Genomic DNA, 224,125 nt, shown 5'->3' with positions numbered 1-224,125 from the left:
GTTCGAAAGTGATTGAGCAGCCGGCTAGATAGAGTAGCCAGAGCCGTGCCTTCGCTTCTCCAACCTCGGCAATCGCCTCGTCGAACCGCGAATTTAGGCGCTCTGCCCAGAGCCGGCAGGTCCGTGCATAATGCTCGCGCAAATTCTCGGCGTCGTAGACGAGAAAGCCATGTGCTTCGAGATTGCCGAGCGTCATGCCGATTGTGTCGAGCTCGCCACCGGGAAAGATATATTTGATCAGCGCCTTGAATTCAGGACCTTTGCGCAAGGTCTTCTTCATGTCGCCCTTGCTTCGTCTGGTGATGGCGTGATGCAGATAGATGCCGCCTTGCTTGAGGAGGCGATGGACGGTTGCGAAGTAGGCGTCGTGATTTGCCAGGCCGAGATGCTCGAACATGCCGATCGACGATATCTTGTCGAATGAACCCGAGAGTTCAGCATAGGATTTGATCTCGATGGTGATGCGGTCCTCAAGTCCTTCGGCGTGGATGCGTTCCCGTGCAAGTTTGGTCTGGGCATCCGATAGCGAGACGCCGTGGCCGACAACGCCGTAGTTTTTCGCGGCGTGGATGAGCATTGCTCCCCATCCGCATCCGATGTCCAGAAGCGTTTCACCGGGCTTTAGCCGGAGCTTGCGGCAGATATGGTCAAGCTTGTCGGCTTGCGCCTGATCGATCCCATTGGCGAAATCCGTGAAGTAGCCGCAGCTGTAAACCATCCGTTCGTCGAGGAAGAGCTGATAGAAGGCGTTTGAAATGTCATAATGGTGCTGGATCGCCTCCTGGCTTGAACCGCTGACGAACGAGTTGCGCCCGGAAAGGTCGGTTCGTGCCGACATCTGCTTGCGGGATAAAAGCACGGCAGGCAGGTCACGCAGGATGGCCAGCTTCGGCAAGGACTTCAGTTTGGTCCGAAGCTTGCCTTGCGACGGCAGTGCATAGAAGTCGAAAATAGTCCCGTCTTCGATGTCTATCGTCTTGGAAATCCACATTTCGATCAGCGTCGACAAGGAGGGCCGCCTCAACACCTGCCATACGATGTCCTGATCGTTGATGGTGAGCACCGGGCCGGCCGTAGGACCAATCCGCTCGCCGGTCCAAAGCCGGACCGCGAACCCTGGCTTGAGGGTCTCGATGACCGTGCGAACGATCCGTGCGGCGCGGTCGGCTGCCTTGTCTGACATTCAAGTGCCCTGTCTCAACGCTGATAAGATCATGAACTTTGACTCAAGAGCGGGCGAGTCTTTCCACTCAGCGCAGCGCCTATCGACAGGCTTGCGGGAAAAACCCTTACGAAGGCTCCCATTGCCGATGCCGTTTTTGGAAAAATCGCGAGACGCGCCAAAAATGATGCGACGTGGATTCTTGTCGAGAATTGTTTTTGCCAGGCAGCAGAATATTTTCGTGCGGTTGCGGCTCGTTCCGGCGGTCCCCAACTGGTTGATCTTGAAAGCTGTTGCGCCAGCATCCAGCCGGATTGCAGCGCCATCGATATGCCCTCCGCAATGATAGGATGGGACTCGCCGGCGAGATTGCCGACGCGAAAGACGTCCTCCTTGTAGCGCTCTCGAATGCCCGGCCTGATCGGGCCGGCAGCCAGCCATTCGCCATGCAAGGATGCACCACCAATCGCATCGGCCGCCGCCGGACAGGACGCAAGGATATGTGCATGAACCGCAGCGGCTGCGGGAAGCCCGGGATACGACCTACGAACGGTGTCCAAGGCATCGCGGCGCATGCAGCAGGAAAGCGATAGCCGACCGCCGTCCGACCAAACCATGCCGCCATAGCCGCCTGGGAACACCAACAGGGGCATAAGGTCCGCCGGGAGCGACGCGTTGCTAAAATGTGCCTTGAAGCCGAGGAAATCCGATCGGTCGTGACGCTTCTCAAGATTGCTGACAAGTTTGCCGGGTTCCCAGGATCCGTGAGCGGCTATGATGACGGGTGCGATCAGAGTTTCTTGGGACCGACGCGTTTCGATTGTCACCCGGGATCGATCGCCATGACCAGCAATCTCGACGGCACGCCAAGGCTGGAACACGGTTACGCCCGCGCGGCGGGCGGCATCGCGCAGCAAGCAGTCAAGTACATCGCGCCCTAGGGCACGACCGAAAGCCTCTCCGTGCGCGCGCGGCATTGGCGCTTCAATGCTGGGGCCTGATGCGAAAAGGGCGATCCGTCTGACTTCCGGGCCTCCAAGGGCGCGAAATTCGGATCCGACTCCCAGAGAGTCGAGAATCTGCAGGTTCACTGCCGAAATGAATTCGCCGCAAACCTTCCGGCGAGGGAACTCGCTGCGTTCGACGATTGCGACAGAGCGCCCTTGTTTTGCCAGCGCCAGCGCAGCGGCAGCGCCTGAGGGTCCCGCGCCAAGAATGATGGCATCGAACTTCATTGGATCCGTTCCGCAGCAAAAGCGTGGGTAAACGGCCAAATAAAGCGTTCCTCGAATTTCATCGCCGCGGCGTCTGACCACAAATTCGTCAGGTGCTTGCCGTCAAAGCCCGCACGCACGCTGGCCGCCGCGTCATGCATCGTGACATCGTTAACGCCAATCAGCCTCAGCATCGAACAGCCGGCAAGCGCCAGTGCATTGCGCCTGGGCTCGGTGGCAACGAAAACATTCGTCCGCTTCTGCAAGGTGGCAAAGAGGCCGCCAAGCGCATCGTCGCTGAAGTGGTGGAGTATGAGATTGGCACAAACCAGATCGAATTGTTCGTTTTCGGACTGTTCGAGCCATTCGAAGATATCCGCGGTGACCGGTCGCGCGCGCCAGCCATACGAAGCATACGACTCGCACATGGACTTGGTCACCAGGTCCGCTTGATCCAGCATCACCAGCTCGACACCGCGCCAATTGCTTCCCATCCGCCGCGCCACCGCCAGCATCAAGGAGCCATCTCCGCAGCCAAGCTCAAGGATCCTTGCAGGCGGGCTGAGGACGTGTCGGCGCAGCATTGAGGCCATGATCCTTGTCTGCAACATCAACGCGTTGATCCACAGCAGGTCCCGCCGCGACGCCATTGCTCTCGCATCGTCGATGGGCAATTCGTCGAGCAGTTCCGCAACGATCGTGCGTGCGTCGAGACGTTGGGCCACCTAGGCGTTCCCGCATGTCTGAAACATCATAGTTTCGGCGGTCAGTCCTGGGCCGAAGGCCATGCCGCAGCCAAGCTTGCCGCTCGCTTCCTCTCGAAGCATCCGCTCAAGCACGAACATGACAGTTGCAGAGGACATGTTGCCGTTTTCGCGCAGAATGCCCCGCGCCGTGTTGAGCGCATCCTTGTCGAGGTCGAGCGATCTTTCTACAGCATCAAGCACTGATCTGCCGCCCGGGTGCACAGCCCAGAGATCGATTTCTGGAACGCTTTTGCTCCCAAGTATAGTACCAATATTTTCCTGAAGGGCAGTGTGAATAGCACCCGGCACTTGGCCCGATAGCACCATGTCGAAGCCGTCGTCCCGCACCTTCCAAGTCATCAGATCGGCCGTTCCAGCGGCAACTACAGCTTGGAAGCGCTCGAGTCGAAGTCCAAACGGGTCGGCCGTGACCAGAGCCGCTGCCGACCCATCGCCCCACAGGCAAAACGAGAGCAATTTCTCCATCTCGGTCGTCTGCCTCAAATGCAGGGTGCAGAGTTCAACATTGACGACCAGGACCCGCGCGTGGGGCTCCGATCGAACGACATGACGCGCCAGTTTAAGGGCATTGATGGCCGCATAACAGCCCATGAAGCCGATGATCGTGCGCTCAACGCCAGTCGGCAGGCCGCATCGCGCCATGATCTCTAGATCTAGACCTGGTGCGGAAAACCCGGTGCAGGTGGTGACGATTAGGTGAGTGATCCGATCGCGATCTTCCCCGGCCAGAACCTTCTCAACGGCTTTGGACGCAAGCACCGGCGCTGCATCGGCAAACATATCCATGCGTTTTGCCGTTCCCGGAAAGGCGTCTCTCAGGAAGATGCCATCGTGGTCGACGCTTGCTCCTTGGGGGCTCTCCGATGGCGCAAAGCATGAAAAGCGATGCTCTATACCTCCTCGATCAGCCATTCGACCGAAGATCGCCTGTCGCCGGGGTTCCTCGGTCAGCTGCGATGCAGCAAAGTCGATGAAGAACCTGTGGACGTCATGGATTGGAACCGACGTCGAGATTCTGTTGGCATAGGCTTGGGGCATGCGATCTCCGGACCGACCAGGCTTATCCTCCCAAAGGTCAGCGGCCCTTCGATCAGGTGCATCAATGACTGACGCGTTTGGAAATAACGAACGGCTGGGGAAAAAGTCGCAGTTGCATCGAGATATTCTAAGGTGGGGCTGCAAGTCTGAAACGATTGCGTTGAGGCGATCTCATATCTGTCTGATGAGCCACCAACGAGCGAGAGCGTCTCAAACTGCTGCCATTCCACGCTCGACGGCTTCTGTCAGCCAAGCGAGATTCGCGCTGGCCTTCGTTCAATCTGTCGGCCATGGTCTCCCTGGTATCCTAACAATACTGGCTTGAAGACAGGCAGCTTCGTCCGATCCGCAACAATCGGCCAACCAATTAACTGTCCGCTTCTAGGAGGCTGTTGATTTCCACCCAGAACTGAGCCGTGTGTGGAGTGAACCCCTGCGGCTGGACCAGGCTGTGCCGCCAAACTAAGCCGCCTTCTGGGCGAGTTGGATTTCGAATTCCTCTGGTGTTCGATAGCCAAGGGCTGAGTGCAGCCTCTTTGAGTTGTAGACCTCTTCGATGAACCTCGGCAATCGTTCGGCCACATCGGCAAAGCTGTCGTAGCCAGCCACATAGACGTCCTCGACCTTCAAGGTCTTCATGAAGCTCTCGGCCTGCGCATTGTGGTAGGGGTTGCCGATCGCGCTCATGGAGCCGCGCAGGCCTGCCACATCCAGCGCTCTCCGATAGGTCTCGGACGCGTATTGGGCGGATTCAACCGGTCGTCGCAACACCGCTTTCCCGGAGGTGAAATTGACGACAGGAAGACGAAAATCCGAACGCTCCATCCGGCGCAGATTATCCTCGCCAGGACGGCCGCCGGTCTGGCAACGTGAGAATCTGTGCCGATTCTGGCGGGGTATCGCGGCAGGTCTCCCCAGTGAGGAGGCCGCCGTCGAAGCAGGCGTCTCCGGCCCTGTCGGAAGCCGGTGGTTTCGGAGTTCCGGCGGAATGCCTCCCACACATCTCGCTCCCTCGTCACCAATGCTGGCGAGCCGCAACCTCTCGTTTGCGGAACGCGAGGAAATAGCCCTCGAATGCGCGAGGGGCACTGGCGTGCGCGCCATCGCGCGCAAGCTGGGGCGATCACCCAGCACAATCTTGCGTGAGATCAGGCGCAACTCAGCCACGCGAGGCGGTGACTTCGATTACCGGGCTCTCACCGCGCGGCATGCGGACCGTGCGGCACTGCGCCCGAAAACCAGCAAGCTGGCAGGCAATCCTGCCCTGCGCGACTACGTTCAGGACAGGCTCGCCGGCCTGATCGCCACACCAGAGGGCGTCGCCTTCGACGGACCTGTTGTGGTATGGAAAAAGCGGCGAGCCGTTCATCGGCAGAGCCGACGCTGGTCTTTGGCGTGGAGCCCGGAGCAGATAGCGCAACGCCTGAAGGTCGACTTCCCCCAGGATCTGACCATGCGCATCAGCCACGAAGCAAATCTACCAGGCACTCTACATCCAGGGGCGCGGCGCTCTGAGACGGGAGCTCTCGGCCTGCCTGCGCTCTGGCCGAGCATTGCGTTTACCCCGGGAACGTGCGCGGAACCGAGGTAAGTCCTTTATCGCGGACGCACTGATGATCAGCGACCGCCCGGCAGAGATCGGCGACAGGGCGGTGCCGGGCCACTGGGAGGGCGACCTAATTCTCGGCCTCGGAAGCTCGGCGATCGGCACCTTGGTCGAGCGCACTACGCGCTTCACAATGCTCTTGCATTTGCCACGCATGGAAGGCCACGGAAAGGATCAGTCGATCAAGAACGGTCCGGCTCTTGCCGGTCATGGTGCCGAAGCCGTCCGCGATGCCATATCAGGGAACATCATGGATCTGCCGACACATCTGCGACGATCCCTGACCTGGGATCAGGGCGCCGAGATGGCGCAGCACGCCCAGCTTCGGATCGACACTGGTCTTGAGGTCTACTTCTGCGACCCTCAGAGCCCTTGGCAGCGCGGCAGCAACGAAAACACAAATGGCCTGCTGCGACAGTACTTTGCGAAAGGCACGGATCTCAGCCAACATGGCGCCGTGGAGCTGAACGCCGTTGCCCATGCCCTGAATACGAGGCCACGCAAGACGCTCGGCTGGCGAACGCCTGCGGAGGCACTCGACCGGCTACTCAAACAGGATATGATCGAAAGTGTTGCGACGACCGGTTGAATCCGCCTTGGCACCACGGTCGGTGTGATGGATGAAGCCTGACAACGGCCTCCTGCTTGCCAGAGCGGAGCGCAAAGCTGCGAGCGCCAAAGGCGTGTCGAGTCGTCGAGACAAGGCGTAGCCGACAACCTTGGGGCTGCACGCATCGAGAATGACGGCAAGATAGCAGAAGCCGTTGGCAATTCGGATGTATGTGAAATCAGCAACCCAAACCATGTCAAGCCGATCCGGGATCACGTTGCGGTAGAGGTTCGGGTAGATCGGGGAATTGTGGCTGCTGTCGGTCGTGCGCACGTAACGCCTCCGCGGCTTGATTCCCAAGCCTGCCGCCCTCATCACCCTAGCTACGCGCTTGTGGTTGACGAGATGTCCGCGCCTGCGCAACTCGTGGGTCACGCGCCGATAGCCGCAGGGCAGTTCGTCCTTAATATCCTCGATGAGGGTGACAAATTCCGCGTCCGAGAGTTTGGTCGTTTTGGTTGTGGCGCGATAGTAGAAGGTGCTTCTCGGCAGATCGATCACTTCACATCCCCGTCTGATTGAGCACGCTGAGGCCGGTGACGATGAAGGACCTCTTGCTGTCGCCGACGGTCGGTTGGCGCGGTGTTTATGGAATGGCTCGCCCCTTTCCCTCGGCGCATGATTGCGTCGTCGATGAGGATGGCACGGAGGCGAGCCGATGAATGAGATCAGGGTTCTTGGTATCGATCTTGGAAAGGACGTTTGCAGCGTTGTCGGGCTGGACGAAGCCGGGAAAGTGCTGTTGCGGCGCCGGATGCGTCGGGACAGCGTGCTAAAGCTGGCGGCGGGAATGCCGGCCTGCGTGATGGCGATGGAAGCCTGTTGCGGTGCCCATCATCTCGGCCGGCAGCTTCGTGAGCAGGGCCACGATGTACGGCTGATGTCTCCCGAATATGTTCGTCCTTACGTGAAAGCGCAGAAGAACGACGATCGGGATGCGGATGTGTTTCGGCGTGGAATAAGGACCCCGTTTCAGGGGTGATCGGCGTCCAAAAAGGGCTCTGACTCACTTTTGATGACATTCGGGTTTGGTTGGTACCGATTTCAGACAGAGGAATCAGTGCTATGGGCCAGACCCTCCGACCATCGACCCTCGTCCCTCGCGGCTTTGTGGTCGATGATGCCGCCAGTGGCGCCGACGCGACGCTAATCACGGTCCGTCCTTTAAGCATCGCGAGCGCCTGTCCGGGCTGTGGAACGAGATCAGTGCGGATCCACAGCCGGTATCCGCGGCGTTTGGCGGATCTGCCCATGGCGGGCAAGCCTGTTCTGCTGGTCGTAATGGTACGCCGGTTCCACTGCGACGCGGTGCTTTGCGGTCGGCGAATCTTTGCCGAGCGCTTTGACGGGGACGTCCTCGCGCCATGGGCCCGACGAACCGCTCGCCTCGATGATATCGTCCACCATCTTGGGCTTGTTCTCGGCGGGCGTCCGGCAGCGAGCTTCGCCCAGAGGCTGATGCTGCCGGTGAGCAACGACACCCTGCTGCGTGTCGTGCGGCGGCGCGGCAGCCCGCGTTTTGTTCCGCCGACCATCATCGGGATCGACGACTGGGCTTGGCGACGCAACCAACGCTATGGGACCATCATCTGCGACCTGGAGCGACGCAAGACCATCGCATTGCTGCCTGACCGGGAGCCAGCGACGGCCCAGGCCTGGCTCTCCGATCAGCCTCAGATCAGCATTGTCGCGCGCGACCGCGGCGGCGGCTACGCGATGGCTGCAGCCAAGGCGCTGCCGAAGGCGACCCAGGTGGCCGACCGTTGGCACTTGATGGAGAACGCCAGCCGCGCCTTCGTCGACGCCGTGCGCAAATCCATGCGCCAGATTCGGACCGCGATCGGCGCCACCACGATCAATCTCGACCTGCTCACCGCCGCCGAGCGCATCCAATATGAGGGATATCTTCACCGCGAAGACACTAACGCCGCCATTCTCGGCCTGGCCAAGGCCGGAGTGACGATCAAGGAGATCGTTCGCCGGACCGGGTACAGCCGAGGTCTGGTTCGTCGCGTGCTGCGTGGTCAACGCTCGGATGTCTTCCGCGTCCGCGAGAGCTCGCTCGAACTGTACCTGCCATGGCTTGACGCCCAGTGGTCGGCCGGACAGCGGAACGGTGCCGAGCTGTGGCGACGGCTCGCGGTCCAAGGGTTCCGCGGCAGCCTTCGGGTTGTCACCGAGTGGACCACGCGCCGTCGGAAGGCGGAAAAGGTCGATGGCGCCGCCTTGAGCCGGGCGCCCTCGGCGCGGACCGTTGCGCGGCTTATGACCATCGGTCGCGATAACCTCTCCAAGTCCGAAACCGTCATTGTCGCGGCGATCGAGGGCGGCGTGCCCCAGCTGGTAGACGCCAGGGAAATCATCGCCGCCTTCCAGGCCATGATCCGCAAGAAGTCTCTCGTTGATCTTGAGCCATGGCTGGAGCAAGCTCGATCCGGCCTAGTCGCCCCCTTCGCCAACGGCGTCGTCAAGGACCGAGCGGCCGTGAGCGCGGCGATTACATCTCCCTGGTCCAATGGCCAAACCGAGGGGCAGATTACCAAACTCAAACTCGTGAAACGCCAAATGTACGGCCGAGGAAAGCTCGACCTACTCCAGGCCCGGGTCATTGGCGCTGCGTAGCACTAGTCACCACCAAAATTGCGTCAGAGCCCCTTTTGCGCGCCGATCCAGGGTCCCAATTGCGGGCCGATTGACATGCGGAGGCGATAGCGGAAGCCGCGACCCGCCCAACAATGCGCTTTGTCGATCTGAAGAGCGACGAGCAACTCGACATGCAGAGCCTGCACCGGGCTCGAGATCGGCTGGTTGGCGAGCGGACGACTCTGATCAACCAGCTTCGGGCGATTTTGCTCGAGCGGGGAATCATGCTTGCCAAGGGGCGGCGCAAGCTTGAACTTCGACTGGAACAGCTTCTCGCCGGAGAGATGGCGATCGGCCGTCGGATCCGGGTTCTGATCGAGGACATGCGAGCCGAGTGGCGCGCCCTCGATGCTCGCATCGTCTCCTTCGACGCGGAGTTCGCGGACCTCGCTCGCACGGATGCATCGATGAAGCTGCTCTCGACGATACCGGGGATCGGCCCATTGAATGCGACCGCGTTCGTAGCGTCGGTCGGAAAGGCCGAGACGTTTGGCCGGGGCCGTGACCTTGCGGCCTGGCTTGGACTCGTGCCTCGACAAATGACGACCGGAGGTAAGCCTAAGCTTCTGGGGATTAGCAAGCGCGGCAACGGCTATCTTCGTAGGATGCTGATCCATGGAGCACGAGCAGCGCTACCATCCCTTGCCAAAGGGAAGACGCTGTTGGGCGAATGGCTGCGAGGCCTGCTGTCGCGAACTCATATGAATACGGCTGTCGTCGCGCTGGCAGCGAAGATGGCCAGGATCATCTGGGCGGTGCTGAGAAGCGGGCGGCCCTTCCAGATGGCGGCGTTGCCGTCGGTCGGATAATCAGAGATCGGCCAGAAGGGAGACCTTCAGGCCGGCGTTGTCTGTGAGTGGACTGAAAAGATGGCCTGACAGTCGAACGGTGTGCCGACATCCTGACCAAAAAAATGGCGCTAGACGCCGACGTGTTTATGAGGATCGGTACGCGCGTAAGCTCCATCTTGGTCGGGGACGATCATCGCCCCGAGACCGGATACGTTGGCGCAGACTGAGATGCCGTCAAAAAGTCGCTTGCAGGCGGGGCGAGCCATACGTTTTTTGGCAAGGTCCAGTTCCATGGTGAGTTGGCCGACCTTGCGTTCGAGAGCTGCGATGCGCGCCTCGTATTCAGCAATGACGCTGGCCTCAGCCTCCTCGTCATTCAGTTCACCTCGGTCGAACTGGGTCAACCACAGCTGGATGAGGTTCGCCGAAACGCTATACATGCGCTGGGCATCGCGGCGCCCGATGACGCCACCACGGATGTCCTGGCAGAGCTGCAGTTTGAATTGCGTCGAGTGCCGACGATATGGACCTCGTGACTTCATGAGCCTTCTCCGTTCAAGGCCCATCGAACGTATCAGTTTTTTAGGCCCCCTGGTCCAGCCGCAGGGGTTCACTCCAAACCCGGCTCAGTTCTGGGTGGAAATCAACAGACCAAGTGTCTCGTCGGCCGGCGCCAAAGCTCCCATGCCCGGCGGGATATTCAAGGTGAAGACCTATCGCGAGCTACGCGACCGGGAAAGAGATAGACGCGTGCCGGTGCTTAAGATCGGGTCGCTGTATTTCATCTGGTGGCCCTCGCAGCAGCGCGCCAAAAAGGGGTAGCCAGTGAGCGTGCGGGGTTTGCTGTGCCGCGCACGAACGCTCAAATTCGACCCCAGAAACGCAAAAAGCCCGCCGGCCGGAGCCAGCGGGCTTGATTTTAGATGCCTCAGCTCACTTGATCCCAGAAACGATAACCAGGCCCGCTGTTACGGAGGCGAGCCTGTCTCGCTTGATCAGTGTCGGCCGTTCATACGCCTTTTTCATTTCATGCCCCTTCGCTTTTGCCTCAGCAGGAAAATGCCTTGCGCCAGGAGCGGTTGTCAATCGGCACGACAGTCCGTGATATGCTTAACGGCCCTCGCAACTTCATCAAGCATGCAGATCGAGACCCGCATGGTCCTACCCGACATTACCGAGGAGGACTGCGACAGCGCACTGATGTTCGCCTGTATTGACTACATGATGGCGTCGGGACGGACCCCGTACATCATCCGGATGTTCGTCGCTTGGTACGCAGCCATCAACCCGAAGACCGGCGCCTTTTACCGCCTAGAGGCAGAAATCATCTTTCCAAATATCGTAGGACTGCCGCGGAAAGATCAGAAAGCGGTGGCACGATCAGTCGCCCGGGAGTGGGGTAAATTGGAAATAATGCCTCATCCGACAAACGACCTGACCGACAACTGGACCAAACTAAGGAACGCGCTCCGGTAACTTTGCCAAAATAGGCTGCCCCCGGCAGCAGGGATCGGTCGAGACTTACGTGCGGCGCGCCAACCACTACAAAGATCATGCGGGGAATGATTGTTGTAAAGATACAGCGCCCGCAGCTATCGTCCGCGGCAACATTGCCGTTGGGCGGCTCGAAGCCCGTGAAGCCGTGGGGCAGCGTGTAGGGGGAAGTGCCTTCCCCGGATTACCGCCGGTCACTTCACGCCGGAATCCTTCGGCTTGGCACCCTTGCCATAGCGGGCAGGATCCGGGTTCAGGCTCTGGAAGATCGCGTCGTTGGTGGCGCGCCACTTTTCGTCCGCCAGCCACAGATATTCCTGGTCGGGCATCAGCGGCACCATCTTGACCTGCGCGCTGGTAATTCGAAGATAGAAGCTGTTGCGGGCCTCGTTCACCTGTAGGTAGCGCAGCGGAACCACGATGCTGTCCTTGCCCGCGATGAAGAAACCGGCGGATGCGACCACAGCGTAGTCCCAGCGGTCCTTGGTGCCTATCACGACATTGCGGACCTCGCCGACGATCTTGTCGTCCGAGCTGCGAACCTCAGCACCGACGATCTCGTCGACGCGCAAGCCCGGGCCGAGATCGTCGATGTCAATGAGGGGGCGCGCGTCCGGCGCGTTGCGATTGCCCTGGATCTCACCGCCTTCGTGGCTCTGCGGTTCGCTGGCGGCAAGCTGCTGGTCGGCTTCGTCCTCGTCATTGTCGCCGAGCTGGCCCATCGAGGGCGACGCAATCAATTCACGGATGTTGGCCAGCACCCGCTCGCAATCGTCGTGCAAGCCGTAGGACCACAGGATGAACGCCGCGTCGCGCAACTTGCGCAGGTCGCGCACGAGATAGCGGTTCTCGGGTTTGCGCAATTCGGGGCTCTTGAGCACTGCCTCTTCGAGCTTGGCATCTGAAATGTTGCAGACGGCAAACGCCGGGCTGACGCCGAGCGCGCAGAAAAGCGCCAGGGGCGCTGCAATCTTTGCAAAATTCATAGGGAGTCCGTTCGTAGTGGAGGATTCGATTAAACGTAATCTACTGTCGCCCATCCTATACTAGACGGCGGCACACACGCCAGTAGAGGTCGCCTTGATACGTGCGTTCAATCGGCCAAGCCCGCATTGCGGTGCACGTGGCATCGAAGATCATCTGATAGAGACTGCCGACGTCTTCCTCGATTTCGGTACTGTCGATCCCGACGACACAAGCATCGTCGAATAGAGCCTCAGCCAACTCCGCAACTGAGATGACGTCGGCCCCAACGGTCCTAGGGACCTTGGAGCGGATCCATTGATCGACGAAGTTTGTACCGCGCGTGCTCATTTCAGCAAAAACCATACAATCACAAGTGCAACTGCAAGGATCATGATCGCGGCAGCGACCATAGCGCCTTTGGGTTTGGGCGCAGGCATGAAACGTTTTGGCTTGTCAGAGTTGACCATACTTCTGAAGTTCCAATCAGCGGTTGTGTTCCAAACTATCTGTCTTCCTCCCGGAAATCCTGCAGCGAAGCGTCGCAGATCCTCCTCCCCGCGCAGATGCTTCACGCGACCAATGAGGCCTGGCTTCACCCATTGCGTCGCCGGCCGCTTCATGCCCATTGGCGCCGGACCGGCGTGCTCCTGGACGCGCTTCCATAGCCGCTCGCGGATGGCTCGGCTTGGATTGATGAAGGCCGAGCCAACATACTTGCCTGTCGCGCGATCGGCCATCAGGGCAAAGGCCGGCAAGCCGGCCTCACGCTCGATGCCTATGAGTTCGTATTCCTCGATCGCGTAGCTCTTGATCAGTCAGTTGGTCGAACGGCTACCCCAGTGTTAGCTTGTCTTTGCGGCGGATACCTAGTTGGCAAGGCCTTCGTCGCTGTCACCCCAGCACTCCAAATGCGGAAGTAGCGCCGGCCACCCTCAATCAAATTTGATCAAACGTCGCATCAGCGCCCAACCTTGGAAAGGCGAAACGGTTCCGCTCGGTGCGCTGGAAAAAAGCCCGCTGCCGTGCGAGGCAGCGGTCCTGTAATCGCGCGAGGCTCTGAGAGTTTCGTCAGGCCTCGCGAATGACTGCCCCTTAACGCCTGGAGATCAACAGGCACAGCTGGCGCAAATCTCGGTCATAGGACCTGAATTGCTGAGGACATCCGCGCAACGCTTCTTCATCCTCGCGACCTGGCTGTCCGACATTTGAGCCACGGCGCCCGGAAGACTTGGATTTGCCGGTTACTCGGATTGGTAGGGTTGGACGGGTTTGCAGGATTGACGCCACCAATATTGACGCCGACACCCACACCGACGCCGGTAGTTCCGCCTACGGTAGCGCCAAGGCCAGCATTTACACCGTTCGTGCCGCCGATGCTTGCTCCGGCGCCTGCGTTGACACCATTGGCGCCTCCCACAGACGCCCCAGCGCCCGCGCTCACGCCATTAGATCCACCGATTGAAGCACCGGCGCCAGCGTTGACACCGCCAGAGCCGCCGATGGATGCGCCGGCTCCTAGGCCAGCTGCATAGATTGGAAGTGCAAATGCTATTGCAAAAGCAGTGCACGCCAAAGTCTTCGCGACAATGCTAACCATCGACTTCATGACATCCTCCGATTGGGTTTCTATCGCAGCCACACGTCATGGCTGTTGTCGGGATAACGGAAGAGACATTGGAAAGTTCTTTAATGGCTGGCTTAACCAGCTCGGATAGCTTCCCTGCACTTATCTGATGTCGTGTTGCAGGCGTTGCTCATGGCGGTATGGCGGCGAAAGCCGAAGGGCAAGGTCCTGGTCCACTCCGACAGTCAGAAGATGGTCGCCAGTTCCCGGGCGGTTTGTCTCAAACACTGATCGACCGCGGTAGACTGGCGCCGCAAGGTGCCTCGGTGCGGCCTGACCCGCACTCCGATCGACCGACGTGTCTTTCCCTGGACCTGTCGGCCGCCCGGGAACACCTCGCGGTGAGGCTTTGCCTCGGCCATTGCCTGTGACCCGAGAAGGGCCTGACCGAACCGGTCTCGTGACTGTCCTGTCCAAGCATTGGATCGTGGGTGAGCCATGGGTTTTGGCAACCACGGAGGTGAACGATGGACGGAAACGACAAGGCGGCGCATAGCATCACGGGCGGCGTCGACACCCACAAGGACCTGCATGTTGCGGCGGTCGTTGACGACTGCGACCGGGTTCTCGATACCCGCAGCTTCGCGACCACCCGGCACGGTTATCGTCAGATGTTGGCATGGATGCGCTCGTTCGGTGAGCTTCAGCGTATCGGCATCGAGTCGACGGGCAGTTATGGCGCGGGCCTTCTGCGCTACATGCAAACCGCCGGGATAGAGGTCCTGGAGGTCACGGCACCTGACCGTCAAGATCGTCGCAAACGCGGAAAGAATGACGATCTGGATGCCCAAAGCGCCGCCCATGCTGCCTTTGCGGGGCAGCGGACCGTTACCCCGCGAAGCCGGGATGGAATGGTGGAATCTCTCAGAGTTCTAAAGGCTTGCCGGAAAACAGCGGTGAATGCCCGGCGGATCGCCCTGCAGATGATCCAGAACACGATCATCGCCGCGCCGGACGCGCTGCGCGACCAACTCCGGGGAATGACGCGGATGCAACTGATCCGCACCCTCGCCGCCTGGCGCCCGGATCTGACGGCTTATCGCGACATCGAGGCCGCGTATCGCATCTGCCTCAAATCGCTCGCGCGGCGCTACCTTGAGCTGCACGATGAAACCGCTGATCTCGACATGATGATCGAAGCGATCGTAAATGATCTCGCCCCGGAACTGATCGCGCAGAACTCCATCGGCCACAACAGTGCCGCCCAGCTGCTGCTGACGGCTGGCGATAATCCCGAGCGGCTCAAGTCCGAAGCCAGCTTCGCGGCACTCTGCGGCGTTAGCCCCGTCCCGGCATCATCGGGAAAGACGGTGCGACACCGTCTCAACCGTGGCGGAGATCGCGCCGCCAACAGCGCGCTGCACATCATCGCGATCGGCCGCCTCAGGACCGACGAAAGGACAAAAGCCTACGTCTCGCGCCGCGTCGCCGAAGGTCATTCGAAACTGGAAGCCATCCGCATGGTAAAACGCTACGTCGCACGAGAAGTCTTCGGCATAATTATGCGGCGCCAGAAAGACATTAACCGAACGCGCATCGCCGCTTGACAAACAGAAGGGCGTCCAGGGCTCCCAGTTCACCAGCATGGACTGGGCAGCGTTCCTGAAGCACCACAATCTTGAGCACTCGATGAGCCGGCGTGGGAACTGCCACGACAATGCAGTGGCCGAGAGCTTCTTCAACTTCTCAAGCGCCGAGCGAATACGGCGCCGAACCTATCGAACACGCGAGGAGGCAAGACAGGACGTGTTCGACTACATCGAGATGTTCTACAACCCGAAACGAAAGCACGTCAGAAACGGGATGCTGTCACCCGTCGAGTTCGAACGGCAGCAGGACACGTAACCCGAAGGCGTCCACGAAACTCGGGGCTATTCAGTCTGAGGCTCGGCCGGGTTGCTGACAAGACCGATTCAATCATGCATTCCAATGCTTTGCCAGCGTCTCTGGCCGCCCATGGGATTAACTTGCCGCGACCGGCGCGCGCGTCTCGCGGGCGTCATGCACGCGCCGCCAGTCCAACCCTTCCAGGAGCGCCTGCAATTGCGCCGCCGACAACCTCACCACGCCATCGGTGATGGCAGGCCAGCAGAACTTCCCGTCCTCCAGACGCTTCGCCAGCAGGCACACGCCGGTGCTGTCGAAGTACACCAGCTTGACCCGGTCGGCGCGCTTGGCCCTGAAGACGTAGACCGCGCCAGAGAACGGATCGGCGCCCATCGTCTCGCGCACCAGCGCCGCCAGGCCTTCGGCCCCCTTGCGGAAGTCCACCGGCTTCGTCGCGACCATCACCTTGACCACACCCGTCGGCCCGATCACGACGGCGCCTTCAGCGCACGGATCACCGCCGCCACCGTCCTGGCGTCGGCGCCACGACCTACCCGCATGGCGACAACGTCAATCGCCAACTCGATCACTCCGGTTTCTCGCGCGGCCTTCCGCTTCCGTGTCGATCTCGCACGCTTCAACGCCGGTTCGGGCTCAGGTGACGCGGCCACTGCTGGAACAAACATTGGCTCCGGTGCCGGCGCATTCGCCAACGGCACCCGCGCGGACCGGCGCCAGGCGAACAGCTGCTGCGGGGACAATGCATGTCGCCGAGCCACCTCGCTGACGGTCTCGCCAGCATCGTAGCTTTCCGCCACGATCCGCGCTGTCCCGGCACCACCTTTCGCGCATGGTCGTGAGCGACGATGCTCGGAGCCAGCGCTCACGCTCAAGCGATGGAATGCGATCTGAAGCCCAGCTGAAATGTTCGAGATGCTGCGGCAATAAGGTGGGGCTGATCTATGCACTGCATACCAGCCGCACGCCTACGGCAAGACGAACGGCGCATAACCGATCAGTTCCAGCACATGATAGACCGCGATCCCCCATAACAGCGACAGGGCAATGCGGGGTCAGAACAAGAGCAGTGTGAAATCGTACGCTAAGGTCGAACGGAACATGTACTGTCTCGGATCTCGGATGGCGGCCTCCGATCTCTGTGGATTGGCACCGTTAGGCACCAGTTTTCGTTTCTTCGTCCGTCCGACTCGACAACGCTCTGGGCAGATTGGTCGTGGGGGGTTGGGCGATGGCAAAACGGAAGCTTCTCAAAGTTCATGATCGACAGAAGATTTTCGAAATACCAGCCGACGAGGATAGCCTGATCCGGCACTATTCGTTGTCACCGGCGGATCGTCTGGAGATTGAGCTACGGAGGCGTAAGCATAATCGGCTTGGTTTTGCCGTGCAGCTATGTCTGATGCGATATCCTTGCCGAGTGCTGGGAGCAGAAGAGACCCCGCCCCGCGCCATGCTTCGATATGTTGCTGACCAAATCGGCGCCGACCCAGAAGCATTTGCGCTTTATGCACGCCGTGAAGAAACCCGGCGCGATCACGCGGCGCGCCTCATGGTGTATCTGAATACGAGAAGCGCGACGGCGCAAGATCGTCGAGCCGCGCTATTGGCTGCGATTCAATCGGCCACGATGTCCGACGACGGTGCTGCGATAGCCAGTTCCATTGTCACCACATTCCATGAACGTGGATCTCTTCTGCCGGCAATCGACACGATCGAACGGATCGGTCTTGCCGGCCGCGCTATAGCTCGCCGTCGGGCGGAGAGAACTCTCTGATTGAAGACATCCCGTTCGATACGCTTCAATCATTGGACAAGCTATTGGAGGTTGACCCGGCTATCGGCCAGACGCGCTTTCATTGGCTGCGGTCGGCGCCAGAAGCGCCGGGTGCGTCGAACCTGGTCGGGCTGACCGAACGGATTGGTTTCCTGCGCAAGCTAAAAATCGATCCGAAACTGCAGGCGCGTGTATCATCGGGACGTTGGGACCAGATGATCCGCGAGGGCAACGCCACGCCGGCATGGCTGGCCAACGACTTCAATGCGAGTCGCCGGCACGCTTTGATCGTGGCGCAGGTCATCAAGCTCAGCCAGAAGCTCACGGACGATGCAGTGTCGATGCTCGTCAAGCTGATGGGTCGGCTGTTCTCGCAAGCCAATAACCGCAAGAAGCAGCGACACATGGACTGCAGGCCGGCTACAGGCAAGGCGCTGCGTATGTTCCTCGACACGATCACAGCCCTGCAGTCCGCCAACGATCATGGCCGGAACGCATTGGAGGTTCTCGATCAGGAAGTTGGATGGCACCGGCTGCTCCGGATGAAGCCTGAGCTTGAATCGATGGTCGAGGACAACGAGGCGTCGCCATTGACTTTGGCGGCCGAGCAATATGCGACCGTCAACAAGTATGTTGGTGCGTTCCTGCAAGCGTTCACGTTCCGCTCAGCGCGCCGCCACGATCCGCTTCTTGCGGCGATTGCGTTGCTGAGACGGCTCTACCTGGAGAAGCGTCGGGCGCTTCCGGAGCGCATCCCAATCACCCACCTCAGCCAAGCTGATCGAAGGCTCATCCTCGGGCAGGGGAAGCCCGATCGCCGTCTCTATGAGATTGCAACGCTCGCGGCTTTGCGGGACCGGCTTAGATCTGCGGACGTTTGGGTCGATGGCAGCCGATCCTTCCGGCCGATCGACGAGCATCTGATGCCGCGGTCGACATTCACCACGATGAAGGAGGAGGATCGGCTCGGACTAGGCGTCCAAAGTGACGGTGCGCAGTGGCTTGCCGAAGCGCGGCAGATGCTCGACTTCAACCTGAAGCGCCTGGCGCACAGAGCACGATCCGGAAAGCTCGAAGGTGTTCGGCTTGAAGCCGGGACCTTGATCGTCACTCCAGTCGCCGGCGAGGTTCCGCTGCAGCCGAGGAATTGGATGCAGAGATCAGCGATATGTATCCAATGGTTGAAGTTCCCGACCTGTTGAGGGAAGTGCACGATTGGACCGGCTTTGCGGATTGCTTCACGCACGTTCGCACGGGTGATACTCCGAGGAATGTCTCGGCCATGCTGGCTGGCGTGCTGGCCGATGCGACCAACCTCGGTCCGAAACGGATGGCGAGCGCATCCAAGGGCATCAGTGCTCACCAGATCGGCTGGATGCGCTCGTTCCACGCCCGGTCGGAGACCTATCGCGCAGCGCAAGCGTGCATCACCGATGCGCACACTCGTCACCCGCATGCCCGACTTTGGGGTAATGGAACGACCGCGTCATCCGACGGGCAGTTCTTTCGCGCGAGCGATAGAGCGGCGAAGCGCGGCGATGTCAATCTGCACTACGGCAGCGAAGCCGGGCTCAAAATTCTATAGCCATCTGTCAGATCAGTACGGCTACTTCAGCATCTTGCCGATCAGCCCGACCGAAAGCGAGGCAGCCTATGTGCTTGACGGGTTGTTCGATCAGGACACGATCCTCGACATCCAGGAACACTTCACCGATACGGGCGGTGCAAGCGACCATGTCTTCGGACTGTTCGCCTTGATCGGCGAACGCTTTGCGCCTCGGCTGCGCAATCTCAAAGATCGGAAATTCCACACATTCGAGAAAGGCGATGCATATCCCGCGCTGTCGAACCACATCGGGGCGCCGATCAACGCCGCCCTGATCCTCGATCACTGGGATGATCTGCTTCATCTGGCGGCGTCGATCACCACCCGTGCCGTTGTGCCCTCGACGATCTTGAAGAAGCTCTCGGCAACACCGAAGGAAAGCCAACTGGCCAAGGCTCTTCGGGAACTCGGCCACATCGAGCGGTCGCTCTTCATGATCGAATGGTACTCGAGCCCGACGTTGCGTCGGCGCTGCCAAGCCGGCCTCAACAAGGGCGAGGCAGCGCACAAACTCAAACGCGCCGTTTTCTTCCACGAGCGTGGTGAAATCCGCGACCGATCGTTCGAAAGCCAGGCCTTCCGCGCCTCCGGTCTGAACCTCGTCGTCAGTGCGATTGTCCACTGGAACACGGTCTATATCGAACGAGCCGTTACCCACTTACGCAACACGCGTCGCGAGATTCCGCATCACCTGCTCAAGCACATCTCACCGCTGAGCTGGGAGCACATCAATCTGACAGGCATTTACACTTGGGATAGCGAGCAGCATCTGTTGGAAGGTTTCCGGTCGCTTCGCCTTCCAGCTGGGCTGCGGCGGGCTGCCTAGAGTTCCCGCTTCGTTCGCCCTTAGCGTACGATTTCGCACCGCTCTTGTTCCGACCCCGATATGCGGGGTTTCGACCACGGCGATCTGCCGGCGCCCGTCGCCCCGAAAATCCGCGATTCCGGCAAGCGAAAGCCAGCGATTCGCCAGCCTGACCGGCGCGGTCGCGGCCCGCTCTTTGAGCTTGCCATCAACCATGTGGTAGGCCGCCACGGCAGCGCCTGCCGAAACGTCGGTGCGATGGCAACGACTTCATTGTGGCCATCACCGTCTAGATCCGCCAGGCGAGCCGTAATGTCCTCGAATACCTGAGTTTGCGGCACAACAAGCTCATCGCGACGGCCCCCTTCATCGATCGCGATGAGGCTTCCTGCTTCGATCGCATCGCCCAGAACGCCATGCGCGTAACGAATGGTCGGGCGTCCATACCAGGCTCTGACGGCACCTGCGCCCGCGGCCTCGGCGCCGCCTGCATCTGGCGGACGATCTTGAGCGGCCGCCGCCGAACAGATCAACAAGAGCACAGCAAGTATCGTGGCCTTCTTCAGACTCATCATCGCTTAAGGATCTGCCGGCCGCGCAAAGCCCGTGTGACTATCCGTGCGTCGATCATTCCGCATAACCCTCCAAGTGTGTTCGGTTTGCCACTTTGGCAGAATGGCAAGCCATGCGGCATGGCTATAGATCGACTGGGGGAGCGGTTGGCGATATTTGTCACCGGGATAGTTACCGGTCTCCTGCCGCCGAAGCCCAGAGCGCGCTCGGCTGTGCGACGCAGTCTTCGGCCAGGGCGAGGGATCTCGTTTGTCAACGGGACACCTCGAAGGCCCTTTTTCAGATCTCTTTGAGCAGTTCAGACTTTGCGCAGTTTTCGCGGCATACATCGCGGGCTAATCTCAGTAGGACGCCGATTTCTTCCCACAAGTAACCGTTTCCCTTGACACGGGCGCGTTGGAAAGCGGCCCCCGGTTGAAGTTGGGGTCTTGCTTCACCCATCAGGATGATCGAAATGATCGCCCGCCTTCCAAGCCTCGGGCTGGTTCCCATGCGCGGGAATGCCGCCGGCGTCCTTCAGCATCCGGGCCATGTGCATAAGGTTCCAGCTCATGAAGGCGGTATTGCGCTTGGTGAACTCATTGTCGAGGCCGGCTCCGCCGTCGCCATAGGAAGAGCCGGGGCCCGCCTCGCCAATCCAGCCGCAGTCGGCCTGCGGCGGTATCGTATAGCCGATGTGCTGCAGCGCGTAGAGCACGGTCATCGAGCAGTGCTTTATGCCGTCCTCGTTGCCAGTCACGATGCAGCCGCCGGCTTTGCCGTAATAGACATACTGACCATTTTCGTTCGTTTGACCACTGTGCGCGTAGAGCCGTTCAATGATTACACGACAAACCGATGATTCCTCGCCTAGCCAGATGGGTGTCCCAATCACCAGAATGTCCGCTGCATTGACTTTCGGCCAAATATGTTCCGGCCATTCATCGGTCTCCCAGCCTTCTTTGCGCATGTCTGGCTGAATGCCGGATGCGATCGAATGGTCGACTGCACGAAGATATTCCACGTTCACGCCATTGGCTTCCATGACCGCCATCGACTTGCGCATGATCAATTCGGTGTGGGAGTTTTTTGGCGAACGCGTCAGCGTGGTGTTTATGAACAGCGCTTTGAGATCGGAGAAGCTCTTCTGATTTTGATCTGCCACTGTTCAGGCCGCCAGCGTGCCGCGCGCCGGGTAGCTCTTCTCGACGACGAAATCGAGACCCTTCAAAAGATCGTCCAGACGCGGCCGCGCGAAGGGCACGCTCTGGTGAAACAGCGCATAGATCGTCCCGTCGGGATAGACGATGGCGATGCCGGGCTCGGCAAACCGATCCGGCTCGCTGTCCTTCTCTTTCTGGGAAATGAACAGGCCCCAGGCCCGGGCGTCTGCCTCGGAAAGGGCGTATCCCACCTTGAGACCCGCGATCTTCCACCCCTCGGCTTGGCGCCCGGCCCGTTCTTCTGAATCCATTGAAGCTGCCAGCACCTTGATGCCGCGCTTTTCAAATTCGTCGACACGCGCCGCCAGTTCTTCCGTCTGCGTCTTGCAAATCGGGCAATGCACGCCGCGATAGAAGAACACGATCGTGAACTGATCCGGGTGCTCGGCCGCCAGATCGATCGTTCCACCGCAGATGGCAGGCAGCGAGAGGGCCGGAGCCGGCGATCCGGGCAATGAGTGGTGTTGTGACATGAAAATTCCTTGCTTGTTTGAGTGTCAGAGCCCGATCGACGTATCTGCAGATCGGGCTCTGTGTAGACCGATGGGTCGCGACCGGACCGTCTACGCGGTCAATGCTCCATCGCGCGACATGGGATGCTGGGCCGCATAAACGCCGCCCAGAACCGTGCCGTAGATAACGTGTAGTACCAGCAATTGTGCTGTGCGCGCAGCAGGTCGCGCTTCCAGTCGGCGCGCAGGGCAAACAGCGCGTGTCCGCTGCCGACGACCTTTCCCAGTGGTGGGGAACAATGCGGGACCGCCGGACAGATCGCAGGCGAAGGTAATTGTCATCCCAATTGTTCCCCGGCACCGGATGCCGCGCATCGAAGGCACCCGAAGCTCTTCACGGAGAACGAACCCGCTGCGCGGGAGGGCGCCTGCGGTTGAGGTAGGGGTGATGGGCCGGCCGTCGCGCTCGCGTTGAGCGTCGTCCAGCAACGGCAGAAGATGACGGGCTTCTTCAACAAGGAGCCCGACCATGCCCCATCCCCTTCTCGATGCACCCATCAGCCCGCTGCGCCAGCGGCTGATCGACGACATGAACATGCGGCGTTTCTCACGCGAGACGCAGCGCAACTATCTCCGCGATATCGGACGCCTGGCGACATTCCTTGGGCGTTCGCCAAACACGGCGACAGCCGACGACCTACGTCGGTTCCAGATCGAGCAGCAGGAAGACGGCGTTCCCGTGCCGACGATGAACAGCATCGTGTCGGCGCTGCGCTTCTTCTTCACCCAAACGCTCGACCGCCCGGACCTGGCGCGCCGGCTCGTCCGGCTGTCGCATCCGCGCAACCTGCCCGTGGTGCTCAGCCGCGACGAGGTGGCCCGGCTGCTCAACGCCACCACGTGTCTCAAGCACCAGGCCGCATTGTCGGTCGCCTATGGTGCGGGCTTGCGCGTCGCGGAGGTGTCGATGCTGAAGGTCGCCGACGTCGACAGCGAGCGCATGCTGCTGCGCGTCGAGCGCGGCAAGGGCGGGCGGTATCGCAATGCCATGCTCTCTGCCGATCTACTCACTCTGCTGCGTCAGTGGTGGAAGGTTGGGCGGCAGCAGGGCGTGATGCATCGCGACGGCTGGCTGTTCCCTGGGCAGCACGCGATGAAGCCGATCAGCACGCGACAGCTCTATCGCATCGTCGTCGAGGCAGCGCAGGCCGCCGACATCGCCAAGCGGGTCGGGCCGCACACGCTGCGTCACAGCTTCGCGACCCACCTGCTGGAGGACGGCACCGATATCCGGATCATCCAGGTTCTGCTCGGGCACGCCAAGCTGAACACCACCGCTCTCTACGCCAAGGTCGCGACCCGCACGGTGCGTGCCGTGACGAGCCCGCTCGACAAGCTCGGCCTGTTCAAGCCGGAAGAGATCTCACCCGACGGCTGAGCCATGCGCGCCTCGATCGAGGTCGCCGACATCTTCCGTGCTGCCGGGCTCGCCTATCGGGTCGCCCATGCCGGCCATCTGAGCCTGCAGCAACTGAAGGTCATGTCGGCAATCGAGCACTGCCGCACCGCAGCCCTTGGCGGTCATGTCGAGGCTTGCGAGGACTGTGGCCAATGGCGGATCGCCTACAACTCCTGCCGCAACCGGCACTGCCCGAAGTGCCAGGGTGCGGCCGCGCGGACATGGCTTGCAGAGCGGGAAGCCGACCTGCTGCCGGTCGGCTACTTCCACGTCGTGTTCACGCTGCCCGCCGAGGTCGCCGACATCGCATTCCAGAACAAGTCGGCGGTCTACGACCTGCTGTTCAAGGCGGCGTCGGAGACGATGCTGACGATCGCCGCCGATCCGAAGCATCTCGGCGCACGCATCGGCATCACCGCCGTCCTCCACACATGGGGCTCAGCGATGACGCATCATCCGCATGTGCACATGATCGTGCCGGGCGGCGGCATCGCACCGGACGGGGCACGCTGGATATCATCGCGGCCGGCCTTCCTTCTGCCGGTGCGCGTGCTCGGCAAGCTGTTCCGCCGCCTATTCCTGACCCGGCTGGTCGCGCTGCACGACGCTGGCCGGCTCGCCTTCTTCGGCGCAATTGCTCATCTCGCGGAACGGCGGGCATTCCTACGCCACCTGTCGCCGGTCCAGAAGAAGCGCTGGGTGGTCTACGCCAAGGCGCCCTTCGCCGGTCCGGAAGCGGTGCTCGCCTACCTGTCGCGCTACACGCACCGGGTCGCGATCTCGAACAGCCGCCTCATCCACCTCGACGAGAGCGGCGTCACCTTCCGTTACAAGGACTACCGCCGCGACGGCGCCGGTCGCCAGCAGGTCATGGCGCTCGCCACCGACGAGTTCATCCGCCGCTTCCTGCTCCATGTCCTGCCGCGTGGCTTCCATCGCATCCGGCATTGCGGCTTACTCGCTGGCTCCGCCCGCAGGGCCAGCCTCGCGCTCGCCCGCGAACTCCTGGACGTCGCCGCGCAGCCCGATGACGACACATCAGACGAACCGGACGACTTCCGCCCGCCATGCCCACGCTGTCGCGGACGCATGATCGTCGTTGAGGTGTTCGAACGCTGGCGGCAGCCCCGCGGACCGCCGCACGCAACGGCATCGAACCGGGAGAACGGCCCATGATCCGGCATGGCATGGTAGAGCCTTCAGCCGCAGGCGCGTCCCCTCCGGCAACGGATCCACGCGTGCCCATGGTGACTACTGACGCCGAAAGGCGCGCGTCCGGACCAGCGCCGAGCCCGCAACATCGCGCGGAAGCGCACCAAAGCGGCCTGTCCGTATCAATCGCGGCGCTTCCCGGCGACGATCGCGCCATCGCCGACATCAGCCGCAAATCGAAATCCCCATAGCCATCGACTTGTGGCCCGCGGGTTCCTTCCTCGGGGACTTTCGTACGCCTGCCGGCGCCCGAAACTCTTCACGGAAGCGGCCGGTCTGTTGATGAGCGTCTTGAGCATCAAAGCGGACGCTACAGCCGCAGTCTATCCCGTCGAGTATCTCTGCCGCAACGCAATTGGCCTAACGGGTAAACGCGCCGACCAAGGTCGCCTCAAGCTCAGCCGTGCTGAATGGTTTGATTATCCGTGGCGCGTGATTAAGCGCCTCGTCCGCCAGTTCGTGTGCACCATATCCCGTGACGACAACAAACCTCACAGACGCGGCGCGCAGCGCGGCGGCGATCGGCGCGGTGCTCTCGCCGTCGAGGTTCGCATCGAGCAACGCGCCGTCGAGGCCACCTTCATCCACAGCGGCAAGCGCCTCTTCGATCGTTGCGACCGGTCCCGCGACGTCGCATCCAAAATCCTCCAGCAGCATGCCGATGTGCTCCGCGATCATAAACTCGTCTTCGACGACGAGCAGTCGCAGGCCGACCAGCACCGAGATCGTAGCGTCTGTCATTTGACGGCTTTCGCAATCGGGGTAAGGGACGCGACCGGCATGATCGCGGTTATCGACGGGAAGGTAAGCGTCGCGCGCAAACCGTCGCGTTCGAACGCTACGCTTGCTTTGCCTTTCAGCTCATAGGCGATGCTTCGCTCGATGAACCGCGTTCCTTGTCCCCGCCGCGAAGGGGTCTCGACCGAAGGCCCATCGCTCTCCGTCCAGTCGATGGCGATCGTTTTTTTCTTGCCGTCCAGGTCGGCCCGCCACGCAATCGAAACCAGCCCCGCGGGGACCGACAAGGCGCCGTATTTGACCGCGTTGGTCGCGAGTTCATGCAGGATCATCGCCAGCGCGAGGCAGGCCTGCGGGCGCAGGTCGATTTCCGGGCCGTCCGCAAGCGCGACCTGTCGCTCGACCCCGAACGGCTTGAGCGAGCGCTGGATGATGTGCCTTAGCGTCACGCCTTTCCAGCTGCCGTCGATAATAGCGTCGTTGGCGCCCGCCAGCGCCTGGAGCCGACCCTGGAACGCTTCGGCGAATGCGTCGAGCGAGTTACTGTGCCGAAGCGTCTGGGCGGCGATAGACTGGACGACGGCTAGGGTGTTCTTCACGCGGTGACTAAGCTCGCCGACCAGCAATTCCTGATGCCGGGCCGAATCCCGGCGTTCGGTGATGTCTTCCATCGCCAACAAGACGAGTTCCCCGCTCCGGTCGTCGCCATCGATGCGGCGGGCGTTGAGCATCATGCACCGCGTTCCCAGCCGCGGGACTTCGAGCGCGATTTCATAGTCGTCGATCTGTTGTCGGTTCGGGATTAATTCTTCCAGAAGCGTCCGAAGAGGGGGGATTCCACTGGCCGTCGACCAGATCATAGACGAGGCGGCCGGCCGTATCGGCCGCGCTGATACCGAAGGTATTGTAGAACGCCGAATTGGCGGAACGCACCCGCAGATCTCCGGAGAGCGCCAAGAGCGGATTGCGGACGGTTTCGACGATCGCTTCGGCATAATCGCGCGCCGCGGCGATCCCGGCCTGCGTCGATTTCAGGTCGGAGATATCGATGAATGTGGCGACAGCCCCGGCGATGCGGTTATCCCGGGTGCGGTAGGGCAGCACGCGTAACAGAAAGCACCGACCGTCGTCCGCAATCACCTCCTGCTCGGATGTCGCCAATTGCTCGACAGCGGCCTTCGCTTTTTCAAGCAGCGCCCCGACAGCGAACTTCTGGGTGAAATTGGCGATCGGCCGGCCAACATCCTTTTCGATCAGGTCGAACAGCGTCCGAATGGCCGGACTGAACCATTTGATCCGCAGCTCGGTGTCGAGGAAGATCGTCGCGACCTCGTTGCCCTTGAGCAGGTTGCGAAGATCGTTGCCCGCTTCGGCCAGTTCGACGATCTTGCGGTCGAGCTGGGCGTTTATGGTGCTCAGCTCCTCATTGAGCGACTGCAACTCCTCCTTCGACGATTCAAGCTCCTCGTTGGTCGCCTGCAGTTCCTCGTTGACGCTCGTCACTTCTTCATTGGCGGCGGTCAGTTCCTCGTTGGTGGTCTCATATTGCTCGACGGTGACACGCATCTCATCACGCGCGTCTCGCAGCTCCTCTTCGAGGTCTCGGCCCGGAACGGCGCCACCGCCCGCTTCCGGCGAAGGCGTCTTGGAAACGGCCACCTGATCCTTGGCGAAGCTCACCAGGATCATGCCGGGGTCGGTCCCATCGCGGACAGGGCTGGCTGTTACCAGTACCGTGTGAATCGTCCCGCTCTTGAACGCGGCGCGCAGCGCGACGGCCTCGCCATCCTCGATCGACTTGCGCACCGCGCTGCGGACCGTCAGGCGCAATCCCTCGCGCGCGAGCGCCAGCAGATCCATCGTCGGCGCGCCCGCGGGCTGTGTCAGATAGTCTCCGGTCTGCCCGTGGAAATGAAGAACGCGGTAATTGCGGTCGATCAGCACCGAGGCGGGGGCGAAGCGTTCGGCGAGCGACCTGAGCGCGATGTCGGCAAGCTTGGGCCGCGCGTCCATCGAGCGCGTCGGCCCGTCGCGGATTGGCCATTGCGAGAAATCGATCGCCGGTGACCGCGCCGGGCCGACGCGCCGGTATATCCGCCAGCGTTTCGACACGCTGGCGAACAGATGGTCGCGCTGGCCGACCGTCTCGGCATTGCCGAGGAACAGATAGCCGTCCTCGCGCAACGCGAAATGCGCCAGCGACAGCACTTTCTGCTGCGCCGCCGGCTCGAGATAGATGAGAAGGTTGCGGCAGCTGACCAGGTCCATCCGCGAATAAGGCGGGTCCTTGAGCAAATTCTGCGGCGCGAACAGAACGGTCTCGCGAACCGCTGGTTTGAGCCGGTAATAATTGTCGTCGATCTTGTCGAAGAAGCGCGCGATCCGCTCGGCGGTCAGGCTTTCCACCATGCTTCCGGGAAAGGTCGCCCTGCGCGCTGCACTGAGATGATGTTCAGCAGCGTCGGTCGCGAATATCTTGACGGCGAGATCCTTGCTGGCGGATTCGCACCGTTCCGCCAGGATCATGGCGATCGTGTACGCCTCCTCGCCGGTCGAGCAGGCAGGCACCCAGGCCCGGATCGACTGGCCGCGCTCCGCTTTCTCGACCATCGGCGTGATGACTTCGCGGTCCAGCGCGTCCCACGCCTCGGCATCGCGAAAAAAGGCGGTAACGTGAATGAGCAAATCTTTGACGAGGGCGCCGGCCTCCTCCGTGTCTCTGGCGAGCAAGGCGAGATAGTCGTCGAGCTTTTCCATCTGGGCGAGACCCATCCGTCGATGGACGCGCCGCGACAACGTGTTGTGCTTATACTGACGAAAATCGTGGCCGGCGCGGGCGTGCAGCAAGGTAAGCACGTCGTCCAGCCCAGGCCCCGACCCATCCGTCCCCGGGCCCTCAGCCATTTCCGGCCGTGGGGCGTGGACGTAGGAGTGACGGGCGTAGCGCAGCAGCGCTTCCGGCATCTTTTCCGGCGCGAGCACGAGATCGACAGAGCCCGACGCGATCGCGTGGCGGGGCATGCTGTCAAACTTGGCGGTTTTGGGATCCTGAGCGATACACATTCCGCCGGCCTGCTTGACGTCGGCAAGCCCTGCGGTGCCGTTGCTGCCCGCGCCCGAAAGTACGATCGCGATCGCCTTTGCCTTCTGGTCCTCGGCCAGCGCGCTGAAGAATTTGTCGATCGGGTGGCGTTGGCCGCGGGGTTCCTCGGGCTCGACCAAACGCAGGATGCCGCCGCAGATCAGCAGCGTCTTAGCGGGGACGATTATGTGGACACGGTTCGGCTCGACCCGCATGCCGTCCTCGACTTGCACGACCGGCATCGCCGTCTCCCGGCTGAGGAGATCGGCGAGCATGCTTTCGCGGGTCGGATCGAGATGCTGGACGATGACGAAACCCATGCCGCTGTCCGTCGGCATCGCGTTCAGGAAGGCGGTCGCGACTTCGAGCCCGCCCGCCGACATGCCGATGCCGACGATTGGGAAGGCTCCGCCAACTCCTTCCGCGGCGTCGCTTCCCCGCGACTCGGGCGCCGTTCGCTGATTGGGCATGATTGCGCCGCCGGCGGCGGGTTGTCGCCTACGTGAGTTGGGTTTTACCGGCCCGGCTTCTCGCTTAGACAGGTTTTTGATCCTGAAGCGCCGGTGTTCTTTATGATATAGCGGCGCAGATGTCTTTCTTAGCTGACTGCGGGCCGAAACGCTAACGGCAAAAAATGGATTTGGCGGACGTTTAGAATGCGCTGATATTGCGAGCGTGCCGCGCTCGGATGAAATGAACTGCGACTTTAGTAACGGAGATCTACCGCCCCGAACGGAGTAGAATTACCGCTTTGCCGTCCGGCGCCTTCGGGGGCCGTAAGAGGCACGACCGCTCACGCGTTTTTCGCGCTGATCGACCAAGTTCGCAAACGAGAACTTATTGCTGGGGGTTCGTAAGGCAGATGCTTTGCTGCTCGGCCGCTATTCCGCCAAATGCTGTTAGCTCCATCAGGCGCGCCGCGGGTCAGGGCCCGATAGCCAATGACTAAACAACTAAGCCGTGTGGACGAAATCGCGCGAGTTGAGGTGTGGGGATTGAACGAAGCCGCTGACGCGGCATTTGGTGCGGGGGTTTGCGGATGAGGCTTCTGTTTTGAAGGATTGCGGCTGTTGAAGCGCAATCTTGAGAACAGGAGAAGAGAGATGGCCGAGTTGAGCCCTCTGCGCCGGCGCATGATCGAGGACATGACGATCCGCAATCTGTCGCCGGCTACGCAGCGATCCTACATCCACGCAGTGGCGAAGTTTTCCCGGTATTTCGGCCGCTCGCCGGAGCGACTTGGCCTGGAGGATGTCCGGGCTTTTCACGTGCATCTGGTGGCGAGCGGGATATCGTGGCCGGCGCTGAACCAGACAGTATGCGCGCTGCGGTTCTTCTATGGCGTGACGCTTGGCCATGCCGAGATCCCGGAGCGGATTGCCTATGCACGCGCGCCGCGCACGCTGCCGGTGGTTCTGAGCGCCGACGAGATCGTCCGGTTTCTGGAGGCCGTGCCAAGCCTGAGGACACGCACGGCATTGACCGCGGCCTACGCCGCTGGCCTTCGTGCTTCGGAGGCTGTCGGCCTAAAGGTCGACAGTATCGACAGTATCGACAGCGAACGCGGTGTCATCCGGGTCGAGCACGGCAAGGGCGGCAAAGACCGTTATGTCATGCTGTCGGTGCAGCTTCTGCGCATTCTGCGGGTCTATTGGCGGTTGGCAAAGCCGAAGGACTGGCTGTTTCCCGGTCGCGACGCAACCGCGCCGATTGATGTGCAGGTCCTCTATTCGGCCTGCCGCTCGGCGCGTGCCGCCGCCGGCATCGACAAGCGGGTGACGGTGCACACGCTCAGGCACAGCTTCGCCACGCATTTGCTGGAGAACGGCACCGATATCCGGATCATCCAGGTTCTGCTCGGCCACAACAATCTGTCGAGCACGGCGCGCTACACGAAGGTCTCGAACGGCCTCATCCGGCGGACGGAAAGCCCGCTCGACCGGCTGCGGCTGGAGGTCGTGCCGCCCGGCTGAGCCAGCCTCGCCATGTCGGCGAGATTGGAGGTGGCGGATATCTTTCGCCGCCACGCAGAGGCGTATCGGCAGGCCCATGACGGCCATCTCGGGCGCGTCGAACGCCGCACGATAAGCGCGATCGAGCTTTGCCGGACGGCCGAACTCGGTGGCCATATCCAGGGATGCTGATCCTGCGGGGCGATCAGCATCGCCTACAACTCCTGCCGCAACCGGCATTGCCCGAAGTGCCAAGGACAGGCCTGTCGCGAATGGCTTGCCGCGCGACAGAACGAGCTTCTGCCGGCTGCCTACTTCCACGTCGTGTTTACGCTGCCGGCGCAGGTCGCGGCGATCGCCTTCCAGAACAAGGCAGCGCTCTACGCCATCCTGTTCAAGACCGCGGCCGAGACGCTGCGCACAATCGCCGCCGATCCCAAATATCTCGGCGCCGAGATCGGGCACATCGCGGTGTTGCACAGCTGGGGCCAGAGCCTGCACTATCATCCTCACATCCATTGCATAGTACCGGGCGGTGGCATCTCCCTTGATGGAAAGCGTTGGGTCGCCTGCCGGCCAGGGTTCTTGTTGCCAGTGCGCGTTCTGTCGCGCCTGTTTCGCCGACTCTTTCTGGAAGAATTGCGGGCGGCCTTTGGCACTGGCAAGTTGAGCTTTGTCGGTGATCTCGCCTATCTGGCGGCGCCGGCTGCGTTCAACCGCAAGCTCGCTGAGGTTCGTCGTCTCGAATGCCGAGTAGGTGGGGACGTTACTGCCCCACCCCTCACAGACCCGGACGTGCAGTTTTCCCGCATCCGGTTCCTCATGGTAGAGTTTCGCTCACGGTGGCAAACGAATGAAGAATCCTGGCTGGCGGCAGGGGATGGCGTTTCAGGATTTCGTTAAGGCGAGTCCATCGGAACGCGCTTTGACGATCTCGCCGAGATAGCCATTTCTGCCATATCCTCACGACCTGGTGGGCGAACCATCGCAATCGCCGAGCATTTCCCCCGACGCCATAATAAGCGAAGTGGCCCCGCATCATGGACGAGAGGTGGCGGTGCTGATCGCGGATCGACCAGTTCCGGTGTTTCCGGCACCAGTCACTTACCGCAGCCAGCGCACGAGCAAAACGGCCCTTGGCCGTGACTTGCATCACCATGTCCTTGCCCCTGCGCGACCGTCCCCACACGTGGGTCAGGCCGAGAAAGTCGAAGTTGGTGCCATCCGTCTCCGGATGCCGTGTGCTCTCCGTCCTTCGCGGGCGAAAGTCGACGAGACGCGTCTTGTCGGGGTGGAGCGTAAGCCCGAACCGTCCAAGACGTTTGTCCAGCACTGCCAGGACACGCTGGGCGTCGACGATGTTGTCGAAGGCCATGAGCGCATCGTCAGCGTAGCGGGCAATGGTACAGCCACCACGGAGCCGCGGCCGCACCTCGGTCTCGAACCATTCGTCCAGCACGTGGTGCAGGAAGATATTCGAGAGGCAGGGCGAGACCACGCCTCCTTGCGGGGATCCTTCGGCCGTTCGGCGCAGAAGACCGTCTTCGACGGCTCCTGCGTTCAGCCATTTATCGATCATCCGTCGGATGACGCCGTCCGTGACTCGCTGGTCGAGGAACGCCCGGAGGTGAGAGTGCGGGATCGAGTCGAAGTACTTCTGTATGTCGAGATCGATCACCCAATAGAGCCGCTTTACCCACAGCACGTTCTGCATGTTGCGGAGCGCCTGATGGGCCGAGCGGCCCGGTCGGAACCCATATGAGCAGGGGTAGAAATCCTGCTCATAGACGGTCTCCAGCACCATCGTAATGGCGCGTTGCGCCACCTTGTCCTCGAAGGTCGGAATGCCGAGCATCCTTTGCGACCCATCCGCCTTGGGTATGTAGGCCCGCCGGACCGGCGGTGCACGATATCGGCCGGACTTGATGCGCTCCAGGAGATCCAGAAGTCTGGTCTCCAGGTTCACCTCATAGTCCGCCGCCGTGACGCCGTCGATGCCAGGGGCACCATCCTTGCGGGTCAGCCGGTAGGCCTCCTTCATCCAGTCCAGATCGATGACATGGTGGAGCGAGCACAGCGCCACACCCCGTTTCGTCCTCGCCAGTTCGGCTATCCGTTGTCGGTTCGTAGACAGGTTTGTGGGGTTCAGAGCCCCCTCCCATGTTTCAGGTCAACGGTTCTCTACACATGACGCCTCCCTTCGCTCCGTCGGGTCCCGGTGAGCCCAGTTCCCCGTCTTCACCGCTACTATGAAGGCGCTACGACTTCCCGCTCACGCATACCTGCTCCCTTATAGTTTCGGTCACAGGCCCCACATGCGCCTCCCATGTTCGTGATCGCCGAGGCGCTCCCGATGAGCGTGGAGGACGCTCATCGAGCCTGGACTATAGCGCGACGATCAGGATGAGACGTGAGCGGCGATCTGGATGAGATTCTCAGGTCGCGGTCACGGGCAAATTATCATGCTGATTGTCGCTGGCAAGGCCTTCATCGATCTCTGATTGCCGCTCCGCGACAAGTCGTGTGTGTTCTTGATTGTCGCGTAAGAGGCGGGCCTGCCGCGCTGGCGTTTGGCTTCCATGGCGGATCTGCGCCGGTAGCTTTCGACGTTCATCTCGAAGATCGTTGCGTGGTGAACAAGTCGGTCCACCGCGGCGAGGGTCATGGCGGGGTCTGGAAAGATTCTGTTCCATTCTCCGAAGGGCTGATTGGCGGTGATCATGATGGAGCGCCGCTCATACCTTGCGCAGATGAGTTCGAAGAGCACGCTTGTTTCGGCCTGGTCCTTGGTGACGTAGGCCAGATCGTCGAGGATGAGCAGATCGAACTTGTCGAGCTTGGCGATAGCGGATTCGAGCTGCAACTCCCGCCGCGCGATCTGGAGCTTCTGCACGAGATCGGTGGTTCGTGCGAACTGCACGCGCCAGCCGTTCTCAATGAGGGCAAGCCCGATCGCTGCCGCGAGATGGCTCTTCCCGCCGCCGGGTGGGCCGAACAACAGGATATTGGCGCCCTTGGCGAGCCAGCTGTCGCCGGCGGTCATGGCCATGACCTGAGCCTTGGAGACCATGGGTACGGCGTCGAAGGCGAAGCTGTCGAGCGTCTTTCCGGGCGGCAGATGCGCTTCGGCCAGATGCCGTTCGATCCTGCGATGCGCGCGCTCGGCCAGTTCATGCTCGGCGATGGCCGAGAGGAACCGGGCGGCGGGCCACCCTTCTCTATCGGCCTGCTCGGCAAATTGCGGCCAGAGCGTCTTGATCGTCGGCAGCCGGAGTTCGTTGAGCATGATGCCGAGGCGGGCTTCGTCGATGGTGTGGGCGTTGCTCATGCGACGTCTCCCACATGGATTGCCCCGATCAGGGCTTCATAGCCGTTAAGGGAAGCGAGTTGCACCGACACGGTCGGCAGCCGTGCGGGGTCCGGGCCGAAGAGGGTTCGCAAGACGGCAATATCGGGCAGGTCGCCGGCGTCGAGGGTCTCGGCGAGTTGCTCGGCAAGCTCACGCTCGCAGCCTCGATCATGGGCCAGCGCCAGCAGATCGACCATGATCTTGCACGCCTGCCTGTCCGGCAGCCGCTCGATGAGCTCGTCGAAGGCCCTGCGGTATTCCTGCCGCGGGAAGAGCTTGTCACGATAGATGAGATTAAGAAGCGCCATCGGCTTTTTGCGCAGGGAATGGATGACGTGCCGATAGTTGACGACCTGATCGTGCCTTCCGTCGGCATGGCCTCGACCCCTGGGCAGCGTCATCAGCTTTGTTCCTCCCACAAAGACCTCAAGGCGATCATCGAACAGACGGATGCGAAGTCGATGTCCGATCAGGCGGGAGGGAACGGTGTAGAAGACCTTGCGCAAGGTGAAGCCGCCGGTCCGCGACACGGTGACGACCACCTCTTCGAAGTCGCTGGTCCGCTGGTCTGGGAGTTCCTGCAGATGAGGGCGTTCGGCATCGATGCGCTTGCCATGATTGGCGTTGTGCCGGCTGACGATCTCGTCGATGAAGGCGCGATACGCGCCGAGATCGTCGAAGTCTCTGCTGCCGCGCATCAGAAGGGCGTCACGGATGGCATCCTTGAGATGGCCATGGCTGCTTTCGATCGAAACGTTCTCGTGTGCGATGCCCTTGTTGTTGCGGGTCGGCGTCATGCGGTAGTGCGCACAAAGCTCTTCGTAGCGATGCGTGAGATCCTCCTTCGCATCGGCGCTGAGGTTGCGGAAAGCCGCCGAGAGGCTGTCGCTGCGATGATAGAGCGGCGCTCCCCCAAGCGACCACAGCGCGTTCTGCAGTCCTTCGGCCAGGGCCACGAAGCTCTCGCCGCCGAGAATGACATGGGTGTGTTCAAAGCCGGACCAAGCGAGCCGGAAGTGGTAAAGCAGATGATCAAGAGACTGGCCGGCGATCGACACGCCAAGGCTGCCCATGTCGGTAAAATCCGACAGCCCGAGCCGGCCGGGTTCGTGAAGCTGTCGGAAGATAACCTCCTGCTCTTCGCCGTGTATGGCGCGCCATGACCGGATGCGCCGCTCCAACGTCCGGCGAATGCCCGCGCTCAGTTCCGGGTGCCGCCGCAGCATCTCCTCATAGATGGCGACGACACGGATGCCTGGCGCCGCCTTCAAAAGGGGAACGATCTCGGCATCGAAGATGTGCTCGAGAGGGTCAGGCCTCCGCCGGCCGCGAGCCTTTTGCTTTTGCGATGGCAGGTTCGCGTCCTTCTTGACGCGGTAGGCCGTCGCCCTGCTGATCGACGCCTTGGCGGCGGCGACTTCGATGGTATTGTTTTGTCGGTACTTCATAAAAAGCCTCGTCTGATGATCGGTTACATGGCGACCCGGCACAAAGATGGTTCTCCATTCCAGAAAACCACCAAGCTACCGGGCCGACCGCGATCATGAGGCGCTGAAAATTGCGCGGCGGCGGGGGTGTAACTCCGGTCGGGCTACGCCCTCCCTTCGTCACACCACCCGCCGCCGAGTCTCATCCTGATTGACGCTGAGTCTCACCTTGTTTGTCGCCGCGCACTGGACCCATGGTCAGCCGGCGGTCCCTGCTCCGGCGTACTTCGCTTGTGGACGTAAGCGGGATCTCACAGGTTCCCTGGCGATCTATCCCATGCCTTTGCCCTGCTCCAAGACCCCGGCCGAGCCGCCCGAACCTCGCCCTGGCGGTTCCGACGATACTGCCCCCAGGCTACCCACGCCGAAGGCCTCCGCATGCACATAATCTCGAGGCTGACACATGGCTTCAGCATCCGCTGTCTACGCTTCACGAGCGACGTTGCCGTCGCCCATGCAAGACTCGCTTCCGGCTGGCGGGCTGCGCCTTTGCCGGGAGGGGGTCGAACCCTCTGGATCGCTTCGAAAGGTTTCAGGATCTACATTCCATTCTCCTTTCCAGGGCTTAGCCTGTCGCAAGGGTCGTCTACGCCAAGCCGCCATTCGGCGGACCAAAGCAGGTGCTGGCCTATCTCGGCCGCTATACCCACCGCGTCGCCATCGCCAACTCTCGCCTGATCAGCATGGCCGACGGCAAGGCCGCATTCCGCTGGAGGGATTATCGCCAACGCGGCAAGTCGAAGGTCATGGCGCTTGACGCCCACGAGTTCATCCGACGCTTTCTGCTGCACACCCTGCCGGACGGCTTTCATCGCATCCGCCATTACGGCTTCCTCGCCAATGGCCATCGTGCCGCCAAGCTCGAATTGTGTCGCAGGCTGCTGGACGCTCCGTTGCAGAACGATGCTGCACCTGGAAACGAAGGCGCCGCCGCCAGCGCCTTCTCGACAACTCACCGCTGCCTCTGTTGCGGTGGCCAGATGGTCACACTGGGCATCTGGCGATATGGACAAGCGCCTCCTCGCCCCTTCTGGAACGACACGTCATGATCGCACCCAACGCGTCAAGGTCACTATGTTCAGCATCGGCCGCAATGCGTGCCGGCATGCGGGTTTTTGACACGCCTCATGCAGATGAACACTGCCGGCCCGATGACGGCCAGCGTTGCCATGACGCTGAGCCCAACCAACGCCAAAACGTCCTTGCCTATACGGTTGTGGCCCGCCACCATCCCATCCGGGGTGACCTTCGAGAACTCGTCCGTGACGACCCCGATCGGCCGTCCCGACTACAATCCCCAAAGCGCCAGACCGCCCCGCGGCTTCGCTCAATCCGGCTTGCAATGAGGTCCGAGCAGAGCCCGCATGGACCTCTTGTGCCTCCGGACCTCACAGAAGCCTCCAGATTCCGCCAAAAAATCGATTCTGATTCATGGGTTTCCGACTGAGTCGGAGCCGGAGATCATGTCGACGCGGATGAACGCAAGCGAATTGGGCAAACACGTTGGAGGTGTTCCGGGCCTGTCGGCCGCGGCGCGGACGCGAGGCTGCGGACGACCAGCTGTTCCTGGAAGCAATGCACTTCTTCACGGTGCAGAACGTTCGCTGGCGCGAATTGCCAGAGCGGTTCGGCCATTGGAACTCTGTATGGAAACGCTTCGACCGACTGAGCAAGGCGGGCGTGTTCGAGGCGTTCTTCAACATGTTGGCTTCAATGAGCACGTCAGCGCATTTGATCCAGATGTTCGGATTGGCATGGATTTTCGTCGTGAACTCGCCGAGAGCCGCCGAGACGTGGGCGAGAACGATGGTAGAACCGCATGCATCGACCGCGATCGTTTTCGACCTAATCGGCGCGAGAAGGCTGACACGCCACACTTTCCCAAAAGTCTCCGGAACCAATGCGGCTTCAATCTCTTCCTTATAGTCATTCCAAACAAAGTGTTCACTTCTGCCTGGTTGGCGACGGCGGGATATGCAGAATTTTGTGAAAAAGTCTCACTTTAATAGCTTATCTCTGAAACTACTGCAACTTCATCTCGTTGCTGATGATGAGGCAACACCCACATCAATTCACAGGAGACCAGATATGCTAAACTCTAGACTAGTCAATCGGCGGCACGTTCTGCAATGGACAGGTGGAACCGTTGCCGCGCTTGCCGTCTTCGGCGGCAACCTTCCGAACTTCGGCATGTCCGAGGCTCTGGCCGCCGATCTCGGTGAAGGCGACGTCGGCATCCTGAACTACGCCTATGCGCTGGAGCAGCTTGAAGCCGCGTTCTACACCAAGGTCATCGAAAGCCCTTACAGCGGCATCAAGGACGACGAAAAGACGATCCTGACCGAAATCCGCGACCATGAGGTCGCGCACCGCGATTTCCTGAAGAATGCACTCGCCGACAAGGCCATCCCCGACCTCGAAGTCGATTTTTCCAAGGTCGACTTCACCAGCCGCGAAAGCGTGTTGACGACAGCCAAGACCTTCGAAGACCTTGGCGTCGCCGCCTATAACGGCGCCGGCAAACTGATCGAGAAGGCGGATTATCTGGTCACCGCCGGTAGCATCGTCTCGGTCGAGGCCCGTCATGCCGCTACGATCCGCGATCTTCTGCAGCCCGACAGTGTGGCCTTCGCCGGACCGGATGTCGTCGACAAGAACGGTCTCGACGGCGCACTTGCACCCGCAAAGGTGCTCGCGGCCGCTGGCCCGTTCATCAAGACAGAAGTTACGGCAAAGAGCCTCTAGGAGAAATGACAATGAACATGAACACGACAACCATCCTGGGCTCACTCGATCCTGACCTGGCCGCTCGTCTGGTCACCAACCGCCGGGGGCTGTTCACCAAGACGGCATTGTCGCTTGGTGCGCTTGCGTCTGCGCCGCTAATCCTTGCGGCTGCCTCAAAGGAAGTCTTTGCGGCCGGGCTGCCGCAGCAGATCGTCGACACGCTCAACTTCGCCCTGACGCTCGAACACATCGAAGACGCGTTCTATCGCTCCGCCCTGGAGAAGAAGTTCATCCCCAAGGAGCACGAAAAGACCTTCGAGCAGATCGGTCTGCACGAAGCCGAGCACGTCAAGTTTCTGACCGGCGCATTGGGTGCGGCCGCCGTGAAGCGGCCGGAGGCAGACTTCACAGCCGGTGGTAAATACGCCGACGTATTCTCGAACTTCGAAACGTTCTTGACGTTGTCGCAGACATTCGAGGACCTCGGCGTGGCGGCCTACAAGGGCCAAGCGGGCAACCTCATGGAAAATGACGACATTCTGACCGCTGCATTGCAAATCCATTCTGTTGAGGCGCGCCATGCAGCACAGGTCCGTCGCATCGGCGGCAAGAAGGCTTGGGACGGCGCATTTGACGAGCCAAAAACCAAGGAAGACGTACTCGCGGCCGCCAAGCCGTTTCTAAAGGCGTGACACTTCGTTTGAGCCGATGACAAGCCTCGCCGCTCACCACTTGGGCGGCGAGGAGCGGCTTCACCAAATACATTATATATCTTGACGCGACAGGCGGTTGTAAAAACGGCAGTGGGCGTCTCCGAATAGCGTCGTTGGGTTGCTTGTTTGCGTCGCCTTCAGTCGGCCACGAGTAGCTGAACAATCCTCCGTTTCTTGTCTTTCCCGACGCGGGCCCGTTTATGTTTAACGGTCAGCAATGGCGGCCCAGCCACCAACCAATTACGAAGACGCGGCTCTCAGCCTGACAAAACTGATGATTGCAGCATTGCCAATGCTCCGGCTCGATGGGCTGCGTCTGGTGGCCGCGAGCACTTCCTTCGAATAAGCTTTCGGCATCGTTCCGGAGGCGGCCCAAGGCTGCGAGTTGTTTTCGCTCGGGCCCTCGCCGTGCTTGGCAAACTGATTGTCGCGCCGCATCGCATCGAATTCCGGGCTTATCCGCGATAGCTGGTCAAAAAGCTTTGTCGTCTCGGCGCTTTCACCTGCCCGCGCTTGACATGGATCGTGATAGAGTGGGCATCGCCTTGAGGGCATCCGCAATCCAGCGGCAAACAATGTCGACAACGCCGACGCAAAGCCATCTCTATCCTGGTATTCCGCTGGCGCTGGCTTCTGCCGCGCTGTTCGGTGCAACGCCACCTCTGTCGAAGCTGCTGCTCAATAACACCGACCCGTTTATGCTGGCGCGGCTTGGCCTCTATCACCTGTTGCGCTGGCAAGGCAACGCGACGAAGGCAGTGAAGCGCCGCTCGGCCGGAACGACCTTCTCTGGCTGGCGCCGGCAATCGGCATGGGCGGGGTCTTGGCACCGGTGCTGCTGATGTACGGCCTAACACTCAACACAGCCTCGAGCAGTGCCCTCCTGCTTAATCTCGAAGGCCTCGCCACAATGGCCATTGCCTGGCTGGTTTAGAAAGAGAATGTCGATCGACGCCTGCTGCTGGGAGCATTCGCGATCCTCGCCGGCGCCGTGGTGCTGTCGTGGCCCGGGTAGGGCGTGTCCCTGGACCTGGTGCACTGTTTATTGCGGGCGTTTGCCTTGCCTGGGGCTTGGACAACAATTTCACGCGTAAGATTTCGGCGAGTGACCCGGTCGCCATCGCAATGCTCAAGGGCCTGGGCGCTGGTGTCGTGAACGTTTCGATCTCATTGATCTCAGGAGCATCGTTCCCGCCGCCTTCGTCCATCGCTGCTGCCTTTGCGGTTGGCCTGTTCGGCATATGCCGGGGATCTGTCGCAGGAGCTGGTAATCCTCGCTGTGTCGCAGCAACTCGTCGGCCTGTTCCTCGATCTCGTTGCGCTGTCGGATTAGGCTTCGAGCTTCGGCTACGTCCATCCGGAACATGCGAATGGCAGGGGCATCAAGTGGCAGCGGCAGACTGTTGATTTCCACTCAGAACTGAGCCGGGTTTTCCATCGAGAAGTGAGCCACCTCTGATTATGGATTTCGGGTCACGCTGGGGTCAATGCATGGTTTGTCTCCTTTTTCTTGGCAGCGGCGGCTGAACTTGCCTTGAACCGGAAGCTGTCGTTTCCCGTTTCCAAGATGTGGCATCGGTGGGTCAGGCGGTCGAGCAAGGCGGTGGTCATTTTGGCGTCGCCGAAGACCGTGGCCCATTCGCTAAAGCCGAGGTTCGTGGTGATGACGACGCTGGTGCGCTCGTAGAGCTTGCTCAGCAGATGGAAGAGGAGAGCCCCGCCCGAGGCGCTGAACGGCAGGTAGCCCAACTCGTCCAGGATCACGAGGTCGAGCTTGGCCATGGCCTCGGCAATCTGTCCGGCCTTGCCTTTGACCTTTTCCTGTTCGAGGGCGTTGACCAACTCGATGGTGGAGAAGAAGCGGACCTTCCGGCGATGATGTTCGATGGCCTGAACGCCAAGGGAGGTCGCGACATGGGTCTTTCCGGTTCCCGGTCCGCCGATCAGCACGACATTCTGCGCCCCGTCCATGAACTCGCAGCGATGCAGCGTCCGAACGGTGGCCTCGTTGATCTCGCTGGCGGCGAAGTCGAAGCCCGAGAGGTCCTTGTAGGCCGGGAAGCGCGCGGCCTTCATGTGATAGGCGATGGAGCGCACTTCGCGTTCCGCCAACTCTGCCTTCAGCAGTTGCGACAGGATCGGGATAGCAGCTTCAAAGGCTGGCGCGCCTTGCTCGATCAGATCGGTGACGGCTTGCGCCATGCCATACATCTTCAGGCTGCGCAGCATGATGACGATGGCGCCGCTGGCGGGATCATGACGCATGGCGGCCTCCAGCGATCTGGGCACGAAGGCCGTCATAGCGTTCTACGTTCGCCTTGGGTTCGCGGTGCAGGGCCAGGGCCTGCGGGGTATCAAGTAGCGGCCCGCCGATCACCTTGCCGTCGATCAGGCGGTGCAACAGGTTCAGGACATGGGTCTTGGTCGGCACGCCCTCGGTCAGCGCCAGCTCCACGGCGGTGAGCACGGCCTGTTCATCGTGCTGCAGCACGAGGGCGAGGATATCAACCATCTCCCGATCGCCGCCGGGTTTGCGCAGCATGTGATCCTGCAACTGTCTGAAGGCAGGTGGTAATTCCACGAAGGGTGCGCCATTCCGAAGGGCGCCGGGCTTGCGTTGAACGACCGCCAGATAGTGCCGCCAGTCGTAGATCGTCTTCGGCGGCAGGTGGTGGCTACGTTCAATGATCCGGGCATGCTCACACAGGATATTGCCCTCGGCCGCCACGACCAGCCGGTCCGGATAGATCCGCAGGCTGACAGGCCGGTTGGCGAACGACGCCGGAACACTGTAGCGATTGCGTTCGAAGCTGATCAGGCAGGTGGGCGACACGCGCTTGCTCAACTCGATGAAGCCGTCAAAGGCGACGGGCAAAGGCATCAGCGCGGCCCGCTCTTCGGCCCAGACATCGTCAATCGTGCCAGCCAGCGTGCCATGGGCCGTCTCGCGCCACAGCTCCAGGCAACGCTGTTCCAGCCAGGCATTCAGTGCGGCCAGGTCGGGGAAGTCCGGCATCCCTTGCAGCAGCTGGTGGCGGGAATCCCGAACGTTCTTCTCGACCTGCCCTTTCTCCCACCCTGCCGCCGGATTGCAGAACTCGGGCTCGTAGACATGGTGGTTTGTCATGGCGAGGAAGCGCATGTTGATCTGCCGCTCCTTGCCCCGCCCGACACGGTCCACCGCCGTCTTCATGTTGTCGTAAATCCCGCGCCCGGGCACGCCGCCAAAGACCCGGAACCCCTGCCAATGCGCATCGAACAGCATCTCGTGGGTCTGCAATGGATAGGCGCGCAGAAGATAGGCCCGGCTGTGCGACAGCTTGATATGCGCCATCTGCAGCTTCGTGCGCTCACCACCCAGAACTGCGAAGACCTCGCTCCAGATCCCATGGGGATGCAAAACGGCCGATGCTCAGCCAGAGTGAGGCAGTCTATTCCCTCGGTTTTACGGAGTGCACGTTATGGACACTATACCAAATTCCGAAGCATAGAGCTGGCTCGGCGAATCTGCACAGTCGGGATAAGTGGAATTTCTGCCTGAGATCGGCATGATGCCGTGAACAGGAGAGAGCAGACGACCGCGCCGGAACCACAGCCCTGCCTTCGAGGCGAAAGTGGCGCTTGCCGCGATCAGGGGCGAGAAGACGCTGGGCGAATTGGCCGAGCAGTTTGATGTTCACGCCAATCAGATCACGTCCTGGCGCACACAGCTTCTGGAAGGGGCTGCCGAGATCTTCGGCGGTGAAAGCAAAGTCGGAGCGCCGCCACCGATCGATGTGAAGGAATTCCACGCGAAGATCGGCGAGTTGACGCTTACGAACGATTTTTTAGCCGGCGCGCTCACCAAGGCGGGATTGCTGAGCGCAAAACGATGATCGACCGTCAGCATCCTCTACCGGTCAGGAAGCAGGCGGCGGCCCTCGGTATCAGCCGGGGGAGCGTCTATTATCTGCCGCGACCGGTTCCCACCGCCGATCTGGCGTTGATGCTCCGGATCGACAAATTTCATCTGGATTATCCGTTCGCGGGCAGCCGGATGATGCGCGACTTCCTCGTTCGCGAGGGCTTCGATGTCGGCCGACTACACGTCGCGACGCTGATGAAGCGCATGAGGATCGCTGCTATTTATCGGCGACCGAACACCTCGAAGCCGGCTACGGGCCACAAGATCTACCCGTATCTGCTGCGCAAACTGCCGATCACGCGCCCCAACCACGTCTGGGCGATCGACATCACATATGTCCCGATGGTGCGCGGCTTCGTCTATCTCGCGGCCGTGGTCGACTGGTTCAGCCGCAAGGTGTTGGCCTGGCGGCTCTCGATCACCATGGACACGGCGTTCTGCATCGAGGTTGTCGAGGAAGCACGGGAGTGTCGCGGAATACCGTGACCAAGCATCTGGCGGCAGACACCATCGAGCCAAGATTCGCGACACCCGATCGTTCGAGCAAGCTTGACCCCTTCGCCGAGAAGCTATCCGGCTGGCTGAAGGAAGAGCCCTGAATTGTGCAATCCAAACAATATACGAGGAGGTCTATCTGCGGGCCTACGCGCTTCAAGCGCGTCACCCTGCGCTGCGAGAAGGCGAAGCGGGAACTTCGCCTCAATCATCGCTCTCGTCGCGGGCTTCATCTTGCTCAAATCCGTCCACAGCGGCTAGATTGCAAAGACCCGTCGCACTCCTGCCAAAAACATAAGTTCTTCCGTACCTCGCCGCGTAGCGCCCTTGAGGATTCCATGCCCACTACAGCAGAACAACTAAAGCCCCTACTTTGGGAACCGAAGAACCTCGTCCGTGCAATTGAAGCCGCGGGGGTCACCCTGTGGTCTTGGAATGTGGATACGGATGCGCTCGCCATGGATGATGGCGCCTATGATTTGTGGGGCATACCGCGCGGTACAGACGTCAAGTTTGAAGACCTGTCGGCCCATCCATCCTGCCGACCGCGACCGCGTGCGAGCCGCCTTCAATGCCACCCGCGCGATTGTCGGCCCATACGAGATCGACTTCCGCATCATGATCGGGGACGAACTCAAATGGATTTCCGCGCGCGGTCAAGGCGATGACGCGGGCATGGTCCAGCGGATAATGTTCGGCATCTTTATTGACGTAACCGGCAGAAAGCAGGCGGAAGAGGGCCGGGAATTGCTCGCGGGGGAGATGAGCCACCGCGTCAAGAACCTGCTGAGCATAGCCTCGGGTCTTACCGCCATCACCTCGCGCTCGACGTCCACGACTAATGATATGGCCCGCGAACTGACACAACGTCTAACAGCCTTGGGACGCGCGCATGACCTGGTGCGGCCGGTTCCCGGCCAGACCGAGGCCCCATCGGCGCTACTCGGCGACCTGCTTACGGTTTTGCTCGCACCCTATGACGATCTGGGAGCCTTTAGCGGGAGGATCCGGGTGTCGGTCCCAAGAATGAGCGTCGGTAAATCCTCGACGACCATCCTCGCGCTGATCATCCACGAACTTGCGACCAACTCTCTAAAATACGGCGCCCTTTCAGTCGAAACTGGCACGCTGGATGTGTCATGCTCGGCCCAAGACGAAGCCGTCACCATTGTATGGACGGAAAGTGGAGGGCCGCATGTCACGGAGCCGACGGCTGTTCGCGGCTATGGCAGTAAGCTTGTAGAGCGCAGCGTAACGGGGCATCTGCGCGGCAAGATTGCATATGATTGGGCGAAAGTCGGCTTGGTGGTTACGCTGAAAGTGGACCCCGACCGCCTTGCGCAATGACTGCTCATCGCGGGGCTACAGACCGCCCGCGCCGGAAGCAATCATGTGGCCGGCTGCGCAACCCGGACCAGCTTCGCCGGCCACCCCGGCCGTAGCGCCAAGACCCATCATGCACTAACATTAACCCCGGACCACCTGATGGGGGCAGGCCACCAATGCTGCCACCCGGCCGTAAGAGCCAGTGAAGCCGAGGGCCACAAGTTCGGCATGCAACTGCTTCACAGTCCGGCGCTGTTTACGCGACTTCCCCGCCTCAGTCCTCAGCCAGCCGGATAGCTTCTCGGCCACGTCCAAGCATTGCTCCTGCCATGCGCTATGCTCGTCTTGAGAGAAAATCATTTCGGATTCGAGTCATCGAAACCACTGAGTTCATCGCTTACTCGAAGCTGCCCACAAATTGATGTCGGACTCGCGCGCGTAAGTGTCGATCTCGGTGAGTTCGGCGTCGCTGACGTCGCGTGCGTTCAAGGCGCCAACGCAATCCTCGACCTGCTCTGGCCGGCTCGCGCCGATCAGGGCTGAGGTCACCCGGCCCTTGCGCAGCACCCAGGCTAGCGCCATCTGCGCCAGTGTCTGTCCGCGCCGGCCGGCGATGGCGTTCAACGCCTCGATGTTGGCGGTGGTCTTGTCGTTGATGAAGGCCGTCTTCAGCGATTTGCCTTGGCTGGCCCGGCTGCCGTCGGGGATGCCGCCAAGATACTTGTTGGTCAACATGCCTTGCGCCAGCGGCGAGAACACGATCGAGCCGACACCGAGCCCTTCCAGCGTATCGAGAAGGTCGTCTTCCTCGACCCAGCGGTTCAGCATCGAATAGCTTGGCTGGTGGATGACACAAGGCGTGCCGAGCTGCTTCAGGATGTCGGCGGCCTCGCGCGTACGCTGCGAATTGTAGGACGAGATGCCGGCATAGAGCGCCTTGCCCGAGCGTACCGCATGGTCGAGCGCGCCCATCGTTTCTTCCAGCGGCGTCTCGGGATCGAAGCGGTGCGAATAGAAGATGTCGACATAGTCGAGCCCCATCCGCTTCAGGCTCTGGTCGAGGCTGGCCAGCACATATTTGCGTCCGCCCCATTCGCCGTAGGGTCCGGCCCACATTTCGTAACCGGCCTTGGTCGAGATGATCAGTTCGTCGCGATAGCCGGCGAAATCGGTGCGCAGGATTTCGCCGAAGGCCGTCTCGGCCAAGCCGGGCGGCGGGCCGTAATTGTTGGCGAGGTCGAAATGGGTGATGCCGAGATCGAAGGCCTTGCGGCAGATGGCCTGCTTGGTCTGGTGCGGCGTGTCGTCGCCGAAATTGTGCCACAGCCCAAGCGAGATCGCCGGCAGTTTCAGGCCAGAGCGACCGCAGCGGTTGTAGATCATTTTCTCATAGCGGTTTTCGGCGGGGATGTAGGACATGCTGATGGCTCTCGCGAATAGAGTTTTCCTGCTGTCGGCAGGGAGGCGTCGACGGTGCTAGCGGACCACCGTCGAGCGGCGACGGCTCAGTTGGTCAATGGCGACGGCAAGAAGCAGGACGATGCCGCGCGCCGTGTCCTGATAGAAGGTGGGCACGTTCATCAGGCTCATGCCGTTGTTAAGGCTGCCCATCAGCAGGGCGCCTACCAGCGCGCCGAAAACACGGCCACGGCCGCCGCTGAGCGAGGTGCCGCCGATGATGGCCGCAGCGATGGCGTCGAGTTCCAGGAACAGGCCGGCACTGCCGGCAATGGCGCCGCTGACCCGGGCCGTGAGGGCCACGCCGGTAATGGCATAGCCCAGTCCTGCGATGACAAAGTTGATGAAGATCATGCGATCGACATTGATGCCGGACAGCCGCGCCGCCTCCGGATTGCCGCCAATGGCATAGAGCTGCACGCCAAAGCGAGTGCGGCGCATGAGGATGTCGGCGGCGATCGCGCATACGGCCACCAGCACGATGAGATAGGGAACGCCCTTGGAGGAAGCCAGCCAGATGGCGGCTATAGCGGCGGCCAGCGACGGCAGCAGCGCCCGGATGAGATCGCCTTTGAAGTTCGCGACGATGCCAAGCGCCAGCCCACGCCGCAGTTCGAAGACGTTGAACGCCGCAAACAGGCCGAATGCAACCAGAATCAGCACGATCGACAGGTCCGGCGGCAGGAACCCGGTCGCGATCTGCTTGAGGCCGGCGGGCAAGGGAGCGACCGTTGCTCCATTGGTGGCGATCATCGAAATGCCGCGAAAATAGAGCATTCCGGCCAGCGTCACGATGAACGACGACACCTTCATGCGCGTCACCCACCAGCCTTGCCATGCTCCCATCAACAGGCCGGCGCCGACGCAGACCAGGACAGCCACGATCGGATCGACGTTGAACTTGACGGTCAAGAGTGCCACGACGACACCGATCAATGCGACGGCGGACCCCACGGACAGGTCGAAATTGCGGGTGACGATCAGCATGACAGCACTGATCGCCGCCAATCCGACGATGGCCGTCTGCAGTGCCAGCAGGATCAGGTTGCGCTGCGTCAGGAAGGTGCCGTTGGTGGCGAAATAGAAGAACAGCCAGATCGCCGCCAGCACCAGCAGCAGCGTGGAATCGCGCAGCGACCTGCTGGAGAGCAGTTTTGCGACGGCAGAGGGCGCTGCCACGGGTGCGGCGATGGGTTGCGAAGGTTGGCTCATCATTCTCTTCCCGCTCAGTGGAGCTAGACGCCGGCTGCCAGTTTCAGCAGTTGCGCCTCGCTCAGATCTTTCCTGGCGACGTTGCCGGCGATGCGCCCGTTGCGCAGCACTACGGCCCGATCGCAAATTTCGACGATTTCCTCGGCGTCGGACGACACCAGCAGGATGGCGCAGCCAGCAGCCGCCAGTTCGCTCCAGATCTGCGTGATCTCGCTGCGCGCGCCGACATCGACACCGCGCGTCGGGTCGACCAGCAGCAGAATGCGCGCGCCGGCCGCCAGCCAGCGCGCCACTTGTACCTTCTGCTGGTTGCCGCCACTCAGCGTGCCGACCAGGACATCGACGTCGCCGGCCTTGATCTTCAGCCTGTCGAACAGGTCGTTGATCTTGCGGCGTGCAGCGACGCTGTCGATGAAGCCGCGCCGGCTCAGGCCTTCAAGGTCGGCCAAGATGGCGTTATCGTAGATCGAATGCTCGCCCGAGAGCCCGTCGCGGCGATCCTGCGCGATCAGGCCGATGCCGAGCTTCACCGCATCGACCGGCTGGCGGATCGACGCCTGCTGCCCCGCCACCAGTACCGTGCCCAAGGTCTTGCCACGCCAGGCGCCAAACAGCGCCATGGTGGTTTCGACGACACCCGAGCCGAGCAGGCCGAACAGGCCAACCACCTCGCCACGCCGCACCGTGATGTCGAGACCGCTGACCAGTTCCCTGCCGGTGGGATCAAGCACGGACAGACCGCGCGCCTCGATCGCCACGTTGCCGGCCGCGCTCTCATTGCGCTGATGGTGGCGCGATGCATTGCGGCCGATCATCAGATCGACGACGGCGTCGCGCGTCGTCTCGGCCGTGCGCAACGCGCCGCTGATACGGCCGTCACGCATGACGACGATGCGGTCGGAAATTTCGAACACTTCGGCCAGCCGGTGCGAGACGAAGATGATGGCGACACCGCGCGAGATGAGCTGGCGCATGCTGTCGAACAGGCGCTGCGTCTCGCGGTCGGTGAGCGCCGCAGTCGGTTCGTCGAGGATCAGCAGGCGCGCATTCTTCGACAATGCCCGCACGATCAGCACCAGTTGCTGACTTGCAAGGTCCAGTTCGCCGAGAGGCATTCTCGCGTCGATGTCGAGGCCGAAATCCGCCAGTGCCGCTTTGGCGCGGGCGAGCCGGAGCGGATGGTCCACCAGACCGAAGCGCACCGGCTCGTTGTTGAGGAAAAGCCCCTCCTCGACGGTCAGCTCGGCAGCGACGTTCACCTCCTGGGCAAGGAACGCCACGCCAGCTGCTTCCGCCTCCGCGACCGAATGGCATCGCAGGGGCGAGCCATCCAATATGACGTCGCCGGCATAGGATCCGAACGGATAGAGACCGGAGAGCACCTGGATCAGCGTCGACTTGCCGGCGCCGTTCTGGCCGAGCAAGGCGACGATCTCGCCGGGAGCGATGTCGAGATCGACATTGTCGACCGCCACCACTCCCGGGAACAATTTGGTCAGCGCGCGCACCTCGAGAAGCCTGGCGGCCACGGGCTCACGTGCCGGCTTCTCTTGTGCGGTTGCCATCATTTGCAGGTAGGCTTCTTGTCGGGCGCGTTCTTGTAGACCTCGTCGGCCGGCAGCCAGTAGTCGTGCTTGCAGACGAAATCGGCGATCGAAGCCTGGTCGACATAGTAAATCGGGGTCTTCACCCACGGCATGTCGCGCAAGCCATTGTTGACGGTGTCCTTGGTGTCGATCGGCTGGCACTGGGCCATGGCGACCGCCACCTTGGCCCCGGCGGTGCCCATTTCGTCGGGCGCCGGCCAGACGCTGCCGTCCATCTTGCCGTCGACGATCGCCTGCATGGCGGCAAGCTCCATGTCCTGGCCTGTGACCGGGATCGAGCCCGCCTTGAGGCCGGCGCCTTCGATCGCCTGCATGACGCCGAGCGACTCGCCATCGTAGGAGACCAGGAAGGCATCGACCTTGTTGTCGGTCTGGGTGAGGGCATTTTCGGCGAAGGCCTGTGCCGGCTCGGCCTTCCAGCCCTTGGCGAACTGGTCCATGACGACCTTGATGTCGCCCTTGCTCACCGACGAATCGATGACCTCGTGGTAGCCGGCCTGCATGTCGGTGGCGCCGGTCTGGCCGGGGTCGCCGCCGATCAGTGCGTAGTTGCCCTTCGGCACCTTGGCCAGGATCGCCTTGGCGATCATGCCGCCTTCCTTGGCGTCGCGGCCGATATAGGCGACCTGGTCGGCGCCGGTGATCAGGTCGTTGTAGGACGCCAGCGGGATATGGGCGGTGGCCGCCATCTCGGCGATCTGAGCGGCGACGTTGAAGTCGACAGGGTTGATGACGATAGCGTCGACACCCTGGGTGATGATATTCTCGGCCTGCGACACCTGCGCCTGTGCGTCGTTCTCGGCCGATTGGACGAGAACCTCGTAGCCCGCCGCCTCGGCGGTTTTCTAGAAGAAGGGCATATCCGCATGCAGGTAGCGGAACGCCGTCTGCTGTTTCATCATGAAGGCGATGCGTTTGGTGGTGCCCGGCTTGCACTGACCGTCCGCTGCCTGAGCCGGCATGGCGACACCGATGGCAAGCAATGCTGTTGCACCCGCCAATGCCAGCCGTGCGTTTGTGATCGTGACTGTGTTCATGGCAAAAACCTCCCTATGCCGGCGGCAGTGCCCCGGCTTGTTGAATGATCAATTCGTGTTGGGTCCGGCTGCGACAGGCGCGGCCCGGCAAGTGTCTATCCAGTGGCTGCCTGCAGGCAGCCTTGCCGGATCAGCAGCGCGGCTTCTTGTCGGCCGCGTTCTTGTAGACCTCGTCGATCTTCAGCCAGTAGGGATGATCGCAAACGAATTTGCCGATTTCGGCAGCACCTACGAAGTAGATCGGCGTCTTCACCCACGGGATGTCGCCGGCGCCGTTGTCGATGGTGGCGGAGGCATCGAAGGGCTGACACTGCGCCATGGCGACGGCGGCCTTGGCGCCGTTGGTCGCCATTTCGTCGGGAGCCGGCCAGACGCTGCCAGCCTGCCGTCCCTCGACGATTGCCTGCGCGGCTGAAAGCTCCATGTCCTGACCGGTGACCGGGATCGAGCCCGCCTTGATGCCGGCGCCCTCGATCGCCTGCAACACGCCCAGCGACATGCCGTCGTAAGAGACGAGGAATGCCTGGATGTCGTTGCCGTTCTGGGTCAGCGCATTTTCGGCATTGGCCTGCGCCGGCTCGGTTTTCCACGATGGCGTGAACTGGTCCATGACGATCTTGATGTCGCCCTTGGCTACCATCGGATCGAGGATTGCATGATAGCCCTCCTGCATCTGGGTCGAGCCGGTCTGTCCGGCATCGCCGCCTATCAGCACGTAGTTGCCCTTCGGCACAGCCGCGGTGATGGCCTTGGCCGCAACCATCCCGCCTTCCTTCGGATCACGGCCGATAAAAGCGGTCTGCTTGGCGCCCAGGATCAGGTCGTCATAGGAGGCGATCGGAATGTGGGCCGTGGTAGCTAGTTCGGCGATCTGGGCGGCGACATGGAAATCGACCGGCTGGATGACGATGGCGTCGACTCCTTGGGTGATAACGTTCTCTGCCTGTGCAATCTGGTTCTGCGCGTCGTTCTCGGCCGACTGCACGAGAACCTCGTAGCCCGCCGCCTCGGCTGTCTTCTTGAAGAACGGCACATCGGCATTGAGGTAACGGAAAGCGGTCTGCTGCTTCAGCATGAAGGCGATTTTCTTTGTGTTGCCCGGCGTGCAGGCATCGGCGGCGACGGCCGGCAAGGTCACCGAGAAGGCGATGATTACGGCGGATGACGCAGCGAGTGCCGAAATGGAGTTTCGAATTCTCATTTTATCCTCCCAGGTTTGGCAGGTTGATCTGCCATTCCGTTATCGCTAACAATGGATAACATGACGTGTCAAGCGCCGCAAATTCAAATATTGCCAAGCATAGAATGATATTATAACAATGAATGTATGTTACGTAACAGGAGAGCGCCTTGGCTGTAACGCTTCGCGATGTCGGGAAAAGGGCTGGCGTGTCGTCGATGACTGTTTCGCGCGTCATCAACGGCCGCGAGGGCGTTGACGTGGAAACGCAGAAGAAGGTCGAGGAGGCGATCGAGGCGCTGGACTATATCCCCAATCGGATCGCCCGCGGGCTGACCTCACAGAAGACCGCGACGATCGGCCTGGTCATTCCTGACGTCGTCAACCCGTTCTTCTCGCCGGTAGTGCGCGGCGCTGAAATGACGGCGCGCAAGGCGGGCTACCGCGTGCTGTTGTGTAATACCGAGGGCGACCTGAGGCTGGAGCGCGACTACATCGAGGATCTGGTCGCGCACCGGGTCGAGGGGCTTCTGCTGGCGCCGGCCAACGACCAGTCCCGGCACAGCGTGTTTCCGCTCCTGCGCCGCGATTTCCCACTCGTTTTGCTCGACCGCGCTCTGCCTGACCTCGATAGTGACCTGATCGTTTCCGACAGTGCTACCGGGGCGCGCCGTCTGGTAGAGCACTTGATCGCCGTCGGCCATCGTGACATCGCACACATCACCGACGCCGATGACACCTCGACCGGCCGCGAACGCCTGCGCGGCTACCGGGAAGCCCTGGCCGCCGCAGGCATCGCCTTTCGCGAGGAGCTTGTCTTTCGTACCACGGTCGATCAGATCGGCGGCTATCGCGCTGCTCAGCACGTGCTCGACCTCGAGCGTGTGCCGACGGCGATATTCACGGTCAACAACATGACCGTGGTTGGCGCCATGCAGGCGCTGCGTGAGTGCGGCATGGCCGTTCCTGACGACATGGCGCTGGTCTGCTTCGACGATGTCGAGCATCTGGCGGTGCTGTCGCCGTTCCTGACCGTCATCGACCAGCCCGCCGAGACATTCGGCAGCCTTGGTGCGCAGTTGCTGCTGGAGCGAATTTCCGGCAAGGCGGGCAAGCGCAGCCGGCGCATCGTGCTGCAGACGGATTTGATCGTCAGAATCTCGTGCGGGTCAAAAAGCGGCGTGCCGCTGCGAAGTTGACGCATTATTTTCGGCTTCTGCCTCTTGAACCTCCAAATCGACTCGCGTCTAGGAATTAGCGTGACCCGCGACGCTATGTACCAATTCGTCGGCTCGAGGAACGGTTCGGTCGGGTCGCTGACCTCAAAGATCACGACGGTGGCAGGCTCATCGCTGAGATTTGCGGCCCGCACCTCGATGTCGATAGGCTTGAGAAGCGCTTCGGCGACGGCGGCATTCCTGTTAACGCACTGATGATGCTCAATTCCATTACACCGCCGCGATGTGTGATCCAACGTTTTCGCGCCACAGCCTGTCTTTGCACGCTGGCATACGATCAGCGCTTGCGGCGTCTTGCGGAGCCTCAATCCGCCGCTGATCCTGCCGCCATGGTGGACCGTGACGACAGAGATTTCCGTGTCAGGCCCGGGCGTGTGCAAAGCGCCGGCACGCGCATCAATCCCCGCTCGATGCCGTTCGTGAGGCAGGTGAAGATCGCGGTGGGCAAGGCCGGCGGTAACCCGGGCAGGATCGGCGGTTCGACAGGGAACAAGAAAGGCGGTCGGTTCAACTCGAGGGGACGCGGAGCCAGCATCGCCGCAGGCCTATCGCGCGGCGGCAGCGGCCGGGGTCGGGAAGGGCGTGGCGGCCGCTTCCGGGCGCGGCGGGTGATGGTCAAGGCACGTCTGGTTAAGTTCGCGTCCCAGCGTGGCGCGCGCGGCGCGAAAATGCGTGCCGTCTCGACCCGGGCTTGATGCCCTCAGCTTTCAGCTGTTCGTATGCCGTCACGCAAAGCGCGACTTCGCTGCCGGTCGCCAGCAGCAGCACATCGGGTTTGCCGTCGAGAGCATCAGCAAGAACATAGGCGCCCTGTGCCACGCCGCCTGCGTTTGCATATATCGAGCGATCGAGCGTCGGCACCGCCTGTCGCGTCAGCACGAGGCAGACAGGCCTGTCCCTGAGATGCTGGCCTTCATTGTGTGATGGCAGCACTCGTAATCATCGCGCCATTCGGGACGGCCTTGGCCTGAAGTTTATAACCCACGTGACTGGGGCCCGCGCTACGGACAGGAAGTGACACTGGTTCTCACTGAGCGCGCGGAGGTTGTGCCGTGACAGAAGATCCGGCTTTCCTTCATCGCGGCCCGACGCCGAGAACGGGCGTCGGTTGCCCCTCTGAGCCGGCTGTCCAACGGAAGCACGGGACGCGTTGCTGTTCGGATGTTGCCGACGTCAGCGCCGACCTACACCTACAACCCGAAGATCAATTTCAAGCAGGGCGACAACGACAAGGTCCTGACCCTTCCGCCCGGCCCCAATGGTCCCGTCGGGACGATGTGGATCGACCTGTCCGAACCCAGCTTCGGCATCCATGGCACCCCCGAGCCCGCCCGCATCGACAAGACCGGCTCGCATGGGTGTGTCCGCCTGACCAATTGGGACGCCAGGGAACTTGGAACCCTTGTCGCCAAAGGCGTCTCTGTGGAATTCCGGTAATGTCCGGGGTCAGGCGCTCAGCTTGCCACGTTCGCGTTCGACGTCTGAGAAGCATCTGACACAATTCCTTCCGGAATGCTTGGCCGCATAGAGGGCGCGGTCGGCACGGGCGAGCCCTGCATCAATACCCTGATCTACCGGCCTCAGCTGTGCCACGCCAAAACTGGCGGTCAGTTTAATGTGGTTCTGGCCGTCACTCACCGGCATAGCTGCAATTGCGGCGCGGAGCTTTTCGGCCACGCTCGAGGCACCCGCCTCTTTCGTCCCCGGTAGCAGAATGACGAACTCCTCCCCGCCATGACGGGCGAACACGTCCATCTTGCGGAGCGATTGTCTGCATGTGTTGGTCAGGCACCGAAGGGCCTCGTCGCCAAGGGCATGCCCATAGGTATCATTTACCGATTTGAAGTGGTCCACATCCAGCATGATTACGGAAGCCGAAGCACTAAAGCGACGGACCCGTTCCAGTTCAAGGTCTGCCGTCTGCTGGAAGAACCGGCGGTTTGGCAATCCGGTCAGCGGGTCGGTCGCCGCCAAGCGAGCCAGCTCCAACTCAATGAGTTTACGGTCGGTGATATTAAGATGAGAGATCACAGCGCCGCCATGTTCTGACCGTAGCGGCGTCACCCGCCCCAGAAACCATCTGTTCTGCGTCGGCGAATGACAGGGATATTCCATCTGGAAAAGCTCGGTCTCGCCGCTGAGCACAGACTGGACACCGAGCGCGAATGGCTCGCCCTCTTCGGAGCCTGGACCTGCCGCGCTTCGGCAAACCCTGAGATAGTGGGTGCCGACGTCGGATCGGACTGGGCCGGACGAGTTCTCGCGATTGAAAGTCGACCACGCGCGATTGACGGCGATAATCACACCTTGCCGATCAATGACGCAGAGATGCGATGCCAGCGCGTCTATGACGGCGGCGGCGAAACCCTTCGATTCCAATATCGGTGTCATGCAGGCCCTCCTCGGCGGCTGACTGTCCCTGAATCTGCAGTTGGCGCATAGGGCGCAACGTGCGGTTTACCGCGAAACATGAGCCCAACCTTTGAAGGCCTCCTTAACATTGCTCATCAAAACGGTGCCTCGCAGCGGAAGGACCCACGCGGGTGGCTGACGGAAGGCTGCCTGTTTTACGCCAAGCCCGGATGACCATGCCGCGATAGCCGCATAGTTGCACGGCCTTCGCCAAAGCTAAACGTCCCCCCGACGACGGCCGGCCAATAGGTGCATCTTGGACCGCACGGGTATCTCCGTCTCGCTTGCAGACGGTTCTCCTCCCGGACATATTCACCCCATGTGCGGACGTTTTACACGCTACCTGAATTGGCTGGAGATCCATGTGCTCTATCGGCTCACGCTCGATTGGGACAAGGGGCGCAACGACTCGCGGTTCAACATCGCACCGAGCCAGGACGTGCCGTTCGTCACTGCTGGCGGCGAAGGCAACTATTCCTTGCGTAAAGGCCGCTGATCGCTGCACCCATCAGGCGTCGGCGATCGACGTTCGTCACGCGTGAGCTGCGCTGGCTCCTGCGGCGCAACCGTTGTTCAATCGCAAAATTAGGTGATTGACCTCATCCGACGGCACGGAGGCGCTGAACAAAAATCCTTGTGCCTCATCGCACCCTTTAACCCGCATGCGCTCCAGTTGCTCCACCGTCTCGACACCCTCCGCGGTCACTTTCATTCCGAGAGAATGCCCCAGCTGTATGACGGAGCGGACGATGGCGCGCGCCTCGCTTGTTCCAATCGTCCCGCTAATGAAGCTCCGGTCAATCTTCAACTTGTGGAACGGGAAGCGCTGTAGATAGCTCAGGGAGGAGTAGCCCGTGCCGAAGTCATCGAGAGATATCCGCACTCCCAGCGATCGGATCTGATGCAGTATCGCCAGGCTCTCGTCGCTTCCCTGCATCAGCACCGACTCGGTAATTTCGATTTCAAGCCGGGATTCGTTGAGACCGGAATCAGAGAGTGCCCCGGCAATCTTCAGCGGGAGCGTTGGCTCAAACTGCCTTACGGATACATTCACCGCCACTCCAACGTCACCGGGCCATGTCGCGGCGGCCAAGCATGCCTTTCTGATCACCCAATCGCCGATGGCAACGATCGCCCCCGTTTCTTCGGCCACCGGGATGAATTCCGCGGGCGATACCCGCCCGCTCGCCGGATGGTTCCAACGCAGCAATGCTTCAAACCGGCACACGCGCCCCGTGGCAATCTCGATAACTGGTTGATACTCGATCTCGAATTCCTGCGCGTCGAGTGCCTTGGCAACTTCGCTTTTCAATCTTTCTCGGCGGAGAAACACGTCTTCCATCGCCGTTGCAAACAGGCGCGCCGTGCCTTTGCCAGCGTCCTTGGAAGCATAAAGGGCAATATCCGCCCTCTTGAACAATTGCTCGGTGTCAACGCCGTCTTTCGGAGACATGGCGACACCCGCGCTTGCTTGAATCGATACCAATAGCCCCTCTATTTCGAAGGGCGTCCCGATCAGTGCAATCATGTGATCCGCCAGAGCCAGGGCGTCGGGTGCCGTCACATTGCGCCGCATTACGGCAAATTCGTCGCCTCCAATGCGGGAAACCTGATCGGAGACGTCAAGCGCCGACTTCAGCACAGCTGCGACATGCATCAGCACCTTGTCGCCGACGGGATGTCCCTGAGGTGGTCCCGCTTGGTGAGACAGTTTGGCGGCTTGGCTAAGGTGGATCGGGGTTGTTTCTACGCCGCCAATAGCTCCGTCATTTCTGCGATAGCATAGACCTCGTCGGGCGTCCTGCCGGAGAAGGTAGAGTGCGGGCGCAGCCGATTGTAATAGTCAATCCAGGAACCGATGCCTTTGCGCGCCTCGCTGCCGGTCTCGAAGGCGCTGAGGAAGACGCATTCGTATTTGAGGCTTCGCCATAGCCGCTCGATGAAGACGTTGTCCATCCAGCGGCCGCGCCCGTCCATGGAGATGCGGATCCCAGCGTCCTTCAGCGTCGACGTGAAGGCGAAGCTGGTGAACTGGCTTCCCTGATCCGTGTTGAACATGTCGGGCCTGCCGTAGCGGGCGATCGCCTCTTCAAGCGCGGCAACGCAGAAGTCGGCATCCATCGTGTTCGACAGCCGCCAGGCGAGCACCTTGCGGCTGAACCAGTCCATGACGGCGACGAGGTAGAGAAAGCCGCGCCGCATCGGGATATAGGTCACGTCGGCGCACCAGACCTGGTCCGGCCGTTCGATCGCCAGGTGCCGCAGCAGGTAGGGATAGATGCGGTGCTGAGGATGCGGCGTGCTGGTCTTCGGCGCCTGGTAGATCGGCGATAAGCCAATCTTGCGCATCAGCCGCCGGACCCGCTTGCGGCCGACGCAGCAACCCTGACGCCGCAGATGCCGCGCCATCTGTCTGGAGCCATACCAGGGCATTTCCATGAAGGCCTCGTCGATGACGCGCATCAGTTTGAGGGTCTCGGGCGTCTCGTCGACGGGCTGTCGATAGAATGACGCCCGCGAGATCGAGACAAGCTCGCACTGGCGGCGGATCGAGAGCCGTGGGTGATCGGGATTGATCATCATTCTCCTCCGATCCAGGCTCAGCGATCGAAGGTCTTGGCCAAAAAATCCCGCTCGACCACGAGCTGGCCGATCTTGGCGTGAAGCTTCGTTACCTCGGCTTCCCGGCCGACCTGCGCATCCGCGGCCTTGTCGTCGAACGCCTTGGCCAGGTTCTCGATGGCCTGCCGCTTCCACTGCGTGATCTGGTTGGGGTGAAGCTGATGCTTCGTCGCCAGTTCAGAAATCGTCCGCTCGCCGCGGATCGCCTCAAGCGCAACCTTGGCCTTGAAATCGGCCGTAAACCGTCTGCGTGTCTTCATACTGGATCGTCCTCTTCATCGGGCGATCCACCTTATGCCCCTGTCTCAAAATCCGGCACCACCTCACCCCGAGTGTCGTTGACGCCTTTGAAATCGTCCAAATCGATGACAATGACGGCTGTGGGTGTACTGCTCGCATCGGCCAGTGCTCGTTCCAGGCTTTTGCCAAACTGGAACCGGTTGGTCAGGCCTGTTAAATGGTCGTGTTCCGCAAGATAAGCAATTTGCTCACCGGCGAGCTTGCGCTCCGTTATGTCCTCTACGATAGCGAAACCGAACCTGGGTTCCCCATCCTCATCGCTGGCAATCAGAGTTCGGGTTCCCCACCGGATCGAGCCGTCTTTGCAGCGATAGCGCCGCTCGCCTTGCCAGGATGGATCCCCGGAGGCCAGAGCTTGAACCGCAGCAAGATCCGCGTGTTCGTCTGCCGGGACAGAAAGTTCGGCGATGGTCATATGAAGGAGCTCATCGGCTGAATAGCCGGTAAACACTTCGTACTGTCGGTTCACCCGCACGAACTTTCTCGTCTTTAGGTCGAGCCATGCCATCGGGATGCAGGACACATCGAATACGTTGAGAAATCTTCGCTCACTCAAGGTCAGTTCGGCGTTCTGCACGCGCAGCCCGGCCTCGGTGTCAAGTCTGCGCAGCTCGGCCGCGATCAAGCCAGCCACCAATACAATTGAAGCGGGATAGAACAGGATTGCTGCTCCGAAAATAGCTTCTGCTACGGCGATGACGGTCGCAAAGGGCGTGGTCCCCATAAGCCAACCGAGGAAAGGCACGAGGGCATTCAGCACCGCCAGCGCTACGCCGAACAACGCAAGGTTGGTCTTTGTTCTTTTGATAGGAGCCCACTGGAATGCGATGGAAAGCAGTGCGCACAACAGGATCGCGGACGTCGCACCGACAAACTGACCACCCATCGCGATACGGAAAAGTACCGCAAAAGCCGCACAGACGATCGCCGCAATAGGTCCCCCCGAAAGGGCGGCTATCGCAATAATGGCGTTTCGCATGTCTCCAAAGATGCCTTCGGAGATGGGAAACGCTGTCAACATGGACGCGACGACTGTCCCGCCGAACATGATGCCCAAGCTGAGCGAGCGAAGGCGTGTCGGGAGACGTGTGAGATAGGGCAAGGCTCGCGTGAGCAGAAAGACGCATCCCAACGTCACAAGGACGTTGGTGAACATTCCGATCGAGACCTGATGCATTGTCGTCATGACGGTCACCACCTGCGTGCAACAGGTTTTCCGCGACAAATCTTAAGATTATAGATGCCAAATCGCGCCAGCGTAGCGGCGCCTTCTAGCGCGACCCCATTCTATTCGGGCAGGATACGTCAATTCCAACGCATGAACGCCGGTGTCACGCGAGGCTTCAGCCGCCGCGACCCTCAGAAGCGCTACGCCATCGTTCCATGTCGTGGACGGGGATACCATCCGGATCGAGGGGTAGCGCGAGGGAATGCGGCTGGTCGGGTTCATGCGCCGGGTGTCTTCTCGCCCTCTGCGCTGGAAAAAGCAGCTTGGTGATCGGGCGACGTCGCGACTGAGGCAACTGGTGGTCGACGGTGATGTGGCGTTGCGTAGGGTGGCGTCCTCTTCGTGCGTGAAGAAATGATCACATCGCACTGTTCCGTCTCCTCCTAGAACGCAGCAAATGCACTGGCCGTAGCAGTTTCACTGCGGTCTTCTTCCCTGAGGTGCTGGACGGGACCGGATGTGTCCCGGCGCGGCAGTGCCGTTTGGCATCCGGGAAAAGAGCGAGCGAGGGCGCGCGGACCTCCTTCGGAGCAAGTCCGACCCCGCTCTCCATGGATGGCTTTCCTGCCCTCCGCCCGGCCTTCCACGATCAACCCGCGAGGGGTCGGCTATGCGGAGATGCCGCCGCTGCGGCTTCGCCTGCGCGGTGATCGCGTCCGGTTGAGGACACTGACGGACCCATCGAGCGGGGATCGGCCTCGCTCCAAGGTGGAGCCCTCAAATGTCGCACGAGCTTTCCCTCGCCCAATCCCACGCGTTCCAGCTCGCCCGGACCCTGATGGTTCCGGTCCCGCTGTTCCAGGTCGATGGAGAGTTCGGCGTCATGCCAAGCGATGAACTCGACGACGCAGACGTGGTCGTCATCGACGAATACGATCCGCACGAGTACGGCCCGGCTCATTGAGCCGGGATCGCCCTGACGGGCGTGTGCCGCTTGCGCGCGGGCGGCCGCAAGGGACGCTACGCCGCGTCTGGTTGACGTCACGGCGCTGCGCGCCATGCATGGTTTATCAGTTGCCAGACGCGCCCTTGCCCCCTTCGCTCTTCGCGGAGGCCGAGGATGGTCCCGCGAGGTGCGGGGAAGGGAACAGACAAGGAAGGCGGACGCCTAAGCGCGCCGGCGAGGAAATGGAAAAGAACGAAGTGGAAGAACTACGGGGCCGAGTGCAATGCGCGGCCGTGCTCGAGAAGGCCGGATTTGCGATTGATCTGAAGGAGAGCACACGCAAGGCTGTCAAATACCGGCGAGGTGAAGACATGATCATCGTGATCCATGACGGCAAGGGCTGGTTCGATGCTCGCTCCGACGTCAAGGGCGACGTGTTCTCACTTGTCGAGCATCTCGATGACATCGGCTTCGCAGAGGTGCTGCAGCGGGTTTCGGAACTGATAGGCTTAGTGCCGAGGGAAGCGGTCTGGACGCGCCAGCCCCGCGAGCGAGAGCCCGTTCTCGGAATTCCCGGTCGCTGGCGCGCGCGGCGCAAGCCGTGGCGAGGCTCCATGAGTTGGCGCTATCTGCACGACGAACGTGGTCTTCCGGAGACGGTCCTCCGCGCCGCGATCCAGGAGGATCGGCTACGCGAAGGGCCTCGCGGCAGCATGTGGGCGGCACATGTCGATGATGACGGCGACTTCGAGCGGCTGAAGCCAGCCCGGGAGTGTGTTCCCTCAAAGGCTCCCAACATCGTCCTTCACGCCGACCTCCGAAAGGTGCCGTCGGAACATCGCTTACCTTTGATACAGCGGTATGTGCGCGAAAGAATAAGGTCACGTATCCGATTGAGCTCACGTGCCAATCGGCGAGGTAGGCGGATGGTCTTATCTCCGTCTGCCTGCCAGCTTGAACGCCGAGCCTGGCCAAGCAAAAAACGCTAAGAACGGCTGAGATCAATCCGGCTGATTACAATGTTCTTACCAGTCGACGGGTCCTTGTCGATGGTCGTCAAACGCATACCATCGTTTCCAACTTTTTCCAGCCTCAACTGGGCTGCCCGGTCGCCATTGACTTCCTTTGCCCAATGAATGCCGAGAACCAAAGCGTTGCCTGAGCGATTGCCACTGAGGCCGGCGGGGCCGGTGCTCGATCCAGTGTATGTGCCCGTATAGGTTTTACCATTGGTCTTGACGTCGGCGCCTATCGCCCGTGAGAAAACCACGTAACCTGTGCATTTGCCATCAAGTGATAAAGAGCTTTCAGTCGCGTTGGACGCGAATTTGCAGTTGATTTTGATGGGCTGGGAATCGGCGTCTACTTTGACGGTGCCCTTACCAACCCAGCTCCCCGCGAACGATTTCAGGAAGGCAGCGTCAGCAGCATGGGCAGGCCCTGCGATGAACAGCATAGCCGCTGCCAGCCAGCCAATGGATTTTGTCATGACTAAAGTCCTTCAATTAGGCGCGATGCAAATCTTTGGTCGTGCCAGACATCCGTCTATGCGCTGGCAACTGCTTTTCGATCTCCTGGGCCGAATGGCCCGTGAGGTCCTTAGGGATTTCGCCAATAAGCGCCGCCGATAGTTTCTGATGATAGTGCTTGCGCAGTTCGCCAAGCGTTCGAGGCGCGGCGATGATGATCAGATTAGCGATTTGCCCGCCCAGAACCTGTCGGTTGAGCAGTTCGGCAGTTCCAGATGCGAAACTGTCTTCCTCGATTTGACTGCTGTCTGGATTGGCGGAGCTGCTTTGATGACGCGCGCCGGACCCCTTGTTCTCATTTGACACGTCTTCAGCCTCCAAAGCTGTTAGCTTTGGATTGGCTTCGTCTCCTGAGTTGCGAAGCAAGTTGAGCCTCTCGCCATCAGCTACGGCAACGGTCCCTCCCTTGGGAATATCCATTTGTGATCGTCTCCGAATTGCGCCAGTCGTTGGCTAATCAGATTGTAAGCCTGCTGACGTCAGTCTCAACGCCCCAAGCTGCCAATGGATGCCTGGGGTCTGAGCCTGTCATCGAAGCCGGCTACCTGAAAGCTGTGCCGATCGGGCGTAAGCCGCAAATAACACGGTGGTATGATTATGAGATCGGCATCGGGCGCCTGACTTGTTGTACCTATAAATTGGATTGCATCCGCCACTGGAACGAATGTCGTCACACCCAGTTCGCTGAGATTAACGGGGGCCGGGTGTGACGATGCACGACGCATTCTTCAGGATACCAGTGATCGTTGAGTTACCAACTGGCGAACTTCGCAACCTGTCTAGGGTGTCCGAGGCTGCCATCTTAATGATGGAAAGTCGCCAGAGGATCATGGCTCAAGGTACCGTGAGGCGCTGCAGGCTTGCACAAGGTCACTCACTACAGCGGACGATTTCGAAAATGCCCGTCGGGCGTTTCTGACGGCTGCCAAGGGACAAACTTATAGCCAATTATTGGCTGATGATCATCCGCTGCTTGTCGCGGGTTTTTACTGGCGTCGAAAGGTCCGCCGCCCTCGCCACGCGGGTAGGCCTCCGATTAGCGGAATCGCCACAAGCGAGATAGGATGCCCACCATGAAATGGGATCGTACGCATACCGCGCTGGCTTTAATGCTGTTGGCCGTCGTTTTGATTGCAGCCTACCTTTTGTTTTTGGCGCCGCCGGAGCCAGTTTCGCCCCTGTAGTGGCAGCCGAAGCCAGCCGGGCTTATCCTCATCTAGAGTATCCTTGGCGTATTTGCCTTCCGCACGGGCGTAACTGTACGTGTCCCGTTGTGCTGTCGCACCTCAGCCAAAGCATGGCTGATTTCTTCGCCACGGCGCAAGCGTCGACTGTGATGCTGTTGTTGACCTGATAAGCCGCGCCATTGATTGCCCGATGCCTTTCAGGCAACTCGCCACCACGGCGCGCCGGCTAGCTTTCTAGCGCCAGTCCGTCCGCACGACGTAGCGGGTATAAGCACGCTCGACACCGGCGGCGGCCTTCTTCCCTGGCGTCGACGTTGACGGTAAGAAGTCTGCGGTCTGCTCCCGAAAGATGCGCGTGGCCCGTGCCTGCGACAAATACGTTTTCGGTACACCGGCCATTTTTTTTGAAGCGACTCTTAATCCTCACCATGTGCCGGTCCATTTTGGCTGATGAATGAGCGGTGAACCGGCACGTCAGCCTTGGTTAACCCTATTCGCGTTACGTGTGTTCCAAGGAGGTCGATCAAGGTGCCTCCCCCTAACAAAGGAACGCTCATGAAAAAGACAGTCTTCTTGTTGTGCGCGATGGGGATGATGACGTCCCTCGCGCATGCCGACGACATTGCTCTCGGGGTCCCTGGATACGGTGGTAGCGGATGCCCAGAGGGCAGCGTTTCTGCAACTCTTAGCCCAGATTCCAAGTCGTTAAGCCTGCTTTATGATCAGTACCAGCTCGCAGTTGGTGGCACCTCAGGCAAATCGTTTGACCGCAAAAGCTGCAACGTCGCCATACCTGTCCACGTGCCGCAAGGCCGGAGCATTTCCGTCCTGGCTGTCGACTATCGTGGTTTCAATCACCTGCCGAAGGGCGCCACGTCGCAATTCAACGTCGAGTACTTCTTTGCCGGTGGTCGCGGTCCGGCCTTCAGGCAGAACTTCAGTGGCGTGCTAGACAAGGACTACACAATCTCCAACCAGTTGGTAGCCGATGCGCTTGTCTGGTCGGGCTGCGGCGTGGACGTCAACCTGCGCACCAATTCCAGCATGCGGCTGAAAACGGTCCAGAATCAGGAAGCCCTGTCGACCGTCGACACCGAGGACGTCAATGCAGCGATCGTGTATCACTTGCAGTGGCGTGCATGTCAGTGAGCCTGTTTTGGAGGCGGCTGAAACCAGCCGTCTCCGGCCTTGAGGAGAATCAGCTTTTGATGGCGTCTGGTCGCGTACTTCTTCCTGTGTGCCTACTTTTTCTGGCTGTCAGCGGAGCATCGGGACAAGAAATCTGCGCTGCCAGTGTGCCGACGGTGACCCCCGACGGCGCCACTGCTAGCGTTTTCTTCGATAGTTTTTCTGTGTCCGCAGGGAGCGGCGGGGTGTCCACTGGTTCTCGCACCTGCGGTGTCGTCATCCCTGTCCAACTGCCGTCAGACAGCGTCGGCATCTACAAGATCGACTATCGCGGCGGCGTAGAACTGGCCGCCGCGCAGATCGCGCACTTCACGGTTACGCCAGCGATCGGCTCGGTGCTCGGCGTCACATTCCAGGGTGACAATCATGGCGATTTCGTTTTGACGCAATTGGTTGGATCGGGGCGAGATAATGCGCTGATCTTGAATCTAGTGCTTGTTCTTGAAGCGCAGCAACTGGGCGACGCCTTTGCTGGTCTCGATTCGGCCGATGTTACCACCATCGACTACGCGCGTTTTTCATCGATCAAAACATCGATCGACAAGCTTGCCGCAGAGCGTTCGTCGGTGGCGGCCCATCTGGGCGGAACCGCCGATTTGCTGCTGGGTTTTTTGGCGCCGGTGCAAGGAGAGAATGACGCGACCCTGCTAGCAAGCGGCGGCTCACCCATGATCGGCGCCAGTGGTCACTATGCGATCGATGACGGCTTCAGCCTGCTGGCGGGCGCTGCCTACGTTCATCAGTCCGCTGGCGGCGCCGACGCAAACGGTCCCTTGCTTGCCGGCGCGCTGCGCTATGTGCAACCAGGGACAAACTCCGTTCGTCCGTTCGCGGAGGGAGGCATGTGGGGCGCACCCGAGGTCACTATGCACTTGTCACGACAATACCAAAATCGCGCCGGCGCAGTCGAAAGTGGTGGCGATGCTTCGGGGAGCGCATTAGGAATCTACGCACGAGCAGGCGTTATTTACACGCCCAATGCAGCCAACGAACTCTCTATTTCAGGAGGGTTGGAGCAAGGCTGGCTGCGGGTTGGCTCTTATGCCGAAACCGGCCGCTCTGGTAACCTGTTTACCGCGCGCATCGGCAACAGCACATCAAGCACCACATCGGTGAAAGTTACCGCAGCCTGGACCACTTCGGGTTTGAGCGGGCTCGACCTGACGCTCTCCGCAGCACTCGGCCGGACCCTTGGGAGCGGCAGGCCCGTCTCCGCGAACGTGGACTGGGTCGGCCCGGTGGAAGGGCGGGCCGGCGATTTCACGTTTGTCGAATATGGCGCGCGAGTCGGCTTGAAATTTTCCTCTCGCGCGAAAGTCGATGCATTCGTGTTCGGTACGGCCGGCCAAAAGATCGGCACGAATGTGCAGTATGGCGCCGCTCTTAGGCTGGGCTTCTGACGTCGCTCACGGCGAAGTTCCGCATTTGGCGGCGTGATCGCCCGCACAAAAACCCGGCACTTTGTAGGGATCCAGAGGTAGTTCGACAGGACCAAAGGCAATCCGCCGGGCAGTTGTGGGGAGATCACCATCCTGGAACGGGCGCGGCGTTTGGTTGGAAGGCGCAGAACTCAGGCGAGGCAGTTCTTAGAATCCGGAGCCCTGCGGCGACGGGCTAGCTTACCACGTTCGATGCCCACCGCACGCTAGAAATTGCCAGGTAGCGGCTCGATTGGCCCCTCGTCTGAGGGCTCAGAGGTAACAAGACCCTTAATGGAGCTTCTTCTATCAATCTTACTGTGAGAATGCGCTGTCCGGTGTAACCGCTGTTCTCAGGCCACGGCCTTGAGTGGCGCGGGGGCATAGGCCCAGGGCAGCAGGTCGTCGAGCTGGCTTTGCGGATGGCCTGCGACGATGCGGGTAATGACGTCGGCGAGGTAGGCGTACGGGTCGACGCCGTTGAGTTTCGCGGTTTCTACGAGCGAGGCGATGGTCGCCCAGTGCTCGCCACCGCCGTCGGAACCGGCGAAGAGCGCATTCTTCCGATTGAGGGCGATTGGCCTGATCGAGCGTTCGACGACGTTGGAGTCGATCTCGACGCGGCCGTCGTCGAGGAAGCGACCAAGTCCGGCCCAACGCGAGAGCGGGTAGCGGATTGCTTCAGCGAGCTTGCTCTTCTGGCTGACCAGGGCGAGCTTCTCGCGCAGCCATGGCTGGAGGGTATCGATGATGGGGCGGCTTCTCTCCTGGCGCGCGGTGCGCCGCTCTTCGGGCGAGCGTCCCCGTATCTCGTTCTCGATCTTGTAGAGCTCGGCGATGCGCTGGAGCGCCTCCGTGGCGATCGGCGCGGGCCCGGACTGGGCCAGTTCGTAGAAGCGTCGACGGACATGTGCCCAGCAGAGTAAGCGGGGCTCTGACCGCACCTTCTTTGTCGGGGCCTGACGGGGCATTTTGACGATCCGGTTTGGAGGATCGTTTTGTGTCTGGACTTGACCATAGACTTGAGCCGGAGGGCAAAATCCGGCGCTTTGAAGTTATCAACGGTGCGATGGGCCGTCGGCGCTGGTCGGCCGATGAGCGGGCGCGAATCCTGGAGGAGACATTTGTGCCGGGCGCTGTGGTGTCGGCAGTGGCGCGCCTGCACGGTCTGACGCCGCAGCAGCTGTTCACCTGGCGGCGCGCGGCGCGCACGCAATTGGAGGCTGAGGCGCCACCCGGCTTTGTGCCCGCGGTCGTGGTCGCGCCCGAGCCGATGGCGGCGAAGGAGCCGAGGCGGCGAGCGCCACGGCGATGTGTTGCGGCGATCGAACTGGAGGCGTCGGGCGTCACGGTGAGGATCGGCGACGGCACATCGCCGGCCACGATCGCGGCGGTGATCCGCGCACTGAAGGTCCCGTCGTGATCGGGCCGACGGGTGTGGTCAAGGTGATGGTGGCGACGAGACCGGTCGACTTCCGCAAGGGGGCCGAGGGACTGGCGGCTCTGGTGCGCGAGACGATGGGCGCCGAACCGTTCTCCGGGGCGATCTACGTCTTCAGGGCCAAGCGCGCCGACCGGATCAAACTGGTCTACTTCGACGGCACCGGCGTGTGCCTGCTGGCGAAGCGTCTGGAGGACGGGAGGTTCTGCTGGCCTGCCATCACCGATGGCGTGGTCAGGCTGACGGCGGCGCAGTTGCAGGCGCTGCTGGAAGGGTTGGATTGGCGGCGCGTGCATGACGCTCGCGAGACACGCGCGCCGATCGCGGCAAGTTGATTCCATGAGCGGCCAAATATGCTGGCAAAGCATTGGAATGCATGATTGAATCGGCTTTGTGAGCAATCCGGCCGACCCTCAGACCAACGATCCGATCGCGCTTCAGGCGATGCTCGCGGCGGAGCGCGCCGAGAACGAGCGGCTGCGCCAGATCATCAAGGAACTGCAGCGCCACCGCTTCGGCCGCAGGGCAGAGAGCCTGCCGGTCGACCAGCTGCTGCTGGGCCTGGAGGAGGCCGAGCAGATCGAGGCTGAAGGCTTCGCCGCGGAGGACACCGCCGATACTGCCAAGCGCGAGGCTCGCGCCAGGAAGCGCCGCGCCAACCGTGGATCACTGCCCGCGCATCTGCCGCGTATCGAGCAGATCATCGACATTCCCGACAAGATCTGCCCGTGCTGCAATGGAATGCTGCATGTCATGGGCGAGGATCGCTCCGAGCGCCTCGACATCGTGCCGGCCCAATTCCGCGTCATCGTCACGCGCCGCCCGAAATACGCCTGCCGAAGCTGCGAGGAGGTCGTGGTTCAGGCGCCGGCTCTGCCGCGGCTCGTCGAGGGCGGCATCCCGACCGAGGCGACGGTGGCCCATGTTCTCGTATCGAAATACGCCGACCATCTTCCGCTCTACCGCCAGTCCCAGATCTATGCCCGCCAGAGCGTCAATCTCGACCGCTCGACGCTCGCCGACTGGGTCGGCAAGGCGGCCTTCCTGCTTCGGCCGATCCATGAGCGACTGTTCGAGCGACTGAAGGCGTCGGGCAAGCTCTTCGCCGACGAGACGACGGCGCCGGTGCTCGATCCCGGCCGCGGCCGCACGAAGACTGGCCAGTTGTTCGCCTATGCGCGCGACGATCGCCCCTGGGGCGGGGTCGATCCGCCCGGCGTCGCCTATCTCTATGCGCCCGACCGCAAGGCCGAGCAGCCATTGCGGCACCTTCAGGGCTTCGTCGGAATCCTGCAAGTCGACGGCTATGCCGGATACAAGGCGTTGGCCGAGCGAAATGCCGTGAGCCTGGCGTTCTGCTGGGCGCATGTCCGTCGCCGCTTCTACGAACTGGCCAAGTCCGGCCCCGCGCCGATCGCGACAGAGGCGCTCCAGCGTATCGCCGAACTCTACAAGATCGAGAGCGAGATACGGGGACGCCCGCCCGAAGAGCGGCGAACCGCGCGCCAGGAGAGAAGCCGCCCCATCATCGATGCCCTCCAGCCTTGGCTGCGCGAGAAACTCGCCCTGGTCAGCCAGAAGAGTAAGCTCGCCGAAGCGATCCGCTACCCCCTCGCGCGCTGGGCCGGGCTCGCCCACTTCCTCGACGACGGCCGCGTCGAGATCGACTCCAACGTCGTCGAACGGGCGATCAGGCCGATCGCCCTCAATCGGAAGAATGCGCTCTTCGCTGGCTCCGACGGCGGCGGTGAGCAATGGGCGACAATCGCCTCGCTCATCGAGACCTGCAAACTCAACCGCGTTGATCCGTACGCCTACCTCGCCGACGTCATAACCCGCATCGTCGACGGCCACCCTCAGAACAAGCTCGACGACCTGCTGCCATGGGCCTATGCCTCCGCGCTACTCAAGGCCGTGGCCTGAGAACACCGCATACAATGGATGGCGCGCACTACCGGATGCGGTGTACCAGCATCCGGCGAATGCCATCGCCTGACATTCGAGCGATCGCGATCTTCGAGGAGACGATGCGGCGGAATCCCAAACTGGCGCCGCCTGCAGCGGCGGGACGACCTCGGCGTCGAAAATCTTCGTAAGCGGGTCAGGACGGCGTCGTTCTGCGGAACCTTCTTCTACAAGGGCAGCGTCGAATCCCTATCGCTCTCACTTTAATTGTCGCGCCGCACTGAACGTCGGTCCTTCAGGAGGGATCGGGTCAACGCGCAAATGTTTTAGGGGATCCCAGCTGCTGGTTTATGGCTGCGTGAGACTTCGCTTTCAAGAGCAACGATAGCATCGCCAGGTCACCCAGAAGATCCACGGGATCTCGGTCGGCGGATGTCCTGAGAGCGTCTTTCAGCCATGCACTCATACCCGGGTGTGCCAGCACCCAGGCAATGTGCTTTTCGATTTTCGGGAGCGTGTCATCGGGTGGTTGCGCAGCGGCCATTCGGTCCTCCTTTGTTTCCTAATCACGGATTGCACTCCTCGCATTGACCCGGGTCCGCAGTCGCCGCTTTAACCAGCCGCTCATCCCGAAAGCCACAGCCTTCACAGGAGTAGACGGTTGCTTTCAGGGCGGTCGTCGGGCCTCCACACCATGAACAGGGCAGGCCGAACAGCCTTTGCGTGATGGTAAATCCAGGCCTCTGGCAACCGGGGCAGGGGCTACGGAACAGCCGCACCAGATCGAAAGTCGCGCGTTTGATAGTGCGCATCCGGGTTGGGTTACGATGGGCGCGCATATCCGTCTCGACGAGAGCCGCGCCCCAGGTGATGATCACGGTTGCCACTGCACTTTCGAGATCGATCCAATCGCCAATGTCTTTGAAGAGTGCACGCTCCGGGGCAGGCTTCTGGTCGACGCAGCCCGCCACAATGACACCCTGTCGGGGAAACCCGGCGCGTTTGGCAAAGGCGATTGCAGAGGCTACGTCTTTAACAACGACGTGGCTGAAATTCGTATCCATCCCGGCGTAGTTGCCGATCAGTTCAAGGCCATTGAGCTGATCCTTGAGCACCACGATTTCGCGCGCAAGAGCGACAAAGGGAATTTGCGGGTGCGGCCCGAAGCTGCCTTCGCTGGCGACAGCTACACGCGCGCCAGGCGAAATCTCGAACGCCGCTGCAATCTTGGCCCTGGCGGCGTCGAGCTGTGAGCCACTGCGCTCAATGTCGTGGCTGAAGGTGCCGAACCTGTCGGTATCGATCCCCGGCGTCACCTCGACCCGCAATCCAAGGGCGCGCTGCAACAATGGTGCGATCACCCGCTCCTTACCGTGCATGGTTGCCAGCGCCGCAACTTCATTTTCATAGAGTTTTGCGACGATTGCCATCGTCAAAAATATCCCTCGCGCTTCTTCTGCTCGAGTGAGCCGCCGTCCTCGCCGTCGGCGATCCTTCCCTGGCGCTCGGAGCCCGTTGCGGCGAGCGTCTCGCCAACGACAGACAGGAGGTCGGTCGCGTCCGACTCGGTCGCCCCTGTGACCGGCCAGCAGCCGAGGGTACGAAAGCGCACGCTTCTGATTTCGGGGCGCTCGCCGGGCCGCGGTCGCATCCGTGTTTCGTCGTCGACAACGATCAACGCGCCGGCGCGCTCAACCACGGGCCTGGGGGCCGCGAAGTAGAGCGGCGCGAGCGCGATGTCGTTGACAAGCGCATAGGTCCAGATGTCGGTTTCTGTCCAGTTCGATAGTGGAAACACGCGCGCCGACTGGCCCTTGCCGAGCCGGGTATTATAGAGGCGCCAGAGTTCGGGACGTTGCTGTTTGGGGTCCCAGACATGGCCGACGCCACGCACTGAAAAAACCCGTTCCTTGGCACGCGATTTCTCCTCGTCACGACGCGCACCGCCGAAGATGAAGTCGTAATCGCCGGCATCGAGTGCGGCCTTAAGCGGCTCGGTGCGCATTTCCCACGTGTAGAGATCGCCATGGTCGAACGGATTGAGCCCCGCCGCGCGTCCGTCCTCGTTGGCATGAACGATCAACACGAAGCCATGTTCGCGGGCGAAGGCGTCGCGGAATTGGAGCAGGGATTTAAACTCCCAGGTCGAGTCGATGTGAAGTAGGGGAAACGGCGGCTTGCCGGGGAAGAAGGCGCGCAGCGCCAGGTGCGCCAGCACTGTTGAGTCCTTGCCCGCCGAAAACAGCATCACCGGCTTGCGGGCCTCGGCGATCGCTTCGCGCAGGATATGGATCGCCTCCGATTCGAGGCGCGCGAGGTGAGAGAGTTGAGCCGTCATACGGCGTCCTCCCATCGCAGGCTGCCGCGATAGCGTCGGATCTTGGTATCATCACCGAGGCGCAACAGATGGACCCAGCCATTGTCGACGAGCTGACGCACGCCCTCTTGCGAGGCGATGATGGTGTTCAAGGCCTCTTCGGGCGCGTCGATGATAACATTGAGCCGCAGCGGTTCGTGTACGAACCGCGTGCCGTCATGGACGGACTGCCAGGGCAGCCCGACCTTAAGGTCGCCGGCATTGCCCTCAAGCACGCCGATTTGGCTGACGACATTGTGCAACACCTTGTTGCCGCTGCCGAAGGCGCGGTTGTTCACCGACGAACCATAATATTGCAGGTTGATCCAGCTGGCGACGACCATCGGCGCCGTCATGATCAGCTCGAGGACGCCGAAGCCGGCATCCTTGCGCCAGTCATAATCATGCAGGAAGGCGCGGCCGCCGAGGTCGAGGCCCCGTGTACGTTCCCGCGGCGCGGCGATGAAAGCGGCGTTGCCGGCAAGACCCCATTCGGGCCGAACCTGCGCCCAGTCACGGCTGCGGGCCTTCACCGCGCTATCGATGTTCTCGTCCTTGCCGACGCCCAGCAGCAAAGCCCGTTCGGCGCGCGCGAGCGACGACGCCTTCGCCAGTTCTTCGCGGACACGAGCCACATCGGTCGCGTGAGACGCCTGCAGCTGATCGGCGCCAAAGATGCGGACCTCGTCGGTGGTCGTGTCGTGCAGGCAACCAAGGAACCATGTGTCGTGCGGAATATCGATGCCGATCTTGGCCAGTCCTTCTCGGACGTGAGCGTCATTGAGTATCGCCGCGGCCACACGGGCATTGGCCTCACCGGTGTGACCGCCACATGCTCCGCAATCAAGGCCCGAGGCATGCGGATTGTTGACCGTCGTGCTGCCATGACCGGTCAAGAGGACCAGCCGAGCGAAGTTCTCGGTCAGCGACATCGCCCGCAGCACCGCTTGCGCCATCGCGATGCGCTGCTCGACATCAAAGCCGGTTTCACGGCCATCGACCAAGCGCGGTTCGAAGCGCGGTCCGATCCGCCCGATAACTTTGCGGTCAAGGCCGTCGGTGTTGGGGTCGCTGACGATGCGGGTCAGCCCGGCGCTGTCGCCGATGAGCTTGCCGACGAACAGCAGGCCCGCCGTCTCGACATAGGTAAATGAGGAGACGGCGGAAAGCTTGAACGCCTTCCACGCCTTGGCGGCGCGCCGCCGCAGCAGACGTAGGCCAAGAACCTTGTCAGCCTCCGCGTAAGACGCTCCCGCTACTTCCTCGCAGACGACGAAGGCGGGCTTCAGCAGGACCGGGCATTGCGCTCCGCCAGTGGAGCGGCCGATCGGGATATATTCGATCGGAAACCCGAAGAAACCGGCAAAGCCTATCGTCTCGACATCGCTCGACACAGTCTCCAGAGCCCTTCGAAAAACCTCGGAACGCACGTCGATGCAAAACGCCGCCTGCACCGCGCGGCGGCCACCTGCTTCGACCTTGTGTCCGGTAAAGTGCCCGGTGAGGCGTTTGATCAGCCGGCGGCGATAGGCCGCCTCATAGGCTTCCTGCAGCATCAGATCGACCACCAGTTCAGGGTCGTCGCCGAGACGCTCATCCGCCGGCAAGGCGGCAGCATCCACCATCGCCTGCGCCCAGGCGGCGTTGAAGGCGGGATCCCTGCGCTCAAGGAACAGGGCATAACCCCACACCAGCCGTATCGCCAGAAGCTCGACCAGCGTGTCGTCTTCGCGCCCATGGAGCGCGTTGTCCCAGACGCGGTAGCGGACATAACCCGCCCATCCACCGATGTCGCTCAGAGCGCGGTACAGATAGTCCTCGACGGCGCGATCGGGGATGCCTAGCGCCTTAACGACAGCGGCGATCGCCATGCGCGCATCGTCGGGCATCGCGGCGACCGCCGAACGAAAACCCCTGATCCCCATCGTATCGGGATTGCGGTCATGGCGCATCGTGGCGCGCCAGGCGGCATAGGGCGGCAGCCCGCGCGACGGCATGCGCCAGGCCGACTGGCCCTCGTCGAAGTAGGCCGCGCACCATTTGGATATTTCGTCGATCATGAAGGCGGTTCGCGACGCCTGCCGATCACCTTTGGCCAACCGATCGAGTACCTCGGCGATGGTTGCCACAACGGCGCGCGGCCTATGACCGGTTACGGGCTCGCGCATGGCAGCTGCGCGCAACTCTTCAATATCCATCGCTGCGGAGGAGTTTGGGGACAGCGCGTTCACCGCGACAGCGAGGTCGCGATCATCAATCACGCGATCGCTTAGAGCCTGTCGGTAGAAGGCTCGCGGCATCAACATGTCGATGCCGGCGACACGGCGCAACGTCGCGGTGGTGGCCGCAAAACTCTGGTCGCTGAACCCAAGAAAGGGATTGACCGCGACGAAGTGCTTGAGCGGCCAGAGTGGCGCGATCTTGCCGCAGGCGCGCGTGATCGCGGCTTCGATGGCGTGGGATAAAGCGCCGTTCGCAGTGTGCTTCACCGTGGGACAGGCGTCTGGATCAGTTTCGATGGCGACGGCGATGCTCATGGTTTGGCTCCGGTGACAGGGGCGGTCGAGGTGGCTGCGATGGGTCGGAAGGGCGGCTGGCTGGGCCAGAAGCGCAGCACCAGTCGATTGGCGAGGGTGTTGACGTAGAGGCCGTTGGACAGGTGGACGTAAAGCGCCTGCCAGAGCGGCTCACCGGGCTTGCCTGGCAGCAGACTCTGCAGGATGGTGACGGCGGCGAAAGCCAGAACGACGAGCGCCGTGATGACCAGATCAAAGGGCCCGCGCAGCGCCTTTACCGGCGGCAACGCGCCGGCAAGCAGATGCTCGGCGGCGAGCTGAAGGCCAAAATAGGCGCCAGCGACAATAACGGCGAGTGCCACAGTGCGACCGACGACATACAGGCTAAACCTTTCGTCCAGCGACTGGGTGACGAGATGCGCAAGCCCCAACATGACGATCGCGCCGAGCGCGAACACACCCGGCTGGGCGGTGATCGTCGCACCGAACAGTGTGCCGATCACGAGAGTGACCGCCATAACCAGGCCAACGATCATCGCCATCCGCGCGGGATGGGGTTCCCCGCCGGGGCTCGGCGACCACGAAGCGCGGGCAAGATCGATGACGCTGCCCGACGACAGGAAGGCGTGCGCCTTGTACAGCGAATGGGCGACGATGTGCAGCAATGCGGCCGAGAATGCCCCGAGCCCGCATTGCAACATCATGAAACCCATCTGGGCGATCGTCGAATAGGCGAGCGACACCTTGATGCTGGTCTGCGTAAGCATCACCACGGAGCCAAACAGCGCGGTGATGCCGCCGACGATGACCAGCACCTCCAGAGACGGTGTCGACAGCGAGATCACGCCGGCTAAGCGCAGCACCAGGAAGCCGCCGGCGTTAATGACGCCCGCATGGAGCAATGCCGAGACCGGCGTTGGTGTCTCCATAACTTCCGTCAGCCAACCGTGCAGCGGAAACTGGGCTGATTTGAGCAAGGCGGTGACGACCAGAAGCCCCGCGACCGCATGGATCGCGCCAGGCACGACGCCTGTGGCACGCATAGCTTCAGCTCTGCTGAACAGGGCTGCATAATCGAGGCTGCCGAAAGTCTTGTACAGCAGAACGATCGCGCCGATCAGGCAGACATCACCGAGGCGACCGGCAAGGAATTTTTTGCGCGCTGCCAGAACGGCGGATGGACGCTCAGGGTAGAAGAGGAGGAGTTTGTTGAGCCCTACGCTCGTCGCGACCCAGGCCATCGCGAACTGCAACAGGTTGCCCGAGATGATCAGCATCAGCACGGCGGCTAGCGTGAGGGATAGCCATCTGGTGAACCGTCCCTGGTTGGGATCGCCTTCGAGATAGTTACGGCTGTAGCGAATGACGATGACGCCAACGAACGCGACCAGCACGAACATGATCGCCGTCAGCGCGTCGAAATAGAGACCAAGACCGATGCCTCTCAGCCCGAAAGTGCCGGTGTGAATTTGCCCCACCACAAAAAGGCCGATGGCGGCAGCTGCCGCGAGACCCAGTGTCGAAAAGCAAGCCGCGAATGCGCAAACGTTCACCAAACGTGGCGCTCGATTGGCTAGGGCGCTCGGCGGCAGGCCCACGCCTGCCAGCATGAGCGGCCCGAGAGCGAGAAGCCAAAGCAGGGAACCAGACATGATCGACTCCAGATGAAAGGACCATCTGGATACCTCATCAAGTAATTTCGATAAAATACAGAGATTGAAACTAATCGTTCGCTTCTATAAAACTTTTGAAGAGTGACCACGTTCGCTCCATGCTGCAAGTGCCTGCTGCTATTGCCCTGCCAATTGACCACGCCAAAAGGCATGAGGCGTCGCCAGCCGAATCGGGTCGTCATCGATTCTGCAGTTTCACCTGAGAGGAAGTGTGGCTTGGTGCGACCGCCATAGTTGGCGTAAGCGGCGCCACGGGCAACTGAATGCCCGAGCAGGCCGCTCATCACAGAAGCTGCAGGCGCTTGGGCGCAATACACACCAAAGCGCACTGCGTTCACTGGATATTGTTGTAGGTGGCGGATGCTCTTACATCTTAACCTGGCTGGCAGCTTCCGCATTCGCGGAAACGCAAACCGCTCTCAGAAAGGCTAGATCGACAAGTCCGTTCTTTGGTCTGGCACCTTGAAAGGAATGGGCCGGCTCATGTCTTTCGCCGAGATCTGACAACACAGCACTTGCCCCGGTAAAGTCATCCGATATCGTATAGTCGCTCAAGGTGACGATCGTCGGCAAGTTGGCGGCTAACGCCGCACGCAGTCCTACATTGGAATCCTCGATGGCCACGCAATCAGCCGGCCTTAGCCTTAAGCGCTCGAGAGCCCACAAATAGACGTCAGGGTGGGGCTTCTTACGATCCACCGCTTCGTTGGCAGCGATCAGGTCTATCATAAAGGGCAATTTCGGGTCCTGGCTCAAGAGAGCCTCGACGCCAGGCTTTGAGGCCGTGGTCGCTATGGCAATCAGCACTCCGGCAGCATGCGCCTCGCGCACGAGCCGCAACATTCCCGGCCGTAGAGGGATCGTCGGCGCAATCTTGGCAAAGTGACGAATCTTCGCTTGGTGGACCTTGACGATCAGCCCCGATGCGATGGCATCGTCCAGCAGCTCCGGTCGGCATCTTTCAAGGTAGAAGCGTAGGCGCTCCTTGCCGCCAGCCACCGCGAGAAGTTCGCCATACAGGCTCTCGTCCCAATGCCAGTCGAGCCCTAATTCAGCGAAGGCCTGGTTGTAGGCGGCACGCTGCCCGAAGCGTTCGGTTTCGGCGATCGTGCCGTCGAAATCCAACAGGAGACCACGAAGTTTGCCGTTCATGCAGAACACCTCATGGCGCGCGCCACTTTGATTTCACTTACGCTGAACGAGACGTTGGACCGACGGTGCAAATCCGAAGCCCAAAACCTGCCAGCTGGAATTATCATTTTAATGGAATTCACTAAATTACCAATATTGCAACATATCGTTCTGTTTTATAGAGTGTCGCAATGGCGGCCTTAAACTACCACCACCTTCGCTACTTTTGGGCAATTGCTCATGAAGGCAGTCTCACTCGCGCCTCTGAGCGGCTGAACCTTTCTCAGTCGGCGCTCTCGGTTCAGCTCGCAAAGCTGGAACAACAGCTTGGTCATCCGCTCTTTGAGCGGGCCGGCAAACGGCTTCTCCTCACCGAGGCGGGCCGGATTGCGCTCGACTATGCCGACACCGTGTTCCAGGCGGGCGACGAGCTTGTCAGCACGATGCAGGGCCGCCCCCTCAACAGCCGGCAGGTGTTGCGTGTTGGCGCGCTGACGACGCTCTCGCGAAATTTTCAACTGGAGTTTCTCCGCCCGCTGGTTGGCCGCGCGGACATCGAGTTGATAGTGCGGTCTGGTACGCTGCGAGACCTGCTCGCACAGTTGGAGGCCCATTCGGTCGACGTGGTGCTGGCCAACAGCGCGCTGAAGGAAGACGCTCAGGCGAGCCTGCGCAGCCATCTGCTCGACCAACAACCGGTCGCGCTGGTCGGCCGTCCGAGCGAGCAGCGCCGCCGTTTCCGCTTTCCAGAAGACCTTCGCACTGAGCCGATCCTGCTTCCCAGCCTGGACAGCGACATCCGCTTCGGCTTTGACAGATTGCTCGAACTCGCCGGCATCCGCCCCATCATTATCGCCGAGGTTGACGACATGGCCATGCTGCGCGTGCTCGCCCGTGAAAGCGACGGGCTGACGCTGGTGCCTCCAATCGTGGTGCGCGACGAGCTGGCGGCCGGCGAACTGGTCGAGGTCTGTCCGATCGCAAATCTCAGCGAGACCTTTTACGCCATCACGCAGAAACGACGATTTCCGAACCCGCTGCTCGCTGAATTGATCAAACGTTGACCCAGACTTTGATGGGACATCTTTTTTGTCGGAATCAGGGGATACGTTGTGTGAACGTTCTGCATGGATGCGCCGAGAAGGTAGCCGGTATGCCGTCGCGCGGGAGATGATTGCCATACCGCATTGACAGCGACGACATCGAACCCTGCCTTGAGCAAGGCGGTTTCGAAATGATAAAGAACGAACGCGGCGCAGGCAGCCTCGGGAACTGAGTCTCTTGTCGCGCGATGAGAAGCCCCATCCATCGCCCCCATCATCGCGGAGAATCTGGTCTGGCTCTGGTCCGTATGATATTTGACGGTCATGAAACTGAAAATGATCCTCCCGCTCCTCGCAGCTGGTGCCCTTGCAGCCTGTACCTCGGGCTCGGTTGGCAACCGCTCGGTGCCGCAACCCGCGAAAAGCGTTGAGTTGAACCGCTATGTGGGCCGCTGGTACGAACTGGCACGCTATGAAAACGGCTTCGAGCGCAACTGCGAAGGCGTCACTGCTGACTACGCGCTGGGCGACGACGGCATGGTCAAGGTCGTCAACACCTGTCACCGGGGAAGCCTGGACGGCACAATAATGACCGCCGCAGGGTGGGCCGCAGTGGTTCCGGGCAGCGGCAACGCCAAGCTCAACGTGTCGTTCTTCGGCCCGTTCTACGGAGATTACTGGATCCTCGACCACGCGCCCGACTACGCCTGGTCAATCGTCGGCGAACCGTCCGGCCGCTATCTATGGATTCTCGCCCGAGCGGCCAAGCCGTCGCCTCAGACTCGCAAGACGCTTGAGAACCGGGCGCGAGCCCTCGGCTATGACGTCAGCCTGTTGCGCTGGACGAAGCAGTGATCCGCAGGGTCTCCGACGTCCCAGCCTTCTTAGACCAGAATATCAGTGGTCCTGGCAGTGCCGGGGCTAAATCGGGGCCGGGGTCATCCGCTCGATGTCATAGAGTACACCCGCATTGAGGCGGTGAGGACGTGGGAGCGGTCAAGCTGGATGTCCAGGAACTGCCGTTCGGCGGTTCGGGCCGCCACCAGCGTGAATCCAGAACCGCAGAATGGGTCAAGGACCAGGTCGCCGGGTTTGATGAACGCCTCGACTCTCGCGGCGGCACGGTAAAGAGTGCACCCGAGCACATATCACGTTCAATCAGGCCACGGCGTAAGCCGTGCCAGCTTTGGTCGATGTAAAGTCATTCGCTGAAATCATCGCCGCGCGGATCCTGAATCGTTCCAGTTCATCGACTATTAGAGGCTAAATTTACGCCGCACCAAGGTGCTACCATCCTCGATCGATGGGGCTGAGCTGAAGCGTTCTGGATTGTTCAGCACTGCCAACAGGTGCCGCCTCCGCGTAGTTGAGGCCAACCCCAAGTTTGCACATACCAGTGTCCCGCCAGGCGAGATTGCTTCGACGAGCGCGTCCAGTAGTCGGCTGTCTGGGGCATAGCCATCAAAGAATACCAGTCCATAGCCGAGCTTTAGGCGTGCGAGAACCTCCGTGAAGTCGCCTGTATGGACCGTTATGCGGCCTGCCATACCGGCCCCCGCTATGTTGTCTCGGGCTAGTGCCGCGTGAAGCGGATCGCCCTCAATCGTATCGACATGCGCGTCGGGGCGCGCCGAAGCAAGGCAGCAGGCTGTGTAACCTAGGGCGGTCCCAAGCTCCAGTATCCGGCTTGCCCCAGAAGCGATAGCCACGTGAGTAAGCGCGCGTCCATCTTCGAACGTATAGGCTTTGCAGGCATGGTCGCGGCGGTGGGTGCGCGTGGCCGCTTGGATCGCGGCAAAGGGATCCGTGATCATGTGGGTTTCAGAAAATAGTCCGAAACCCACTTGGTCGCGGCATCAATTGTGATCGGGTCTTCGTAGAACTGGAATTGCGTTTGCGTTCCGAGCCATAACAATTGCTTTTGCACCGCAGGAATCGCTGCGAAGAGATCGCGCGGCACTTTCGGCCCGCTAGCTGCGCGATCGGCGTGGACCATGAGGGTCGGCGTGGTCAACTTGGTTACGGCAATGTCCGTCCGAGTGGTCCAAAGTTCTGCCTCGCTCATCGCGGCAATTCGGTTTTCCCAAAGGCCGCGATGGCCGAGGAACATATTCCGGCCCCCCCAGGGGTGATAGTAAAGGCGCGCGGCCTCGAAATTCAGGATCACGTTAGGTGATTGCTGGTTTGCATCTTCGTTGACGATTGGCACGTACTCCACTGAACCGTCGGCCGCAAACGCGGCCGCAGCAGCTTGGCCATTTGCTACTCTTGCTGCGACCGCCGCGTCATTCCCGTAATACATGCGACAGACTTCAGGGGTCAGATAATGACCCGCTACAAGGGCAATACTGTGCAGCCGTGCTGCCTTCAGCGCCGCTGCAATCGCCCAGTTTGCGCCCTGACAGACCCCAAGAATATGTAGCCTTGCAGGGTCAATGCCCGGCCACTCCGCCAAAAAGTCCAGTGCCGCTAGCAGGTCTTCCGTCTTTCGGACGCCACTTTCCCAACGACGCGGCTGGCCGCTGCTTTCCCCCGTCCCGCGTGGATCAAAGATCAGCGTCGTGATGCCAGCGCGCGCCAGTCGCGTGGCATATTGGATCGGAGCTTGTTCCTTGACCGTGCCGATAGGGCCAAGGATCACGACTCTGGGGCCGGTGACCGATCCGGCAGGCTGGAACAGGTTACCAATAATCTGTTCCCCGCCACTTCTGAATTCGACGCGTGCCACCGTGTAGGGTCCGACATCGATCCGTTGCTTGGCGCCCCAGTCTTGCGTAGGCAAGATCGCTTGAGCTGCGCCGCCAGACAAAGGCGGGCTTTGTGTAGTAAGTTTGGGGTCTGTCATAGCGTTCTCTGAAAATGTGGGAAGCCTATGCGAGCCGCCAAGATCGACGCACCGCTGTCGTGTGTCACTGGAACGCGCCCATCTGGAACAAGCCACCTAACCAGTCTTCGACATGCCAGGTCCTGACTACCTTTCCATCCTCAAACTCATGGATATCGACGGCCATGACCTTGAAAGGCTGATTTTTCGCCTTGAAACCGGCAAACGGGCCAACCTGCGTGCCGGAGATGGTCGACCGGACGATCACAAATTTCCCAGCGTCGATGATCTGGTCGTTGACGACATGCATATCGGCGAAGGTCTTATGAAACCCGTCGATCACAGGTTTCATCGCGTCGCGGCCAAGGCCTTGACCGGGGTTTGGCGGGACGTCTTCCCAGTTTTTGGCAAGCACCTTGTCCAGGAGATCGGGTTTGTCCTGGCTGATCGCGTCGTAGAAGAGCTTGATCGTTTGAGTGTTGGTGGTCTGGGCGAGTGAGGGTGTTGCGACCGCCGCCATTGTTATGGTCAGCGCCAACGCGCTCATACGCAGGGTGTTCAAGATCATAGCTTGCCTCATTTGAGTGGGATTTCTTGCAACGTGAACGAAGCGTGGTAATGTTGGAAATAAATTGAGTGAATTGCCGTTATGCAGAAAACGAATTATCTGGATGTTGAACTGGACGACCTACGCGTCCTTCAGTCCCTGTATGAGACCCGCAACACCACCCGCACCGCCGAGCATTTGAACAAAAGCCAACCCGGTGTAAGCCGGGTACTTGCGCGGCTCAGGCGCGTGTTGGGGGATCCGTTGTTGGTCAAAGCCCCTGGAGGAATGATCCTGACCGACCGCGCATTGGCATTGCGCGGACAACTGACGCAAACCATCGCAAGCATAGAGGCGCTCTTGTCGCCGAAGCAGTTTGATCCGAAAGAGGCGGAAGGGGTATTTCGCCTTTCAACGACCGACTATGGTGCGCTTGCCATTCTCCCAAGCCTGATGCCGCGACTAACCAAAGAAGCCCCCGGAATTTCACTGGAAGTGCTTCCATTCTCTGGCGATGTGTTCAGGCATTTAGCCGAAGGGCGGACGGATATGGTGCTGTTCAGTGATGATCCGGTGCCGCTGCCTTTACGCACGCGAACACTTTATACAGAAGGCTACTCCTGCCTGGTTGGCCCCTCGCACCGGCTGGCAGGCAAGGTCGATGTGAGTTTGGATGAGTTTCTGGGATCCCCGCACGCTTTGGTCAGTATTCTTGGCGGGCGAACCGGTGTAGTTGATGACGCTTTGCAACAACTCGGCTTAAGCCGCCATATAGGTTTGTGGCTTCCGTACTTTGCGACAGCGGCCAACGTGATCGCAATCACCGACCTGATCCTTACGCTTCCATCGCGCAGCGCGACGGCACTCGCAAGGTCCGTCGGGCTGCACTTGTTTCCGTTGCCATTGGTTGTGCCAACATTTGACTATCGCCTTATCTGGCACGAACGCAGCCAAGCTGATCCGGCCCATTTGTGGCTACGTGACCTGGTATTTGAGGGCGCCTCATAGTGGCACCCCGCTTCGGAATGAGCCGGACGGATGACGCCTGGACGGAAACGTCCACGGCATTGCGATCTTGGGAAGGGTCGATTGACCGCAGCCGACGCATATCAATGAGGACCTGGTAAGGGAGGAATTGCAGGTGAGGCATATTCGCCTCGTCGTGCGCGAAGACAACATTTGAAGCTCCATCAGGACGGTGCAAAAGGCACCGCTAGGAAAGAACCGCGGGTCTTTGATCTCCCGGAGCAGTTAAGGTGCGGAGTTCAGGGTGTGAGTCTCTGCCCGGGAGCTGAAATGCGCCCCTTCCCGACGAGCCTCGAGATCCTGATGAAAGTCTTCATAACCATTCCATGAGCTTATCAAAAATGATAAAAATCTTCAAGGTGACGCTATGTCGCTGGCATGTATTTAAATTATACTTATATGTGTTTGACATTCCTGTTGAGATGGCGATTTTCACTTCCGTGAATAAGAAACTTCATCATCGGCCTGCCTTCCGAAAGCGGCCTCAAGCGCGCCATTAGCCCTGGTTTGGCCTTCGCAAGGCGCCTGACCAGGGATATTCCTTACCACCCTCAAATAATTGAAGCTTCTGGCACGGGCGCGCATTCGACGCGCACCAGAAGTTTTGTCCTTGGAAGGAAAACGAATGGCCCAGAAAAAGGGAAATCGAGAAATACGAAAACCTAAGCAGATCAAGGAGAAACCGTCTCAGGCAGGGTCTATTTCCGATCTTGCCGTCAAGTCGGCCCTGCCAGGCAAACGGCGTTAGACTGCACAGCAGGGGCGGCCGCATCCACATGCGGCCGCCCCTCGACGCAAACTAATAGGGGTGAAGCGGCTTCTTTGCCGCCCTCCATAGTGCGTCGCTTCACCGGACACCGTCAGAGCACCGCGAACGCGATGATCATCAGCGCCAGTAAGCTTATCGCGATAAAAGCCCTCGTCATCGTATCGTCCACTGCATGTCTCCAAGGTCCTGAGAGTGCGGGATCAGCGCCGTTACCAATTGTCCACGGAGCAGACCGCATAGGCGCGAGGTAGCCCGCGTTATAGGCATGCGAGCGATCGTACATCTGGCCTCCATCGTCCGCCCATCTGGCGATACAGGGATCATATCGAACAGGTGTCTGCCGATTGGGGATCCAAGGTTTGGAGGTCATGGAACCCGACAAATGTGGATCCCAAATATATGGCGACGAATTCATGTCTTACTCCTTTCATCTGCTTCTAGTTCGGTCGCGCGGGCACGACTGGGGGACCAGTCTCGTGCTACTCACGCGGCTTCCCGTAGTTGAACGAAATCGTCGCGAATTTTCATAACGGTGGGTTCTGACGGGGTTGAGGCTTTGCTGGGCCGCGAAAACAGGCCGTCGACGACCCGCGGGATATCGTTTCGACAGATTCCGATGTCGTTGAGCATTCTGTCGTCAAGTCGCCGAAGCTCGGAAATCGCCCTCTCGCGCTGCCATCGCCGCAGGCCGACCAAAATATGGCGGGCTATAGACGCAAAAATCCGACCTCCATTCCATCCAAGCGCTGGAGTGATGGGGTTTTGTTTGTCCTCTTGATTGGACATGACGTCCTCCATGAAAATGAGGTGATGCGGAAGCGGCTACAAACTCTGGCCGCGCGGTACGGCTCGGTCGAAGACCGTCCGCAACCGGGATCTAGTGGCGCTGTCAGCGCGATCGAAGGCTGTCGCTCGAACGAACAGTGCGATGGGCCGGGCCGGGTGTGATGGGTGAGCCCCGAGTCGCGGAAGGCGCGAGCGCCGTTCCCGCTCGGGGCTACGAGCGGGTCGCCAGCAAACCTGCGCGAAGCAGGTATTTTCTCTGTCGGAACCTAAACATCATGATAGCAATATAGGCGAAATATTACTATCATGCAATAATAACAAATACAGAAAGACATTATGCCGCTGGGACATTCGATGAATATTCCATCGTTGGTGTCGCAGAAGTAAATTTCGCAAAGTCGAGAGTTGCGGCCCTGGCCGAATGAAAGGCGCTCTTTGCCGCAGGCATGGCGAGCCGCAGCAGGCGAGGTTCATGCGTCACGCTGCCTGCAGCCACCACCCGATCAGATAACTCCTAGCGCCCGCATCGCTTCCGCCACCCGCACAAATCCAGCGATGTTGGCACCAAGGACATAATTACCGGGCGCGCCATACTCTTCCGCCGTGCGGGCGCAGGTGTCGTGGATATCGCGCATGATTTCGGCAAGCCGTTCCTCGGTCCGCTCGAACGACCAGCTGTCACGGGACGCGTTCTGCTGCATCTCCAAAGCCGACGTAGCGACGCCGCCTGCATTCGCGGCCTTGCCCGGAGCAAAAAGCACATTTGCGGCCTGGAATATCTGGACTGCCTCGGGTGTGCATGGCATGTTGGCGCCTTCACTGAGTGCCATCAGGCCGTTCTTCACAAGAGTGCGCGCATCCTTGCCGTCGAGCTCGTTTTGCGTGGCTGACGGGATTGCGACCTCGCAGGGAACGTCCCAGATCGAGCCCTTGTCGATGTAACGCGCACCGCTTCCCTTGAGGCGTGAATACTCGGAAATGCGCTCGCGCCCGACTTCCTTGATTGCCTTGACCAGACCGAGATCGATGCCGCTCTCATCGACCATATAGCCGCTGGAATCCGAGCATGCCACGACGGTGGCGCCACAGGCGATGAGCTTCTCCATTGCGTAGATGGCAACGTTTCCGGAACCGGAGACGACCGCCCGCTTGCCTTCCAAGCCTTCGTCCTTCGTGGCCAGCATTCGCTCCAGGAAATAGACCGCACCATATCCGGTGGCTTCCTTGCGGGCGCGGGAGCCGCCGTAGGCCAGGCCCTTGCCCGTTAGTACCCCCGCCTCGTAGCGGTTTGTCAGCCGCTTGTACTGACCGAACATGTAGCCAATCTCGCGACCTCCAACGCCAATGTCGCCGGCGGGAACATCGATGTATTCGCCGATGTGACGATGAAGTTCGGTCATGAAAGACTGGCAGAAACGCATGATCTCGCCGTCGGACTTGTCGCGTGGATTGAAGTCGGCGCCGCCCTTTCCGCCGCCGATCGGCAATCCTGTCAGGGCGTTCTTGAACGTCTGTTCGAAGCCGAGAAACTTGATGATCCCCAGATTGACCGAGGGGTGGAACCGAATGCCGCCCTTGTAGGGGAGCATAAGGATTTGTGGGGCGGTCATGCGGCACTGGCTATTACTCTGTGCTCCTGACTGTCGTTGACCATGCCTGGATACCATTGCCGGAAGGTCGAGTGCAGGGAGCCGTCAAGGGTTTGGGTGCGGGTTTGCAGCAAGAGATGCGCGCCGACTTTGCTCCATTGCATCTGCTGTTTCTTGGCGAACCGCTTGGAGATAACGGCATTGACGGTCGCCTCGACGAAAGCCGAGGAGATGCGTTCGCCGGACCGGTAGCGCTCGCCATAATTGATCAGGCTCGTACTGTTGGAGGCGATGTAGACCTGGAACTCACCGATAGCGGTCAGGAACTTGCGCATATTCGGATAGTCTGTGTCGATGCCTTCCGCATCGAATTGCAAGTCGGCGATTTCGTCGCGGGCCCGGTACGTATTTCCGTGCCAGAGATACCATTTGATCTTGCGTAGAGCTTCAAGCATGTCTTGTCCGGCCTGCTCGTCGTGATTTTCGAGTCCCTGCGCGAACTGGCGAAGGACCGTGATGCGCATGGTGATATGGAACCAGTCGAGGACGTGCTCACTGGCCGGCGCGATCATCTCGGCGAGCGATCGGACCTCGTCGCCGCCATCTGTGATGAAAGTAATATCCTGATTCGCCTGCACGCCCTGCTTTTTGAGATGATCGAGGATGCGCCGCTGCGGCTTACGGTCGTAGCCGTGGACGAAACCAATGTAGCGTGGATCACCGTCTTCGGGCAGCGAGCGGCCGACGATCAGCTCGAAGTTCTTCTTCCGGTCTTTGCGGTCGCGGATGTATCCGCCATCCAGACCTATGACGATGCGGCCATCCGGAATGGGGAGGTTCATCCAGTCGCGCGGGCAAGCATCCTGCATGAAGGAGACTCTTTCTTCCGTCAGCTCCCGCTCGATACGGCGGGCCGAGCGCAACGCATGCTGCCGAACCGTCGTGGCATTGGCGCCGCAAGTGATCGGCAGAACGTCGGCCAGCAATTCGGCTGCGGCAGCATAGGGCACGAGCGAGGCCCATCGGGTCTCCAGATAGAGGCGTTCGGGCGCGATATGGTCGGGGATCAGTTTCCGTAGAGGTGAGATTGTTGTGGGGCCGTTTCCTGTGGCCATCGGGGGCAGGTAATAGCGCGGGCTCTTCAGCCGCACGTCGCCGAACAGAGTGTGGAAAGTGACGGGATAACTTCCCTTGCTGCGCAGGCGGCGACCATCAAGATCGCGGTTTTCCTGGAGCCACAATTCCACCTGCGTCTCCACCAGCGCCTGCTGCAGCTTCGCCAGAAGGGTCTTCGCCTCAGATAGCGACAGACCGAGGTCCTCAGCCCCTTTCGTCTCTTTCACCAGATAGGCGACCGTTTCGGTTGCGAGCGGCACGCCGTTGTCGTCCATCATCTGCAATACCAGTCGCGCCCGCATGTCATCACTCCAAGATCGAGTTTTCCAGAATGGCCGAAGTGGAAAACCTGATGCCTGCAAAACATCCGTTTGCGCTCTTCGGCCGTGCTGGAAACAGTGATATCGAATACGGGTTACCGCCGTGCTCCTGCGCCGGAAATTCGATCAGGGTTGCGGATCCGGCCGCACGAGCGTTGCTTACGGAGATCCAGCCCGATCGCGGTGATGATGTGGCCCCCTGGCGGTCGACCTGCTTTCGAAAGATCGAGACGCCAGAACCCTCACATCTGCTGATGCATAAGGTTGAGATGTTCACCCTGTTGCAGGCATTCATTCGTTTTCCGGCGTTCGAAGCGGTCTCCCAGCCAGCTTGCGCGCTCCTTCAGCCTCCCCAGCGAGGCGCGAAGTTCCTCGGCGTGGTCTGGATCGTCCAGCACGGCAAGGGATTTCGTTTCGGCGACTTCCCGCAGAAAATCCGTCGTGATCTCCAGGTCGTTCATTGTCTCGTAGCCGAAGGCGTTGTCCTGCCGCCACATCCAGGCTTCCGGCCCACCGCAGTCTTCCTTCGGGCAGTCGCCGTCTCCTCCCTTGCATGCCGGATAGTGAGCGCCAGGTTTGACTGGCTGGCGCTCCTCCAGCCGGATCTCGTGCTTCCAGGGAATGTTGAGGTCGTATTCGTACAGGAACCGGCTGCCTTTGCGCAGCTTCAATTCGCCAAGCGTCATGGTCGGGGAACGGGCACCCGTCTCCCACGAGCCGTACCGCGCCGTGTGAATGATGAATTGGTAAAGGTGGATGCCCTCCCATCCCATCACGACCTGAAGGACGCCATGAAATTCGCGCAGCGTCGTCGTCGAGGCAACCTGAACCCGACGCCACACCATCGGGTTCACGTTATTTAGCCAGACGCGGAACTGCAGGATGAAAACCTCATCCTCCGAGGCTGCCGCCTTTCCGACAGTTTTCCTTGCTGCCCGTTTTGCGCTCTTCACACCCGCCGATCCCATCGAAATTCAACGGGGACGGCATACTTCGTTTAACCATGCCCCACAAATCCTCATGCTCCCCAGCCTGGCCAGTATCTTGAATGGACGCTCGGCATCGACCATATTTGGGCGGTAGCGCCATCTATGAGATCGATATCGGCGGCATCACGAAAATCCGTGTCAACACCCAGATCAATGGCACAGCGGTGCGTGAAGGCGAGAAAATCGAAATTGGCTTCGATTCTGCCGACTGTGTCTTACTCGATGAAGACGGACTGCGCATGGCGCGTTAGTGTGGATGCTGAATCAAATCGAAGGGCGGTGCCCCATGAGGAATCGCTTTGGGAGTGTGCATACCAATGAGATCCGCCGCACCTCCCTCAACGATACTGATTTACGCTGCGGGAAGCTTGAGGTATGTCCTTCCGTTTTTGATTTCCGCCTTCTCTGAAATGACCGGGGTTCAAATTGAAACGCGGCATGGCCCCGCCGGCCTGCTCCGGGAGCGCATTGAAGCGGGCGAGCGGCCAGATATCTTCCTGTCCGCCAACGTCGCTCATTCGGCTCGTCTTGCCGAACAAGGTCTGGCCTTGCCACCTGTGGTCTTTGCCCGCAACACCATGGCCGCAGTCGTGCACCGCGATGCCGGATTCACGTCGGTGAATTTCATCGACCGGCTACTTGACCCTATCATCGGCATCGCCACCTCGACACCGTCAAAGGATGCCTCGGGCGACTATGCCTGGGCAATCTTCCGACGAGCGGAAAAACTCAGACACGGCAGTTTCGCCATCCTGGACGCCAAGGCCCAGCACCTGGTCGGAGGCTCTGATATGGCAAACGCGGCGGGACGCTATGACCCGATTGTGGCGGCGTTGGCGGCTGGAACGGTGCATGTGTTTCTCGGCTATCGCACCGGCTTGAAAGGGCTGGCGGAGGCTACACAGGGGGTCAAGATCGTCAAGATTCCGGCAAATCTAAATGTCGTTCCGGAATATGGCTTGGCCGCACTGAAGGACTGTTCGCTGGCTGGGATGGCCTTCGCGTTGTTTATTATCTCGGCGGCGGGACAGAAGCTGCTGCAAAATTTCGGCTTTCAGCCGGTCGCGCTCTCGCAAGGACGCTGAGCCCGCAAGATTGCGCCCGGTCCCATGAATCACGAATCAGAACCCGGCGTGGTATCGAACCGGATGAGCTTCGCAGTCTCGCGACCCCTGCTGCCGAGGCGCCGGCCGGACGAACTACCAGGCAATTCGACTGTGCAAGAAGCGTCCTGTTGCTCGAACGTCGCCACGGTAGCAACGCCGTCCGCGGTCGGCAGCATTGCCGCAGATAGTCGTCACGCACTGTCTTCCCTATCGGCGCGGGCAACCGTGCATTTTCGTAATCTGGTCCGCCATCATCGAGACCTGTCATAGCCGTCATGAGAAGCTTCACGAAAAGCAATGGACACACGAGCGCCAATAACGGGGCGCTCGTATGTTCCAAGCCGTCGCTCGTTGATGGATGATGTCGGCAAACTGAGTTCGATTACTCGGCTGCCTCCGCATGAGCCTTCTGCGCGACGCGAGCGGCGCAATATTTGAACTCCGGTATTTTGCCGTAAGGATCAAGCATCGGGTTGGTCAGCTTGTTTGCCGGGCTTTCGTTGAAACAGAAAGGGATGAAAATCATTCCGTCCGCCACCTCGCGGTCAGCCCTCAAAATCGCCTCGATGGTTCCACGCCTGGTTTCGACCTGGATAACATCACCCACCGACAAATCGCGCCGTTTGATCTCGTAGGGGTTCATCGCCGCGATGCCTTGCGGCTCGATTGCATCGAGCACGCCGGCGCGCCGAGTCATGGCGCCGGTGTGCCAATGTTCCAGCATGCGGCCGGTCGTTAGCACCAGCGGATAGTCCTCATCCGGCACTTCGTCGGGCGGGAGAAGGTCAGTCGGCACGATGCGGCCCCGACCATCGCTGGTCGGGAAGCGCGACGAGAAGATGACTTCATTGCCTGGCACATCTGGGCCATCAGCAGGATATACCACCGAGCCCTCGCGCTCGATCCGTTCCCAAGAAATGTGTTTCAGCGACGGCATGACCCGCGTCATTTCGGCATAGACGTCGGATACGTCATTGTATCTCCAGCCAAGATCCATGCGGTTGGCGAGATCGATGATCAGGTCGAGATCCTGGCGCGCGTCGCCAGGAAGCTCAAGTGCGGGACGGCCGATCTGCACCTGCCTGTTGGTGTTGGTGTAGGTCCCGAATTTTTCGGCATGGGCGGATGCAGGCAGCACGACATCGGCATGCCAGGCGGTCTCGGTCAGGAAAATGTCCTGCACGACCAGATGATCCAGCTTGGCAAGTGCCGCGCGCGCATGGGTCTGGTCGGGGTCCGACATCGCCGGGTTTTCGCCCATGATGTACATACCCTTGATTTCGTCGGCATGGATGGCGTCGATGATCTCGACCACCGTCAACCCGCGCTTCGGATCGAGCGTCTGGCCCCAGAAATTTTCGTACTGCGAGCGAATGTCGATGTTCTCGACCGACTTGTAGTCGGGGTAGTACATTGGGATCAGCCCCGCATCCGAAGCGCCCTGCACGTTGTTTTGCCCACGTAGAGGGTGGAGGCCGGTACCGGGACGGCCGATATGTCCTGTGATCAGCGCGAGCGCGATCAGGCAGCGTGAGTTATCTGTGCCGTGCGTATGCTGCGAAATGCCCATGCCCCAGAAAATCATCGAGCGCTCGGCCCGCGCGTATATGCGCGCGACGTCTCGCAACACACTTGCGTCAATTCCGCAAACCTCAGCCATGGCCTCTGGTGAGAAATCCCTGACCTTGAGTTTCAGTGCCTCGAAGCCGCTGACATTGGCCTGGATGTACTGCTCGTCGTACAGCTTCTCTTCGATGATGACGTGGATCAGCGAGTTCAGCATGGCGACATCGCTGCCCGCCTTGAAGCGCAGAGAATGCGTGGCATGGCGCATCAGGTCCTGGCCACGCGGGTCCATGATGATCAATTTCAAACCGCGCTTGACGGCTTGCTTGAAATAGGTGGCCGCGACAGGATGGTTTGTCGTCGGTCGTGCGCCGATGATGATGGCGCATTCGGCCTTCATCGCATCCATGAACGGCGCCGACACGGCACCGGAGCCAACACCTTCCATCAAGGCAGCGACGGAAGATGCGTGACAAAGTCGGGTACAGTGATCGACATTGTTTGTACCGAAACCTTGCCGGACGAACTTCTGAAACAAATACGCTTCTTCATTCGAGCCCTTGGCCGAACCAAAGCCAGCGAGCGCGGGACCGCCGTGATCCTTGAGGATAGTCTTGAAACCTGAGGCCGCGCGCTCCATCGCCTCTTCCCATGTGGCTTCGCGGAATACCGTCAGCGGATCGACATAACGCAAATCCGCCTCACCGAATTTCGGGGCATCGTCGCGACGGATAAGCGGCCTGGTCAGGCGATCCGGTGACATCGCATAGTCGAAGCCGAAGCGCCCTTTGACGCAGAGCCGATTCTCATTTGCCGGGCCATTGCGGCCGTCAACCTGGACGATTCGGTTGTCCTTCACGGCCACGCTGGTCTGGCAGCCGACGCCACAGAATGGACAGAGCGTGTCTACAACCTTGTCGAACTCCTGGACAGTGCGCGTCTTGCCGGACTTGCCCATCAAGGTCTTTTCGTAGAGCGCACCCGTCGGGCATGCCTGTACGCATTCGCCGCAGGTCACGCAGGTTGAGAGCCCCATGGGATCGTGCATATCGAAAACGGGAACGGTATGTCCGCCGCGATCGGCCATGCCGATGACGTCGTTGACCTGAACCTCACGGCACGCACGAACGCAGGCGCCGCACGCAATACAGGCATCCATATTGACGGCGATCGCAGGGTTGGAAATGTCGAATTCGGCTACGTCGGCATCGTGAAACTTGGAACTGAAGCGTTGGCTTCCAGCAATGCCCATCGATCCGGCCCACTGCCAGAATTTCGACTGGTTGTCTGGACCGTCAGCCGCTGGCCGCATGTTGCTGGCAAGCAGCTCGAAAACCATTGCTCGCGACTTCTCGGCCCGTTCGGTGTCGGTCTTTACGATCATTCCGGTGGTCGGCTTGCGAATGCACGATGCCGCCAGCACCCGCTCGCCCTCGATATCGACCATGCATGCCCGGCAATTGCCGTCAGCCCGGTAACCCGGCAGATCGACATGGCAGAGATTCGGAATGGCGGTGCCTTCGCGCTTGGCCACCTGCCAGATGGTCTCGCCTTCGGTTGCCGTGACCGACTTACCGTCCAGTGTGAATTCGACGGGACCAGCCATTTCAAATATCCTCGCGAAAATGCTTCAGCAAATGGTCGACCGGGTTCGGCGCCGCCTGACCTAGGCCGCAGATCGAGGAATCGCGCATCACCATCTCCAGGTCGCGCAGTCCGGTTTCGTCCAGAGGACCGTCCGTCTCCAAGAGCTGAACCATTTTCCCGGTCCCCTCTCGGCATGGCGTGCACTGGCCGCAGCTTTCATGCCTGAAGAACTTGAGCAGGTTCACGGTCGCGGCTTTGGCGCTATCTTGATCCGAGAACACAACCACGGCGTGGGAGCCGACAAATGCGCCCTGCTTGGCAAGTTCTCCCCCGAAATCGAGGGGGATGTCGCCCATCGACGCTGGCAGGATACCACCCGAAGCTCCGCCTGGCAGATAAGCCTTGAAAGAATGGCCGTCCTGCATGCCGTCGCAATAGTGTTCGATCAGTTCGCGCACGGTGATGCCAGCTGGTGCCAGTTTGACACCGGGGTTTTTCACTCGACCCGAGACGGACCATGAGCGCGCCCCCGGGTGACCATGCTTGCCCAGTCCAGCAAACCATTCCGCACCTTTTTCCACGATGTCGCGAATCCACCAAAGAGTCTCGACATTGTGGTTGAGGGTCGGGCGGCCGAACAGGCCTACCTCGGCGATATAGGGCGGGCGGTGGCGCGGCAGGCCGCGCTTGCCCTCGATGCTCTCAAGCATCGCGCTTTCCTCGCCGCAGATATAGGCGCCCGCACCGCGCCGAAGTTCTATGAAGCCAGGCGCGGCGATACCAGCGAGTTCCAGCGCCGCGATTTCGGATTTCAGGATTTGAAGCACCGCCGGATACTCGTCGCGCATGTAGAAATAAATCCGCCCGGCTTCCACCGCATGGGCTGCGATCAGCGCGCCTTCGAGCGTGCGATGCGGATCGCGTTCGAGGTAGACACGATCCTTGAACGTGCCTGGCTCGCCCTCGTCGCCATTGATCGACATTAGGCGAGGGCCTTTGTAGGAACGCACGAACTCCCACTTCTTGCCCGCCGGGAACCCGGCTCCGCCGAGTCCCCTGAGGCTGGCGCCCTGCATGATAGCGATGATTGCCCCAGTAGTAAGCTCTCCGTCGCGCACCTTCTGCAGAAGTTGGTAACCGCCGGCCGCTCGATAGGCCTCTAAGCCCGTGAAATCCGGTACCACGACTTTGGTGTCACCGAGACGAGCCATCTCCGATAGTTGCTCGGCTGTGGCATGGTCGACCTCGCGGTCGCCGATCCGAGCGGCAGGAGCCGAAGCGCAACGGCCCATGCAGGGCGCACGTACGACGCGGATAGCGGTCGGATCGACCTGCGCATTGAGACCGTCGAGAAGGTCTTCCGCGCCAGCCAGCATGCAACTGATCGAGTCGCATACCCGGATCGTCAGCGGAGCTGGCGGAGTCTCACCCTCCTTCACGATATCGAAATGATCGTAGAACGAGGCGACTTCATAGATTTCGGCCTGGGACAGACGCATATCCTCGGCCAGCGCCCGAAGGTGCTGCGCCGACAGACACCCGTACCTGTCCTGGATCAGATGCAGAAATTCGATCAGGAGATCGCGGCGACGCTCACGGCCCAGAAGCAAATCTTGGACCTCCCGGAGTGCGGTGTCGTCAAGAGCACGCCCCTTAGGTCCTCGATCGCGAGGGCGCCGAGATTGCATCGTCATGCACATTCCCTTCCGTCGAATCGTCCCAGGCAGCGACCGCTGTCAGGCACAGCTACCTAGTTTGAACTTAGCGTACTGGCCGTTCAATGCGAGAATAAATGCGACAGTTGATTGGAAAAGCGCGCCGCAAGTCGCGTCCGCAGTCTCAATATCGCGCAACAGGTTGATCATCTCGGCTTGCCCCGGCAACCCAGAGAACCGGAAGTGCCGTGCCATTCACGGGCGCTTACGCTTGACCACCGGAGCGCTCGTCTTTATGATCAGAAAGACATTGCCATTCTCGTCTCGATCAGTGCTTTCGAGGCGATCTCCCGTTTCGTTCAGAAGGTTGGGAATGTCGATGGCGGACAGCGGATCGGTGCAATGTACTTCCAGCCTGTCGCCCTGTTCGATGAAAGTAAGTGCCTTGCGCGTCTTCAGCGCTGGCAAGGGGCATTTCAGGCCCGACAGATCAAGCTTCATCGTGTTCATCTCGGCACCGTGGCAAGGACCACAGTTACCGTCAATTGGCCAAGGTGGCGCATGGTATGGGGCACAGCCGCTGCCATGAGGGTCGGCGTGCTTTGCCAATGCGCTGAATTCCTGGTGTCAGATCAGGCTCGAATAGGAAATGTACTCCACTGTGTCGCCGACCTTGATTTCGGTGGTTTCCTCGCGAAGTTCGACCAGGCCATCCGTGTCGACAAGCGATGAAAGCAGGCCGGCACCCTCTCGCGGGAACTTGGTCGCTTCAGGCAAGCCGGCTTTGCCATGGCGCAGATTGACGCGGACATATTCGCGTCGGCCCGCCTTCTTTCGATACGAAAACGCTGCTCGCACGGGGATCGGAAACACTGGTACCGATGGTGATCCTGCCAGCGCCATGATGGCAGGCCGAGCGATCAGCGCGAACGTGACGAAGCTTGCAACCGGATTTCCCGGGAGGCCGATGAACGGTATGCCCTGGATAACTCCCATTGCGACGGGGCGGCCGGGCTTGATGGCCACGCGCCAGAAGACAAGCGTGCCGACGCTCTCGACACTCGCCTTGACATGGTCGGCCTCTCCTGTGGAAACGCCGCCCGAGGTCAGGATGAGATCATGCGTCGAGGCCGCCGCCTTCAGGACCTCGGCGATTGCGGCGCGGTCGTCACCGAGAATGCCAAGGTCGGTGACGAGGCAGCCAAGACGCGAAGCCATGGCCGACAACATGAAGCGGTTGGAATCGAAAAGCTGGGCCTCTCCGCGTGCCGAACCAGGGGCAACAATTTCATTTCCAGTCGAGAAAATAGCCACCTTTACGCGCCTGGCCACCTCGACCTCGGTCATGCCCAATGCCGCAATCAAGGCAACATCCTGGGGACGAAGCCGGTGACCTGCCTTCAGCACATTTTTTCCCAGGGGAATATCCTCACCGGCGGGGCGCACATTTGAACCCTGCCTGAGACCGGGCGGCAGGATCGCATCCCCCGCGTTGTCAACAACGACGTCCTCCTGCATGAACACTGTGTCGGCGCCGTCCGGCATCAGCGCGCCAGTGAAGATGCGAATGGCTTGACCGGGCTCAATGGCCTGACGTGCAGCCATGCCAGCCTGAACATAGTCGGTAACCGGAAAGGTTTTGCCGGCCATGACCGGGATATCGGCACCACGAATGGCATAGCCGTCGACTGCCGAATTGGTGAAGGGCGGAAGCGGCAGTGGCGCCACCAGGTCGCGCGCAAGAATACGCCCGTCGGCTGTGCCAAGCGGCACGATTTCTTGCCCGTTCAGTGGAGCAAGGCGCGATGCGAGGAGCGCGAGCGTGTCGTTGACGGGCATCAGCGGGCCGCCAAACGCGAAGCAATCGTCCGAAAGTTGTGCCATTTTACAACTGTACTGTTCTACCAGCGCAAAAAATTGAGCAGCATTCCGAGGGTCGGCCTATATCATCAGAGACCAGCGGGCGAGCATTTTCAGTTTGACCTCAGCACGCAGCCCGTTCGCCAATGATTGCGAGAACACAATGCATCCTGTCAAAGTGAGTCCCAAATTGGCTGTCGTTATGCCGGATCCGGCCGCGCCGCGCCTTACCGAGAGGGTGAGCGGCATCGATCACACTGGCGCGGTTGTCGAAATCAATGTTCCTGCCGAGAGGGCGCTTACGCTTTATCTCAATGCACAGGAAATCGTCACCATGATGACGATCAACGACTATCCCGAATATCTGGCTCTCGGCTACCTGCTCAACCAGAACATGCTCAAGCCCGACGACGTTGTCACGGAGGTCGACTACGATGATGACCTTCAGGTCGTTGTCGTGCGCACCGAGCGTAACACCAATTACGAGCAGAAGCTGAAAAAGAGAACGCTGACCTCTGGCTGCGCGCAAGGCACGGCCTTTGGCGATCTCATGGAAGCGCTCGAAGAAATTGACCTGCCCGCAGCTGAACTGCGGACCTCCTGGCTCTATCAGATGACCCGTAGCATCAACACCACGCCCTCGCTTTACCTTGAGGCCGGCGCGATCCACGGCTGCGTGCTTTGCAGGGAAGGAACCCCAATCTGTTACATGGAGGATGTCGGCCGTCATAACGCGGTCGACAAGATCGCTGGCTGGATGTACCGCAACGACGTCGATCCGGCAGACAAGATCCTCTACACTACTGGTCGACTCACTTCCGAAATGACCATCAAGACGGTGCGCATGGGCATCCCCATACTCGTCTCGCGGTCCGGTTTCACCGCCTGGGGAGTGGCGCTTGCACGGGAGGTCGGCTTGACCTTGGTCGGACGGGCGCGGGGCAAACGGTTCACCGCGCTTTCCGGCGAAAAGAGGATCGTGTTCGACCAGGATCTTGAGCTGGTTGACGAAGAGCCCTCGCGGCACAGGCGCAAGGGCGGCGACAATGACGAGTGACACCATCCCAACTGTCGGCGTCGTTCTCGCAGGCGGTCTGGCGCGCCGCCTGGGTGGCGGCGACAAACCGATGCGTGAGATCGGCGGACGCACCATCCTCAGCCGCGTGATCGAGCGGCTCGCACCCCAGTGCGACAGTCTGATCCTGAACGCCAATGGTGATCCCGAACGCTTCGCCGCGTTCGGATTGACGGTCATTCCCGACACAGTGGCGGAATATCCCGGGCCTCTTGCGGGAGTGCTTGCGGCACTCGACTGGGTGGCCGCCAACAGGGCCGACGCAGAATGGATTATCAGCATTCCCGGGGATTGCCCGTTTCTGCCGCGCGACCTTGTCCATCGGCTGCAGGGTGCGCGTGTCGAGCAGAACGCCCAACTCGCGGTAGCGGTGTCGGGCGACCAGGCACATCCTGTGGTCGGTTTGTGGAGTGTCGCGTTACGCCATGAACTGCGGTATGCGCTCGTCGAAGAAGACGTACGGAAAATCGACCGCTGGACCGAACGGTATCGGCTCGCCAAAGTGTCTTGGCCGATTGAGCCCTTAGACCCGTTCTTCAATGCGAATACGCCGGAGGATATAGCCGAAGCTGAGATGCTGGCGGATCTGGTTGACGATTAGGCCAACCGATTCCGCAATGGGGGCAGAGGGTGAACGAGCTTCGTTTTGTTCAGTGAGTGTGCATTGAATGTTCTTGTGTTGCCCACGCGCTGGTCGACGAGGACCTGCGCAAGATCGATCTTTGGAGCGCTATCAGGTCGCCACCGTGACGTGGCCAATAAAGCTGGTCGATCCCTTTTCAACGCCAATACGCACCAAAATCTTTCCGAGGCAGAGCGACTGGCGCTGGTTGATTCAGGCCGGGCGGAAACCCGCCTCTTCGATCGCAACGCGGCCTGCGGGTGACTGCAACGCGGCCAGGAATGCCTGCACGGCAGGCCGCGACTTGCGCGTCGAGACCAATACAAAATCATAGTGCTCTTCGGTCAGCGCAATGAAACCGAGGCCAGCAGCGCGGGCGACGGGCTCGATAGTGATGCCCCAATCGGCGCGCTTTTGCACCACCGCTGCCGCGACGGCATTGTGCGAGCGCGGCTGGTTCCAGTAACCGTCCGGGCGCGCAGGACCGAGCAAATTGTCGATCAGAATGCGGGTCCCGGCACCTTGATTGCGGTTGACCATCAGGCAGGTCGGATCGGCAAGGGCCGCAGCAAGCGCATTTTCGACGGACTTGCCCTCGAAGCGCGTATCGCCCGGCCGATAGATGACGCCCTGCATGCGCCGCCAGCCGGGCACGAGTTCGAGCCCCTCGCTCAGAAACGTCGCGTTGTAGGTCTGGGTCTTTTCGTCGAGCAGATGGATCGGCGCCAGGTCGCATTCGCCGCGCCGAGCCGCCGCCAGTCCGCCAAGACTTCCGACGGCAAGCGATCGGGCGGACAGCCCCCCGCGCGCGAGCGGCGCCAACACCGAGTCGAGCCCGGTACAATGACTGCCTATGATGACGAGATCAGGCACCCGCACATGCGGTGTAAATAACGTTACCTCGACCGACGAGCCGGCAGGCATGTGGTCGGCCAGCGCTTCAATGCGCACGAACCCGTCTGCCTGCGCAAATGAGGTGACCGCGCCTGAGCCTTTGCCCGTCGGATAGGCGACCAGGCCATTTTCCCCCTCGACAAGTGAAACCATGACGAATTCGGTGCGACCGAGCTCTGAACTGATGCGCAGCGGAATTTTGGCCGTCACCTGCGTCTCGGCTCTCGGTGGCAGGCCGGCCATGCGACGCAGCACCGGGACGATCATGTCGTGAAAGGTAAACATCGCCGACGTCGGGAAGCCTGGCAGGATAACGACGGGCTTGTTGTCGCAGACTGCAAGGCAAAGCGGCTTGCCTGGTTTCAGCGCTACGCCATGCGCAATGATACCCGGCTTACCGAGGCGGGAGATGATGCGATGGCTGAGATCGCCAGCCCCTTTCGAAGTGCCGCCAGACAAGATCAGCATATCGGAAGCTTCAAGCGCATCACGCATGGCCCTTTCGAGCCGAGCTTCGTCGTCCGCAATCGCGCCGAAAAACAGGGGTTCCCCACCGTTTTCCGCGATTGCCGCACTGATGACCGCGCCGTTGGCGTCGTAGACGGAGGCGGGGCGCAAAGGCTCGCCGGGCTGGACGAGTTCGTCACCGGTCGACAGGACCGCAACGCGAAGCTTGTGTGCAACAGTGACGCGCGAAATGCCGCAAGTGGCCAGCATGCCGATTTCCCGCGAGCCGACCTGTGTCCCCGTGCGTAGCAAGACCTCGCCGCAAGCGATGTCCGATCCGGCGTAAGACACGAATTGGCCAGGCGAAGCACTGCGCCGAATCTCGATGGCCTCATCTCCCGCAGGCTGGGTATGTTCAACCATCACGACAGCATCCGCGCCGCGCGGCAGCGGCCCACCGGTCGCGATTGAGGTTGCGGTACCAACCTCCACGCTCTCCGCGGGTGCCACGCCGCAGGCGATGATTTCCTTATTCAACGATAGGCGCACGATGACTGCTTCCGACGCGGGCGCGACGTCCGCGGATCGCACGGCAAAGCCATCGACATTTGACCGGTCGAACGGCGGCGCGTCGACAGGCGCCACGATATCGCGTGCGAGCGCCAGGCCTAGCGCGTCGGCCAGCATGCACTCTTCCTGGAGCAGGTCGCGCGGAAACAGCGCCGCTTCAAATCGGGCCATCGCTTCCTCGCGCGACAAGATGGTCAGGAACTGATCTTGACCAACCCCTTGGTTCGGGCGCGAAGCTTGTGTCTCAAGAGATCTGGTCATGCTGGCGAACCTATCTCAGTTCATGCGCAGCAGAAAGGCTTCGACCGGCATTCCCGCGGCATGGCCTTCGCTGTCGCCCGCAATGAGAAGCCAGGCATCGGCCATACGAAGATGGTCCAGCGACAGGTCGCCGACGCCAATCGGCAGCCAGCCGGATTGCTCCTGTCGGACCAGCACGATCTCGGCAATACCGACAGCCGAGGATATCTTGCGCGTCAGCGGCCGCGCGGTGGTGGGCCTAGCTGTGAGGCCAGTCAGACGATCGAGTATCGGCTGCACCAGCGCGTGATAGACTGCGAAGGCCTGATCGGGCGCGCCGGGCAGCGCTATGATCGCAACGGCTCCCAGTTTTCCGATTGCCGCGGTGCAGCCTGGTCGAAGGGCAATGCCGTGTGCGATCAATGCACCGCGTAACGACAAGGCCTCGGCGGTGGCATCGAAACGACCGAAGCCGGTACCGCCGACGGTGACGACCATGTCGCATTGGTGGACGCTCAGTGTCTCGGTGATGGATCGGGCGTCGCGCGCGGCCATCTCGACCGAAACGCATGCGCCCGCGGCTTTCATCAGTTCGGTGATGAACTCGGCCGTCAGCGAACTGCCATCGGTCGCCGCCACGTCGATCAGGCGGACATTTGGCGAACGAACGGCAACCGTCTTGGCCCCAGCGGCGCGAGCGGCCAGAAGATCAGCGGCGCACAGTTGGCGGCCGGCGATGACGACAGGTCGGCCGGCGGCAATATCCTCTCCGGCTCGACGGATGCCCTCGCCGGGAATCGCATCCGTAAAGGCTTGTGCGATTGGGCCTATCAACTCGACCAGATCGGCTTTCAAGACGCAGTCGCAGCCATCGGCAAGCGCTTCACCGGCCTCGACCCACGCCGGGGCGTTCATCAAAGGAACTGGCGAATAGGGCGAGGCACCGGCAATATCGAGCGAACGCAGCGCCCAGCCATCGATGGCGGCCCTGTTGCGCTCAGGCAGCGGATGAACAAGCGCTGCCGTCTCAGCGCCGATGCGACCGCGCGCCTGCTCAAGTGGCACTGATATGGGAGCGACCGCGACCAATCCGTCGAGCAGTTCGGCGAGCGCCGCTTCGAGGCTGGTCAGAACGCCGTTCGAAGGCTGTATTCTGCTCATGCCCGATGATTGGCCGTCTGCACCCCGAATTGCAACCTGCACCGAGGCAGGTGGGATGATCCTCCCGCCCCGATGGGGCGATTCGCGCGGCGCTCCGATCAGGACGGGTCGTGTTTGGCGTCGGGGAAGAACAGTTGCTGACCGTCAATCTTGTAGCCGGCGATTGCCTTCTGCCCATCCTCGGAAACGAGATAGTCGATGAAGGTCTGGCCGAGATCCGCCTTCACCGTCGCAAATTTCTTCGGATTGACCAGCATGACGCCATATTGGTTGAACAGCCGCTTATCCCCCTCGACGACGATTTCCAGATCGTCGTGGTTCTTGAACGAAAGCCACGTGCCGCGGTCCGAAAGGACATAGGCGTTCATCGCGCCGGCCGTGTTCAGCGCCGCGCCCATGCCTTGGCCGATATCGCGGTACCACTCGCCCTTAGCCGTATCGATATCGATGCCGGCTTCCTTCCAGAGCTTCAATTCCGCGATATGCGTGCCGGAGTTGTCCCCGCGCGAAACGAACGGAGCCTGCTTGGCGCGGATTGCGTCGAAGGCGGCGGTGATGTCCTTGGACCCCTTGACGCCGGCCGGATCGCCCTTGGGGCCGACCAGTACGAAATCATTGTACATCACGTCGTAGCGCTTCACGCCAAAGCCCTCTTCGAGAAATTTCAATTCCTGCGCCTTGGCATGCACGAAGACGACGTCGGCATCGCCGCGTCGTGCCGTGTCGAGCGCCTGCCCGGTACCTTGCGCAATCACCTTCACTTCGATGCCAGTCTTTCTTTTGAACAGCGGCAGAAGGTAGTCGAACAGGCCCGAATCCTGGGTGGATGTGGTCGATGCGACCATGATCGACTTGTCCTGCGCGACAGCGGTGACGCCGCCCACCGCGAGAAATACGGCAGCGACGAAAGCTGAAACGATACGATGGTTCAACAATGGAGGCTCCTGTGCATTAGATGACGAGATCGCCGCGAACGAATGCTTTTGCCTCGCCGGTTGATGGACGATCGAAAAAATCAGCGGCGCTGGTGCACTCGCAAAGGCGGCCGCGAACAAGAAACATCACATCGGCGGCTAACCGTCGCACCTGACCCAGATCATGCGAGGCCATGACGATTTTTATGCCCGACTGCGCCGCCATCAGGATGATCGCCTCTACGGCACGGGTGGCGGCTGGATCAAGATTTGCGGTCGGTTCGTCAAGCAGCAGAAGCTCCGGCTCCCGCACGAGAGCGCGCGCAAGCGCGACACGCTGCTGTTCTCCACCCGAAAGGCGCCTTGCAGGACGGCTGGCGAGCTCCAGCATGCCAACGCGGGCGAGCACATCCTCCATGCGCGCAGTGCGCAGTTTGCGCGGCAGACCGGACCCGCCAAGACCATAGATGACATTATCGGCGACCGAACGGCGCAGCATCACCGGCCGCTGGAACAGCATGGCCAGGCGAGACGGGCCGTGCGAATGGCGTCCGCCCCAGCTGACCTTGCCGGCAGAGGGTGTGACAAGCCCCATGCAGAGCCTAAGCAGGGAGGTCTTGCCGGAGCCGTTCGGCCCCACTACGAGCGTCGGAGCCCCCGGTGCGAGCGACAGGCTCACACAATCCAGGATAGTGGTTCTACCGGCTTGCAGCGAAACACTTTCGAACCCGACTGGGAGATCGCTCGACAGGTCCCGCATCTCAACCCTCCCGCTGTTCCGACCAGAAGCGCACACCCCAGGCGGCTGCGTTAATCATGAGGATGAGTGCTATCAGGATCAGGCCCAGCCCCATCGCGAGCGGCAAGTTGCCCTTGGATGTCTCGAGCGCAATTGCCGTGGTCATCGTGCGGGTGAACCCATCGATATTGCCGCCGACGATCATCACTGTGCCGACTTCGGCTGAGGCACGACCGAATCCGGCCAGAAGGGCTGTGATGAGACTGAAACGGCTGTCCCACAAAAGCGTTGCCATGCGCCCTCCCGGACCAACATTCATGGCGGTCAGTTCGTCACGATATTCGAGCCAGAGATCCTCGATTGTCTGGCGCGTCAGCGCTGCAATGATTGGCACAACCAGCAAGGCTTGCGCGATCACCATGGCCAGCGGCGTGAACAGAATCCCAAAAACGCCGAGCGGTCCTGACCGTGACAGCAGAAGAAACACCGTCAGGCCGGCAACCACCGGCGGCAGTCCCATGAACCCGTTAAGAAGCACGATCAGCGCGGTGCGGCCGCGAAACCGCGTCAGTGCAAGCAGCGCGCCGAGCGGCAGTCCGATCACCATGGCGATGGCCACCGCCGACAGACTGACGACCAGCGACAGCCACACGATCGCGTAGAGCGCTGCGTCGCCGCCAATGATCAGCTGCCAGGCGCTCGAACTGTCGAACATTTTCTTGTCTCCAATCGGGTTTTGTCTGCAATGATTCCCGTTCTGTCAAACAATTGAACCTGAACAGGAATATGCATAATAATGCAGGTGATGGACCTTCTCACCACCTCCGAAGCTGCGGATTATCTGCGCCTGGGCGAACGCAAGCTCTATGAACTCGTTGCCGACAATGCGATCCCATGCACCAAGGTGACCGGCAAATGGCTATTCCCACGCCATGAACTCGACCGATGGGTGCTTTCCGGCCTGGCGCATCCAGCGGGGATGGTTCCGCCAAACCCGCCACCGATCATCGGCGGCAGCCAGGACGATCTGCTAGAATGGTGCCTGCGCCGTTCTGGATCAGGGTTGGCCTCGCTGAGCGAAGGGAGCGAAAAAGGCGTCGAGCGTTTGCTGCGAGGCGAGGTAGCGGCCGCCGCCATCCACTTTCATTCCTCACAAGAGGATGGGGAGATGGCAAATGTGACGGCCGTGCGATCCACACCGCGCCTGCATGACGCAGTCGTGGTGGCCGTTGCCCTTCGCGAACAGGGTCTCCTTCTCGCCCCCGGCAATCCAAAGGGACTGCACTGCGTTGCAGACATTCTGAAAGGCAACGCGAGGATGGCCGTAAGGCAGAAGGGGGCGGGGGCGCAGATGCTGCTTGAGACGTTGCTGGCGCGGGCCGGCGTGAGCCCATCGCAACTGAACCGGCTCGAGCCGGCTTGCCTGACAGGGCCCGACCTTGCCGCCGCGATCCGCGCGGGTCGAGCAGATTGCGGTATCGCAACCCGCTCGGCGGCCCGCGCTTCCGGTATCGATTTCGTGCCGCTTCTGTGGGAAGAATTCGATCTGGTGATGCGCCAGCGCACCTATTTCCAGCCTTCAATGCAGGCATTGCTCGGCTTCATCGCACGGGGCGACATGCCACTTCGCGCGGCGGAACTCACCGGCTACGACGTAACCCCAGCGGGAACCATCCGCTTTTCCTCTTGACCGAGGAGTAATAGTCGATGGCGTTCCGAACGCCAAGCCGCTTGATCGAAGTAAAAGCAGGCCATTCGAGCAAAGGGTGGCGCGGCGGTTTGGATTAGATGGTTCCTAACTGACCCAAGAGCTTTGTGGTTGGTTGCCTGTCTGGCCGGTGGCCAGGTTTTGCTCCACCGCATTGAACGCAGCACCGGCCGGCGGATTGCTATCAGCCGATAGCTATCGCCGTTCAGTGACAGGATATGGGTGTGATAGGCGGGCCGATCGAGCACCGCGCCGAAGCGCGGGGTGCCTCGCCTCTGCACGACCCGCAAGAAGGCCGCTGGCCGACCGCCCAAGGCAAGGCGAGATGATGGACGATGTAATCGAGGCGCGCGGTTTGCCGCGCCCAGCGCGCCAGCACATCCGGGTCAAAGCGCTCGGTGAATGTCCTCCGATCGCACAGCAGCCACCGCGATGTGGCGCTTCATGTTGGGGTGGAAGCGGCAGAAATAGTCGACCGGTCCCGCAGCTTTCAGTATCAGGCTCGCGGATTTCTTCGGCGGGATCATCACCTCCCAGCCACCCCTCACGGTGGCAGTGTGGGCGAACACGTCCTTGTTCACCCACACGATCGTATCGCCGACCTTCGCCTCGACAGGCGCCGGCGAGAACACAAGCTTGTCGATGGTGACCTGGATGGTTTCTGCCTTCACCGGCGCGGCAACGACTGTCAGCGCCAGTGCAATCCAAAGATGACGTTTCGGCACCATCAGCGCCGGCCTCATTTCAGCATACTGGCGACGTGTTCGGCATGCTGCTCATGGCCCTGGAAAATCTTCAGGCCGGTCTCCAGCAGGCTCTTCAACTCGGCATTGCTGGCCGACGGGATAAGCAACGTTTCGAGCGCGCCGTCGACCTGCTTGTGGTAAGCGACCTCGTTGTCGACATAGGCCTTGTCGAAGGCGGCTCCGTCGAGCTTGGCAAGCTTGGCCCGTTCTTCTGTGGCGGCCTTGGTCAACACCTTGCTGGTGGCGTTGTCTTCCGGTGTCACCTTGAGTTTCTTGACCAGGTCGAGCGCCTGCACGTTCACCGCCTCATGGTCGCGCACCATGTCGTTGGCAAAATTGAGAACCTCCTTGTTCTTCGACTTCTTGAGCGCTTGCTTTGCTGCCTCTACATCGATCACGCCGGCTGTATAGGCGATGTGGGCGATCTGAGGGTCGTTCGGTTTGTCGGCGGCTTGCGCGAGCGGGGCAGTGCCGAGCAGCAGCATGGCGACCAGGGCGGCTGTGTGACGAATAAGCATGACATCTCCTTCGCCCGGATGCGCAAATCGCATCGGGCATCGTTTTCAGTTGACGGTCATTGGATGCGCGACAGCGGCAAACGTTCCCGCCAAATCAGCTGAATCCGGCCAGGGTCAGCCTACCAGGCCGAGCCGCTTCATCACGGCGGCGGTCAGCCGTTCGCAGCGTCGGCCGGCGAAGGGGAAGGCGTCGAGCAGCACCGGCCCGATCTGGTCGTCCAGCGCTTTGCGCAGCAGGGCGCGGGCGCGATGCAGCCTTGTCTTGACGGTTTCGGGCCGCACGCCGAGCAGTTCTGAAGTCTCTTCAATGCTCAGGCCCTCGATCACCCGCGCCACGAACACCATCCGGTAGAGATCTGGAAGGCTGTCGGTCGCGCGTTCGACAAGGGTCAGGATCTGCCGTTGCGCCATCGTCCGCTCCGGATCGTCGCTAGGATTTGGGCGAAGGCCTTGACGTAGGCCTCCTGGACAACATCCTCGGCCTCGCCATCATTGCGCACCACGCCGCGCGATGCGGTAAAGCCGCTGGTTGTGCGTCTTGATGATGGTATGGAAGGCAGCACCGTCAAGCCCGTCAGGCTGATATCAATGATCCGCAGGCTCTGACTGGATTCGAAATGGACGAACTTTGAAACCGTAGCGCAGGGCAACACCAACCTCGCGGCAAGGCTTTCCGGTGGCCATTAACACCTTCGCGGTCGCAGCGCTGTTTCGCTAGGCGCGCATGGCCTTCGAAAAATTCGGGTGCGGAACCGTTTTCCGGCGTCCGAGGCTGAAATGAAATCGAAACTAACAGAACTCAAATTTGCCGGTCGGAGAGGATCGGAACACCGCAGGCGGCGCCTTTTTGGTTATCAGACCTTCAATGTCGGCATCGGAACGCTCGGTTCCAGTTTTGTCCCGGAGCATGTTTATTGCTGCTTTTATCGACAGAGGGTCGCCACGGTGGCTGCCCAGCAATTTCTCAACCGATGCTGCCAAATTAATGCTCTGATTCGATGCCATGTCTTACCTCCTTCAGCTTCAACTCTGCCAGATCGGCTTGAATACGAGCTGTGACCATCCGGAAAGCTCCGCAGGTTCAAGATAATTTTTACATTTGGGTGTTCTTGGCAATTTTGGCAACGCAGCGTCAACCGCTGGATCGAGTCCATCTCGCCACTTCGGCCTACTTTCCCATGCGGCGACCCGTTTATTTGAGCCGCCGCACCGGAAAAGTCGAAGCTGTGATCAGCTCTTGGCGACAGGCAGCGCGACGAACCGGTTGCTGTCGTCGTGGGTGATCTGCATCAGCACCGCCTTGCGTCCGGATTTCACCGCCTCGGCCATCGCCTTGGCGAAGTCTTCAGTACCGTTCACCTCCGCCGCGTTGACGGTCGTGATGACGTCGCCCGGCTGAATGCCGCGATCGGCCGCATCGCTGTCGGGGTCGACATTGGTGACGACAAGGCCCTTGCCGTTGTCCGACCTGGTGACGGTGAGGCCGAGACCGGCAAGCGTGTCGGGCTTGGCCGGTGCCGCCGGCTGGTCGCCGGCCGAAGCCTGCTTGTCGGTCGACGGCAACTTGCCGAGATCGATCTTGATCGACTGGATTTTGCCGTCGCGCCATACGGTGACATCGATCGACTTGCCGGGCGCATAAGCGCCGATCAGGCGGGCGAGTTCCTTCGGCGAGGCAACGTCCTTGCCGTCGACCTGGGTAATCACGTCACCGGACGTGATGCCGGCCTTTTTGCCTGGACCATCGTCCTGGGCGCTGGAGACAAGAGCGCCCTTTTCGGACTTCAGGCCGAGCGATTCGGCAATGTCGGCGGTCACCGGCTGGATCTCGACGCCGAGCCAGCCGCGCTGCACGGTGCCACTCTTCATCAGACCCTGTACGACCTCCTTTGCCGTCGAGGCAGGAATGTCGAACGCAATGCCAACACTGCCGCCGGACGGCGAGAAGATGGCTGTGTTGATGCCGACGACCTGACCGTTGAGGTTGAAGGTTGGGCCACCGGAATTGCCGCGGTTGACCGAGGCGTCGATCTGAATGAAGTCGTCATAAGGACCAGCGCCGATGTCGCGGCCGCGTGCCGAGACGATGCCGGCGGTGACGGTGCCACCGAGGCCGAACGGATTGCCGACGGCAACCACCCAGTCGCCGACGCGTACCTTGGAATCATCGGCGAAGTCGACATAGGTGAACTTGCCGACACCATCGACCTTGAGCACGGCCAGATCGGTGCGCGGGTCGGTGCCGACCAGCTTGGCGTCGAGCTCCTTGCCGTCATTCATGACAACGGTGAAGGCCGAGCCTTCCTCAACGACATGGTTGTTGGTGACGAGATAGCCGTCATCGGAGATGAAGAAGCCCGACCCCTGGGCTACCGGACGCGGCTGGTCGTTGTTGTGGTCGCGGCGGCCTAAGCGGCGGTGACCCTGGTCCTGGCCATTCTGGTTGCCAAAGCCGCGGAATTCCTTGAAGAAGCGGCGCAACTGCGGATTGTCGGGCAGGTTGTTGAAGCCGTCAGGGCTCTGCATCTGGTCGGAACCGTCATCGGAGGCCGGATCGATCTTGGCCTTGACCTTGACGCTGACGACGGCCGGCGAAACGCGCTCGACGACATCGGCGAAGCCTGGAATCTGCGGCGCCTCAACACGCACGGCATCGGCCAGAACGGGGGCGGTTCCGGTGGCAAGGGCGCCGAAGCCTACGGCGCCGGCGAGGGCCAGCGACCCAGCGGCGGCCAACAGACGCCTGCGGGTGGCGGAATAGGAATTGGGGGCAATATTCATGGGTCTCGTATCCTCTTTGCAAAGGGACGCGCTTTGAATGGCATCCTCGGGCAAGCAGAATTAGAGAGGCGCACATTACGGCACCATGTCCAACGCATGAAACTTTTGTAACGTCGAATGCGACCAATCCCACCTGCAACTTAGCCGATATCCCGATTTTCCTGGATGAGCGTTGTTGTGCGATTGGGCAGCGGATAGCTGGATGCCCCCCAACCTTTCCGAACGCGGTCCTTAAGAGGTCATCTCATACGGCAAGCGCGCGCGGCCAACTAATTTATTGCTGTGACAACCGTCGTTGACCTTTAGATTATGATCTGTGATCCGATCTCGACGACGCGGTCAGCCGGAATTCGAAAATACTCGGTCGCGTCGGAAGCCGTGCTCGCCAGAAAGATGAAAAGCCTGTCCTGCCACAGTGGCAGCCCAGAATCGGGCGATGCTTTGAGGGAGCGGCGCGAGACGAAGAACGATGTGGCCATAATGTCGAATTTCAAACCCTGTTTACGACAAATGGCCAAGGCGCGGGGGATGTTCGGCTGCTCTATGAAGCCAAAAGTGACGATTATGCGCGTGAAGAGTTCGTTGACCGGCTCGATGCTGATCCGGTCTTGAGGTGGTGCCGGATTTTGAGACAGGGGCATAAGGTGGATCGCCCGATGAAGAGGACGATCCAGTATGAAGACACGCAGACGGTTTACGGCCGATTTCAAGGCCAAGGTTGCGCTTGAGGCGATCCGCGGCGAGCGGACGATTTCTGAACTGGCGACGAAGCATCAGCTTCACCCCAACCAGATCACGCAGTGGAAGCGGCAGGCCATCGAGAACCTGGCCAAGGCGTTCGACGACAAGGCCGCGGATGCGCAGGTCGGCCGGGAAGCCGAGGTAACGAAGCTTCACGCCAAGATCGGCCAGCTCGTGGTCGAGCGGGATTTTTTGGCCAAGACCTTCGATCGCTGAGCCTGGATCGGAGGAGAATGATGATCAATCCCGATCACCCACGGCTCTCGATCCGCCGCCAGTGCGAGCTTGTCTCGATCTCGCGGGCGTCATTCTATCGACAGCCCGTCGACGAGACGCCCGAGACCCTCAAACTGATGCGCGTCATCGACGAGGCCTTCATGGAAATGCCCTGGTATGGCTCCAGACAGATGGCGCGGCATCTGCGGCGTCAGGGTTGCTGCGTCGGCCGCAAGCGGGTCCGGCGGCTGATGCGCAAGATTGGCTTATCGCCGATCTACCAGGCGCCGAAGACCAGCACGCCGCATCCTCAGCACCGCATCTATCCCTACCTGCTGCGGCACCTGGCGATCGAACGGCCGGACCAGGTCTGGTGCGCCGACGTGACCTATATCCCGATGCGGCGCGGCTTTCTCTACCTCGTCGCCGTCATGGACTGGTTCAGCCGCAAGGTGCTCGCCTGGCGGCTGTCGAACACGATGGATGCCGACTTCTGCGTTGCCGCGCTTGAAGAGGCGATCGCCCGCTACGGCAGGCCCGACATGTTCAACACGGATCAGGGAAGCCAGTTCACCAGCTTCGCCTTCACGTCGACGCTGAAGGACGCTGGGATCCGCATCTCCATGGACGGGCGCGGCCGCTGGATGGACAACGTCTTCATCGAGCGGCTATGGCGAAGCCTCAAATACGAATGCGTCTTCCTCAGCGCCTTCGAGACCGGCAGCGAGGCGCGCAAAGGCATCGGTTCCTGGATTGACTATTACAATCGGCTGCGCCCGCACTCTACCTTCTCCGGCAGGACGCCCGACGAGGTCTATGCTATCGCAGAAATGACGGAGCTATTGGCGGCGTAGAAACAACCCCGATCCACCTTAGCCAAGCCGCCAAACTGTCTCACCAAGCGGGACCACCTCAGTCTCGATCGGCGACTCGCGGCACTTCGGCTGTCACAACGCTCATGATGATGTTTTGTTCGTGCAGAACTCTATAGTGCTTCAGGCTATGCATCATCGCCGCAGGTGCACTTTGCGGATCGCTGGTCAAGAAGATCGCTGTGCCCAGCACAAGCGACGGCGGCTTCTCGGCCAGCTTTGTCGCCAGCTGTTCAAGCGATATTTCACTTTTCCGCGTTTTGTCGAAGAGGTATTTGGTGCCGGTGATCCAGGTCGACATGATCAATCCCATGACGCAAGCGACACCGACCGACACCCATCCGCCCTCAAGGACCTTGACGGCATTGGTGAGTAGAAAACCCGCATCAATAACGGCGAAGAAAAAAATCAGCGGCAGCACGACCGCTAGCCCCCACCGCCAGCGACGACGCATGACAAACAGCAAAAGGATCGTTGTTACCAACATTTCGCCAGTGACCGAAATCCCATAAGCGGAAGCCAGCGCGCTGGATTCTCGAAAGCCTACAACCAGCAACATCACCCCGATAGCGATCAGGAAATTCACGCGAGGAAGATAGATCTGCCCAGCCTGTGTCTCCGAGGTGTGTCTGATCGTGAAGCGTGGAAGCATATGCAATTGCACCGCCTGGCTTGTTAACGAAAACGCGCCCGAAATCACAGCTTGGCTGGCAATCACGGTAGATGGGGTGGTTGCCGCCTCCCCAAACCGCATCGCCATGTGTCAGGATGTGGTGTTGAGCCCAACGAGCGAAAAGGACGGCAACCGTTATGAACGATTTGATGATTGGCGTGGATTTGGCAAAGAATGTCTTTCAACTGCACGGCGCGTCGATGACCGGGCAGGTCCGGTTTCGAAAGAAGCTATCGCGGCAGAACCTTTCCGTTTTCATGGCGGAACACCCACCGGCGTTGGTGGTGATGGAAGCCTGCGGCAGCGCGCATTACTGGGCACGCGAACTGGTCAAGTTTGGCCACGAGGTGCGGCTGATTGCGCCGCAGTATGTGAAGCCGTTCGTAAAACGTCAGAAGAATGATGCAGCGGATGCAGAAGCGATAGTGATTGCGGCCCAGCGACCCGAGATGCGCTTTGTGGAGCCGAAATCCGAAGAGCAGCAGGCACGTGCAGTGCTGTTCCGCAATAGGGAACGCCTTGTCCACCAGCGAACAGAGTTGGTGAATGCGCTACGCTCATGTCTTTATGAATACGGCCACACCGTCCCGCAAGGCATAGCTCAGGTCAAGCGCATCGAGGAGATCATCGATGCGCCCAACAGTGACCTGCCCGAGCTGGTTAGAGAAGAATGCCGGGACCTACTCAAACAGATCGTAGAGAAGACAGTTCGAATTGAAGCCAGGACGAAGAAAGTCATAGCCCTAGCGGCTGAGGCCGACACGGCTCAACGGCTGCAGACGATGCCAGGAGTTGGCCCGCTAACCGCACTGGCAGTCGAGGCTTTCGCGCCGGATATGGCCAGCTTTAAGCGCGGCCGGGACTTTGCGGCTTGGCTTGGGTTGGTCCCGCGCCAGCACTCATCTGGAGGAAAGGAACGGCTTGGACGGATATCAAAGGCGGGGCAGACAGACATTCGCCGGCTGCTAATCATCGGGGCCATGTCGAGACTGAATTGGCTGGGGCGCAGATCAATCCCTGATGGGTCGTGGTTGGGGCGGATGCTGGCGACCAAACCGAGAATGCTCGTGGCGATTGCTTTGGCAAACAAGATGGCGCGCGCGATCTGGGCCATGCTGACGAAGAAGGAAGATTATAGAGATCCGGCGCAGGCTGTAGCTGCATGATCCAGATGCGGAATACAGCCTGACGCAGGTGAAGGGGAGCAAGAAGTCGACGGCCTGAATGGGCAAAACGATCGAATAGATCTGGATTGGGGAAACCAGCCCCGCCGCGAGTGCATCAAAGCTCGTACGGTAGATTTGGACCCAGTCCGCAGATCACCATACCGGCCAGCGGCAGGTGAAAGGCCGTAGACGAAGGCCTGACACAAGACCGCACTCGATCGCCCGTCCAAAAAGCACAAAGATCTCTTGCATTCCAGGCGGCAACCACACAAGCGGCGGTCGCCAATATTACGCCCGGGACCAGGAACCATTCGGGCAACATGTTAAAGAATGGATTGGATGCGTTACCGCCCATCGACATGACGAAGGCGCCTTGCCCAAAATAATTCAGCAAAAGACAGGGAAACACGATGGCCAGCCAGGCCAATACGATAGGTCTTCGGCCAAAATGACCGAGATCTACATAAAGTGCCTCAGCTCCCGTGACCGCCAGGAAGACGGACCCCATCGTCACAAAAGCGATCTCGGGTTGGGCCGTCAGATAATGGACCGCGTAATATGGATTGACCGCGAGCAATATTGACGGAGCATCGGCTATATGGGTCAGGCCGGATAGTCCAAGCACGAGAAACCAGATCGCGGTCACCGGGCCGAACACGTTTGCCACCTTGCCCGTGCCAAACCTTTGGGCGAACATCAACACCGCCAAGATGCCCAACGTGATGGGGATCACAAAGGAGTCCATGCCGGGCGTTATCACCTTCAGTCCCTCGACAGCTGACAGGACTGAGATTGCTGGTGTGATGATGGCGTCACCAAAAAACAGCGATGCTCCACAAGCGCCAAGCACCAAAATGAGTTTCGCGTGGGCCGTCCTCTTTCCCCTCGCAAGCGCCATCAGCGAAAGTGTTCCACCTTCGCCGTTGTTGTCCGCGCGAAGAACGAAGGTCACATATTTGAGCGTCACCACGATCAGCAAAGCCCAGACGATGAGTGAAAGCAGCCCAAATACGTTCATGTCGGAAACCGAAGGACCAGCTCCTCCAGCTGACGCGTGGAGCGCTTCGCGAAAGGCGTAGATCGGGCTTGTTCCGATGTCCCCGAAAACGACTCCGAGGGCGGCAAGCACTAGCTTCGGTGTCGACGCGCCGGCAACCGGGTGCGGTGCATGGTCGGACGATGCCCCATTGGTGGAAACGTTCATGCCGCTGGCGGCTTTTTAAAGCCGGCCCTAGCGTACCTCAAATGCGAAAACATCGGGTTTTCAACGATAGGCTCTACGGAAAAAATCAATTTCAACATCCTAACCGAGTTGGGCAAGTCACTCGCACTCGGCCAATCAGATTCCAGTAGGTACCGGAGAGCTTCTTTGCAGACGCTGTCGCAGCAGTAGGATAACAAAAATTGCGCGAGAATCTCATGGTTGATCCGGATTAGTAACGGCAGCGGGTTCACTTGAACAGGCATCGCTATGACGTGCGGATCAGTGCGATCCATGATCTCCAAGACACTGGTTGCGCTGACAGCGGCTGCTTTGTGTCAGCCAATGCGTTCTGGAGTGAGTTGGTAGCCTATTACTCAGTCGGATCATCACAGGATCTTTGCTGTATATAGCGCTAGCACGCGTGCTGGAGAAAGCCGGCGAGGGCATGGGACGGGCGAGTTTAGCCTGCATCGCGACCAATCGGGGGGTGGGGGGCTCGCCGGAAGATGACTTCGCGATGCGGATATGGTATCTGAATACCGTGCTCCTTGAATGTGTCCCATAGGGCCAACAGCACCTTGCCCCGAACATTCGTGAGCCCCTGCTGTGGATCGTGGATCCAGAAGCGCAGGACGAAGTCGAGCGAGGATTCTCCGAACGCAGTAAGCCAGCACACTGGTCGCCTGTCGGCTTCGACCCGGCCGACCGTGATTGCGGCTGCGATCGCAAGTTCGCTGACGAGATGCGGATCGGCCTCGTAGGATACTCCGAAGTGCACGTCGAGACGGACCAGATTGTCGCTAAATGACCAGTTGACCACTTGCTGGGTGATGAAATCCTCATTTGGAATGAGGTACTCACGACCATCCCTGGTTACCACCGAGACAAATCGCGCCCTCAGTTCCCGGATCCAACCGAAGGTTTCGCCGAGCGTTATCGTGTCTCCGGGTTTTATCGACTTGTCGAGCAGGATGATGACGCCCGAAATGAAATTCGAGACTACTTTTTGCAGACCGAAGCCAAGGCCGACGCCGATAGCCCCGGAAAATACCGTCAGTGCGGTGAGGTCGACGCCCACCGCGGACAGCGCCATGCCACCAGCCAGGATGACCAATCCGATCTTGAGCACCTTGCCGATCAAAACGCGGATCGACGGCGTCAGCTCTTCCGATTGCTGCAGCCGCTCATCGACATAGTTTCCGGTCACGACGGCCAGCCAAATCGTCGCGGTAAGCAGCAGCACCGCTTTGAAGAGGGTAAGCACGCTCAGTCGAACGTCACCGATCGGCATGGCAAGGCCGTCCAGAAAGATCGCCACCTCGTCATGGATGCCGAGAATAACAAGTGCCGCGTAAATCCAGGCAAACCAGCCGATCGCACGAGCGACAAGCCGATTGCGGATGATGCGGGAAAGCACTGACACAAATAGCCAGGCCAGCGACAGCGACAAGGCTATTCTGACCAAATGACTTCGGCTCGGCCAAGTCGTCGCTCGCAAAATCGTCAGCGCTACAAAGAGCAGGACGACAAAAAGAATCCAGTCCGTGCGCCGCATCAGGGCGACAACCACACGCAAAAGGCCCGGATGTCCCCTGACCTTGCGCGCTCGCTGCTCTAAGCCAAGTTCCACCCGACTTGCCGCTAGCCTGGCAAAGGTGAAAAGCGCCAGGATGATCACGAGCTGATACAGCGACCAAACTTGCGCGAGTTCGGCAAGCTGGACTTGGAGCCAAGCCAGAATTTCGAAAACCAACCCTTTGATGTCCATGCGTTCAGTTTAGACGGGATCGCACGGCCGGCAAGCATCGAGGAATGGTTTCTAAGTGGAGGCCGCAACATCAGTGAGGCAGACGCGTGTCATAAGGCGGCACTTGGAGAGTGCGCGGTCGCTCTACCGGTTCGCTATTTGATGATTGAATGCTGCAGAAACGCGGGCGAGGCGGGGCCTTCCGTGCAGGCCGGCAAGTTCGTCGCCATGCGCACGTCTGCATGCGCCCGGAGTTCCCCGGTTGGCCGCAAGCAAAACGCCGGCCTTGTAGACGCGCGCTTCACGGCAGGGGGCGAAGATGTGCTCCCATTCGTGGCGAGATGGACCATCGATCGGATAGACCGATCACACTACCAATGGGGGAGAAACTTCAACATGTCCGACCATTTTCATGTTGCGAAGCCCGCTCGCTCGAGCCAGCGGGGCTTCGCTTTGCCAGGCTTAATATAAGCCGCTAGAATCATGGACCTCTCGGCTATCTGCAGACGCGAACTCTTTTAACGATCCAATGATGATGCCGCCAATGCTTGGTTACTTTCACAAAGCAATGGCCACGATGGTGACGCCACTGGCGCCAATGTTCGCGATTATGGTGCCTCATGCCCATATCACCACTATTCGTCGTGATGACCACGCTCGCTGCCGATGCGGGATTGAAACCAGACGTCACGGCCGAGACTGCCAACGCGACTGCCAGAACGATGCTTTTCACGTATTCACTCCATAGTTTTGGATGTCCCTCATCTTCAATTCACTCGTAGGGAAAATGTTCCAAAGGGCGCAGCACCATCGTCGCAGGTGACGGGAGCCGCCATCGAGCAGCTGTGTCGGTTTAGGTTGTTACCCTTTTACAACGCGAGTGCATTAACGGATAGAGCTACACGCTATATCAAACTGATACATCCACGGGCTGATCGGTGTTACGGCTACTCTCGGGGTGAACGATAGCCGAGCGCCTTGTGCGGACGAAAGCTGTTGTAGTGGCCGATCCACAATGGAAAAGCTTTCCATGACGGTTATGGCGTCGGGCAGCTGCGAGACGCGACCATGGTCACGCGATGAGGTCGCGCACATCCTCGCCCTTGATGCCCTCGGTGGTGGCGACATGGGCCTCGCGGTCGCAGTCGAGCGCGGAGGCGACGCGCACCTTCTCCCCGTTGTCGCAGCCGATGGATCGAAAAACTCATTGGCGCATTTATTCTCCGGCTAATTAGAGCCTCAGGAGAGAACAATGAAGAAGACATTGCTGATCATGAGCTTGCTCATTCCACTTGGGGCATGTTCCCAGACTGAGAAAGGCGCCGCAGTTGGCGGGTTGGGTGGTGCCGCGATTGGCGCGGCGGTAGCTGGCGATCCTGTGCAAGGGGCTGTCGTTGGGGGCGCAGTCGGTGCGATAGCCGGCGCGGTAATCGGTCACGCCAGCGAGGCCGGGCAATGCAGGTACCGCGATCGTCATGGCCGCGTTTACATCGCACGCTGTCCAGACGGCTATTGATCTCACTTCGCGTGGTCGTAAACGATCACGCGCCGCCCTGTGGCGATGCGACATGCGACACGATCATCAGACCGGGGCCGATTCTGCCGCTTGAAGCGACCCGCCCGCGCGGTGAACGACAAAGCGACGTACTGGGCCAAGAACCGGCTAACGACAAACATCATCTCTTTTCGATAGGTGTCTGCGAACATGGCTAACTAAGCTCAGGCTGGGCAAATGTGGAGGGACGAAGTGACAGGCAATAGCGGAAAGGACGTTTCCTCGTCTGTGCGCGGACCAGGAAATATCCTGTCCGACGTAGTTTCGCATCCGCGCACCGGATTGCCGACAGTTGCGACCATCGTCACCACCGTGGCCGCTCTCTATTTCGGCCGTGAGGTGTTCCTGCCGAGCGCCATCGCGCTGCTCCTGACCTTCGCGCTCGCTCCGGTGGTTTCGGCGCTGAAGCGGGTCGGCATCCCCCGCCTTCCTGCCGTCATCGTCAGCGTGCTCGGCGCCTTTGCAGCACTCGCTCTGTTCTCCTTCATTGTCGCTACCCAGGTCAGCGAGCTGGCGCAGAACATTTCACTCTATCAGACCAACATCCTGACCAAGGTGCACTCGCTCAAGGAGACCGGCGTCGGCGGCGGGATCATTGCAAGGTTGAGCAGCGTCATCGAGCGTGTCGGCCAGGAGATCGACAAGCAGGAGCCGGCGCCGCCCGCCGCCGCCGACACACCAAAGCGCGAGCCGGTGCCGGTCGAGATCGTCGCGCGCGAAAAGCCGCTGGATGTTCTGCAGAACATCATCGGCCCTCTGATCCGTCCACTGGCGTCGGCCGGCCTGATCATCATCGTCGTCATCTTCATGCTCTTGGAGCGGGAGGATCTGCGCGACCGTTTCATCCGTCTTGTCGGCTATGGCGACTTGCACCGGACGATGCAGGCGCTGCAGGATGCCGGCACGCGGGTCGGCCGCTATCTGCTGATGCAGCTGGTCGTAAACATCGTCTACGCCATCCCGATAACGATCGGGCTCTGGCTCTCGGCATCCCCAATGCGCTGTTATGGGGGTTGCTGGCGCTGGCGCTGCGTAGGGCAGGAAAATCTGGTCGAGACCGCCCTCTTCGTCGCCGTTGGTGTCCGGCTGCTGCGACCCATGGCCAGAGAAATAGAAGATGACTAGATCGAGCCGCCGGCACCATCAACCGGCTCGCTTCCGGCGACGAGAAGAACGCCGACATCGCCCAGATCGAGCCTGATACATCATTAGCCAGCGACGAGCGTCTGATCTTCGTCGCGGTGCCCGGCCTCGGCAAGGCACACACTGTCTTCGACAATCTCGAGCAGGAGGGCCTTCGCGATGTTCCCGGGATCGAAGATACCGCGCCAGAAATGGCCGAACTGCGTAATCTGGTCTCGACCAGCCTTAACGACATGGCCCAAGGTTCGGTGAGCAAACCACCGCGCATCGAGGAAGACATGTCCATCGATATCCGGCCGTTCACGGTGACGGCGAAATAGACGCTGCCTCTACGGCAGAACGAATTGGCGCCGCCCAGACCGGCGCTAGCAGGATCCGCAAGCTGGTTTCGCCGCGAAGGGGGGCGTGATTGGATTGAGGAGGCGCCGGCGAAACTGATGGGTAACCGGCGGTAGTGAAACGGACACAACAGAGGACTGACCGATGATGAAGAAACTGCTTCTTGCCGGCCTTCTGGCCGCAACCAGCCTGACATCAGGCGCTTCGTTCGCAGAGGACAAAAAGCCTGATATCTCGGCCGCCCAGCAAGCCGAAGGACGCCAGATCCTGGAAACCGCCCGGGCGCTCGAAAGCTATGGCGAAGCGAAGGGCGATCCACTCGCTCTTGTCACCTCCGCCAAGATGGTGGCGAGCGTTCCCGGCCGCGTTCTGGCCGACGGCCAGCAAGGCGACAAGGGTGCCAACTTCGACGTTGAAGCGGTGCTCAAGAAGGCTGAGGGCCTTGCCCAGGGCGATGCGCTGATCACCAAGGTGGCCGCCGACGTCCGCACCATGGCAAAGGCCAATTCCAAGGCCGTCTGCTACTGGCAGTACTACTGCTACTGGAACGGCTACTGCGAATACGCCTATTACTGCTATTGATTTGCGCCCTGGAGAAGCGCCCTGCGGACTGGCCGCAGGGCGCTTCTCCAGGCCCGGGTCATTGGCGCTGCATAGCAGTAGTGACTAGCAAAATTGCGTTAGAGCCCCTTTGCCGGCCGATTGACATATTTGCCGGCGGCCTCCGCAATCCAAACGGCCTCACTTGGGAATTGAAGATAGCTCCCTGTGGGCCGTCGCCAACGAGCGCGCCGAACTTGGTCCGGACCTGGTTCGGGACCACATGGCTTCGGTCAAGGATGGCGCCCTTCTTTGGCTGGCCCTTACGGCTACTATGGCCTTGCCTAGGCCGAAGCTCAGGCCCCGCTGCCGGGTGTATTCGGGGGTAAGCAGCGGGGCCGCGATGGATCGCGTAAATCCATCGGACAGCAGGGTCTGCGCTGCCGTCGTCGACGGTACGGCAAGCCGGAACGGTTCAGCAAATTACGGATTCGTATAGATTGGCCGCCATTTCTTTGTACTCGTTTCCCTTAGTTTTGCGGCGGACATGCTGGACCGCTTGGCCGGCGTGATTCAGGCAAATCCCATTAATGGCGGCGGCCACCTCCCCAACGCGAAACCAATCAATTCCCGAGCCGTATTCCCATCGACGGCAGGCGTACTGCACGGGTTGCTGGCCTGCGGCGCTTGGCCTGCAAACGCTTTTTCTTTAAGAACACATGCGAGACCAATCCGAGCACGACCAGTTGCCCCTCCAACTCGTTCACAACAGAAGTTTGCGCAACGTAGGAGACCGCGCTTGCTGAATGAAACCGACCTGCTCGAAATAACCGCGGACATCGTATCGGCATATGTCAGCAACAACCCGTTGCCAGTCGGCGAGCTTCCGAACCTGATTGCGAGTGTGAACGCCGCGCTGCATGGCGTCGGCCAGCCTGCTATCGAACCTGGGGCAGAGCTCGTTCCAGCCGTAAATCCAAAGCGGTCTGTATTTCCGGACTACATTGTCTGCCTAGATGACGGCAAAAAGTTCAAATCTCTTAAGCGGCATATCAGGACCGACTTCGGCCTGACGCCGGACGCCTACCGCGCCAAGTGGGGCCTGCCGCATGACTACCCGATGGTTGCGCAAAACTACGCTGCGGCACGGTCGGCGCTGGCGAAGGCAAGCGGGCTGGGCCGCAAGCCTGCGCCCGCAGCTCCTTTTAGAAAGCCGGTGGCGAAGCGGAAAGGGAAGGCTTAACTAGACAGCTGTCGACGTTGGCGGCCTTTCTATGTCGCCACGGCAGCATGGCTGACAACGAAAATGGTAAGGAACTCCCAAATGGCTGCTACCGCAGTTTTGGTCTGGTATATTGTGATCGCAGGCCCGCAGGGCGGGATGGTCCTACTGCCCACCACGTTCGATAAACGCGAACAATGCACCGCTGCCATCACCGAGTACCAGAAACAGCCTACACCCGCTGGCTGGTCGGCGCAGTGCGTCCCAAGTGCCTCCCCATTCACTGACAACGGTTCAGCGGAGTGACGTGAAGGACTTTGTATGAGGGAGCACTTGCGTCTGGCGTCCAGCGTAAATTGGACGGCATTGCGGTAAAGATGGTGGACGCCTCGCATGATCGACTTAGCACCCTTATAGGCGACATCGAAAGGTTACCGATCCGTATAAGGGCGGCGACCTCACTGTAAGATTGGTGCCGTAGATTGAATGCTGTTCTCATTCAATTGGAAAGGCCGCAACAATGAAACGCATTTCTCAAGCTAGATCTTATGTCGTGCCGGCTTTATCACTGGCCATGACAATCGGAACCATCGGCGCGTTCTTTCCCGCCGTCGGTGCCCTGCCGGCATTCGCGGCCGAAAAGGCTCTCCCCGCGGAAAATAATCCTCCCGGCGATATCCCAGATTCGCAAATCTTCATCGACTACACTTCGCCGCAGGGCTTCACGATGCAGGTCCCGGAGGGGTGGGCGCGGTCGGATCGTGCCGACGGCGCAAGCTTCATCGACAAGCTCGACGGCGTCATGGTTTTTGAGTCCAAGGCAGATGCCGCACCGACGGTCGAGAGCGTCAAGGCAACATCTGTTCCGGAGCTGGAGAAGTCCGAACGGGCCGTGAAGGTCGCTTTAGTCAAGGAGGTCAAGCTTCCGGCGGGTTCAGCCATCCGCATCGTCTATACGTCGAATTCCGAACCAAATGCCGTTACCAACAAGAAAATCCGGCAGGAGAACGAGCGCTACCTCTATTTCAAGGACGGCAAGCTTGTCACGCTCGAACTCTATGCGCCCAAGGGCGCGGACAATGTCGATCAATGGCAGCTGATGTCCAACTCGTTCAAGTGGAAGTGATATGCCTATCCTTGAGGCGCATGAACTCTACCGGTTCTTCCACATCGGGGATGACGAGACGGCTGCACTGCGTGGCGTCAGTTTCCAGCTGTCCGCCGGTGAGATCGTTGCGGTCACAGGCCCGTCGGGAAGCGGCAAATCCACCCTCCTATCTTGCTTGACCGGCCTGGATGAGCCGGATGGCGGCCATGTGGACGTCTCGGGGATGCGTCTGACCCGCCGATCAGAGGCAGAACGCGCCCGAATTCGCGCGCTCAATTTCGGCATCCTCCTCCAGTCGGGGAACCTGTTTGGGCACCTGACCGTCGAGGGGAACCTCCGCTTTCAGATGCTCCTGGCAGGCAAACCGGACCAGAAGCGTCTCGCCGCGCTCCTGGAGGGAGTAGGCCTTTCGCACCGCGCGACGGCATTTTCAACCCAGCTTTCAGGTGGGGAAACGGCGCGTGCCGGTCTCGCCGTGGCGCTGGCCGCCGACCCTCCCATTCTGGTCGCCGATGAACCAACAGCGGAGGTCGATCGCGAGACGGAATCCCGGCTGATCGGGCACTTCGAGGCGAGACGTGCGGCGGGATTGGCGACACTGCTGGCAACGCACAGCGAAATTCTGGCGCAAAAAGCAGACCGTATCGTCAGGCTCAAAGATGGGAGGATCGTCAATGAGTGAGACGCTGGTCATTGGGAAGGGGCTCGGCCGCGACTTCCGCGACGGAACCGCCGGCCGGATCACGGTTCTTCGCGATGTCGACTGCGAGATCGTCAGCGGTGCGCGCATTGCCTTGGTCGGACCGTCCGGAAGCGGCAAGTCTACCCTTCTGCATATTCTTGGCGGGCTGGACAAGCAGACAACGGGCACTGTCGAATGGCCCGGCCTCGGTTCGTTCGAGGAACTCAGGCCGCGTCACATCGGATTCGTATTCCAGACCCCCAGCCTGTTTCCAGCGCTCACAGCGGTTCAGAATGTCGAATTGCCGCTGATATTGGGCGGCAAAGTCCCCACGGACAACGCCACGGCAATGTCGCTACTTGACGCCTTTGGCCTTGCCGAGGTCGCCGACAAATTGCCAGAGGAGTTGTCAGGAGGGCAGGCGCAGCGGGTCGCAATGGCTCGCGCCCTCGCCATTGGGCCAAAACTCATCCTGGCGGACGAGCCGACGGGGCAGTTGGATAGCGCGACAGCGCAATTCTTCTTCGACGTCGTTCTCAAGAGACTGGAAGACACAGGTGTAGCCCTGGTCGTCGCGACACACGACGAGGCCGTGGCCGCCCGCATGGCAACGCGCTGGACAATGGACCATGGGCGGCTTGCCAGCGGCCGTCTTAGAAACGAGGCGGCATGATGTATCTTCTCTGGGTCCGGGGGATAATTGCCCGCCGTTTTCTGCGCATTGCAGGTTCGATGGCGGGCGTGGCATTGGCGGTCACGCTTCTCGCGGTGGTCGGGCTGTTCCTCGTCAATGCAAGCAACTCCATGACGGCCCGCGCAATCTCGTCCGTGCCGATCGATTGGCAGGTCCAGGTAATCCCAGGAGCCGATCCGGATCTTATCGGGAAGGCGTTGCAAAAGGCTGCGCGGGTGAAGGCGGTGCACCGGGTCCGTTATGCCGATGTCGCTGGTTTTGAGGCGCAGGCCGGGGGCACGACACAGACTACAGGACCCGGACAGGTCGTTGCCTTCGACAGCGGCTATTTGAACGACTTTCCGGCGGAAGTACGGGCCCTTGCTGGGGATACCCACGGCGTGCTCATCGCCCAGCAGACGGCGGCAAACCTTCACGTCGGTCCGGGCGACATGGTTTCGATCAAGAGGGTCGGTCTGCCGCCGGCAGATGTGAAGGTCGCCGGCGTGATCGATCTGCCCGACGCGGATTCGCTGTTTCAGGCGGTGGGCTTGCCGCCTCAGGCAGCCCCTCAGGCGCCACCGGACAACGTACTCATCCTGCCGCAGCAAGACTGGCAGCAATTGTTTGATGCTCAGCAAAAGCAGCGCCCCGACACCGCCCGCTTGCAATTGCACGTGCGCCTGAGCCATGACGCACTCCCTCCCGACCCCGTGTCCGCATACAATTTCGTCGTGGGCGCGGAGAAGAACTTTGAAGCGAAGGTCGCGGGTCAGGCGCTGGTCGCCAACAATCTCGGTGCCCGCCTCGGTGCGGTCCGTCAGGACGCGCTTTATGCCTCCGTTCTGTTCCTGTTTCTCGGCATCCCGGGGATCGCATTGGCCGTGGTCCTCACTTTTGCCGTGACATCCTCGGGCGCCGCACGCCGGCGTATCGAGCAGGCATTGTTGCGTGTGCGCGGTGCCACGACCCCTAGATTCATGTCCTTATCGGCCACCGAAGCTGCAATAGCAGCGATTGGAGGCACCGCAGTCGGGATTGCTGGCACTATCCTGTTCGGCTTTCTGGTTCCCGGCATGCTCGAGACATCCTCGGTCAGCCTTCCGATGCTGGTTTTTGTCATTGGGGTGGGACTGGTTTTAGGTTTCACTGCGTTCCTGTGGCCAGCCTGGCGCGATGCGCGTTGGAGCACGGTAAGTTCTGCACGTCACGCCGTCGTCCGGACAAGTACACCGCTCTGGCAGCGCTTGTGGCTGGATGTTGTCTTGCTTGCCGCCTCTGGGCTGTTCTTCTGGCAGTCGGCAAGCACCGGATATCAGGTCGTGCTTGCGCCCGAAGGCGTCGCCGCATCATCCGTCGACTACAAGGCGTTCATAGCGCCGGCGCTGTTCTGGCTGGGTACAGCCCTGCTAACCATTCGTCTGTCAGCCTCGATCATCTCGGGCAATGGCGGTCTGTTACGTGGGCTAGTCAAGCCGGTATCAGGACCTCTTGCTCCCATCGTGTCGGCGGCATTGTCGAGACAACCACAGCGCTTGACCATCGGCATCGCGATGACCGCGCTGGCGATATCTTTTGCCACGTCAACCGCCATCTTCAACACCACTTACAACGCGCAGGCCCGGGTCGATGCCGAATTGACCAATGGATCCGACGTTACCGTGTTTGGAACAGCCGATAAGCCGGCCGGGAAGCACTTTGCGGCCCTGTCGGCATTGCCAGAGGCAGCGGCAGCCGAACCCATGATGCATCGCTTCGCCTATGTCGGCGCCGACCTGCAGGATCTCTACGGCATTGACCCAAGCCGCATCGAACGCTCAACAACCCTGTCCGACGCCTTTTTCAGCAGCGGCAGCGCGGCCGCCATCCTGCACCGCCTCTCCGCGACGCCCGAAGGCGTGCTCGTGTCGGAGGAAACCGTCCAGGATTTCCAGCTCCAGCAAGGTGACACGATCAACCTGCGGCTCATGAACGTGGGGGATCACCAGTACCATCCGATCCCGTTCAAGTTCATCGGCGTGGCACGCGAATTTCCAACCGCGCCGAAAGATTCGTTTCTCGTCGCCAATGCAACCTATGTGGCCCGCATGACCGGGTCGGATGTGTCCGAGTACGTATTAATGAGAGCGAAAAGCGATCCCCTTGCACTGTCCCGACAAGCCTCGGCATTAGTCACTCTTGACCCGTCGTTGAAAGTTTCAGACATCAGCCAGGCAAAGCATCTCATCGGGTCGAGCCTAACTGCGGTTGACCTTGGTGGATTGACCACGATCGAGTTGAGTTTCGCTGTCGTCATGGCTGCCGCCGCCGCCGGGCTGATGCTGGCGCTGGGATTCACCGAAAGGCGGCGGAACTTCGCCATTCTGAGCGCGGTCGGCGCCAAGCCCCGGCAATTGGCGGCGTTCCTGTGGAGCGAGGGCCTTCTCATTGTTGTCGGCGGCATCATATTCGGTCTGGCATCGGGTCTCATGACGGCCTGGATGCTGGTCAAACTGTTGACCGGCGTGTTCGATCCTCCACCTGAGGCGCTTTCGATACCATGGACCTACCTGGCGATCGTGCTCGGCCTTATGATCGCTTCCGTCGTCGTTGCGGTCTTGTCCGCGAGGCCCTCGCAAGGGCACGACGCCGAGCACCTGCGGGATATCTGACAGCCGATGCTTACCTAACAGTAAAGCCGCGGCCATACCCCTGACAGCTATCAAGCCTAGGGTCGAACCATCCTCTCAAGGTGAGAGGTGATCCGGAACACGAATTATTCTGGATCGCCATAGGTACCGCTAGGGGTTCGAAGCTTTATGCGGGACCTCAACCCAACAGGAAACGAAAATGAAGAAATCAGTCATAGCTACCGCAATGATCCTGGCAGTCGCCACCTCGACTGGGGCCTTTGCCAAGGCAACCACCGGTACGATCACCAGCGTCGACAAAAGTGGTGATGCGATCACGCTGTCCGACGGGCAGACCTTCACCCTTCCCGAAGGCATCGAGGCCGAGAGCTTGAAAGTCGGCGAAAAGGTGAGCGTCACCTACACAACAAAGGCCGGCAAGCTGGCGGTATCGAGCATTCATCAGGCCAAGTAGGCCTCACAGGACAAGGGAAATGGACTGGCTTTGCCAGCCCATTTCCTTTTTCGTCCGGCGTCAGCACCAATGAGGCAGAATTGGGCTAACGCCGGACAGTTAGAGAACCTTGCCTTCGCCACCGCTCACCGAAATATTGTAGACCAAAAGCAGATCGCTGTCGTCTTGGCAGGTCATCACAAGATCGCCTGAGGGGGAAACCGTGAGCGAGCCTGGATCCGTGAGGTTGAGGGTTGCTGTTTCGTCGGTGACTTTCGGCTAACCGCGAATGCGGTCTCGACCGCGACGTCGTGGTCCACAGTAAATTTGCCATGACAGCGGAGGGGCCTGGATTGGTCTTGCCACCCTCGTGTTCCGGGCGGAGGCAGAAACAAAAGCCACGCCACTTTCTAACGTGACATCGTCATAACCACCGCCATGCACGTGGGATTTTCCACCGCTCCGCTCACGCAATCATGGACGAAGTTGGCGTCGCTGTCCTCTTTCCGTAAGCATCCGGCGGGGCTTTCAGTTACCCACATCTCCTACGCGGGATTTGCACCAATTGAATCTTCTGTGATTCTGTCTGTGACGTCGATTCGCGGAGGCGTCACGGATGAGCGGGGACACGGGAGCCGGCGCTGCAGGCTGGCATGACGATGAAGTCATTTCTGCAGGGCTGCCGGACAAACGACTGGCGCGCCGGTTTCACCGTCTGCTTGATCAAGTGTCGGCGGCACCTGGCCAACCCGTCCCGGCCGCTTGCGGCGACTGGGCGGCGACAAAAGCGGCCTATCGTTTCTTCGATAACCCGCGCGTCACCGAGCATGGGATGCTGGCCGGCCATTTTGCCGCGACCGCCATGCGCTGCGCGTCGAGCCCAGGACCAATCCTCATCCTGCAGGATACTACCGAGTTCATCTACAGCCGCGCGCAGCCGGGCAAAATCGGCTTCACCAAGACCATCAACGCCGGGCGTTATAAGGCGGGTCAGCCCAACGTGGTGACCTTGTGCGGTATACTCATGCATTCCAGCCTGGCTATAACCCTTAGCGGCACGCCGCTCGGGCTGACAGCAGCGAAGTTCTGGACACGCACGAAGTTCAAGGGGACCTGGACGCTTAAGCGGCATGTGAACCCCACCCGCGTGCCGATTGAGACGAAGGAAAGCTATCGCTGGCTGGAGAACCTGCGCCAGTCGATGGCGCTCGTGGGCACGCCGGAACGCTGCGTGCATGTGGCCGACCGTGAGAGCGACATCTACGAGCTCTTTTGCCTGGCGCAGGATCTCGGCACGCGCTTTCTGGTGCGGGTGCAGACTAATCGGTTGGCCGCCGTGCCCGCTGGCACAGAGCCGCAGGATGGCGCGCATCGGGTCTTCGCCCAGCTCTCGGCTGCGCCTTGGGCGGGACGCCATTGCGTCGCGATCGGACAGGACGAGACTGCGTGCGTGCACGTGAAGTTCGCCGCCATCGAGACCTTGCCGCCCGTCGGCAAGCAGAAGCGATATAGTCCTCAGCCTCTCACCTACATCCACGCCCTTGAGATCGACCCACCGGTGGACCGGCCGCCGATCGACTGGAAGCTGGTGACCAATCTCCCGGTCGGAGATTTCACCACCGCTATCGAGAAGCTCGAATGGTATTCCCTGCGCTGGAAGGCCGAGGTGTTCCACAAGGTGATGAAGTCTGGCTGCCGCGCTGAAAAGGCGAGGCTTGAGACCGCCGAGCGGCTGGCAAAATTCCTTGCCCTCATCGCGATGGTCAGTTGGCGCATCTTCTTCCTCACCATGTCCGCACGAGAAAAGCCCGAGGCTGAACCGGAGACAGCCCTCACCCCAACCGAAATCGCGACGCTTGATGCCATCAACGCGGCGCGGAGCAAGCCGCGCATCCTGCGCAGGACCCTCGCCACCTATCTGCTCCAAATCGCCATGCTCGGCGGCTACCTCGCACGAAACCACGATCCGCCACCTGGAAACATGGTCGTTTGGCGAGGCGTGACGCGCCTCAATGACATCGGCTTCGGCATCTCAATCGGAACACGCCGACGATGTGGGTAACTGAAAGCCGGCGGGGGCCGCAGGACCTCAACTTTTGGTCGTGCGCTGATCGGCGATCATGTCCCTGAGGGTTTCGAGGCCGAAGGACGTGAAGGCCACGGTCTGGCGTTCGTCCGTGTCGTGGATCCAGACGACGCCGTCCTCCGGGTCCATCTGATCGGCGAACGCCCAGAGCCGATCTTCGGTTTCGCCCAGCATCTGGGCTGCGAGCGTGATGGTGAAGGCGTTGGCGTCGGCGGCCATACCGTCAGGCGGCTTCGCGGTGATCGGCGCGGCCCGTTTGCCAGCTCCACGGCAGCAGTTCCGTGAGCCGGCGCTGGGGTAACCCCGCGATGCGGGTGAGCACGTTGGCAAGCCAGGCCTGCGGGTCGACGCCGTTGAGCTTCGCCGTGGTGATCAGCGTCGCCATGGCGGCGGCGCGCTCTGCGCCGCGGTCGGAGCCGGCGAAGAGCCATGCCTTCCTGCCGAGGGCAAAGCCGCGCAGGCTGCGTTCGGCGGCATTGTTCGTCAGGCAGATGCGCCCGTCGTCGAGGACGAGGGCGAAGCGGCCCCAGCGTTTGAGCATGTAATCGATCGGCTTAGCGACTGACGACGAGCGGGACAGCTTGAGGCGCTGTTCGCCGAGCCAGGCGTGCAGGTCTTCGACGAGCGGCCGGCTCTGCTCCTGCCGGACGCGGCGACGCTCCTCGGCGCTCAAGCCGTTGATCCCGCGTTCTATGTCGAAGAGAGTGTCGATGCGCTTCACCGCTTCCAAGGCGATCGGCGACACGGGCGCGGCGCCGGGCCCGCGCCTCGCGCTCGCGGCGATGTCGGCGAGTTCGAAGAAGCCTCTCCTGGCATGTGACCAGCAAAGCGCCGACATGACCGATCCGCCCGGACGCGCGGGATCATACAATCCGTTGTAGCCGCCATAGGCGTCGGCCTGGAGGATGCCCCGCCAGCCCGCGAGATGCGCGTCCGGGTGCTCCTGTCGCCTGTCGCGCGAGGCGAAGTAGAGGGCCGCAGGCGGATCGGCGCCGCCGAAGGGCCGATCGTCACGAACATAGGTCCAGATCCGGCCCGTGTCAGTCTTGCCCTTGGCCAGGATCGGCACCGTGGTGTCGTCGGCGTGCAGGCGCTCCGCCGCCATGACGTGCCGGGCGATCAGCTCATGCAGCGGCTTCAGCGCCACCGTGGCCGCGCCGACCTGGTCGGCCAGCGTCGAGACGGAGAGGTAGATGCCTTCCCGGGCGTATCTCTCGCTCTGACGGTTCAGCGGCTGGTGCTGCCCGAACTTCTCGAAGAGGATGGTGGCGAGCAGGTTCGGCCCTGCGAAGCCGCGCGGCGTGACGTGGAAGGGCGCGGGCGGCTGCGTGATCGTCTCGCACGCCCGGCAGGTGAACTTCTCGCGGACTGTCTGGATCACCTTCCAGGATCGCGGGACCACCTCCAGCGTCTCGGTGACATCCTCGCCCAGCTTCGACAGCTTCAGCGAGCCGCAGCATGGGCACGAGGTCGGGGCTGGCACAACGACGCGCTCGCGCGGCAGATGCTCGGCGAAGGGCTTACGGACGGGACGGCGGCGTAGGGTGGGTGCAGGCAGCGACGCCTGGCGCGCGGTCGCCTCCGCCGCGATCTCATCTTCCGTGGCGGCCGCCTCAAGCTCCGCGAGCTGGAGCTCCATCTGGTCGATCAACCGCGCCGTGCGCTCGGAGCGCCGGCCGTAGAGCTCTCGCTTCAGCTTCTCGATCATCAGCTTGAGATGGGCGATGAAGGCCTGCGTGCCCGAGGCTGCGGCCTCCGCCTCGATCCTCTTCGCGCGCTCCGCCAGGATCATCGCGTGCGCCGCTGCCAGATCGGTCGGCAGCGATGGCGAAGTCGTCGATGCGGCGGTGTTGCTCACGACCAGGATGGAATCACATCCCTGAGAGAACACAAGCAAAAAGCTCTCATCCGACCGAGGTTGGCCGCCATGTCTCCACTGGATTGCGCCAGTCGATACCGGAGAGAAGATAGCCCATCTGCGCGGGCGTGATCGCGACAACGCCATCCGCCGGCGAAGGCCACAGGAAACGGCCGCGCTCCAGGCGGCGAACGTAGAGGTTCGCCGCCTGCCCGTCGTGCCAAATGATCTTCACCAGGTCGCCGCGCCGCCCGCGGAAGCAGAACAGATGCCCGCCCAACGGATCGCGCTTCAGCACCTCCTGCGCCAGCAGCGCCAGCGAGGCGAAGCCCTTCCTCATGTCGGTGTGGCCCGTAGCCAGCCATACCTTTATGCCGACCGGAACCGGGATCACCTGAACGCCTCAAGGCCCCGCGCGAGCTTCAACACCGCGTCAGTGTCGAACGCGCCCTCGGCGATGATCCGCCGGCCGCAGGACAGGACGATCTCGACCCGCGGCGAGCGGTCCGGCACCGATGCTGGACGGCAATCCTTGCTGTCCTCATCCAGCACCGGTGCCGGACTTGGCGTCACCGGTTCGGGTGCAACCGACAGGGCCAGAAATGTCGCAGGCTCCTGCCGCTCTTCGAGCCGCTCCCGCCATCGATAAATCTGTTGAGCCTGGATACCGTGGCGCTTCGCTGTCCCAACCACATTACCGCTCTTCAGCGCCTCCTCCACGACAGCGCGCTTCTCCTGCGAGCTCCAGCGGCGGCGGCGGACATAGGTCTCATCTTCCACTCCGGCTTCTCCAGCACTGCTGCCGGCACCCATGCCGGATCAGAAGCGAGAAAAACTGAACGTCAGAATGACCTTCAGCAAGGCGGCTTTCCCCGGACGCGTACCTCTTTCCGCACGACCCGGATCTTCTTTGTCGCCGGCGAGCCTCAGGCCGTCATCGTGGCCCTTAACCGTCAGGGTTCTCAGCACCTTGCCGTCGAGCGAATATTGGACGATCTGTCCGGAGGCCACGCCAGTCCGCCATTTGTTGAACGGCACGAGGATGTGAAGCGTGGGTCGCAAATCAGCTATGTGCGAAGGGCCCGGAACCTGGGACGTCATCCCGTGACCTAGCCCAGAACTCCCAGGTTATGGTGCACACGATCACGACCACCACGATCGGCCGGAGCCACGGATTGAAGAATTCATGGATATGGAAGAACACCCCAGTCATCCCGTCCAGGACAAGTGCTGTTGCCAGCGCCACGCGCAACGCCCCTTCTCGTTCTTCCCGCCACAGCAAGGCGATGGCAACACCAGCGGGCACGGCGATCATGGCGTAAGTATTGGGCTCGACGCGTGGATTGAACACGCACATGTAAAAGGCAGCCAGAACGAATATGGCCAATCCCGCCGGACCCCGCTCGACCTTTCGGTCAAACCAAAGGACGGCCGAGAGCGTCATCAATGCCGTGATGACCCGCACGGTCGTGGCGTCACGTTCAGGGATGGGATAGCCGGCTGAAGCGAAAACCGAAGTGAAGTCGGCAGGTTCAAAGGGGCCGCTTCTGTCGACGGCCATCGACACCAGCATCTGGAAGAAATCGCGATACTGATCGTTGATGTAGCCAAGGGGCGCAAACGCATAAGGGATGACGAGCACCACCAGAAGCGCCGATGCGAGCACCGGTATCAGCCGCGGGCGAAGAGCCGCCACCAGCAGCATCATGACGATTGCCGTCGGCTTTGCGATGATCGCAAGGGACGCCCAAAGGAACGTCTCCGCGCGTCGGCCCTCGAGCGCCGACATGGTGAGCAGCCAGCAGGCGCCGGTCAGGAGTATCGTGGCCTGGCCATTGCGGATCGCTCCGAGCGCCATGGGCAGCGCCAACACGAGGCCGAAGGAAAGCAGCCAGTTCAGGTCATGACCGCCAAGCTTTCGGACCTGCCGCAGAACGGCAAGCATCAACACGCCAAAGCAGATCGCACGCCACACCACGTCGCCAAGATGATGTCCAAGCGCCAGAAGCGGCGAATAGAACGCGGCGAAGGCAGGCGCGTAGAGATAACCCATCTCGAGCTGGACATTATAGAGCGGTCGCCCGGCCACGAAGGCTTCGGCGCCGTTCCTGTAAACGAACACTACCGAGCGCGTATCGAGCGACAACTGAGCCAGCAAGGCCGTTACAAGGAAGCCAACAATCCACAGGCATAAACCCAAACGGTCGAAGACCGGCTTGGAAATCGTCATGACACCCCCATACGTGAAAACTGAAAGCTGATGAGCGACAGGCCTTTGTGCACCGAGCAGATGTTTTCGGCGCATTTACCGCTTGCATAGTCGTGCCACCAGGCCGCGAAATCCGAACGGCAACCATACCTTTTGGATCTCGATCCGATCTGACGCAAATGCGCTCTTGCCCAGGAAATCCTCCATACTTTTTAGATCAAATGTTTGCTGGGTTTCAGGGCCAATGAATTGCAACTTCCTCATGGAAGAGCAATCCGTCGCATAGATCGACAGTATTCCGCCCGGACGCAGAACCCTATGGGCTTCTGCCAGGGCCGTTCCGGTCGGAGAACAGAAATAGATGACGTTGACGGCCAGAATTTTGTCGACCGATGCGTTTTGGAGCGGCAGTTGCTCGAAGGTGCCCTCGAATAGTTTCAGCTTTCCATCGCCGATCGCGGTCCGATTTCGTGCCTGGGCTAGACGAACCATCGCTGGCGACCGATCAACCCCGGTAATCGTACCGCCATGCGCGAGCCGGCTCATTGCCTTTAGTGCCCAGCCCGGTCCAAATCCGATTTCGAGCACATCGTCCCGTTTGGCGATGTCCAGTCGTTCGATGGCCTGCTTGTTTGGCAGGTAGTTTATCAGACCCATGACTACCCCGGCCACACGGCCGCATATGCCTTCGGGCAAGGAAAACTGTTGCGCAATGAAATCGTGCGGGCCCAGGCCGCCAACGCTATCGGGGGGGGGTAACGACTGCATCACGCGAAGCAGCCTCAAAGATTTGCCAGCTAGGTGGATCTTGAAAGGTGAGACCGTCGCCCGCGCTACATATGTCGATCCTCGGAACCGAAGTTATTACGGCCAGCTCCTGGGCTTCTTCATCTAACATTCATGATGCTTTTTAAAGGCTTCGCCGAAGGCGCTTCTGCGTCAAGGCTCGCGGGAAGGGGGCGGTCAATCGCCGTTGTGCGTGCCGCTGATGCCGGATTGGCCGAGTTTTGTGAATGGTACGAAAGACAAGGTTCCGCCCTGATAGATGTCGGAACGCGCAACAGTGATGCCACCGTCGGTTGCCTGCTTCTTGGTGACCTTCAGCACATGCTGGGCTCCGGGCGGCCCGACCGGGATGACCATGATGCCGTTGGGCCGCAGCTGCTGCAGCAGGGGCGGCGGAATGTGGTCGATGCCGCAGGTGACGATGATCCTGTCGAACGGCGCCTCTTCCTTCAGGCCGTAATAGCCATCGCCCGTATGGGTCGAGATATTTTTGTACTCGGCATAGCCCTCCGCTATGAGCGCGTCGTAGACGCCGCGCGTGCGGGCGGCCAGCGGCTTGATGATCTCGATCGAATACACCTTGTCGGTGAGATAAGAGAGATAGGCGGACTGGTATCCAGAGCCGGTGCCAATCTCCAGCACCTTGTCGCCGTGGCGCACATCTATGGAATTGGTCATGCGGGCAACGGTGTGCGGCCCGGTAATGGTCACGCCATAGCCGATGTCGAGATAGTGCCATTCATAGGCACGCGCGATGTTCGACTTGGTGACGAAGCGTTCGCGCGGAGTCAGCAGATAGGCGCGCTTGTCGCGATCGTCCCATACGTCCTTGTGGACGATCAACTGCTCGAAACGGTCCCAGCGCTGGCCGAGGAAATCAGGTGTTTCGCCGCGATTCCTTTGCATCCACTGGATGTAATCCGCCTTGCCGGTCAGGGGAGGGCCGGCGGGGGTGCCCAGAGGCGCCGGAACCCTAGCGGCCGCGGTGCTCGCGAAGGCTGCGGAAACCAGTCCTCCCGCACCGCAGAGCATCAACTCGCGCCGACTCAGAGCCATGGGCGTTTCACCTTTTCAACATCTGGGCAGCATCGCTAAAACAGGCTTCTACTTTTATAGAGCCCGGCCAGCACCCGGCTGCTCCGATTGTACTGCCGCGACCATAGACATCCTGGTTGAAGGCCAGATTACCGGTACTATACAAAGTGGTAAGGTTTCAGGGCTGGGGGCCAGCGGAGGCGTTCAATGCCGCGACCGCCTTCGGGAAGCGTCCGGCTTGACGCGGATGGACTGCCTCGCCTGTCGTCGGCGCTTGTGGTCGGTCTGGCCTAGGGCCATGCGTGACATTGTCGGCATCAATGGTTCTGATCCAGCCAGGTGGGATCGGTACAATGGCAAGTGCCGGGGCTGGTGACTGGAAAAATGCCAGGCGCGGTCATGATGCGTTCACCGGGTTTGCCGATGTGCCGACTTCCCGCACCGTTCGATCGTCGGGTGCTCATCATCGACCGCACCATGATCGGCCGGGACAGCCGGTCTACACACTCAGCGCTATCTGGCAGAACTGGCCGAGTGCGTGCGATTTAGCTGATCTATATTACCGATTTGTAAGCCTTTGGACATGTCGTCGAAAGTTATGCCTCTTATCCTTTGACCGCGTCCGTAACCAAAGAGCCGGCGCGGCTCAGTAATTCAAACAAATCGGTCTGAATTGGCCCTTCCGCATAACCTCAGAGGTCATTGATGAAACAAATCCTACTCGCCCTGGTCCTCATAGCCGTGCCAGCGGCAGCCTTTACCGGTTATCAAGTCTATGCAAAAAGCACGCCTGTCTCCACGGCCGGCTTAGGGGATTTGACTGCATTTAAGACCATAATCACTGATGTCGAGGCGTTCGCAACGAAGGGTGACTTGGCTGGAGCCGCAGCGCGAATCACCGACTACGAGTCGGCCTGGGATCATGGCCAAACTGCCATTCGACCGTTGAACCCCACCTATTGGGGCAATGTTGACGAAGCTTCGGACGCGGCACTGAAAGCCTTGCGGGAAGCTTCACCATCGGCTGATAAAGTCAAGAAGACGCTGGACGCTTTGATGGCCGCCCTAAGCGATCCATCTCAGCCCGTTCAATAACAACAAATCGCCTCGGCGAACAATGGATACATGTCCATCGTCGATTGCAGGACCTTTGCCCTCAAAAAAGGAATCGCTCAATGTCTCGAGCAGAGAACGACGACGCAGCTGCAGTTTACAATCGCGTCCCAAAGGTAACCTTCGATTTTTGGCTGATCAAGCTCATGGCGGTGACCATGGGAGAGACCGCTGCCGATTACCTGAACATCAAGCTCGGGCTTGGGCTGACAATGACGTCGCTGCTTATGTCCGGCGTTCTTTTGGCGGCGTTGGTCTGGCAATTCGCTCAGAAGAAATATGTTCCCGCTCCCTATTGGACATCGGTAGTGCTGATTAGTATTGTTGGCACCCTGATCACTGACAATCTCGTCGACAATTTCCATATCCCTCTTCAAGTGACGACCGTGGTCTTCGCGGTAGCATTGTCATTAACGTTCATACTCTGGCACCGGTCCGAGCGGACACTTTCAATCCATTCAATTTTCAATAGCCGACGAGAAACATTCTATTGGCTTGCCATCTTGTTTACTTTTGCTCTCGGCACTGCTGCCGGAGATTTGGTGGCCGAACAATTCTCAATCGGATATTTAGCTTCAGGGGTTTTATTCGCTATGGTTATCGCCTCGCTAAGTTTTGGATATTTCGTCTTGAAGTTGGACGCGATCCTCGGATTTTGGCTTGTATATATATTGACGCGTCCGTTGGGCGCTTCGATTGGTGATTTCATGTCTCAACCAGCTCAATACGGTGGGCTAGGGTTTGGCACCATTATTACAAGCGCGATCTTCCTAACGGCGATAGTCGTAATCGTCGCATATATGAGTGTACGCCATGAGGGTGAGGAGCTGGCTAGTGAGGCGTGAAAAGTGAGTTTCGCCCCCGAATAGCCAAGGTAACTTATGCGCCTTCTTCTTGTCGAAGACGATCTGCGAACGGCCGATTATGTCATGAAAGGCCTGAGCGAGGCGGGTCATGTCTGCGATCTCTTTCGAAACGGGCATGACGCCTTCTTCGCCGCTACGCGCGGGGCCTATGACGTGATCATCGCGGACCGGATGATTCCCGGTCTGGATGGTCTTTCCATGATCAAGGCGGTTCGCGCAGCCGGTGTACGCACGCCAACGATCTTTCTGACATCGATCGGTGGCGTCGACGATCGGGTCGAAGGGCTTGAGGCCGGCGGCGACGATTACCTTGTCAAGCCGTTTTCCTTTTCCGAGCTGCTCGCTCGCATCTACGCCCTCAGCCGCCGTCCGGCGGCGCAAGAACAGAAAACCACCTTACGGGTTGGCGACCTCGAGATGGATCTGATCATGCGCCGTGTCACCCGACAGGGTCATGCAATCGAGCTCCAACGGCGGGAGTTCAGCCTGCTGGAAGTCTTGATGCGCGGCGAAGGGCGGGTGATAACCCGGACGATGCTGCTGGAACGCGTCTGGGATTTCCATTTCGATCCCAAGACCAGCGTGGTCGAAACCCATATCAGCCGGCTGCGCACCAAGATCGACAAGCCGTTCGAAAGCCAGCTTATCCATACGGTCCGCAACACGGGCTACAGCCTGCATGAACCGCTTTAGCCTGCTTCGCAGCACGCCATTCCGGCTTGCGCTGACATTCGCGTTCCTGTTCGTGCTTGCCTTCGTGCTATCGGGCTCCATCGTGTATCAGATGATGAGTGCCAATCTCAATAGTCGCCTCGATCGATCGATCCGCGAGACCTACTCGATCATAGCGGCCACGTATGGCGGCAATGACATTGATGATCTGATCGCAACAGTCGAAAGCCACATGTCGATGAGTCCCACGAAAGAGCAGCTCTTCTCGCTGGCCAACTCTTCCGGCAAACAGTTAGCCGGAAACTTTGTCGCGACGGCACTTCCAGAAGGATTTTCTGTAATCAGCGCGAATGCACCAGGAGTGCCCGCCGATGCGGCCTACCGAGCCTATTCCGGTTCGATCGGAGGAAACAACCTGACCGTCGCGTTCAACCTTTCGGAGACCGAGGAGCTGGAGCAGATCGTTCTGATGAGTTTTGGCTGGGGAACGCTGATCATTACGGGCCTGGCCCTGACCGGAGGTGCCTTGCTGGCTTCGCGTGTCCAGCGCCGCCTGGACGGAATTGCCGCGACGATGGTGGAGGTTTCGCATGGAACACTTGACGCACGCATTCCACTCATAGGAAGTGGCGATGACATCGACGTTGTCTCCGGCCAAGTCAATGCCGCGCTCGACCGCCTGTCGGCACTTGTCGACGGTATGAAGCAAGTCAGCGCCAACATCGCGCATGATCTGAAGACACCGTTGAATCGCCTCCAGCTGATTTTGGATGTTGCGTCCCAGAAAACCGCTTCCGGCCAAGAGGTTTCCGACGATCTGGTGGAAGCGCGCGCCGAAGGTACTCAGATCAACGAGACCTTCGACGCACTACTGCGCATCGCCCAGATCGAAGCCGGCGCGCGAAAAGCACGCTTCACCGATCTGGATCTCAGTGAGGTGGTGGAAACCATCGCCGAAATCTACGCCGACGTTGCCGAGGATGACGGAAAATCGCTTTCGTCCATTGCGCTTCAGTCGGGAAATGTAATCCACGGGGACCGCGAACTGCTGACGCAGCTCTTCGCCAATCTAGTTGAAAATGCCTTGCGGCACTGCCCCACAGGCACTTCCATCGAATTGTCGGTGATCCGGCAGGCAGACCATATTCTGGCAAAGGTCAGCGACAATGGACCCGGCATTCCCGCCGGGGAGCGCGAGAAGGTGTTTCAGCGGCTCTACCGGCTCGATAGCAGCCGGTCCACGCCCGGAAGCGGTCTCGGCCTCAGCCTGGTGCGTGCCATAGTCGATCTGCACGGGGCGACTGCTGTTCTTCAGGACTGCCAACCGGGTTTGGCGGTGGTAGTAAGCTTTCCGGTCACGAAATCGTCGACTTCGCAAATACGAAGCGGAAGCCAAGCTTACCGTTGAACCAGCGACCTGCAGGGGCCAATTCGATGATTTTGTAAGCATAATCAATGTCATACGTTTGCGGAATCTTGCTCCGATGCCGTATTCATTCTCACGACAGCAATGCACTGCTCTTTCCGGCCTGCCGATCTACCGCGGTATATTTTGGCATTGAACCTTCGTCGCTGCGCCGATTCCGATCATGCCCCGCAGTCCGATCGACAGCCTCTCGCACAGGAACACAGCATTCAATCTCCATGGAGGCAGCGCTGTGGCCTGCGGCTTCGTCCAATAGTTTTTATCGACGCTCGCACCATGGCGCATCTCGTTCGGCGGCTACCGCGCCGCCAATCTAAAAACCCTCTATATGCGGAGCTTCACACGACCTGACAGGTCCCAATGGTTTGGCTGCACTGGTGCGCGACGCCGTCGCCGATCCTTTCGCACGAAACGCTGAAAAGCTCCTATCCGATCACGCATCACGCATCGCGTTGTCGGCACTGAATTTTCTCTAGGCCATGGCTCGCGCTTCGTATCAGAAAATCCGCCCCTGTCGCCCATATCGCTGGGGTGCAGGGTTTGCGGAATTAGTCGTCTGCTTCGAACCGGTTACACCCATCCCCTTACGGCGAACTGCGGGTTTGGCCCGCCATGTCTTGATGTAGATATGGCCTACCGGCCCCGCCCCTTGGTTAACAGGCATCAAAAAGCGCTGTTGATATTGGACACATCTCACCAACCTGAAATTTAATGTTTTGTGGGAATTTGGCGATTCAAATTGGGTCGGCGGAGCATCTGGAGTATGATTAGACAATTCGGAAGCGACAGGCGTGGCAACTATGCACTGATGACAGTGCTGGCGATGGTGCCGCTGATGGGTGCCCTTGCGATAGGCGTCGACTACACCGAACTGACGCGCCAACGGCAGGACACGTTGAATGAGGTGGTCCCGCTTGGTGAGACAGTTTGGCGGCTTGGCTAAGGTGGATCGGGGTTGTTTCTACGCCGCCAATAGCTCCGTCATTTCTGCGATAGCATAGACCTCGTCGGGCGTCCTGCCGGAGAAGGTAGAGTGCGGGCGCAGCCGATTGTAATAGTCAATCCAGGAACCGATGCCTTTGCGCGCCTCGCTGCCGGTCTCGAAGGCGCTGAGGAAGACGCATTCGTATTTGAGGCTTCGCCATAGCCGCTCGATGAAGACGTTGTCCATCCAGCGGCCGCGCCCGTCCATGGAGATGCGGATCCCAGCGTCCTTCAGCGTCGACGTGAAGGCGAAGCTGGTGAACTGGCTTCCCTGATCCGTGTTGAACATGTCGGGCCTGCCGTAGCGGGCGATCGCCTCTTCAAGCGCGGCAACGCAGAAGTCGGCATCCATCGTGTTCGACAGCCGCCAGGCGAGCACCTTGCGGCTGAACCAGTCCATGACGGCGACGAGGTAGAGAAAGCCGCGCCGCATCGGGATATAGGTCACGTCGGCGCACCAGACCTGGTCCGGCCGTTCGATCGCCAGGTGCCGCAGCAGGTAGGGATAGATGCGGTGCTGAGGATGCGGCGTGCTGGTCTTCGGCGCCTGGTAGATCGGCGATAAGCCAATCTTGCGCATCAGCCGCCGGACCCGCTTGCGGCCGACGCAGCAACCCTGACGCCGCAGATGCCGCGCCATCTGTCTGGAGCCATACCAGGGCATTTCCATGAAGGCCTCGTCGATGACGCGCATCAGTTTGAGGGTCTCGGGCGTCTCGTCGACGGGCTGTCGATAGAATGACGCCCGCGAGATCGAGACAAGCTCGCACTGGCGGCGGATCGAGAGCCGTGGGTGATCGGGATTGATCATCATTCTCCTCCGATCCAGGCTCAGCGATCGAAGGTCTTGGCCAAAAAATCCCGCTCGACCACGAGCTGGCCGATCTTGGCGTGAAGCTTCGTTACCTCGGCTTCCCGGCCGACCTGCGCATCCGCGGCCTTGTCGTCGAACGCCTTGGCCAGGTTCTCGATGGCCTGCCGCTTCCACTGCGTGATCTGGTTGGGGTGAAGCTGATGCTTCGTCGCCAGTTCAGAAATCGTCCGCTCGCCGCGGATCGCCTCAAGCGCAACCTTGGCCTTGAAATCGGCCGTAAACCGTCTGCGTGTCTTCATACTGGATCGTCCTCTTCATCGGGCGATCCACCTTATGCCCCTGTCTCAAAATCCGGCACCACCTCAAAGACGCTGCTTGAGGTTAGCGACTTGCATATGAGCGAGATAGGGTTTCGCTGTGGCTTCACCAATGCTGAACACTTTAGCCGGGCCTTCAAGCGCCAAACAGGTCAGACACCTACGGAATTCAGAAACGCCTCCCGCGCTTTAAATCCACATGCGTCAAGACGGTTTATGATGGGTTAGGCCTGCAACGAATGTCCGCTTTTCGGCACAAATTTGGTCCGGAAAATGCATCACTGCATTGTTCGACTCGATGCCGCCGGCTGATGGCGAGGGATCGGAATCTCGGCATCGCATCTTTCGATCGTTGCGCATGGTGATGCATGGAACGCGGAAGATCCCCAAGAGGTTGACCGTCCCAGTGTCCAATTTGCTTGTAACCATCTAAATGCGTTTGACCGGAGACATGGCCATAGCGTATCAATTGCTGCGTCGGCTGCTGGCAGTCCGAATGCCTCGGGCGGGGTTCAGAGATGAAACAGGTAACGGCGAGCTCGGGGCCAAATCTGCTGGCGTTTGCTGGCTGTATGCTGAGCTTGGCTGTGCAGAGGCGGAAGCTCAGTCTCGCAGTGACATCTACCAGTCGACGCCGCCTTGGTTGCCTAGTCTGGATCGATGTTGAGCAGGGTCGATAGACGAGTGGTAACTTAAGGTGGGTGGCAACGTGCGCGTTGGGGGCTCGAAGGGTACAAGCCCTCGACGGAGCATTCCTGGTCGCCATGGGCTGCGCAATTGTTGTCGGGGAATGGCTTTCCATGACCGAGCGTCGCCTTGTGATATTTCATTGAAGCTACCAGCGGAGCCGGCCCTTGCTATTCGACCTTAGCGAGCTCGCTTTCTCCGACCTTGATAGGCTCGAAACGCTTTGGCGGGTCGAACACGTTGGGTGCCAAGGCTGCGCGCCTCGGGTTGCTACCGTGACGGCTCATGACGGTTGGAAAGCAATTCGCCGCCGATACGAAACAGCATTCAAGAAAGGGGGCGCTTACGGCTGGATAGTCACCCACGGCGAGCGCGATATTGCCTATGTTGTTTGTGCAATGCAGCCCATGCAATGGTCGGCAACATTCCAGCAGCCGACCAGCCTGTGGAAGGTGCTCACCTTCTTCGTGCGGCCAGAATACCGTGGGATAGGGATAGGCCGCAACCTGTTCACCGCCATGGAAGAGAGAATTTCAAGATTTGGCATGTCGGCCAGACTGGCAGGTGTTACTGCGGGAAATGATACTGGTATCCGTTTCCTTTCAAAACGGGGTTTCAAAGCCGCCTGGTTGACTATGGTCCGCTTCGGACCAAGTGAAGAGCCCGTCCGATTTCACGGAAAGCACCATATTGAGGTTGCTGGCGTCGATTTGGTGACCTCACTCAAGCCGCTGTGGTTGGAGTTGCACCATCATCACCAGCTCGTTTCGCCGAACCTCGGCCCTTATGTTGAAGATGTACCTTCCTGGTCTGTGATTCGTGGATTGTTGGAGAAAGGCGCAAGGGAAGGTCTTTTGTTAGTGGCCCGTGCGGGCTCGAGAATCGTCGGCCTTGCCTCTGCCGCAATTCATGAAGGTGGCGAGGACTTTGGGCTTTCGGACAAATGGGAAACCGGAAAGCGTGTCGCAGAGACAAAATTTCTGATCGTATCGCCCGACCACCGTGGACAACATGTCGGCGCAGCGCTTCTGGACCGCGTGGACGAGATTGTCACCAGGCATGGTGCGGTCGATCAAGTCATCGGGGCGGTAGCACAAAATTCTTCGGCCATTCGCTTCTACGAATCGCGTGGTTTCCGACAGGCCTGGCTTGAGTACGTAAAATGGTAAGTCGCGAGCCACATGTGCCAGTGATTACCAGAACCGCCAACTCACTTGACCAATGTAGCCGTCCTACGCTACGTTGGACACCGGCAAAATACACATAGACGGTGTCACGCGAAGCTGCATCGGATAGCTATCCTTCACGGAGTCATGTTATGAAGGTCAGGTCAAATAGTGGGCGAAAGAATGATTTGTAGGATTTGGCGCGGCTGGACGAGCAAGCAAAATGCCGATGGCTATCAAGCGGTGGTGCGTGGTCAGGTCATCCCCGACATCGAAGCTCGCAACATCCCTGGTTTTCGACATATCGACCTGATGCGTCACGACCACACGGATGAAGTCGAATTCACAACCCTGATGTGGTTCGATAGCTTGGACGCTGTCCGCGATTTCATGGGCGAAGACTATACCGCTAGCCACGTTCCCGCGACCGCTCGCGCTGTGCTGAGCCATTTCGACAGTCACGCAGTCCACCACGAGGTGATCGACCGCCGGGTGCAGTCATAGCGGCTTTTGGCCGCTTCTAATCGCCTGTACTGATGGCCACACCAACATGTGCGGGCCGTCGAGTTCATTCGGAACACCAATGTTTGCCCGTCACGAAGCAATAATGCTCACGGCACGTCTTGCATGACGCTGCCGAGCGCAGGCCCCTTGCGCCGCCGCGGTCCCTGGCCGCTCACCGCTCAACGGGCAGAGCAATCATGTCACAAAATCGATCAAAGCCAGGTCGACAGGAAATCGGCCTCGTTTGGGCAATTTATTTGCCATGCCATGTCGTAACGCGCCGAGCCGGAACGTCCTTGGTCTAGCAACTGGAGACATGAACGACATGGCCGACATCGAAGGTAATTTCGTCTGGTACGAACTGCTTACCACTGCCATTGGGGCAGCGGCGGACTTTTACGTCAACGTGGTTGGTTTCACTGCTGGCGACATGGTGGTCGATAATGTCGCTTACAAAATTCTGAGCGCCGGCGAACGCCCCACCGCCGCGATCGTCGATACCGTTGCCTACTCGGATGGCAGCGGCGCCCTCTCGGGTTGGGTCGGCTATCTTGCTGTGAAGGATGTTGACGCGGTGGTCGCGATGATGCATGAGCTCGCCGCCGTTGTGCGCCTGGCGCCATGCGATGCGGCAGGCATAGGCCGTTTTGCCATTGTCGGCGATCCGCAGGGAGCCGCGATTGGGCTTTTCGCGTCGTCGTCAGGCAGCGCCAGCCGTACTGAAGCTGATTCAACGCTGAACGGCCACGTTGCTTGGCATGAACTCTATACGGGCAACCCGCAAGAGGCGCTTTCGTTTTATCGCCATGCCTTCGGATGGAGGTCAGTTCAGACAATCGACATGGGCGCGGCCGGACCTTATCTGATTTTCTCGACCGGCGATGAGCCCGCTGGGGGGATCGCGCGGCGGCCGCAAGAAATCTCTCAGTCTTTGTGGAGCCCATTCTTTCGGGTCAACGACATAGAAGCGGCCGCGCACAGGGTTGTGGCCGAGGGCGGCAAGGTTTTTGACGAGCTGCGAGAGGTTCCAGACGGTGACTTCACGCTGCGATGCTTTGACCGTCAGGGGGCGGTGTTCGCGCTCGTTGGGCCAAAAGCATCTTGAGCGCGCGGGAGACAGCAAACATGTCGATGAAATATGCCATCTTCTGTTTCACAGCCGAAGACTTGGCCTCTGCCAGCTGGACGCCCGATAAGGATCGTGAGGTGATCGAACGACTCGACCTTGTCTGCGAGGCGTTTAGCGGCTGCGTGACCCAGGCGGCTCGCCTACAGCCAGTGACGTCAGCTGTGTCTGTCCGTAAAGGCCGCGCCGAGGCCATGGTGGTGGACGGGCCATTCATCGAATCCAAGGAGCATCTGGTCGGATTCTACATGGTCGATTGCGATGCTCTAGATACTGCTATCGACTTTGCAAAGAAGCTCTCCGCCGCCAACCCGTGGGGTAGCGGCTACGAGGTAAGGCCTATCCTGGCGGTCCGACGCGTGACATGAACCCAGGTTCCGATGCCGCGCTGATCGGTGAGATACTGGTATGTGTCCGACCCAGAGTGATGGCTGGGCTGATGCGATATTTCAGGGATATCGACCTCGCCGAAGATGCTTTCCAGAATAGCTGTATCAGGGCCTTCAAGAGCTGGCCAAAAAACGGGCGGCCTCGTGATGCGACCGCATGGCTGATGCTCGTTGGCCGCAACGCCGGTATTGAAGACGTCCGCCGAGCCAAGCGTGCTGCGCCGCTTTCGGTTGACGACACGCTGTTTGCTGGTCGCAACGATGGCGAGATGCTTGCCGTCGAGCGTCTGGACGAATTGCACTACCGCGACGACATTTTGCGCCTGCTCTTCATGTGCTGCCACCCGGCCCTGCCACTGACACAGCAAATCGCCTTAGCGCTGCGCGTCGTCTGTGGCATGAGCGCAACGGAAATCGCCCGGGCTTTTCTTGTAGGCGAGCGGGCGATGCAGCAGCGTATCACCCGGGCCAAAAGCGCGGTTGCCGCTGTTGGCCTCCCGTTCGAACTGCCTGGCGCTGCCGAACGCGCCGAGAGACTTACGAGCGTGCTAGGGATTCTCTATCTGATGTTCAATCAAGGATACACCGCTAGCTCCGGGCAGGCAGGGCCGTCGCCGCTATGCATCGAGGCGATAAGGCTGGCACGCCTGCTGCTTGGCTTATTTCCTTCAGAGCCGGAATTGATGGGGGTTGCAGCTTTGATGCTCCTTCACCAAGCGCGATGGCGTGCCCGATTTGACCCAGATGGCGGTTTGGTCTCGATGGGGCATCAAGAACGCGACCTGTGGGACAGGGAACTCATTGCCGAAGGCTTGTCATTGATCGACAAGGCGATGCGCCACCGCCTGACTGGCCCCTATCAAATCCAAGCGGCGCTTGTCGCCGTACATCTTCAGTCAACGCCAGGCAAAACGGATTGGTTACAGATCGAACGTCTCTACGGTGCGCTCGAGAAGAGACAGCCGTCGCCGGTAGTTGCTTTGAACAGGGCGGTAGCCGTTTCGGAGATATCCGGCCCACAGGCCGCCCTGGATTTGATCGGTCCCCTGGAAGACGCGCTCTCAGGCTATTTCAACTACTTCGGAGTGAGGGGGTCGCTGTTGCTCAAACTCGGGCGCAATCACGAAGCAAAGGTCGCCTTTGACAGGGCGATCGCGCTTTCCAGAACGGCTGCCGAAGCAGTGTATATTCGGACTCAGATTGACGCCTGCATCACAGGGCCTGCGGCGCAAACCGGTGACGACTAGCCCTGACCTTGTGCAGATAGTTTCCTACGCCCCCTTGCTGCTCTGACTTTCGATCGATTGCCGCAGACGCGCATTTCGCACCAGCGTCGGGCACCATTCTTGGTCCTGTCGAAGAACAACCAGCCGCAGTCCTTCCCCTCACAGCGCTTGGTGCGCGTCAGGTCTTTCTCCATCAGCAAGGTCAGCGCTGATAGGGTTATCGGGCCGAGGATCGAAGCCTGAACATTTCGCCGCGGGTCCCAAGTCCAAATATAGGAGTTGTCGTGCCGGCCCATGCGGGCGAATGCGAGGCTCTCTGAGTGCGTTGCGACCAGTGCTGCGCGCATGTCATCAGGGACCTCTCGCTTTTCGGCGAGGGCACTCGCTACGGCCCAGATCATCTCGCGTGTTTCCAGTGTTTTGCGGAATATCGCTGTTGCTCCCTTGGACCGCTCGGGCACCGTTGACACTATGAACGCGCAGTCGAAGGAACTCACCACCTTTGCATGCTCGATCCAATGTATAACGTCGTTAAAGCAGCGCAGGTGATCCTGATGTGTCGGCGTACCTCTCCCCGACGAGGTATTTGTGAAGTCCAATGCCAGCTCGCTGCCGATAAGATCGAGGCTATCAGCGCGCGAGGGCGGATCGCGGAGCAATTCGGATTTTGAAGGGTGCATGTAACCATCTAAACGCATTTGACCAAAGAGATCAACATGCGTACGATCGACACCAACGAAACGGGCATTGGTGGTTTCGTATTCTTTCTAAAACATCTCTCGAACGCGGCCCGCCGAGTGCTCAAAGCGACGCCCAAAAGGGGCTGCAAGGCAACGACTGCCAAAGTCACTGAAATATGCATCCCAAGTCGCATCTCAAATGAACGGTCAAGACGATGTTTGTCGATGCAGAAAGCAGCTGAGTTGCTCAGTCTACTCGGAGACCATATCGACGCGGTGAAGCGCCACATAGTCGCGATGGATGATTCGACACTCGAAACGCTTGCCGCGAGCCTGCCTGTCAAGGCACCTTTCGCCACTGCTGAGGGGCTTATGTTCGTACTTGTCCACAGAGAGATCGAAAGCAGAGTAAGACCGAACTCGCAAGACAACGTCTTGTCTTTCGAATTGGCTAGGGGGTTGGCGCGAAAAAGCGCTAGGAACACGATTATCTGAGGTGCTTGCGCACGGACGCAAGACGGCGTGTTGCGATGGCGACGCGCTGCTATTGCCCGCTTGATAGTTGGGCAGCTCGAGTGGCTTTGCTGCTCGCTGACAAAGGCAGTGATGCCAACGTGTTACGGAATACCGTCACCAAGCGAAAGTCATCGGAAGACGTCCCTTCAAAGATTGACCGCAAGGAACTGCTTCAGGCTGCAATTGCGCAATCTCATCGAAAGCTTCTCAAAAATGCTAAACATTTCCGTCGCATCGCAACCCCGCTACGAAAAGTTGCCCTGCCTCAAACTCGCGGCAACTCGCATCTGGCTATCCAGAAATGAGTTTACGTCCTGGTGTCGGTCGCTCTACGCCGGAACTATTTCTACTGATTTCACATTCGCGAGATGGCATCGAGATTCCTGAACCTGCTTTCCCATCGCTGGCGAAGGGATTCGAGCCAATTAGAAATGTCGTTCATTCCCAGCGGCGTGAGCCTACGCGGGCGCCTTTGAGCGTCGCACCCGCTCTCGATTAAGCCAGCTGCCTCGAGAACCTTCAAGTGCTTTGATATGGTTGGCTGGCTGAGCAGAAACAGCTCCGTCAACTGCGAAACAGTCGTATCTCCGGATGCGAGGCGCACAAGAATGGCGCGTCGCGTAGGATCACTAAGCGCGTAGAGTCCAGTGGAACGCAAAGCAAGCGATTGGCTCGCAATTTCCACTGTGGACTCTGGTCAAATAGCTAGAGCTAGTCATTCGGTTTTGGCCCAAGAATGCAGAACCCATTGCCGAATGGATCGCTGCAAAACGCGATGGTGGGCCGGCCTCCGCCTTCGAACTTCTCCTCGCATTTGGCACCAGCGCTCATCACCCTCGCCAGGGAGATCTCGAAATCGCCGACATGAAAGTCGATGTGAAGCGGCGTCCAATGCCGTTCGTATCGGCGAACATCGGTCGAGCCTTTTGCGGGCAGAGTGCCTGCTGCCTTCTCCATCAAGCCGTAGGCGGTGGCGGTTGCGACCCTGCCAAAGCCAGCCGGGAAGAGGAGAGGGCGCTGCTCGCCATCTGCGGGTATCCTGCCGTTGGGGAAGGGGATCGCCTGGCCAAGGCCCAGTACCTTTTAGAGATCGAGGCGCGCGGCGAACTCGACCTCGCAGAGCATATGCAGGCCATTCTTCAATCGACGTCGTTGACGGGTTGATGTGACCGGCGCGTAGATGGTCGGGTAATGAATGTCTGGTATGCGCCCACATGCTGTCGTTCAGATCAAGATGGCGGCCGCCCGAAAGCAGACAAAGTGTGTGGCCTTCCGCGATCAAGCGCAGTTCGATCTGCGCTCCGCCTCGGCCCTTGCCAACTGGCGCGCGCGGCACTGAGCGGCCAAGGGCTCAGCCGTCCAGCCAGGCGGCGAGGCCGTCCAGCGTCTGCAGCCCGTATTCGACCGCGCCGAAGCCGATGACCACCTGACGCCGCTCGCGGCTGGGATGGAGCTGGCGCATGGTCAGCACCGTCTTGCCGTCAGCCTGCTCATCGAAGGTCACCGTGGCGCGGAAACGGTCAGGGTCGTCAGGGTCGGGCGTGCCATAGTCCATCACAATCCGCTCGCCCGGCACGATTTCCAGGAAGCGCATGAGGTTGGGGAAGCGCTGCTCCTGACCCTCGAACACACCCACCATGTCGAAGCGCCAGACTCCGCCCTCGCGGATATCGGCCTCGTGGCTCTCGATGCTGAGGCCGGCCGGGCCGTACCATTGGCCCAGCGCCTTGGGGTCCGTCCAGGCGGCAAAGACCTTATCGCGTGGGTGGTTCAGCAGCTTGACCAGGACGATTTCGCGATCGAGCGACCAAGTCTCAAACAGGTTAGCCACGTCGTTCATCATCCTCTTCCATTTTATCCAAGTAGACTTCTAGCCGATCCAACCGCTCGGCCCAGCGCCGGCGCTCCGCTTCCATCCAGTCTGCCGCCTCGTCGAAGCGCGCCTGCGCCAGCCGGCACCAGCGGCTGCGTCCGCGCTTCTCGCTGATGATCAGCCCGCAAACTTCCAGCACCTTGAGATGCTGGGCGAAGGAGGGCAGCGCCATGTCGAAAGGCTCAGCCAAGGCGCTGACCGGCAACTCGCCCTCGACCAGCCGCGACACCACAGCGCGGCGGGTTGGATCGCTGAGAGCATGAAAGGCGAGGTCGAGCGGTGTCGAATGGTAAGGCATATACATCAGTAACGGCACCGGGGGCGCCGGTCAAGGTTAAAAAAGGCACTTGCCTTAGTATCCGGTTCTAGATAGGAAGGCACATGCCTTAGTATAAGGCCCGCTTGGTATTGAGGCCATGCAACCGCTCTCCAGGAGAACTCCGATGGTAGTTCGTGTCGACCTCATGATTGCGCTCGATGGTTTTGCGACAACGACGGACCAGACGCCCGAAGTGCCGTTCGGCGAGGACTGGCCGCGTCTCGTCGGCGCATATGTCGCAACGCGAACCTTCCGTGAGCGGGTGCTCAAGGATACCACGGGAGCAGGGACCACAGGCGTGGACGAGGAATACGCCAAGGGGTATTTCGCGGATGTCGGTGCCGAGATCATGGGCGCTGGCAAGTTCGGGCTACACCACTTTCCCGGCGATCCGAACTGGCGCGGCTGGTGGGGCGACGAGCCACCATTCCGGATTCCAGTCTTCGTCCTCACCCACACCCCACGGCCCTCCCTGGAGATGGCTGGCGGCACCACGTTCCACTTCCTCAATACCACCGCCGTTGATGCGCTCCAGCAAGCAATGGGCGTCGCAAACGGCAAGGATGTGAGGATAGGCGGTGGTCCGACCGTCGTTCGTGACTATCTCAAGGCTGGCCTTGTCGACCGCCTTCACGTTGCTATCGCTCCGATTCTGCTTGGGCGCGGCATACGCCTGTGGGACGATCTGCGCGGCCTAGAAGCGGGCTACACTGTCAAGGCAGAAACGGCACCGAGTGGGACCATCCACCTCACCTTCCAACGCTAGTCGCTCGCCTGTGGCTTGGGGCGATCAGGGACAGTCTACAGGTGGTCGGTGATGTCGGCTTCTCGAGTTACCAATACAGGTGCTGACAGTCGGCTTTCGTGAAGAGTTTCGGGCGCCGGCAGGCGTACGAAAGTCCCCGAGGAAGGAACCCGCGGGCCACAAGTCGATGGCTATGGGGATTTCGATTTGCGGCTGATGTCGGCGATGGCGCGATCGTCGCCGGGAAGCGCCGCGATTGATACGGACAGGCCGCTTTGGTGCGCTTCCGCGCGATGTTGCGGGCTCGGCGCTGGTCCGGACGCGCGCCTTTCGGCGTCAGTAGTCACCATGGGCACGCGTGGATCCGTTGCCGGAGGGGACGCGCCTGCGGCTGAAGGCTCTACCATGCCATGCCGGATCATGGGCCGTTCTCCCGGTTCGATGCCGTTGCGTGCGGCGGTCCGCGGGGCTGCCGCCAGCGTTCGAACACCTCAACGACGATCATGCGTCCGCGACAGCGTGGGCATGGCGGGCGGAAGTCGTCCGGTTCGTCTGATGTGTCGTCATCGGGCTGCGCGGCGACGTCCAGGAGTTCGCGGGCGAGCGCGAGGCTGGCCCTGCGGGCGGAGCCAGCGAGTAAGCCGCAATGCCGGATGCGATGGAAGCCACGCGGCAGGACATGGAGCAGGAAGCGGCGGATGAACTCGTCGGTGGCGAGCGCCATGACCTGCTGGCGACCGGCGCCGTCGCGGCGGTAGTCCTTGTAACGGAAGGTGACGCCGCTCTCGTCGAGGTGGATGAGGCGGCTGTTCGAGATCGCGACCCGGTGCGTGTAGCGCGACAGGTAGGCGAGCACCGCTTCCGGACCGGCGAAGGGCGCCTTGGCGTAGACCACCCAGCGCTTCTTCTGGACCGGCGACAGGTGGCGTAGGAATGCCCGCCGTTCCGCGAGATGAGCAATTGCGCCGAAGAAGGCGAGCCGGCCAGCGTCGTGCAGCGCGACCAGCCGGGTCAGGAATAGGCGGCGGAACAGCTTGCCGAGCACGCGCACCGGCAGAAGGAAGGCCGGCCGCGATGATATCCAGCGTGCCCCGTCCGGTGCGATGCCGCCGCCCGGCACGATCATGTGCACATGCGGATGATGCGTCATCGCTGAGCCCCATGTGTGGAGGACGGCGGTGATGCCGATGCGTGCGCCGAGATGCTTCGGATCGGCGGCGATCGTCAGCATCGTCTCCGACGCCGCCTTGAACAGCAGGTCGTAGACCGCCGACTTGTTCTGGAATGCGATGTCGGCGACCTCGGCGGGCAGCGTGAACACGACGTGGAAGTAGCCGACCGGCAGCAGGTCGGCTTCCCGCTCTGCAAGCCATGTCCGCGCGGCCGCACCCTGGCACTTCGGGCAGTGCCGGTTGCGGCAGGAGTTGTAGGCGATCCGCCATTGGCCACAGTCCTCGCAAGCCTCGACATGACCGCCAAGGGCTGCGGTGCGGCAGTGCTCGATTGCCGACATGACCTTCAGTTGCTGCAGGCTCAGATGGCCGGCATGGGCGACCCGATAGGCGAGCCCGGCAGCACGGAAGATGTCGGCGACCTCGATCGAGGCGCGCATGGCTCAGCCGTCGGGTGAGATCTCTTCCGGCTTGAACAGGCCGAGCTTGTCGAGCGGGCTCGTCACGGCACGCACCGTGCGGGTCGCGACCTTGGCGTAGAGAGCGGTGGTGTTCAGCTTGGCGTGCCCGAGCAGAACCTGGATGATCCGGATATCGGTGCCGTCCTCCAGCAGGTGGGTCGCGAAGCTGTGACGCAGCGTGTGCGGCCCGACCCGCTTGGCGATGTCGGCGGCCTGCGCTGCCTCGACGACGATGCGATAGAGCTGTCGCGTGCTGATCGGCTTCATCGCGTGCTGCCCAGGGAACAGCCAGCCGTCGCGATGCATCACGCCCTGCTGCCGCCCAACCTTCCACCACTGACGCAGCAGAGTGAGTAGATCGGCAGAGAGCATGGCATTGCGATACCGCCCGCCCTTGCCGCGCTCGACGCGCAGCAGCATGCGCTCGCTGTCGACGTCGGCGACCTTCAGCATCGACACCTCCGCGACGCGCAAGCCCGCACCATAGGCGACCGACAATGCGGCCTGGTGCTTGAGACACGTGGTGGCGTTGAGCAGCCGGGCCACCTCGTCGCGGCTGAGCACCACGGGCAGGTTGCGCGGATGCGACAGCCGGACGAGCCGGCGCGCCAGGTCCGGGCGGTCGAGCGTTTGGGTGAAGAAGAAGCGCAGCGCCGACACGATGCTGTTCATCGTCGGCACGGGAACGCCGTCTTCCTGCTGCTCGATCTGGAACCGACGTAGGTCGTCGGCTGTCGCCGTGTTTGGCGAACGCCCAAGGAATGTCGCCAGGCGTCCGATATCGCGGAGATAGTTGCGCTGCGTCTCGCGTGAGAAACGCCGCATGTTCATGTCGTCGATCAGCCGCTGGCGCAGCGGGCTGATGGGTGCATCGAGAAGGGGATGGGGCATGGTCGGGCTCCTTGTTGAAGAAGCCCGTCATCTTCTGCCGTTGCTGGACGACGCTCAACGCGAGCGCGACGGCCGGCCCATCACCCCTACCTCAACCGCAGGCGCCCTCCCGCGCAGCGGGTTCGTTCAACGGCCCCGAAGCGGTCAACAGGCAGTTCTCCAATTGACCATCGACTGGGGTTTCTGGAAGCTTTTCGAACTTTCTGTCTTGCTACTTCAGCCGAATTGCACGCGCTTATGAAAGAGACAGGCGCGTCCTGTCACGCTTAAAAAGGCTGGCTCTATCGCCACAGGTGAAGTCCAGGCCGTCGTGGCTAGCCGTTCACAGGAGAGATGGATTTAGTCAGATAGGCCTGAACGGTCGCGCCGACATGGGCGATGATCAGATCATGGTCCATCGCAACGCAGGCGGGCAGAGCCAGCACATATCGCGCAAGCGCAATTCCCAGGAACTGGCTCGAGATCAGGGCCGCCCGCCTGTCCGCTCCCTCGGGGCCGCTGATGGCGGCAATGGAAACTTGTAGTTGACGCTGGAAAATCTCGATCAGCCGCTCACGCGCCGCGTCCGTACTGATCGCCGCGCGGACAAGCGCACCGAGTTCGCCGCCGGACGGCGCTTCTTCCCACCGCGTCAGAAAATGCCGTGTCAGGCATGCGCCGATCTCGCCGCGCGGGACGCCGGTCAAATCTGGCAGGCGTAGGTCAAATTGCACGGCCGCCGCGAACAGCTCATTCTTACTACCGTAATAGCGGATCACCATCGACGGCGCGGTGCCTGCCTCGGCGGCAACCAACCGAACGGTCGCGCGGTCATACCCCTGCGCGGCAAACACACGACGCGCGGCGGCCAGAATACGGTCGCGGTTCGGCTGTGATCGGCGCGGTCGCGCAGGAGATTTCGCGCTTTTATTTACAACCTTCTGAACCAAATTGTCTCGCCATCGTTTATATGCGAACACATGTTCGCATCGGAGTATGTCATGAACGCGCTGCCTTCCCATACTGAAATCGTCATCGTCGGTGCCGGTCCGAGCGGACTGGCGCTTGCCGCTGAACTTCGGCGGCTAGGAGCGACGCCGCTTCTACTCGATCGACAGGCGGAAGGTGCAAACACGTCGCGCGCGGCCGTGGTGCACGCGCAAACGCTGCAAGTCCTTAGGCCGCTCGGCGCCACGGCAGCGCTGCTCGTGGAAGGGGTCAAGGTACCGATCTTCCGCATCCACGATCGTGACAAGGTGTTACTGGAGATCGATTTTTCCGGCCTTGATACGCCTTACCCGTTCACAATCATGTGCCCACAGAACCGGACCGAGGCGATTCTGCTGGATCGGCTGCGCGCGCTGGGCGGCGAGGTTGAACGTCCGGTAGAAGTCGTAGCACTGGAGGCGCAGAGCAATGGCGTCGATTTAACGATCAAGCGTGATGGAAGATCGGACGCGATCCGAACCAATTGGCTGGTTGGCTGCGACGGTGCCCACAGCGTCGCGCGCGACGCCGCCGGTGTCGCCTTCGAAGGCGGCGCGTATGAGGAAAGTTTTGTCCTTGCCGATGTTCGGATGGACTGGCCGCTCTCTCGCGAGGAGGTCAGCTTGTTTTTCTCACCCGCAGGATTGGTTGTTGTCGCGCCGTTGCCCGATGAGCGCTATCGGATCGTCGCTACCATCGACAAAGCACCCGAGCAGCCCGACATTTCGTTCCTGCAGCGCATTCTTGACTCGCGCGGGCCGGCAAGCGCGGGATCGACAATCCAGGAAATCGTCTGGAGTTCGCGCTTTCATCTCCAGCATCGCGTCACCGCCACGCCGCGGGCCGGACGCATCCTGTTGTGCGGAGACGCCGCCCATGTGCATAGCCCGGCGGGTGGGCAAGGTATGAATACTGGCATCCAGGATGCCGTCTCCCTCGCCTCACCGTTGCTCGACGCGGTCCACGGCGGCGCAACCACGGCGCTCGACGCATGGGCCAGCCGACGTCACGAGATCGCGCAGAACGTCGTCACTATGACCGATCGAATGACACGGGCCGCGACGCTCAGGTCCGCGCCAGCCCGATTGCTGCGCAACACCGCCCTCGAAATTGCCGGCCATATTCCCGGCGTGCCCGCCAGGCTTGCTAGACTACTGGCCGAACTTGACAACCGTTAGTGTAATTTGAAGGGCGAAATGCAACCCCCGCGTACGCTCAAACGCCGCTTGGCTGACGTCATCAGCGCGCATCCCGGCGAGCAGCCCTTCGCTGTACGGGATACCGCGTTGGCTCTGGCGCGACGCCATCCAGCGCCGCGAACCTGGGGACAAGGGTCCCAGCTCGATCGCTGACATGGGGCAGGGATCGTACTGCGTGGCACAAGCCAAGTCACTGTCCGCCGAAGCTATCGGCTGATGACGGGCTTACGGCCGTGAAATGATAACCCGACTGCCCGTTCAGGAGCGCGTGAACAATGAGGGATTGCGAACCGCTTTTAACGAAGCGGGTTGTGGCAGAGCCAACTCGTTGATCGTTTGGCGCGATCTGTCCGATAATTGTCCGCAACTGGCATTCCGTTTGGCATATCAGAGGCATAGATTACCTCATGCTCGCAAATGGGAGATCAAAAATGTCCGACACTGCTTTGCTCGTGATCGATGCCCAGGAATCGTTTCGCCATCGTTCCTACTATCGGGATGCCGACGTCCCCGCCTTCACACAACGTCTTCAGACCCTCATAGACGGCGCCAAGGTCGCTGGCATCCGCGTCATTCAGATCTTTCATGTCGAGGAAAGCGGTCCATTTTCGGAAGGATCAGGATTCGTAACTACGCTTTCGCCCCTTGCCTTCGTCCCTGACGCTGTATTTCGCAAGCGCCGTCACAGCGCGCTTGTTGGTTCCGGACTCGACGTCTGGCTGACCGAAAACGGCATCCGCCGCCTCATCGTCTCCGGTATCCGAACAGAGCAATGCTGTGAGACAACGACCCGCCATGCTTCGGATCTCGGCTATCATGTCGACTATGTCGGCGAAGCAACGCTGACCTTTCCAATGACCGATATTCTTGGGAGGGAATGGAGCGCGGCGGAAATTCGGGCACGCACCGAACTGGTGCTCGCCGACCGATTTGCGCGCATCTCGACCGTTGAGGAGGCCTTGGCCGGACGGCTGGAAAAGATCGCTGCATGAAGCTTGGCCCAAAACCTCGCGAGATCCCCGTCTATGTCGTGGTGCCGCCGCGCGTGCTGCTGCTTGACGTGGCGGGACCGATCGAGGTTTTGCGCAAGGCCAATCTCGAACAGAATGCTGTCCATTTCGCAGTCACCTATGTCGGATCGACGCCGTCGACCGGCACGTCCATTGGGCTTGCGGTCAGCGGTATCTGGCCCTTGCCGACACGCCTGCCGGACGATGCGCTGCTCGTGGTTCCGGGCAGTGCCGAGATACCGTTGGGCGGCGTGACGACAAGCCCGGAGATGGTTCAGGTCCAAGAAGCGGATATTGTCGACTGGCTGAAGATCGCCATCCGTCCAGGTATACGGGTGATCTCGATTTGCTCGGGCGCCTTGCTTGTCGCCCGGGCCGGTCTCCTCGACAATTACGATTGCACGACGCATCATGCCTGCACCGAAGAATTGGCACAACTCGCCCCGAGCGCGCGCGTGCGGCACAATCGGCTTTACGTCGAGGACGGCGAGCGGCTGACCAGCGCAGGCGTCACCGCCGGCATCGATCTGATGCTGCACATCGTCGCGCAAACGGTTGGGCACGGCTGTGCTCTCGCAGTAGCGCGCTATCTCGTCGTCTACCTCAGACGCGGCGGCGCCGATCCGCAGCTTTCCCCTTGGCTCGAAGGCCGCAACCACATTCACCCCGCTGTCCACCGCACGCAAGACGCGGTCGCCGCCGATCCAGCGAGGGAATGGTCGGTTGCCACGCTCGCCCGGCTGAGTGCCGCCAGCCCGCGGAACCTTTCCCGCCTTTTTAACGAACACACCGGCATGAGTGTCACCGAGTATGTGAACCGTATGCGCGTGGCTCTGGCTCGAGAAATTCTGGCCGGACCACGCCTCGACATGGAGACGGTCGCCGAACGTGCGGGCTATGCCTCCACGCGACAGCTGCGTCGCGCCTGGGGTCGCTTGCACGACCTGCCGCCGAGCCGGATGCGCGATGGGGACGCTCTGCCTTAGGACGATGAAAGCCCGGACGGGTTGAGTCAGCAGGGTGTGGAGAAAGCGCGGAAGGGTTCTACATAAGGGCCTTCCCTTGCGAAAGAAGACCCAGGCCCATGAGAAGCCGGACGACGTAGTTACGGAGGCTCGCTTCGGTCTGATGCGTAGACTCAAGAAGAACCTGATGAAGCAAAGCTCCGCTCAACATGTCTTGGATAAGGTCGGGGTCCAGACCCTCGGGCAAATCCCCTTGAGCGCGTGCCCGCCGGATCATTGCCGAGAAGGCCTCGCGCCTGGGGCGAAGAACCGCTCGTGTGTAGGCAGCTTTCAGGTCCGACGTCTCGCCGAGCGCGAGAACGTTGCGGGACAGGTTTCGGTAGAGCGGATTGAGCATTTGTCGCGGCACATTTTCGATGAACCAGTCCATGACCTCCGACATGGGACGCTCGGCCCAGTTGCTCAGTGTCGCCTCGTCCTGTTCGCGCAGACGACCAAGCGCATGGGCAATGATATCCTCCTTGGATCGCCACCGACGGTAGATGGCGGCCCGGCTGACGCCCGATCGCTTCGAGATTTGCTCGAACGTAACGGCAGCCAAGCCGCCTTCGACGAAAAGCGAGAGTGCAGTGTCGAGGATGGCGACATCCACATCCGTGCTTCGTGGCCGGCCGCTCGTAAGCCCAATAGAAAGGCTCATTGACTGACCCGCTTAATATCGATACACATATGTATCGTATCGTATATATGACCTTAACTGCTGGGATCAAGAGCCGGAAAACTCGATGGAAGCCAAAATCCTGACGATCATTCTAGCCCTTTATTCGATCTATGCCCTGCTCAAATTCGGGTTCTTTTTCCTGCTGCCGTATGATCGCCGGCGCTCGGCGCTGGAGCAGGCCTATACGGGGAAAACAAGCGCTACCAGCATCACCGATAGGGGTTTCCTTGCTCTTTGCTTATGCCTTGTCGTCTTGCTCGAAATACGTGGCGTTGAACACGTCAGCTTCCTGACAGGTTTGTTTGTTGGTCGGCATGACGCTGACAGCTGTACTTTCACCAATTTTCCACGCCGTTGACAGAGGGTGAAGCGCCCTCGCGCGGTGCCTCGCCAATCGAGATCATGTCCTACGCCATCCAGGGGTCGGAACAAGATCTGCTTTCCCAGACACGCTAAGACCGAACGAAGCATGAACGTCAAGCTGCGCGAAGTCGGCGCGCGGGCAGTCTGAGCAACCGGAAGCCTTCGGGCATTTGATGCTGGGTATCCCAGGTATAGATGCCTGTAAGGTTGATGTGTTCCCAACTGAGCGGCGAGATGTGCTTCAGCAGCGTGTCGGGAATGTTTTTGCCCGCTTGCGGCTCAGCTTCTGGCTGTATGCGGTTATGCAGCCATCGGACATGATGATGGCTGTAATCGCCGCCATGGTGCTGGTCTTTCCGACCCGTCACGCCGTTTTTTACGAGGCCGCCCAGAGAATCCGAGCCACCCTCTACGGCAGCGTGTGAATACGCATTGAAACATAACCCCGCCGAAAAGGCCATTATGATATTGATTCTATTCGTATTTTCGTCGAACGGGGAGGGCACAGCTGGCTCCGATCGTGACCCTGCCAGATCCTAGAAATCATAGTGTTATCTGATCGTTATGCGAAGCCGGCGCAGGGTCAATCTTGGATGCATATTCACAGTTCAAACGCCAACCAGACTTTCTCGCTCTCTGCTCGGTCGCTTGGCGTCTTCCTCCTCACAGGTAGGAATCGCCACCATTCGGCAATGACCACGTTCGCCGCGCAGCCATCCGAGAAAGACGCGGATCAGCATCGTCGCATCCAGTCGATCGGTCTTCGCCCGTCGGTGCTCGCGCGTGACTGCGACGCTCGTTGAATGGATCACATACGCCTCGATGCCCCGCGCTCGCAGCCACCGAGCTAGCCAAAACCCGTCGCGGCCTGCCTCAAAGGCGAGCACGACTCGCTCAATTCGCCGCTCTTGCTTTTCCGCTTCTTGGCGCCAGCGATCAATCAGGTCGAGTAACGCCCCCGGATCGGGAACGAGCTTCTTCATGGGATGGCGATCAATACCAGGCACCATCCCGGCGACGAGCCAACTGGATTTGCTCATTTCGATCACCGTCATCAATGTGCTATCTTGATCCAAGGCGATGAGAGAACGGCTCAAGTCATCGATTGTCGGCATGATGTACATCCTCCTATGGTTTGCTAGGCGCCGATGATGCCTCAGCCTCGACGCTTCCCATAGCTTCTCCCGGAGGTCTCATGCGTGCGCCGAAAATGGCCGACTTTTACACCGCCGCGTAGCCGGATTTTACTCCGCCGTTGACAGTTCAATCACTCACCTTCGACGTTACCGGACAGCCAAAGCACGCTGAACCATCGGCGTCGGGCGCCTACGGCGTTGCCACGCCTACCTCCAAAGTACTGAGAAGTTCGTCCAGCTGATCAAGCTGCTCGGGCATCCCGCCCTCCATTCCAACGAAGGCTTCGTCGAGAGCCTCCTTGGAGGAGTAGAGTTCGCGGAAGACCAGCAGCGTCTTGCCGCCCGTTTCGTCGAAGGTCACCGTGGTCACCGTGTCCTCTCCACCCTCATCGTTGGTCCAGACGAGCCGCGATTGCGGTATCACCTCGAGATATTTGCCGAAGAAGGCCATGGAATTGGAGGCGTCTCGTCCGAACTCGAGGCGGTATTTGCCCCCGGTACGAACATCCATGTCGCAGGATAGCAGGGACATGCTCCCTGACCTCGGTGCCCACCACCGCATGAAAAGTTCCGGCTTGGTCCAGGCCTCGAACACGATGCGCGCCGGCGCGTCAAAGGTTCGTGTGACCACCAGCTCCCGGTCGGTTCGTTCCACCATTGTGCGAGCGAACTCGCTAGCTTTTTTGTACATTCAATTTCTCCTTTTGTTTCAATTCCTCGACCACCTGGTCCAGCTTGTCGAAGCGGGCTTCCCAGAGCTGGCGGTGGCGATCGAGCCATGCCGCTTCTGTCCCCAGGTCGAGAATGCCGAGCTTACAGGTCCGCACGCGCCCCACCTTTTCGGTAGTGACGAGCCCCGCCTGCTCCAGGACGCTGACGTGCTTCTTCATGCCCGTGAGGGTCATGTTGAAGGTCTGGGCAAGGCCGGTGATCGACGCGTCCCCACGGCCAAGCTGCTCCAGAACGCCGCGTCGGGTAGCATCCGAGATCGCGGCGAACGAGGCATCCAGGCGGGTGTTTTCATACTGAACCATGTGGTTCAGTATCTAGCTCACATTTTCCCGCCATGCAAGCCCCATCATCGAAGCAGGGACAAGGAACTCGGCGGCGCCGGCGGACTTATCCTGTTATGAACACACGTGGCATCGATTTTCAGGACGGGCAAGAAGCCGACGCTGCCGCCGCGTACTCAATCGGGTATGGCCTACTCGCCGACATCGCGTCGACCAGATCGCCCCCTTTATTCTTTTAATGCCAATCTTCGGCGTGCTGACCGCGTATATGTTCCTTGGCGAAGCTATCACCCCGCTCGTCGTGGCTGGAAGCACCGCTATCTTGATCGGTCTAGCAGACCTCTCTATTCGGCGAGTTGAGGTCAAGCACATTCGAGCTCTTCCACATTTGCTGGCATTCAACGTCTCCGCGGGGCCTCGCTTCTCTTCGGGATCGACACCTCGGCCCTCCCAGGATGGGATTAGAAGAATGAGTGGAACAATCTGTTGGGCGCCTGATCGCGTTGATGCAGTCGGCACAAGCCTGCTATCGAACTCACCTCATTCATCGTCCCGCGAAGGACGTCTTTCCACCAGCTGGTGGAACTCTTGGTCTCCTTGATGGTCTACGTAACGTGGGCCGTTAGGCGGCCACTGGCGAGTTGCTCTCCCTAGTCCAACGGAACTGCGTGCCGTCGCTCTCTGCTTTCGATTCTATTTCTGTCCTCTCCGGCATTCGGCCCGATTCCTGCGTGCAAACCATGGTCAATTCCCGGAAAAAACAGATACAAATTTTCCAAACGGGAGGACGATATGCGCCCTGCTGACTGACGGAACTGCGGTCGAAGATACCAAGGAGCTAAGATGTTTAACGAACCACTTGTGCAAGACCTGAAAACTCGACTTGGCACGGTTCCACGCTTTGCCTTAGCGCAGCTTCCGACACCTTTGCAGCCGCTTCATAACTTTGGAAAACTGCTTAACGGACCCGAACTCTGGATGAAGCGTGACGATTTGTCTGGCCTTCAGGGCGGCGGAAACAAAACCCGCAAACTGGAGTTTCTGACGGGTGATGCACTGCGCAAAGGCTGCGATATGCTGGTGACAGTGGGCGCGATACAATCAAACCACACACGCCAGACCGCCGCCGCCGCCGCCAAGGCAGGGATGAAATGCTCTTTGCTGCACTGTGCCTGGACTAAGGATGCGGGTCCCAACTATCGTCACGTCGGAAATATCTTGCTCAGCCATCTGATGGGCGCCGAGCTTTACATTGATGAAACGCAGCGCCCGATCGAAGACCAAGGCCCGCTCGCGGAATTCATGGAGCATCTGCGCAGCCAAGGTCACAAGCCCTACCTGATCCCGGGCGGTGCCTCGGAGCATCGTCTGGGTAGCATGGGCTACATGAACTGCGCCATCGAACTGGCAACTCAGATGCAGCAGATCGGTCAGTTCTTTGATTATCTGGTTCACACAACCGGCTCGAGCAGCACGCAATCTGGTCTTGTCGCGGGGTTCAAGGCGCTTGGCATCAAGACGCGGATTATCGGCGTCGCCGATGATGGCGAAACCGAGATCAAGGCAAGGCGGGTTCGGCAGCTGGCCAATGAGGCACTTCAATTTCTCGAACTACCCGAACTGGTCGAGGAAAGCGATGTGACGGTGGTTGCGTCGAACATGGCTGATTACGGTTATGCGGATGCGGCCATCAAGGAAGGCATTCACCTGATGGCCACGCGCGAGGGACTGATCGCCGATCCGGTTTATGAGGGGCGCGCCATTCGCGGGCTGCTGGATCTGTCTGCGGCGGGCCGGTTCGAGCCGAACGCCAAGATCTTGCTTATGCATCTTGGAGGTGCACCCGCGATTCACGCCTATGCCGGTCAGTTCGGTGATGTTGTTCTGACTCCTTTCAATGCATGATGACCAGAAGGAAAACGGGATGACAAAGATCACATTGGACAAAGACGACCTGACCGCGAACATCCGGGTCCATATCGCCGAGAGCGGCCGGTTGAAATACCAGCGTGCGCTGCTGGAATTTGAAGACGACGCGGGGGCCTTTCTTTAGCGACAACGTCTTTGAGACGAGCTTTCTGATGCGTGAGGGTCAGCCGCCGCTTATCTAGGAGGTCTCGGGCCCATACGATAGAGTTGGCCTACGATGGCATGACCGTGCTCTGCGTCACCCACGAAATGGGGTTCGCGCGTCGTGTAGCTGACCGGGTCATTTTCATGGACGAGGGGAAAATTGTTGAACAAACCGATCCCGATACATTCTGACGCCCCTAAACATGCACGAACCAAGGAATTCCTCATACAGCTGCTACACTGACGCGCCAAACTGGACCGGATCAGACATCGCTATGCAACAGGCTGGAAGCCAAAAATGTCACATTTCACAAAAGCCGTTCCCCTCCCACTGACAAGTCCTGGCACCAAGCGGCACCTTACCTTTCATAGGTGGGGTACCCTAGGGACGTCGCCCAAAGTGTATATTCAAGCGGCACTACATGCGGACGAACTCCCAGCCGTAATGACCGCATGTCATCTAATCCCCCTGTTTGACGCGGCAGCACGTGAAGGACAGATTGTTGGCGAAATCATTCTTGTTACAAACGCCAATCCGGTTGGCATGGCGCAGTCCCTCAATACCCACCATCTGGGACGACACGCGTTTGCTGACGGCGGCGGTAACTTCAATCGGGGCTGGCCGGACCTCGGGGCAATCGTTCTTGAGCGTTTTAGGGGGAGCTTTGGGGATAACGCTCAACAGAATATTGTCCTAATGCGAACCGAGTTGCGCAACGCAGTCGTGGCGCTGCCCGAAACCTCCGAGTGGCAGGCACTGCAAAAGGCCCTGCTTACGCTGTCGATCGATGCCGATATTGTATTTGATCTGCATTGCGATTTTCAGGCGGAGCTGCATTTGTTTGCCCATGTAGAACACAAGGACATGGTGAGCGACCTTGGCTGCGATATGGGGGCAAGCGTCGTTATTCTTGAGCAAAGCATTGCTGCGGGATTATTTGACGAATGCAATGGCGGTCCGTGGTTTAAGGTGCGCAAGGCATTGAAGCTCGCGGCTGATCTGATGCCGGCTGCGTGTTTTGCGCCGACAATCGAACTGCGGGGGCGCAGCGATGTTTCCGACCAATTCGGCGCGAGAGACGCGGCAAATATTATGAACTTTCTGAGGCGCAACGGCGCTGTCCTCGGTGAAGCCCCGCCGTTGCCCGCCGCGCGCTGTGAGGCGACGGCGGTTTCTGGATGCGACATGATACCGGCACCAGTCGCTGGTATGGTGGCTTGGCATGTGGGGGTCGGCACTCAAGTGGTCGACGGTGAGCATATCGCGGATGTGATCGATTTCGACTCGCCAGAACCGTTGCTGGCCCGAACGCCAGTGTTTGCTCGCCAGTCAGGTCGCCTTTTCTCTCAACGCCTCGGCCACCTGACGCGCCCAGGCGAAATTTTGTGTCAGATAGCAGGGAAAACCTCGCTTGTGCATCGACAGAATGCACAATTTCTGAACCCTTGATGCAGTCAAAGTGAGGATGACTCGAGGCTACGCACAGTCCGCGCATGACGAAGTCATCGATGTCGGCTGGGAATAGAGCGCGAGTACCATGGACCGTGTTGCATGGGTCGCAACCTACCCGCGCCTTTTCTCATGCCACGCGTTCGAACTCGGCACGGCCGAGCCCGGTCATTCGGTTCAAGATGTTGAGGCCAATAGTGGCCTCGGTCCGTTGGTTGGCGAGGGTTCTTGCCTTGAGTTTCTGCCCCGATGGCAGTCTTCCAGCGACCCATCTGGGTCTCGATCCGAGAGCGCTGATTGTAGCCACTGGATTTTTGCCAACCCATTCTGCCTTGGGTTTATTTCAGAGCGTGTCAAGCCAGGCGAGCACGCTTGCATCGCCGTTGCTTTCAGCAGGGACAGGTCAAGAATTATGCGCCACTTTGCTGAGACGCGGTTTTGGCGCACCGGCGCTGTCTTCATTGCGACAAGCGTGCGACTGCGCCGGGGCGAGGCTGGATCTTCAGATTCTCATCCTCCGGATCAGTTTCGAGGTTGTGCAGGATCGGGCAATGGGGGCGATGGTCACCATGGCAGGCGTTGACTAGCACAGTGAGCGTGTGGGCCATGTCCTGAAGGCCCTTGATCTTCTTTTCCAGTTGGTCGATGTGGCCCCGCGCCAGGCGCTTGACCTCGGCGCTCTGCCGGGTTTCGTCACGCCATAGACCGAGCAGATCGCCGATCTCGGCAACGGCAAAGCCAAGATCGCGTGCGCGGCGGATGAAGCGCAGCATATGGACGTCGGTGGCCGAATAGTCGCGGTAGCCGGATTCCTTGCGGTCCGCCGCTGGAATGAGACCGGTCTGCTCGTAGTAACGGATCATCTTGGCCGAGACGCCCGATGCCTTCGATGCCTGTCCTATGTTCATCAGCATTCTCCCTAAAATGACACGGCGACCGACCCGGATATAGGGTCGGCCGCCGCGGTTTGTCAGTTCGCCACTTTGAACGCGCGCAACCGCAGCGCATTGCCGAGCACGAACACACTCGACAGCGCCATGGCGCCCGCTGCGAACACTGGCGACAGCAAGATGCCATAGACGGGATAGAGCAGGCCGGCGGCGACCGGGATCAACGCCGTGTTGTAGGCAAACGCCCAGAACAGGTTCTGCCTGATGTTGCCGATCGTCGCCTTTGACAGCGCGATGGCGTTCGACACCCCCTGCAGGCTGCCCGACATCAGCACCACGTCCGCCGCCTCGATGGCGATGTCCGTCCCTGTGCCGATGGCCAGACCCACATCCGCCTCCGCCAGCGCCGGGGCGTCGTTGATGCCGTCGCCGACGAAGGCTACCTTCCCGTACTTGGCCCGGAGGCGGCGAACCGCATCGACCTTGCCGTCCGGCAACACTTCGGCCACAACTTCGTCGATCCCCAGCCGCGTCGCGATGGCCTTGGCCGTGCGGGCATTGTCGCCGGTGATCATCGCGACCTTGAGCCCGAGATTGTGCAGGGCCTTGATTGCCGCAGGCGTGGTGTCCTTAATCGGGTCGGCTACGGCGACGATCGCCGCGAGCTTACCATCGATTGCGGCATAGAGCGGTGACTTGCCCTCGTTGCCCAAGCGCTCCGCAATCTTGGCGAACGCCGCCACATCATAGCCGAGTTCGACCATATAGCGGTCTGCGCCGATCTCGACGCGCTTGCCGGCGACCTTGGCCTTGACGCCAAAGCCGGTCACCGATTCAAAGTCCGACACGGTTGGCAACACGATGCCTTCCTTTGTCGCCGCGTCCACGATGGCGCTGGCAATCGGGTGTTCCGATTTGGTCTCAACCGCAGCGACCAGCCCGAGAACCTGCGACCGTTCGAAGCCGGGAGCCAGTTCCAGATCGGTCAGGGCTGGCTTACCCTCGGTGAGCGTACCCGTTTTGTCGAGCGCCACGACCCTGGCGTCCTTCAGCAATTGGAGTGCTTCACCCTTACGGAAGAGCACGCCGAGTTCGGCGCCGCGGCCGGTGCCGACCATAATGGAGGTTGGCGTGGCTACACCCATGGCGCATGGGCAAGCGATGATCAGGACGGCGACGGCATTGACCAGCGCAAAAGTGAGCGCGGGCGACGGGCCGAAATAGAGCCAGGCAGCAAAGGTGAAGGCTGCGACGGCAAAGACCGCCGGAACGAACCACATCGTAACCTTGTCGACCAGCGCCTGGATCGGCAGCTTGGAGCCCTGCGCCTCTTCAACCATGCGGATGATCTGCGAAAGCACCGTATTGCCGCCGACCGCCGTCGCGCGGAACGCGAACGCACCCTTCTGGTTGACTGTGCCGCCGACGACCGCACTACCGACCGACTTTGAAACCGGGATCGGCTCGCCGGTGATCATCGACTCATCTACATAGCTGGCACCTTCAAACACCTCGCCATCGACGGGCAGACGTTCGCCGGGACGAACCTCGACGATATCGCCGGAAACGACCGAGCCTATAGGCAGATCGATCGTTTTGCCGTCCCTGCGGACGCGCGCCGTCTTGGCTTGAAGCCCGGCCAGACGCTTGATCGCTTCGGATGTCCGGCCCTTGGCACGGGCCTCGAGCAGGCGGCCGAGCAGAATAAGCGTCACGATGACCGCGGCGGCTTCAAAATAAACGTTGATTGTTCCGGGCGGCAGGAAGCCGGGAGCGAAGGTCGCAACCAGCGAATACCCATAGGCTGCAAGCGAGCCGACAGCCACAAGCGAGTTCATGTCGGGGGCAAGACGCCAAAGCGCCGGGAGCCCCTTGTCATAAAAACGAATGCCCGGAATGAAGAGCACAAGCGTTGTCAGTGCGAACTGGATGTACCAGCTCCACTGCATGCCAATCGTCGATTCGATGAGGCCATGCATGTCCGGAATGAGGTGCGATCCCATCTCCATGAGAAAGACCGGCGCGGCAAGCATCGCCGCGATGATGAAGTCACGAGTCAATTCGCGGCGCTCTGCTTCCTTCTTCTCTGCTCGCTCGGCGTTCGCGTCTTCACCGCTATTGCCGGCGGCCGCGCCGATCACTTTTGCCTCGTAACCGACGTCTTCGATCGCCGCAATCAGGGTCGCCGCATCGGCGGTTCCGCGGATCGTGGCACGCTCGGTCGCCAGATTGACGACCGCCTCCGTCACGCCGGGAATCGTCTTCAGCGCGCGCTCGACGCGGCCGACGCAGGATGCGCAGGTCATGCCCTCAATCGATAGCTCTGTGGGACCAGCCGAATCGGCAGATTTCGCCTGCACGGAATAACCGACGTTTTCGATGACCTCGACAAGCTTTGCGCGGGCAACAGTCGATTTGGTCGTGATGCTCGCACGTTCCGTAGCCAAGTTGACCGATACGGTCTCAACGCCTGGGACGGCCTTCAGGGCTCTTTCGATACGACCGACGCAGGACGCGCAGGTCATGCCCTCGATGGGTAGTGATATCGTTGCAGATAAGTCTGTTGCTCGAACGGGGGCATTCATAGCCGCCTCCTTTTCTCGTTCCGAAATTCAAGTTCGGAGTGAAGGTGGGGCTTCCAACCATGGGAAGGTCAATAGCAAAAATTCCTTTTCCGCACCACTTGACCTTACCATGGTTGGAAGCCCCACCTTAAGCGTCATGAGACCCAAACCAAAGGAGAATTCTCATGGAACTCAGAATCGAAAACATGACCTGCGGCGGCTGCGCCAAATCAGTCACCAAGGCGATCCAGTCAGTTGATCCCAACGCCAAGATCGAGACCAATCCAGCCGCACGCATGGTCAAGGTCGAGACGACCGCACCCTCGGCGGCGCTTCAAAGGGTTCTCGAAGAAGCCGGCTATCCGGCAACGGCGAACTGAACAGGAGCGATATCATGAACAAGCTCACTCCTATCTTCATCGCAGGGGCGCTCGCCATCAGCGCCGGTCTCGCGATCGCACAGAGCCAAATGAACAAGGACGATCCCATGCAAGGTCATAATATGCTGGGAATGAACATGTCGGGCATGGAGAGCCGGCCTCCGACAACCCGTCCACAAAAGCTTACATAGCTGCCAACGACAGCATGCATACGGACATGATGGTCGAGTTCACCGGCGATGCCGACATCGACTTCATGCGCGGCATGATCCCGCACCATCAGGGCGCGATCGATATGGGGAAAGTCGTGCTTGACTACGGCAAGGATCCGGAGGTCCGCGAACTCGCTGAAGAGGTGGTCAAGCCCCAGGAAGGCGACATCGCCACGATGAAGACGTGGCTCGCCGACCGCAGCGAGTAGCAATCGGAGGCGGCTCCCAGGAGAGCCGCCTTTGGCAAGAAAAAAGAAACTCAAGACATAGTTGAACGGCCTTGCCGTTGACTGTCAAACGACCGAGAGGAAGACGATCAATGCATCGGCGGACTTTTCTGGCGAGCCTTACGGGTCTCGTCGTTGCCGGGCCTGCAGCAGCCCAGATGGAGCACGATATGGGCGGCATGAGCGGCCACGGCAATCACAACATGCCTACGGCGGGCACCAACCCCGTTTTGCCGGAAGGGCAGCCGCTCAAGGAGTTGCCACGGCTGTCCAACCAGTCGGCCGTGCCCGGCGTATTCAAAGCAAAGCTAGCAGCAGAACCAGGCGTCGTGCGGTTCGCCGAAGGGCTCGATACGCCTGTGCTTCTTTATAACGGCACCAGTCCCGTGATCGAGGCAAGTGAGGGAGACAAAGTCGAGATCAGCTTCAAGAACGGGATTCCAGGCGAACCCACGACGATCCATTGGCATGGCATGCCCGTGCCGGCCGACCAGGATGGCAGTCCGAGCGACCCCGTAGCCTCGGGTGGCGAGCGCGTTTATGCGTTCGCACTGCCGGAAGGCAGTGCGGCATCTTATTGGTTCCATCCCCATCCCCATGGTTTGACCGCCGAGCAGGTCTATCGCGGACTCGCCGGTATCTTTCTGGTCAAACCGAAGGACGATCCCATCCCGCCGGAATATGGCGACACGATCCTCATGCTCACCGATCTCAGGATCGCCGTCGACGGGACGATGCCGGAAAGCACGATGACCGATCTTATGAACGGCCGCGTCGGCGATCATGTGCTGGTCAACGGGCAGAAGAACCCGGCGATGACTGTTGCGCTTGGTGAAAAACGCCGTCTACGTCTCTACAACACGACGAATGCGCGTTTCCTGCGGCTCAAGTTCGAGAATGCCAGTATGACCGTCGTCGGAACGGACGGCGGCCTGATCGAAGCGCCCGTCGCCGTCGACGAGTTGCTGCTCACGCCGGCCGAACGCGTTGAATTGATCGTTTCCTTCGACAAGCCGGGAGCGGCCAAGCTCACTACGCTCGAATATGAGCGCGGTTGGATGGGGCCGGGCAAGCCGAACGAGGTCGGCATGATCCTGCTGACGGCAAACGTGTCAGACGAGGCGGTGACTGCGATGCCGCCCCTGCCAGCAAAGCTACGCTCCATCGAAACTCTTGGGAATCCGGTTGTCACGCGCCGGTTGGTGCTGACTGAATCCATGGGCGGAATGGACCATGGCAGCATGTCGATGCAGGGCATGGATCATGGCAACACGACGATGAACGGCATGGATCACTCCAACATGTCCATGTCTTCCGACAGCATGGAGATGAAGTTCCTGATCAACGGTGCCAGCTTCGACATGAACCGCATAGACGAAGTCTCGAAAGTCGGACAAGTCGAGCTTTGGGAAGTCGTCAACGAGGCGGATATGGATCATCCGTTCCATGTGCATGGGACGCAGTTTCAGATCGCGGAGCGCGAGAAGGACGGGAAGGTCACCACGCCATCCTATCGCGCGTGGAAGGATACCGTGAACATCGTGGCCGGCGAGACGGTCCGGATACTGCTGCGCCAGGATCTGCCGGGCCCGCGCATGTATCACTGCCACATCCTCGAGCACGAACAGCTCGGTATGATGGGTACGGTTGACGTTCAAGCCTAGTCTGGATCAGCGAATGAAACAAAGGCCCGCCGCGAAGATGTTCGCGGCGGGCCTTTGTCATTGGGGGCGAGCGACGAGACCTCATCGCCGGCGGCAGCATCAGTCGACCGTAACCGGCGCCGGCGGCTTTTCCGGGGTAAAGAACCTACGTCTTTTACTCGGATGAAGGCCACGGCCTCGGCCGACCAGAAAACGGGACCTCCTTGGCAGCCGTTGTGGAGCATTTCTGGCCGCACATCTGGGCGGACGCAGCGAACCCGTGGGCGATGACTTCAAGGAGTCCACGATCGAATTCCGGACTGGCCGCGACCTGATTCCTGGTCTGAACTGAGCGGCTACTCGCTTCGTGCTTGCCAGCCTCGAACAGTCTCAAGCGTGCGTGACATCGTCTTGGGAGGTCTCGGTTGTAGCATGGGCCGACCGCCCCGACGGTATAGGTTGGTTGGTCGAACACTGTATGGCCCGCATCTTTAACAGAGATGGCGATAAGGCCTGCCTCCTTACATATCTCGACGCAGGTCAAGAATTCTCTCTCGTTTCTGACGCCGACGGCGATCTTCCCCGCGCGTCACTCATAGCCGGGACGAAGGCTTGCCTTTGCGTCCGCCGGTCCCGGCCGAAAGCCATTGACTAATCGTGTCAGGGAAGCCGCCAATCACACGTGATTGGCGGCTTCCCACCCTGCTGGAGCACTTCGTAGCAAAGCCGATCCACGGCGCTCATCCGAGACGAACTCCTCTCATTCAAACGACGTCGGCGACGTAAAGCATGCAGTTGGCCGCCGCATAGCGGGATGGATGCGGCCTGTTCGGAAAAAGCGTTCTAAGGGCCTTGACCTTCCCATCGTTGGAAGCCCCACCTTCGTCAAGCATTTACCGCCGCCGTCTCCCGCGAGCCTGGAGCGCGCGCCCGTATGAAAGTGAACGAGAATGAATAAGAAAGCCGCCACCCTGCTCTTAGCAGCCGTCGTCATTGCCGGTGGCGCCTTGGTCTACCGCGACGAAGTGGAACCCTATACAAGCCGCCTTCTGGCGCTTGTATCGTCGACTGCCGTACCCGAAGCTGCTGCCCAGCTGGACGAAATGCCCGTACCACAGGTGCCGGTCGCCGAGGTAGTCTCGCGCAAGGTCGCGCTGTCGGTGGAGTTTACAGGCCATCTCGAGGCGACCAAGGTCGTCGAACTTCGCCCACGTGTCGGCGGCGCAATCGACGCCGTGAGCGTTCCCGAAGGCGGTCTTGTGCGCCAGGGCCAGCTTCTGTTCCAGATCGACCCCAGGCCATTCCAGGCCGCACTGGATGCCGCCAAGGCTCAGTTGCAGCAGGCGGCGGTTCTGCTCGATCAGGCCGAGATCGATTTTAAGCGCGTCGAAACGTTGGCGCCCAAAGGCACCGTATCGCGCAAGACCTTCGATGACGCGCAGACCGCACGCCGCCAGCGGCAGGCGCAGGTCGAAATCGCGAAGGCATCTGTAGCCGGCGCCGAACTTGATCTTTCCTTCACGCGCGTCACCGCTCCGATTGGTGGGCGCGTCGACCGGGTTCTGGTCTCCGAAGGCAATCTTGTCGCCGGCGGAAATGCCGGAGCTGCGACACTTCTCACCACGATCGTCTCGACCGACCCTCTCTATGTGTATTTCGATATCGACGAAGCCACCTATCTCGAATTCGTTGTACGTGCCCGGGCGATCGAAAGTGGAAAGGCCGCCGGCAAGATACCGGTACAGGTGGGGCTGATGACCGATGCCGGCTTCCCGCACGTGGGCGAATTCGATTTTCTCGGCAATCGCGTCGACCGAAGCACGGGGACAATCCGCGCTCGAGCCGTTGTGAAGAACCCTGATGGCCAGCTAGCGCCTGGCCTTTTTGCGCGGGTCAACCTCGTTACCGCCGAGCCCGTTCAGACCGTGCTCATCGACGATCAGGCGATCGGTATCGATCAAGGTAACCGCTACGTGCTGGTCCTCGGAACTGAGGACAAGGCCGAATACCGCCCGGTCGAACTCGGGCCCATGGTCGACGGTCTGCGTGTCGTCACAGCCGGCCTCAATTCGGGTGAGAAGATCATCGTGAAAGGGCTGGTCCGTCCGGGTATGCGGGTGGCCCCGCAGATGGTTTCGATGCTGCCCGACCAAGCCGCCGATGAAAACCGGGCTGCTGCTGAAACGCAGGAGGCGCGTCGATGAATATTCCGCGCTTTTTCGCCGACCGCCCGATCTTTGCGGTCGTTCTGTCTGTCTTGATGCTGATCGCCGGTGGCCTGACGCTACTGAAGCTGCCGTTGAGCGAGTATCCCCAGGTTACCCCACCGACAGTGCAGGTAACGGCAAGCTATCCCGGCGCTAATCCCGAGGTGATCGCCGAAACGGTTGCCGCACCGCTTGAGCAGGCGATCAACGGCGTCGAAAATATGCTCTATATGAGCTCGCAGGCCGCGACCGACGGACGCATGACGCTGACGGTGACCTTTCAGCAGGGCACCGATCCCGACATGGCGCAGATCCAGGTGCAGAACCGCGTCTCGCGGGTGCTTCCGCGTCTGCCGCAGGAAGTGCAGCGCATTGGCGTCGTGACGCAGAAGACCTCGCCCGACATCCTGATGGTCGTCCATCTCGTCTCGCCCGACGATCGCTACGATCCTCTCTACCTGTCGAACTTCGCCACTTTGCAGGTGCGCGACCAGCTTGCGCGCCTGCCAGGTGTGGGTGATGTGCTGGTCTGGGGTGCTGGCGAATATTCGATGCGGATCTGGCTCGATCCGGCCAAGGTGGCGGCGCGCGGTCTGACCGCCTCCGACGTGGTGGCGGCAATTCAGGAGCAGAACGTCCAGGTGGCCGCCGGCTCGGTTGGCCAGCAGCCGGAAGCCTCGGCCGCGTTTCAGGTCACGGTCAACACCCTTGGCAGGCTTTCGAACGAGGAGCAGTTCGGCGACATCGTCGTCAAGACGGGCACTGATGGCCAAGTCACCCGTCTGCTGGATATTGCCCGTATCGAACTTGGTGCGGACTCCTACGCCCTGCGCAGTCTTCTTGACGGCAAGCCGGCGCTGGCGATGCAGATCATCCAGAGCCCCGGCGCCAACGCGCTCGACGTGTCGAGCGCCATTCGCGGCACCATGGAGGAACTACAGAAAGGTTTTCCCGAGGGTATAGAGTATCGCATCGCCTACGACCCTACGGTCTTCGTCAAGGCTTCTCTGGAAGCCGTGGTGATGACGCTGCTCGAAGCCATCGCGCTGGTCGTACTCGTGGTCGTGCTCTTCCTTCAAACCTGGCGTGCTTCGATCATCCCGCTGGTTGCCGTGCCAGTATCGTTGGTCGGCACATTCGCCCTCATGTACATGTTCGGCTTCTCGCTGAACACGCTGTCGTTGTTCGGGCTCGTGCTCTCGATCGGTATCGTGGTCGATGACGCCATCGTGGTCGTTGAGAACGTCGAGCGTCACATCGCGCTCGGCGAAACGCCGAAGGAGGCAGCGCGCAAGGCCATGGACGAAGTGACCGGGCCGATTATCGCCATTACTTCGGTGCTGTCGGCCGTGTTCATTCCCTCGGCATTCCTGACCGGCCTGCAAGGGGAGTTCTATAGGCAGTTCGCTCTCACGATCGCAATCTCCACCATCCTGTCGGCGGTCAACTCTCTTACGCTTTCTCCCGCACTTGCAGGCGTGCTCCTGAGGCCGCACCACGGAAAGGTGAAGCGCGATCTCTTGACCCGCGTGATCGACGGTTTGTTCGGCTGGTTCTTCCGGCTGTTTAACCGCTTCTTCGACAGCGCCTCGAATGCCTATGTCTGGACGGTGCGCCGCGCCGTGAGGTTCAGCGTGCTCGTCTTGCTTGTCTATGCCGGTCTGGTCGGCATGACATGGATGGGTTTCCAGGCCGTGCCCAACGGGTTCGTCCCGGCTCAGGACAAGTATTACCTTGTCGGCATTGCTCAACTTCCGACCGGAGCCTCGCTGGATCGCACCGAGGCAGTCGTCAAGAAAATGTCGGAGATCGCGCTTGCCGAACCGGGCGTGGAAAGTGTCGTCGCGTTTCCGGGGCTCTCGGTCAACGGTATGGTCAACATTCCCAACGCCGCCGTAATGTTCACGATGCTCAAGCCTTTTGAAGAGCGCAAGGATCCTTCCTTGTCCGCTTTCGCGATCGCGGATCGCTTGATGGGCAAGTTCAGCCAGATCCCCGATGGCTTTACCGGCATCTTCCCGCCGCCACCTGTTCCGGGCCTCGGCTCGACCGGCGGTTTCAAGTTCCAGATCGAGGATCGGGCGGGGCTCGGCTTCGAGGCCCTCGCGCAGGCGCAGGGCACGATCATGGGCAAAGCGATGCAAACACCTGAACTGGCTGGCATGCTCGCGAGCTTCCAGGTGAATGCTCCGCAGATCCAGGTGGACATCGACCGGGTGAAGGCTAAGTCGCAGGGGGTGCCGCTCAACACGATCTTCGAGACGCTGCAGGTTAACCTTGGCTCGCTCTATGCGAACGACTTCAATCGATTCGGTCGCACCTACCGCGTGATGGTCCAGGCGGACGCGCCATTCCGTATGCAGCCGGAGGACATCGGCCGGCTGAAGGTGCGTAACGCGGCGGGCGAAATGATTCCGTTGTCGGCCTTGCTGACCATCAAGCACAGTTCGGGGCCGGATCGCGTCATGCATTATAACGGTTTCCCGTCAGCCGATATCAGCGGCGGCCCGGCGCCCGGATATTCGTTCGGGCAAGCGACCACCGCCATCGAACGGATCGCATCGGAAACGTTACCAACCGGCATGGCCTTCGAGTGGACGGAACTCGCCTATCAGGAGAAACAAGCCGGAAATACGGCCATGTACGTCTTCCCACTGTCAGTTCTGCTCGCGTTTCTGATTCTCGCGGCGCAGTACAACAGTTGGTCATTGCCGTTCGCTGTGTTGCTGATCGCTCCGATGGCGCTGCTTTCCGCGATTGCCGGCGTCTGGTTTACGGGAGGTGACAACAACATTTTTACGCAGATCGGCTTCGTCGTGCTCGTGGGGCTCGCCGCCAAAAATGCGATCCTGATCGTCGAGTTCGCCAGAGCGAAGGAAGATGAAGGCGTCGATCCATTGAACGCCGTGCTTGAAGCAGCCCGGCTTCGCCTGCGGCCGATCCTGATGACCTCGCTCGCCTTCATCGCCGGTGTCGTGCCGCTTGTGATCGCAACGGGGGCCGGTGCCGAGATGCGGCATGTCATGGGAATTGCCGTGTTCGCCGGCATGCTTGGCGTCACGCTGTTCGGGCTAGTGCTCACACCGGTGTTCTACGTCTTGGTCCGCCGTCGGGCGATCGCCCGACAGAAGCGGAGTGACACCTGCATCCGGCGCTCGCCAGATTTCTGGGCAAGCTGATGCTTCGCGCATGTCACCAACATTATGGCGCAGAAAGAGGGAGATTTCGAGAAAGGCGATATGAACGGAACGACCGCTACGCTCGCGGTTTTGGCAACGACAGTACAAGCCTGGCGTTCCGATGATCTTCCGCAAGCCTCACCGAAATGACCGGAATTGGCAGGCGCGTATTACTGACGGCCCCAGCGGACCATCGCCCATAGGTTTTCATGCAAAACGTAACCCAGCGCCCCGATTGTCGCCGAGACCAGAGCCAACGTCCCGCCGACTCCCGCAGAGCCGGTGAAAATCGTGCCAAGCGCGGTCATCACCACCAACCCCATCAGTTGGTACGTGATTGCCTTGATGATGGTGCGCCGTTTCGTGTCCATTTCATTCCACTGCTATAAATGCTGCTGCATTGGCTATCACCTGAGCGGGCGGTGGAGAATTCGGTATTTCCGCTGCATTTTATCCCAATGGATGATAATGTCCCACAATGATTAGTAGAATCGACAAACGCGCTCGGACCGCCGCGTTTCGATCTCGCCTTGCCGCAGCGATGGCACTAGCCGAGATGTCGCAGAGTGGCCTGGCGCGAGCGACAGGGGCGGATCGCTCGACCATCTCGCAGCTTCTCGTCGCCGCCGAGCCGCGACTACCGAACGCGCATCTGGCTGCAGATTGCGCGCAGGCGCTCGGTGTCAGTAGCGACTGGTTGCTAAGCCTGACTGATCGGCCGGAACGCCCGGGTGAACTGCTCGACGCCGCAGTCAGCCTGAGCGAGGCATCGCGCACGGTAGTGGATGCGCAATTGCTTGCATGGCAGCGTGAGGCAGCCGGTTACAAGATCAGGCATGTGCCTGCCTCGATACCTGACTTCCTCAAAACCGAGGCCGTGATGCGCTGGGAATATGCCGCCTCGCTTGGCCAGACACCAGATCAGGCGATCGGTGCGATGCGCGATCGCGTGGCGGAACTGAACGCTGGTACGTCGGATTTCGAGCTGGCGATGTCAATCGGTGAGCTCGACGCGTTTGCCGCCGGTGCAGGCTATTGGCGCGGGCTTGGAGCAGAATTCCGGCGCGAGCAATTGGCGCTGCTGGCGGCGCGCTGCAAGGAGTACTATCCAACACTGCGCTTGTTCCTATTCGATGCGCGTCGGGTGTACAGTGCGCCCGTCACAGTGTTCGGGCCACTGGTTGGCGTGATTTATGTAGGGCGCTTCTATCTCGCCTTTCGCGAAGCCAGGCGGGTTCGTTCGTTGACGGAGCACTTCGATTGGCTGCTTCGCGAGGCGGAAATCGACGCGCGCGATGTGGCCCAGCATATTGCCAAGCTCCGCGACAGCATAGTGTGATGGATCTCTCCTTGATCGCCGCGCCGCAGCCACGCCCGCAAGCAGAGCCGGCCGCATGTAGAGTGGCAAGATCGGCTTTGCAGGTGTGGGCACACAGAACCACGCCTACCAGCTCTCCCGTACCCTGATGGTCCCAGTCACGCTGTTCCAGGTCGACGGTGAGTACGGCGTCCTGCCGAGCGCCGAGCTTGAGGACGGCGACATCCAGACGATCGCCGAGTTCGATCGTTGTGTTGCAAGGTTTTGATTACCAGCGCTTTGGCAAGCCCCTTCGACATTTCGGGAGGATCGAATGTTCAAGGGCCGCCAGTTCGACCAGTCGGTAATCCTGCTCTGCGTACGCTGGTACCTGGCCTACAGGCTGAGCTTGCGTGATCTGGAGGAGATGATGGCCGAGCGGGGCATCGCCGTCGACCACACGACTATTCACCGCTGGACCATTCGTTTCGCACCGCCATTGCTGGAGCGTTTCAACCGACGCAAGCGTAGCGTGACCAGCAATGGCATGTCGACGAGACCTACATCAAGGTCCGCAGCCAATGGATGTATCGCTATCGCGCCATCGACAGCGTCGGCGATACAGTTGAATTTTTCTTCAGCGAGCAGCGTGACCTGCCGTCGGCCAAGCGGTTCTTCAGAAAAGCGCTGGCACGTCACGGCCGGCCCGACCGCGTCGTTATCGACGGTAGCCAGACCAATCTGGAGGGCTGCAGGATGGCTCCCGGCGCAGGCTGAAGCCGATCCGGATCCGCAAGAGTAAATACCTGAATAATCGGATCGAACAGGACCACCGCCGCATCAAGCGGCGGGTACGACCAATGTTGGGCTTCAAGGCGTTCGCCGCTGCGGCCGCTACATTGGCCGGCATCGAGATGGTTCACATGATGCGAAAAGGACAAGGCCGCTTCGCCTTCAATCCAAATCCTTCGCTCAAGGAGCAATTTGAGGCGATCGCCACCTGAAATCCGCCAAGTGGACGATCTTCTCGCGCCTCCACCCAAGTTTGCAACAAAACCAAAGCAATCGCCTGCGCATTCCATCGAATATGCTATGCCTCCCTTCAAGGGGTATGTATTAGCGCCATATGCAGTCCAGTCGTTTGCTCGAAGTGTTTCTGGCCTTTCTTCGTCAGGGTTTGACCGCGTTCGGCGGTCCTGTTGCCCATTTGGGATATTTTCGCGCCGATTTCGTTGAACGGCGAAAATGGCTGACCGAAGCGACTTATGCGAACCTGGTCGCGATGTGCCAGTTTTTGCCCGGTCCCGCCTCCAGTCAGGTCGGGATGGCCATCGGTTTGCTGCGGGCAGGCTATGCGGGATTGCTCGCCGCATGGATCGGCTTCACGCTCCCGTCGGCCATCGCCATGACGCTGTTTGCCTACGGCGTCAGCCAATGGGGCGATATTGCCGGATCAGGCTCGCTCCATGGCCTCAAGGTCGCGGCTGTCGCCGTGGTCGCGCTCGCGGTCCTCGGCATGGCGCGGTCGCTGGCACCAGACCGCATGCGGGCATCTGTGGCGGTCGCCGGCGCCGTGCTTGTCACCGCCTTACCCGGAGCGTGGGGCCAGGTCTCCGCAATCATGATGGGAGGGCTGTTCGGTCTCATTTTTCTGCACCGCGAAGTCAGAAACGACATCGAGGATATGCCTGCATTCGGTTCCCGCTCTGTGGCCATTGGCGCCCTTGCCCTGTTCTTCGCGCTGCTCATCGGCCTGCCCTTCCTCGCGGCGGCCACGCACAACCAGGCCGTCCAGCTGGTGGCCGCATTCTTCAGGGCCGGGTCGCTGGTTTTTGGCGGCGGCCATGTCGTGCTGCCGCTGCTGCAAGCCGATGTCGTCGGCACCGGCTTGATGACCAATGATACCTTCCTGGCAGGTTACGGTGCGGCTCAAGCGGTGCCTGGGCCGCTGTTCACCTTCGCGGCCTATCTCGGCGCGATGGTCGGGGCGAATGGCAACGGATGGCTGGGGGCGGCCCTTTGCACCGTGGCGATATTTCTACCGTCGATGCTGCTCATCGTCGGCACCGTGCCGTTCTGGGATGCCTTGCGTCGCAAACCCATCGCGCAGGCCGTTCTGGCTGGGGTCAATGCTGCGGTCGTCGGGCTTCTGCTGGCAGCTCTATATTACCCGGTGTGGACCTCGGGGATTATGAATGAACGTGATTTCGTCCTTGCCGCCGTGGCCTTCCTGCTTCTATTCCTGTGGCGGTTCCCGCCATGGCTCGTCGTCATCCTGTGCGCGATCGGAGGCGCGGTGCTGGCGTGAAAGAAGCTGTCTTTGAGGGTGCTACAGTGATCGGCGCCGGCGCGGCGGGCTTGGCTGTCGCACATGCGCTGGTAAAGGCCGGGGTGGCGGTCCAGATCATCGAGAAGGAGGATGTCCTCGGTGAACCTTGGCGCAGGCGCCACAAGCACCTGCACCTGAATTCACACCGCGACCTGTCAACGCTTCCCGGCGTTGCCTATCCGGAGGGAACACCGGCCTTTCCCTCGAAACATGCGGTCATCCGTCATCTGAAGGAATTCACCGACACCCACAGGCTGCCGGTGGAGGCTGGTGTGGCCGTTGATGAGATCATGTTCAACGGCGATCATTGGGCCGTGCAGACCAACACCGGCTTCCGCCTGACCCGTCACGTCGTCGTCGCCACCGGGCGCGATCGACAGCCATACATTCCGGAGTGGAAAGGGACGATGGAATTCACCGGCCGGATCATCCATTCGGCGGATTTTGGAGATGCGAAGGACTACGTGGGGAAAAAGGTGCTTGTCGTCGGCGCCGGCAACTCGGGTTTCGATGCGCTCAACCACCTGGCGGGTGTCAATGCCACAAGAATCTGGTTGTCTGCGCGCACTGCCCCCGCGATCTTGCCCAAACGAATTGGGAAAATTGCAGTGCACAGGCTTTCGCCGATCATCGCCAGATTGCCATTGTGGCTCGCGGATGCGGTGATAACGGGCCTTCAGCGTATCGCCTTCGGCGACCTGCGAAGGCTCGGTATGGCGGTACCCTCCTCCGGCGGGGTGAGCCGCCTGGCCTCCGAAAACATCGCAATCGCGACTGATGATGGCGCCGTGCACGCCATCAAGAACGGGAAAATCATTGTGCTGCCGACGGTTCGTGAGTTTACCCGCGACAGCGTGATCCTGGCGGACGGGTCGTCAGTCTATCCGGATGTTGTGATCGCCGCGACCGGCTACAGGCCGGGGCTTGAGCACTTGGTCGGCAAACTTGGCGTCCTCGATGGTAGAGGCGTTCCGCTGTTCAATAGCGGCATGACTGATCCGAAATTGCCCGGCCTCTGGTTTACGGGAATGCGGCCCAACATTCGCGGCTGCTTTGCCAATGCACGGATTCAGGCGCACGCGATCGCCGCCAAAATCAGGAAGCTGGGACCACAGCCGCGAAGTTAGCCAGAGCGGCGAAATACGCGGCTAGCTGCATCGTAGAGCACAGTGCAGCCTCCATATGGTGCCGCCACCCAACTCTCTGACCAAAAAGCTGGTCGGTTTGGGTCAACTCTGGGACGAGACGCTATGGTAATGAAATCTACACCCTTGGTTGAGTACCAGCCATCCCAATGCGACTTTGATCAGGCTAGGGCCGGAGAGCGTCGCCAGTGCCCCGCAGGCGCCAAAACGTTGCAGTAGTAATGCGCCAAGGGAGGCACCGCCGCCTGGGCAATCAAGCTCGGCATGGCAAGTTAAATTGATCTTCGGGGACGGAGGGTGTCCGCATACTTAAACGACCAGCACCGGAGCAAAGCCGCCGCCGGGCGTCCTGAAATTTGTCGTCTGGCCCTGGTAGAGCCGCGCGGCCGCGAGCAGCATTCGGCCGTCATACGTGTAAAGCCGTACGTCCATTTTGCGTGTTGCGGGCGCGCCATCGATCTCGATCATGCGCTGCCCGGGTGAGGCAAAGTCCTGCGCGACATAGCCACCCTTGGCGATGTCGGCCCACACACCTTTGGTCACCTTGTCACCTCGGTAGACCGCTTTGCTGCCGTGGCCGGAGAGCGGCTTGAAAAACAGATCGTTGCGGTTTTTCCAAAGCGCATCCGCATTGTCGGGGGTGACCAGCACGGTGCGCGGAACACTGGCGAGCCGTAGGCGCATCTCTGGGGAAAGGCCAAAAGCCTCCAGAGCCTTCTGATCGGACAGCAGGGTCAGATTCCGCTTGTTGGCCAACAGCGCGTGGTTGTGCGGATTGGGCGTTACGACCACCGCACCGTCCTGATAAGCCGCCCTGAGCATTGCGTGTTCAGAACGGTCCAGTGCAAAATCTACCAGGCGATTGTAGACGAGGTCGATCTCGTGGCCATCAAGCCGCAGCTTGCCGCAATTGTATTGCAACTCGCTGGCATCGCCGGTCACGGCGTCGATGCCGTGCTTCAGCAGCAACTGCGTGGCCAGCACGAATTCAGGATAGAGGTATTGCTCCTCGGGCCGATCATCGACGATCGCGATCCGCCGCATTGGGTTTGCGCCGCGTTGGCGTCGCCATTCCTCCCTGAACATCGCGACGACGGAAATTTCGAAATCATTTTCGCGTATACCGATCAGCCGTTGCTCGACTTCAGCGCAGCAGGCCTTCTGGGCCTTGGCCAGTAATGCATTGAGGAAGGCACCACCGGCGTTGGTGTTCACTTCGATCAACTTCGGCCCATGGTCGTCCAGATGAAAATCGTAACCCATCAGCGCGCCCGCCGGACCAAAATCCCGTTGCGCGATTTCCGGTGCCCAGGCGAGGACTGCATCCCGGTAGCCCGACAACTTCGTCGTCGCTTCGATGGCAACGACGATCTCGCGCATCCCTTCGAGGGCGGAATGGGAGAGGAAGACCGGAACATTGGAAAACAGATGCGGCCGCGACTTCAAGAAATCTCTGCTGAAGTCGACATCGCCGGCCTCATGATCCAATGCAGCACGAAGCTTTGCCTGATCAAGGGTAATGCAGAAGCAATTTTGGTTGAGCCGGGCCGACCTCGGCTGGCCGACCCCCGTCAGATTGGAGGGCATGATCATCTCTCCTCCTTAGCAGCGATCGGCGATTCCCCGCAGGGCACCAGCGGCTTGTTGCATTGATTACAACGCCTACTTGGCATTGTCCTTAAGCCAGGCCGTCATGTCGGCAATTTCCTTGGTCTGGGCGGCGATGACCTTCTTGGCCGTTTCCTTTGACCAGTCATTTTTCCCATATTTCAGTTCGACGTTTGACATGTCGATGGCCCCTTGGTGATGAGCGATCATGCCGCAGATAAAGGCGACATCGGCATCCTTGTGCAGCATGCCCTGCATCATGTTCTTGTCCATCTGCATCATACCGGTCATGCCGGCCTTCTGATGTTCCTCTGTCATCATGTCTTGCATCATTTTGGAGTGGTCGGCCCCCATATCCATCGCCATGTTGCTCTTGCACACCTCGGGAAACGTGCTTTCCTCGGCCGAAGCCAAGGTTGCAAACGCAGACAACATGGCGCCGGTGACGACAGTCGCAATAAGCTTTTTCATGGAATTCTCCTTTGAACAGATTGGCCGGGCGACGGAACTGCCGCGCGGTGGTGTCCAGAGCATGCTCCTTCCACCAACTGGAAGGTCAAGTGAAAAGCACGCCGCTGTATGTTTATTGAATCCCGCGAGGTCAAACGCTTCACGATCCAATAATTCCCTTGACCTTCCAGTTACAGGAAGCCGTAGAGTCGGTGCAATCAACCGAAAGGGTTCGACCATGACGACACTCGTTCACGCGCCAGGAGCCGCGCAAAAAGCCACTTCGTTTATGGTCCGGGATCCCGTCTGCGGCATGACGGTGGACCCCAATGCCGGCAAACCGACAGTCGAACATGACGGGCACCGGTATCATTTCTGCAGCGCGTCGTGCCACGACAGGTTTGTCAAGGCGCCCGTAGACTTCATCGCCGCCACCGATCTGGTCTGCGGCATGAGCGTCGATCGGGCTACTGCAACGCACTTTACCCGACATGAAAGCAAAGGGTTTTATTTTTGCTCGCCCGGATGCCAAGGAAAGTTTGAAGCGACGCCGGAAAAATATCTCGGAGACCGGCCAGCTTCCGAACCGATGAAAAAGGGCACGCAGTACACCTGCCCAATGCATCCGCAAATCATCAGGGATCAGCCTGGTTCATGCCCGATCTGCGGCATGGCCTTGGAGCCCATGGGCGTGCCGACAAGTGACGAAGGCCCGAACCCGGAGTTGATCGACTTTACCCGCCGCCTTTGGATCAGCGCGGTGCTGTCAACTCCCCTGCTTATCATCACGATGGGTCCAATGGTCGGCCTCCCTTTCCGCGACTGGATTGGTGAGCCGTTGGCAAGCTGGCTGGAACTGGCCTTGTCGACCCCGGTCGTTGTCTGGGCCGCCATACCGTTTTTCCACCGGGGTTATGAATCCGTCGTCAATCGCTCTCCCAATATGTGGACGCTGATCTCGCTCGGTGTTGGCGCGGCCTATAGCTACAGCCTCGTCGCGACCCTGTTTCCGGCGATCTTCCCGGCATCCTTCCTGGGCCACGGCGGCACGGTACCGACCTACTTCGAGGCAGCTTCCGTCATCGTAGCGCTGATCTTCCTGGGCCAGGTGCTTGAGCTGAGAGCCCGTGAGCGCACCGGTTCGGCGATCCGCGCCCTGCTTGATCTTGCCCCAAAGACTGCACGCCGCATCACAGCGGATGGCTCGGAAGAGGATGTCCCGTTGGACCAGGTGCAGGCCGGTGACCTGCTCCGCATCCGTCCGGGCGACAGCATCCCGGTCGATGGCATCGTGGTGGAGGGCCGTTCGTCGCTCGACGAATCCATGATCACTGGCGAGCCTGTTCCGCTGGAGAAGACCAAAGGTGACCCTCTTACAGGCGGTACGCTCAACAAGAATGGCACACTCATCATGCGCGCCGAGAAGATCGGCGCCGACACGATGCTCGCCAAGATCGTCGAGATGGTGGCCAAGGCACAACGGTCCCGCGCCCCGATTCAGGGGCTGGCCGACCGGGTATCCTTTTACTTCGTCCCGACCGTCGTGCTGGTGGCAGTTGTGGCGTTCGCGACGTGGGCGATAGTCGGCCCGCAGCCCAGCATGGCCTATGCGATCGTGGCAGCCGTATCGGTTCTAATCATTGCATGCCCATGCGCTTTAGGCCTGGCCACGCCGATGTCGATCATGACGGCCGCTGGCCGGGGCGCCCAGGCCGGGGTTCTGATCAAGGATGCCGAGGCGCTGGAGCGGTTCGCCGCAGTCGATACCCTGATCGTCGACAAGACCGGCACATTGACCGAAGGAAGCCCGAAATTGACCGATGTGATACCCGCCGCAGGGGTCGATGAGGCCGAGTTGCTCGGTCTTGCCGCAAGCCTTGAGCAGGGGTCGGAACATCCGCTCGCCGAAGCGATCGTGGGAGGTGCGAAGGAGCGTGGTGCCAAGATCAGCGCGACAACCGGCTTTGAAGCCGTCACCGGCAAGGGAGTGAGCGGCATCGTTGCTGGCAAGACCGTTGCGCTCGGCAATCAGGCGATGATGGACGACGCCAAAGTCGACTTGGCGGCCCTTTCCGTCCAGGCCGACGCCCTGCGCTCGGAGGGCAAGACCGCCATGTATGTGGCGATCGGCGGCAAGCTGGGCGGCATTGTCGCTGTTGCGGACCCGGTGAAGGCGACATCGAAGGAAGCGATCCGCGCGCTTCGCGAGAGCGGGCTTAGGATCATTATGGCAACTGGCGACAATGAGCGCACGGCAAGGGCCGTGGCTTCAAAGCTGGGCATTGACGACATCCGTGCCGGAGTGTTGCCCGAGGATAAGAAAACGCTGATCGACGATTTGAAGGCAAAGGGCGCGAAGGTCGCCATGGCGGGCGACGGGGTGAATGATGCGCCGGCGCTCGCGGCCGCCGACGTCGGCATTGCCATGGGTACGGGGGCGGATGTCGCGGTGGAGAGCGCCGGCATCACCTTAGTTAAAGGCGATCTGAACGGTCTGGTCCGGGCAAGAACCCTGTCGCAGGCTACTATCCGCAATATCAAGGAGAACCTGTTCTTCGCTTTCTTCTACAACGTGCTTGGCGTTCCCGTGGCCGCAGGCGTGCTTTATCCCGTGTTTGGGACGATGCTATCCCCTATGCTTGCAGCGGCGGCGATGAGCCTGTCGTCTGTCTCCGTCATCGGGAACGCGCTGCGGCTCCGCACCCTGAAATTGTGAGGTCAGAGATGAATATCGGCGATGCAGCTGAGCTATCGGGCCTTCCGGCCAAAACCATCCGTTACTACGAGGATATCGGCCTCCTGAAGCCCGATCGCGCCGGTAACGGCTACCGTGACTATAGCGTCAAGGACGTGCACCAGTTGTGCTTCCTGCAACGGTCGCGCAGCCTTGGTTTCTCGGTCGATGAGTGTCGCCAGTTGCTGTCGCTCTATCAGGACAAAGACCGTGAGAGTGCCGATGTAAAAGCCTTGGCGGAAGTGAAGCTCGTGGAAATCGACCGAAAAATCGCGGAGCTCGTTGGATTGCGCAAGCTCCTCCATCATCTCGTTGAAAACTGCCACGGCGACGACAGGCCGGATTGTCCGATCATCGACGATCTGGCGGGACAAGGCCTGGTTCAGTGAAACGAGCGGCGGCCGTGGCAATCTTTTCCCTTGCCTGCGCATCCGGCATCGCAGCGTCCCCATCGACCTCGCTAGAGGTCGTCACGTCCCGCCAAGCCTCGATGAAGGACATGGCCGCTGCGATCAGAACGATCGCCGGCATGTTCGGCGGCAAACTGGCCTATGATCCCACGACCTTCAAGGCGGCCGCCGATACGATCCGCGCGCGGACGGGAGCGGCCCTTATTGCTGAGTTTCCGAGTGGGACGCTGGGTCCGCCATCTGGAGCCAAGCTCAATATCGACCAGGAGCGCTCGGAATTTGAGGCCCTGGCTCGTCACTTCGGCACGTTAGCGGATGTATTGGCTGTGGACGCTGCACGGGCGCCTCCGACAATTACAAGCGACATGCGAATGGGTCCCGGCATGGTCACGGGCGGGGGCAGCCTTTTGGGCAAACGGCCTGGCGTAGCCGAGATCGCACCCGCCAAGCTTCCCGCCGAACACGTGCTGCACCTGATTTTGCAGGACTGCTCAAGTTGCCATGCGAAGTTCCGGGAGCGGACCCGCTGATCGCGCCGCTCCGTGTTTGTCGACAAGGAACCGCAAACATTTCTCCGATCACGCGGACAGGCACTCGTCAGGCCGCCACCTGCGGCAACTCATCCCAACGCGTTGTAAAACACCGCGATTTCCGGTCGAACTTGGTAGACCAGGACGGTTTCAGCCCCATTGCTGCCGGCACCAGCGTGTTCCGTCCAAAGCGCCGGTTCACCGCGTCCATCGCTATATTCAGCGCAGCTCTCTCGTCACGATCGATAACTGCCAGCAACGACGTCTGCACCATCATGATCGGCACCAGCTCGGTCAACATGATACCTGCCTTGGCGTAGCGGTATCCACTGCGCCACGCGGAGGCGGCCGCCTCCGTCGCAGCGGCGATCAATTCCAGGGTATCGTCGGTCGGCTCCAAGAACGCTAGCGCCTGTCCGGTATGGCTCCATGTGTCGCCATTGAACTTGTTGGTGTGCATGAACACCAAGCCCTGAACGGCACACAGCCCGTGTCGGCGCAGTTTCTCGGCCGCGCGCGTGGCATAGGCCGCCACCGCCTGCTGCATCTCCACGAGCGACGTCACCGGCCGGCCGAAGCTCCGCGTCACGGCAATGCCCTTCTGACCTGCCGGCAGGGATTCCAGCGCCAGACAGGAGATCCCGTTCAGTTCATGAATCATGCGCTCGCCGACTACGGTGAGCAGCTGACGGCCGCGCTTTGGCTCGAGGGCGCGCAGCTGCCCTACTGTCTCCACGCGGATCGCCTTCAGCTTGGCGGCCGCTGCGGCGCCTACACCCATAATGCGCCCACCGGCGTCGCCGGCAGGTATTTCTCCCGTGTCGCCAGGTCGCTGAAATCACAGACCCCGTTGAGCTCCGGATGGTTCTTCGCGGTGCGGTTAGCAAGTTTGGCCAAGCGTCTTGGTCGGTCCGATGCCGACGCAGGTAGGGATGCCGGTCCAGGTCCGGACGGTTTGCCTGAGCTTCTGCCCGTAGGCGACGTAGTCTCCGCCGCCCAAGCCGGTGATGTCGAGGAAGCTCTCGTCGATCGAGTAGACCTCAACTTCGGGAGCAAACTGATGGTAGACCCGCCTGAATTTCGGGGAAGGCCGCGCGAACGGGGAAGCAATCGACATGTGCACCCGTTCGATCCGCCGGGGTAATGGGCACGGCACGTCGGAAGGGTGATGCGGGTAACGGGGGAGACCCGCTCGGCATGAGGGTAGCGGCCTCAACGCAGCCGTCAGGACGGCGGTGCCGGTGGGAGTCGGACAGGGTCATAATACCGCTGAAGCCGGGTAATGCCGGTGGAGGGAAGGGCCCTGACTTCTGGTGTGCTTTCGAAGTTGGTGAGGAGGGGGGGATTGGCGATGCGCCTCGAAACACCCGAAAAGATCAGGAACCTGCAGAGGAAGCTGTATCGTAAGGCGAAGGCGGAGCCCGTTTTCCGCTTCTACGTGCTCTACGACAAGATCTGCCGTGAGGACATGCTGCGCCATGCTATGCGCTGGCCCGCGCAAATGCGGGTTCGCCGGGCATGGACGGCGTGACATTCGCGAAGATCGAGGCGGAAGGCGCGGAGAGGTGGCTGGCGGGCCTGCGCGAGGAACTTGTCTCGAAGACCTACCGGCCGCAGCCGGTGCGACGGGTGATGATCCCGAAGCCGGGGGGCGGCGAACGTCCGCTCGGCATCCCGACCATTCGGGACCGGGTGGTTCAGACCGCCGCCAAGCTGGTGCTGGAACCGATATTCGAGGCGGACTTCGAGGATGGTGCCTATGGCTATCGGCCCAGACGCAGTGGGACCGACGCAATCAAGGAAGTGCACCGGCTTGTCTGCCGGGGCTACACGGACGTGGTAGACGCCGATTTGTCGAAATACTTCGACACGATTCCGCATTCGGACCTCCTCAAATCGGTGGCCCGGCGCATTGTCGACCGGCAGGTGCTGCGGCTGATCAAGCTGTGGCTGAAAGCGCCGATCGAAGAGCGGGACGGTGACGGGAAACGGCACGTGAGCGGTGGTAAGAGCAGCACGCGCGGCACGCCGCTAGGTGGGGTCGCAAGCCCGCTGCTATCGGTCATCTACATGAACCGGTTCCTGAAACATTGGCGGCTCACCGGACGCGGCGAGGCGTTCCGTGCGCATATCATCTCTTATGCCGATGACTTCGTCATCCTCAGCCGCGGGCACGCGGACGAGGCGCTGGCGTGGACACGTTCGGCGATGATGAAACTCGGGCTGACGCTGAACGAGGCGAAGACCTCGCTGAAGGATGCCCGCACGGAGCCTTTCGACTTCCTTGGCTATACGTTCGGACCTAACCGCTACCGGAAAGACGGCCATTGGTACCTGGGTGCGAGCCCATCCAAGAAGAGCGTGCAACTGATCAAAACGAAGATTGGCGATCACTTGGTAAACGGCAACAAAGAGCCGTGGCCCGTGGTCTGCACCCGGCTGAACAGGCTTCTGCGCGGCTGGTCAGGCTACTTTGGCTATGGAACACGCTTGCCGGCCTATCGAGCGGTCGACAACCACGTCTATGACCGTGTTCGCGCCTTCCTGCGCAAACGGCACAAGGTGCAGGGACGCGGCACACAGCGTTTCTCCGACGACATTGTCTTCGGAAAACTTGGTGTCCTGCGTCTTCGACGCGTGCACATTGGACCGCCGCCGCGTGCCTCACGATGAAACCAGTCGGAAAGCCGGATGCGGGAAATCCGCACGTCCGGTTTGATGAGCGGGGAAGGGAAACGGAGCGATGCCAACACGGCCCAAGCCACCGCGCCCTTCCTCGACTCTACCGGCGGGTTGGCGGATGTGGCGCAAGCCGTTGAAATAACGTAGGATTTGGTTGCTTAGTCCTATCCGCGCCATTTCCCGGAGACCACACCCGCCATGAATGATCCTACGCTGCCACTGACGGGTTTGTCATCTGTCCGCGGCAAGTCCGTCGTCGCCCGTTTTGACGGCGGCATGCTGTCCTCGAACAGTGGTGTTCTGGCTCTGGCCGAGGTGGAAAAGCGGCTGCGTGTGGCCGAGCATCTGGCGCGGTGCATCGATGATCCGCGCTGCCCGGAACAGATCATCCATAGCGTGGCCGATATGATCGGGTTCCGTATGAAGATGATTGCCGCCGGCTACGAGGATGGCAACGACGCCAACCGGCTGCGCTGCGATCCGGTCTTCAAGATGGCCCAGGATGTCCTGCCTTCGGGTCGGGATCTGGCCTCCCAGTCGACGATGTGCCGGCTGGAGAACCTGCCTGGCGTGCGGGAACTGGTCGTTATGGGCCGTGCGATGGTCGACCTTTATTGCGCTTCCTTTTGCCAGGTTCCGAAGCGGATCGTGCTCGACATTGACGACACTTTTGACGCGGTGCATGGCGGCCAGCAGCTCCGCCTGTTCCCCATCACGACGAATACGGCTTCCAGCCGATTGTTGTGTTCTATGACGACGGCCGGTTCGTCGGTGCGGTCCTGCGACCAGCGAAGCGGCCGAGCGGGGCAGAAATCCGCCCCCACCTGCGCCGCCTGGTGCGGGCGATCCGGAGCAATTGGCCGAACACCCGGATCCTGATCCGGGCCGACAGCCACTATTGTAGTGCGCTGGTCATCGACTGGTGCCGCGCCAACGGTATCGACTTCATCCTCGGCGTGGCGCCCGCCACGACCCTGCGCAAGCATGTCGAGGATCTGGAGATCAGCACGACGGCGCGCTTTGAAGCGCCGAAGACGAACAAGGTCCGCAGGTTCAAGGAGTTCGTTGACGGTGCCGCCAGCTGGAGCCGCGTCGAGCGCATCATCGCCCGCGTCGAGGTCGGCGCCCAAGGTGCCGATACCCGCTTCATCGTCCCAATCTTGCAGGTGGCAAGGCCAAGGCACTCTACGAGGATGTCTACTGCCGGCGCGGCGCTGCCGAGAACCACATCAAGTCCTGGAAGACGCATCTCGCCGCCGACCGCACATCCTGCACAAGAGCGACGGCCAACCAGTTCCGGTTGTTCCTGCATGCAGGCGCCTATTGGCTGATGTGGGGCTTGCGCGCTGCGATGCCGAAACGCTCGAGCTTTGCCGTCGCCCAATTCGACACGCTGCGATTGCGCCTCATCAAGATCGCCGCGCGGGTGGTCGAGATGAAAACCCAAATCCGCCTGCACCTGCCGTCATCCTGCCCCGACCAGCGTATTCTGCGCATCGTCCTCGATCGCATCCCCCAACTCGCGACATAAACGACGGGGCGCAGACGTCCCGAAACAACCCGCCGACCGCAACCTGCAAACCCCGCCTACCATCACGACGGATCATCGCCGGCGCCCGACGAGGCTTGTCAGAATGCACCCCGAGGGCGGCCAGATCGCCGATGCAGGCCGCCGAAAGCCGATCGCCGTGCATCAAGCGGGTTAGAAAGGCAACCCCCGCCAGTTCGAGCGCCGCTCTCATCTCAAGAAGCATGTCGCTGGCGGGAATGCGCTTACCCTTTTCGAAATCGCGAACCGTACTCGCTGAGCTGCGCTTTGGCGCCAAGTCTCGCTTGTGACCAGCCCAGCAGAGCTCGCGCGGCTCGGCATTGCTCCGAAGTCAACTGGGTCACGAATTTCTCCTCAGACGGCACTCTGCTCGTTTTGGTTTAGGCGCTCTTGCGCTTCGTCGCGGCGCTCTTCTTGGGAGGCGACGATCCCTCCTGTTGCAGACTCTTCTTGAGGATCTCGGCCAGGTTGATGACGTTCTCCTTCGGCTTTGGTGCCGCCTTTGGTGGTGCCTTGCCCTTCCGCTTCGCATCGATCATGGCAATCAGCGCATCCTCGTAGGTGTCCTCGAATTTCGAGGGATCGAAAGTGGTCACCTTTTTGTCGATGAGCATGCCTGCGATTTCCAGCAACTCGGGATCGTACTTCGCCTTGGTCAAACCATCGAAGACACTCTCCTCGGAAACCATCTCATTGTGGTTTCGCAGCTCTGTCATCACCATGCCCTTGCCATAGGGCTGGATCAGCACTTCGCGGCCGCGCTGATAGAGCACGATGCAGGAGCGCGCGGCGACGCCCTTGTTCTTCATCGCATCGCGAATGACGCCATAGGCCTCGACCGCCGCCCCGTCAGCCGGAATAAGGTAGTAGGGTTTTTCGAGATATCGAGTATCGATCTGGTCGATCGCCACGAACTCACCGACCTCAAGTGTGTGATCCGACGTTAGCTTCAGCGCCTTGATGTCGTCGGGCTCGATCTGCAGGAATTCATCCTTTGAGACTTCGAACCCCTTGACTTGGTCTTCCGAGTCTACCGTTTTCCCCGTCTTCTCGTCGGCATACACGCTCTTAACGGGAAGTCCGTCCTTGCGGTTCAGGATCTTGAAGTGGATCTTGGACGCCTCGCTCGTGGCGCCGACAATTTTGACGCCGCACGTAACCGAACCGACCTTCAAGAAGCCTTTCCACACAGCGCGAGGCGCAACCATCATGTTCATCCTATTTCCGTCTGGGCAAACGGCGCTCCGTCCAAATGGTTCCTCTATCGTGCGGTCGGCTTATGAAACATCGCTCAGGTTGACCGCACCTGTACAGCAAGATGTCGCCGGCAAGCCGGGCAACGCCTTAGCCCATCCGGCTTCGCAAAACGCTCTGCTCACACATCGTGAGCGGAAAAGTCGAGGTCGCTGCGTGGCGAACCTTCGGGTCAATCACAAGCTTGTGGTTCAGGCCTTTCCGCTATGGCCATCGGTCAGTCATCGAACACGCTCTTCACGAACTTCAAGGGACGGCCTCGCCACCTATGGCGGCGAGGCCCCGTATGTCAGACCCGGTTCACATCGCGTGGGCGGTCACGCCCAATGTCATTCGAGGTGTAGTCGTCAGCGTCGGCGTCAAAGCCGGTCCATCCGCCGGCCTGGTACTCGCCACGACGTTCTTCAAGATTTACCGACTTCGTCTGCCCGAGGATCCGCTCAGCCGCGGTCACCAATTGGTCCTCGACCTTGGCGGTAACCAACGTGCCACCGCGGCGCACGCCCTCGGCGTAGACATGGGCATCCGTTTCAGAAACGCCGGAATCAGTAAGGGCTCCGACGATGCCGCCAGCCGCGCCACCTACCACCGCGCCGCCAACGGCACCGACCGCAGTGGCAGCGAGCCACCCGGCAGCCACCACAGGACCGACTCCTGGAATGGCCATGAGGCCAAGTCCTGTAAGCAGGCCGCCTGCGCCGCCGACAAGAGCACCGAGGCCGGCTCCTCCGGCGGCGTCGTCCGCCGCCTTGGAGCCGTCAACAGCGTGACGGTTGTCCATGTTGTTGGCAACGATGCTGATGTCCGAATGCGGAACACCGCTAGCTTCCAGTTCGCCGACGGCATCGGAAGCGTCGTTGTAGTTGTCGAACAATCCGGTTACGGTTTTCATGATTTGATCTCCTGGATTTCAGTTTCAGTTCGTGCCGGCAACGACGTTGCCCTTGTAGTCCAGAGCGACGGTCGTGTTCTTGCCGTCCTTGGTCGCCTGGCCGCGCCAGATGCCCTGGTCATCCTTGGTCAGCTTCGACACATCCGCGAAGCCAGCACCCTGGATCCGGTCCTTGGCCTGGTCTTCCGTGAAGCTGTTTGCGCCGGCAAGCGGAGGGGTGGGATCGGGTGTGTCACCAACGGTGGTCTTGGGCGTCGCCGAACTTGACGATTGGCGGTCCATAGTCGCCGCGATTTTCTCGATCATCTCCTGGTGCATCTTGAGTGTCGGCACCGTCTGCTGAGCGAACGTCTTCAACTCGGCGTTGTCGCCATCCTGGGCGTAGCTCTCGAACAACGCCACCGCATCCTTATGCGCGGCTCGCTGCATCGCGACGTAGGGTGTGTCGATCGGATCCTTGCCGTTTTTCAGAGTGTCGACATCACCCTTGCTTTTGGCGTCCAGTTCCTTGGGAACCGTAAGCTTCTGCTCGCCGGCGATCGTCTCAAGTTTGGCATTGGCCGCCCCGTGATCGTCGATCATCTTGTGTGCGAAATCCTTGACGCTCTGATCCCGGACTTTGCTCTCGGCAACCTTGCTCGAATCCACCTCGAACATACCGCCTGCAGCGGCCTTGTTGACGAATTCCTGCGCGCTGTCGGCAGCAAGTGCGGGCAGGGCAAAAGTCATAGCTGTCGCGGTGGCCAGTGTGGCCAAGAGTAGGCGGGCTTTCATGAGGTGATCCTTTTTAATGCACACATGTGCTGAGGACCTAATCTGCGGGGGGGACCTTTGTTCCGGCCAAAAGGCAATAAAGCGACACCTCTGCAGGAAAGTCGTGAGCGTAAGCTACGAGGGGCGGCACTGTCCGATATCTGCTTGGAAGGACTTGGATTGAAGCGCTAAGCCCTTCGCGCTGGACGCGATACAGACCGGGCGCGCCAACGATCGACAAGCATCGACGGCGCTGACGATTTCACTCCCGAACCTCTAGCAATTCGATAAGCGCGCGGAACGAAACGATCCTCCTGTAGTTGAGCGTCGTCGCAGGAGGAAATTTACCATGGCCAAAGCACCGTAAGCGCGCAAATCCCCGCACCTGTTCATTGATCAGGCAGTGAGGGAGTCTGTGTCCACAAGGGAGACAGTGGACACAATGACATTGGATGGCACGGGAATATCAGGGCAGCTTCGGGTCGTGCGGGTTCTTCGCAACGGCAAGCGACGGTTTGATCCGGTTGAGAAGGAACGCTTGATCGATGCGGCCCTTGAGCCGGGGGTATCGGTTGCAGGGCTGGCGCTGGAGCATGGGGTCAACGCCAATCAGTTGCGCAATTGGGTCAAGCTGCGCCAGGACCAGCGGGCGGAGAACGCGTTGACGGTTCTGCCGGCCTGCGCGGCGTCGACCTTTATTCCAGTGGTCGAGGCAGCGCCGATTGCGCGGCCGCCGGCCACGACGGGTCGGCCGACATCGCCACGGGTGCGCTTGAAGGCGTCGCTGCCGAACGGGGTGCGGCTTGAGCTTGAAGGTGCGGATGCCCAGGCTCTATCGGCGATGATCGAAGCGTTGGGGCGTTGCGATGTTCCGGCTGGCTGATGATCTACGTGTCTATCTTCACCGGGAGCCGATCGACTTCCGGGCGGGGATCAACAGCCTTGCGATCCTGGTCGAGCAGTCGATGGGCCTCAACCCGTTCGATCGCGCGGTGTTCGCCTTCTGCAATCGCCGCCGCACCCGGATGAAATTACTATTCTTTGATCGGTCGGGCTTTGTGATGGTGCTGAAGGCGCTGACGGAAGACAAGTTCCGCTGGCCTCGGCGGCAGGAGACAGTGGTGCCGCTTGACGCCGAGCAATTGCACTGGCTGCTCGACGGCATTGATATCGACGCGATGGTCCGCCACCCGGTGCGGCAATATCAGTTTGTCGGCTGAATTTGGCCGTTGACGTTACGGCATGCTTCAGATTCAAGAATCCGATGAATCGAGCCGGCACCCCGACCGTTGCGGAATTGATGGCGCTTCTGGCGGCGAATGCGGCCGAAATCGCTGCGCTGAAGGCCGAGCGGGAAGCTCTTGCGCAGCGCGTCGTCAAGCTTGAGGAAGAACTGGCGCTCGCGCGGCTGCATCGTTTTGCGCCGCGCAGCGAAAAGCACATGGATCGCGTCTTCAACGAAGCGGAGAAGAACGCGGTTGAAGGGGACGACGAGGGCTGCGACGGGACGGATTGCGTTGATCTGCCGAACACGGGATTGCCGGAGGCCGAAAAGGCGGAAGGCAAGAAACCCGGCCGAAGACGCCTGCCGGAGAACCTGCCGCGCGAGCGCGTCGAATACGACCTTGCCGACGATCAGAAGAATTGCCCGTGCTGCGGCGACCGGATGCATCGCATGGGCGAGCTGGTTACCGAGCAGCTTCATATCGAGGTGAAGGCGAAGGTTTTGCAGAATGCGCGGTTCAAATATGCTTGCCGGCACTGCGACCGCACTGGGATCAGCACGCCAATCGTCATTGCGCCGATGCCCGCGCAGCCTTTGCCTGGCAGTGTCGCCACGGCCTCGACGCTGGCCTTCGCGCTCGTTCATAAATATGTTGATGGCACGCCGCTCTATCGTCTGGCGCAAGCCTTCGAGCGTGCCGGCGTTCCTGTCAGCCGCGGCGCGCTGGGCCACTGGGTGATCGGCTCGAGCGAAAGGCACCTCATTCGCGTCTATGACGCGCTGAAGCTGCGGCTCCGGTCCCAGACCGTCATCCATGGCGACGAGACCACGGTCCAGGTGCTGAAGGAAAAGGACAAGGCCCCCACCAGCACCTCGTACATGTGGGCCTATCGCAACGGCGAGGACAGCGAGCAGCCGATCGTGCTGTTCGATTATCAGCCCGGTCGCGGGCAAGAATACCCGCAGACCTTCCTCGCCGATTATCGCGGCATCTTGATGAGTGACGGCTACTCGGCCTGGCGCACGTTGAAAGGCGCCACGCATGTCGGTTGCATGGCTCATGCCAGGCGACGCTTTGTCGAAGCCCTCAAGGCAAGGAAGAAACCCGGCGGGCCGCCGGCGCAGGCCCTCAAGTTCTTCGACCAGCTCTACCGCATCGAAAGGCAGGCGCGGGACGAAAAGCCGGACGACGGGGATGAAACGCAGGCCGACTACCTGCGTCGCTTTCGCCATAAACACAGCGTCCCGGTCCTGAGCGCCCTCAAGGCCTGGCTCGACGCAATCGCTCCAAAGGTCGTGCCCGACACCAAGCTTGGCGATGCCGTCTCCTATACACTCAATCAATGGGAATATCTGACGCGCTATACAGATGACGGCAGGATGCCGATCGACAACAATCTTCTGGAGCGGGACATCCGACTTTTTGCAACCGGAAGAAAGAGTTGGCTCTTCAGCGATACCGTGGATGGGGCCAAGGCCAGCGCTGTCATCTACAGCCTCATGCTGACCTGTCGGGCATGCCGCGTCGAACCCTTCGCGTGGTTGCGCCACGTCCTAACCGAACTGCCGCAGCGTCCCGACAACGCCGATATAGAGGACCTGCTGCCCCACAACTTCAAAAAGCAGCCTGCCTGACCCTCCGCTTCAAGCCGCTTTACGACGTGCACTGAAATGCGCGCTTACAAAGCACCGAAGAAGCTTGACGATCTTTTTCACGACACGCTGAAAGACATCTATTTTGCCGAAAAGAAAATCGTCTCGACCTTGCCGAAAATGGCCAAGGCGGCACACAGCGCCGATCTTAAAGCTGCGTTCGAGAAGCACCTGACCGAAACCAAGGGGCACGTCGAACGGCTCGAGAAGGTTTTTGCCGTAATTGGCAAGAAACCGACCGCCAAGACCTGCGCCGCAATCGTCGGCATCACCGACGAAGGCGCCGAGATCATGGAAGAATACAAGGGAGCACCTGCACTGGACGCCGGCCTGCTCGCCGTGGCGCAGGCTGTCGAGCACTATGAGATTTCGCGCTACGGGACCATGCGCACCTGGGCGGAAGAACTCGGCTTGACTGAAGCCGTCAACCTGCTGGACGCGACGCTTGAAGAAGAAAAGATGACCGACCTGTCGTTGACCCAGCTCGCAACATCTGCGGTCAATAGGGCTGCCGAGGCTACGGTCTAATCCATCTCTTGGTGGTGGCCCTTGAGTGCGGGTCACCACCAACAATTTCATGAAGACTATCCGTCCGACAGGTCGTCGGAAGCTAGGCGCAGAATCGCCTATCGGGGTTCCCGTATGTTGCGCAAGCTTGATCTTCGCACAGGCCGACCGGTATGGTTTGCATACCGTGCTCCTGCGGTCCCAGTCGCCTCGCTTTCCCGTGACCTGAAAACCGAAATCCTTGTGATTGGTATGGGGATCAGTGGCGCAATGATGGCCGAGGCGCTGACGGCCCGAGGCCATGAGGTCGTCTGCATTGACCGGCGAGGGGCGATGATTGGCTCTACGCCTGCTACGACGGCTCTCGTTCAGTTCGAAATCGATCAACCGATGATCAAGCTGAGCAAGATTATTGGCAAGGATTCCACGCAGCAGGCTTGGCGTCGATCTCGGATGGCAGTGACCAATCTCAAGGGCCGCATAGCCAATTTGAGCATCGACTGCAAATCCTCCAGCACGCCTTCGCTTTACCTCGCTGGCAACCAGCTGGGCCCAACCGAGCTGCACGAAGAAGTCGATGCGCGGCGGGAGGCGGGGATCGCTGCAACCTACATTGAGCCTAAGGAATTGCGCGAGCGATTTGGCATCGAGCGGCTTGGCGCCATCCTCAGCGATGAAAACCTCGCTCTCGATCCGCGCAAATTGACGGCTGGGCTATGGCTCAAGGCGTTGGAGCGAAACGCCAGGTTTTATGCGCCGGCCGAGGCGACTACCATCAAGGATAGCCGCGACGAGGTGGTGGTGCATACGAAACAGGGTCCGACCATTACGGCAAAGCACGTGGTCCTGGCAACGGGCTATGAACTAACCGACATCGTCCCGCCTGCCGAGCACCAGATCATCTCGACCTGGGCCATCGCCACTCGACCGCAGAAAGCTGCGATATGGCCGACTGGCGCATTCATCTGGGAGGCCTCAGATCCATATCTTTATATGAGGTCGACGATCGACGGTCGCGTGATATGCGGCGGCGAAGACGAAGAGTTCACCGATGAGGCCCTCCGCGACGAGTTGATCGACGAGAAAATCGCGAGGATCTCGGCCAAGCTGGGGGTGCTTTTTCCGCAGCTTAACACAACGCCTGAATTCGCCTGGGCGGGTTCATTTGGCACGACCAAGACCGGACTGCCTCACATCGGCGCGGTTCCCCGACATCCTCGTCTGTTCGCTGTGATGGGGTATGGCGGCAACGGCATCACATTCTCCCAGATCGCATCGGAACTTGTCACGGCGGCCCTGGAAGGGCTGACAGACTGCGACGCCAAACTCTTCAATTTCAGCTGAGTGCCGCTCAGCCGGACATCGAGAAGCCAATACGCCAAGGGCAATCCCGTCCAGCCACCCCGAGAGGAAGCTAACATGCCCACCAAAAAGACGAACCAGCAAGACCAGGCAACAATCCATGACCAGACCCTTGTGAGGGGGCAGGGGGGCGAGCTGCACCAAATCGCTGATGGTGACGAGAACGTCCTGACGACGGCCAACGGCGTTCCGGTTTCGGATGACCAGAACACTCTAAAAGCTGGCGAACGCGGACCCACCCTGATCGAAGACTTTCATTTCCGCGAGAAGATTTTCCACTTCGATCATGAGCGCATCCCCGAGCGGGTGGTGCATGCGCGCGGATATGGGGCTCACGGGTATTTCGAAACCTACGAGTCGCTCGCCAAATATACGCGCGCGGACATCTTCCAACGTGCTGGCGAGAAGACCCCAGCGTTTGTGCGGTTTTCGACGGTGGCCGGCAGCAAGGGGTCGTCAGACCTCGCGCGCGACGTCCGTGGCTTTGCCGTCAAACTCTACACTCAGGAAGGCAACTGGGACATCGTCGGCAACAACATGCCTGTGTTCTTCATCCAGGATGCCATCAAGTTTCCCGACCTCATCCATTCGGTGAAACCAGAGCCAGATCGCGATTTTCCGCAGGCAGCTTCGGCGCATGACACTTTCTGGGACTTCGTCTCCCTGACGCCTGAAAGCATGCATATGATCATGTGGGTGATGTCGGATCGGGCTCTGCCGCGCTCGCTACGCTTCATGCAGGGGTTCGGGGTGCATACGTTCCGCATGCTCAATGCGGCGGATGAATCGACCTTCGTCAAATTCATCTGGAAGCCGAAACTTGGCATGCAATCGGTGACGTGGAACGAGGCGGTGAAGATCAACGGAGCCGATCCCGACTTCCATCGCCGAGACCTCTGGGACGCCGTGCATGCCGGCAATTATCCTGAATGGGAGCTGTGTTTGCAGTTGTTTGATCAGGCCTTCGCCGACGGCTTTGATTTCGATCTTCTGGATGCCACGAAGCTCATCCCGGAGGAAATCTTGCCGGCCATCCCGGTCGGGCGGCTGGTCCTTGATCGCATGCCGGACAATTTTTTCGCGGAGACTGAGCAAGTCGCGTTCATGACGCAGAACGTGCCCCCTGGCATCGACTTCTCGAACGATCCACTGCTGCAAGGCCGGAACTTCTCATACCTGGACACGCAACTGAAGCGACTTGGTGGTCCAAACTTCACGCATATCCCCGTCAATGCGCCAAAATGCCCGTTTCATCACTTCCAGCAGGATGGCCACATGGCCATGCGCAACCCAACCGGACGGGCCAACTATCAGCCCAACTCATTTGGCGCCGGCCCGCGAGAGTCGCCGCAGCGCGGATTTAGATCCTTCTCGGAGGTCGATACCGGTCCGAAAGCCAGGCTGCGGGCCGAAAGCTTCGCCGATCACTACAGCCAAGCGCGGCAGTTCTTCAGGAGCCAGACCGAGACGGAACAACGCCATATTGCAATGGCCATCACATTCGAGTTGAGCAAGGTCGAGACGACGACTATTCGGGAACGCGTCCTGTCGCATCTGCTCAACATCGACGAGACGCTCGCGAAAATCGTGGCCGACAAGCTGGGCATCGGCAAATTGCCCAAGCCCGCGGATGCGGCCGTCAAAATCAGAGCGGATCTGAAGCCCGCTCCATCCCTGAGCATGCAAGAGAATCCGCCCGAGACGTTTGCTGGCCGCAAAGTTGGCATCCTTGTCAGCGATGGTTTGGACGGGTCCTTGCTGAAGGCACTCCAGACTGCCCTTGGCAAGGCCGGAGCCACCGCAGAGATCATCGCGCCTAAGGTTGCCGGTGTTAAAGCGGCGGATGGCAGCTTTATCGCGGCGAAGCACATGATCGATGGCGGACCGTCTGTGCTGTTCGACGCGGTTGTTCTGCTGCTTTCAGAGGCGGGCGCGGAGAGCCTGTGTAAGGAGGCTGCCGCCAAGGCGTTTGTCTCCGACGCGTTCACGCACTGCAAGTTCATCGGATACTCAGCTTCCGCCAGATCACTGTTGGTCAAAGCTGGAGTTGCACCCGATGCGGACGAGGGCATCATGGCGTTGGACGATGCCAAGTCGGTCACCAGTTTCGTGGAGGCCTGCAAGCAGCTGCGCCTCTGGACCCGTGAAACGGTTGTGAAACAGTAGTAGACGGACACCCACAGGAGGAAAGCATGGCAGAGACCAAGTCGACAGGTGGTAGCAAAAAGCCAGGAAGCTCGACCAAAGTGGCGAACGAGGCTGGAGCGGGGCCGGCGATTGCGGCGCATTCGAAGGATGCGAAATCTGCAGCCAAAAGCGGTCAAGCGGCAGCTCCGACCCAGAAGAAAAAGTAGGCTTCGAGCGAATAAGCGTTCACCGCTGCTTGCGATTGGCTGAGGTTGCGACTTCCCATTGGCTTGGGGAGCGCCGCGATCAATCGCGAGATGATCGTCGAGGCGACACAGGTTCGCGGCTATTGCTCGTGATATGGTACTGCACGGTCAGTTCATCGATTTGCTGCCATCCATACTGAATGCCGGCATCGGTGATGATCAAAGCCCGTGGATGGCGATACATTGCGGTCAATTTGCAGGCGTGACCCAGCGCTTCTCTCAACGTGGGAAACGGAAGCGTTTCAACACCTGGGGAAGACTTAAAGCCTGCGGGTCGTTCCATTTCGGGGGAAGGCGCTGAGTCGGACATCTCGTCCTCGCTGTAAGATATACGGCTACAATGAAATTCGATGACTTTCGTTCAATTGTCTTCGTCGAGCCTCACCTCGCGCACTCTGTTCGGCCCAAAATTGCTCGAACAGAGGGCATGAGCGAATAATTTTCGCCTCGTGGAACGATCACTTCGTGAAATTGTTCTAACTCCGCTTTTCGTGCCTCACAGGAGGGAAATATGGGTCGTGGAATTTTGCTCTGGCTGCTCGGTATTCCGATTCCGATCATCATTCTGATCATGCTTTTCGTGCGTTAGGGGTGACATATGGAGTCGTCCATCCCTGCGGCCGCCGTAGTCACTCCGGTAGAGTCGTCGTCTTCAGCAGTTAGCTGGGGATCAATCATTGCCGGCGGGCTTGCCGCTGCATCACTCACTTTCATCCTGATGCTTTTGGGATCGGGCCTTGGCCTGACAATGGTGTCGCCATGGTCAGGCTCTGGGGCAAGCATCACAACCTTCGCGGTCTCGACGGCAGTTTGGCTCGTCATCGTACAATGGCTGTCATCGGGTGTTGGCGGCTACCTCACTGGTAGATTGCGCACCAAGTGGGTTGGCGTGCATACCGACGAAACTTATTTTCGCGATACAGCTCACGGTTTCCTGGCTTGGGCGCTCGCCACTTTGTTGGTCGTAGGCGTTCTCGGATCAGCACTGTCCGCTGCCATGGGAACGGGAGCCCAAGCCGTGTCGACTGTGGCTTCAGGGACTGCGATGGGGGCAGCGGCAGGTGCGTCGGGGAACGATGCCCTTAGCACAGGGTCGTCTTACCTCCTCGATAGCCTGTTTCGTCCGGCAGATGTGTCAAAAGTTGCCGCTTCTGGCGTCGATGCGGCTGCCATCTCACAGGCTTCTCATATCCTGCTGGCCAGCGCCGCATCAGGCAGTATGCCCGATGAGGACAAGACCTATTTGGCCAAGCTGATCGCATCGCGAACTGGTCTGTCGGAAGCCGATAGCAAGTCTCGCGTCGATGCGGTTATAGCTAAAGTCCAAGACGCCAAGGTCAAGGCCAAGGCGGCAGCGGATACGGCGCGCAAGGCTACAGCTACTTTCGCCCTGCTGTCTGCACTGTCTCTTGTCATCGGCGCATTCATAGCCAGTGCGGCGGCAGCACTCGGCGGCCGGCAACGCGATGAGGATCAGGACCGCTACGCTATCATCGCCAGATGAGACCGGTATCCGGCGGCACATGGCCGCCGGATATGCCTTACCGCCAATATTCCCACGAATGGTTCTGGGTCGGGTCGGTGTCTGCCGCCGACCTGGTCGATCGCATATTTCTGGACGCCAAGGCCGCCGGCGTCGGCAGGACAGATTGTTTACGAGACTGTCCTGATGCCAATCCTGGCCGAAGCGTAGCAACATCCAGCCTGTTACGTGGGTGATTGCCACCCACGCTACAATACTTTCAAGCTTTTAGAATGGCGATGTCAGTGCAGTAGACTGTACGGTACATACAAGCTTACCGAGAGCATCAAAAACCGTGGTGCGCACCGTGCCGGCGAGTGCGGAGCGTGACAGTCCGTCTGTCGTAAGTTCTACCGACGATCTCATTGCTTCGTAACGGGCAGCGGCGTCATCCACCAAGTCGACAACGATAGGCTCGCTTCCGTCGTCAAACTCAAATCTGAACATTGGCATTCTTTGGGTTCCAAAGTGGATCCAAAACCAACGTCATCGCTTGAACTACGTTCCCGGTGCGCTTTGGTAGTAGGTCTAAAGGCCCCACCTCCGTAAGTTCGCCCGCTCTTCGCAAAGCAATTCGACGAGTAATCTCTACTTCATCAGACCAGCGGCGCGTAGCGCGTCTTCGATCACTTTCCCTGGGCCAATCTTGCTTGTTTCGGTCGGCCTACGACGGTCACCCATCGGCGCCCTGAAACGATCAGGGCCGGGATCCATTTCCAAATTTTCTCTACCACCAGGACGGTCAACAGCAATCCCCCACGATCGGGCAATCAGCCCGGTGGAGGATATGCCGACATCGAGCATGAAAGGGCATGCGTTGCTGAAGCCATCGCTGGTGTCGATTGGGGCACCGTGCGCCATGCCCGCTATGTTGTAAAACTCAACCACTTCGTCGCCTGAAGCGCCTTCCCAAGCGCTTCTGCTAAAGCCGTCGCCATCTTCACGGCGCGCTTGCGCTTTGGTGACGCCGTGAGCTGACAACCATTGCGCGGCAATCAGCTCTGAGTTGACGGGGCTTACCGTCGCGTCGGCATTTCCATGCCAGATCGAGATTTTCGGCCAAGGGCCGGAATGATCTGATGCTCCCCGCATCGCTGAGGCGAGCTGTTTCGCATTCAAACCACGATGACCCCGCATGGCATCGAAGGCCTGCGGCATCGTGCCTGCAATGCCGTAAGGCAATCCGGCGATAATGGCGCCGCCTGAGAACACTTCTGGATAGGTGGACAGCATGACAGATGTCATTGCCCCGCCAGCGGAAAGCCCTGTGATGAAGACCCTGCGCCGGTCAAGGTCGTGCGCGCTTATCATCGTCTCCACCATTTGGCGGATGGAGAGTGCCTCGCCCGATCCACGGCGCGTATCCTCTGGGACGAACCAGTTGAAACACAAATTCGGATTGTTGTTTCGCTGCTGTTCAGGGAAGAGGACCGCGAACCCCTCCAGCTCGGCCCGTCGCGACCAACCAGAACCGTAATCATAAGACGCTGCGGTTTGTGTGCACCCGTGCAGGACGACCACGAGAGGGGCACTGGCCGCGAGATTGTTCGGGCAGTAGGACCAGCCTCTCAATTGCCCGGGGTTGGAGCCGAAAGCCTGAATTTCAGAAAGGCGGTCGCTGGCCCAAGGGCTGAGACCGGCGCCCCTCGTCTTTCGGAACGCGGATAGCCGGGCAATTGTGTCGGACATGCTTCTCATATCGGCATCCTTTGTGGATCAACCGTTACGGTTGACGATCTCGAATGCCATGCTCGCAGGTTAATTGCTGCACTGCACCATCAATTGTGCAGTTGCGAAAAGAATTTTCAAGCAGCTGTCGCCAAGAACTTCCGACAGGTGCTCGAGATAGGCCAGCTCGTGGATGGAAAGCTGTTCCACCACGCTCGACCAAAGCCACGAGGGGGCGTCGGGATCACCCCTGCGAGCCTTCGCCAGCTCGCGTATCTGGCTGCAGGCAGGAGGCATAGGAACTCACGAAGCGATTCCAAGCGCCCGACAAAACGCGATGCCGAGATGTGAGAAGTCGCGACCGCGCATGATGAGGCTTTCATCGGCGGTCGTCTCCTGGTCCGACGCCCCCCTGCGATACTCAAGATTGTCATAGATCCAGTTGCACATCGCCGTGACGCGGCGATGCCCTTTTGCAGCTGCGCGAATTCTCGCTCCGCGAATGCAGCGAGCCGATCTGACGAAACAAACCTTGAAGGCATGAGAAACGCAATGACGTCGAGCGGAAGCTCGGAAACCCTGCTGCAACCAATCCCGATATCGCAAGTTGAATCCTGCTGGATGATCCCAGCACACTCCAGACTTTGCCCGCCCGTCTCATCATTCGGGCGGGCTTTTTCTTTTAGGCGAAACTTTTCCTTCTCAGCGGAGTTTATGGAACAAGCTGCTAACATGGCAGTCTCAACCGGAGGAATTTTCCATGAACTTCAAGATGCTCAGCATGGGCGCGATTGCGCTTGCGATGATGACTGGTTCGGCTTTGGCCGGCGGCAGCACCGGCACTTCGGCGCTCGACGACCCGGCAAAGATGGCTCCGTTCTTCACCGACGCCGGAATGAAGACCATGAGATCCGAAGCTGAATTCAAGGCTGCCTGGATGGCGATGAAGGAAGAGGATCGCGCCGGCATGATGAAGGAATGCGGCGATGAGGCGATTGCCAAGTCGCACGACAATTTCTGCAAGATGACCAAGCAGCTCGGCGGCGCCAACTAATCGCGGCACTCGTCTCAGTCCGCCCACTGCTCTCTTCCGAAGCGGCCGTCTTGCTACTATAGCAAGCAGCTGGCCAGCAACTTGGCGACCTTTCCGCTCAAGTCCTGCACGTTCTTGACAGGGCGGGCTGCCTCGCCAAATCTGATCGCGAGGGATAAACGAGGACTCCACATGAAGAAGACATACGAGAAGCCTGTCCTGGTCAAGCGTCAACGGCTGTCCAACGTAACTGCGGTTGCGATCAACTCTCAGGGTAATCCCATCATTCCACCTGGCGGGGACTAATTTCCGCCCGTTATCAAAAGGCCAGCTGCCGAAAGTAGCGGGCTTTTCAATGGAACCCTTTCAAATTGGGCAAGTTGTTCTAACGCCCGGGTCTTCCCTCATCTGGGCGGATAAAAACAAAGGCCCGTCACCGCTTCCCTGGTGGCGGGCTTTTCGCGTTCTGGAAGCGAGAACTCATCCCGAGGTTATGTTTACCATGCTCAAGTTTTCATCTTCCGTCCGAGTTAAGTCGCCGCGCATTGGTCTCACGCGTGAAGTCAACGACGTCGAAACCGCTGCGGAGGAGCTGCTGACGTGGAGATCGCGCAGCGTGATATGGAAAGCTGCCGTCGCAGCGTGCCTCGCAGCGAAGGAAGGTGGTGGCACCGCTGACGAGGTTCGGCTTAAGTTTCAGATTGCGGCCAAAGCCTACGGCGTGCTGAGGTAGTCCGTGGCGGGCTTTAATGCTGTTCGGGTAGCTGGCCAACTACCTGCCGCCGCATCGGATGGTTGCACCGCCACTCGCCTGTCATCGCTTTAAGTAATCTTGTTAAGAATTTAGCGAACAGATTCACTGTCGGTCAGCCCTGTTCCCGATTGGACACGGCATGGTTGCATCCAAATGGTTCTCTGTCTCGTTGCTAATGCACAGTCAACCTTCCGACTGTCGAGGCAACGCAACAGGAGAGTATCATGAATTCTTTCGTGAAGACCTTCGCCAGGGCTCTGGCTAGCAGTGCATTCGTAATAGCAATTTCGCTTCCTGCAAATGCGGGCGGCATCGGAGTTGGTGCAGGCGCTTCGATTGGTGGAGCCGGCGGAGTTCATGCGGGTGTTGGTGCATCGATTGGTGGCGGCGGCGGTGTAAACGCTGGGGCAGGCGCCTCGGTCGGTGGCTCCGGTGGAGTGAACGCTGGCGCAGGCGCCCGTGTCGGTGGCTCTAGCGGCGTTAGCGCCGGCCTCGGCGCATCGGTAGGCGGCAGCAATGGTGTCAATGCAGGCCTGGGCGCCAATGTTGGAGGGACGGGCGGGGTCAGTGCCGGACTTGGCGCAACTGTCGGTGGTACGGGTGGCGTCGGCGTCGGTGTTGGCGTTGGAATCGGCGGCACCAATCCGACCAATCCATCGAACCCGTCGAATCCAAGCAATCCCACCCAACCAGGCATGACCCGCGCGGTGGCACAAATGTCGAGCGCACAGCTGTCGAGGATGAAGAAGCGCTGTGCTGACGTCCTCAGCAGTGAAGGCGGCTATGATCGCGACCTGCGGCAGCTCTGCCTGTTAATCGCTCGGCGATAATCTCGAGTACGCGCAGGGCTTTATCAGCACGCTCTCCGAAGCCTTGCACCAGCCCGCTGCCGAGAGGTGGTGGGCTTTTCGCGTTCTGGAACCAGATGATTGTCGCGAGCTTATCTCTCCCATGGGCACACGCGGAACGAACTTCCTACATGAATGGCTGATTGAAAACCTGGCGACCATTACCGGCTCAGACATCATCTCGGTCGCGGACGCCATACAACGGATGACGCGCGCCACCAAATTGCGCGGCATCGGCATGCAAGAGATCGAGGAAGAGACAGGCAGCGTTTATGATACGGTCCTCGACGCCATTGTTCACCACGACCCAGGGCTACCAGAATGAAGGGCAGGACCAAAAAACAGCTTGGCCCCGCCTATGTCATCTATCCGCCCTCTCTGCATGGCTTGCCCTTCCTGGCGGTTCTTCTGAAGCCCGACGGCTCCGTTCTCGCTCGACCTTTTTTCTCCGTGGAAGAGGCCATCGCATTTAACAATTCGGCTTCCGAAGATCGGCCGAGTTGACCTTTCGCAATTTGGAACCATTTCAGCGCAAGCTAATTGAATCGCGGTTTCGCGAGTCAGTTCATGCTTTTGAAGTTTGTCGAGCCTCTGATGCCGACGCTGGTGGAGAAGCCTCCAGAGGGTGAAGACTGGATTCACGAGATCAATTTTGACGGCTAACCACGATGTTCGGATATTCACCCGCAATGGTTTGGACTGGACGGCGAAAAGTGACCATGGCGTCATCATCCACGCCCTCGACATCTCCATCGTGGCAATGGGCCAGGTATGCGGCCGTCGCCGCGACATCATCGACAGACGCGAACGTCCTGACTGTCAAAGCCGCAAAGCAGCGATCAACTCCGTTGCTTGACGAGCTGCCGTGATGCCGGCCGCTGCCTGGGCCTGCTCATAGTCGCTTTCCTGTTTGCGAAAGTCGGCCAGCTTCTCGGCGAGCCGGGCTGCAGAGCGAGCGCGAATTGCATCCTCGTTTCCGCCTCGGCCGAACATGGAAAGCATGTGTCGCAAGTCGGCATAGTTCCTTTCGATGGTCTCTTCGCAGTAGGCATAGATCGGAGTGAACTGATCGACGCCGTCGTCGTCCCGCCCGTGCATCATCTTGCCGATCTGGACCTTCGAGTCAGCCAAGGGTTGGCGTCGATGAGATTGCCGATGTGGACCCAAGCAGTCTCTGAGCGGACACGGGCAGCCTTGTGCGCCTCGATGAGCGCTGCAGTCGGCGACGGCTTCGCGGCGGCTGCGGCAACGCCTGCCAGCGATGCAATGAGGCCTGCACCGGTGAAGGCAAGGGCGGTGCGGCGGTTGAGACTGGGCAAGCCTTCGGCGGCCGCCTGAACAGTTGTGTTCGGCATGTGGTTGTCTCCGTTATGGTTGCTACTACCAACTTTGTTGGTTTTCTACCCATAAAGCAGACGCATAGTTGCATCAACATGATTTTATGTATGATACCAAAATTATTGCATTTGAGGGCAAAATGGCGATCACTGGAAACCAAATTCGAGCCGCTCGCTCGCTCATTGGGATGGAGCAAGTCGCTCTGGCTGAAAAGGCCGGGGTTAGCGCCAATACGATCAGGAATATGGAAGGCTTCGGGGCAGAACGCGTAAAAGTGCGAACAGACACTCTGGATGCAGTGACGGACGCCCTTCGATCTGCCGGCGTTTTCTTCATGGACGAAGGAGAGGCGCCGGCAGGCGGTCCCGGGGTGCGATTGCGAGCACTGTCATGAAGGTGCCCAAGCCGACAAACACCAGGGCCAGGTTCGGCCTTAGTTCGCCTCGCCAACTGCTCGCGAAACTGAGGCACGACTTAGAACGGCTGCGTTTACACCAAGAGGCTTCAAAAGGTCCCAAGGTCACTTACGCCGCCATGGACTGCGCAGTAACAATCGTTGCCATCCGCGATTGGACCAAGGAAGCAGGTCGGCCCCATATTGATTTTAAACAGATGGGACATTTCCGGTTGGCTGTTGAAGTGGCGAACGGCTTCAAGCACTCCACTGTCAAGGATAATCCGCTGCAGGGATTTTCATCTGGCAGCGTCAATTTGATGTATGTTGGAGGCAAGCCCATTTCGGTCCCGCACTGGAACTGGATTGGCCACGGCGAGGATGTGGTCGACGCGCATCAAGCCTTTGAAGAAATAGCGAATCTCATAGAGGCAATGATGGATAAAGAAGGCATTTGACTCATCGCGCCCAACCGACGCGCCATTGAACCCTTTCAGCGACGCTACCGCCCGTCCCTGGCCTTGGAGTAGAGGTTTTGCCCCATGCCCGACGTCCTGGTGGAATCGGGCGAGTAGATCAGGCCGACGTCCTTCGACTTACAGACCTCGCATCTCAGTCGAGGCCGCAATCCCATTCCATAGCAGGCGTTTCCGGCCCTAAGCGGTAGCGAAGCTTGGCGAGGTCCAAGGTCTTGGTATGCCCGCAGGCGGCGACGTTGCAAAAGGCCGTCACTGCCATGTTGGCATCGATCAAAGATTGCAGGGTCCAGTTCTCAGCAATCATCCAGGGCGCTCTCGGAATGCTCGCTGACGGCAGCTTCGCCAAGCTCGGCCTCCAGCTGGTCGCCGACGGGCTTTGCTCTTGAGCCTGGAGTCGGCTTCCCGTCAAAGCCGTCCAGCCACGCCCCGGCCTGCTCCTGCCAGAATCCCGGCACGGCGCGATCCTTGCCATCCTTCCGAGCCTGTGCGCCATACATAGCGGCATAGATGTCCCGCTCCTGCTCCTTTTTCGCGACGGCCATCTTACTCTTCCCTGAAATCCTGCAGCGAGGCGTAGTGCAACTCGTCCTCGCCGCGCAGGCGCTTCACCTTGCCGATGATACCGGGCTTGACCCACTCTGTCGCCGGCCGCTTCATGCCTTTCGGCGCCGGCCCGGCATGTTCCTGGACACGTTTCCACAACCGTTCGCGGATGGCGCGGCTCGAATTGATGAAGGCCGAGCCAACATATTGACCGGTCTTGCGGTCGGCCATCAGCGCGAATGCCGGCTTGCCAGCCTCCCGCTCAACACCAAGAAGGTCATATTCCTCGACAGCGTAGCTCTTGATCTTCAGCCAGTTTGTCGACCGGCCACTGCGATATTTGCTATCGCGCCGTTTCGAAACGATGCCTTCGATGCCAGCCTTGTAGACCAGTTCGAATATCGCCTTCGCGTCACCTGGCAACGCCTGGCTGAATTGGATGTGGCTGTCCAGTTGGATGATGCCTTCAAGGATCTCGCGACGGTCTTTCAGAGCCATGTCGCGCGGATCGTGGCCGTTGAGGTGGAGAAGGTCGAAGGCTACAAAATACAGGTCGTGCTGCCGACTGGTGATGGCTTTGCGCAATGCCGCGAAATCAGACAGGCCAGCCTCGTTGAGCGCGACGATCTCGCCGTCGATGATGGCGTTGTCGAACCCGAGCCGCTTTGCGGCGCCGGCGAGGTCACGATATTTGGCCGTCCAGTCGAGACCGTTTCGGGTGAAGATGCGCACTTCATGGTCAAGGATGATCTGGGAGCGATAGCCGTCGAACTTGATTTCGTGAATCCAGTCATCGCCCTCGGGCGGGTTCTCCACGAGCGTCGGCACGATAAATTTCAAATGCATGCACAGAACCCGCAAACCGGCGATTCAATTAGCTTGCGCTGAAATGGTTTCCAAGGAACCTCAGTGGGCTAGGGAAATTGTTCAATCCGAATGGCCATGGAGGTAGGCAATGCCACGTTATGAGATTGACGAGATGCAGGGTGACGACCTTCAGGCTCATCATACTGCCACTGGCGAAACAGCCCTAATTGCACTGCAAAAGGTTACAAGTGGGCCATTCGTCGAGAGGGGCCGACATTTGCACTGGTTCCGAGTTGTCGACGAGGAAATTTCGACGGTTCACGAATTTGGCCTAGTTAACTAACCGCGAGCTGATGCCGCTCGATCAGCTTCTCGCGCGCGAGTGTCGGTCCGAAGTCGATATAGTATTCGCGGATCAATTCCAGGCTGAAGTCGCGGACGCCATCGATGATACGATTGTTGGAGTGTCGGCCGCGCGCCTTATGCCCGAGAGCCGCCGCGCCGTCTGTCTTCAATAGCCGTTGGACTTGACGAGCTGTAACATCAAGCACGCTTGCAGCCGCAACGCTTGTCATTCGCCGCTCAATGACTTTCGACAAGACCTCAATGCGTTGCAGCTCGCGTTCGCTCATCAGAACCAGTCCCAAGACGCAATCTCCCGCGCTGTTCAAGGCGGAGAGATTGGCAACGTCTTCATCGAGCGGCTGTGGCGCAGCCTCAAACGACAACAGACGCTCGAGAATCGGGCATAGCATGACAATTCGGATCCGCTTCAATTCAAACGCGGGGTCGATCCACCGGGCCAAAGGGGCGCAGGATTTCGCCGCTCCCTACGAAACTTGGAACCATAAATCGCTGTATGGATTGTCCTGTCACAGATAATTTTTTGAGACGGAGGTGCAATCATGCACCTATCGGCAACAATTGCCACCGCATTCGGATTAGTAGTGACATCGCCGGTTTATCCTCAATCTGCGGCTCCGCAGCTTCCTGCGACGCCCACGGTATCGGAAACCTCACCTGACTCGGCCCTGACTGACCTGGATCTGGCTGCCCCTTCTCGCCGCCGTAGCGAATTTCGCCCGGCTTGGGCGACCTGGCCTCAAGCTTCAGCCGCTTTGATTTAACGCGAGGCAGGCGATAGTCCCGACACCGAGCGCGCTGTGTCTGTCGAGAAAACTACGAAAGCAAAAACCAGTACGGCAGCGGCCACGATCAGCGAGCCACCGGCGACGACTGGTTCGAGCGCTGTCTTTCCGCTCTGCAACATCAGGTACAACGCCGGCAGCATCACCACGATGCCAAGCGTGTAGAGGCCGTAGTGGATCATCGCGATCTTGCGTGCCGCCTTCCCCGGATTCAGTGCGTAGTACCCGCCGAATATCGCGCTCGTCACCCACCCCAACAGGTTGATGTGCGCGTGAGCCGGGAAGGCGCCGTGATCGCCCGAGATCGCCATCTGCAGGCCGGCTCCGATCCCCAAAATAAGAAACACGATAGCAGTCTTGAAGAAGAGTTCCGAAACTTTCGGCATGTCATTCCCCTCCCAAATGCCATTCTAGGCACCGGCAGTTTGCTACGCTTTCTACGACGTGCCAAGGGGGTATTACGTGCATCGCTGGCCGACGAACGGCGCTCATTGTGGGACACCTTCACCAAATCCTTGTGCATCAGAAGGCGCCCGGTCCTCCAATTTTACAAAACGGCTATTCGGTCGCCTGCACAAGTCCGTCCATCCTTGGGCACCGCCTTTTGTGGCAAGGGGGTTTATATCAAGTCCGTCGCAGCAGGTCTTGAGGCTCGGGTTCGGTTTGCCATCTCCCAGGCGCTGCGCGTCATCATTGAACTGGGCATTCCCGACCTGCTCGCCGACGGGGAGCGGAGTGTGGATGAGCTTGCGGCAACCACCGACACCAACGCTAACGCGTCTATCGGATCGTGCGCCTTCTTGGCGGAGAGGGCGTGGTTCAGGACGTGGCACGACGTCACTTCACACTCAGTGACGTCGGCACCGAGTATCTCTAGTGTAGGAAACCCGTGCGTGAGGTGGTCCCGCTTGGTGAGACAGTTTGGCGGCTTGGCTAAGGTGGATCGGGGTTGTTTCTACGCCGCCAATAGCTCCGTCATTTCTGCGATAGCATAGACCTCGTCGGGCGTCCTGCCGGAGAAGGTAGAGTGCGGGCGCAGCCGATTGTAATAGTCAATCCAGGAACCGATGCCTTTGCGCGCCTCGCTGCCGGTCTCGAAGGCGCTGAGGAAGACGCATTCGTATTTGAGGCTTCGCCATAGCCGCTCGATGAAGACGTTGTCCATCCAGCGGCCGCGCCCGTCCATGGAGATGCGGATCCCAGCGTCCTTCAGCGTCGACGTGAAGGCGAAGCTGGTGAACTGGCTTCCCTGATCCGTGTTGAACATGTCGGGCCTGCCGTAGCGGGCGATCGCCTCTTCAAGCGCGGCAACGCAGAAGTCGGCATCCATCGTGTTCGACAGCCGCCAGGCGAGCACCTTGCGGCTGAACCAGTCCATGACGGCGACGAGGTAGAGAAAGCCGCGCCGCATCGGGATATAGGTCACGTCGGCGCACCAGACCTGGTCCGGCCGTTCGATCGCCAGGTGCCGCAGCAGGTAGGGATAGATGCGGTGCTGAGGATGCGGCGTGCTGGTCTTCGGCGCCTGGTAGATCGGCGATAAGCCAATCTTGCGCATCAGCCGCCGGACCCGCTTGCGGCCGACGCAGCAACCCTGACGCCGCAGATGCCGCGCCATCTGTCTGGAGCCATACCAGGGCATTTCCATGAAGGCCTCGTCGATGACGCGCATCAGTTTGAGGGTCTCGGGCGTCTCGTCGACGGGCTGTCGATAGAATGACGCCCGCGAGATCGAGACAAGCTCGCACTGGCGGCGGATCGAGAGCCGTGGGTGATCGGGATTGATCATCATTCTCCTCCGATCCAGGCTCAGCGATCGAAGGTCTTGGCCAAAAAATCCCGCTCGACCACGAGCTGGCCGATCTTGGCGTGAAGCTTCGTTACCTCGGCTTCCCGGCCGACCTGCGCATCCGCGGCCTTGTCGTCGAACGCCTTGGCCAGGTTCTCGATGGCCTGCCGCTTCCACTGCGTGATCTGGTTGGGGTGAAGCTGATGCTTCGTCGCCAGTTCAGAAATCGTCCGCTCTTGTGCCCCGGCGATGGAGATGCGGAAATCCTCGTCCTCTCCCATACCCAGCGGAGCTGCAGCGAGGTTCTGGATGATTTCGGCTACCTCGGCATCACTGACGGGGTTGCCCAGGGTGTCGCCGGCGGCGCCAGGATCGATCCCATCGGGAAGAAATTGCAGCGCGCCGACGCAGTCATGACCGATAGCGGTCAGCAGGCTAAAAGCGTCCGTTCCGTCGGCGCCGACGCGTTCGGCAATGCGCTTGCGGATGGAGCCATTGTCGGGGAGCAGGTTGTCGAAGACATTGATGACCGGCGTGCCGATATAGCGGTCTTCGCGCAGCGGCAGCGAGAGCGACACCGGGAAGGTACCGCGCCAGTCGAGCCAGTCTTGTGCGTATTGAAAATCGATCGCGCCCGTGGACTGTCGGCGCAGTTCGCCTACGAAGCGGCTATTCAGGAAGACATGCAAAGGGACATGGGCCGGCCTCCTCGTCATCAGAAGAGGTCCTCAATATCGGCGGCGCTGCCCTGGCTGCGCGGACGTATGACAAGTTCCAGGCTGAGGGCGGAAAGAGCTTCCATAAGGGTACGCAACTGAACAGCCGGCTCGCCTGCTTCGAGACGCGAGACCGTGCCTTGCCGCAAATGAATTTGTTCGCCGAGTGCACCCTGCGTCAGACCTGCTTGTTTTCGGGCGCGGCGCACGATAGCGCCAATGTGTTTTTCTGTACGGGCGATCTGTTCAGTCATGCGAGCCTCCGATGTGTAATCGTATACGGGATAGCGTATAAAATATCAATATACGCGAATGCGGTTAAATTCGTACTATACGCGATAGCGTATAACGCGCCAATATACGCAAAGGCGTATGGACGCGTCTGGCAAAGGGGAAGGACCGAAAGGTCCAACACCACGGAATGCGTGTCTCAGCACGCCGTGCAGCGACCACTAGCCTAATGAGGAGGTATCCGAAGGCAAAGCTCCGGTTGACTACAATCACAAATAGAGCATACACACTTTATTCTATCATAAGTTGCATAACATAGGTTATGGAACTGCCTTTTGTGTCGTGAAAACAACGACTTAGCTTCTCATAATATCCATTATGTTAAATTGGTCGATGGGTTCCGCATGCTCAGACTGTCGATTTCAGCGATTCCCTGCCAAATAGGCGTCACGACACGAAAGTGATGAATCTGTCCGACATTTGAGAACGCATTAAGAACTCACGCTGGTTTGACTGTGGATGCGGCTTATTTTTTGCCTTTGAGGGCCTCGTAGAGCGCGGTCTTGCCGATTTTCACGCGCGCAGCGGCTTCGCGAACATTGAGGCCGGCAACCAGATGCTGGCGGGCCTTGGCAAGCTTGTCAGGCGTTACGACTGCTTGGCGGCCGCCACGCCGGCCACGATCCTCCGCCGCCTTTAGGCCTGCGCGAGTCCGTTCCCGGATCAGATCGCGTTCGAACTGGGCCAGCGCCCCGAACAGATGGAAGACCAAGCGGCCGCCGGGTGTCGTGGTGTCGATATTCTCGGTGATAGACCGGAAGCTTACACCTTTGGATTCCAGCTCAGTGACGATCTCGATGAGGTGCTTCATCGATCGGCCGAGGCGATCAAGCTTCCAGACCGTAAGGATGTCGCCGTCTCGAGCGTATCGCACGGCCTCAGTCAGCCCCGGTCGATCAGTTTTCACACCCGATGCCTTGTCTTCGAACAGCTTCTCGCAGCCCGCCTTGCGCAGGGCATCGAGTTGCAGCGCCGTGTCCTGGTCGCCGGTGGATATCCGGGAGGAAGGTTACACCGGTGCGCATGCCATCCTTGTCAATGCCCAGAGGCAATTGCCTCTCGCGAAATTGTGGGGCGACGGAACCACCTCATCCTCGGATGGGCAGTATTTTCCGGCGGGAGGGCACGCCGAGGCGATCGGCGACCTCAACGCCCGCTATGGCCCTAACCCCGGCGCCAAATTTTATCGCTTCACCTCCGACCAGTATGGCGCGTTCCACATCATCGCCATGAACGCCAATGCGAGCGAGGCCATCTATGTTCTCGATGGGTTGCTCTATCATGGCAGCGATCTCGCCATCGAAACCCATTATGTCGACACCGGCGGGGTCAGCGATATGAGTTTCGCTCTTTGTCATCTTGTCGGGTTCCAGCTCGTGCCCCGGCTGCGCGGTCTCAAGGATCGCCGGCTCTATCTATTCCCGGGCGACACGCCTCCCGAAAACCTCGCCCCGCTCGTTGGCGAGCCCATCAACGTTGAGCGGATCAAGGCGAACTGGAATGACATCCTGCGTCTGGTTACCACGATCCGTTCCGGCCAGGTGCGGCCCTCGACCCTGCTGGCGAAACTGTCCGCATTCCCGCGCCAAAACGGACTGGCGCTCGCCCTGCGCGACATCGGACGCATCAATCGATCCATCTTCCTGCCGCAATGGTGGCAGAACCCTGAAATGCGCAGGAACGCCACCGCCGGTCTCAACAAGAGCGAGGCCCAGAACACTCTGGCCCGGGCGCTGTTCTTCAATCGTCTCGGAGAGCTGCGGGACAGAACCTTCGAGAGCCAGTTCTACAGGGCGTCCGGGCTGAACCTGCTCATCAACGCCATCGTCTATTGGAATACGCTCTATCTCGAACCGACTTTCGCCGAGCTCAATCGCGAAGGCATTGCGACGCCGGCCGACGTGATCAAGCACATCACGCCGCTCGGATGGCAGCATATCAGCCTGACCGGCGATTACATCTGGACCCCGACTGACAGTCTCGACCTCAGGCCGCTTCGGCGCGAGACGTCCATGCTGGCCGCTTGATCACCGTATGTTCTTAAATGTCGGACAGATTCACCACTTTCGTGTCGTGACGCCTGTCTGGTCAGACAGCTTGGTGGTCGACAGCGACGGATTCCTGCCGCTCAGAATTGGCACCTCATAACGACGCCACCCCGCCTACCGTATATCTGTGTCCCAATAATGCATTGGGGCCGAAAGGGGCTTTAGAAATTCACGGTGCTTGATCTGTCCCGGGCCGCCCTGAAGGGCGCCAGAGCCCGCCTTGGCGCACGGGCCGACCAGACCGGTGGCTCGTTGCCGACGCCACGAGGTGGACGCCAGCGGAGACCTACGACATCTGGCACGACCGTGCTGCGTTTCATTTCCTCACCGAAAAGCCGGACCGTGCGCCTACGTGGCCCGGTTAAGACGAGCCTTGAAGGGCGGGGGCCACGTCATCATCGCCACTTTTGCGATGGACGGACCGGAATGGTGCGGCGGCCTTGCCACTGCACGCTACGGTGCAGCGAGTCTCGCCCAAGAACTCGGGTATTGGTTCGAACTGGTCGAGACGCGCCAGCGAGTTCATGTAACGCCCTGGAACTCGACACAGTCCTTTCAACGCAACGAATTTCGTCGTTCTGTTTAACCTTCGCGGCTGTGGTCCCAGCTTCCTGATTTTGGCGGCGATCGCGTGCGCCTGAATCCGTGCATTGGCAAAGCAGCCGCGAATGTTGGGCCGCATTCCCGTAAACCAGAGGCCGGGCAATTTCGGATCAGTCATGCCGCTATTGAACAGCGGAACGCCTCTACCATCGAGGACGCCAAGTTTGCCGACCAAGTGCTCAAGCCCCGGCCTGTAGCCGGTCGCGGCGATCACAACATCCGGATAGACTGACGACCCGTCCGCCAGGATCACGCTGTCGCGGGTAAACTCACGAACCGTCGGCAGCACAATGATTTTCCCGTTCTTGATGGCGTGCACGGCGCCATCATCAGTCGCGATTGCGATGTTTTCGGAGGCCAGGCGGCTCACCCCGCCGGAGGAGGGTACCGCCATACCGAGCCTTCGCAGGTCGCCGAAGGCGATACGCTGAAGGCCCGTTATCACCGCATCCGCGAGCCACAATGGCAATCTGGCGATGATCGGCGAAAGCCTGTGCACTGCAATTTTCCCAATTCGTTTGGGCAAGATCGCGGGGGCAGTGCGCGCAGACAACCAGATTCTTGTGGCATTGACACCCGCCAGGTGGTTGAGCGCATCGAAACCCGAGTTGCCGGCGCCGACGACAAGCACCTTTTTCCCCACGTAGTCCTTCGCATCTCCAAAATCCGCCGAATGGATGATCCGGCCGGTGAATTCCATCGTCCCTTTCCACTCCGGAATGTATGGCTGTCGATCGCGCCCGGTGGCGACGACGACGTGACGGGTCAGGCGGAAGCCGGTGTTGGTCTGCACGGCCCAATGATCGCCGTTGAACATGATCTCATCAACGGCCACACCAGCCTCCACCGGCAGCCTGTGGGTGTCGGTGAATTCCTTCAGATGACGGATGACCGCATGTTTCGAGGGAAAGGCCGGTGTTCCCTCCGGATAGGCAACGCCGGGAAGCGTTGACAGGTCGCGGTGTGAATTCAGGTGCAGGTGCTTGTGGCGCCTGCGCCAAGGTTCACCGAGGACATCCTCCTTCTCGATGATCTGGACCGCCACCCCGGCCTTTACCAGCGCATGTGCGACAGCCAAGCCCGCCGCGCCGGCGCCGATCACTGTAGCACCCTCAAAGACAGCTTCTTTCACGCCAGCACCGCGCCTCCGATCGCGCACAGGATGACGACGAGCCATGGCGGGAACCGCCACAGGAATAGAAGCAGGAAGGCCACGGCGGCAAGGACGAAATCACGTTCATTCATAATCCCCGAGGTCCACACCGGGTAATATAGAGCTGCCAGCAGAAGCCCGACGACCGCAGCATTGACCCCAGCCAGAACGGCCTGCGCGATGGGTTTGCGACGCAAGGCATCCCAGAACGGCACGGTGCCGACGATGAGCAGCATCGACGGTAGAAATATCGCCACGGTGCAAAGGGCCGCCCCCAGCCATCCGTTGCCATTCGCCCCGACCATCGCGCCGAGATAGGCCGCGAAGGTGAACAGCGGCCCAGGCACCGCTTGAGCCGCACCGTAACCTGCCAGGAAGGTATCATTGGTCATCAAGCCGGTGCCGACGACATCGGCTTGCAGCAGCGGCAGCACGACATGGCCGCCGCCAAAAACCAGCGACCCGGCCCTGAAGAATGCGGCCACCAGCTGGACGGCCTGGTTGTGCGTGGCCGCCGCGAGGAAGGGCAGGCCGATGAGCAGCGCGAAGAACAGGGCAAGGGCGCCAATGGCCACAGAGCGGGAACCGAATGCAGGCATATCCTCGATGTCGTTTCTGACTTCGCGGTGCAGAAAAATGAGACCGAACAGCCCTCCCATCATGATTGCGGAGACCTGGCCCCACGCTCCGGGTAAGGCGGTGACAAGCACGGCGCCGGCGACCGCCACAGATGCCCGCATGCGGTCTGGTGCCAGCGACCGCGCCATGCCGAGGACCGCGAGCGCGACCACGGCGACAGCCGCGACCTTGAGGCCATGGAGCGAGCCTGATCCGGCAATATCGCCCCATTGGCTGACGCCGTAGGCAAACAGCGTCATGGCGATGGCCGACGGGAGCGTGAAGCCGATCCATGCGGCGAGCAATCCCGCATAGCCTGCCCGCAGCAAACCGATGGCCATCCCGACCTGACTGGAGGCGGGACCGGGCAAAAACTGGCACATCGCGACCAGGTCCGCATAAGTCGCTTCGGTCAGCCATTTTCGCCGTTCAACGAAATCGGCGCGAAAATATCCCAAATGGGCAACGGGACCACCGAACGCTGTCAAACCCTGACGAAGAAAGGCCAGAAACACTTCGAGCAAACGACTGGACTGCATATGGCGCTAATACATACCCCTTGACAGGAAGCATAGCATATTTGATGGAACGACAGCTCCGTTTTCGCGCATTACGGCATCAGTCTGCTAGCTATGCGCTCTGTGATGGATCGGAATCAATCTCGAAAAGCCGGAGTGCCTGTCGCTCCTAATACTGCGTTGGCGATTGCATTCACTTGAATTCGGGCATTCGCGAACAGCCGCGAACGCTTGGCCGCATGACTTCAGGTTGCCTCACGGATAGCCGTTGTCCGCCGCTGTCCCAGATGACGCATTTTGCGGGCGACGATCATGAGCTGGCGAGCGGTGTTGTTGCGCAGCCGGCGGATTCGCCACTCCAATCCGGCCTCGGTGGTGATTGCCCTGGCATAGAGGCTGGAGCGCATGGCGCTAGCGTCGGCGGCAATCTTGATCGGGTCGTCGTAGAAAGCACAGATCTTCTCTATGCCCATGCCAGGCGTCTCCAGCCAGGCGGGGATGTAGGTCGAGCACAGGCGATCGACATCAGTAAGCACCCGGCGGATACCGTCGCCTTGCGCGGGGCATGTCGTGGAGAACGCGTCGCCGATAAAGACCACGCCGCTGCGGCGGTGGTTTCTGGTGGTCGTCAGGCTGACCGGCCTGAGCTCGACCGGGCTAGCGACGGCGAAGTTGCCGCATTGCGCGGCGATCTCCGGCATCATTTGCAGAAGCATCTGTTGCGGGTTCGCACGAAACGCTTGCGTCCACGGGTCGGCAACGGTCCGGTAGGAAAACATGTTGGCCCGCATCCGGTTACCGATCCGGAAGATGGTAAGAAAGGGAATGCGGTGCACGATATTCCTAGGGTAGGCGGTGAGGCACTGAGAGCCAAATTCCTGCGGCGAGATCGCAAGGTCGAATCCGATCGCCAGGGAATGCGCCTTCGATTCCTCGACGCGCTCCACGCCGATTGCACGGCGGATTGCCTCGCCGGAGCCGGTGGCCACTACCAAGAGTCTAGCATTGATGACGGCGCCGTCGACCAGCACCAGGCGCTGCCGGTCCGGTCCAGTCGAGACCTCGGCGACTTTGCCCACCGTCAGCGGCACTTCGGTCGGCAGGGCCTCGCGCAGGCCGTTTACCAGCGGGCCATAGGAGAAAGCGAACTCCGAATCCAGCTTGCGTTGGAAGAACTGGCCCAAGCGGAAGACAAGAATTTCGGGCGTCGGGGTGACGAGGCCCCCAACGACACGACCGAGGCCGATCTTCTCGAACAGTTGCATCTGCTCCGAGCGAGTTTTCTCGGCCCTGAACTCGTCGTGATGGACGCGGTGCGGATCGATCAGCGCCACCTTGCGCCCGGCTTTTCCCAATACAATTGCCATTGTCGTGCCGGCCAATCCAGCGCCGACAATCGCCACGTCGACTACGCTCGACTCGGCGTTGGCAGGCGCTTTACTGCCGCTCTCGCTACTCATTTACCCTCTCCAGAAGAAAGGCGACCTTGGTGCTTCCAGCGCGACAAGATTTGCCGAGCCGACGAGAGATCAAAGGCGCGCCTGTCTCGCTGAATGCGTGTAGGTTTGCGATGGTTCCATAGCTCATCCGGGGTTAAGATCGCCTCAACAACCTGCGTCATGCCGTGTCGTTTCGGTATTTCGCTGCCAAGCAGCGGCACGAAATCAGCGAGTTGCAATGAATTGATGGCCACAAAAAACAACCAGTAATCATCGCCACTACCGTTGTTTGGCCAGAATATCATTGCCACATGGCGGCCGCCGGTCGCTTGCGAAGCCCTAGAAAGGCTGAGGTGGCTTGGCCCCTATCCGCGAAGCCAAGAGCGATGTGCCGAGCTGGCGGTCATGTTCCTCCGTTGGAAGTCCCTCACCCCGGTTTTCAGCCGGCATGAGCCAAAACCTGCCGTGGTCAATCGGCTGCCGCTCAATTCGCTGCACTCCCGGGTTGCCGTTGACCCCTGGCCCGCCCGTTCCGGCGGCGGTTTGCGGCTCCCATCTGTGGCCGAACCGGGCGCGATGGTCGCGCCAGGGCAACATCGGGAGGAATCCGCATGACCACGAACATCAGCTACGAAGTCTTTATCGCCCGCACGGGCCATTATCCAGACGGCTCACAGGGCCTTATCGACGCGACCGAAGAACCCCTGACCGAGCATTTCTGGTCGGTTTGGGTCATGGCGACAACCGGCGACGAAATAGACGAGGCTGAAGACCACGCCTTCCCGCTTGATGCGTTCATGCTTGCAAGTGCCAAGGCAGACGAGCTGGCGGCCATCTACGATTGCTGCGTCACTGAGTTGTGACGCCAGTCCACAAGATGCCATCGCCACCATCGCGACTGGTGTGGCAATCGTTCTCTGCTCATTTGGCAGAGGATTGCTGAAATCGACAAGCCACTCGTCGAGAGGCCAATCTTATATAACATAATGTCCTTTATGTTATATAGAATGGCCGTATGCTCGCACCATGACGCAGCTGGTGACATTCAAAGCGAACGACCTCCCGGACCTGATCCGCGACAGCGGTCCGCTGGCGCAGACCCGCGTGCTGGAATTCTTCCTGAACCACCACAGCAACGTGAACACCCGGAAATCCTATGGACGACGATCGGCAACGTCATTGCCTGGTGCAAAGCTGCCGGCCTAACCACTCTTGATGACGTGCAGCCGCTTCACGTCGGCGTTTACGTGCAAGAGCTGGGCGATGGTCACTCGGCGCCAACCGTCAAACAGCACCTGGCGGCCATCCGAGCGCTGTTCGACTGGCTGGTCATCCAGCAAATCGTGCGACTCAACCCTGCGGCAGCGGTGCGCGGCCCGAAATTTAGCGCCAAGCGAGGCAAAACGCCGGTGCTCGAGCCGGCTGAAGCCCGCCAGCTGATCGACAGCATTGAGGATGACACACCCATAGGGCTGCGCGATCGGGCGCTGATAAGCTTGATGGTCAAAGCTTCGCCCGTGTCGGCGCGGCCGTCGGCATGAAGGTCGGCGACGTGTTCTACCAGAACAAGCGCCTATGGGTGAGGCAACACGAAAAAGGTGGCAAGCGGCATGAAATGCCCTGCCACCACAACCTCGAAGCCGCGTTGCACGCTTACCTCGAGCGCTCCGGCGTGAGCGCGGACCTAACAGCGCCGCTGTTCCCGACCATTGGTCGAGGCACCGGCCGTCTGACCCGGACCGCCCTGCCCCGCAACAACGCCTACCACATGGTGGTGCGTCGCGCGGCGGCGGCCGGCATTCTTGCCAAAATTGGCAATCACACCTTCCGGGCCACCGGCATCACCGCCTACCTGAAGAATGGCGGCACGCTGGAGCGTGCCGCACAGATGGCCAATCACTCCTCGACGCGGACCACCCAACTCTATGACCGCCGGAATGACGACGTGAACCTCGACGAGGTGGAGCGGATCCTGCTCTAGCGGCTCTTTCGGCTGGCTTTGAGAGCGCTGGCCATCACCACGACCACGCAGCCGACAAGGAGCACAGCGCCGACGATCGGCCCCGGAACTGCCAGCCAGCTTGACAGCGTGGCAGCTACCGCCACCACTCCCAGAACAGCAATGGCCAAGGACTCGTCATCGATAAACATGCCCACCAACTCGCGCAGGATCAGCGTCACCACATTCATGCTCTTGTCTCCATAGCTGGGCGCCTCGCCAGTTTCACCGTCACCAGGCCAACCACAAGGAAGATCGCCACGAAGGCCAGTATCGCCAGATCGCGGCCGGGCCAGTCCACCCCCAGCCCCTCGCCGGTCCAGAATACCCCGAACGCCGACAGCATGATGCCTACACCGAACTTGAGGGTGTTTTCAGGGACCCGCGCCAGAGGCTTGTGCACCAGCACCCCGATCAGCAGCACCAGCACGCAGGCGGCGATCGCGCCGAACGCCGCCGGCACTAGCAGCCCCCTGCCCGCACCGACCGCAATGACGATGAACACCACTTCGAGCCCTTCCAGCACCACGGCTTTGAACGCGGTGATGCCCGCGATCCAGTCGAGGTGTGCGTCTTGACGGTGCGCGGCCTCCTGCAAACTCTTTTCCTCGGCCGCGAAGGCCTTGGCTTCATCATGCAGCGCCAGCACGCCGGCCGAGCGCAGGATCGCCTTGCGCAGCCAGCGCAGGCCGAACAGAAGCAGCAGCACGCCGATGACCAGCTGCAACGCGTGCAGCGGCACCTGGTTGAGCAGTGGGCCGAGCGCGAGTACCAGTAGCACCAGCAGGGCCAGCCCTGCCCCGGTTCCCGTCAACGCCGGGCGCCAGCCACGCACGGTGCCCACCGCCAGCACGATGGTGAACGCCTCGACCACTTCGACCAGCGAAGCTAGGAAAGCCGCTGTGACGGCCGGCGCCGCCGTTGCCCATGAAATCATTGCTATACCTTTCGTGGTTTGTGGTCTGCTGATGAAGGCGGCGGTACATGAGGCTGCTCAATATTGCCAAGCCCTTGAAGCCACAGCGCGCCAACCCAGCACAGAATCGCCCACGCCGCGCCGACACACCAGCCGGCCAGCACATCGGTCGGATAGTGCACCCCGAGATAGATGCGGCTGAGACCAACCATGACAGTTAGAAACACCGTCAGTGCGACAAAATAGGTTTTGATGCGCGGTTGCGTATTGACGCGGGTTAGCAGCGCCCCAAGCGTCAGGAAGGTAATGGTTGACAGCGTCGCATGCCCGCTTGGGAAACTGGCTGTGAAGACGCGCGCGGCGTGGGGAATGTCGGGGCGTGGCCGGTCGAAGCCCATCTTGAGTGCGGTGCTAATGATGACGCCACCGAGTACGGCGACACTCATAAGCAGAGCTAACGCGCGCTGGCGCATCAGCAAAAGGTACCCGACCGTGGCTACGAATACGAAGCCAAGAAAGGCGAAACTGCCGAGCGCGGTGACATCGCGGCCCATCTCTTCCACCCATGCCGGCCCAATGGGATCGGCGGGGTTACCGCCGCTACGCAATGCCATGACCACCGCCATGTCGAAGCCAGTCGTGTCGCCCTCCAGGACCTCTTCGGCCAAGAAGCCAAATCCAAGGATCAGGCTCCCAGCCAGGAAGACGGCGACAATCGGCAGGAGTCCGGATTCCCGCAGGCTTGTCATAATAGATCGGCCGCGTTCTCGAAGGTTATTGTAGGGAGGCATCGGCGGGCACTTTGAGGACAGTTTGACGGGATTCTACGACGCGCTGAAACGTGCGGTCCATGGCGCCGGTACGGCTGGTCAGCCATGGAAAATGCCCATAGCGGAATGAGAGTTGGTTATCGGCTTCCGCCGCCGTCTTGCCTTCATTCAGCAGTTCGAACAGCGCAGCCGCCAGACCGGTCCGGTCCGAGCCGGACTTGCAATGAACCAGGATCGGGCGCGGCGCCGTGCGCAGCGTCTGAATCAAATCGGCCAGCAGTGCACCGTCAGGCTCGCGATTCGCCGACATTGGCAAACTCACCAGGGTCACGCCGGCGTCGTGGACGGCTGCCGCTTCCTGATCGTACCAGGCTTCGCCTGGGGCGGCGCCGCGCAGATTGATGACGGTGCGGATGTGGTGCGCCTGAATCATTTCATCCAGCATCGTGGGCGACAGCTGGGCAGAGCGGTAGAGCGCCCCAGGCTCAACCACATGAACATTGTGAGTGAGCTGAACAAAGGCTGCCCAAAGGGCTAACCCGGCGGCAACCAGACCGACGCCGCCAACCAGGGTCTTTGCGGTGCGGCGCCAGAATCGCCAAGGTTTGTGAAACGCGCGGATCATGCTGATGACACTCTCAATGGGGGAGGACGCGCGACAGCACGATGAAAATACCGCACGCCAAAACCAGATTGCCGCCGGGATAGGCCGCGAGATCACCCTCGCGGACAACCAGCCAGGTGACGCTCGCGATCGCCAGCAAGCCGACCGCGATACGCCGTGGCGTTGTTCTAACCGCATCGGACTGGCCATCCACCACCGGGCCTGCCATTGGTATGGCCGACGCGTATGGTAGGGACGAGACCTTTGCTGCGTTGTGTTCGATAGTCATGTTACGACCGTAACAGACAAGGTGAGCCGTGAAAACACTCGAATGGCTGTTGCTGACTTATAAAGTGCCGCCGGAGCCGGCGCGCAAGCGCATCGCGGTGTGGCGCAAGCTCAAAGGCATGGGCGCGGTCTACATGCAGGGCGGCGTGTGCCTGCTGCCGAAATCCGATGACCATCTGCGGCGCCTGAAGGTGCTGGAAAACGAGATCGCCGAGATGGACGGCGAGGCCGTGCTGATGACCACGGCCGGTTTGGATGCTCGCGAGGAAGACAAAATCGTACGGCGCTTCAACGCCGATCGTGACGAGGAGTACAAGGAGCTGATCAGCAAATGCGATGCCTATGAGCGCGAGATCGCCGAGGAGACGCGCGTGAAGCATTTCACCTATGCCGAGCTGGAGGAAAACGAGCAGGAATACGCCAAGTTCAAGACCTGGTTCGCCAAAATCGAGAAAAACGATTTTTACACCGCCCCGCTGGCAAAGGACGCGCGGGAGTGGCTGGCCAGGTGCGAAGGAATTCTGGACGCCTACGCCCAGAACGTGTTTGCCGCCCAGGAGGAAAATGCCGTCACCGTGCCGCCGGCGGCGAGTTGATCCGGACGGGGCTTCACAGAGACAATCAGCGCGGTTCCAGGAAAAGCGTCCCAAGAGCGAGGATCAATGCCGGCGGCATGACCAGGGCGCCGAGGACCGCCCAGATGAATTCCGGCAACCCGAACGGCCGGGCGATAACGCCCAGGGTGGCAAGACCGGCTACCCCCCAGATTTGCAGATTTATCGGCATGCTCGACAGTCCCCGGCGTCGCTCGCCACCGACAACTCGCCTGCACTCGGTTCCGTGCCGGCCGCCGGCGCCGTGCGGGGCCGACCTCAGACACTTGCCGCATGTTCATTGCACGCTGCCGGTGTTGTCTTTCATCAGGAGTTCTGTGCTGGCGCTGTTTCACCCTCCTCCTCGAGGTCGATCTGTGAGATCTGTGCAGCGCCGCCGTTGAAATGCGCGGCAACCAAGTGGCCCAGCGCCACAGCGCAGACACAGAGCGCCACAGATGCCAAGATGTTGACGGCCGCCCGCGTCATGGCGCCCTGGCGCAGCAGGTCGAACGTCTGCAGGCTAAACGACGAAAAAGTCGTATAGCCGCCGCAGAAGCCGATCATCACGAAGAGGCGGAGGTTTTCTGAGGCCGGAAAGCGCCCCTGGGCAAGGGTTAGCGTCCCGAACAGCCCGATGAGAAATGACCCCGTGATGTTCGTGACGATGGTTCCCCACGGCAACTCACGGCTCATGGGCAGAGCCAGCACTGAGACGCCATAGCGGGCCAGGGTGCCAAAGGCGCCCCCAACCATGACTATCAGACAGGTAGTAAACGACATGCGCGCTCCTTTCGGTTGGGGCGGGCATGAAAAACCCGCCGGACGGCGGGCTGCGTTTTGGATGCGCGCCTACCGCCATGGTGTTGCGGTAGGAGTCATCAGCCCTTGCGGGCGGTTTCGGGGAACTCCATCCCCATCAACAGAGATTCTGAGCAGAAAGAACGGATTGACGCAACACTTGTCTAGGTATGCCGCCAGATCTTCATCGCTGAAATGACGAGGATCGCAGCTAGAGCCGGAAGTAGAAACGTATTCGGGACAATACCCAGCAGCTGCCCGCCGATGAACGTGCCGACGATCGAGCCGACGGCCATGACCAGCAGGAAACCGCGATTGCGGTGGATGACCGAAAGCTCTGGTCGCGGCTGTAGCGGGTAAAGCCCACCAGCATCGTCGGCAGGCTCACCGCTAAGGAAAGGCTGCCCGCGCGAGGCGCCGAACAGCGACACCAAAGTCGGGATCAGAAATTCGCCGCCGGCTAAGCCAAGGAGCGAGGCAACGATGCCGATGATGAAGCTCGCAATGAGACCGGCAGTGGTGTCCGGAATACGACCGTTTTCCAGACAGTCGGTCGCGGTGGTTTGCAAGTGGCCAAATCGGAGCCAAGAGTGTCCGCAAACTGTGTACGGATTTCTATTGTACCGAAAACGGCGAGATCAGAATTCGGATTTTTCTCAACGATTGCGCTGTTCTCGCTCCACTTTTGATACCGCTATTCACTGCTCAGGAACGCAAAGTTCGGCGGGAGAAGCGGTACGTCACTAGCAACTATCTCGTCGGATAGCTCCCTGGAAACACGATGTCCTGATCAACGAGGATGTTGAACTTGTAACCCGGCCGGATTTCCAATGTCGGTTGAACGTCGATGTTTTTCGAAATGGTGCGCTCCGCCACGCGCCCGAAGGTTTCGGCGAACGATCGACGTGCCGCGTTCTCCGCGCTGTTTTCGGAACCGAGCGTATTGCGATCCTCGGGGATCGCCATATCGACGCCCGCGCCGATCGCGGCCACCAATATCGCGGATCCGAAGATGCGCAGATAGTGGTTGTTTACGCGGTCCTTGAAACCGCCATAGCCTTCGGCATCTGTTCCGGCCATTCCGTCGATCTGCAAGGTGGCGCCGTCCGGGAAGATGATGTCGGTCCAGACGACGAGAACCCGGCGCTGGCCGAAAGTGACTTTCGAATCGTAGCGGCCAAACAATTTCGCGCCTTGCGGAATGAGCAGGCGATGGCCGGTGGCGCTGTCATAGACGTTCTGTGAAACCTGGGCCGAGATGCGGCCGG

At 60.2% G+C, this 224,125-nt stretch carries 206 protein-coding genes, 38 pseudogenes and 1 riboswitch (2 of these 245 only partly in view); of the genes and pseudogenes, 113 read left to right on the top strand and 131 right to left on the bottom strand.

What is annotated here, in order from left to right; translation table 11 throughout:
* The 5 genes from GA829_RS35895 to GA829_RS35875 all read right to left on the bottom strand — a co-directional run.
* On the bottom strand, positions 1-1,183 hold the 5' portion of the coding sequence (locus GA829_RS35895; protein WP_195180451.1) for an SAM-dependent methyltransferase. Its footprint begins 92 nt before the window's first position; only the first 1,183 of its 1,275 coding nucleotides appear in the window; the start codon lies at positions 1,181-1,183; the stop codon falls past the left edge of the window.
* Between the two features lie 29 nt (positions 1,184-1,212).
* Positions 1,213-2,397: an NAD(P)/FAD-dependent oxidoreductase gene (locus GA829_RS35890; RefSeq protein WP_195180450.1), complete on the bottom strand. Its 1,185-nt coding sequence runs from the start codon at positions 2,395-2,397 to the stop codon at positions 1,213-1,215.
* Positions 2,394-3,101, bottom strand: a complete 708-nt coding sequence (locus tag GA829_RS35885) for a class I SAM-dependent methyltransferase (protein WP_195180449.1) — start codon at positions 3,099-3,101, stop codon at positions 2,394-2,396. The genes GA829_RS35890 and GA829_RS35885 overlap by 4 nt, the downstream gene beginning before the upstream one ends.
* Entirely contained in the window at positions 3,102-4,181 is a 1,080-nt protein-coding gene (locus GA829_RS35880; protein ID WP_195180448.1) for a type III polyketide synthase, read from the bottom strand.
* A 462-nt stretch (positions 4,182-4,643) separates the two neighbouring features.
* Entirely contained in the window at positions 4,644-4,949 is a 306-nt protein-coding gene (locus GA829_RS35875; protein ID WP_195180447.1) for an integrase core domain-containing protein, read from the bottom strand.
* 22 nt (positions 4,950-4,971) lie between these two features.
* Between GA829_RS35875 and GA829_RS35870 the strand changes: the two are divergent.
* Positions 4,972-6,376 (top strand): annotated as a pseudogene (locus GA829_RS35870) (IS30 family transposase).
* Here GA829_RS35870 and GA829_RS35865 read toward each other — a convergent pair.
* Positions 6,332-6,916, bottom strand: a complete 585-nt coding sequence (locus GA829_RS35865; RefSeq protein WP_258052485.1) for an IS3 family transposase — start codon at positions 6,914-6,916, stop codon at positions 6,332-6,334. The pseudogene GA829_RS35870 and the gene GA829_RS35865 sit on opposite strands and share 45 nt — an antisense overlap.
* Before the next feature lie 139 nt (positions 6,917-7,055).
* Here GA829_RS35865 and GA829_RS35860 point away from each other — a divergent pair.
* The 3 genes and pseudogenes from GA829_RS35860 to GA829_RS35850 form a co-directional block, all read left to right on the top strand.
* Positions 7,056-7,367, top strand: a pseudogene (locus GA829_RS35860) (IS110 family transposase); the annotation flags it as partial.
* Between the two features lie 95 nt (positions 7,368-7,462).
* Positions 7,463-9,019 carry an ISL3 family transposase gene (locus tag GA829_RS35855; protein ID WP_195180445.1) on the top strand — a complete coding sequence of 519 codons (1,557 nt, stop codon included), beginning with the start codon at positions 7,463-7,465 and terminating at the stop codon, positions 9,017-9,019.
* A 77-nt stretch (positions 9,020-9,096) separates the two neighbouring features.
* Positions 9,097-9,849, top strand: a pseudogene (locus GA829_RS35850) (IS110 family RNA-guided transposase); the annotation flags it as partial.
* Between the two features lie 110 nt (positions 9,850-9,959).
* Here GA829_RS35850 and GA829_RS35845 read toward each other — a convergent pair.
* Positions 9,960-10,373: a transposase gene (locus tag GA829_RS35845; RefSeq protein WP_258052475.1), complete on the bottom strand. Its 414-nt coding sequence runs from the start codon at positions 10,371-10,373 to the stop codon at positions 9,960-9,962.
* On the opposite strand from GA829_RS35845, the gene GA829_RS35840 reads away from it, so the two are divergent.
* Positions 10,372-10,653: a hypothetical protein gene (locus GA829_RS35840; protein ID WP_195180516.1), complete on the top strand. Its 282-nt coding sequence runs from the start codon at positions 10,372-10,374 to the stop codon at positions 10,651-10,653. The two genes, GA829_RS35845 and GA829_RS35840, sit on opposite strands and share 2 nt — an antisense overlap.
* Before the next feature lie 315 nt (positions 10,654-10,968).
* Positions 10,969-11,307 (top strand): hypothetical protein, encoded by a 339-nt coding sequence (locus GA829_RS35835; protein ID WP_195180444.1) that lies wholly within the window; start codon positions 10,969-10,971, stop codon positions 11,305-11,307.
* 212 nt (positions 11,308-11,519) lie between these two features.
* On the opposite strand, the gene GA829_RS35830 is transcribed toward GA829_RS35835, so the two are convergent.
* From GA829_RS35830 to GA829_RS37830, 4 genes and pseudogenes are all read right to left on the bottom strand, one after another.
* Positions 11,520-12,311 (bottom strand): PRC-barrel domain-containing protein, encoded by a 792-nt coding sequence (locus GA829_RS35830; RefSeq protein ID WP_195180443.1) that lies wholly within the window; start codon positions 12,309-12,311, stop codon positions 11,520-11,522.
* Positions 12,312-12,366: 55 nt separating this feature from the next.
* On the bottom strand, positions 12,367-12,639 hold the full coding sequence (locus GA829_RS37835) for a DUF768 domain-containing protein (protein ID WP_195180442.1): 273 nt from the start codon (positions 12,637-12,639) through the stop codon (positions 12,367-12,369).
* Entirely contained in the window at positions 12,636-13,046 is a 411-nt protein-coding gene (locus GA829_RS37190) for a hypothetical protein (protein ID WP_258052474.1), read from the bottom strand. The genes GA829_RS37835 and GA829_RS37190 overlap by 4 nt, the downstream gene beginning before the upstream one ends.
* A 337-nt stretch (positions 13,047-13,383) precedes the next feature.
* Positions 13,384-13,897: pseudogene (locus GA829_RS37830) on the bottom strand (hypothetical protein).
* Positions 13,898-14,382: 485 nt separating this feature from the next.
* On the opposite strand from GA829_RS37830, the gene GA829_RS35815 reads away from it, so the two are divergent.
* Both GA829_RS35815 and GA829_RS35810 read left to right on the top strand, forming a co-directional pair.
* Positions 14,383-15,462 (top strand): IS110 family RNA-guided transposase, encoded by a 1,080-nt coding sequence (locus tag GA829_RS35815; protein ID WP_195178185.1) that lies wholly within the window; start codon positions 14,383-14,385, stop codon positions 15,460-15,462.
* Positions 15,463-15,478: 16 nt separating this feature from the next.
* Positions 15,479-15,760: pseudogene (locus GA829_RS35810) on the top strand (IS3 family transposase); the annotation flags it as partial.
* Positions 15,761-15,877: 117 nt separating this feature from the next.
* On the opposite strand, the gene tnpB (GA829_RS35805) reads toward GA829_RS35810, so the two are convergent.
* Positions 15,878-16,204, bottom strand: a complete 327-nt coding sequence (tnpB, locus tag GA829_RS35805; protein ID WP_374940460.1) for an IS66 family insertion sequence element accessory protein TnpB — start codon at positions 16,202-16,204, stop codon at positions 15,878-15,880.
* 26 nt (positions 16,205-16,230) lie between these two features.
* Positions 16,231-16,560, bottom strand: a complete 330-nt coding sequence (locus GA829_RS37825; RefSeq protein ID WP_195180440.1) for a transposase — start codon at positions 16,558-16,560, stop codon at positions 16,231-16,233.
* Between the two features lie 431 nt (positions 16,561-16,991).
* Here GA829_RS37825 and GA829_RS35795 point away from each other — a divergent pair.
* Positions 16,992-19,969 (top strand): annotated as a pseudogene (locus GA829_RS35795) (Tn3 family transposase).
* Between the two features lie 20 nt (positions 19,970-19,989).
* Here the strand turns inward: GA829_RS35795 and GA829_RS35790 are convergent.
* The 3 genes from GA829_RS35790 to GA829_RS35780 all read right to left on the bottom strand — a co-directional run bounded on the left by GA829_RS35790 (position 19,990) and on the right by GA829_RS35780 (position 22,196).
* Positions 19,990-20,523 (bottom strand): hypothetical protein, encoded by a 534-nt coding sequence (locus GA829_RS35790; RefSeq protein WP_195180439.1) that lies wholly within the window; start codon positions 20,521-20,523, stop codon positions 19,990-19,992.
* 431 nt (positions 20,524-20,954) lie between these two features.
* Entirely contained in the window at positions 20,955-21,665 is a 711-nt protein-coding gene (locus GA829_RS35785) for a flavodoxin family protein (RefSeq protein WP_195180438.1), read from the bottom strand.
* Between the two features lie 3 nt (positions 21,666-21,668).
* On the bottom strand, positions 21,669-22,196 hold the full coding sequence (locus GA829_RS35780) for a peroxiredoxin-like family protein (RefSeq protein ID WP_195180437.1): 528 nt from the start codon (positions 22,194-22,196) through the stop codon (positions 21,669-21,671).
* Between the two features lie 508 nt (positions 22,197-22,704).
* On the opposite strand from GA829_RS35780, the gene GA829_RS35775 reads away from it, so the two are divergent.
* Positions 22,705-23,613 (top strand): tyrosine-type recombinase/integrase, encoded by a 909-nt coding sequence (locus tag GA829_RS35775; protein ID WP_195176217.1) that lies wholly within the window; start codon positions 22,705-22,707, stop codon positions 23,611-23,613.
* Between the two features lie 3 nt (positions 23,614-23,616).
* Positions 23,617-24,810: an IS91 family transposase gene (locus tag GA829_RS35770; protein WP_195176218.1), complete on the top strand. Its 1,194-nt coding sequence runs from the start codon at positions 23,617-23,619 to the stop codon at positions 24,808-24,810.
* Between the two features lie 396 nt (positions 24,811-25,206).
* On the opposite strand, the gene GA829_RS35765 is transcribed toward GA829_RS35770, so the two are convergent.
* The 3 genes from GA829_RS35765 to GA829_RS35755 are packed head-to-tail and all read right to left on the bottom strand — an operon-like array spanning position 25,207 to position 29,136.
* On the bottom strand, positions 25,207-25,587 hold the full coding sequence (locus tag GA829_RS35765) for a response regulator (protein ID WP_195180436.1): 381 nt from the start codon (positions 25,585-25,587) through the stop codon (positions 25,207-25,209).
* The gene (locus GA829_RS35760) at positions 25,584-26,318 is read right to left on the bottom strand and encodes a sensor histidine kinase (RefSeq protein WP_195180435.1); all 735 of its coding nucleotides are present in this window, start codon (positions 26,316-26,318) and stop codon (positions 25,584-25,586) included. The genes GA829_RS35765 and GA829_RS35760 overlap by 4 nt, the downstream gene beginning before the upstream one ends.
* A 37-nt stretch (positions 26,319-26,355) precedes the next feature.
* Positions 26,356-29,136 carry a chemotaxis protein CheB gene (locus tag GA829_RS35755; protein ID WP_195180434.1) on the bottom strand — a complete coding sequence of 927 codons (2,781 nt, stop codon included), beginning with the start codon at positions 29,134-29,136 and terminating at the stop codon, positions 26,356-26,358.
* A gap of 633 nt (positions 29,137-29,769) precedes the next feature.
* On the opposite strand from GA829_RS35755, the gene GA829_RS35750 reads away from it, so the two are divergent.
* Together GA829_RS35750 and GA829_RS35745 are read left to right on the top strand one after the other, a co-directional pair.
* A complete protein-coding gene (locus GA829_RS35750; protein ID WP_195180433.1) occupies positions 29,770-30,639 on the top strand; it encodes a site-specific integrase in 870 nt (289 codons plus the stop codon).
* Between the two features lie 12 nt (positions 30,640-30,651).
* Positions 30,652-31,365, top strand: a pseudogene (locus tag GA829_RS35745) (IS91 family transposase); the annotation flags it as partial.
* A gap of 73 nt (positions 31,366-31,438) precedes the next feature.
* Here the strand turns inward: GA829_RS35745 and ltrA (GA829_RS35740) are convergent.
* The 3 genes from ltrA (GA829_RS35740) to istA (GA829_RS35730) all read right to left on the bottom strand — a co-directional run bounded on the left by ltrA (GA829_RS35740) (position 31,439) and on the right by istA (GA829_RS35730) (position 35,457).
* Positions 31,439-32,701 (bottom strand): group II intron reverse transcriptase/maturase, encoded by a 1,263-nt coding sequence (gene ltrA, locus GA829_RS35740; RefSeq protein WP_195180432.1) that lies wholly within the window; start codon positions 32,699-32,701, stop codon positions 31,439-31,441.
* A 363-nt stretch (positions 32,702-33,064) separates the two neighbouring features.
* Positions 33,065-33,946: an IS21-like element helper ATPase IstB gene (gene istB, locus GA829_RS35735; protein ID WP_195180431.1), complete on the bottom strand. Its 882-nt coding sequence runs from the start codon at positions 33,944-33,946 to the stop codon at positions 33,065-33,067.
* A complete protein-coding gene (gene istA, locus GA829_RS35730) occupies positions 33,943-35,457 on the bottom strand; it encodes an IS21 family transposase (RefSeq protein ID WP_195180430.1) in 1,515 nt (504 codons plus the stop codon). The genes istB (GA829_RS35735) and istA (GA829_RS35730) overlap by 4 nt, the downstream gene beginning before the upstream one ends.
* A 578-nt stretch (positions 35,458-36,035) precedes the next feature.
* Here istA (GA829_RS35730) and GA829_RS35725 point away from each other — a divergent pair.
* The 5 genes and pseudogenes from GA829_RS35725 to GA829_RS37740 all read left to right on the top strand — a co-directional run.
* Positions 36,036-36,503: pseudogene (locus GA829_RS35725) on the top strand (IS91 family transposase); the annotation flags it as partial.
* A gap of 442 nt (positions 36,504-36,945) precedes the next feature.
* Positions 36,946-37,380 (top strand): annotated as a pseudogene (locus GA829_RS35720) (transposase); the annotation flags it as partial.
* A gap of 162 nt (positions 37,381-37,542) precedes the next feature.
* Positions 37,543-38,199: a ferritin-like domain-containing protein gene (locus GA829_RS35715; RefSeq protein ID WP_195180428.1), complete on the top strand. Its 657-nt coding sequence runs from the start codon at positions 37,543-37,545 to the stop codon at positions 38,197-38,199.
* 11 nt (positions 38,200-38,210) lie between these two features.
* Entirely contained in the window at positions 38,211-38,873 is a 663-nt protein-coding gene (locus GA829_RS35710; protein WP_195180427.1) for a ferritin-like domain-containing protein, read from the top strand.
* Positions 38,874-39,469: 596 nt separating this feature from the next.
* Entirely contained in the window at positions 39,470-39,736 is a 267-nt protein-coding gene (locus GA829_RS37740; RefSeq protein WP_374940454.1) for a hypothetical protein, read from the top strand.
* A gap of 398 nt (positions 39,737-40,134) precedes the next feature.
* Here GA829_RS37740 and GA829_RS37165 read toward each other — a convergent pair.
* From GA829_RS37165 to istA (GA829_RS35695), 3 genes and pseudogenes are all read right to left on the bottom strand, one after another.
* A pseudogene (locus GA829_RS37165) lies at positions 40,135-40,293 on the bottom strand (IS110 family transposase); the annotation flags it as partial.
* A gap of 74 nt (positions 40,294-40,367) precedes the next feature.
* Positions 40,368-41,159, bottom strand: coding sequence for an IS21-like element helper ATPase IstB (gene istB, locus GA829_RS35700; protein ID WP_195180426.1), 792 nt, complete (start codon positions 41,157-41,159; stop codon positions 40,368-40,370).
* Positions 41,149-42,276: pseudogene (istA, locus tag GA829_RS35695) on the bottom strand (IS21 family transposase); the annotation flags it as partial. The gene istB (GA829_RS35700) and the pseudogene istA (GA829_RS35695), both read right to left, overlap by 11 nt.
* A 232-nt stretch (positions 42,277-42,508) precedes the next feature.
* On the opposite strand from istA (GA829_RS35695), the pseudogene GA829_RS35690 reads away from it, so the two are divergent.
* The 3 genes and pseudogenes from GA829_RS35690 to GA829_RS35685 all read left to right on the top strand — a co-directional run.
* Positions 42,509-43,281: pseudogene (locus GA829_RS35690) on the top strand (IS3 family transposase); the annotation flags it as partial.
* Positions 43,266-43,397, top strand: coding sequence for a hypothetical protein (locus GA829_RS37160; protein WP_258052472.1), 132 nt, complete (start codon positions 43,266-43,268; stop codon positions 43,395-43,397). The pseudogene GA829_RS35690 and the gene GA829_RS37160, both read left to right, overlap by 16 nt.
* Positions 43,398-43,631: 234 nt before the next feature.
* Positions 43,632-44,640 (top strand): annotated as a pseudogene (locus GA829_RS35685) (sensor histidine kinase).
* Between the two features lie 369 nt (positions 44,641-45,009).
* On the opposite strand, the gene mgrA reads toward GA829_RS35685, so the two are convergent.
* The 6 genes and pseudogenes from mgrA to GA829_RS35655 all read right to left on the bottom strand — a co-directional run bounded on the left by mgrA (position 45,010) and on the right by GA829_RS35655 (position 51,134).
* Entirely contained in the window at positions 45,010-46,038 is a 1,029-nt protein-coding gene (gene mgrA, locus GA829_RS35680) for an L-glyceraldehyde 3-phosphate reductase (RefSeq protein WP_195180425.1), read from the bottom strand.
* Between the two features lie 57 nt (positions 46,039-46,095).
* Complete coding sequence (locus GA829_RS35675; protein WP_195180424.1) at positions 46,096-47,289, bottom strand: sugar ABC transporter permease; 1,194 nt, start codon at positions 47,287-47,289, stop codon at positions 46,096-46,098.
* A 23-nt stretch (positions 47,290-47,312) separates the two neighbouring features.
* Positions 47,313-48,857, bottom strand: coding sequence for a sugar ABC transporter ATP-binding protein (locus tag GA829_RS35670; RefSeq protein WP_195180423.1), 1,545 nt, complete (start codon positions 48,855-48,857; stop codon positions 47,313-47,315).
* Positions 48,854-49,726, bottom strand: a pseudogene (locus GA829_RS35665) (substrate-binding domain-containing protein); the annotation flags it as partial. The pseudogene GA829_RS35665 and the gene GA829_RS35670, both read right to left, overlap by 4 nt.
* 15 nt (positions 49,727-49,741) lie before the next feature.
* Complete coding sequence (locus tag GA829_RS35660; RefSeq protein ID WP_195180422.1) at positions 49,742-49,933, bottom strand: hypothetical protein; 192 nt, start codon at positions 49,931-49,933, stop codon at positions 49,742-49,744.
* Positions 49,934-50,063: 130 nt separating this feature from the next.
* Entirely contained in the window at positions 50,064-51,134 is a 1,071-nt protein-coding gene (locus GA829_RS35655) for a sugar ABC transporter substrate-binding protein (RefSeq protein WP_195180421.1), read from the bottom strand.
* 149 nt (positions 51,135-51,283) lie between these two features.
* Here GA829_RS35655 and GA829_RS35650 point away from each other — a divergent pair, with 149 nt between their 5' ends.
* A complete protein-coding gene (locus tag GA829_RS35650) occupies positions 51,284-52,312 on the top strand; it encodes a LacI family DNA-binding transcriptional regulator (RefSeq protein WP_195180420.1) in 1,029 nt (342 codons plus the stop codon).
* A gap of 732 nt (positions 52,313-53,044) precedes the next feature.
* Here GA829_RS35650 and GA829_RS35645 read toward each other — a convergent pair.
* Positions 53,045-53,254: pseudogene (locus tag GA829_RS35645) on the bottom strand (transketolase-like TK C-terminal-containing protein); the annotation flags it as partial.
* A gap of 276 nt (positions 53,255-53,530) precedes the next feature.
* Here GA829_RS35645 and GA829_RS35640 point away from each other — a divergent pair.
* Positions 53,531-53,788, top strand: a pseudogene (locus tag GA829_RS35640) (L,D-transpeptidase); the annotation flags it as partial.
* Between the two features lie 9 nt (positions 53,789-53,797).
* On the opposite strand, the gene GA829_RS35635 reads toward GA829_RS35640, so the two are convergent.
* Positions 53,798-54,742, bottom strand: a complete 945-nt coding sequence (locus GA829_RS35635) for a sensor domain-containing diguanylate cyclase (protein ID WP_195180419.1) — start codon at positions 54,740-54,742, stop codon at positions 53,798-53,800.
* Between the two features lie 340 nt (positions 54,743-55,082).
* On the opposite strand from GA829_RS35635, the gene GA829_RS35630 reads away from it, so the two are divergent.
* Positions 55,083-55,259 (top strand): SOS response-associated peptidase family protein, encoded by a 177-nt coding sequence (locus GA829_RS35630; RefSeq protein WP_195180418.1) that lies wholly within the window; start codon positions 55,083-55,085, stop codon positions 55,257-55,259.
* A gap of 36 nt (positions 55,260-55,295) precedes the next feature.
* Here the strand turns inward: GA829_RS35630 and GA829_RS35625 are convergent, their stop codons facing one another.
* The 3 genes from GA829_RS35625 to GA829_RS35615 form a co-directional block, all read right to left on the bottom strand.
* Positions 55,296-56,474: a putative bifunctional diguanylate cyclase/phosphodiesterase gene (locus tag GA829_RS35625; protein WP_258052483.1), complete on the bottom strand. Its 1,179-nt coding sequence runs from the start codon at positions 56,472-56,474 to the stop codon at positions 55,296-55,298.
* A 35-nt stretch (positions 56,475-56,509) separates the two neighbouring features.
* A protein-coding gene (locus GA829_RS35620) for an IS3 family transposase (RefSeq protein ID WP_374940362.1) occupies positions 56,510-57,645 on the bottom strand; the annotation gives its coding sequence in 2 pieces (ribosomal slippage) (positions 56,510-57,375 and positions 57,375-57,645; 1,137 coding nt in all).
* A gap of 32 nt (positions 57,646-57,677) precedes the next feature.
* Positions 57,678-58,871, bottom strand: coding sequence for a PAS domain S-box protein (locus GA829_RS35615; RefSeq protein WP_195180416.1), 1,194 nt, complete (start codon positions 58,869-58,871; stop codon positions 57,678-57,680).
* A gap of 763 nt (positions 58,872-59,634) precedes the next feature.
* On the opposite strand from GA829_RS35615, the gene GA829_RS35610 reads away from it, so the two are divergent.
* Entirely contained in the window at positions 59,635-59,817 is a 183-nt protein-coding gene (locus tag GA829_RS35610) for a hypothetical protein (protein ID WP_195180415.1), read from the top strand.
* A 224-nt stretch (positions 59,818-60,041) separates the two neighbouring features.
* Positions 60,042-60,788, top strand: coding sequence for a DUF3991 domain-containing protein (locus GA829_RS35605; protein ID WP_195180414.1), 747 nt, complete (start codon positions 60,042-60,044; stop codon positions 60,786-60,788).
* On the opposite strand, the gene GA829_RS35600 is transcribed toward GA829_RS35605, so the two are convergent.
* Together GA829_RS35600 and GA829_RS35595 are read right to left on the bottom strand one after the other, a co-directional pair.
* A complete protein-coding gene (locus GA829_RS35600) occupies positions 60,785-61,288 on the bottom strand; it encodes a hypothetical protein (protein ID WP_195180413.1) in 504 nt (167 codons plus the stop codon). The genes GA829_RS35605 and GA829_RS35600 overlap by 4 nt on opposite strands.
* Positions 61,289-61,304: 16 nt before the next feature.
* Positions 61,305-61,748, bottom strand: a complete 444-nt coding sequence (locus GA829_RS35595) for a host attachment family protein (protein WP_195180412.1) — start codon at positions 61,746-61,748, stop codon at positions 61,305-61,307.
* Positions 61,749-62,159: 411 nt separating this feature from the next.
* Here GA829_RS35595 and GA829_RS37735 point away from each other — a divergent pair.
* The 3 genes and pseudogenes from GA829_RS37735 to GA829_RS35580 form a co-directional block, all read left to right on the top strand.
* Positions 62,160-62,405, top strand: a pseudogene (locus tag GA829_RS37735) (DUF982 domain-containing protein); the annotation flags it as partial.
* 665 nt (positions 62,406-63,070) lie between these two features.
* Entirely contained in the window at positions 63,071-63,664 is a 594-nt protein-coding gene (locus tag GA829_RS35585; RefSeq protein ID WP_258052471.1) for a DUF4360 domain-containing protein, read from the top strand.
* Positions 63,655-65,103: a DUF4360 domain-containing protein gene (locus GA829_RS35580; protein ID WP_195180411.1), complete on the top strand. Its 1,449-nt coding sequence runs from the start codon at positions 63,655-63,657 to the stop codon at positions 65,101-65,103. Before GA829_RS35585 ends, GA829_RS35580 begins: the two co-directional genes overlap by 10 nt.
* A gap of 371 nt (positions 65,104-65,474) precedes the next feature.
* On the opposite strand, the pseudogene tnpC (GA829_RS35575) reads toward GA829_RS35580, so the two are convergent.
* Positions 65,475-66,041, bottom strand: a pseudogene (gene tnpC, locus GA829_RS35575) (IS66 family transposase); the annotation flags it as partial.
* Between the two features lie 80 nt (positions 66,042-66,121).
* Between tnpC (GA829_RS35575) and tnpA (GA829_RS35570) the strand changes: the two are divergent.
* From tnpA (GA829_RS35570) to tnpC (GA829_RS35560), 3 genes are all read left to right on the top strand, one after another.
* Entirely contained in the window at positions 66,122-66,544 is a 423-nt protein-coding gene (gene tnpA / locus GA829_RS35570; RefSeq protein WP_258052470.1) for an IS66-like element accessory protein TnpA, read from the top strand.
* On the top strand, positions 66,541-66,897 hold the full coding sequence (gene tnpB / locus GA829_RS35565; RefSeq protein ID WP_195180410.1) for an IS66 family insertion sequence element accessory protein TnpB: 357 nt from the start codon (positions 66,541-66,543) through the stop codon (positions 66,895-66,897). The genes tnpA (GA829_RS35570) and tnpB (GA829_RS35565) overlap by 4 nt, the downstream gene beginning before the upstream one ends.
* Before the next feature lie 109 nt (positions 66,898-67,006).
* Positions 67,007-68,485, top strand: coding sequence for an IS66 family transposase (tnpC, locus tag GA829_RS35560; RefSeq protein ID WP_195180506.1), 1,479 nt, complete (start codon positions 67,007-67,009; stop codon positions 68,483-68,485).
* A gap of 292 nt (positions 68,486-68,777) precedes the next feature.
* On the opposite strand, the gene GA829_RS35555 is transcribed toward tnpC (GA829_RS35560), so the two are convergent.
* From GA829_RS35555 to GA829_RS35530, 6 genes are all read right to left on the bottom strand, one after another.
* On the bottom strand, positions 68,778-69,011 hold the full coding sequence (locus GA829_RS35555) for a hypothetical protein (protein ID WP_195180409.1): 234 nt from the start codon (positions 69,009-69,011) through the stop codon (positions 68,778-68,780).
* Between the two features lie 22 nt (positions 69,012-69,033).
* On the bottom strand, positions 69,034-69,897 hold the full coding sequence (locus GA829_RS35550; RefSeq protein WP_195180408.1) for a DUF6671 family protein: 864 nt from the start codon (positions 69,895-69,897) through the stop codon (positions 69,034-69,036).
* 2 nt (positions 69,898-69,899) lie between these two features.
* Positions 69,900-70,805 (bottom strand): sulfate adenylyltransferase subunit CysD, encoded by a 906-nt coding sequence (gene cysD, locus GA829_RS35545; RefSeq protein WP_195180407.1) that lies wholly within the window; start codon positions 70,803-70,805, stop codon positions 69,900-69,902.
* A complete protein-coding gene (locus GA829_RS35540; RefSeq protein ID WP_195180406.1) occupies positions 70,802-73,360 on the bottom strand; it encodes a YbcC family protein in 2,559 nt (852 codons plus the stop codon). The genes cysD and GA829_RS35540 overlap by 4 nt, the downstream gene beginning before the upstream one ends.
* Positions 73,357-74,991, bottom strand: coding sequence for an NADH-quinone oxidoreductase subunit L (locus GA829_RS35535; RefSeq protein WP_195180405.1), 1,635 nt, complete (start codon positions 74,989-74,991; stop codon positions 73,357-73,359). The genes GA829_RS35540 and GA829_RS35535 overlap by 4 nt, the downstream gene beginning before the upstream one ends.
* A gap of 387 nt (positions 74,992-75,378) precedes the next feature.
* Entirely contained in the window at positions 75,379-76,164 is a 786-nt protein-coding gene (locus GA829_RS35530; RefSeq protein WP_195180404.1) for an HAD-IA family hydrolase, read from the bottom strand.
* A gap of 170 nt (positions 76,165-76,334) precedes the next feature.
* Here GA829_RS35530 and GA829_RS35525 point away from each other — a divergent pair, with 170 nt between their 5' ends.
* Entirely contained in the window at positions 76,335-77,207 is an 873-nt protein-coding gene (locus GA829_RS35525) for a LysR family transcriptional regulator (RefSeq protein ID WP_195180403.1), read from the top strand.
* Positions 77,208-77,510: 303 nt separating this feature from the next.
* Entirely contained in the window at positions 77,511-78,041 is a 531-nt protein-coding gene (locus GA829_RS35520) for a lipocalin family protein (protein WP_195180402.1), read from the top strand.
* An 83-nt stretch (positions 78,042-78,124) separates the two neighbouring features.
* Here GA829_RS35520 and GA829_RS35515 read toward each other — a convergent pair whose 3' ends face one another.
* From GA829_RS35515 to GA829_RS35500, 4 genes are all read right to left on the bottom strand, one after another.
* A complete protein-coding gene (locus GA829_RS35515) occupies positions 78,125-78,331 on the bottom strand; it encodes a DNA methyltransferase (RefSeq protein WP_195180401.1) in 207 nt (68 codons plus the stop codon).
* Positions 78,332-78,442: 111 nt separating this feature from the next.
* Positions 78,443-79,000, bottom strand: coding sequence for an O-methyltransferase (locus GA829_RS37730; RefSeq protein WP_195180400.1), 558 nt, complete (start codon positions 78,998-79,000; stop codon positions 78,443-78,445).
* A complete protein-coding gene (locus tag GA829_RS35505; RefSeq protein WP_195180399.1) occupies positions 78,997-80,031 on the bottom strand; it encodes an alpha/beta hydrolase in 1,035 nt (344 codons plus the stop codon). Before GA829_RS35505 ends, GA829_RS37730 begins: the two co-directional genes overlap by 4 nt.
* A gap of 64 nt (positions 80,032-80,095) precedes the next feature.
* Entirely contained in the window at positions 80,096-80,578 is a 483-nt protein-coding gene (locus GA829_RS35500) for an ester cyclase (protein WP_195180398.1), read from the bottom strand.
* 81 nt (positions 80,579-80,659) lie between these two features.
* On the opposite strand from GA829_RS35500, the gene GA829_RS35495 reads away from it, so the two are divergent.
* On the top strand, positions 80,660-81,565 hold the full coding sequence (locus GA829_RS35495) for a LysR family transcriptional regulator (RefSeq protein WP_195180397.1): 906 nt from the start codon (positions 80,660-80,662) through the stop codon (positions 81,563-81,565).
* Positions 81,566-82,835: 1,270 nt separating this feature from the next.
* On the opposite strand, the gene GA829_RS35490 is transcribed toward GA829_RS35495, so the two are convergent.
* The 4 genes and pseudogenes from GA829_RS35490 to GA829_RS35475 form a co-directional block, all read right to left on the bottom strand.
* On the bottom strand, positions 82,836-83,138 hold the full coding sequence (locus GA829_RS35490; protein ID WP_195180396.1) for a DUF1127 domain-containing protein: 303 nt from the start codon (positions 83,136-83,138) through the stop codon (positions 82,836-82,838).
* A gap of 503 nt (positions 83,139-83,641) precedes the next feature.
* Positions 83,642-84,721 (bottom strand): annotated as a pseudogene (gene gdhA, locus GA829_RS35485) (NADP-specific glutamate dehydrogenase); the annotation flags it as partial.
* Positions 84,722-84,744: 23 nt separating this feature from the next.
* Entirely contained in the window at positions 84,745-86,145 is a 1,401-nt protein-coding gene (locus GA829_RS35480) for an ISKra4 family transposase (RefSeq protein WP_195180223.1), read from the bottom strand.
* A 260-nt stretch (positions 86,146-86,405) separates the two neighbouring features.
* Complete coding sequence (locus tag GA829_RS35475) at positions 86,406-87,116, bottom strand: plasmid pRiA4b ORF-3 family protein (protein ID WP_258052439.1); 711 nt, start codon at positions 87,114-87,116, stop codon at positions 86,406-86,408.
* 119 nt (positions 87,117-87,235) lie between these two features.
* Between GA829_RS35475 and GA829_RS35470 the strand changes: the two genes are divergently transcribed.
* Both GA829_RS35470 and GA829_RS35465 read left to right on the top strand, forming a co-directional pair.
* Positions 87,236-87,403, top strand: coding sequence for a TOBE domain-containing protein (locus tag GA829_RS35470; protein ID WP_258052469.1), 168 nt, complete (start codon positions 87,236-87,238; stop codon positions 87,401-87,403).
* A 66-nt stretch (positions 87,404-87,469) separates the two neighbouring features.
* Positions 87,470-88,237, top strand: a complete 768-nt coding sequence (locus GA829_RS35465) for a substrate-binding domain-containing protein (protein WP_195180394.1) — start codon at positions 87,470-87,472, stop codon at positions 88,235-88,237.
* A 403-nt stretch (positions 88,238-88,640) separates the two neighbouring features.
* Here the strand turns inward: GA829_RS35465 and fdhF are convergent, their stop codons facing one another.
* The 4 genes from fdhF to GA829_RS35445 form a co-directional block, all read right to left on the bottom strand.
* On the bottom strand, positions 88,641-91,430 hold the full coding sequence (gene fdhF / locus GA829_RS35460; protein ID WP_195180393.1) for a formate dehydrogenase subunit alpha: 2,790 nt from the start codon (positions 91,428-91,430) through the stop codon (positions 88,641-88,643).
* A 1-nt stretch (position 91,431) separates the two neighbouring features.
* Positions 91,432-93,105 (bottom strand): NAD(P)H-dependent oxidoreductase subunit E, encoded by a 1,674-nt coding sequence (locus GA829_RS35455; RefSeq protein WP_195180392.1) that lies wholly within the window; start codon positions 93,103-93,105, stop codon positions 91,432-91,434.
* Between the two features lie 216 nt (positions 93,106-93,321).
* The gene (locus tag GA829_RS35450; RefSeq protein ID WP_195179981.1) at positions 93,322-93,576 is read right to left on the bottom strand and encodes a sulfurtransferase TusA family protein; all 255 of its coding nucleotides are present in this window, start codon (positions 93,574-93,576) and stop codon (positions 93,322-93,324) included.
* 117 nt (positions 93,577-93,693) lie between these two features.
* Positions 93,694-94,950 carry a molybdopterin molybdotransferase MoeA gene (locus tag GA829_RS35445; protein ID WP_195179980.1) on the bottom strand — a complete coding sequence of 419 codons (1,257 nt, stop codon included), beginning with the start codon at positions 94,948-94,950 and terminating at the stop codon, positions 93,694-93,696.
* Positions 94,951-95,089: 139 nt separating this feature from the next.
* Between GA829_RS35445 and GA829_RS35440 the strand changes: the two genes are divergently transcribed.
* Together GA829_RS35440 and mobA are read left to right on the top strand one after the other, a co-directional pair.
* Complete coding sequence (locus GA829_RS35440) at positions 95,090-95,983, top strand: formate dehydrogenase accessory sulfurtransferase FdhD (RefSeq protein WP_195179979.1); 894 nt, start codon at positions 95,090-95,092, stop codon at positions 95,981-95,983.
* Positions 95,973-96,602, top strand: coding sequence for a molybdenum cofactor guanylyltransferase MobA (gene mobA / locus GA829_RS35435; protein ID WP_195179978.1), 630 nt, complete (start codon positions 95,973-95,975; stop codon positions 96,600-96,602). Before GA829_RS35440 ends, mobA begins: the two co-directional genes overlap by 11 nt.
* Positions 96,603-96,836: 234 nt before the next feature.
* On the opposite strand, the gene GA829_RS35430 is transcribed toward mobA, so the two are convergent.
* From GA829_RS35430 to GA829_RS35410, 5 genes are all read right to left on the bottom strand, one after another.
* On the bottom strand, positions 96,837-98,795 hold the full coding sequence (locus GA829_RS35430; RefSeq protein ID WP_195179977.1) for a molybdopterin biosynthesis protein: 1,959 nt from the start codon (positions 98,793-98,795) through the stop codon (positions 96,837-96,839).
* A gap of 15 nt (positions 98,796-98,810) precedes the next feature.
* The gene (locus GA829_RS35425; RefSeq protein ID WP_195180391.1) at positions 98,811-99,935 is read right to left on the bottom strand and encodes a molybdopterin-binding protein; all 1,125 of its coding nucleotides are present in this window, start codon (positions 99,933-99,935) and stop codon (positions 98,811-98,813) included.
* Between the two features lie 98 nt (positions 99,936-100,033).
* Positions 100,034-100,855, bottom strand: coding sequence for an ABC transporter substrate-binding protein (locus GA829_RS35420; protein WP_258052482.1), 822 nt, complete (start codon positions 100,853-100,855; stop codon positions 100,034-100,036).
* Between the two features lie 31 nt (positions 100,856-100,886).
* On the bottom strand, positions 100,887-101,609 hold the full coding sequence (locus tag GA829_RS35415) for an energy-coupling factor ABC transporter ATP-binding protein (protein WP_195180390.1): 723 nt from the start codon (positions 101,607-101,609) through the stop codon (positions 100,887-100,889).
* Position 101,610: 1 nt separating this feature from the next.
* Complete coding sequence (locus tag GA829_RS35410; protein ID WP_195180389.1) at positions 101,611-102,303, bottom strand: ABC transporter permease; 693 nt, start codon at positions 102,301-102,303, stop codon at positions 101,611-101,613.
* Between the two features lie 90 nt (positions 102,304-102,393).
* Here GA829_RS35410 and GA829_RS35405 point away from each other — a divergent pair, with 90 nt between their 5' ends.
* Positions 102,394-103,278 carry a helix-turn-helix transcriptional regulator gene (locus GA829_RS35405; RefSeq protein WP_195180504.1) on the top strand — a complete coding sequence of 295 codons (885 nt, stop codon included), beginning with the start codon at positions 102,394-102,396 and terminating at the stop codon, positions 103,276-103,278.
* A gap of 404 nt (positions 103,279-103,682) precedes the next feature.
* Here GA829_RS35405 and GA829_RS35400 read toward each other — a convergent pair whose 3' ends face one another.
* The 6 genes and pseudogenes from GA829_RS35400 to GA829_RS35375 all read right to left on the bottom strand — a co-directional run.
* Positions 103,683-104,024: a cupredoxin domain-containing protein gene (locus GA829_RS35400; protein ID WP_374940453.1), complete on the bottom strand. Its 342-nt coding sequence runs from the start codon at positions 104,022-104,024 to the stop codon at positions 103,683-103,685.
* 11 nt (positions 104,025-104,035) lie between these two features.
* On the bottom strand, positions 104,036-104,560 hold the full coding sequence (locus GA829_RS35395) for a DUF4142 domain-containing protein (RefSeq protein WP_195180387.1): 525 nt from the start codon (positions 104,558-104,560) through the stop codon (positions 104,036-104,038).
* A gap of 114 nt (positions 104,561-104,674) precedes the next feature.
* Positions 104,675-105,127 (bottom strand): annotated as a pseudogene (locus GA829_RS35390) (sigma-70 family RNA polymerase sigma factor); the annotation flags it as partial.
* A 222-nt stretch (positions 105,128-105,349) separates the two neighbouring features.
* A complete protein-coding gene (locus tag GA829_RS35385; protein WP_195180386.1) occupies positions 105,350-105,565 on the bottom strand; it encodes a hypothetical protein in 216 nt (71 codons plus the stop codon).
* Between the two features lie 225 nt (positions 105,566-105,790).
* Positions 105,791-107,341 (bottom strand): Do family serine endopeptidase, encoded by a 1,551-nt coding sequence (locus GA829_RS35380; RefSeq protein WP_195180385.1) that lies wholly within the window; start codon positions 107,339-107,341, stop codon positions 105,791-105,793.
* Between the two features lie 302 nt (positions 107,342-107,643).
* Positions 107,644-108,066: pseudogene (locus GA829_RS35375) on the bottom strand (KUP/HAK/KT family potassium transporter); the annotation flags it as partial.
* Between GA829_RS35375 and GA829_RS35370 the strand changes: the two are divergent.
* Positions 108,017-109,152, top strand: a protein-coding gene (locus GA829_RS35370) for an IS3 family transposase (RefSeq protein ID WP_374940362.1) whose coding sequence is annotated in 2 segments (ribosomal slippage) — positions 108,017-108,287 and positions 108,287-109,152 — 1,137 coding nt in all. Because the reading frame shifts where the segments join, the coding sequence is not laid out codon by codon here. The pseudogene GA829_RS35375 and the gene GA829_RS35370 overlap by 50 nt on opposite strands.
* Positions 109,153-109,213: 61 nt before the next feature.
* Here GA829_RS35370 and GA829_RS35365 read toward each other — a convergent pair.
* Positions 109,214-109,900: pseudogene (locus GA829_RS35365) on the bottom strand (KUP/HAK/KT family potassium transporter); the annotation flags it as partial.
* 80 nt (positions 109,901-109,980) lie between these two features.
* Here GA829_RS35365 and GA829_RS35360 point away from each other — a divergent pair.
* Positions 109,981-111,009, top strand: coding sequence for an IS110 family RNA-guided transposase (locus tag GA829_RS35360; protein ID WP_195180383.1), 1,029 nt, complete (start codon positions 109,981-109,983; stop codon positions 111,007-111,009).
* Between the two features lie 256 nt (positions 111,010-111,265).
* Here the strand turns inward: GA829_RS35360 and GA829_RS35355 are convergent.
* The 3 genes and pseudogenes from GA829_RS35355 to GA829_RS35345 all read right to left on the bottom strand — a co-directional run.
* Positions 111,266-112,213 (bottom strand): annotated as a pseudogene (locus GA829_RS35355) (KUP/HAK/KT family potassium transporter); the annotation flags it as partial.
* A 460-nt stretch (positions 112,214-112,673) separates the two neighbouring features.
* Positions 112,674-113,981: a mechanosensitive ion channel family protein gene (locus tag GA829_RS35350; protein ID WP_195180381.1), complete on the bottom strand. Its 1,308-nt coding sequence runs from the start codon at positions 113,979-113,981 to the stop codon at positions 112,674-112,676.
* 926 nt (positions 113,982-114,907) lie between these two features.
* Positions 114,908-115,146: pseudogene (locus GA829_RS35345) on the bottom strand (integrase core domain-containing protein); the annotation flags it as partial.
* Between the two features lie 66 nt (positions 115,147-115,212).
* Here GA829_RS35345 and GA829_RS35340 point away from each other — a divergent pair.
* From GA829_RS35340 to GA829_RS35290, 13 genes and pseudogenes are all read left to right on the top strand, one after another.
* Entirely contained in the window at positions 115,213-115,476 is a 264-nt protein-coding gene (locus GA829_RS35340) for a YMGG-like glycine zipper-containing protein (protein WP_195180380.1), read from the top strand.
* Positions 115,477-115,692: 216 nt separating this feature from the next.
* Positions 115,693-116,549 (top strand): annotated as a pseudogene (locus GA829_RS35335) (AI-2E family transporter); the annotation flags it as partial.
* 207 nt (positions 116,550-116,756) lie between these two features.
* On the top strand, positions 116,757-116,978 hold the full coding sequence (locus GA829_RS35330; protein ID WP_195180379.1) for a hypothetical protein: 222 nt from the start codon (positions 116,757-116,759) through the stop codon (positions 116,976-116,978).
* A gap of 163 nt (positions 116,979-117,141) precedes the next feature.
* Entirely contained in the window at positions 117,142-117,579 is a 438-nt protein-coding gene (locus GA829_RS35325; RefSeq protein WP_195174918.1) for a hypothetical protein, read from the top strand.
* Positions 117,580-117,704: 125 nt separating this feature from the next.
* Positions 117,705-117,876 (top strand): annotated as a pseudogene (locus GA829_RS37820) (PQQ-dependent sugar dehydrogenase); the annotation flags it as partial.
* A gap of 460 nt (positions 117,877-118,336) precedes the next feature.
* A complete protein-coding gene (locus GA829_RS37145; protein ID WP_258052468.1) occupies positions 118,337-118,780 on the top strand; it encodes a Ros/MucR family transcriptional regulator in 444 nt (147 codons plus the stop codon).
* A gap of 81 nt (positions 118,781-118,861) precedes the next feature.
* Positions 118,862-119,065, top strand: a complete 204-nt coding sequence (locus tag GA829_RS37455) for a hypothetical protein (protein ID WP_308462372.1) — start codon at positions 118,862-118,864, stop codon at positions 119,063-119,065.
* Between the two features lie 214 nt (positions 119,066-119,279).
* Complete coding sequence (locus tag GA829_RS35315) at positions 119,280-119,885, top strand: hypothetical protein (protein ID WP_195180377.1); 606 nt, start codon at positions 119,280-119,282, stop codon at positions 119,883-119,885.
* Position 119,886: 1 nt separating this feature from the next.
* A complete protein-coding gene (locus GA829_RS35310; RefSeq protein WP_195180376.1) occupies positions 119,887-120,549 on the top strand; it encodes an ABC transporter ATP-binding protein in 663 nt (220 codons plus the stop codon).
* Complete coding sequence (locus GA829_RS35305) at positions 120,542-121,222, top strand: ABC transporter ATP-binding protein (RefSeq protein ID WP_258052467.1); 681 nt, start codon at positions 120,542-120,544, stop codon at positions 121,220-121,222. The genes GA829_RS35310 and GA829_RS35305 overlap by 8 nt, the downstream gene beginning before the upstream one ends.
* Positions 121,219-123,873 carry an ABC transporter permease gene (locus tag GA829_RS35300; RefSeq protein ID WP_195180374.1) on the top strand — a complete coding sequence of 885 codons (2,655 nt, stop codon included), beginning with the start codon at positions 121,219-121,221 and terminating at the stop codon, positions 123,871-123,873. Before GA829_RS35305 ends, GA829_RS35300 begins: the two co-directional genes overlap by 4 nt.
* A gap of 178 nt (positions 123,874-124,051) precedes the next feature.
* A complete protein-coding gene (locus tag GA829_RS35295; protein ID WP_195180373.1) occupies positions 124,052-124,306 on the top strand; it encodes a DUF1344 domain-containing protein in 255 nt (84 codons plus the stop codon).
* A gap of 595 nt (positions 124,307-124,901) precedes the next feature.
* The gene (locus tag GA829_RS35290) at positions 124,902-126,347 is read left to right on the top strand and encodes an IS4 family transposase (RefSeq protein ID WP_195178188.1); all 1,446 of its coding nucleotides are present in this window, start codon (positions 124,902-124,904) and stop codon (positions 126,345-126,347) included.
* A gap of 27 nt (positions 126,348-126,374) precedes the next feature.
* Here GA829_RS35290 and GA829_RS35285 read toward each other — a convergent pair whose 3' ends face one another.
* The 8 genes from GA829_RS35285 to GA829_RS35250 form a co-directional block, all read right to left on the bottom strand.
* The gene (locus GA829_RS35285) at positions 126,375-126,590 is read right to left on the bottom strand and encodes a hypothetical protein (protein ID WP_195180372.1); all 216 of its coding nucleotides are present in this window, start codon (positions 126,588-126,590) and stop codon (positions 126,375-126,377) included.
* A 4-nt stretch (positions 126,591-126,594) separates the two neighbouring features.
* Positions 126,595-128,163, bottom strand: coding sequence for an IS66 family transposase (gene tnpC, locus GA829_RS35280; protein ID WP_195180503.1), 1,569 nt, complete (start codon positions 128,161-128,163; stop codon positions 126,595-126,597).
* A gap of 112 nt (positions 128,164-128,275) precedes the next feature.
* Positions 128,276-128,623: an IS66 family insertion sequence element accessory protein TnpB gene (gene tnpB / locus GA829_RS35275; protein WP_195180371.1), complete on the bottom strand. Its 348-nt coding sequence runs from the start codon at positions 128,621-128,623 to the stop codon at positions 128,276-128,278.
* A complete protein-coding gene (locus GA829_RS35270; RefSeq protein WP_195180370.1) occupies positions 128,620-129,009 on the bottom strand; it encodes a transposase in 390 nt (129 codons plus the stop codon). The genes tnpB (GA829_RS35275) and GA829_RS35270 overlap by 4 nt, the downstream gene beginning before the upstream one ends.
* A 39-nt stretch (positions 129,010-129,048) precedes the next feature.
* Positions 129,049-129,240, bottom strand: a complete 192-nt coding sequence (locus GA829_RS35265; RefSeq protein ID WP_195180369.1) for a hypothetical protein — start codon at positions 129,238-129,240, stop codon at positions 129,049-129,051.
* Between the two features lie 52 nt (positions 129,241-129,292).
* A complete protein-coding gene (locus tag GA829_RS35260; protein ID WP_258052466.1) occupies positions 129,293-130,534 on the bottom strand; it encodes a glycosyltransferase family 87 protein in 1,242 nt (413 codons plus the stop codon).
* Entirely contained in the window at positions 130,535-131,095 is a 561-nt protein-coding gene (locus GA829_RS35255) for a class I SAM-dependent methyltransferase (RefSeq protein ID WP_195180368.1), read from the bottom strand.
* Between the two features lie 306 nt (positions 131,096-131,401).
* Positions 131,402-132,280 (bottom strand): protein-L-isoaspartate O-methyltransferase family protein, encoded by an 879-nt coding sequence (locus GA829_RS35250; RefSeq protein WP_258052465.1) that lies wholly within the window; start codon positions 132,278-132,280, stop codon positions 131,402-131,404.
* A gap of 684 nt (positions 132,281-132,964) precedes the next feature.
* Here GA829_RS35250 and GA829_RS35245 point away from each other — a divergent pair.
* The 5 genes from GA829_RS35245 to GA829_RS35225 all read left to right on the top strand — a co-directional run bounded on the left by GA829_RS35245 (position 132,965) and on the right by GA829_RS35225 (position 137,279).
* The gene (locus tag GA829_RS35245) at positions 132,965-133,354 is read left to right on the top strand and encodes a hypothetical protein (RefSeq protein WP_195180367.1); all 390 of its coding nucleotides are present in this window, start codon (positions 132,965-132,967) and stop codon (positions 133,352-133,354) included.
* A gap of 80 nt (positions 133,355-133,434) precedes the next feature.
* Positions 133,435-134,217, top strand: coding sequence for a COG4705 family protein (locus GA829_RS35240; RefSeq protein ID WP_195180366.1), 783 nt, complete (start codon positions 133,435-133,437; stop codon positions 134,215-134,217).
* Between the two features lie 36 nt (positions 134,218-134,253).
* Positions 134,254-134,931, top strand: coding sequence for a winged helix-turn-helix domain-containing protein (locus tag GA829_RS35235; protein ID WP_195180365.1), 678 nt, complete (start codon positions 134,254-134,256; stop codon positions 134,929-134,931).
* Positions 134,918-136,318, top strand: coding sequence for a HAMP domain-containing sensor histidine kinase (locus tag GA829_RS35230; protein WP_195180364.1), 1,401 nt, complete (start codon positions 134,918-134,920; stop codon positions 136,316-136,318). The genes GA829_RS35235 and GA829_RS35230 overlap by 14 nt, the downstream gene beginning before the upstream one ends.
* 781 nt (positions 136,319-137,099) lie before the next feature.
* Complete coding sequence (locus GA829_RS35225; protein WP_219738846.1) at positions 137,100-137,279, top strand: TadE/TadG family type IV pilus assembly protein; 180 nt, start codon at positions 137,100-137,102, stop codon at positions 137,277-137,279.
* An 18-nt stretch (positions 137,280-137,297) separates the two neighbouring features.
* Here the strand turns inward: GA829_RS35225 and GA829_RS35220 are convergent.
* Positions 137,298-138,433, bottom strand: a protein-coding gene (locus tag GA829_RS35220) for an IS3 family transposase (protein WP_374940362.1) whose coding sequence is annotated in 2 segments (ribosomal slippage) — positions 137,298-138,163 and positions 138,163-138,433 — 1,137 coding nt in all. Because the reading frame shifts where the segments join, the coding sequence is not laid out codon by codon here.
* Here GA829_RS35220 and GA829_RS37140 point away from each other — a divergent pair.
* The 6 genes from GA829_RS37140 (at position 138,335) to GA829_RS35190 (ending at position 143,570) form a co-directional block, all read left to right on the top strand.
* The gene (locus tag GA829_RS37140) at positions 138,335-138,679 is read left to right on the top strand and encodes a helix-turn-helix domain-containing protein (RefSeq protein ID WP_258052464.1); all 345 of its coding nucleotides are present in this window, start codon (positions 138,335-138,337) and stop codon (positions 138,677-138,679) included. The genes GA829_RS35220 and GA829_RS37140 overlap by 99 nt on opposite strands.
* Positions 138,680-139,413: 734 nt before the next feature.
* Positions 139,414-140,307, top strand: a complete 894-nt coding sequence (locus GA829_RS35210) for a GNAT family N-acetyltransferase (protein ID WP_195180363.1) — start codon at positions 139,414-139,416, stop codon at positions 140,305-140,307.
* Positions 140,308-140,475: 168 nt separating this feature from the next.
* Positions 140,476-140,808 carry an antibiotic biosynthesis monooxygenase gene (locus tag GA829_RS35205; protein ID WP_258052463.1) on the top strand — a complete coding sequence of 111 codons (333 nt, stop codon included), beginning with the start codon at positions 140,476-140,478 and terminating at the stop codon, positions 140,806-140,808.
* A gap of 325 nt (positions 140,809-141,133) precedes the next feature.
* Positions 141,134-141,913: a VOC family protein gene (locus tag GA829_RS35200; protein WP_195180362.1), complete on the top strand. Its 780-nt coding sequence runs from the start codon at positions 141,134-141,136 to the stop codon at positions 141,911-141,913.
* A 20-nt stretch (positions 141,914-141,933) separates the two neighbouring features.
* Entirely contained in the window at positions 141,934-142,302 is a 369-nt protein-coding gene (locus GA829_RS35195) for a YciI family protein (protein ID WP_258052462.1), read from the top strand.
* The gene (locus GA829_RS35190; protein ID WP_195180361.1) at positions 142,299-143,570 is read left to right on the top strand and encodes an RNA polymerase sigma factor; all 1,272 of its coding nucleotides are present in this window, start codon (positions 142,299-142,301) and stop codon (positions 143,568-143,570) included. The genes GA829_RS35195 and GA829_RS35190 overlap by 4 nt, the downstream gene beginning before the upstream one ends.
* Here GA829_RS35190 and GA829_RS35185 read toward each other — a convergent pair.
* Positions 143,567-144,229, bottom strand: a complete 663-nt coding sequence (locus GA829_RS35185; RefSeq protein ID WP_195180360.1) for a CGNR zinc finger domain-containing protein — start codon at positions 144,227-144,229, stop codon at positions 143,567-143,569. The genes GA829_RS35190 and GA829_RS35185 overlap by 4 nt on opposite strands.
* A gap of 36 nt (positions 144,230-144,265) precedes the next feature.
* On the opposite strand from GA829_RS35185, the gene GA829_RS35180 reads away from it, so the two are divergent.
* Together GA829_RS35180 and GA829_RS35175 are read left to right on the top strand one after the other, a co-directional pair.
* Positions 144,266-144,724, top strand: coding sequence for a hypothetical protein (locus GA829_RS35180; RefSeq protein ID WP_195180359.1), 459 nt, complete (start codon positions 144,266-144,268; stop codon positions 144,722-144,724).
* A gap of 80 nt (positions 144,725-144,804) precedes the next feature.
* The gene (locus tag GA829_RS35175) at positions 144,805-145,050 is read left to right on the top strand and encodes a hypothetical protein (protein ID WP_195180358.1); all 246 of its coding nucleotides are present in this window, start codon (positions 144,805-144,807) and stop codon (positions 145,048-145,050) included.
* Positions 145,051-145,100: 50 nt separating this feature from the next.
* On the opposite strand, the gene GA829_RS35170 is transcribed toward GA829_RS35175, so the two are convergent.
* Together GA829_RS35170 and GA829_RS35165 are read right to left on the bottom strand one after the other, a co-directional pair.
* The gene (locus tag GA829_RS35170; protein WP_374940452.1) at positions 145,101-145,430 is read right to left on the bottom strand and encodes an ArsR/SmtB family transcription factor; all 330 of its coding nucleotides are present in this window, start codon (positions 145,428-145,430) and stop codon (positions 145,101-145,103) included.
* 26 nt (positions 145,431-145,456) lie between these two features.
* A complete protein-coding gene (locus GA829_RS35165) occupies positions 145,457-145,702 on the bottom strand; it encodes a VOC family protein (RefSeq protein ID WP_195180357.1) in 246 nt (81 codons plus the stop codon).
* Here GA829_RS35165 and GA829_RS35160 point away from each other — a divergent pair.
* Positions 145,610-145,909 carry a hypothetical protein gene (locus GA829_RS35160; RefSeq protein ID WP_195180515.1) on the top strand — a complete coding sequence of 100 codons (300 nt, stop codon included), beginning with the start codon at positions 145,610-145,612 and terminating at the stop codon, positions 145,907-145,909. The two genes, GA829_RS35165 and GA829_RS35160, sit on opposite strands and share 93 nt — an antisense overlap.
* Positions 145,910-146,096: 187 nt before the next feature.
* Here GA829_RS35160 and GA829_RS35155 read toward each other — a convergent pair whose 3' ends face one another.
* Both GA829_RS35155 and GA829_RS35150 read right to left on the bottom strand, forming a co-directional pair.
* Entirely contained in the window at positions 146,097-146,585 is a 489-nt protein-coding gene (locus tag GA829_RS35155; protein ID WP_195180356.1) for an SRPBCC family protein, read from the bottom strand.
* Positions 146,569-146,916 (bottom strand): ArsR/SmtB family transcription factor, encoded by a 348-nt coding sequence (locus GA829_RS35150; protein WP_195180497.1) that lies wholly within the window; start codon positions 146,914-146,916, stop codon positions 146,569-146,571. Before GA829_RS35150 ends, GA829_RS35155 begins: the two co-directional genes overlap by 17 nt.
* A gap of 145 nt (positions 146,917-147,061) precedes the next feature.
* On the opposite strand from GA829_RS35150, the gene GA829_RS35145 reads away from it, so the two are divergent.
* Positions 147,062-147,703, top strand: coding sequence for a dihydrofolate reductase family protein (locus GA829_RS35145; RefSeq protein WP_195180355.1), 642 nt, complete (start codon positions 147,062-147,064; stop codon positions 147,701-147,703).
* Positions 147,704-148,100: 397 nt separating this feature from the next.
* On the opposite strand, the gene GA829_RS35140 is transcribed toward GA829_RS35145, so the two are convergent.
* The 3 genes from GA829_RS35140 to GA829_RS35130 form a co-directional block, all read right to left on the bottom strand.
* A complete protein-coding gene (locus tag GA829_RS35140) occupies positions 148,101-149,294 on the bottom strand; it encodes an IS91 family transposase (RefSeq protein ID WP_195176218.1) in 1,194 nt (397 codons plus the stop codon).
* Positions 149,295-149,297: 3 nt separating this feature from the next.
* Positions 149,298-150,206, bottom strand: coding sequence for a tyrosine-type recombinase/integrase (locus GA829_RS35135; RefSeq protein WP_195176217.1), 909 nt, complete (start codon positions 150,204-150,206; stop codon positions 149,298-149,300).
* A 314-nt stretch (positions 150,207-150,520) separates the two neighbouring features.
* On the bottom strand, positions 150,521-151,135 hold the full coding sequence (locus GA829_RS35130; protein ID WP_258052461.1) for a TetR/AcrR family transcriptional regulator: 615 nt from the start codon (positions 151,133-151,135) through the stop codon (positions 150,521-150,523).
* 51 nt (positions 151,136-151,186) lie between these two features.
* Between GA829_RS35130 and GA829_RS35125 the strand changes: the two genes are divergently transcribed.
* The 3 genes from GA829_RS35125 (at position 151,187) to GA829_RS35115 (ending at position 154,367) form a co-directional block, all read left to right on the top strand.
* Positions 151,187-152,350, top strand: a complete 1,164-nt coding sequence (locus GA829_RS35125; RefSeq protein ID WP_195180353.1) for an FAD-dependent oxidoreductase — start codon at positions 151,187-151,189, stop codon at positions 152,348-152,350.
* Positions 152,351-152,778: 428 nt separating this feature from the next.
* Positions 152,779-153,363: an isochorismatase family protein gene (locus GA829_RS35120; RefSeq protein WP_374940451.1), complete on the top strand. Its 585-nt coding sequence runs from the start codon at positions 152,779-152,781 to the stop codon at positions 153,361-153,363.
* Positions 153,360-154,367, top strand: coding sequence for a GlxA family transcriptional regulator (locus GA829_RS35115; RefSeq protein ID WP_195180352.1), 1,008 nt, complete (start codon positions 153,360-153,362; stop codon positions 154,365-154,367). Before GA829_RS35120 ends, GA829_RS35115 begins: the two co-directional genes overlap by 4 nt.
* Positions 154,368-154,425: 58 nt before the next feature.
* On the opposite strand, the gene GA829_RS35110 is transcribed toward GA829_RS35115, so the two are convergent.
* Positions 154,426-154,998, bottom strand: a complete 573-nt coding sequence (locus tag GA829_RS35110) for a TetR/AcrR family transcriptional regulator (protein ID WP_195180351.1) — start codon at positions 154,996-154,998, stop codon at positions 154,426-154,428.
* Positions 154,999-155,131: 133 nt separating this feature from the next.
* Between GA829_RS35110 and GA829_RS35105 the strand changes: the two genes are divergently transcribed.
* Positions 155,132-155,425, top strand: coding sequence for a hypothetical protein (locus GA829_RS35105; protein WP_195180350.1), 294 nt, complete (start codon positions 155,132-155,134; stop codon positions 155,423-155,425).
* Between the two features lie 118 nt (positions 155,426-155,543).
* On the opposite strand, the pseudogene GA829_RS35100 reads toward GA829_RS35105, so the two are convergent.
* The 4 genes and pseudogenes from GA829_RS35100 to GA829_RS35085 all read right to left on the bottom strand — a co-directional run.
* Positions 155,544-155,705: pseudogene (locus GA829_RS35100) on the bottom strand (Tn3 family transposase); the annotation flags it as partial.
* A gap of 339 nt (positions 155,706-156,044) precedes the next feature.
* Positions 156,045-156,545 (bottom strand): annotated as a pseudogene (locus GA829_RS35095) (transposase); the annotation flags it as partial.
* A 211-nt stretch (positions 156,546-156,756) separates the two neighbouring features.
* The gene (locus GA829_RS35090) at positions 156,757-157,257 is read right to left on the bottom strand and encodes an SRPBCC family protein (RefSeq protein ID WP_195180349.1); all 501 of its coding nucleotides are present in this window, start codon (positions 157,255-157,257) and stop codon (positions 156,757-156,759) included.
* Positions 157,241-157,600 carry an ArsR/SmtB family transcription factor gene (locus tag GA829_RS35085; RefSeq protein ID WP_195180348.1) on the bottom strand — a complete coding sequence of 120 codons (360 nt, stop codon included), beginning with the start codon at positions 157,598-157,600 and terminating at the stop codon, positions 157,241-157,243. The genes GA829_RS35090 and GA829_RS35085 overlap by 17 nt, the downstream gene beginning before the upstream one ends.
* An 822-nt stretch (positions 157,601-158,422) precedes the next feature.
* On the opposite strand from GA829_RS35085, the gene GA829_RS35080 reads away from it, so the two are divergent.
* From GA829_RS35080 to GA829_RS35075, 4 genes and pseudogenes are all read left to right on the top strand, one after another.
* The gene (locus GA829_RS35080) at positions 158,423-159,484 is read left to right on the top strand and encodes a 1-aminocyclopropane-1-carboxylate deaminase/D-cysteine desulfhydrase (RefSeq protein WP_195180347.1); all 1,062 of its coding nucleotides are present in this window, start codon (positions 158,423-158,425) and stop codon (positions 159,482-159,484) included.
* A gap of 19 nt (positions 159,485-159,503) precedes the next feature.
* Positions 159,504-159,632, top strand: a complete 129-nt coding sequence (locus GA829_RS37135; protein ID WP_258052460.1) for a hypothetical protein — start codon at positions 159,504-159,506, stop codon at positions 159,630-159,632.
* Positions 159,633-159,709: 77 nt separating this feature from the next.
* A pseudogene (glnQ, locus tag GA829_RS37130) lies at positions 159,710-159,896 on the top strand (glutamine ABC transporter ATP-binding protein GlnQ); the annotation flags it as partial.
* Between the two features lie 156 nt (positions 159,897-160,052).
* On the top strand, positions 160,053-161,102 hold the full coding sequence (locus GA829_RS35075) for a M14 family metallopeptidase (protein WP_195180346.1): 1,050 nt from the start codon (positions 160,053-160,055) through the stop codon (positions 161,100-161,102).
* 458 nt (positions 161,103-161,560) lie between these two features.
* Here the strand turns inward: GA829_RS35075 and cueR (GA829_RS35070) are convergent, their stop codons facing one another.
* Positions 161,561-162,010, bottom strand: a complete 450-nt coding sequence (cueR, locus tag GA829_RS35070) for a Cu(I)-responsive transcriptional regulator (RefSeq protein WP_195180345.1) — start codon at positions 162,008-162,010, stop codon at positions 161,561-161,563.
* 62 nt (positions 162,011-162,072) lie between these two features.
* Positions 162,073-164,577, bottom strand: coding sequence for a heavy metal translocating P-type ATPase (locus GA829_RS35065; protein ID WP_195180344.1), 2,505 nt, complete (start codon positions 164,575-164,577; stop codon positions 162,073-162,075).
* Positions 164,578-164,741: 164 nt separating this feature from the next.
* Here GA829_RS35065 and GA829_RS35060 point away from each other — a divergent pair, with 164 nt between their 5' ends.
* From GA829_RS35060 to GA829_RS35045, 4 genes are all read left to right on the top strand, one after another.
* On the top strand, positions 164,742-164,936 hold the full coding sequence (locus tag GA829_RS35060) for a heavy-metal-associated domain-containing protein (RefSeq protein WP_195180343.1): 195 nt from the start codon (positions 164,742-164,744) through the stop codon (positions 164,934-164,936).
* Between the two features lie 14 nt (positions 164,937-164,950).
* Positions 164,951-165,127, top strand: a complete 177-nt coding sequence (locus tag GA829_RS35055) for a hypothetical protein (protein ID WP_195180342.1) — start codon at positions 164,951-164,953, stop codon at positions 165,125-165,127.
* A gap of 14 nt (positions 165,128-165,141) precedes the next feature.
* Positions 165,142-165,357 carry a CopM family metallochaperone gene (copM, locus tag GA829_RS35050; RefSeq protein WP_195180341.1) on the top strand — a complete coding sequence of 72 codons (216 nt, stop codon included), beginning with the start codon at positions 165,142-165,144 and terminating at the stop codon, positions 165,355-165,357.
* 110 nt (positions 165,358-165,467) lie between these two features.
* On the top strand, positions 165,468-167,039 hold the full coding sequence (locus GA829_RS35045) for a multicopper oxidase family protein (RefSeq protein ID WP_195180340.1): 1,572 nt from the start codon (positions 165,468-165,470) through the stop codon (positions 167,037-167,039).
* Between the two features lie 154 nt (positions 167,040-167,193).
* Here the strand turns inward: GA829_RS35045 and GA829_RS37725 are convergent, their stop codons facing one another.
* Positions 167,194-167,595, bottom strand: coding sequence for a peptidyl-tRNA hydrolase (locus GA829_RS37725; RefSeq protein ID WP_374940459.1), 402 nt, complete (start codon positions 167,593-167,595; stop codon positions 167,194-167,196).
* A 373-nt stretch (positions 167,596-167,968) separates the two neighbouring features.
* Here GA829_RS37725 and GA829_RS35035 point away from each other — a divergent pair, with 373 nt between their 5' ends.
* Both GA829_RS35035 and GA829_RS35030 read left to right on the top strand, forming a co-directional pair.
* Complete coding sequence (locus GA829_RS35035) at positions 167,969-169,222, top strand: efflux RND transporter periplasmic adaptor subunit (RefSeq protein WP_195180338.1); 1,254 nt, start codon at positions 167,969-167,971, stop codon at positions 169,220-169,222.
* Entirely contained in the window at positions 169,219-172,404 is a 3,186-nt protein-coding gene (locus tag GA829_RS35030) for an efflux RND transporter permease subunit (RefSeq protein WP_195180337.1), read from the top strand. Before GA829_RS35035 ends, GA829_RS35030 begins: the two co-directional genes overlap by 4 nt.
* Before the next feature lie 170 nt (positions 172,405-172,574).
* On the opposite strand, the gene GA829_RS35025 is transcribed toward GA829_RS35030, so the two are convergent.
* Positions 172,575-172,775 carry a DUF2061 domain-containing protein gene (locus GA829_RS35025; RefSeq protein WP_195180336.1) on the bottom strand — a complete coding sequence of 67 codons (201 nt, stop codon included), beginning with the start codon at positions 172,773-172,775 and terminating at the stop codon, positions 172,575-172,577.
* 107 nt (positions 172,776-172,882) lie between these two features.
* On the opposite strand from GA829_RS35025, the gene GA829_RS35020 reads away from it, so the two are divergent.
* The 5 genes and pseudogenes from GA829_RS35020 (at position 172,883) to GA829_RS35000 (ending at position 177,157) form a co-directional block, all read left to right on the top strand.
* Positions 172,883-173,743, top strand: coding sequence for a helix-turn-helix domain-containing protein (locus GA829_RS35020; RefSeq protein WP_195180335.1), 861 nt, complete (start codon positions 172,883-172,885; stop codon positions 173,741-173,743).
* 85 nt (positions 173,744-173,828) lie between these two features.
* Positions 173,829-173,990, top strand: coding sequence for a hypothetical protein (locus tag GA829_RS35015; RefSeq protein WP_195180514.1), 162 nt, complete (start codon positions 173,829-173,831; stop codon positions 173,988-173,990).
* Positions 173,991-174,035: 45 nt separating this feature from the next.
* Positions 174,036-174,705, top strand: a pseudogene (locus GA829_RS35010) (IS6 family transposase).
* Between the two features lie 122 nt (positions 174,706-174,827).
* The gene (gene chrA, locus GA829_RS35005; protein WP_195180334.1) at positions 174,828-176,009 is read left to right on the top strand and encodes a chromate efflux transporter; all 1,182 of its coding nucleotides are present in this window, start codon (positions 174,828-174,830) and stop codon (positions 176,007-176,009) included.
* The gene (locus GA829_RS35000; RefSeq protein ID WP_195180333.1) at positions 175,961-177,157 is read left to right on the top strand and encodes a flavin-containing monooxygenase; all 1,197 of its coding nucleotides are present in this window, start codon (positions 175,961-175,963) and stop codon (positions 177,155-177,157) included. Before chrA (GA829_RS35005) ends, GA829_RS35000 begins: the two co-directional genes overlap by 49 nt.
* 327 nt (positions 177,158-177,484) lie before the next feature.
* Here the strand turns inward: GA829_RS35000 and GA829_RS34995 are convergent, their stop codons facing one another.
* Together GA829_RS34995 and GA829_RS34990 are read right to left on the bottom strand one after the other, a co-directional pair.
* Positions 177,485-178,768, bottom strand: coding sequence for an ATP-grasp domain-containing protein (locus GA829_RS34995; RefSeq protein WP_195180332.1), 1,284 nt, complete (start codon positions 178,766-178,768; stop codon positions 177,485-177,487).
* A gap of 69 nt (positions 178,769-178,837) precedes the next feature.
* Complete coding sequence (locus GA829_RS34990; RefSeq protein ID WP_195180331.1) at positions 178,838-179,254, bottom strand: DUF305 domain-containing protein; 417 nt, start codon at positions 179,252-179,254, stop codon at positions 178,838-178,840.
* Positions 179,255-179,471: 217 nt separating this feature from the next.
* Between GA829_RS34990 and GA829_RS34985 the strand changes: the two genes are divergently transcribed.
* The 3 genes from GA829_RS34985 to GA829_RS34975 are packed head-to-tail and all read left to right on the top strand — an operon-like array spanning position 179,472 to position 182,907.
* Positions 179,472-181,949 (top strand): heavy metal translocating P-type ATPase, encoded by a 2,478-nt coding sequence (locus GA829_RS34985; RefSeq protein WP_195180330.1) that lies wholly within the window; start codon positions 179,472-179,474, stop codon positions 181,947-181,949.
* An 8-nt stretch (positions 181,950-181,957) separates the two neighbouring features.
* Positions 181,958-182,356, top strand: coding sequence for a Cu(I)-responsive transcriptional regulator (cueR, locus tag GA829_RS34980; protein ID WP_195180329.1), 399 nt, complete (start codon positions 181,958-181,960; stop codon positions 182,354-182,356).
* 14 nt (positions 182,357-182,370) lie between these two features.
* Complete coding sequence (locus GA829_RS34975; protein WP_258052458.1) at positions 182,371-182,907, top strand: c-type cytochrome; 537 nt, start codon at positions 182,371-182,373, stop codon at positions 182,905-182,907.
* 67 nt (positions 182,908-182,974) lie between these two features.
* On the opposite strand, the gene GA829_RS34970 is transcribed toward GA829_RS34975, so the two are convergent.
* On the bottom strand, positions 182,975-183,688 hold the full coding sequence (locus GA829_RS34970; RefSeq protein WP_195180327.1) for a DinB/UmuC family translesion DNA polymerase: 714 nt from the start codon (positions 183,686-183,688) through the stop codon (positions 182,975-182,977).
* Positions 183,689-183,787: 99 nt separating this feature from the next.
* Positions 183,788-184,024: a Y-family DNA polymerase gene (locus tag GA829_RS34965; protein ID WP_195180326.1), complete on the bottom strand. Its 237-nt coding sequence runs from the start codon at positions 184,022-184,024 to the stop codon at positions 183,788-183,790.
* Positions 184,025-184,252: 228 nt separating this feature from the next.
* Here GA829_RS34965 and GA829_RS37450 point away from each other — a divergent pair, with 228 nt between their 5' ends.
* The 3 genes and pseudogenes from GA829_RS37450 to GA829_RS34955 all read left to right on the top strand — a co-directional run bounded on the left by GA829_RS37450 (position 184,253) and on the right by GA829_RS34955 (position 187,120).
* On the top strand, positions 184,253-184,438 hold the full coding sequence (locus tag GA829_RS37450; RefSeq protein ID WP_308462371.1) for a hypothetical protein: 186 nt from the start codon (positions 184,253-184,255) through the stop codon (positions 184,436-184,438).
* Positions 184,426-185,580 (top strand): group II intron reverse transcriptase/maturase, encoded by a 1,155-nt coding sequence (gene ltrA / locus GA829_RS34960; protein ID WP_308462370.1) that lies wholly within the window; start codon positions 184,426-184,428, stop codon positions 185,578-185,580. Before GA829_RS37450 ends, ltrA (GA829_RS34960) begins: the two co-directional genes overlap by 13 nt.
* 207 nt (positions 185,581-185,787) lie before the next feature.
* Positions 185,788-187,120, top strand: a pseudogene (locus tag GA829_RS34955) (IS1380 family transposase).
* A gap of 398 nt (positions 187,121-187,518) precedes the next feature.
* Here GA829_RS34955 and ku read toward each other — a convergent pair.
* The 3 genes from ku to GA829_RS34940 all read right to left on the bottom strand — a co-directional run bounded on the left by ku (position 187,519) and on the right by GA829_RS34940 (position 190,058).
* Positions 187,519-188,346 carry a non-homologous end joining protein Ku gene (gene ku / locus GA829_RS34950; protein WP_195180495.1) on the bottom strand — a complete coding sequence of 276 codons (828 nt, stop codon included), beginning with the start codon at positions 188,344-188,346 and terminating at the stop codon, positions 187,519-187,521.
* 335 nt (positions 188,347-188,681) lie between these two features.
* Entirely contained in the window at positions 188,682-189,284 is a 603-nt protein-coding gene (locus tag GA829_RS34945; protein WP_195180325.1) for a general stress protein, read from the bottom strand.
* A gap of 24 nt (positions 189,285-189,308) precedes the next feature.
* Positions 189,309-190,058, bottom strand: coding sequence for a DUF4142 domain-containing protein (locus GA829_RS34940; protein ID WP_195180324.1), 750 nt, complete (start codon positions 190,056-190,058; stop codon positions 189,309-189,311).
* 421 nt (positions 190,059-190,479) lie between these two features.
* On the opposite strand from GA829_RS34940, the gene tnpA (GA829_RS34935) reads away from it, so the two are divergent.
* From tnpA (GA829_RS34935) to GA829_RS34900, 8 genes are all read left to right on the top strand, one after another.
* On the top strand, positions 190,480-190,920 hold the full coding sequence (gene tnpA / locus GA829_RS34935; protein ID WP_195180323.1) for an IS66-like element accessory protein TnpA: 441 nt from the start codon (positions 190,480-190,482) through the stop codon (positions 190,918-190,920).
* Positions 190,904-191,257: an IS66 family insertion sequence element accessory protein TnpB gene (gene tnpB / locus GA829_RS34930; RefSeq protein ID WP_195180211.1), complete on the top strand. Its 354-nt coding sequence runs from the start codon at positions 190,904-190,906 to the stop codon at positions 191,255-191,257. The genes tnpA (GA829_RS34935) and tnpB (GA829_RS34930) overlap by 17 nt, the downstream gene beginning before the upstream one ends.
* 44 nt (positions 191,258-191,301) lie before the next feature.
* Entirely contained in the window at positions 191,302-192,897 is a 1,596-nt protein-coding gene (gene tnpC, locus GA829_RS34925; RefSeq protein WP_195180212.1) for an IS66 family transposase, read from the top strand.
* Positions 192,898-192,933: 36 nt separating this feature from the next.
* Complete coding sequence (locus GA829_RS34920; protein ID WP_195180322.1) at positions 192,934-193,443, top strand: YciE/YciF ferroxidase family protein; 510 nt, start codon at positions 192,934-192,936, stop codon at positions 193,441-193,443.
* 114 nt (positions 193,444-193,557) lie between these two features.
* Positions 193,558-194,766, top strand: coding sequence for an NAD(P)/FAD-dependent oxidoreductase (locus GA829_RS34915; protein ID WP_195180321.1), 1,209 nt, complete (start codon positions 193,558-193,560; stop codon positions 194,764-194,766).
* A 75-nt stretch (positions 194,767-194,841) separates the two neighbouring features.
* Positions 194,842-196,950 (top strand): catalase, encoded by a 2,109-nt coding sequence (katE, locus tag GA829_RS34910; protein ID WP_195180320.1) that lies wholly within the window; start codon positions 194,842-194,844, stop codon positions 196,948-196,950.
* A 26-nt stretch (positions 196,951-196,976) separates the two neighbouring features.
* The gene (locus GA829_RS34905) at positions 196,977-197,138 is read left to right on the top strand and encodes a hypothetical protein (RefSeq protein ID WP_195180513.1); all 162 of its coding nucleotides are present in this window, start codon (positions 196,977-196,979) and stop codon (positions 197,136-197,138) included.
* Between the two features lie 637 nt (positions 197,139-197,775).
* Complete coding sequence (locus GA829_RS34900; protein ID WP_195180319.1) at positions 197,776-198,681, top strand: hypothetical protein; 906 nt, start codon at positions 197,776-197,778, stop codon at positions 198,679-198,681.
* A 246-nt stretch (positions 198,682-198,927) separates the two neighbouring features.
* Here the strand turns inward: GA829_RS34900 and GA829_RS37720 are convergent, their stop codons facing one another.
* The 3 genes and pseudogenes from GA829_RS37720 to GA829_RS37120 all read right to left on the bottom strand — a co-directional run.
* A complete protein-coding gene (locus tag GA829_RS37720; RefSeq protein ID WP_374940458.1) occupies positions 198,928-199,146 on the bottom strand; it encodes a DUF6894 family protein in 219 nt (72 codons plus the stop codon).
* A gap of 141 nt (positions 199,147-199,287) precedes the next feature.
* On the bottom strand, positions 199,288-200,397 hold the full coding sequence (locus GA829_RS34895) for an extracellular catalytic domain type 1 short-chain-length polyhydroxyalkanoate depolymerase (protein WP_195180318.1): 1,110 nt from the start codon (positions 200,395-200,397) through the stop codon (positions 199,288-199,290).
* A 282-nt stretch (positions 200,398-200,679) separates the two neighbouring features.
* Positions 200,680-200,945 (bottom strand): annotated as a pseudogene (locus tag GA829_RS37120) (transglutaminase-like domain-containing protein); the annotation flags it as partial.
* 182 nt (positions 200,946-201,127) lie between these two features.
* Between GA829_RS37120 and GA829_RS34890 the strand changes: the two are divergent.
* The 4 genes from GA829_RS34890 (at position 201,128) to GA829_RS34875 (ending at position 203,327) form a co-directional block, all read left to right on the top strand.
* Positions 201,128-201,421 (top strand): hypothetical protein, encoded by a 294-nt coding sequence (locus tag GA829_RS34890; RefSeq protein WP_195180317.1) that lies wholly within the window; start codon positions 201,128-201,130, stop codon positions 201,419-201,421.
* Between the two features lie 481 nt (positions 201,422-201,902).
* Positions 201,903-202,133 (top strand): DUF982 domain-containing protein, encoded by a 231-nt coding sequence (locus GA829_RS34885; protein WP_195180316.1) that lies wholly within the window; start codon positions 201,903-201,905, stop codon positions 202,131-202,133.
* A gap of 245 nt (positions 202,134-202,378) precedes the next feature.
* Positions 202,379-202,984: a hypothetical protein gene (locus GA829_RS34880; protein ID WP_195180315.1), complete on the top strand. Its 606-nt coding sequence runs from the start codon at positions 202,379-202,381 to the stop codon at positions 202,982-202,984.
* 121 nt (positions 202,985-203,105) lie between these two features.
* A complete protein-coding gene (locus GA829_RS34875) occupies positions 203,106-203,327 on the top strand; it encodes a DUF768 domain-containing protein (RefSeq protein WP_195180314.1) in 222 nt (73 codons plus the stop codon).
* 494 nt (positions 203,328-203,821) lie between these two features.
* Here the strand turns inward: GA829_RS34875 and GA829_RS34865 are convergent, their stop codons facing one another.
* Together GA829_RS34865 and GA829_RS34860 are read right to left on the bottom strand one after the other, a co-directional pair.
* Positions 203,822-204,133 (bottom strand): hypothetical protein, encoded by a 312-nt coding sequence (locus GA829_RS34865; protein WP_195180313.1) that lies wholly within the window; start codon positions 204,131-204,133, stop codon positions 203,822-203,824.
* Complete coding sequence (locus GA829_RS34860) at positions 204,100-204,357, bottom strand: hypothetical protein (protein ID WP_195180312.1); 258 nt, start codon at positions 204,355-204,357, stop codon at positions 204,100-204,102. The genes GA829_RS34865 and GA829_RS34860 overlap by 34 nt, the downstream gene beginning before the upstream one ends.
* A gap of 68 nt (positions 204,358-204,425) precedes the next feature.
* Here GA829_RS34860 and GA829_RS34855 point away from each other — a divergent pair, with 68 nt between their 5' ends.
* On the top strand, positions 204,426-204,734 hold the full coding sequence (locus tag GA829_RS34855) for a helix-turn-helix domain-containing protein (RefSeq protein WP_258052457.1): 309 nt from the start codon (positions 204,426-204,428) through the stop codon (positions 204,732-204,734).
* Positions 204,731-205,192: a hypothetical protein gene (locus tag GA829_RS34850; RefSeq protein ID WP_195180311.1), complete on the top strand. Its 462-nt coding sequence runs from the start codon at positions 204,731-204,733 to the stop codon at positions 205,190-205,192. Before GA829_RS34855 ends, GA829_RS34850 begins: the two co-directional genes overlap by 4 nt.
* A 154-nt stretch (positions 205,193-205,346) precedes the next feature.
* Here GA829_RS34850 and GA829_RS37115 read toward each other — a convergent pair whose 3' ends face one another.
* The 8 genes and pseudogenes from GA829_RS37115 to GA829_RS34805 all read right to left on the bottom strand — a co-directional run bounded on the left by GA829_RS37115 (position 205,347) and on the right by GA829_RS34805 (position 211,504).
* Positions 205,347-205,517 (bottom strand): hypothetical protein, encoded by a 171-nt coding sequence (locus GA829_RS37115; protein WP_258052456.1) that lies wholly within the window; start codon positions 205,515-205,517, stop codon positions 205,347-205,349.
* Positions 205,507-205,755, bottom strand: coding sequence for a hypothetical protein (locus GA829_RS34840; protein WP_195180310.1), 249 nt, complete (start codon positions 205,753-205,755; stop codon positions 205,507-205,509). Before GA829_RS34840 ends, GA829_RS37115 begins: the two co-directional genes overlap by 11 nt.
* A 1-nt stretch (position 205,756) precedes the next feature.
* On the bottom strand, positions 205,757-206,602 hold the full coding sequence (locus GA829_RS34835; protein ID WP_195180309.1) for an ATP-dependent DNA ligase: 846 nt from the start codon (positions 206,600-206,602) through the stop codon (positions 205,757-205,759).
* Between the two features lie 299 nt (positions 206,603-206,901).
* Positions 206,902-207,210, bottom strand: a pseudogene (locus GA829_RS34830) (helix-turn-helix domain-containing protein); the annotation flags it as partial.
* Positions 207,211-207,686: 476 nt separating this feature from the next.
* Complete coding sequence (locus GA829_RS34825; RefSeq protein WP_195180307.1) at positions 207,687-208,097, bottom strand: heme-copper oxidase family protein; 411 nt, start codon at positions 208,095-208,097, stop codon at positions 207,687-207,689.
* A gap of 569 nt (positions 208,098-208,666) precedes the next feature.
* Positions 208,667-210,216, bottom strand: a pseudogene (locus GA829_RS34820) (IS3 family transposase).
* Entirely contained in the window at positions 210,216-210,470 is a 255-nt protein-coding gene (locus tag GA829_RS34810; protein WP_195180306.1) for a helix-turn-helix domain-containing protein, read from the bottom strand. Before GA829_RS34810 ends, GA829_RS34820 begins: the two are co-directional and overlap by 1 nt.
* Positions 210,471-210,973: 503 nt before the next feature.
* Positions 210,974-211,504 (bottom strand): recombinase family protein, encoded by a 531-nt coding sequence (locus GA829_RS34805; protein WP_195180492.1) that lies wholly within the window; start codon positions 211,502-211,504, stop codon positions 210,974-210,976.
* Between GA829_RS34805 and GA829_RS34800 the strand changes: the two are divergent.
* Positions 211,503-212,534 (top strand): annotated as a pseudogene (locus GA829_RS34800) (Tn3 family transposase); the annotation flags it as partial. The gene GA829_RS34805 and the pseudogene GA829_RS34800 overlap by 2 nt on opposite strands.
* A 628-nt stretch (positions 212,535-213,162) precedes the next feature.
* Here the strand turns inward: GA829_RS34800 and GA829_RS34795 are convergent.
* From GA829_RS34795 to GA829_RS34780, 4 genes and pseudogenes are all read right to left on the bottom strand, one after another.
* Positions 213,163-214,335 (bottom strand): annotated as a pseudogene (locus tag GA829_RS34795) (flavin-containing monooxygenase); the annotation flags it as partial.
* Entirely contained in the window at positions 214,287-215,468 is a 1,182-nt protein-coding gene (chrA, locus tag GA829_RS34790) for a chromate efflux transporter (protein ID WP_195180305.1), read from the bottom strand. The gene chrA (GA829_RS34790) and the pseudogene GA829_RS34795, both read right to left, overlap by 49 nt.
* Positions 215,469-215,692: 224 nt before the next feature.
* Positions 215,693-216,907, bottom strand: a complete 1,215-nt coding sequence (locus tag GA829_RS34785) for an FAD-dependent monooxygenase (RefSeq protein ID WP_195180304.1) — start codon at positions 216,905-216,907, stop codon at positions 215,693-215,695.
* Complete coding sequence (locus GA829_RS34780) at positions 216,904-217,197, bottom strand: hypothetical protein (protein ID WP_195180303.1); 294 nt, start codon at positions 217,195-217,197, stop codon at positions 216,904-216,906. The genes GA829_RS34785 and GA829_RS34780 overlap by 4 nt, the downstream gene beginning before the upstream one ends.
* Positions 217,198-217,497: 300 nt before the next feature.
* Here GA829_RS34780 and GA829_RS34775 point away from each other — a divergent pair, with 300 nt between their 5' ends.
* Both GA829_RS34775 and GA829_RS34770 read left to right on the top strand, forming a co-directional pair.
* A complete protein-coding gene (locus GA829_RS34775) occupies positions 217,498-217,749 on the top strand; it encodes a hypothetical protein (protein WP_195180302.1) in 252 nt (83 codons plus the stop codon).
* 163 nt (positions 217,750-217,912) lie between these two features.
* Positions 217,913-218,867, top strand: a pseudogene (locus tag GA829_RS34770) (tyrosine-type recombinase/integrase).
* Here the strand turns inward: GA829_RS34770 and GA829_RS34765 are convergent.
* The 5 genes from GA829_RS34765 to GA829_RS34745 are packed head-to-tail and all read right to left on the bottom strand — an operon-like array spanning position 218,864 to position 221,404.
* Complete coding sequence (locus GA829_RS34765) at positions 218,864-219,076, bottom strand: hypothetical protein (RefSeq protein ID WP_195180301.1); 213 nt, start codon at positions 219,074-219,076, stop codon at positions 218,864-218,866. The pseudogene GA829_RS34770 and the gene GA829_RS34765 overlap by 4 nt on opposite strands.
* Complete coding sequence (locus GA829_RS34760) at positions 219,073-219,822, bottom strand: COG4280 domain-containing protein (protein WP_195180300.1); 750 nt, start codon at positions 219,820-219,822, stop codon at positions 219,073-219,075. The genes GA829_RS34765 and GA829_RS34760 overlap by 4 nt, the downstream gene beginning before the upstream one ends.
* A gap of 2 nt (positions 219,823-219,824) precedes the next feature.
* Positions 219,825-220,550, bottom strand: coding sequence for a phosphatase PAP2 family protein (locus GA829_RS34755; RefSeq protein ID WP_195180299.1), 726 nt, complete (start codon positions 220,548-220,550; stop codon positions 219,825-219,827).
* Between the two features lie 25 nt (positions 220,551-220,575).
* Complete coding sequence (locus GA829_RS34750) at positions 220,576-221,196, bottom strand: tyrosine-protein phosphatase (RefSeq protein ID WP_195180298.1); 621 nt, start codon at positions 221,194-221,196, stop codon at positions 220,576-220,578.
* 13 nt (positions 221,197-221,209) lie between these two features.
* Positions 221,210-221,404 (bottom strand): hypothetical protein, encoded by a 195-nt coding sequence (locus GA829_RS34745; protein WP_195180297.1) that lies wholly within the window; start codon positions 221,402-221,404, stop codon positions 221,210-221,212.
* Between the two features lie 124 nt (positions 221,405-221,528).
* On the opposite strand from GA829_RS34745, the gene GA829_RS34740 reads away from it, so the two are divergent.
* Entirely contained in the window at positions 221,529-222,059 is a 531-nt protein-coding gene (locus GA829_RS34740) for a Chromate resistance protein ChrB (protein ID WP_308462368.1), read from the top strand.
* 25 nt (positions 222,060-222,084) lie between these two features.
* On the opposite strand, the gene GA829_RS34735 is transcribed toward GA829_RS34740, so the two are convergent.
* The 4 genes and pseudogenes from GA829_RS34735 to trbI form a co-directional block, all read right to left on the bottom strand.
* Positions 222,085-222,249, bottom strand: a complete 165-nt coding sequence (locus tag GA829_RS34735; protein WP_195180512.1) for a hypothetical protein — start codon at positions 222,247-222,249, stop codon at positions 222,085-222,087.
* A 134-nt stretch (positions 222,250-222,383) separates the two neighbouring features.
* Positions 222,384-222,839, bottom strand: a complete 456-nt coding sequence (gene crcB, locus GA829_RS34730; RefSeq protein ID WP_195180295.1) for a fluoride efflux transporter CrcB — start codon at positions 222,837-222,839, stop codon at positions 222,384-222,386.
* An 82-nt stretch (positions 222,840-222,921) separates the two neighbouring features.
* A riboswitch (Fluoride riboswitch) is annotated at positions 222,922-222,983 on the bottom strand.
* Between the two features lie 38 nt (positions 222,984-223,021).
* A pseudogene (locus tag GA829_RS34725) lies at positions 223,022-223,441 on the bottom strand (TSUP family transporter); the annotation flags it as partial.
* A 166-nt stretch (positions 223,442-223,607) separates the two neighbouring features.
* Positions 223,608-224,125, bottom strand: partial view of an IncP-type conjugal transfer protein TrbI gene (gene trbI, locus GA829_RS34720; RefSeq protein WP_258052454.1) — the 3' portion only. 799 nt of this gene lie beyond the right edge of the window; 518 of the gene's 1,317 nt are visible here — the last part of the coding sequence; its start codon lies beyond the right edge, outside the window; the stop codon is at positions 223,608-223,610.

This window comes from Mesorhizobium sp. INR15 (genome assembly GCF_015500075.1).
Taxonomy (GTDB): Bacteria; Pseudomonadota; Alphaproteobacteria; order Rhizobiales; family Rhizobiaceae; genus Mesorhizobium.
This window is presented reverse-complemented; position numbering and strand designations above follow the sequence as displayed.

What these genes read in the sequence shown, in the direction of transcription:
- GA829_RS35890 (WP_195180450.1), bottom strand. Translation starts at nt 2,397, where the DNA reads ATGAAGTTCGATGCCATCATTCTTGGCGCGGGACCCTCAGGCGCTGCC.
- GA829_RS35880 (WP_195180448.1), bottom strand. Translation starts at nt 4,181, where the DNA reads ATGCCCCAAGCCTATGCCAACAGAATCTCGACGTCGGTTCCAATCCAT.
- GA829_RS35855 (WP_195180445.1), top strand. Translation starts at nt 7,463, where the DNA reads ATGGGCCAGACCCTCCGACCATCGACCCTCGTCCCTCGCGGCTTTGTG.
- GA829_RS35840 (WP_195180516.1), top strand. Translation starts at nt 10,372, where the DNA reads ATGAGCCTTCTCCGTTCAAGGCCCATCGAACGTATCAGTTTTTTAGGC.
- GA829_RS35845 (WP_258052475.1), bottom strand. Translation starts at nt 10,373, where the DNA reads ATGAAGTCACGAGGTCCATATCGTCGGCACTCGACGCAATTCAAACTG.
- GA829_RS35835 (WP_195180444.1), top strand. Translation starts at nt 10,969, where the DNA reads ATGCAGATCGAGACCCGCATGGTCCTACCCGACATTACCGAGGAGGAC.
- GA829_RS35830 (WP_195180443.1), bottom strand. Translation starts at nt 12,311, where the DNA reads ATGAATTTTGCAAAGATTGCAGCGCCCCTGGCGCTTTTCTGCGCGCTC.
- GA829_RS37835 (WP_195180442.1), bottom strand. Translation starts at nt 12,639, where the DNA reads ATGAGCACGCGCGGTACAAACTTCGTCGATCAATGGATCCGCTCCAAG.
- GA829_RS35815 (WP_195178185.1), top strand. Translation starts at nt 14,383, where the DNA reads ATGGACGGAAACGACAAGGCGGCGCATAGCATCACGGGCGGCGTCGAC.
- tnpB (WP_374940460.1), bottom strand. Translation starts at nt 16,204, where the DNA reads ATGGTCGCGACGAAGCCGGTGGACTTCCGCAAGGGGGCCGAAGGCCTG.
- GA829_RS35790 (WP_195180439.1), bottom strand. Translation starts at nt 20,523, where the DNA reads ATGATGAGTCTGAAGAAGGCCACGATACTTGCTGTGCTCTTGTTGATC.
- GA829_RS35780 (WP_195180437.1), bottom strand. Translation starts at nt 22,196, where the DNA reads ATGTCACAACACCACTCATTGCCCGGATCGCCGGCTCCGGCCCTCTCG.
- GA829_RS35775 (WP_195176217.1), top strand. Translation starts at nt 22,705, where the DNA reads ATGCCCCATCCCCTTCTCGATGCACCCATCAGCCCGCTGCGCCAGCGG.
- GA829_RS35770 (WP_195176218.1), top strand. Translation starts at nt 23,617, where the DNA reads ATGCGCGCCTCGATCGAGGTCGCCGACATCTTCCGTGCTGCCGGGCTC.
- GA829_RS35765 (WP_195180436.1), bottom strand. Translation starts at nt 25,587, where the DNA reads ATGACAGACGCTACGATCTCGGTGCTGGTCGGCCTGCGACTGCTCGTC.
- GA829_RS35760 (WP_195180435.1), bottom strand. Translation starts at nt 26,318, where the DNA reads ATGATGCTCAACGCCCGCCGCATCGATGGCGACGACCGGAGCGGGGAA.
- GA829_RS35755 (WP_195180434.1), bottom strand. Translation starts at nt 29,136, where the DNA reads ATGCCCAATCAGCGAACGGCGCCCGAGTCGCGGGGAAGCGACGCCGCG.
- GA829_RS35750 (WP_195180433.1), top strand. Translation starts at nt 29,770, where the DNA reads ATGGCCGAGTTGAGCCCTCTGCGCCGGCGCATGATCGAGGACATGACG.
- istB (WP_195180431.1), bottom strand. Translation starts at nt 33,946, where the DNA reads ATGAGCAACGCCCACACCATCGACGAAGCCCGCCTCGGCATCATGCTC.
- GA829_RS35715 (WP_195180428.1), top strand. Translation starts at nt 37,543, where the DNA reads ATGCTAAACTCTAGACTAGTCAATCGGCGGCACGTTCTGCAATGGACA.
- GA829_RS35710 (WP_195180427.1), top strand. Translation starts at nt 38,211, where the DNA reads ATGAACATGAACACGACAACCATCCTGGGCTCACTCGATCCTGACCTG.
- GA829_RS37740 (WP_374940454.1), top strand. Translation starts at nt 39,470, where the DNA reads ATGTCGACAACGCCGACGCAAAGCCATCTCTATCCTGGTATTCCGCTG.
- istB (WP_195180426.1), bottom strand. Translation starts at nt 41,159, where the DNA reads ATGCGTCATGATCCCGCCAGCGGCGCCATCGTCATCATGCTGCGCAGC.
- mgrA (WP_195180425.1), bottom strand. Translation starts at nt 46,038, where the DNA reads ATGTCCTACATCCCCGCCGAAAACCGCTATGAGAAAATGATCTACAAC.
- GA829_RS35675 (WP_195180424.1), bottom strand. Translation starts at nt 47,289, where the DNA reads ATGAGCCAACCTTCGCAACCCATCGCCGCACCCGTGGCAGCGCCCTCT.
- GA829_RS35670 (WP_195180423.1), bottom strand. Translation starts at nt 48,857, where the DNA reads ATGATGGCAACCGCACAAGAGAAGCCGGCACGTGAGCCCGTGGCCGCC.
- GA829_RS35660 (WP_195180422.1), bottom strand. Translation starts at nt 49,933, where the DNA reads ATGAACACAGTCACGATCACAAACGCACGGCTGGCATTGGCGGGTGCA.
- GA829_RS35655 (WP_195180421.1), bottom strand. Translation starts at nt 51,134, where the DNA reads ATGAGAATTCGAAACTCCATTTCGGCACTCGCTGCGTCATCCGCCGTA.
- GA829_RS35635 (WP_195180419.1), bottom strand. Translation starts at nt 54,742, where the DNA reads ATGACACCGATATTGGAATCGAAGGGTTTCGCCGCCGCCGTCATAGAC.
- GA829_RS35630 (WP_195180418.1), top strand. Translation starts at nt 55,083, where the DNA reads ATGTGCGGACGTTTTACACGCTACCTGAATTGGCTGGAGATCCATGTG.
- GA829_RS35615 (WP_195180416.1), bottom strand. Translation starts at nt 58,871, where the DNA reads ATGACGACAATGCATCAGGTCTCGATCGGAATGTTCACCAACGTCCTT.
- GA829_RS35610 (WP_195180415.1), top strand. Translation starts at nt 59,635, where the DNA reads ATGTCGCACGAGCTTTCCCTCGCCCAATCCCACGCGTTCCAGCTCGCC.
- GA829_RS35605 (WP_195180414.1), top strand. Translation starts at nt 60,042, where the DNA reads ATGGAAAAGAACGAAGTGGAAGAACTACGGGGCCGAGTGCAATGCGCG.
- GA829_RS35600 (WP_195180413.1), bottom strand. Translation starts at nt 61,288, where the DNA reads ATGACAAAATCCATTGGCTGGCTGGCAGCGGCTATGCTGTTCATCGCA.
- GA829_RS35595 (WP_195180412.1), bottom strand. Translation starts at nt 61,748, where the DNA reads ATGGATATTCCCAAGGGAGGGACCGTTGCCGTAGCTGATGGCGAGAGG.
- GA829_RS35585 (WP_258052471.1), top strand. Translation starts at nt 63,071, where the DNA reads ATGAAAAAGACAGTCTTCTTGTTGTGCGCGATGGGGATGATGACGTCC.
- GA829_RS35580 (WP_195180411.1), top strand. Translation starts at nt 63,655, where the DNA reads ATGTCAGTGAGCCTGTTTTGGAGGCGGCTGAAACCAGCCGTCTCCGGC.
- tnpC (WP_195180506.1), top strand. Translation starts at nt 67,007, where the DNA reads ATGCTCGCGGCGGAGCGCGCCGAGAACGAGCGGCTGCGCCAGATCATC.
- GA829_RS35555 (WP_195180409.1), bottom strand. Translation starts at nt 69,011, where the DNA reads ATGGCCGCTGCGCAACCACCCGATGACACGCTCCCGAAAATCGAAAAG.
- GA829_RS35550 (WP_195180408.1), bottom strand. Translation starts at nt 69,897, where the DNA reads ATGGCAATCGTCGCAAAACTCTATGAAAATGAAGTTGCGGCGCTGGCA.
- cysD (WP_195180407.1), bottom strand. Translation starts at nt 70,805, where the DNA reads ATGACGGCTCAACTCTCTCACCTCGCGCGCCTCGAATCGGAGGCGATC.
- GA829_RS35540 (WP_195180406.1), bottom strand. Translation starts at nt 73,360, where the DNA reads ATGAGCATCGCCGTCGCCATCGAAACTGATCCAGACGCCTGTCCCACG.
- GA829_RS35535 (WP_195180405.1), bottom strand. Translation starts at nt 74,991, where the DNA reads ATGTCTGGTTCCCTGCTTTGGCTTCTCGCTCTCGGGCCGCTCATGCTG.
- GA829_RS35530 (WP_195180404.1), bottom strand. Translation starts at nt 76,164, where the DNA reads ATGAACGGCAAACTTCGTGGTCTCCTGTTGGATTTCGACGGCACGATC.
- GA829_RS35525 (WP_195180403.1), top strand. Translation starts at nt 76,335, where the DNA reads ATGGCGGCCTTAAACTACCACCACCTTCGCTACTTTTGGGCAATTGCT.
- GA829_RS35520 (WP_195180402.1), top strand. Translation starts at nt 77,511, where the DNA reads ATGAAACTGAAAATGATCCTCCCGCTCCTCGCAGCTGGTGCCCTTGCA.
- GA829_RS37730 (WP_195180400.1), bottom strand. Translation starts at nt 79,000, where the DNA reads ATGATCACGGATCCCTTTGCCGCGATCCAAGCGGCCACGCGCACCCAC.
- GA829_RS35505 (WP_195180399.1), bottom strand. Translation starts at nt 80,031, where the DNA reads ATGACAGACCCCAAACTTACTACACAAAGCCCGCCTTTGTCTGGCGGC.
- GA829_RS35500 (WP_195180398.1), bottom strand. Translation starts at nt 80,578, where the DNA reads ATGATCTTGAACACCCTGCGTATGAGCGCGTTGGCGCTGACCATAACA.
- GA829_RS35495 (WP_195180397.1), top strand. Translation starts at nt 80,660, where the DNA reads ATGCAGAAAACGAATTATCTGGATGTTGAACTGGACGACCTACGCGTC.
- GA829_RS35490 (WP_195180396.1), bottom strand. Translation starts at nt 83,138, where the DNA reads ATGTCCAATCAAGAGGACAAACAAAACCCCATCACTCCAGCGCTTGGA.
- GA829_RS35480 (WP_195180223.1), bottom strand. Translation starts at nt 86,145, where the DNA reads ATGCGGGCGCGACTGGTATTGCAGATGATGGACGACAACGGCGTGCCG.
- GA829_RS35465 (WP_195180394.1), top strand. Translation starts at nt 87,470, where the DNA reads ATGAGATCCGCCGCACCTCCCTCAACGATACTGATTTACGCTGCGGGA.
- fdhF (WP_195180393.1), bottom strand. Translation starts at nt 91,430, where the DNA reads ATGGCTGGTCCCGTCGAATTCACACTGGACGGTAAGTCGGTCACGGCA.
- GA829_RS35455 (WP_195180392.1), bottom strand. Translation starts at nt 93,105, where the DNA reads ATGACGATGCAATCTCGGCGCCCTCGCGATCGAGGACCTAAGGGGCGT.
- GA829_RS35450 (WP_195179981.1), bottom strand. Translation starts at nt 93,576, where the DNA reads ATGAACACGATGAAGCTTGATCTGTCGGGCCTGAAATGCCCCTTGCCA.
- GA829_RS35445 (WP_195179980.1), bottom strand. Translation starts at nt 94,950, where the DNA reads ATGGCACAACTTTCGGACGATTGCTTCGCGTTTGGCGGCCCGCTGATG.
- GA829_RS35440 (WP_195179979.1), top strand. Translation starts at nt 95,090, where the DNA reads ATGCATCCTGTCAAAGTGAGTCCCAAATTGGCTGTCGTTATGCCGGAT.
- mobA (WP_195179978.1), top strand. Translation starts at nt 95,973, where the DNA reads ATGACGAGTGACACCATCCCAACTGTCGGCGTCGTTCTCGCAGGCGGT.
- GA829_RS35430 (WP_195179977.1), bottom strand. Translation starts at nt 98,795, where the DNA reads ATGACCAGATCTCTTGAGACACAAGCTTCGCGCCCGAACCAAGGGGTT.
- GA829_RS35425 (WP_195180391.1), bottom strand. Translation starts at nt 99,935, where the DNA reads ATGAGCAGAATACAGCCTTCGAACGGCGTTCTGACCAGCCTCGAAGCG.
- GA829_RS35415 (WP_195180390.1), bottom strand. Translation starts at nt 101,609, where the DNA reads ATGCGGGACCTGTCGAGCGATCTCCCAGTCGGGTTCGAAAGTGTTTCG.
- GA829_RS35410 (WP_195180389.1), bottom strand. Translation starts at nt 102,303, where the DNA reads ATGTTCGACAGTTCGAGCGCCTGGCAGCTGATCATTGGCGGCGACGCA.
- GA829_RS35405 (WP_195180504.1), top strand. Translation starts at nt 102,394, where the DNA reads ATGGACCTTCTCACCACCTCCGAAGCTGCGGATTATCTGCGCCTGGGC.
- GA829_RS35400 (WP_374940453.1), bottom strand. Translation starts at nt 104,024, where the DNA reads ATGGTGCCGAAACGTCATCTTTGGATTGCACTGGCGCTGACAGTCGTT.
- GA829_RS35395 (WP_195180387.1), bottom strand. Translation starts at nt 104,560, where the DNA reads ATGCTTATTCGTCACACAGCCGCCCTGGTCGCCATGCTGCTGCTCGGC.
- GA829_RS35385 (WP_195180386.1), bottom strand. Translation starts at nt 105,565, where the DNA reads ATGGCATCGAATCAGAGCATTAATTTGGCAGCATCGGTTGAGAAATTG.
- GA829_RS35380 (WP_195180385.1), bottom strand. Translation starts at nt 107,341, where the DNA reads ATGAATATTGCCCCCAATTCCTATTCCGCCACCCGCAGGCGTCTGTTG.
- GA829_RS35360 (WP_195180383.1), top strand. Translation starts at nt 109,981, where the DNA reads ATGAACGATTTGATGATTGGCGTGGATTTGGCAAAGAATGTCTTTCAA.
- GA829_RS35350 (WP_195180381.1), bottom strand. Translation starts at nt 113,981, where the DNA reads ATGGACATCAAAGGGTTGGTTTTCGAAATTCTGGCTTGGCTCCAAGTC.
- GA829_RS35340 (WP_195180380.1), top strand. Translation starts at nt 115,213, where the DNA reads ATGAAGAAGACATTGCTGATCATGAGCTTGCTCATTCCACTTGGGGCA.
- GA829_RS35325 (WP_195174918.1), top strand. Translation starts at nt 117,142, where the DNA reads ATGATGAAGAAACTGCTTCTTGCCGGCCTTCTGGCCGCAACCAGCCTG.
- GA829_RS37455 (WP_308462372.1), top strand. Translation starts at nt 118,862, where the DNA reads ATGGCTGCTACCGCAGTTTTGGTCTGGTATATTGTGATCGCAGGCCCG.
- GA829_RS35315 (WP_195180377.1), top strand. Translation starts at nt 119,280, where the DNA reads ATGAAACGCATTTCTCAAGCTAGATCTTATGTCGTGCCGGCTTTATCA.
- GA829_RS35310 (WP_195180376.1), top strand. Translation starts at nt 119,887, where the DNA reads ATGCCTATCCTTGAGGCGCATGAACTCTACCGGTTCTTCCACATCGGG.
- GA829_RS35305 (WP_258052467.1), top strand. Translation starts at nt 120,542, where the DNA reads ATGAGTGAGACGCTGGTCATTGGGAAGGGGCTCGGCCGCGACTTCCGC.
- GA829_RS35300 (WP_195180374.1), top strand. Translation starts at nt 121,219, where the DNA reads ATGATGTATCTTCTCTGGGTCCGGGGGATAATTGCCCGCCGTTTTCTG.
- GA829_RS35295 (WP_195180373.1), top strand. Translation starts at nt 124,052, where the DNA reads ATGAAGAAATCAGTCATAGCTACCGCAATGATCCTGGCAGTCGCCACC.
- GA829_RS35290 (WP_195178188.1), top strand. Translation starts at nt 124,902, where the DNA reads ATGAGCGGGGACACGGGAGCCGGCGCTGCAGGCTGGCATGACGATGAA.
- GA829_RS35285 (WP_195180372.1), bottom strand. Translation starts at nt 126,590, where the DNA reads ATGGCCGCCGACGCCAACGCCTTCACCATCACGCTCGCAGCCCAGATG.
- tnpC (WP_195180503.1), bottom strand. Translation starts at nt 128,163, where the DNA reads ATGATCCTGGCGGAGCGCGCGAAGAGGATCGAGGCGGAGGCCGCAGCC.
- GA829_RS35260 (WP_258052466.1), bottom strand. Translation starts at nt 130,534, where the DNA reads ATGCGCCGAAAACATCTGCTCGGTGCACAAAGGCCTGTCGCTCATCAG.
- GA829_RS35255 (WP_195180368.1), bottom strand. Translation starts at nt 131,095, where the DNA reads ATGGGTCTGATAAACTACCTGCCAAACAAGCAGGCCATCGAACGACTG.
- GA829_RS35250 (WP_258052465.1), bottom strand. Translation starts at nt 132,280, where the DNA reads ATGGCTCTGAGTCGGCGCGAGTTGATGCTCTGCGGTGCGGGAGGACTG.
- GA829_RS35245 (WP_195180367.1), top strand. Translation starts at nt 132,965, where the DNA reads ATGAAACAAATCCTACTCGCCCTGGTCCTCATAGCCGTGCCAGCGGCA.
- GA829_RS35240 (WP_195180366.1), top strand. Translation starts at nt 133,435, where the DNA reads ATGTCTCGAGCAGAGAACGACGACGCAGCTGCAGTTTACAATCGCGTC.
- GA829_RS35235 (WP_195180365.1), top strand. Translation starts at nt 134,254, where the DNA reads ATGCGCCTTCTTCTTGTCGAAGACGATCTGCGAACGGCCGATTATGTC.
- GA829_RS35230 (WP_195180364.1), top strand. Translation starts at nt 134,918, where the DNA reads ATGAACCGCTTTAGCCTGCTTCGCAGCACGCCATTCCGGCTTGCGCTG.
- GA829_RS35225 (WP_219738846.1), top strand. Translation starts at nt 137,100, where the DNA reads ATGATTAGACAATTCGGAAGCGACAGGCGTGGCAACTATGCACTGATG.
- GA829_RS37140 (WP_258052464.1), top strand. Translation starts at nt 138,335, where the DNA reads ATGCTTCGTCGCCAGTTCAGAAATCGTCCGCTCGCCGCGGATCGCCTC.
- GA829_RS35200 (WP_195180362.1), top strand. Translation starts at nt 141,134, where the DNA reads ATGGCCGACATCGAAGGTAATTTCGTCTGGTACGAACTGCTTACCACT.
- GA829_RS35195 (WP_258052462.1), top strand. Translation starts at nt 141,934, where the DNA reads ATGTCGATGAAATATGCCATCTTCTGTTTCACAGCCGAAGACTTGGCC.
- GA829_RS35190 (WP_195180361.1), top strand. Translation starts at nt 142,299, where the DNA reads ATGAACCCAGGTTCCGATGCCGCGCTGATCGGTGAGATACTGGTATGT.
- GA829_RS35185 (WP_195180360.1), bottom strand. Translation starts at nt 144,229, where the DNA reads ATGCACCCTTCAAAATCCGAATTGCTCCGCGATCCGCCCTCGCGCGCT.
- GA829_RS35180 (WP_195180359.1), top strand. Translation starts at nt 144,266, where the DNA reads ATGCGTACGATCGACACCAACGAAACGGGCATTGGTGGTTTCGTATTC.
- GA829_RS35160 (WP_195180515.1), top strand. Translation starts at nt 145,610, where the DNA reads ATGAAAGTCGATGTGAAGCGGCGTCCAATGCCGTTCGTATCGGCGAAC.
- GA829_RS35165 (WP_195180357.1), bottom strand. Translation starts at nt 145,702, where the DNA reads ATGGAGAAGGCAGCAGGCACTCTGCCCGCAAAAGGCTCGACCGATGTT.
- GA829_RS35155 (WP_195180356.1), bottom strand. Translation starts at nt 146,585, where the DNA reads ATGAACGACGTGGCTAACCTGTTTGAGACTTGGTCGCTCGATCGCGAA.
- GA829_RS35150 (WP_195180497.1), bottom strand. Translation starts at nt 146,916, where the DNA reads ATGCCTTACCATTCGACACCGCTCGACCTCGCCTTTCATGCTCTCAGC.
- GA829_RS35145 (WP_195180355.1), top strand. Translation starts at nt 147,062, where the DNA reads ATGGTAGTTCGTGTCGACCTCATGATTGCGCTCGATGGTTTTGCGACA.
- GA829_RS35140 (WP_195176218.1), bottom strand. Translation starts at nt 149,294, where the DNA reads ATGCGCGCCTCGATCGAGGTCGCCGACATCTTCCGTGCTGCCGGGCTC.
- GA829_RS35135 (WP_195176217.1), bottom strand. Translation starts at nt 150,206, where the DNA reads ATGCCCCATCCCCTTCTCGATGCACCCATCAGCCCGCTGCGCCAGCGG.
- GA829_RS35125 (WP_195180353.1), top strand. Translation starts at nt 151,187, where the DNA reads ATGAACGCGCTGCCTTCCCATACTGAAATCGTCATCGTCGGTGCCGGT.
- GA829_RS35120 (WP_374940451.1), top strand. Translation starts at nt 152,779, where the DNA reads ATGCTCGCAAATGGGAGATCAAAAATGTCCGACACTGCTTTGCTCGTG.
- GA829_RS35115 (WP_195180352.1), top strand. Translation starts at nt 153,360, where the DNA reads ATGAAGCTTGGCCCAAAACCTCGCGAGATCCCCGTCTATGTCGTGGTG.
- GA829_RS35105 (WP_195180350.1), top strand. Translation starts at nt 155,132, where the DNA reads ATGGAAGCCAAAATCCTGACGATCATTCTAGCCCTTTATTCGATCTAT.
- GA829_RS35090 (WP_195180349.1), bottom strand. Translation starts at nt 157,257, where the DNA reads ATGTACAAAAAAGCTAGCGAGTTCGCTCGCACAATGGTGGAACGAACC.
- GA829_RS35085 (WP_195180348.1), bottom strand. Translation starts at nt 157,600, where the DNA reads ATGGTTCAGTATGAAAACACCCGCCTGGATGCCTCGTTCGCCGCGATC.
- GA829_RS35080 (WP_195180347.1), top strand. Translation starts at nt 158,423, where the DNA reads ATGTTTAACGAACCACTTGTGCAAGACCTGAAAACTCGACTTGGCACG.
- GA829_RS37135 (WP_258052460.1), top strand. Translation starts at nt 159,504, where the DNA reads ATGACAAAGATCACATTGGACAAAGACGACCTGACCGCGAACATCCGG.
- cueR (WP_195180345.1), bottom strand. Translation starts at nt 162,010, where the DNA reads ATGAACATAGGACAGGCATCGAAGGCATCGGGCGTCTCGGCCAAGATG.
- GA829_RS35065 (WP_195180344.1), bottom strand. Translation starts at nt 164,577, where the DNA reads ATGAATGCCCCCGTTCGAGCAACAGACTTATCTGCAACGATATCACTA.
- GA829_RS35060 (WP_195180343.1), top strand. Translation starts at nt 164,742, where the DNA reads ATGGAACTCAGAATCGAAAACATGACCTGCGGCGGCTGCGCCAAATCA.
- GA829_RS35055 (WP_195180342.1), top strand. Translation starts at nt 164,951, where the DNA reads ATGAACAAGCTCACTCCTATCTTCATCGCAGGGGCGCTCGCCATCAGC.
- copM (WP_195180341.1), top strand. Translation starts at nt 165,142, where the DNA reads ATGCATACGGACATGATGGTCGAGTTCACCGGCGATGCCGACATCGAC.
- GA829_RS35045 (WP_195180340.1), top strand. Translation starts at nt 165,468, where the DNA reads ATGCATCGGCGGACTTTTCTGGCGAGCCTTACGGGTCTCGTCGTTGCC.
- GA829_RS35035 (WP_195180338.1), top strand. Translation starts at nt 167,969, where the DNA reads ATGAATAAGAAAGCCGCCACCCTGCTCTTAGCAGCCGTCGTCATTGCC.
- GA829_RS35030 (WP_195180337.1), top strand. Translation starts at nt 169,219, where the DNA reads ATGAATATTCCGCGCTTTTTCGCCGACCGCCCGATCTTTGCGGTCGTT.
- GA829_RS35025 (WP_195180336.1), bottom strand. Translation starts at nt 172,775, where the DNA reads ATGGACACGAAACGGCGCACCATCATCAAGGCAATCACGTACCAACTG.
- GA829_RS35020 (WP_195180335.1), top strand. Translation starts at nt 172,883, where the DNA reads ATGATTAGTAGAATCGACAAACGCGCTCGGACCGCCGCGTTTCGATCT.
- chrA (WP_195180334.1), top strand. Translation starts at nt 174,828, where the DNA reads ATGCAGTCCAGTCGTTTGCTCGAAGTGTTTCTGGCCTTTCTTCGTCAG.
- GA829_RS35000 (WP_195180333.1), top strand. Translation starts at nt 175,961, where the DNA reads ATGGCTCGTCGTCATCCTGTGCGCGATCGGAGGCGCGGTGCTGGCGTG.
- GA829_RS34995 (WP_195180332.1), bottom strand. Translation starts at nt 178,768, where the DNA reads ATGATCATGCCCTCCAATCTGACGGGGGTCGGCCAGCCGAGGTCGGCC.
- GA829_RS34990 (WP_195180331.1), bottom strand. Translation starts at nt 179,254, where the DNA reads ATGAAAAAGCTTATTGCGACTGTCGTCACCGGCGCCATGTTGTCTGCG.
- GA829_RS34985 (WP_195180330.1), top strand. Translation starts at nt 179,472, where the DNA reads ATGACGACACTCGTTCACGCGCCAGGAGCCGCGCAAAAAGCCACTTCG.
- cueR (WP_195180329.1), top strand. Translation starts at nt 181,958, where the DNA reads ATGAATATCGGCGATGCAGCTGAGCTATCGGGCCTTCCGGCCAAAACC.
- GA829_RS34970 (WP_195180327.1), bottom strand. Translation starts at nt 183,688, where the DNA reads ATGGGTGTAGGCGCCGCAGCGGCCGCCAAGCTGAAGGCGATCCGCGTG.
- GA829_RS34965 (WP_195180326.1), bottom strand. Translation starts at nt 184,024, where the DNA reads ATGTCGATTGCTTCCCCGTTCGCGCGGCCTTCCCCGAAATTCAGGCGG.
- ltrA (WP_308462370.1), top strand. Translation starts at nt 184,426, where the DNA reads ATGGACGGCGTGACATTCGCGAAGATCGAGGCGGAAGGCGCGGAGAGG.
- ku (WP_195180495.1), bottom strand. Translation starts at nt 188,346, where the DNA reads ATGGTTGCGCCTCGCGCTGTGTGGAAAGGCTTCTTGAAGGTCGGTTCG.
- GA829_RS34945 (WP_195180325.1), bottom strand. Translation starts at nt 189,284, where the DNA reads ATGAAAACCGTAACCGGATTGTTCGACAACTACAACGACGCTTCCGAT.
- GA829_RS34940 (WP_195180324.1), bottom strand. Translation starts at nt 190,058, where the DNA reads ATGAAAGCCCGCCTACTCTTGGCCACACTGGCCACCGCGACAGCTATG.
- tnpA (WP_195180323.1), top strand. Translation starts at nt 190,480, where the DNA reads ATGACATTGGATGGCACGGGAATATCAGGGCAGCTTCGGGTCGTGCGG.
- tnpB (WP_195180211.1), top strand. Translation starts at nt 190,904, where the DNA reads ATGTTCCGGCTGGCTGATGATCTACGTGTCTATCTTCACCGGGAGCCG.
- tnpC (WP_195180212.1), top strand. Translation starts at nt 191,302, where the DNA reads ATGAATCGAGCCGGCACCCCGACCGTTGCGGAATTGATGGCGCTTCTG.
- GA829_RS34920 (WP_195180322.1), top strand. Translation starts at nt 192,934, where the DNA reads ATGCGCGCTTACAAAGCACCGAAGAAGCTTGACGATCTTTTTCACGAC.
- GA829_RS34915 (WP_195180321.1), top strand. Translation starts at nt 193,558, where the DNA reads ATGTTGCGCAAGCTTGATCTTCGCACAGGCCGACCGGTATGGTTTGCA.
- katE (WP_195180320.1), top strand. Translation starts at nt 194,842, where the DNA reads ATGCCCACCAAAAAGACGAACCAGCAAGACCAGGCAACAATCCATGAC.
- GA829_RS34905 (WP_195180513.1), top strand. Translation starts at nt 196,977, where the DNA reads ATGGCAGAGACCAAGTCGACAGGTGGTAGCAAAAAGCCAGGAAGCTCG.
- GA829_RS34900 (WP_195180319.1), top strand. Translation starts at nt 197,776, where the DNA reads ATGGAGTCGTCCATCCCTGCGGCCGCCGTAGTCACTCCGGTAGAGTCG.
- GA829_RS37720 (WP_374940458.1), bottom strand. Translation starts at nt 199,146, where the DNA reads ATGTTCAGATTTGAGTTTGACGACGGAAGCGAGCCTATCGTTGTCGAC.
- GA829_RS34895 (WP_195180318.1), bottom strand. Translation starts at nt 200,397, where the DNA reads ATGAGAAGCATGTCCGACACAATTGCCCGGCTATCCGCGTTCCGAAAG.
- GA829_RS34890 (WP_195180317.1), top strand. Translation starts at nt 201,128, where the DNA reads ATGAACTTCAAGATGCTCAGCATGGGCGCGATTGCGCTTGCGATGATG.
- GA829_RS34885 (WP_195180316.1), top strand. Translation starts at nt 201,903, where the DNA reads ATGCTCAAGTTTTCATCTTCCGTCCGAGTTAAGTCGCCGCGCATTGGT.
- GA829_RS34880 (WP_195180315.1), top strand. Translation starts at nt 202,379, where the DNA reads ATGAATTCTTTCGTGAAGACCTTCGCCAGGGCTCTGGCTAGCAGTGCA.
- GA829_RS34875 (WP_195180314.1), top strand. Translation starts at nt 203,106, where the DNA reads ATGGGCACACGCGGAACGAACTTCCTACATGAATGGCTGATTGAAAAC.
- GA829_RS34860 (WP_195180312.1), bottom strand. Translation starts at nt 204,357, where the DNA reads ATGCCGAACACAACTGTTCAGGCGGCCGCCGAAGGCTTGCCCAGTCTC.
- GA829_RS34850 (WP_195180311.1), top strand. Translation starts at nt 204,731, where the DNA reads ATGAAGGTGCCCAAGCCGACAAACACCAGGGCCAGGTTCGGCCTTAGT.
- GA829_RS37115 (WP_258052456.1), bottom strand. Translation starts at nt 205,517, where the DNA reads ATGATTGCTGAGAACTGGACCCTGCAATCTTTGATCGATGCCAACATG.
- GA829_RS34840 (WP_195180310.1), bottom strand. Translation starts at nt 205,755, where the DNA reads ATGGCCGTCGCGAAAAAGGAGCAGGAGCGGGACATCTATGCCGCTATG.
- GA829_RS34835 (WP_195180309.1), bottom strand. Translation starts at nt 206,602, where the DNA reads ATGCATTTGAAATTTATCGTGCCGACGCTCGTGGAGAACCCGCCCGAG.
- GA829_RS34825 (WP_195180307.1), bottom strand. Translation starts at nt 208,097, where the DNA reads ATGCCGAAAGTTTCGGAACTCTTCTTCAAGACTGCTATCGTGTTTCTT.
- GA829_RS34810 (WP_195180306.1), bottom strand. Translation starts at nt 210,470, where the DNA reads ATGACTGAACAGATCGCCCGTACAGAAAAACACATTGGCGCTATCGTG.
- chrA (WP_195180305.1), bottom strand. Translation starts at nt 215,468, where the DNA reads ATGCAGTCCAGTCGTTTGCTCGAAGTGTTTCTGGCCTTTCTTCGTCAG.
- GA829_RS34785 (WP_195180304.1), bottom strand. Translation starts at nt 216,907, where the DNA reads ATGAGTAGCGAGAGCGGCAGTAAAGCGCCTGCCAACGCCGAGTCGAGC.
- GA829_RS34775 (WP_195180302.1), top strand. Translation starts at nt 217,498, where the DNA reads ATGACCACGAACATCAGCTACGAAGTCTTTATCGCCCGCACGGGCCAT.
- GA829_RS34765 (WP_195180301.1), bottom strand. Translation starts at nt 219,076, where the DNA reads ATGAATGTGGTGACGCTGATCCTGCGCGAGTTGGTGGGCATGTTTATC.
- GA829_RS34760 (WP_195180300.1), bottom strand. Translation starts at nt 219,822, where the DNA reads ATGATTTCATGGGCAACGGCGGCGCCGGCCGTCACAGCGGCTTTCCTA.
- GA829_RS34755 (WP_195180299.1), bottom strand. Translation starts at nt 220,550, where the DNA reads ATGACAAGCCTGCGGGAATCCGGACTCCTGCCGATTGTCGCCGTCTTC.
- GA829_RS34750 (WP_195180298.1), bottom strand. Translation starts at nt 221,196, where the DNA reads ATGATCCGCGCGTTTCACAAACCTTGGCGATTCTGGCGCCGCACCGCA.
- GA829_RS34745 (WP_195180297.1), bottom strand. Translation starts at nt 221,404, where the DNA reads ATGGCAGGCCCGGTGGTGGATGGCCAGTCCGATGCGGTTAGAACAACG.
- GA829_RS34735 (WP_195180512.1), bottom strand. Translation starts at nt 222,249, where the DNA reads ATGCCGATAAATCTGCAAATCTGGGGGGTAGCCGGTCTTGCCACCCTG.
- crcB (WP_195180295.1), bottom strand. Translation starts at nt 222,839, where the DNA reads ATGTCGTTTACTACCTGTCTGATAGTCATGGTTGGGGGCGCCTTTGGC.